Source organism: Pedobacter sp. (genome assembly GCF_039594775.1).
In the GTDB taxonomy this organism is placed as follows: domain Bacteria; phylum Bacteroidota; class Bacteroidia; order Sphingobacteriales; family Sphingobacteriaceae; genus Pedobacter.
The window spans coordinates 1-230,686 of the sequence record NZ_JBCNMT010000008.1; the positions used below are offsets into that span (position 1 = coordinate 1).

Here is a 230,686-nt window from a genome sequence, read left to right on the forward strand (position 1 = left end):
GCTCGACGTGGGCGAGAGCTGGGTTTACACTGCCAGCTATACCATCACCCAGGCCGACGTGGATGCGGGCAAGGTGAGCAACACCGCCGTGGTGACCTCGAAGGACCCAGCTGGCAACGATGTAACGGATAATTCGGGAACGGATACAAGCAATGACAGCCCAACAGAAACGCCTATCCCGCAAAGCGGAAAGATAAGTTTGGTGAAAACAGTCACCAGTGCCACCCCTGCGGGCGGCTACAAGTTGGGCGACAGGATAGACTACCGTTTTGTAGCGAAGAACGAGGGGAACGTGACCTTGGACAATGTGGTACTGACCGACAATATTGCGGGCATTACACCTGCTTACCAGGGTGGCGATACGAACAATAACAATAAACTGGATGTGGGCGAGAGCTGGGTTTACACTGCCAGCTACACCATCACCCAGACCGATGTGAATGCGGGCAAGGTGAGCAACACCGCCGTGGTGACCTCGAAGGACCCAGCTGGCAACGATGTAACGGACAATTCGGGAACGGATACCAACAATGACAGCCCAACAGAAACGCCTATCCCGCAAAGTGGAAAGATAAGTTTGGTGAAATCGGTGACCAGTACGACGCCAGCGGGCGGCTACAAGTTGGGCGACAGGATAGACTACCAGTTTGTAGCGAAGAACGAGGGGAACGTGACCTTGGACAATGTGGTACTGACCGACAATATCCCTGGTGTTACGCCGATATATGCCAGCGGTGATGCCAATAATAACAATAAGCTCGACGTGGGCGAGAGCTGGGTTTACACTGCCAGCTATACCATCACCCAGGCCGACGTGGATGCGGGCAAGGTGAGCAACACCGCCGTGGTGACCTCGAAGGACCCATCCGGTAATGATGTGACCGACAATTCGGGAACGGATACCAATAATGACAGCCCAACAGAAACCCCAATACCGCAGAACGGGAAGATAAGTTTGGTGAAATCGGTGACCAATGTTGGAACAGGTACCAATGGCGCATTTATATTGGGTAATCAAATCGAATTCACTTTTACAGTCACCAATACAGGAAATGTAAGCTTAAAGGATTTGGTTCTAACAGATCCGTTATTGGCCAATTCAGTTATCAATATCCCAGGGGTTTTAGAACCTGGTAAATCAATTATTCACATTGAAAAATACACGATTACAGAAACAAATGTGGCCGTAGGCAGAGTGACCAATAGCGCTATAATTAAAGCTAATGATCCTATGGGCAATGAAGTGAAAGATACTTCAGGAACAGCCATAGACAACGATAATCCAACTGTAACGATAGTAGCGAAGCCTCCAATTGCAAATGATGATGCAAAAGATGCGATGCAGAATAAGCCTGTGATTATAGATGTTCAAAAAAATGATCAAGCAGGTAGCAGCCCAATTGTACCAGGTAGTATCGTAATTACCAAGCAACCCAAAAATGGTACCGTAGTGGTAAATGCAGATGGAACGGTGACTTACACACCGAACAATGGTTATACAGGTACTGATGAGTTTGAATATACGGTGACTGATGTTAATGGGCAGATCTCAAACCCTGCTAAAGTTACCATCAATATTGCTCCTAGTGCCCCAATGGCAACAGATGATAACGCGGAGACAGAATGGAACAAAGAAGTCAAAATTCCAATTTTGGACAATGACAAGCCTTTTGGTGCGCCGTTAGATATTGCTACTGTTGAAATTACCGAACAACCTAAGCATGGTACGATAAGGATAAATGCCGATGGTACGGTAACCTATCTGCCAAATAGCGGCTTCACAGGAACCGATACCTTTAAATATCGAGTTAAAGATGCCAACGGAAATTGGACCAATGTAGCGACCGTAACGGTAAAAGTAACAGGTTTCTTTATTCCCAATGTAATCACTCCAAACGGAGACGGAAAAAATGACGCTTTTGTCATTGTAGGATTAGAAAACTATAACAATGCCCAACTGACCATATTTAATCGTTGGGGAAATGAAGTTTATCGAAATACCAACTATAAAAATACATGGACAGGCGATGGATTGAATGAAGGAACTTATTACTATCTCCTTCGCCTAAAAGATGGAGAAAAGGAACAGGTATTTAAAGGCTGGATTTTATTAAAACGATAATTGATCATGGCCAGGTTTTACCTGGCCAATGCAAAAAGATTATGAATAAGCATTTTGTGAAAAAAAGTATACTGATTTTGTATTTAGCAGTAGTAGGTACCTTTCAGGTAAAAGCGCAACAGAATATTCAGTTTACGCAATATATTTTTAACTCTTTGAGTGTTAATCCGGCTTACGCTGGATATAAAGAAGAGTGGTTTGGACAGTTGGGTTTGCGAAGTCAGTGGAGTGGGTTGGAAGGAGCCCCAAAAACGGGGCAACTTTCAATCGATGGTGTAGTAGATATGAATAAGAACGTCGGACTCGGTTTGCAAATTACGGATGATAGGCTAGGGCCACAAAATATGACCTCTGTTTATGCTAATTATGCTTATAGATTAAGGTTAGATGCTGATGATACACAACGATTAAGTTTTGGATTAGCCGCCGGAATTTCACAGTACGGATTGGATGGTAACCAGCTGAGGCCTGTAGATGAAGGGGATAATGATTTGCCAATAGGTAAGGTTAACAGCACCATACCCGATGTTCGATTTGGCATTTATTACTACAATCCAAAATTTTATGTGGGTCTATCTGCTATGGACCTGTTTTCTGGAAAAAACTCAAACAGATTGTTCAATTGGAACAATAACACCATAGAAAATATTAGACGTAAACAACATTATTATCTCATTGCAGGAGCGTTGTTTGACTTATCCGAAGATACCAAGCTAAAACCGAGCATTTTGTTCAAGGAAGACTTTAAAGGACCATCAAGTTTGGATATTAATGGCATGTTAATTTTTGGAGAAAGATTCTGGATTGGGGCCTCCTATAGAACAGAAGCCAATCTTTGGAAAAAACGCTATGAGCAGGGCCAATCGTTAAGCAGCCTTAATTCAATTTCAGGCATTGCCCAGTTCTATATCAATGACCAATTTAGGATCGGCTATTCTTATGACTACATCATTAGTAGATTGAGTAGCTTTCAGAACGGTACTCATGAAATCACCCTAGGGATTACGTTTCCAGGAAAAAATAACCGATTGGTTAGCCCAAGATTTTTTTAAGAAGAATAGAAGATATCCATATCAAACAAATAAATATGAACAATAATTTTATCAAATATGCGCTTTCTTTGGTCTTTGGCTTGTTATGTGTTACTGCCGTATCTGCGCAGGAGCAGCTCAGCTTAAGGCAAAGAGCAGATTTTTTATATACCCAATATAACTATGCAAGAGCTGCTGCTGTTTACTTGAAACTGGTGGATGTGAAGAAGCCAAAGTTATCGGATTTGGAAAAACTCGCAGATTGCTATAGGCAGATGAACGATTATGAGTCGGCCGAAAATTGGTATGCAAGAGTCGTTGAATATTCAGATAGTAAAGCAGAGAACCTTATTACCTATGGAGGGGTGCTTAAATCAAATGCCCGTTATGCGGAAGCTAAAAAAGTGTTGGAGCTATATGCAAGTAGGAATGGAGATCTGAAAAGAGTTGAAAACGAAATTCGCGGTTGTGATTCGGCTCTGATATGGATGGCCTCGCCAACAAAGCACAAACTTAAAAATGAAGGTGGAGTTAATACTGAACTGGCAGAATTTAGTGTATTTCCCATAGGAAAGAAAATATTCTATACAGCCGAGCCAAATCAGGAGCAGATGAAGAAAGACGGACGTATGGGAAATCCATTTTTAAAATTATATACGGCAGACCGAACCGCAAGCAATCATTTAAATGCAAAACTGATTGTAAAATCGGATTATAATGACCAAGCTTACCATGTAGGGCCAATTGCCACTAATAAGACGGGAAGTATGTTGTTTATTACAAGGACCTACCCTGGAAAATCGGGAGAGATTACCAAAGAAAATAAATTGAGGTTCAATACTAATAACCTGGAATTGTATATCTATATGATGAAGGACGACAAATATGAGGCTGCTCCTTTTCCATATAATGACGTTAAAAAATACTCTGTTGGACATGCTGCGCTTAGCCCAGACGAAAAAACGCTTTATTTCGTATCGGATATGCCCGGTGGGTTGGGGGGAACAGATATTTGGTACTGTGAACTCCAAGAAGATGGCAGTTGGGGAACACCACAGAATGCTGGCCCAACCATCAATACCGACCAAAACGAAATGTTTCCCAACATTGGCAGTGATGGTGTTCTTTATTATTCAAGCAATGGATGGCCTGGAATGGGAGGTTTGGATATTTTTACGGCAAAGGGCAGCAAGAATAGTTGGTCAACTGCTGTTAACTTGCGGTACCCGATTAATTCACCAGCGGATGACTTCGCCTACATTATGGTAAAATCAAGTGAGGAGGAGCAGTTGGGTTATATTTCCTCAAACCGCAAGGGAGGAGTGGGAAGCGATGATATTTATAGTTTTCATACCGTTTACCCAAAAATTATACTTGCTATTAAAGGAACGGTATTGAACAAAAGTACAAATGCCATAATTGATGGCGCAACGGTTACACTTTACGTTAATGGACGCAATATTGTAGCTAAGCAATATTCAAAAACTGATGGAACTTTCTTTTTTGAACTTGACAGGGAAACAGATTATACTATTCTTGGCCAAAAGGAAAAGTTCTACGGCGATTCCGTTTCTGTTTCTACTAAAGGAATTGTTAAATCCGATACGCTTTTTGCGACTTTAAGACTCGAACCTTTGTTCGAGATAGGAAAGACAATAGCCCTAAAGAATATCCATTATGATTTTGATAAGTACAATATTAGGAAAGATGCAGCGAAAATATTGGATGAATTGGTACGTACTATGCGCGACAACCCAACCCTTGAAATAGAATTGGGTTCACATACCGATAGCCGGGGAAGCGATGCCTACAATCTATACCTCTCTTTGCAAAGGGCACATTCAGTTGTTGAATATCTGGTAAATAGAGGGATTTCCAGAAGTCGTATGAAGACGAAGGGATATGGGGAAACTCAGTTACTCAACCATTGTAAAAATGGGGTTAGTTGCTCAATAGCTGAACACCAAGCCAATAGAAGAACGGAGTTTAAAATCTTAAAATACTAAAAGGTATGTTCAAAATTATAAAGAAGATTGAGGTGAAGAAGCGTTGGAGAATATAAATATTATTTGCTCCATGCCCCTTTTGAATAAGTGTTTGTTAGTCTTATTATACCGGTTTTAATGACTGTTGGGGCATGGAGCAAATAATTAAATCAATATATGCAGATATAAATCAAGAATACTGAATAGTAATGACGATAAAAGCTTATTAATTTATTAAATATATATAACATGGAAAAATTCGAAAAAGTAAAGTCTCTTATCGCTTCTGTAGAAGCTGATGTGGAAAAGTTCTACAACAAATCTAATGCTACAGCTGGAACTAGGGTTAGAAAAGCAATGCAAGATCTTAAAGCGATGGCAGTTGAGATAAGAAAAGAAATCACTGCTAAGAAAAATGCTAAATAGTACCTGTTAATTAAAGTAGTCCTGGTCAGCAATGACCAGGATTTACGATATAACTTTATAAAATAAATCAGTAGAGTGGATGCTATTATTGATTTATTCCCGTTTAAAAGCTCACCCTAGCATAAAACTATAAATGAGCTGATTACTTTTCGGCTCAAAGTAAAGTGCAAATAGATATCAGAGCTCTTTATATTTGTCTTTATCACTATATTATATGCAATTCCGCATGAAGAAAAGAGACCAAAAATTAAAAGATATCATTAATTGGGCAAAAGAGAATAAAGAAATTAGGGCTCTTTTATTAACCAGTTCTTTGGTAAACCCCTTAGCTCCAGTTGACGATTTCAGTGACTTGGACATAGAAATCGTTTTTGAGAGCAATGTCACATATGTTGAACATTCTACATGGCTTAATTTGTTCGGAACGCCAATAGCTATTCTTGAAGAGGACGATTCTTATTTCGACGGTAAACATGCTATGAAAATGGTATTGTACGAAGACCATACCAAAGTAGATTTCAAATTATTCAGCAAGCCTCAATTTTTGAAAGAGGCAAAAATGGAGGAGTTGCCGGAAGATTGGGATATTGGTTATCAAGTGCTTTTAGACAAAGATGATATCACTAGGGGCCTAAAGAAACCAAGCTACAGGGTTTCTATTATTAAAAAACCGAGTATCGAAGAATTTCAACGAATTCTAAATGATTTTTGGTGGGACACGACTTATGTGGCAAAATGCCTTGCTAGAGGTGATATTTTTTATGCCAAGTTCATGTCTGAAGATAATATTCGCACCGCTTATTTAGTGCCCTTACTTGAATGGTACATAGCTAGTCAGCATCAATGGAATATTACCACAAATAAACATGGTCGTTTATTCAAAAAATACTTCCATGGACAGGAATGGCAAATGGTAGAAGCTACGTTCAGTGGAAGCGATATTAATGATAATTGGAATGCGTTATTTGCTATGGCAAATTTAGTTCATAAAATAGGAAATGAGTTAGCAGAGAAGCTAGGAGAAACATATCCATACCAACTGGAATTAAAAGTGAGGAATTATTTGAAAGAGGTTAGAACTGGCTACTCGATGCCACTTCAATAGCCAATTCAATATCGTTATCTACTAATGCTTTGTAAGCCCAACTTCCAGAGTAGGCTTTAAAGTAAATTTTGATGTTTTGGTTGTCCTATAAATGAAAAGTGCCTTTTTTGATGGTTTAATGTAGATTTTTTAATATGGTTTTGGATTTTTTAGATTTAAAAAAAAGCGCATAACTTATGTTTTTAGTTGGTTATGCGCTTAGTGGACTGAAGATACTAGGCCTATGTGGTTCTTGATGTCTTCAGCTCTGTTTTTTCAGATTCGCTATTCCACGGGAAATTTGAATATTTTACCAAAGGTTCACGCGTGAAGTTATCTGATTTTGAAGAATTATAATGTTTCAAGCCTACTTTGTTACCTCTTTTGGGACTGAGTAGATATGATTCACTTTGATCATTTATTTTTTGATAAAGGTATAGTTTAAAGATCCAATATTTAATATGTATGTTCCATTGTCCAGAGAAGATATATCAATACTTGGAGCGAGATTGTTAGCTGTAATGGTCCCAGTTTTTATCGCTTTTCCTCCAACGGAGAATATGGTGAAACTTCTTTTTACCACAGATGGGTCTAGGTTTATCTGTATATGATCTCGGGCGGGATTTGGATATAGATTTACTGTTCCTGTGTTTTTAATGGTCACGGGAACGACGTTGCTCAATGAAGTACTTCCGTCCTTATCAATCATTTTTAGCCTATAGTAATATTGTCCAGGCAACAGGCCCAAATCTTCAGACTGGTAGTGGTTGAGACCAATCGTATTTTTGGGTAGCACGGTTTTGATCTCTTTGAAAACTTTTCCATCCGTGCTTCTTTCTAGGATAAAACTACCCACATTGATTTCATTGTTGGTTTTCCAATCAAATTTTGCCGAATTAAAAGAGGTCCTGGCTACAAAGGATATCAGATCAAGAGGCAGAGCCGCATCAGAGGGCGAAAATGCAACGCTTCTGAATACATAATTTGTTCCTGCGCTTGCCAAAGTAGTTTTTGTAGTCAATGCGGCACTAAAAGCCGTGCGGGGGTTTTCATCCAAGATAGTTATCAGGTCGTTATTCTGCCCAGAATTGCTCACGGTAAACAGCTCTACATATCCCTGACTGGTTTTTCTGGCCGTTAGCCCATAGAAAGGGACCGAGCTGGTTAACTTCCCAACAAATTCCCATGTAGAAGTAGCGGTATTATAAGCCATTTTTATGATTCCGGGAGAGGCTACGGTTTGGTCAACGATATATAATACATCGTTAGCATCAATTGAATTGCTAATGGCATTGTCTATATCCAACATTGCAAAACCGTAACCACTTTGTACGGTGCTGTTGGCAGTGCCAGCTAATGCGGTACCATTATTGGCGGTAGCATCTGTTTGAGGTGTGCCAAAATTAAGGATGGTGGCTGGGTTTGTAGCACTTAATGCATATAGGTTATTTCCAATGACATTGATATAGCGTGACCCCGTAGTCGTAAATCGGGATGTGCCCGTTGCTCCCCAGGCCACATAGGCTGTACCTACGTTTGTGGTGAACCATAGTGCACTTCCATCAATACTTGTGGTTGCTCTGATAAAGCCGCTAAAAAAATTGCCGTTTATGGTAAATAGCTCGGTATTCCCGAGTGTGTTGATTCTGGCGAAGCTCTTGTTGTCAGGCCCTGTATCAGAGTCAAAAAGAGCAACGTCTGCACCGCCAATTACGATGTATCTTCCGTCGGCCGAGAGCGATATTCCGCCCTCGTTAGAACCCGCATTGGGATTGCCATTGATCAATAAACGTTGCCCGGCAGTACTAAAAGGTATCTCTACCGTTTTGGTTATGGCTTTGGTAACGGGGTTGATTTCAACGATGGAAACAGGCAGGGCGCCTGATGTAAGGGTATTGGTTCCGTTACCAAGTCGTGAAACCACAATATTTCCCTTGGTGAAATTCTGGGCATACAGGTATTGTACTACTAAAATGAGCCCTATCAGTATGGAAATTCTTTTCATGATAATTTTTAATAAGGTGAATAAATGATCAATAAACCCTAAGTTTTATCTTTTTATTTCAGTATTGGGCTTATAGTCAGCATACCATTGTCCCAATTTGGTCAGGTTGCCATTGGCGTCAACCAGTGCCGATGGCCAAAGGCGGGCACTGGTAGGAGAGCCCGAGAACCATGAATAGCGCTGAACGAAATCTAGGGCCTCCAGTTTAGGAAGTAGCCGCTGCATAAAGGCAAGTACCATATCCGGCGTATACGGATTTTCTGCCATGGTTGTTGCCCTGTCGTGTACCGTGGCAAACTCGGTGATCCAAATAGGCTTATGATATTTGTCGTATAGATCCTGTAATATTTTTACAAAATGGTTTTCATCCGTTCCCACATACATGTGCACACAGATAAAATCTACACGTTTTCCCTGGGCTATCGCCCTGTCCATAAAGTCATAAATCCACTGGTTCGTAGGCCAAGAGGCGGCAGGGCTGCCCAATGGAACACCGAGGCTTTCCAGTTGTGGCCAAAGGTCCAAAGCTTCCTGAACGGTCATATTTGCCTGGTCCGACAAGTCTGGTTCATTGAAACCCAGTACATACTTTACCCTGCCTTGGGCTTTTAGACTCTTGATTTGGGCAAGATTAGCATCGGTTACTGATGTTTTGCTCCAGAACATGGGCACAAATTCTGCATTCTGAGGTGCCAGTTCGAAGGGGATTGTTAAGCCCCAAGTATAGAACCAATGGCTCTGTAGGTTAATGGTATTGCCCCACCAGGTACCATTTTTTGTGGAGGTACTAAAGTCGGCGCCTTTTTTACCTTTTGCTTCGTAGTGTACTACCGTAGACTTCTTAGGGCTGTATTCATTACTTTTGGCACAGCCCAGTAATAGGGGGGCGAGCAGTAATAATATTTTGAAATTTTTCATCTGTTTAAATTTATCTGTGATCGTTAATAGGTTCCATTGTAGCCAACATTCCTTAGGGTAGGGTATCCATCGGCTCCCATTCTCCAGATGGTAAAATTGAACCCTAATGTAGTCTCAAAAAACGCTTGGTTCGTTGATGGTGCAATAGCGCCATCTAAACCTGCCGCATCGTCTACAAAAGGCACGTCCCTTATCGGAACTAATACCCCAGCTCCTACATAATTTTTCCTGTTTACTCCAGTTCCATTGGCTGCTGTCCCTGAAATCCTAAAAACGTTGTTAGCATTTGGTAATGTATTAGAACCTTCCAGAGAGGTATTAACTACAAAACTATTTGCCGTATAGCCATTGTTCTGATAGGTACTGGAGATGCCTGCTACAGGAAGGGCGGCGGTAGATTGGCTGGCCCTGAACGTTGCATTTTTTACAATGCAGTTTTCAAGCTTAGCCTTGTTTGTACCTGATATACCTCCAATATTGCCCGTTGCAGGCGTTCCCATGGCTCTGATAGTAGCCGTTGCCTGGCTTGCTCCTGCACCTTCAACAGCGCAATTGGTGATGGAAGAACCAACGCCCGCAATGCCGCCTACGGAGAAGCCACAGATAATCGTTCCATCGAATAAACATTGGTCTATTGGTACGATACCGGCATTTTGGTCGGCACCGAAAATACCCCCAACACCGTTAACGGTGGTTGAAACGGCTGTGGTAGCAGAGATATTCACGGAAGACCTACAGTTTTTTACTATTCCTCCGCCAACATTTGATCCTTCGGCCCTTCCCAATATACCTGCAATCCTGTTTTTCGATGCGTTGATTTCTATACTTCCCATTACCGTAGAAAAAGAAATTTCGGCAATGCCTGTGGCTGCAGTCGTTAGCCTACCTACAAGGCCGCCCACCATTCCGCAAGAAGCCTTAATGTTTAGGTTTGCATGAATCTGGGTCACTTTGGCAGCGGCCGACATATCGCCCACTATACCACCCAAAAGATCTCCGGTATTGGTAGAGTTGATATTGCCAGATATCTTTATATTCTGTATTGTACCTCCGGTAAGTTTGCCTGCTAGCGTACCAAAAGAGTTACTGGCATTGCAGTTTACGTTCAGAAACTGCGCATTTTTAAGCGTTCCGGTTAAGGTAGAGAAAAATCCCTCACTAACACCCGTTGAATTGATTACAAGGTTGTTTATTTTATGCCCATTGCCGTCCAAAGAGCCTGAGAAGCTGGTAATTGGAATCCAGGTTTTTGACAAGTTGAGGTCTGCAATGATTTTATAGTTTTTATCGGTTGCTTGGCCCATGGCTATCAGCCCATCTTCTGTTGAAATAAGGTATGGGTTACTTACCGAACCATCTCCTCCATCGAATGCTGAACCTTCTTGTTTGGCATATACTTTTATGGTCCTAGTGATGGAGATATTCCCTTTTTTCAAGTTTAAGATTACATCACCTGAAATAAAGCCAGACATAGGAGTGAACGTTACCCTTTGTCCCGAAACGGATACTGCCGTAAGGTTGGTGGGACTTGATTTTACCTCAATAACGCCATCTGAAGGATTAAAGGTAAAATTACTGGTGGTAGCTACTGTAACGCCATAAATGTTTTCTGGGAAAGTGGTAGGAGCTGTCAGTAATATGTTGCCAGTCTGCGTAGATCCTGAATTGGTATTTGCAGCAAAATTTGCAGCAAAGTTGTCCGCGTTTACCGCAACGGTGGTCACATCACAGTTTATTACTGATCCAAAATTATTTGCGGTGATTCCAGCCACACGTAGCTTTCCGGTAACTGTTCCAGATGCTTTGATGTGATCAATTGTCCCTCTGTTGGTAACGGCTATTAAGGCAACATTGTTTTGTGCCGTAAAATTGGCGTTAGCTAGTTCAAGGTCCTTCACCACTGCCGTTGTACCAAGTTCGTTGAACAGGGCTCTGTTATCCGCGGTTGGGCTATTGATTGAAATGCCGTTAACTTTCTGGCCATTGCCGTCTAGGTTGCCCAAAAATACTCCTGCAATAGTAGTAAAACTGCCCGCCGTGATGTCGCTGGCAAGTTTATAGTTGCTGGTTAAACCATAGCGTATCTTGTTAAGCCTTACCAGGTCGGTAATTTCGTATGGGCTGGAAACGGTGCCTTCTCCATTTGAAAATGCTGTTACCCTTATGGTTTTGACCGCTTCTGGCACCTGGAGGAATTTTGCTTTTACCACTATATCTCCTGCAATAAATTCATCTGTTGCCACTAACTTTAATCGTCTCCTGTCGGCGTCGATGTTCTCAATGCTTGCCGTTAGTCCTGCTGGTACCGTTATTTCAAAGGCAGTAGACCTAGGATATACAGTAAATTCTCTAGAAACCTCTCCAACAGCGTTGTAAATTGGCGCTTCGGTAAGGTCAAGAGTGATAGAAGATACATTTGGTCGATCTACAAAAAATTGCGAACTACATACGTGGGTATTTCCATCTATCACCACTTTCACTATCAAATTGAACGTACCCTCGTTTTTTGGAGTGCCTTTTACGGGGATATCCACCGAGGTACCGGTCAGTATGAGCTTGGTTTCGTCAATACGGATTCCGTTGACTTCCGCTGCACTAATGGTGGCTTCTGCCTTTGGAGCATTGGCAAACACCATGTTGAATTTGTTGGTTTCGTTAAGAACCAAGTTTTCTACCACATTTCCGACAAGCTTAGACTTTTCGTTATAGATCTGGAACCTGCCATCCGAAACGGAATAAAACCGGTCATTATCCTTTTTGCAGCTTCCTGTCAATAATAATAACAGGCATACTATGCTAGGTAAATTTCTTATAGAAGTTATACTTTTCATGAAGTTTGTTTTTATTGGTTATGGACGTACGTAGCCTTTTCTGATCAATGTGTATTGGTCTCTCCACAAGGCATTTGCCCTTGATTGCGGAGCGGTTTCGTAGTGTGTAACAATCAGTTCGTTCTCTTTGATCGAAGTAATCTCGTACTCAATCACATTTGAAGTGCCCCTATAAAAGAAGAAAAAGGCACCTCCCTTTAATTGTAGGTAGTGTTTTCCATTCCTGATCTCCATTTCCCAGTGTTGCGTGGCATCTTTTGGTGTATAGTTGATGAGCAAATCACCTCCATCGGCTGCAAAAACGCTTGCAGTTCCCCAATTGGCACTTAGTTCCTTTAACCTGAATTGTGTGATACCGTCTATCGTACCTCCATGGCAGTAGGAAGAACCATTGTTTTTGTAGAGACATTCCTTATTGTTCAGCTTGAAAACGAGTTCGTCGTCATAAACGCCTTTGTCCTTTTTTGCCAATCGGTTCCATGGCGTGGTTGATCCGTTGTTGATCAGCTTTACGTGACCGTCTGTCAGAGAATCCAGCATCCATGTCTTTCCGTCGACCGAACTTGGTCCGCCAGTTAAAAGTTCATAAACGGGATCCAGGTCCAGATTATCGTTTTTGAAGGATACCAATACAGATTTTTCTACAATCTTGACTCCATTGAATACCGAAAGTGTGACCCTATATTCGCCCTTGAATGGATATTTGCCCAACACTGTGTCCCCTACAGCTTCTACGCTATTGCCCAAGTTCCATTTCGCTTTGGCGGTATTGCCTATCTGTCCGTTAATAAAGCGGTAAACGTTGGGAGTAGCTGTTTCCTGTATAATGATATTGATTTCACTTTCTGGAATAGGATCTTCCAAAGTGATATTTTTTTTACAGGATGTGGCCGTTAAAAGTGCCAGCGCCATAAAAATTAAATTCTTCATATCTTGTTTGATTTAATAGCCTTTGTTTTGGTTCAGTACATATTTGGTATTGATGATCTCTTCCTGTGGGATAGGGAATAGACCTTCAGCATCTTTATTGAATTTGCTGATAAAAGGTTCTCCGCGATTGATATCTATTCTGGCTTGGGCATAATCCAGCCCTCTTCTCATGAGGTCCCAATATCTTTGCCCCTCTAGTGCCAATTCCAGTTCCCTTTCCCTGTAGATTACATCCAATGTTACTGTAGGAGGGGAGTATGTAGAAGAATGGGCCCTTTTCGCCACCTTTTCAAAATAGGTTTGGGCCTTGCCAATAGTTCCTCCATGTAAAAGCTGTAGCTCTGCTGCCATTAATAGGATATCGGAAAAACGGATGGAGATAAAATGGTTAGGGAAATTTAACCTGAAATCGCCCCTCGAGCTTTGGTTAGCCTTTAGGGCAAGCCATTTTTTTGGAAAGATATCAGTGTTCTGGTAGCCAGGCGTAAAAGAAACCGAAAGGTTTTTAGGTAATAGGAAAGTAGCATCCTTTCTAAGGTCATCATTTGGGAATGAATTGTAGAATTCTGCATCGATGGGCGCGAAAGACCAGCCTGCAGCATAAACAGATGCAGAATTAGGGTCTCTCATTGACCAAAGCATTACCGAGAGATTTCCATTGGCCTCTTCTCTGTAGCTGAAATTTCCACTGTTGGCTTTTGAAGAGTATTGGATTTCGAACACAGCCTCCCTATTATTGTGGTTAAATGGGGCATCGTTTATAAATACATCAGAGAACTTAGGTAGTAAATCGTGCCCACTATTATTGATGAGCTCTTCCGAAATGGTTAAAATCTGTTGTGAGGAAACATTCGGCATCGCACTTTTTTTACAATAGCCTGTGTAGTACAGCCATACGCGCATTAAAAGTCCCCTTGCCGCATCGGAAGTTGCCCTTCCATATTCATCAGGCGTTAGGTTCCTGTACCTTGGTAACGTGTTGATTGCTGCCAACAGGTCGTCGCCTATCTGTTTATAAACCTCTTCTGGACTGGCTTGTTTTTGGTTATATTCTGAAGGGGCCAATACTTTTAGTATCAATGGCACATTTCCATAAAGACGAACTAGGTCGAAGTAGTAATAAGCCCTGAGGAATTTTGCCTCTGCTGCGTATCTCTCCCTTAGCTCAGGTTCATCAAAACTTGCCGCTGGAAGTTTTTCTAGTAAAATATTTGTCCTGTAAATTCCCGAATAGTATTTGTACCAAAGGGCTTTTGCCGTCAGATCATCTGTGCGTAAGGCACCTCTGTCAACTCGCTGCAGTGCTGGTAGATCTGTTGCCGACGCACCCCCTGTAAAACATTTGTCGCCCAAAACCTCGCTGATCAACTGAAATGGAGCATTCTGGTTCTGTGGAGCGTCCCATAAAAGTACATTGTAAGCTGCTGCAAGGCCTTGTAGACAGTCTTTTTGGTCTCGATAGAAATTTGATTCGGTATCGGAGGTGATAGGGTCAAGGTCTATTGTTTTATTGCAAGATCCTAGGCCGATCGCCATAATGATTATGAGTAGCTTTGTATATTGATGTTTCATAACTGATTGTACATTAAGTGATGTTAAAATCCTACAGTTGCGCCTAACATAAAGGTTCTAGGTTGAGGATAGACGCCTTTGTCTATACCCAATCCAAGTGCTCCTCCCGATACTTCGGGATCGAAGCCTGTATATTTCGTTAGCACAAACAAATTGCTGCCAGTAACATATAGCCTGATTTTGTCGAGTTTGGCAACCTTTAGATTTCTAAACGTGTAACCAATAGCTGCATTTCTTAATCTGAGGTAGCTTCCGTTTTCCAAAAAGAAGGTTGATGGGTTGGAGAAATTTCCATTCAGGTCGCCTGCAGCCAACCTCGGAAAGCTATTTGTAGTTCCCTCTCCGTGCCAACGGTTAATAACCTCGACAGGGAAATTGGCTGTTGGCAGATCCCATCGGTGGAGGCTATTGAATATTTGGTTACCTGCTAGGCCGCTAAAGAATACATTTATATCAAAATTCTTATAACGGGCAGTGAAATTCATCCCGTAGTTGTATTTTGGATGTGGGGAACCTACCATTGATCTGTCGCGGCTATCGATGATCCCATCACCGTTCAGGTCTTTATACCTGATATCGCCAGGTACAGCATTGGGCTGGATAAGATTTCCATTAGGTCCCCTGTAGCTGTCGACCTGTGACTGATTCTGAAAAATTCCATCCATAGTGTATAGCCAGAAATAGCCTATTGGGAAACCTGCTTCCATTCTTGAGATATCACCCATCTGATTATTGGCGTTGCCTCCAGTGATATAACCGTTTGTATTCCCAACATGGGTAACCTTGTTATGGTTATATGCTCCATTTATACTTGCCTCGATATAAAGCTTTCCAAAATCCTTTTGATACCCAAGTGACAGCTCAATCCCTCTGTTAAGTACGTTTCCTGCATTGCCAAAGGGAGCCGCATTTCCTACATATGATGGGATTGGTACCCTTAGGAGTAAATCTTTGGTTGCTTTTCTGTAGACATCAAAAGTTAGCCTAAAATTTTTGAAGAATTCGGCATCTATACCGATGTTCATTTGCTCAGATGTTTCCCACTTTAGATCGGGGTTAGATACGCCACTTGGCGAAGCACCAATTTGTTGCGCATCGGATCCAAAATAATAGTTTCTGGCATAGGTACTGATTGTAGATACAAAAGCGTAGTCACCGATTTGATCGTTTCCTGTCCTGCCCCAGCTCGCTCTAAGTTTTAACGAACTAATGGCGGCGATATCTTGGATGAAGTTTTCCTTGTGTACGTTCCATCCTGCGGAAATTGATGGGAAAAAGCCAAATTTGTTGTTTTTACCGAACCTGAAAGAACCATCGGCCCTGTAGGTGGCTGTCATCATATATTTGTTGTTGTAATCGTAGGTTACACGTCCAAAGTAGGAGATGAGACCGGTATGCCATGCACCACCAGATGCACTTGCACTGGTATTATCCTTTGCGAGGTCTAGATAGGCATAGTTTGGATCATCGTATAGTAATCCATTTTTTGAAGCGGATACGTTTGTGCCTCTTCCCTTGTTTACGGTGTTTCCCACCATGGCCGAGAAAGAATGGTCATCTAGCTTTTTGGTGTAGGTCAGGATGTTCTCCAAGTTAAGGTCTCTACTTTCCGACATTGATTTACTGGTTCCGGTTGCTATCGTCCTATTAGTAGAGTTCAGGTAATAGATGGGAGTATATCCCCTTGACTCATTATACTGTATTGCAAGTCCCAAACTGGTTCTGAACTTCAGGTCCTTGAGAATTTGAAGTTCCCCAAATACATCAGCATTTATTCTGGTATAGCCCGAAGAGCCATTTGAGTAATATACCCTGGCAATAGGGTTAACTATCTCCTGGGAAACGTAGCGAGAAATGGCAAATGTTCCATCATCGTTCATTACTGGTGTTACGGGGTCCATATTGATGGCACTTAATATCGGCCCAGAATTACCGCTGTTTGTGGCAATTGCTGCACGTCGGACATTGGTTATTCCCAAGTTTACGCCAGTGTTCAATAGGCCGTCGATAACGTTTTGTTTGGTATTGATACGACCGGTATACCTGTCAAAATCCGATTTCCCTTTTGCTAGGGTACCTGATTGTGAGAAATAAGAAAAAGATGTATTATAGGTGGATTTTTCCGACCCCCCAGAAAGTGATACCTGGTGATTCTGTATTGGTGCATTTTGGAAGGAAACCTCTTTTTGCCAATCGGTTCCTTTACCCATTTTTTGGATTTCTATTTCCGAAAATGGTAATTGCAGGTTTGAATTGAAATGCAGTTCGTTCTGGATTCTAGCATATTGTGTTGCATTTAGCACGTCGATATATTTCCTGATGTTCTGGATTCCACGATAGTATTCATAATCAAGTTTTGTTTTGCCCGCCTTGCCTGATTTGGTAGTGACGATGACTACGCCATTTGCACCACGTGCACCATATATTGCAGCTGAGGCTGCATCTTTCAGTACTTCCATGGTTTCAATGTCGCGAGGGTTGATGGCTTCCAAATCGCCTCTCGGGAATCCGTCTACGATGAATAGGGGATCGTTTGAACCATTTGTACCTGCACCCCTAATTCGTATGCTTACTCCTGAGCCTGGCTGGCCGCTGTTCATCATTACGGTAACCCCTGCAGATTTGCCCTGTAATGCCTGGTCTGCCCGCATCAGACCTGGAACTTCGAGGTCCTTTGTGGTTAAAGAAGAGATGGCGCCGGTTACCAAGCTTTTTTTCTGAACGCCATATCCAACTACTACAACACCTCCCAAGGTTTGCACGTCTTTGGTCAGCAATACTTCCAACTCCGTTTCACCTTTGAGTGTTATTTCTTTTGTCTTCATTCCTATAGCAGAAAATAACAGAACGGATGAAGATTTTGGCACCCTGATATTGAATTTTCCGTCAGCGTCGGTAACCGAGCCACCGTTTGTGCCCTTAATGGTAACGCCTACACCGGGAATGGGGGAGTTATCCTCGATGTCCTTTACAACCCCTTTAATGGTTATCGTTTCCTGGGCAGTACTTGATAGGGTAATGCACAGGAAGCAGACCACCAGATAGAGATAGGAAAATGGTGTAATTTTTATGTTCATAACGTGTTTGGTTTATTCTTGGTTTCTTTTTAATTGATATTTAGTCCCAAAGCCTTGATGTAGCCCTCATTGGGCGAACAGTTTTTTTGCTTAATGTTTTCAAGAAACTGATTCAGTATTTTCCTGATTTCAGTTCTATCGATCTTGATTTCTCTGATTTCCTTAAAGGAACCCCTGCTGGCCTCTGCATAATCTATCAGCGTTTGGTAGTTGGGCGGGAGGGGGATAGAAATGATATTTTTGGGGCTGTCAAGTTTTTTGTATGGCCAAAAGTGCCAACCGATATTTTCTTTTTCCAACAGTTCACGAAATTCTTGTATCCACTCATCAGTGTTTTCTCCCGTTTCACCGATGTAGATGGGCACATTATATTTTTCTCTGAATTCTATAAAGCGTTTAATGGAACCATAATTGGGCAGGTCGCCATATTTATGAAAGGTATAAACGGCCTTTTTATCAAAAGGCGCTGAGAAAATATTGAAGTTTGTGTTCCACTGTGCTCCGCCGTAAAAAATGATATGGTTTTGGTCAACGCTCCTGATTGCTGTAGTGAGTTCTCTATACAATGGCTCAATCAATGGGTTTAGTGTTTTTGAATCAAAATAGTGGGCAACGGGCTCGTTTAGTAGGTCATAACCAATGATAATTTGCTCATTTGCGTATCTTTTGGCAATTTTTGTCCATAACTCGATGGCCAGCTTTTGGTTTTCTTTGGTTTCAAATAGGAAGGGGTAACCAAAGCTGTCATCAATGTTATCCCCGGTCTGTCCTCCTGGTGCGCAGTGCATGTCCAAAATCACATAAAGCCCTTCAGCTTTGCACCAGGATATCACCTTGTCCAGTAATTTGAACCCTCTTGAACTATCATTTCTGCCCATATAGTCTTCATTGGTGAACAGTTTGTAGTTGAAGGGTACCCTTACCGAATTAACCCCAGTTTTTTTGAGGAACTTGATATCTTCCTGTGTTACATAATTTTCAAGGAAATTTTCCCAGAATTTGGCAGTTTCGGTTGGTCCAATGAGCTGGGCCAGCATATCATGTATTTGGCTTGGGGAATTGGTTTTCTTAAATTTAAACATGTACCCTTCAGGTACTAGCCAGTTGCCAAGATTGGTTCCTTTGATCAAAAAAGGGTTGCCGTTTAGGTCTATGATCTCTTTTCCTTTCACGCCAAAGAATTTTTCTTTGGCCTGTGTCAAGGTAATCGTAAAAGTAAGTAGTATAAAAAGTAGCTTCTTCATCTTATGTTATTGGTTTTTTTTGGCTAGTTCGTCGTAATAGGTTTTCAATATGTAGAAGGCTTTTTTCTTCCTTCCTTTCTGGTCAAAAAGGCCTTTGTTGTTCCATCCTTCTTGGTACACGGGGTTGTTGCGTCGTGGCGACCTAAAGTCGGCCAAGAGCCATGGCGATATGCCCACAAAATTGGATGGCATTCTTTTTAGCATAGCAACTTGTTCAACGTAGTACCATTCCTGAAATTCTTCGCTCCAAAGCTGTTTTGCATCAGCATGATAACCACCAACGGCTTCGGCACCTGTTTCACTGATAAACAATGGTTTTTTATAATGGGTGCCCCAATTTGCTGTTCTACAGCTTTCGGGCGTGCCACCATACCATCCCAAATATTGGTTAAAGGACACTACATCCACATATGCTCCTAGAGGGTCATCAATCCATCTCATGTTCTCTTCCGAGTGGTAGTTAACCTCCAGTGCTGCCGAAACAAGTCGGGTAGGGTCTTGTTTACGGGCTTCCTCCAACAAGTTTTTCATGAAATTTGTTCTTGTTTCGCTTACAGGTGTTTCATTGCCAACAGACCAGATGATAATGCTTGCCCTGTTCTTATCCCTGTCTATCATTTCATCAAGCTGGGTTTTTGCCTTTTCAAATACTTCCTGGCTCTTAAAATCAATTGTCCAATAAACGGGAATTTCAGACCATACCAACAGCCCAAGCGAGTCTGCAAGACGTGTCATTTTTTCATCATGTGGATAATGAGCCAGTCGTACCATATTGCATCCGAGTTCCTTGGCCCATCCCAAAAGCTTTTCGGCATCTTTTTGCGTGTTGGCACGTCTTGCTTCTTCAGGAATTTCCGAATGGATACTGATTCCTCTAAGGAATATTGGCTTGTTGTTCAAAAGGATTTTTTCTCCCTGAACTTCAATATGTCTAAATCCGATTTTTTCTCCCACTTTATCGTTGACGGTGCTGATATTCACCAGGTAGCGTTTGGGATTGTCCATACTCCAGAGCGTAAGCTTGGATGCATTGATTTTTATTTCGGCCCTTCCATCTGCGTTGACCGTGAAATTTTGGCTGATCTTCAGCTCTGGAATGTCTATGGTCACTTGTTGGTTTTTGGCTGCATTTTTGACATCGACCCAGCCGCTAATCAACTTTGCGCCTTGGTTAGATTTTGCAAGTTGGATAAAATAATTACTGATGAACTGATTGGGAACCTCTACCAAACTCACGTCCCTGATAATGCCACCATAATTCCACCAATCGGTATTTAGGGTAGGTATTTCATTGGCATATCTTCTATTGTCTACTTTTATCACTAAAAAATTGCCTTTTTCCTTTAATAGCTCCTGTGGGATTTCAAAATTGAATGGGCTAAAAGCACCTTTGTGCATTCCCAATTTCTTTCCGTTTAGGTATACATCTGCTCTATAGCTTACGGCGCCAAAATAGATATACAGCTTGTTGTTGCGATTAGTCTTTTGGTAATCGAAATTTCTTTTGTACCAAACAGATCCCTCGTAGTATAGGAATTTGTCGGCCTGTGAGTTCCAATCACCAGGTACGTTCAGGGTGTACTTGTCGTTATAGCCATGTTCCTTTCGGTCTAGTGAGTTAGAAGGTACGTCTGTGTTCCAATAAGCTTCTGGATCATTTTCTGCCCGTTCTTTATATCGGTAATCATAAAAGCCAGTTTCGTAGATGTCTATAATGTATTGCCATTTGCCATTAAGGCTGGTAGTCTTTCTACCGGGGATGTTTGTGAGTAGGTCGGCACTGCTGGCCGAGAACTGCATCAGCACTAGCGTAGATAGTAGCCACCATCTGAAGTGTCGTTTTTGCTCCGTCAAAGTTCTTCGCATTGAAAAGTTTATACTTGGTTAATTGAATAGTGGGACGAATATATTCAAATTACAAGTATAAAAACAAATAGAAAACTTTATAACTTTCTGATTATCAGTTTTTTAAATTAAAAATAATACGCATTAATACCACAAGGGTTTTATCGCTTAAGTATTGATTTTCAATGCTTAACTAAATAAAATAGGGACCACGGAAATAGATTTTAACACGCCTGATAATTTTGACGTTTTTTTTGATATTTTTTTAGGTAAGTACTAGTTTATTCCAGCCATCTTCTCCAGCACCCTTAAATTCCTTCTTCCTTTCAAGCATAATTGTCCTGATCTTGTTGAGATTTGCCCAACACGTCGCCTGTCTAACTTCCAGTGTTTCGGCAAGTTTATAAGAGGATATTTTACCCTTTGTGGCATAGATGATATACACCATATAGAAAGCTTTGTTCAAAGGTATCCTGCTATTTTGGAAGATGGTTCCGTTGATGACAGATTCTTCATAATCGCAGGCAGCACATCTTTTACTGTAGGGGCTATGTCCAGCATAGAACTCGGTGTGGCCACATTTCTTACACTCGAAACCTTTCTTTTGCTTAAGTTCGCTCAAAAACCGGTAGCAGGTATCATTGTCGGGATATATTTTGATGAATTCGTCATAGCTCAATATCTTCGACATTACCCTGGCTTCGGTTACTTCACTTATATTTTTCTTAAGGATTGTATTATCGATAGACAACAGTTCGTTCATTTTTCTGATCTCTTCAGCCTGTTCCAACAGTTCTTGGTTCTGGGCTTCAATGATTTCAGACTTTTCTAAAACTTCCCTAGTTCTTAGTACAACTTTTTGCTCCAACTCGCTATTGAGTTTATCCTTTAGTGCCTGCTTAGATTCTAGTTCTTTGATGATTCTTCGCTGTGCCTTTTCCTTCTTTTTCTTCAACAGGCGAATGTTGTCGCCTATGGCAAAAGTTACAAATAGCATCTCCATGATCAGGCAGAAACTTAGACTATAAAAGTTAAGTGGCCCAAAGGGCATTTTACCCACATTTAGTACTTTGATAATCCGTATCAAAATTCCCAATAGGATAAATGAATATCCCGCAACAAAAAATCTTGCTGGATAATAGCCCCTGCGCAGGATGTATATGCCCGAAAACAATGCCAATAGCACAGGTATCACTTCTATAAATTTGTAGACGAACCAATGGTTGTTTACAAAAAGGCACAACAAGAAAAAGATTGTTCTAAGTGCAAGATATCCCAAGATGACCTTGTTCAGAAATGGCACCTTATGTTTCAGATGTAGAAATTCCCTGGCAAAAAGCATGCTGAAAGTAACCGCAAGGTAAAGTGCTACGCCATAGGCAATTTCATTCCAATCTGGATAACTGGGCCACAAATATTGGAAGCCCGTGCCGTTTGAGCTAATTTCATACAATCCTATACTCAGGTTGTAAAGTACGTAGTAGAGGTATTGTTTTTGTCTTACAGCAAAAAACATGACGAGATTGTACAGGCAGAATACCAGTATCATTCCATATAATAGGCCCAGCAGCATGTATTCTCTAAGGCCATACTGAATAAACCAATTTGTTTTTTTTAGGACAATCATTACAGCGGCAGGCTGCTCAGTATGGATAGCTATATAATAAGTTTGTACACCACTGTATTTTCGGGGAATGTTGAAAGTGAAGTTTTTGTGGTGGACCTGTCGTTTCTTGAAATCGAGTTGAGCACCAAATTCGAACCGCTGAAAATTTCCTGTCGTGCTTTGTTGGTAAATTTTTATATCATCAATAGTCTGATCATAAAATTCCAAAAGGAAGGCACCCGTATCGCTGGATTCCTGTAATTTTATCCTATACCAATAGGTAGATTTGCTATTAGTGGTTTTGGGGATAAAAGTTCTGCTACTGGCAAAAAGTGAGTTGCGCATTGGAGAAGACACTTCTTCTATGCCCAATGTTCCTGTACGGTCTTCAAATACGTCTATTTCTTTGTAAGAAAAGATATGTTGTTTAACTGCTTTATCTATTCTCACGGGCTCCTGCGCAACGGAAACTTTGGGTAAAAGCAGCACATACATATACAAGAGCAGTATGACAAAAATGGATTTCAAGATGTCTAGTTTAGGTTTGTTTGGAGGGATAAAAATAAATAAATAATACCAAAGGGTAGAAATTCTGTGATTAGAAGACTGGTTTTAATCGAAGTTTGGCTCCAAATGGATATTCCTAATTTAAAAATGTTGTGGTAAAAAGTAGGCATACGTTTGTGTTAGAACATCTAGTAGCGAATACCGAAACTTATAGAATTTATTTGAATAGGATAAGAAACAGTGAAATTTTTTAGTGAGACCAAGGGTTTTGGTTTCACCACCTCGACTAATGGTGGCAACGAAGTATGCACATCAGAATTTATCGACCAAATTCAACAGAATGCTCAGGTAAGCTATGACATCCAATATAAAAAATCCCCAATGCAGTTAACGTGAAAGTGGTCTAGATATCAATTAAATGAATTAAAAAGCCCCTCTACGCAATGCAGGGAGGCTTTTATATTTTGTAGATTTGATGGATTTTCTATTAAATCTCCTATACGTTCCTTAAAAAAACTGTTTTAGGGTAAATGTTCCCGGAGGCTGTAAGCCATTGCTGATGGTAGGTTGCAGGCCTTTCTGCCGCACTTCATCTTTTATTATAACCTCATAGGTTTTTCGTGCGATCGCATCTATCTCTGCCTGTCTTACTTTTCTTAAATACCCGCTTAAACTTTCCATAATTTTCGGTATTCTTAATAATCGCCCGTGCTTCTCCAGTCGCTCTATTAATTCTTTAAAATTCTCCTTATCGCTTTTTATATTTTTGCAATCGGCTGATAACATTGCCTGCATCAGGTCTTTGGCTACCAGCTCTCTCATCACATCAGGTATGGCTGCAAGCTCATCACCTTTTGGCAGCAGGTTTGGAATAGGAGCCAACTCATCATCATCGCTATTAATGCCTCCGGGCAGGATGCTGCCATTTGCCGTTTTAAGAAATGGAGCTCTTCCGGGCTGTGCAATCTGGTTACCTATGCCGTAAGCTACGGACACATTGGGTACCGGTGCTGCACTCTTAACGATACCATATACATTTTTATTAAAATCTTTGGCGCCTGCCGTTAATTGCTGCCATTCGGCACCGCTTGGTATGCTAACCACCGCCGGACAGGTAAAGTTGGGGATCGCGGGAACAGGAAGGTTATACTGTGTTTCTTTGGTAGCCACCCCACAATGTTCGGGCAGGGCTTCCAATAACTGCGCCATCTGGTCATACAGGGCAACAAGATGTTGGGTGGCCTGCAAATCCTGCATCATCACCAGGTTTTTTACATTGCCGGTTACGTACCAGTTCCAGGTAACCCAGGCGTTAAGCCAGGATTGGTAATTGCTTATATGGCGGAACATCGTTTTGTATGTCCGGGTATTTACCTGTAACAGGTAATCATTTTCCAAGGCATCCAATTGTGCTTTATATTGTTGGCAGGATGTTTGATTACGGTCATCTATTTTTTTATAGATATTCCTGATTTTGATGTCCTTTTCTTTCCTCAATTCATCCTTCCATTTTTCCAGTTTTTTAATCGTATCGGCAAAGGATAATTGGTTTTGGGTTTGGTAAGCCTGTAATACTTCCAACACATTAGCGGCAGGTTTGCTCATCCAGCTTTGGCCTTTCATCGTTGCATTGGCCATTTCAGCAACAAAGGCAGCATCGCCTTTATCAACCAGTGCATCCATTTCTTTCTCTGTTTGTTCGGTCATCAGGCTGATTTGCTCTTCTATTTTATCCTTGACCCGGGTGTAAGCCTTTTGAATTGCCCTGTCGTTTTCATAGCCCTTTACCGTATTGCTCAACTGGGGCAGTTTCAACCATTTAAAAGGAAAATATTCGTAAATGGTAAGGTTGTTCCTGATGTCATCCCACTGTAACTTAGCGCTACCTCCTTTGTTTTTGAGCATTTGCTGTGTAAAGGGATTGAGTGCATTTGCCATGGCCTGCCTGTAATCGTCAGACGGATCATTGCCCTTTATTTCTTTGATAAGCCCGGCAACCTGTGCGGCTTCGGTGTGCAAGGGATTGATGCGCATAGCGGCATTGGCATACACGGCAGCACTGTCCTTTTCGCCCAGGCTGAGCCATGCATGGGCCAGGTTGTTCAGTACCGTACTGTTGTTGCTAAATTCGAGGTTCAATTTTCTTAAAACCGGGATAGCCTGTTCAGGATAGCCGTATTGTGTAAGCAACGCCGCCATATTGTTCTGGTAATTTGTATTTGTCGGCTCCAGCTGTACCGCTTTGATGGCGAGTGCCAGTGCTGTTTCGGAATGTCCCTGTACCATCGCTAAAATAGCGGCGGCGTTTATATCGACGGCTTTGGGCGTTTGCGTGATGACCTTTTTGGCGATAGCCATTTCAGCGGCATCGCCTTTTGCCATCATCCTGGAATATAACAGGTCGGCAAAGGTTTTTATTTCGCTTTGCGGCATTTTTTTACTCAATGCAATGGCAATCTTTCCGGTATTTCTGGCAGGCACTAAACTTGCATTTTGGGTAAACTCGCTATAATTTGCTGTTTTGGTGTTGCTTTCCATCATAGCCGGCATCACGTTTCCCATCATTTTTTTCATTTCCGCCTGTTCCTCCTTGCTCAATCCTTCCTGCTTCATGGCCGCTTCCAGCATTTTATCCATTTCTTTTTGCGTAGGCGGTTTTTCTTTGCCCGTTGTTTTTTTCTGTGCCTGAATGGTTGTTGTCAACATCAGCAATGCCATTCCTATAATTAATTGTTTCATCTGTTTATTTTTTATGGATGAGGCCGGTTTCTATTTTCCGGGGGGATTGTCTATCAGTGATTTTCCGATTGGGGTACTGCTGTAGTTAAATTCATTAGCATTGCCTTGATTACTCTGTTTGCCGTCCCGTGCAGTAGGCTTGTTGGTTTTAAGGATCAGGTACGTATTTTCCATACCCGAAAGGTATTTGAGCTCAAAAGTATAGGTGGTTTTTTCCAATGGATGCTGATAGGCTTTCTGGTAGCTGCCCCATTCGTTGGTTCTGCCACTTTTCGCTTTGCTCCACCATTCGCCGGTTGCTTGCCCCGGCACAAGGGTCAATTGGTTGCCGTTGATGGTATAAGTACCAGTTTCGCGAATAAACTGAATGTCTTTTATAAAATTGGACCAATGTTTGGCCCTGTATTGATAAGTGCCGTTGGCATTGAACTGATATTCTCTTCTAAAATACCCGCCGCTCATATAGCCCGATGTTTCGTTCATGTTGTTTGCCCACAGGCCTGTGATGTTTTCGGCACTAGTACCTGGTTCGGAGGAATATTGGCTTTGTGGCGTTTGGTTTAGTGTGATGGAGGAAACGAGCTTTTGATAATCTTTTAGGTAAGGCTTTGCGGTAGCGTTGCAGAGTAGGCTTACGCAAGTTTTGCCATTACTGAAAGTAGTAAGGATAACGGCCACATTTGCACCATTGTACTGCCAAACACCACTGCGGCTCATTACGCTCCAACCATCCGCACTTTCAATGGTTGTCTTTTCTTCTTTTTCTACCGCATGCAAAGCCAAAACAATGGCATTCCACTCACTATCGGCATCTTCAGCTATGCTCCCTTTACTGGCTGTGCTTTTATAAATGCCCATTTGCGCCCAGCTACCGCCATCAATACGACTATAAACAGCTGCAGTGCTATGGTCTTCTTTCTTCCAATTTTTGGGAGGTGTATAACTTACGATATCGTAGGTTTCTTGTTGTGCCAATACTTCAATTGAATAGGAAATAAGGCATGTTGCGAATAACAAAAAAAACTTCATGGTCAATTTATTTAGGTTGATAAGGTTTTGTTACTTTTTCTGTTCCAAAAAAATAATCATATACATAGTCGTAATTAAAGCGGCTCACAAAGTTGGCCATCAGGTGTTCTGCCCCGGCGTGGTCATTAAACTTTCCCTTGTATAGCTTGAATACAATCCAATGTGGACCACTATTGGCGCAGGCTTCTTTCACTCCCTTTTTCAAGCGAAGAAGCGGAAAGCCAATGTTCGTATTTCCGTAGTTGTCGGAGGTGCTGGGCTTTGTCTGTATCCAGTAAAAGTTGCTTTTCTCGTCCAGGTTGGCCAAGTCAATAATCCGGATATCATATCCTGCTTTCAGATACACATAATCATTATAATTATCCTTAAACTTCTTTTTCATAATGTTTAAACCATTTTTTGCCTTTTCCGGCATATGGTCCAGTCTTCCGCCACTGTTTCTGTCGATTTTTTCCATCAGAGGCAATTGTTTCTCTAACCTTGCGATCAGTTCAGCTACTGTTACTTGTTCAAAGGGAAGGGGCTGTCGGTCTTTGGTCATCACTACCACATAGAAATGTTCATTGTTGTTCAGCGCATCAGAAGGTATCCAATAATGCGTATAGTTCTTCAGATTGGGACTGGTCATAAAATTTTGATAGTTGGCCATCTTATCGGAGCCCTGGTATTCGCCTTTCATGCCCATGCTATATTGTGGCATGGTGCAGTAATATTCATCCGGTGAGGAAAGCCCTATCATTTGCCTGCTGATCAGTTCGATATTATTGGCCATGACCTGCCATACATAATAACCCGCCAGTCCGTCAATAGGCCAGAACTTTTTAGTGCTTGTTTTTTGTAGGTTACTATACATTTTGCCCGTTGCGCCGTAGGTATTGGGCAAGGCATTGCGGTTGTTCTTTTCCGCTTCGTTGTAGTTGTAGGAAGTGCTGGTTACCGGCTGTCCTGCCGGAAGTGCGTAAACGGACTGAACCATTTCTCCCAACAAGCCCCTGGGACTGTAGGTTTGTTGTATCCAGGTGGCTAATTTCTGCGAAACCTCCATCTGCGAAGCAGGATAATTTCTTCCATTCTGAATAAATGGCTTTGCGGGATCTTTAAAGTCCAGCATTTTCATCCAGCCAATTTCTGCGTATTCTATAGATTTTCCCTGATACCAACCTCTGTTATCAGTAGTGAGCGGCCCAATTTTTTCTTGACTAATGTCCGTAACATTTTTACCCTGAGTAGACTGGTTCTCTTGTGCGCTATCGTTAGCTTTCTTTCCTGCTTCTTCTTTTTCCTTTTTTATGGCAGGGCCAGTTAATATTTGCTCAGCGGCCTTGTCCATAGGCTTCTTTACTGCTTTATCTACCACTTTATCCGTAGTTTGATCTATTGTTTTGTTAACGGTCTTCTCTACTTTATCTTTTAGCTTTTTTATGAACTGTGCCTGCAATGCCGTAGTGAAAAGCATTGTGGCCATCAACATTATAATTAGCTTTTTCATCTGTTTATTGTTTTTTTAATGGTCAGATGGAATTCGCATAAAAATTATCATCGCTTTGTGTATAAATTAGCTCGATAATTTTTATGCTCATTTCTCCTGAGAATTTATTATTGTTTTTTGGCCAGTATGAACTCCCATAAAATTTTTCATTCATTCTTTGTGTAATTGATGAATGAAAAATTTTATGTACGTTTCATTAGAATATATTTTGATTGAATACTTCTTCGAAGTTTTTGTCGCTACCGGATAAAAATGCAGGTAGCTTCTGTGTTATTAGCGATGTTGGATAAAGTGACCGCAGTACCGTTCTTCCAGTATTTAGCTGTTTTTTTGCCTCCTGCATACTCGAATGCCGCTACATACACATCGTTGCCAAATACTTTTATGCCTATATTGACAACCTCAGCGGTGCCGAGCGGAGCAAGCGGAACCGCATTGCCATTTTTCCAATAGGTCAGCGTTTTTTGTCCGGCAGTCTGCGTAAATCCGGCTACATACACATCGTTTCCCTTTACTTCAATCGTATAAGGGACAGAATACTCATCGCTTATGGTTGAGGCATTTCCATTTTTCCAGACGATAGCTTTCCATTTTCCGGCAGTAGCTTCCTGCTCATGTCCCGTTACATACACGTCACTACCGGCTACAGCAATAGAATTTCCGTAAGATGGCTGGTCGCTCAGCTTTACCGGTGTGCCGTTTTTCCAATAATAGGCTCGACCACCAAGATTTCCTGCTACATACATATCATTTTGTTTGTTATAGATGGATGCTGCTGCACCGTAAGCGTTCGCAAGCTCTCTTCTGGCTCCATTTTTCCAGTACACAGGAAAATGGCCACCGCCGGCAACATACACCTCATTGTTTGCCACAAAAATATTGTAGGCCTGGCCGGTGCCCATTGAAGCCGGTGTGCCATTCTTCCAATATTGCGCTACCCCGTCATTCTCGCCGCAGAGGTAAACATTCTTATCTTCCACAAAAATGGAGCGTACTACACTATTATTATCGCTCACCTGTGTTTCCTTGCCATTTACCCAGTATTTTGATATGTAATTTTCATCAACGCCAACATATAACATTCCGCCTACAAAAATATCGGGTACATAGGTGAAGTTTCCACCGGCAACGGTCTTTCCATTTGTGGTAACAGTAACTTCGCCTGTAGGACTTTCTAGAGCTGGAACATACACCATCAGTTGGGTAGATGAAGCGGAATGTACTGCAACAGCCTTACCGTTAATGGTAACAATGTTGTCGGCTGCATTGGCTGAAAAATTTTTTCCGTTAATGGTCAGTTGCTCATTGTAATGAATGACAGATGGCGAAATGGAAAGGGTAGAGGTAGTGTCTGGTGAATTTATATCCTTCTTCTTGCATGAAGAAAGGAGATAGACCAAAATTAACATGGCCCATATCACTGTAAGTTTTTTTGTGTTCATGTTAGATAAATTTATTTATGGTTTGCAATGATTATTTTGCTATACGCTTTATGGCCATCTTTATCTATTTGGACAAGCCTGATGTATAGCTTTTGATTTTCATTATTGATTAAACTGTCGATGTTTTTTTTGCAGGAGAATATCAAGAGACAACACCCTGTCATGGCCAAAAGAGCCAATGTTCTTAGTTGTTTTGGTCTCTTTATACCTATAATTATGCAAAGCGGAAGCCACGCTAGGCCGTGTATTGGAAGGTTTTTAGAAAAGCTGTATGGCAGAACTACGGATGAGTTTCCATTATTCGCTTTGGAAAAAATCTTGTCGCTAACCGAAGTAAAGGTTTTGCCATCAGTAGATGTTTCTATCAGATAGTAGTCATTATTGATTTCAGTAATTGATGTCCAATTTACAGTAAGGACATTATTTTTAATGGAGGCTTCAATATTACCAAAAGTGATAGGTAAAACACCTTCTGCCGCCAATTTTACCAGCCATGCATCCGGTACGGTGTTTCCAGATGGATTGGTGTGAAAGCCGGAAACACCACCGTCAGCCGACATGGTGAACCCCGTAATGAGATAGCTGCCATCTGCGTTTTGGATAATGCCCCTGAAATGATCGTGATCAGTTCCACCCAATGATTTTTGCCAAAGTAAACTACCGCTACTGTTCAGTTTCACAATCCATCCATCGGCATAGCCACCATCATCATTTCTTGTCAAATCACCGTCGGTAGAGTAGGTTTCACCAATGATCATATAGCCGCCGTCATTTGTTTGTACGGCGTCATATGCAAAATCATTTAAAGTGCCGCCCAGTGCCCTTGTCCATTCAATTTCAAAATTGCTGTTTAGTTTAACAATCCAAAAATCATTCTGGCCATGATGTCCGGTCACATTGCCGTCGTTTCGGGTAGTGGTGCTTCCCGCTACTATATAGCCACCATCCGAAGTCTGCCTGATCACATTGGGATTGTCATCTCCAAATCCACCGTAATCATTTTCCCATAGTAAAGTACCATTACTGCTAAGCTTTACTACTCTAAAATCAAGACCTCTAAGGGTACTGGCTTCGCCTGTGGCTACATAGCTTCCTTCTGTGGTTTGGCATAAAGATCTAATGATGTGTTGTTGCGTTGTGTAAATCCATTCTTGTATGCCAACGCTATTAAATTTAGTAAGATGGTAATCGCCGCCTACAAGGTAGCCGCCATCTGTAGTTTGCGTAACGGCATTCCCGGTGGTTCCTGCTCTTGCCTGCCATTGTATGGTGCCGTCAGAATCCATTTTCACCAACCAACCACCTGGTCCCGTCGTTACATCTCCATCTGAAGAGCTGGTTGTTCCAACCGCAATGTAACCGCCGTCGTTGGTTTGCTGTATGGCGTTGAAAAGTTCACCTGCAAAACCACCATATGCCTTTGTCCATTGCAAAATGCCGCCTGCCGAAAATTTCATTACCATACAGTCACTTTGCCAACCATGCAACCCTGAATTTAACAGGTCGCCATCGTTGGAATAGGTTATTCCCGCAATCACATAACCTCCATCGTTTGTTTTTGAAATACAGACGGCGGCATCGTAATTGGTTCCTCCAAGAGCACGGTTAAATAATATGTTTGGGGCCTGCGCCATGGCCAACTTGGTAAAAAAGGTGATGGACAATAGAATGAGTACTGCTCTTTTCATCATGAAACTCCTTTAGTTTTATATCACAAAGTTGAGACTTATGCTTAGGCTGGTCAATCGTCCGAAAGGATGATTTTTTGCTATAAATAAAAAATCATCCTTTTGGATGATAGGTAGATAGCTAGATATTCTGTTATCTTTAGCATAGAAATTTACGGGTAGTATGTTAAAAAAAAACTCGATAATATTGACAGGATGCGCTATGGCCATAACGGTATTTGCGCTATTGCTATGGTCCAATATTGGCATTGCTCAAACAAGGAAGCTGGATAGTTTACGCGATGAAATCAATCGGTATGGTAAGCGGGATACTGTTCGCGTTGAAAAGATAATGGCATATGTAGTAGCGTCGGCCAATGAGAATACCAGTTTGTTACTGCCTTACCTGAAAGAGATGATCTCGATAAGTAAAGAACTGCGTTTTAAAAATGGCCTACAGTCTGGGTTTGTTACGGCACAATTATATTATTCGGATAGGGGCGATTTTGAACAGGCAATGCGTTATGCAGATTCTGCTTTTGCATCGTTGAAAACAGACACGGGAAAAAAGGTGAATATTAAAAAGGCCTATCTTCATCATAACGTGGGTGGAGATTACTTAAAAATGGGAGATTATGTTAAATCGCTTTCCCACTATACCCAAGCAGCAGCCTTATTGGAACGATACCAGCCCGAAACCTTATCCAGCATTTACAGTGGAATAGCATTGGTCTATGAAAAGATGCTGCAGCCGAAAAAAGCTATCGAATATGATAAGAAAGCCATTGCATTTGCCGAAAAGTATGGTAACAAAAATGCCATCGCCAAAAGGCGGCTTAACTATATCTTGAAACTGAGCAACATGGGAGAGTTTAACGAGGTGAAAAGGGAGCTTGATCAGATTGAGCCTTTGATCAGGGAAGTAGACGCTTCATTTACATGGTTTATTTTTTATCAGAGCAGGGGGTATCTGTTATTGCATCAAAAGAAATACGAAGGAGCTATATCAAGTTTCACTAAGGCAAAGGAATATGCCAAAGCAAGTGACGATAAATACCAGTACCTAACTATTCTTGACCCTCTATGTAAGATACTTATAGAAACAGGACGCTTAGATGAGGCAAAACTCTACATAGATACGCTGCTGATAAAAGGTGACGTATACCAAATGAAATTTGCGAGATTGTATGGTTATTCAAACGGTGCTGAGCTATATGCCAAAAAAGGTGATTACAAAATGGCTAATGAATACCTACTGCATAAAATGAATCTCGCCGACAGTATTTCTTCGGAAGAAACAAAAGAGAAGATTGCCATGATGGAGGCAAGATTTAAGGTGCAGGGTAAGGATAATGAGATTAAGATGTTACAGGACGACAAAAAAATTCAACAGCTTTCTATGCGACAGAAAAATACGCTCAATATCATATTGATAGGCGGTTCTATCGCTTTGCTCATCATACTATCGCTTTCTTATCGTAATTATCGCAGTAAACAAAAACTACAGCAGCAACGCATCATGGAGCTGGAAACCGAAAAGCAATTGGCTGCTACCGAAGCAGTACTAAAAGGAGAAGAGCAGGAACGTGCTCGCCTTGCCAAAGATTTGCATGACGGTTTAGGTGGTATGTTGAGCGGTATTAAACATTCTTTTACCAATATGAAGGAAAATCTAATCATGACGCCCGATAATGCTCGGGCATTCGAAAGGGGAATCGACCTGCTTGATGGCAGCATTAAGGAGATGAGGCGGGTAGCGCACAACATGATGCCCGAGATTTTGATGCAATTTGGACTGGATACCGCACTAAGGGAATTCTGCATTGCATTAGATCGCAACGGTCCATTAGAAGTGACTTACCAATCGATGGATATGGATACGGTTACGCTGCCACAAAGCATTTCTGTAACCGCATACCGAGTAGTACAGGAACTGGCAAACAATGCTCTTAAACACTCGAACGCTAAAAACTTATTGGTGCAAGTAAATGCTTCAGCAGAAGAAAAGCTGTTACATCTCACTGTTGAAGATGATGGTAAAGGTTTTGAACCTATGGCACTTGAACAATCAACAGGACTGGGTTGGAAAAGCATCCATAACCGAATAGAGCTAATCAAAGGTCGGTTAGACGTTAATTCTGCTCTCGGCAAAGGCACATCTGTTTTAATTGAAATACCACTCACATGACTAAGAAGGTTTTTATTGTTGATGATCATCTAATGGTGATTGAAGGCATCCGCTCGCTGTTGCAGAATGAAGAAAATATGCAATGGATGGGACATGCCATGACGGCAGCAGATTGCTTAGTTTTTTTGGAAACCCAACAACCCGAAGTACTACTGATGGACATTAACCTGCCCGATCAAAAAGGCACTGTACTTTGCAAACTGGTGAAGGAAAGATATCCCGAAATAAAGGTGCTTGGATTGAGTACCTATGACCAACAATCTGTAATCAACAACATGTTGAGCAATGGGGCATCTGGGTATTTGTTGAAGAATGCTTCTAAGGAGGAGTTATTGGATGCTATCGATACGGTAATTACAGGTGGCGAATACCTTTGTTTGGAAGCTGCGGGATCATTAAGATACCCACGAACGGAAAAGCCAATCATTACCAAGCGCGAGCTAGAAATACTACACTTAATTTGCAATGGACTTACCAACCCTGAGATTGCCGAAAAGCTTTTTATCAGCCTACCCACTGCAAACACTCATCGCAAAAGTTTATTGAAAAAATTTGAGGCCAAAAATGTTGCTTCATTGGTAAAGATGGCTATAGAAAATGGTTTGATATGAACAGTTTTAGCGATTAATGGCTTTTGTTTTTGCGGATCTATTGGCAAGGTAATATAAGAAATCGAAGGGCCATGGTAACTGAAAGGAAATTGAACACACTATTGGAGTTGTAGATAGTTGTAGCATCGGATATTTTTGGACAACTGATAAAGATAAAAAGTAGTGAATCTATAGAAGATTGGTGCTGATTATTATCATAATAGAAAAAAAAATGGAATGAACCATAAATAGCCGTCTCTCAAAAACAAAAAAATCCCTGTCAAATTTGATGGGGATTTTTTGTTTTGTATCCGATTCCATAAAACATTATTGCTTGGTTACCAATAAAATTCCTGCGCCAACGTTTACTACTGATGTGGTAAAATCGCTATAGCTTTGAATCATCGAAAGAAATTCTTCCACCTCCTGATGGTGAGATATGATATTATCGACCACCAATAAGGCGCCTTTTTTAGCAAGTAAGTTCTTTAGATAAGGCCAATAGACTACATAATTTTTCCGCTCGGCATCTAAAAAAATAAGGTCATAAATAGGTTGGGCCTCAGTTAAAAACTCGCCTGCATCAGCAGTAATAAGTTCCACATTTTCAGTTAACTGGAAATTGGCAAGATGAGCTTTGGCTTGTTGGGTTCTGCTTTCTTCAATTTCAATGGAAACAAGTTTGCCTTGCGAGCTTTTCAAGGCATCTGCAAACCATAAGGTCGAAAAGCCATTAGAGGTCCCCAATTCCAAGACGTTTTTACTTTGTTGTGCTTTGATCATGATGGAAATCAACTCGGCAGATTCGGGTTCTAGGTTTCTCCATTTTTCAAGCCTATTTTCTTTATGGGCATCTTCATCCTTAAACTGTTGGTAAAGCTGAAGAATTCTCTGTTTAAGTTTTTGTTCCATTTTTTACTTGGTTTGCTCGTTTTGAAATCCGCTATCTAAAATTCATCAAAAAAACATTACTGAAATAGAGACGAAGTTAATTTATAATTCATCTAATTATCAATTGGTGGATTGAGGTCTTGTAACACTTTGATTAGCTATTAAAAGATACGCAACTCTGCGTATTGCCGCCCAAAGCGTACTTTCCGAATTTTAAGCCTATCAATTGATAAATAATGATATGAAAACTTTAACTAGACAATCCATTATGAAGAGCCTATTCCTCGCAAGAGATTTTGGCCTCAAAACCATCTTAACGGTCTGTGTATTGACCGTTTTTTCCTGTAGTAAAAACAGCGCGCCTGCTGTAGAGGAAGAACCCAAAAAAGATACACCTAGTACAGGAAGCACTTCAGAGTTTGCCGTGGGCATTGGAAAAAACTTTTCGGCGGCAACATCGCTCAGTTTTACAGACGTTAATGCCGTAGCCGACTTTTATGCGGGTGAACATCCCATAGCCATTTATGCTACGCCAGCAGGTAAAGGGAGTGATATTGGCAAGGGAAAGCTGGTGCTGTCGCGAAGTGGAACCACCTTTAGCATGAAGTTGTTGAATGCAAAAGGTGAGGTATTGGCCCAAAATAATGTGGATATTACTGCTACCGGTGGTAGTAATTACAAGCAGTTTATCAGAGTATCGGGCACGCCCTCTAATACTACCATTACCACTTGGGCAAATACTTCCGATTTTAAACGCCAACAGATATTTGTGATTGCCGATGATAGCGGAGAGTTGTATGATGGCTTCACCTCCATAGAATTTTCAAATCAATACCGTTTTCGCAATAATGTGGAACATTTTGGCACCACACCACCAGCCGCTTTGGCCGCCTTAAAAGGCGTATGGGAAGGGGCTTCCCTGCAACCTACCTGCAATCCCAACACTGTTACGGTCACCATTGCGGAGGACGGCTCGATTAATTTTAAAGGTAAGGCCTCGATGACTTGTGCCGTTCAGGATGCCACTGTGAAATGGGATGGACAAGATGACTTTGTACGTCCAAATACTAAAGAATTTAACCAAGTGGATGTAGGTAGTCAAATTGCCATTGATTATGGCAGCACCATTCGGGATACCCAGAATAATAATAAAAGGGGAGGGGCGCTAATTGTAGTGCCTAAGCTTAAAGATCCTGTAAATCTTGTTGATGCGCAATATTATGCAGCCCCCAGCCATGTTGGGATGGTAATTGTACGCAAGCCAACAAAGAAATAACAATTTATCCTTAGGTTGGTGAAAATCACCAACCTAAAATAATATATCGCTCCTTTGCAAGAGGGGCGTTGTTGTTTTGTGCTGAAGAAGTTGTTGTTATTTCAAGCAATTCAGATGGAAACAGAAACAGAAAAGATGCTGTTTGCCACTACCTACCAAAGGTATTGGAGAAGGCTGTACAAAAAGATATTGGCGAAGGTAGGACAATTTGTAGGCCGGCCCGTAATAAGTACAAAGATGATGGAAACGCCCTCCGGAAACTTTCAGAACAAGGCATAAATATAATTATAGATTAATCATAGCCATTTATTGGCTCTCGCGATATTTACGGCACTTACCTTATTGTTTACCTGTAATTTGCGATAAATATGTTCAATATGCTTACGTACAGTGCCTTCACTAATGAACAAGCCATCGGCAATTTGTTTGTAGGCCAGCCCATCTTTTAATGCGGTTAATATCTCCATTTCACGAGCAGACAGGTTTGCGGTGCTTGCTGAAATTTGCTCTGCCGGATTTTGCGAGCGGTGTTTGATATGGTTGAGTGTTTTTAAGGCGATACCAGGCGACATGGCCGCTCCTCCGTGATGAATATCGAAAATAGATTTGCTAATGGTTTCTGGGCTTTCGTCCTTTAGCAGATAGCCAGAAGCTCCAGCAAGTATCGCATTGAAAATTTTATCGTCATCATCAAAAGTTGTCAATATTAATACTTTGGTATCAGGGTATTTTTCTTTTAAACCATGTGTAGCGGTAATGCCTTCCATTATAGGCATTTCAATGTCCATTAAAACTACATCTACCATTTGTTCTTGAAGTTTTTCTAGTAAATCAAGTCCGTTGATTGCCGTAAATACAATTTGAAGTATTGAGTTATTGCGTAGTTTCTTTAAGATAGACTGTAGTGCCAAAGGTTGGTCTTCGGCAATGGCTATTGAAATAGGGGACATTTCTTTCTGCATACTTACTGCGGTTCCTTTTGGGTTGATAAAACTCTTGTTTTTTTAAGTTAAATGCTATACGCATTATTGCGTATTTACTGTAAAATGAAAGTTCGCAGTAATTTTGGTTCCCTTACTGTGCGTACTTTCAATATTGAAACTACCTCCCAGTTCTTGCGTGTTCTGACGCATATTTTCCAACCCAAAACCTTGAGTAGTAGCAGAGGTTTCAAAGCCTTTACCATCATCACTGATACTTACTTCCATTTTTTCTGGGTCGGCAAAAAAATATATTTTAATGCTATTTGGCACGGCATGTTTTATGCTGTTGTTTACCGCTTCCTGAATGATGCGGAAAATCAATGTTGCTTGTTTTGAATTGAGGATCAGGCTTTCGTCGGCAATTTGGGTATCTATTTCAACTTTTTTTACTTTTCTATAGTATTCCCTCAATTTTACCAGCCATTCATCTAACCTTACCGATGGTTTATTGATGAGCCAAACCGTTCTTCTCAATTCGGCAATGGTGTTGGTAACCAAATCCTTCACATTCTGCATCTCCGCAGGTGTTGGTTCCGTTTCTGTGATGGAGGTTTGAATAAAAGTAAGATTGGCTCCAATGTTATCGTGTAAGTCTTTTGAAATACGCAAACGGTCATTTTGTAGTGTGTTTTTGGCTTCCAGTTGCAATAATTCTGATTGTAAGATGGCTTCCTGTTTGAGTTGTTGCTCTTTAGCTTTTTTTGTTCGGTATAGGAGCCAAAGGGTTGCTAAAGTGCATAGTACTAATAAAAGCGCAATGAGTAAGTAAAGGTTCCGTTGGCTAATGCCCAATTGCTGTATTTTGTTTTTTTGGGTAAGTAGTGCAATTTCCTGTTCCTTTTTTTCAGTTTCGTGTTTAACAGTAAGTTCGGCAATGGCTTCTTGGTTTTCGGCTTTGCGCAAGGAATCACGGAAAACAGTGTACGCTCGAAGATAGTGATAGGCTGAGTCGTTTTGGTTGAAATGGCTATATTGGTTGGCGAGCTCCTCCAGTGCTTCATAATGTTGCTTGTCGTTACCTATGGTAATGGCAATAGCCAGGGCCTTTTTCAAGTTGCCCACTGCTTCCTGTTTGTTTCCGATTTTTCCATAGGCCATTCCCAAGTAGCCGTAAGAATAAGCAATTTCCGAGTCTTCTTTTAGCCGTTCTCTAATCGAAATGGATTTTTTTAGATAGGCAATTGCGTTTTGAATTCCATTGTTTACTTCAATATAAGTAGCCCCAAGGTCATTGTAAGCGAAAGCTTCGCCGGTTTCATTGCCCAGTTCTTTGGCTATCTTAAGTGCTTGTTGGTGCGATTGGATGGCTTCTGTATATTTATGCTGGCGTTGGTATACAATGCCTTTATTGGTATAGGTGCGCTGTATGCGGGTACTATCATTGATAGCTCTGGCAAGTTCCAGTGTTCTTTCGTAATAAGTTAAGGCTTTATCGTACTCCTGCCTGCCCACATGCATAATACCTATTGAGGTGTTAAGTACTGCTTCTACTGATTTGTTGCCTAGTGCTTGGGCCATTGTTAAGCCTTTGTAAAAAACTTCCATCGCCTCTTTATCCCGCTTTTTTCGTCTAAAGTAGCTGCCCTTACAATATAATATCCACGCTAGTTCATTACTGGGTTTTACCGGAGAAATATAGGCCAATGCTTTTTGAGCATGTTGTTCCAATGCTTCCAAATTACCTTGACCATTGAAAACGAAGGCTAAAAGGATATGGCTCCTGGCCTTGCCCAGAGAATAATTTGCTTTTTCAGATAGGCGAAGTAAGGTGTCTGCAAGCTGATGGAAAAAGTTGTAGTCCCGGTAATAGTAATTAGAACCCCATTGGTAAAGACTATCTATTTTTTGTTTTTGCGACAGATTAGATTGAAGTACGTGATTAAGTTGTACTTTAAAATCCTGTGCAAACAATGAACTGTCCGCAAATAGCGGAAGCATCCATAGTAAAATGTATAGGACGGTGCGTTTCATCAAGAATGGCTTGGTTATACTAAAATAAAGAAATACAAAATCACTTTCATTGAAAATACGCAATTCATCGTATTGTGCCGAAAAGCGGGCTTGACGATCTTTACGGAAGCTCAAATCCTTTAAAGTCTTACCATTGTTACCGTTTGTAAAATCAATTATTTTAATAGGCTTATTGTTCCACGTTAACAGTGTTTGTGGTCAATTTAAGGAGGTATTTCCTCAGCCGCCCAGGGTAGAGGACCATCCCGCGTGGCAACAGCTCAATAATGCCAATCAAGCAGGAAGATGGGAAGAGTCCTTTAATCTTGCTATCGCTTTATCCGACAGGTATCCCGAAGCGGAGAGTCTATATTTTTACGCGGCTAATGCATTGTATCAAAATAAGCAATATCCCACAGCTTCTCAATATTATCAAACGGTAGTATCAATATATCCCTTTCAATCGGTTAACCTCACGGCTGCGGTAATGGGGGGCATGTATGCCAAGGAGCCTCAAGTGGTAAGTTATGCCCTGTACGTGCTTTCTTTTGTACCTATGAGTCAAGCAGAAAAGACGCAGGCCGATCAACAGCTGCAAAAGGTGTTGGATAATTTTGTTCCCTATGCTGATTATGCTAGCGTAACTGCTGCCTTGCAACAAGGACTTCAACAATACAGACAAGGTTATGCAGACCACATGGCTTTTCACGAGCAATATGTCAAAATACTGATGAACTTGGATTTGAGAAAAGGTACTTTCCCGAAAGAGGCATTTGCTCAACTTAAAACCAAAACGCATACAGGATACTACCCCGCAGTATTGTATAATTATTTGTTAGGTAAAATTGCTAAGTCCTGTTTAGCGGGTAACGAAAAAACGGAATCGATTTTTAAGGACCTTTTACCAGATTTTAATGCTTCACTTGCCGAAAGGCGTGGTAATCCATTGTCCAAGTATTTGCTGTACAGTCAAATGGAGCGCTACGCTGAAAATGTGAAAGATTACGAGTCTATCATTTCTGCATCTAAAATTATGTTGGCCGAATTGAATGCTATGGCTATTGTTCCAGCTTTGTCTTATAAGGTGTTGATCAACCTTACTGATGCTTTTTTGAAGAAGAAGGATATCAACCAGGCAAAGGAATACGGACAGGCATTGGCCACGGTGATTCCAAAAATAGTAGATCAGCAGCATAAAATGGATGCCTATAATATTGCCGCCGTGGCCATGAGCTATGTGGATAAAGCTAAAGCGATACAACTTTTTGATGAAGGGATTGCCTATGCGCAAAAAACGGGGGTGAGTAATTCGGATTTGGTACAAAATAAAGAAGGCTTTATCAATGGGAAAGTGACCGATTTGCTCAAGAATGATGAAAGTTCATTTATAGTAGCCGAAAACCAAGGCATTTTGTTTACCAACCAAGGGAAATATAAAGAAGCCATTCCCCATTTTATTCGTTCAAAAAAGATTTTGGAGAGCCAAATGGTGACAGCCTCACCAGAAAAGCAAAAAGGCTTGTTGGCAGATTATAGCAGGGTCTGTCATCTTTTGATAGGTTGTGTTGCCCATGTACAAGACGGTGTAGCTTTGCTACCAATCATTGAAGATATAAAAGGATATAGCCTTGCCGAAAGCACCTCAAAGAGCAGTAAGCGGGCCACATTAAAAGAAATACAGGCTGTATTGCAATCTGAGGAAGCATTGATCTATTATATTGATATTTCGGCCGAACTGTATGACGGTTATTACATCCCGCTATTGCTCACAAAGGAGAAAGTGCATTTTGGTTTTTCTTTTGCGAGAGATAGCTTCTTGCCCGAGATATATGCAGGTTTTAATACCGAAATTGGAAACATTGAGAAAGATTTGGCCCGAAAGGAATTTCGTAGTCCCGTTTACACCCAATACCAAACAAGAGAGCAGGCAAGGGGGCAGGATTTTAAACAAGGCGAAATGGGTTTGCTCATTGAACTTTACCGTCACAAGTTAAATCCTTCCACCGAAGAACTTCGAAATGGCACTTACAATCCGAACATTGCCAAAGGTATTGGGATGGCATTTTACAACATGCTACTTCAGATGTTCGAACCGCAGCTTGTAGGCAAGAAACATTTGATTTTTGCTTTGGATGGTGAACTCAATTATTTGCCTTTTGAAACCTTAATGACCACTGATAAACAGTATTTAGTGCAAAAATACGACATCAGCTACATTCCAAGTGGTACGGTTTTAACCAATCTTCGTCAACGTAAACAAAAGGCCTATGCTAAATCGGTATTAGCTTTTGGAGATGCTCGATATAGCGCAAGAACTGCAAAGGGCTATCCATTAAAATCGCAAACAGATGTAGAGCGTATTGAATTGAAAGTAAAAGAAGCCATTGCGGTTGACCAGAATCTTGACCAGGCATTTGCTTCTTTTAGCAAAACGGCTGCCAATTACTTAGAGGGCACTAAAAAGGAAGTGGAAATGATCAAAACCATCGTGCCTGATGCGGATATTTTCCTCAATGAAAAGATGACTGAAAATGAGTTTAAACGTTTGAATACTTCAGGAATGCTAAATCAATACCGTATTATCCATTTAGCGAGCCATGCGGGCGTAAATCCTTACGTTTTTGATCTCAGCGGAATCATGTTTTCTGTTTTTCCAGAACCTATAGGTGGCGAAGATGGAGAGCTGGTGGTGAGTGAAGTGGCCAAACTGAAAATGGCGCCCGAGCTGGTGATGTTAAGCGCCTGTCAAACAGGTTTAGGAAAGTTGGTGCCTGGCGATGGGGTAGCAGGTTTAAATCATGCTTTTCTAATGGCAGGTGCTAATGCTACCATTACTTCCTTATGGAATGTGAGCGATTATGCTACCTCGGTGTTGGTCTCTAAACTCTATCGGAAGGTTTTTCAAGAACGAAAAACCTTTGTAAAGGCACTTAATGAAGTGAAAAGAGAATTTATCACCAGTAGCGACTCAATGCTTAACCTAACCTTGGCATGGGCACCATTCATTTACACAGGAAAATAGAAAATCAAAACTGAACAATCATATTTAATAGAAGATGAAAACAACAATGAGTTTATTGGCGGCCTTGGCATTTACCCTATGCTTTAACAGAGCCGCGGCACAATGTCAGGGCGACTGCAACAATGGCTATGGTACTTTGGTGGCAGGCAAAACGACCACTACAGGGTTTTTCAAAAACGGGAAACTAGATGGTTTGGGCGATGTATATGGGGAAAATCTTTATTCTGGACAATGGAAAGAAGGAAAAAAGGATGGGTTTGGAGTGTATAAAGACGAAAGCAATATTAGTTATGGGATGTTTGTGAATGACTTGAAGCAAGGGCTGCACGTTACCCCGCTTGGCGATGGAAGCATTATCGCGAAGACTTTTGATAAAGGCGTACTGAAAGAAAAAAATGTGGTGCCAAAAGCCGCTGTGGCCAATTGCCCCTATGGGAATTGCCAAAATGGGATAGGTGTAAAGTTGGAAAGTTTGCCAGAAGGAAAAATGATGGTATATACTGGTAAATTTGTAAATGGCGCTTTGGAGGGACCTGGTTACGCCTTATATTCAGCGAGTCCAAATCGAATCTTTGCTACGTATAAAGCGGGCATTACCCATGGTTTTATGATCATCATGTATGGTAACGGAGGAGTTGAAATGGCCGAGATGCAACAAGGTAAAAAGCATGGAAGAGTAATCAATATTTTCCCTAATGGGAAATCGAAAGTAAATTACTACGAAAATGATGTGGCGGTAAAATAATTGAGATAACCGATAGAATGATTTCGATTCGGGTTCTGGGCAAAGTGGCTACAAATTTAAGATTGCAAACCGTCTGCTTTTTTAAACCAATGGGCCTAAGGAGAAGAAATGTTCCTTTAGCTATGTAGCAAAAAGATAGCCATTCCACTTTCACAATTCCAGTTTTCCTGAGCGAATATATTTCCCGCCACAATCATTAATGTTTATTTCATTTAATTTTGGGTTTCAAGTTCAAGTACCTTTTTAAACATTGGATCTTGATTTAAAAGAAATTCCTTTCCATAGATATTAGCTTTCGTAGTAGTACGTAAGTGTAGGTGTTCAATAGTGTATGGAACAGGGTATTCCACATGGTTCTGAAAAATATCACTTACGGTTTTAATGTTTGTCAAATCGATTTGTGGCTCTACCCTGAAAATCAATTTGCTGTAAGGGAGCATCATCACAATAGGATTGGTTTGAAGTCCACCGAATAGGTCAGGCGTCTGTCCAATGCTTATCAATTGCTCACTATTATTCGCTAAACTTGATAGGTTGCTCGCAGAAGAGTAAATATATCTGTCCTGTAGTATATAAATTTTTCCAGTGAAAGGAAGTTTAACCTTCTCGGGAACCACAAAACTGTAGGATTGCTTGATATAATACATTTCTATGCCTTTCAAGGTTGGATTATCGACTTTGAATGTGTGAGATTGTCTTCTTTCAACAGAGTCTCGATTTATCTTAAAATATTCTTGATTGTAGGGACTAAAATTTCTTCCAACTACAATATTTAGTTTTAAGGTGTCCTGAACAACTGATTTTAAAAACCTACTGTAGGTATTATCACTTCCGCCACCATTACCCCTAATGTCAATTACAATAGAATTGACTTTGTTTTTTAAAATAATTGCTTCCAATTTTTGTTTTACAGAATCTCCCAATTCTTCTTTCATCATTGGAACTTTAGCATAGAAGATACCTTTTTCTTTAAAGTAGTGAGTGATTAGAGTGTCATTGTTGTTGTTGTATCCGTATTTCCAATTCTTTTCCTGCAAAATTGATAGGCTATCCTTTTTAGCTATATCCAGATGATATTTGTTGTTTCCCTTATCAAGGAAAACCAGTTTTAAAACTCCGTTTCTATAGTTTTCCGGATGTGCGTAAAAAGTCTCTTCGTAAGTCCTATTATTTGTTCTGTCCCAACGCAAAGGCGAGACCAGTTCTGTAAGGCCAGCTACATATCTGTGTATTTCAATTCCATTGCAACTTATTAATTTCATGGATGCAGGATAACTGATTTCCTTGTATTTGAAAGGTAACAGGTTATAGTATTCTCCAGATGTATAAATTAGATTTAGGTCTAGCTTGGTGTAATTTGCATTTTTGAAGTAATCAGCATACTGGTAGCTATTTTTCGTAGCTGAACTATCTATGTTTTTAACAGATCCGGATGGAATCCAGTATTTTATCAAATTGTCAAGTGAACTTTTCCCTAGTCGACTGGTGTGCCCATCTTGTGCTACGTTGATTGTTTTTTGAATTATTTGAAGAAATTCGTCTGTCGTGGTCTTCTTGTTGATCTGACTTCGCAGATGTTTAGCTTGTTTCTCGAAATCAATTCCTCTAACTTCTTTGTTGTAATATATAATTGGACTTGTTTGCCTGATATATGACACTAGTGAATCATGATCTTCCAGCATTTGGGCATAAGATAATTTTGGAAGATTTTCGGGATTACGTGATTGGTGTTTTGAGGTTGAACAGGCAATAAAAAGACAAACCGTGATTATTAAAAGATACTGCTTCATTTTTTACTTTCTTTTGAACGCAAAATAAAGTAATGCAGAAACTCAAAAATTGTAAAAATCGTTCAATCTATTTTTTATTGTAGATCCAGGTTAGATCGTTTTGTTGTATAGAAATCTTATCGAATAATTGTTTCGGCGAATAACCTGAAAATAATTTGAAGTCGTGGATGAGATGAGCCTGGTCGTAGTATTGATTTTTATAGGCGATTTTTGTTAAGGAATGTGGCTCATGTAAAATTTCATTTAATACATTTCTGAAACGTATTGTTTTGAGATAGGCTTTAGGGCTTTGGCCCAGATTGTTCATGAATAACCGGTACAAAGTCGGGATGCTTATTTCAAGCATTTTGGCAAGTACTTCAACAGTCATATTGACACTGTTGTATTTAGAAATGTAAACTAACGCTTCTTTCAGTTTATAAGGGATTTCAAATCTCAAATTGCTTAACAATATATGTTCAATTAATTCAGCTCGTTTTGAAAAGCTGTTTTCTTCAAATATTTTTTCTAAAACGCTGGAGTCAGCTCCTGAAAAAATATCGAGAACATTATTTGATACCATTAAATCATTATATTTTTCACAAGTAAAAGCTCGCAAGGCCGAGGGATGGAAAACGATGCATATTTGGTCAAGACGAGAATTAATGTTCACGTTGAAAGACATCTTGTGAAATCCATAAAATCTACTCGTAAAATTTGTATTTCCTTGATTTATGATACAGCTATTGTTGCTGTCAATATATTCAACGTGATTTTCCTTGTAAATAGCAAGGCATAGATTATTATTGGGAAATGTGGTATAATTCAAAAAATCACTATCTGTTTTTTTAAAAAATAAGAAGTATTGAATATATTTTCTTAAAATTTCTGTTCTAGGTTTGATAATGACTGATTTCATTCTGCGGTCTTAAAATATTTACACTTATCAGTTTATTCTAAGATTTTTAAGGTAGCAAAAATACGAATTTGATATTATTATTGTAGATTTCGTCAAAAGTAACCCTCATCTTTCGTTCTAAGCTGGCTGTCCAGCCCGTTGTTCAGCTTTTGCAAATCCTTTCCATGGATAATACGATATTCATAATCTGGGATCTACGAAATTTCAAGTAGCTAACCTTTTCAAAACCTTTTTGCCACGCAAAAGACTACATCTTCACCAGCAATACGCGAAATTATGAACGATAATCCAACTATCAGAGCAGGTAATAATCTTTGATTTTAAGCAAGTTTAAGGATGGATTAACGAATATAAAAACTATTCATTACTTGAAATTTTGTTGTATAATATGAGACGTATTCAACATCATTCCGCACAGTTTAACTTAATACTTAGGCAAACTATTGACAAGGCCCTAAATTGGGTAGGTCAAGCAAAGAAACTTACCGAAAAATAAACAACCAAAATCAAACTTATAAAAGGGATTGGCGTTTTGCTAATGGAAGGTAATACTGTTATAAATTTTTCTGAAAAGCATCATTTAATCCATCCAACAAGCACAAGAAGAGGAGATAAATCACAACCAGGTACACTTGAACACGTTTTTGCCATTGAGGAAGATTCAGAAGGCAATATTTGGTTTGGAGATCGAGATACGGGAGCTTGGAAATATGACGGCAAAAAGTTGGTCAACTACCAGATTGACCCAAAATTGAACGCTCAAATGATTTGGAGTATTTATGAAGACCAGAACAAAAACTTGCTTTTTGGAATGGCGGGAGGTGGTGTTTATAAATTCAATGGTAAAACATTGGATAAACAATTTTAAAGATATGAGCCTACAACAGCAGTTTGGCAATTTGATTGAGTCCCTTTTTTTAAAGTTTGCTATGGTAGCTAAAAATAGTTTAGAGCTTAATTCGCAGTTTGTGTTCGTTTTATAGCTTAGAAAATGTTAATTTTTGCGATATGAAGATGCTATTATTATTCTGTGCGCTAATTACCTCCAGCGCTATTGCGCAACAACCGACCAATCAAACCGATCTTGTCAAAACTTCGGAACAATATTTTAACGAAAAAATGGTATCTGACCATATCGTCGGACTGAGTGCTGCAATCATATTAGACGGTAAGGTAATCTGGAAACAGGGGTTCGGTTATGCCGACAGGGAAAACAAAATTGCGATGACGCCGCAAACGGTGGTCAATATCGGTTCCGTCACCAAAACCTTTACCGCATTGGCCCTAATGCAGCTGTACGAACAGGGGAAGCTTGATGTCAATAAACCGTTAAAAACCTACCTGCCCCAGTTTAACCCGATGGCAGGGCCGGGCATCAACCCCGACAAGATCACGGTGAAAGCGGTAATGACCCATACCTCGGGCATCCAATCAGACATCTGGAAAAATTCGGACCTGGAAAGCGGAAAATATACCGATATTCCTGGCTTTGTTAACCAGACCTATTTGTTATACCCGGCCGGCATGGTAGGGCTTTATTCAAATGCGGGTTATAACCTTCTGGGTAATGTCATTAAGGCCGTCAGCAAAGAGGACTACGCTGATTATATTCACCGCCATATCCTTGATCCATTAACGATGTCGCACAGCGGGTTCGCCATGGACAGCTTGCGGAATCGGAGCAATATATATGCATACGGGCAGAAATTCAAGGCGTTTGAACTCCGTGATATCGCTTCTGGTGGTATCTACGCGGACTTGAATGACTTTGCCAAATACGCAACAGGCTTGCTGAAGGCTTATCGGGGCGAAACCAATTCTTTAATTAAAGCGAGCACCCTTCATCAGATGTTCAGTCTCCAGAATGCCTCGGTCCCGATAGAAACCAACAAAAAAGGCCTGGGTTGGTTTATGTTCAAAAACGACTCTACCTTTGCCGTTTACCATGCAGGCAGTGCCGGTTTTGCCCATGCCAAATTGCTGCTCTTTCCCGAAAAGAATGCTGCTGTTGTCGTGATGACCAATACAGCCGAGGGCGGACAGGCAGCAGAAGATTTCTGCTTTAAACTACTGCCCAGGTTCGGGCTGCGTATTTCTGATCTATTTCCCGCTCCTGTAACAGGTTCAGTCAATGACACTTCTCCTATTGTTCAGCTATCGCCAGCAGAGCTAAAGAAACACGTGGGCAGCTATGCCAAGGCAACGTCTTATGCGACCATTTCCGTAGCAGATAAATACCTTAGGATGCGTGAGAACGATAATATAACGATCTTAAAGCCGCTCAGCGCAAATCAATATGCGCCTTATGAGATCATCGGCAATGATACGCTGATGAAAAAAGGTGGACAGCGCTTTTTCTTTACCAACATCAAGGGGTATCATTATCTGATCCAGCGCAGGGGCGAAAGGGAGTATAACTGGGGTTATCAAATGAAACCAGTTGATGTCAGTCATTGGCAGAAGCGGACAGGATTATATCATCAATACGGTTACCAAATGCTGATCGGCGACAGCAAGTTTAAAAGCATCGAACTTTATATTACCCCTGATCGTGTACTGATGTGCCGGCTCAAGACGATGGGCAGTACCAATGAAATCCCTTTAGATGTTATCGACGATAACCATGCGCTTTCTTCGGGGGTTAATGCTGGATTTGGAGGTTTTACGGTTACCTTTAAGACAAAAAAAGGGGAGCAGTTGGTAGATTTTGCCGGTATCATGTTCCGAAAATAACATGAGCGTTTGGCAAACTGCATCTTTGTGGATGGTGTCCCGTGTTAATTATGGAGTGCAATAACATTCATAAAATGGAAGAAATGAAAAAGCAAAGCGAACTTGTATTTCCGCAAGGTGAAAAAATAACCAATGCGAATTTTACGGGAACCACCTATCTATAAATGGCGATTGATGCAGATAGCCTTAATTCTATTTCCGTTTTGAACCGGGAGCGAGAAACAAATGGCATAGCATCCCACAGGACAAATATTATTGGCATTGATGGGTAGGGTATGACCAGGAAAAGGCAAATCTAAATAGATACTCAAAAAAGGGATACGATAAAATGTCCACCCGATATTCCGCACCGGCATGGAGCAAGTGTAGATAGCCATTTTGTCCAAGTGGCCATCACTGGGCAGAAAAATGGAGAAACGATTTGGCTGAATGAAGAATATCGCCTGTAGCATTATGCTAATAGCATCAATTACAAATGGAATGCTCCTAAAACAAAAAATCCCATCATTTGATGAGGATTTTTTTGTGGAGCTGAAGGGAGTCGAACCCTTGTCCAGTTGTGTGATAAATTATGCTTTCTACGTGCTTATTTTCCACTTGGTTTTCGAGATGCGTCGGGCTGGAAACCGACCTTGACAACATCCTTAGATACTTTATTTAACCTCTGTATCGTACCCTACAAAGGCTAGCATGGTTATTTCGATGCCTCTGATGCTAACCTAACTATGCGGCAGTTAGCGAGACAAAAGCTTGCGTAATTCTAAATTAGGCAGCTAAGGCGTAGTTATTTTCGCCAATTATTGTTTTGAACGTTCTCTTTAAAGTGCTCACCGTACAACGCACTGCATGCTTACATACTTAGCGCCACCCTGTCAAATCCAGGAACAGCCCCTTTTTAGTAGTTAGTAACTAGTGATTAGTGTTTAGTAATCGCTGCTACTAGGTTACAAATGTACGAATAAAATGTGAAAAATAGGAGCTAGGAATTAGTAATCAGTAATCACGAATTAGTTATTTTCACTAACCACTAGCTCCTAGTAACTATCCCAACTTTCTTCCGGTGTTGATGACATTCACACCATTAAAACGGGTAGTAGGACTCCCATGTGATACTGCGCTGGATTGGCTAGGCTGGCCCTTGCCATCAGAAAAGGTACCGCCCAAACGGTAGTCGCTTTGATCGCAGCGTTGTACACAGGAGTTCCAAAACTCTTGAGTATTGGCTTGGTAGGCCGCATCCTTAAACATGCCCACAATTTTTCCATCCTTAATTTCGTAGGCCAATTGCGCACTAAATTGGAAATTGTAGCGCTGCTGGTCAATAGAGTAGGAGTTCCTGCCAAACATGTAGATACCTTTCTCTACGTTTTTCACCATATCGGCAGCCGAAAGTGGCGCTTTGCCTGCTTGTAGGGATACGTTTGGCATTCTTTGGAATTGGATGCTGTCCCAGTTATCGGCATAGCAACAGCCCTGCGATGCTTTAAGCCCTAATATATGCGCCTGATCTCGGATGGTTTGATAGTTCACCAAAATACCATCTTTGATGATGTCCCATTGGCCACATTTTACCCCTTCGTCGTCATAGCCCACGGCACCTAAAGATCCGGTTTCCAGTTTATCGGCTACAATGTTTACTTCCTTACTGCCAAAGTTGAATTTTTTGCTTTCCCACTTATCTAAGGTAAGGAAACTGGTACCTGCATAATTAGCTTCATAACCCAGCACGCGGTCTAGCTCGGTAGGGTGTCCCACTGATTCGTGGATGGTCAGGAAAAGATGCGAAGGGTCTAATACCAAGTCATATTTGCCAGGGGCAATAGGCTTGGCCTTGAGCTTTTCGTCTACATGTACAGCCGCTTCCCGTACATCTTCCAGCATGTCGTAACGTTTTTTGTATAGGGTTACGGGGCCACCTTTGATTTTTTCGCTGTCTAGCGGTTGCATGTACTCGAAGCCCATGCCCATGGGAGCGCTTAGGGCATTGCGGGTTTCAAACTTTCCTGCCGAAGCATCTATTTTGGTGAGCGTAAAGGTAGGCCAAATGCGGTGAATGTCCTGATCAATATAAGAACCATCTGTAGAAGCAAAATACTTTTGTTCGTTCACCATAAACAGGTTGCTGTTGATGTATTTTGCACCTCCCTTGAGGGCTTCGTTATTTACATTGAGCAATAATTCGACCTTGTCTGCAATAGGTACTTCAAAGGCATTGGTTTGGATAGGTGTTTTCCATGATACCTGCCCATAGCCTTTTTGCAGGGCCAGTTGTACGGGCTCATCCATCAGTTTAGCATTACCTTTGGCGATGGCTGCCGCCATTTTTGCTGCTTTGGCAATACTATCGTTATCGAGGTTATTGGTTGCGGCAAAGCCCCATGCGCCGTTGGCAAGTACCCTGATGCCCATACCATATGATTCGGTGTTGGCAATATTGTCTACCCTTTTTTCGCGAGTGGCAATCACTTGGTTCAAATAACGACCAATGCGTACATCGGCATAGCTGGCACCATTTGCCTTGGCGGCATTTAGGGCAACATCGGCTAATTTCTTTTTGATGGCCACATCAATAGGGGTAAGGGCTTCTTCTACAGAAATCATCCTGCCAAAAACAGGAACACTATCTAACATAGAAGCGCCTGCGCTAATGCCTGTTAGGTATAAAAAGTCTCTTCTTTTCAATGGTTTTGGATTTAGGAGGTAAAAAAGATGGCGCCATCAATTAGGCGCCATCTCTTATTTTTATATCGCGTCAGATAATGACGAGAAGGTAAAGTCTCTGATCTTCATTGGTGGGATTAATCCGCTACCTGTACGTACAGGTTTGCCTAGTGCTTCCACATTGTTCAACATGATTACCGGGCTTTCGTTGAACCTGAAGTTTTTGATCGGGAATTTGATCTCTCCATTTTCGATATAGAAAGTACCATCGCGGGTAAGTCCTGTAAGTAATAGGGTTTGAGGGTCTACCATACGGATATACCAGAAACGGGTTACCAAAATACCTTTTTCTGTACTCTTAATCAGGTCTTCCAACGATTGGTTTCCGCCTTCCATTACCAAACTACGGCTAAAAGGTAGGGGTTGTACGTTCTTTTGGGCAGCCCAATATCTAGAGTAAGATAGGTTTTTAACCACGCCGTTTTGTACCCATTGTGTTCTGGTGACTGGCAAACCATCGCCACTCCAGGTAGAACCTGGTACTTCAGGGTTAAGTGGGTCTGAATAGATATTCACATTTTCAGAGAACAACTGCTCACCTAAGCGTGTACCGCCACCTTTTTTGCTCATAAAGCTACGACCTTCGTCCGCGCTACGGGCATCAAAACCTCTGAACATGTTGCCCAGCATATCACTGGCCGCCAAAGGTTCTAAGATCACGGTATATTTTCCTGGCTCAATGGCTTTGGCACCCGCAGAACCATTGGCCTTGCTGGCAGAAATCTTGCTGAGGGCAAGGGTATCCATTTTGCTCAAATTGTTAAAGTCTTGCTCCACATAGCCCGAGCCTGTACCTTGCTTGTTACGAATGGTCACTGAAAAGGAAACATTGGTGCTTTTGTTGTAGGCAAATAAACCTTTTGAATTCATAATGGAATTGAAGCGGGTGCTGTTTTCAAGGAATCCAGCTGCTTCTAAACCTCCGGCTTTAGATACGCTAAGGCTCTTGGCAACCATTTCGGCCCTTGTTTCGGGTGTCATGGCGGCGGTATTGGCGTTAAAGGTTAACGACTCCGCAAAGGTTTGGGGCCCCAAAGGAGGCATGTATTCTGGATTTTCTGGGGCAAGCATCGCCAATTCTTCGGCTCTTTTTACCACCTTTTGTAGGGATGCATCATCAAACTCGTTAATGGTAGCGGTACCGGTTTTTTTGCCAAAGGTGGCACTTACCCCTAAACTCATTACGTCTATTTGACCTGCGGTTGAAACGGCATTTCTTGCATAGCGGATATTACCACCATCAGAGCCATTTAAACTTACTTCGCAAGCATCGGCCTTGGCATAGCTAAGTACCTTTTTTAAAATTGCTTGTGCTTCTTCTTTACTTAATATGGCCATAGTTATATTTTTCTTGCTGTATTAATTACATTAACTCCATTAAAACGGGTGGTGGCGCTACCGTGCGAAACGGCACTGCTTTGAGAAGGTTGTCCTTTTCCATCGTTGAATGATCCACCTAAACGATAATCGCTTTGATCGCAGATATCGGAGCATGAGTTCCAAAACTCTTGGGTATTGGCTTGGTAAGCCACATCATTTAACATGCCCACAATTTTTCCATTCTTGATTTCGTAGAAAATCTGCCCACCAAATTGGAAGTTGTAGCGTTGTTGGTCAATAGAGAAACTGCCATCACCAATAATGTAGATACCTTTTTCCACGTTTTTGATCATGTCATCAACGCTTAGTTTTTCTTTGCCAGCCTGTAAGGATACGTTTGGCATTCTTTGGAACTGTACATCGTCCCAGCCTTGCGCATAGCAGCAGCCTTGTGATTCGTTAAGACCAATGATATGGGCTTGATCTCTAATGGCTTGGTAATTTACCAGTACACCATCTTTAATGAGATCCCATTTTTTACATTTTACCCCTTCGTCATCATAGCCTACAGCTCCCAATGAACCTACTTGCGTTTTGTCTGCAAATAAATTCACCTTATTGCTGCCAAACTTGAAGTTTTTAGATTGCCATTTGTCGAGGGTAAGGAAACTAGTTCCCGCATAATTGGCTTCGTAACCTAATACACGGTCTAGCTCGGTAGGGTGACCTACGGATTCGTGGATGGTTAACCATAAATGTGAAGGGTCTAACACCAAGTCGTATTTACCAGGCTCTACTGATTTAGCGGTTACTTTTTCAGAAGCTACCTTGGCCGCTGATTTTACGTCTTCCAACATATCGTAACGACCTTTGTAACGGGTCACAATACCTGCAACCTTATCTTCTGGGCGTGCATTCATGTACTCGTAGCCCATACCCATTGGTGAACTAAGGGCATTACGTGTTTTAAACTGACCAGAAGCCCTATCAATACGGGTAACATTAAAAGTTGGATAGATACGGTGAATATCTTGGTCAATATATGAACCGTCGGTAGAAGCGAAATATTTTTGCTCGTTTACGGCAAAGATGGCCGAATTCACAAAACTTGCACCATTTTGCATGGCAATGTCGTTAACATTTAGCAACAGATCTACCTTTTCTTTTACGGGAACCTCAAAGGCGTTGATTTCAATTGGGGTTTTCCAGCTTACTTCACCATAGCCTTTTTGAGGGGCCAGCTGAACAGGTTCGCCCTGTATCTTGGCATTAGCCTTGGCCACGGCAACAGCCTGCTCGGCAGCTTTAGCAATGCCTTCTTTGGTCACTTTATTGGTAGCTGCGAAGCCCCAACAGCCATTTACGATCACGCGGATACCTACTCCATAGGATTCGGTATTGGCAACGCCCTGCACTCTTTTTTCGCGAGTGGCCACAAACTGGTTCAAATACCTGCCGATGCGTACATCGGCGTACGAAGCACCTTTTGATTTGGCAGCATTAAGTGCCACATCGGCCAGTTCTTTTTTAATTTTTGGATCTACTCGGACCAGTGCCTGCTCGGGATCTATCGGCATGGCGTAAGCTGATAAATCGGGGAGTACTAAGGCACCCATTCCCATTCCGGATAGATAAAGGAAATCTTTTCTTTTCAAAGTGGTTCGGTTTAGGTGATTAATAACACAAATTAGTCAAATGGATAAACACTTGCCCTATTTCAATTATAACAATTTAGTTTCAATGCTAATTTCTGCTGTAAATGCGGCTTTCGAACCAAAGAAAACCTGCCGCAAAAACAAAAGCAATAAAAAACCACCACCTAGAAATTGCTTTGTGAAGGATCACGGTAGCTTCTGTTAAATTATTTGCAGACGAATGGGATAGCACATAAGCTCTATTATGATCCATACGTTGGTTAGCGATAAGCGCTCGCCAGTTTTCTTTTCCAAATACAAAGAAATTATGTTTTTGACCGTCTATATTCAAGGTATGCCAGCCAGGGTTTAATGGCCAGTACTGTAATTGCCAATGATTGCTAAATAGCATATTTTGTTTGCTGCTCAGGATTTGTTGGTCGTTCTTAATTACTGGCATTGTTGAACCGGGAGTGGCCAAGCTAAAATTGAGCTTGTTCATTTCCATAGGAATGTAACTCGCTGTTTGGAGCAGATATGTTGGTTCGGCAGTGCGTGCCGCGGCTTCAATGAGCGTTGTCCAATACAAGGTATAATCATGTTGATGTCCCATTAAGCTCCATTGGTAGCTATTGGGCAGGGAGCTTGCTACCACTTTTCCTTTGCCATATAATTTTTGCACGGCAACGGCTAATTGCCCATCAGTTACAAGCGGCTGTTGATCTACGTTGTTCCCCATTAAAAAAGGTACCTGCTCTGGTAATGTAGAAAGCTTTACTTGTTGCGCTGTCAATAGCAGAGGATTGATTTTTTCCTGTTTTTTGCTGGCAGTTAAATTTAGGTTTTTGATCCAAGGTTCGGTAGTGTTGGGCTCTTGTGCTAAAATAACTAAACCCAAGCCTTGTGCTACCGCTTGTTTAATGGCCTGCTTTTCTGGATCTGTTATATTTTCAAACTCCTGTTGATCTAATAATAATAAATCCTCTTTTTGAAGTAATTGTGTACTGAGTCGATTAAGATCAATGTTACTTCTGTTAAGGAATTCGAGACTGTATTTATCCTTACTAATCCGATTTCTCAGGGCCAAGGCATATTGGTTTTCGTACAGCCATCTTTTCAGGAAGTTGTATTCAAAGCCCGGAGAAGAGCCCAATACAACTATTTTTAACGGTTTCTTGCCTAGGGTTTGTACAGGGACGAGTTCTTGGCTAAGGGTATCTTTATCTTGTAGGGCTACCAATTGTAAAACCGCCTGACCTTTTTGCTTGATCTGGTGCTTGAGCGAGAATTTAACGGTGGTATTCGCTGAGATATTGGTGGAGTCTAATGTTTTTCCAAATCCGGTCAATTTAAGAATTGATGTTTTTGAGGAGGCATTATGATACTGGCCTTGTACCACCAAGGTTTCACCCTCCTTGAGTTCGTCCTTCCAATGGCATGCGGTAACACCATTGGGTTTTGCTGTTGGATGAAATTCAAGTGGCAGCGCATTTATTTTTTTTAATTCTTCATCAGTTAAGCCATGACCATATACGGCTATTTTCTTGATTTCGGGATGTGCCGCTAAATGGTAGGCCAAATCGGGAATAAAGTTGGCCTTTCGCTTTAATAGCGGAGCCAAGGTTTGGTTAAGGAAATACTTCTGATGTGGTATTTTTTCCAAACTGTCGGGATGGTAACCATCACTTATAATGGCTAACTGTGCATTTTGCTGTTTGGCTTGATATTTAACGGTGATAGGGATAACCATTAAAGCTAAGGCAATGCTGGCTAAAGCACTGGCAATTAGCCTAGCGGCGAGCCAATGTTTGTTTGTTCTTGTAATTTCCTGATAAGCCATTAGGCAGAGCAATAGGAAACAGGCAATCCATATATATAGGTTAAACTCCATTGCTATCCTTAGTTTCTAAGATGGTTAAAATAACGATCACTGAGTTTCTTTGCTGTGCCGCCAATTTCAGGTTGAGGATTTGCAGGTTGTGTACCAATTAACTGATAAATGGCTTTGGAAAGCTGCTCAAGATCTTTTGCTTGAGGATTTTTAGCAGCAATCAAGTTACGCAAGCTTTTAAGGGCACCCAAATAACTCTCAGGATGGCTTGCCGCAGCCACAATGATTTGCCTTTCTGTGTTTTGAAGTAGGGCTTTGTCATTAGTTGTAAAAGCTTTTCCATCTCTATGTAGGTTTAATAAAGACAATAGCGTGCGAAGTTCTTCATGGCTACGGTCGTTATTTTCAAACTGTGCATTTGATCGAGGCGATACAATTTTGTCCAATTCGCCGGTTAACCTTTTTTCGTTTTTTAGCGTTGCCGTTTTAATAGTGGTTTTAGCAACGTATGCCCTTGATTTTTGCTGTAAATCTTTCAGCAAGCGTAAAGCTTTATACTCGAAGGGTAGTGCTTCTTGGGGTTTGTAGGTCCTCAATTGAAGTTCAGATTTCCACATTTCATTAAGTACTGCTTTTAATTGTGCTTTAATGGCAGGTTCAAAAAAAGTAGCGTCTTCGGCAATGTCGTGCTTGTGGGCATAACGGTCCATAATGGCTTGTACATCGCCAAATTTTTCCTCTCCATGGTCGTGTCCATCATGCTCGTCGTGGTCTTCGTTGTCGCCGCCAATGGAGGTTTCATTTTCTTCGCCCAAGAATTTGCCATAGCGTAATCGAAGTAGCTTTTGGTCGATGGCCAAGCTGTTGCTTCTTTTATTAAAATCTTCTGTGCTAATGGTTGTTCGCTCGCCAAGCAGTTTTTCGGTATCCAAAATGATCTGACGTTGGCTTCTGAAATATTCTGGTACCAGATTTACGCCAGAAGTCATCCCTGCCATGCTCATCAGTTCAGCCGTATCTACAATGTTTACCATGTACACGTCCGAGCGGCTCTGTTGTCCCTTGTTGTCTTGCGCCTGAATAAAGAAATACAGTTCGTCGCCTGGTTTCATTCCCAAGCTTCGCAGGTCAATTGATTTTTGTAGTGCTATGTTTTTGCGGTTTGCAAAAGAGACATCAAACTGCAGACGTTTTTCCGTAAAACTTACACTTTCGCCTTTACCGCTCGCCATGGTTGCAGAAATATAGGCGCCTGTAATGCCGTAATCGTCGTTCAATTGTGCCTTAATATTGATCCGCATCGGCTGGCCAATATCAATGGTATGTTGTGGTTTTGGTTGGGTAATATTGATTTTTACGGGATAATCTGGAATGACCTCGATTTGGTAGAGGTCAGATTTCTTGCCGTCTAGCTCCAGTTGATAGAAACCTTGCTTGTCCAACTTTCTAGAGAAACTCCACAGGGTGGAATCTTGGTTGAGGGGCTTTAATTGAAGCTTTTCTACCTCGTTAAAGAACACACGGAAATTACGGATGGTTTTATTGGTACGAATGTTCCACACCACTTTAGCATCTAGTTCGGCTTTGAGGTAGAACTGGTTTTGCTGTCTGTGGGACCTGCCGGTATAGCTAGGCGGAGTGATTTCTACCGAATAACTTGAAATTTGTGGCAATACCTTTTCTTCCTTGCGAATATTAATATGATTTGTTTCAAGTTGATCGTTAGAAGAATTGTTTTTTATTGCCGGAAACAAGGGAATTAGAAAATAACTCGCTAATCCAAGCCCTAAACAGACGATACTTAGCCAGTTTTTTCTGCGGAGGTCGTTGAAAATATGGTGCTCGGGTAATAAAGGACGTATTTTATTGGTTTGTAAATATTCCAACGTGCCCAACTGCTCTTGGGGCTTTAAAAATAGGCCGGAACTTTCTTCAAGTTCGGGAAAATGACTGTCAAGGTAACGTGCAATATGTTGCTCGTTGATTTTCCATAGGGGATGGGCGATTAAAAATATACCTGCAGACAAAATAAAAGCAGCAAAATAAATCCAGTAGCCAGTGCCGAAAAGATAGTTCAGCAAGCTGCCTGCCAATAACGAAATACCCAGGCTTAAGGCTAAGCCCTGTAAGCTGAACTGCAAAATCCTTCGGTTTTTTAACCCTTGTATGTATGCGCTGCCTTCCATCTTATGCCTGTTTCAAAGGGGTTTGTTTACGATAGGTTAACAGTCGTTCAATTAAAAACACCAGAAATGCCACTACCCATAGGTATTTTTCCAAATTTAGGGCGGGCGAAAGGAGGGTAGGGTTGCCTTTAGCGTTTTCAAAAGAAGCAATGGGCTGCTCATTAGCTTGAGCCGTAGAAGGTTGTTCTTCAAAACCAAACTGACGACCGGTCTTACCATATAATAAAGGAAATAGCACTTCTACAAATTGATCTTTCCATACCAAATCTGTCCATTGCGGATTTAACCGGCTATAGAAAGTATATTCGTGTACGTGCTGTTTTTGTTGTACCGTTAAAAGCGCTTCTCCAAAGCTATCTTCCCATAGGGTTTGTCCTGTGGCTCCGGCTGCTACTCGCTGTAAAAGTTTGGCTGATGAAGCGTTGCCGAGTGAAGAGTTTCCAAAGTTGATCAAGCTGTTTTCGTTGATTGCCTTTCCCTTGGCATATTTAAATAATATCCCATTGGTTTTTAGATTTTTGCGAATATCATTGGGGACATCATTCTCTGCCAACCAAAAAATGGCATCCAAAGGTTGGTTGTTGCTTTTGGTATAAAAGGTAATGGGTTGATCAAGGTATTCGCCGATAGCGTTAATGGCCGCTCTTACATATTTGCCATCTAAAGGACTGTCGGAATGGAGCAATACCTGCATAGATGGGGATGATGGACCTTTTTCACGTTGATAAGTAATAGTGCTGCCGCTAGTTTGAGCTTTTAAGTTCAGATTTAAAAAGGATGTTTGATAGGTCTGCAAGGTATCTAAAGGTGGCGTTTGCCAATGAACTTGTAAATGAAGCTTTGGTAATTCCTCATCGAAACCTAACATCGTTTTGGGTGCAAATATCCATACTGGGTATTGATTGGGAAGTTGGTGGTTAGCTTGTTTAAGTAATGAAGTATAGCTCAATTTAGGAAGACTATCTATCGTTGCATTGGTGGTATCGTTAAGCGATAATGATTTGAAACCCAAACCCAAATGACGGAACTCGAAACCTTTGTTCAGTAGGGAGTCGATGGTTTTGCGGTGGTTTTGATAGGTTGCTTTTAGATTTTGCTGCGCTATCAAAATCCAGCCACTTTGTTTAGCTAGCGGCTTGCCCTTTAAAAAAGGTTGTGCCAACAATAAAGCCAATAAGGCCAGTAGTAAGCAACGGAGCAATAACAATAGCCAATCGCTGATCACGAAACTTCGAGCGTTTGATGCTGCGCTTTCTCCCATTAAGGAAATACTGCCCACCTTAAAGGTCTTGCCTTGTTTTATTCGCCATAGATGAATAATGATTGGAACAAGTAGTGCCGTTAAGGCCAATAAACCTATAGGGTATAGCAAATTCACGGTTAATGGTTTAGCTTATTTCTTTGGTTTAAAAAATCTCTTAAAGCCTGGTCAAGTGCTTGGTTAGTGTTCAGTGTTCTGTAATAGATATTCCGGTTCAGCATTTCCTTTCTGGTGTTTTGCAGATATTCGGTCATTCTTTCTTGATAGGCATTTTTTGCTTTTTTTTGATCCAGTTGGATAATCTGCCCACTTTCTAAATCTTCAAAAGAAGAAAAGCCCTTAAAGTCAAGTTCAAGCTCGTTGTTAGAAAGGAGATGGAACACTAAAATCTCATGTCTTAAAGGCAACAGTGTATCCAATAGATTAAACAGTTCCCCATCTTGTTGATAGAAATCGGTAAAGAAAACCAACAACTCTCTTTTTCGAGGACCGGCAAATATTTCTTTGTATTGGATTTGTTGGGTAAAACTACCTTCAGGTTTAATGTTTTCCAGTTGATAAAACAAACGGCTCAAGTGTTGGAAATCTTGGCGAGTGTTCATGGCAAACATTCCAGTGTTTTTAAAGATGTACAAGCCTACCGCATCGCCCTGTAAATTGGCCAAATAGGCTAAGGAAGCGGCGGCATAACGAGCATAATCCATTTTAGTTTGATTACCATCACTGTGGTTCATAGAAGCACTGGCATCAACTAATAAACGAACCGAAATACTAGTCTCCATTTCCGACTCGCGGATATAATAGCGATCTGAACGGGCAAACATCTTCCAATCCAAAGAACGTAAATCATCACCAGCTTGGTAACTTCTGTACTGACTAAACTCCATACCAGCCCCTTTAATGGTGCTTTTGTTGATCCCATGCATAAAGCCATCTATCGTAGCTTTTGCAGCTAACGATAAAGGTTTAATGGCCATTAGTACTTTAGGATCTAGGAGTTTACTCATTAGATGCTGTTTTTGGGCCTTGATACGGCTTTCAATAGTTCGTCGGTAGCTTTGTCTGCGGTAATATTTTCGGCATCGGCCTTGAAATTCATCAGCACCCGATGGCGTAGCACAGGATAGGCCATGGTCTGGATATCTTCCATCACTACAGCATATCTGCCTTTAAATAAGGCACGGGCTTTGGCCGTAAGGATTAACGCTTGTCCAGCACGCGGACCTGCGCCCCAGCGTACCCATTCTTTAACAAAAGGTACTGTGGTGGTTTCGGGCCTGGTTGCACGAACCAATTCGCTGGTAAAGCTGATCAGGTCGTCGCTGATGCTCACCTCACGGGTGAGTTTTTGCAATTGCTTGATTTCTTCGGCGCCAATAATGGCATTTACCTTGGCCTGCTTAGCTCCTGTGGTGCTGCTTAAAATTTTGGTTTCCTCGGCGGCACTAGGATAACCTATTTTAATATAAAGTAAAAAACGATCTAACTGTGCTTCGGGCAAAGGGTAGGTACCTGCCTGTTCTATGGGGTTTTGTGTGGCCAATATAAAAAACGGACGATCTAAAGGATAGGTCTGCCCCGCATAGGTCACTTCAAATTCCTGCATGGCTTCCAATAACGCCGATTGTGTTTTTGGCGGGGTGCGGTTTACCTCGTCGGCCAAAATGATATTGGCAAACAGTGGGCCTTTGTTAAATTTAAAGAAGCGTTTGCCTGTGCTGTGGTCCTCTTCCAAAATTTCAGTACCAATAATATCGGTAGGCATTAAATCTGGTGTAAACTGTATCCGTCTAAAAGAAAGATCTAGGGCTTGCGCCATGGTTCGTACCATTAAGGTTTTGGCCAATCCCGGTACACCTTCCAATAAACAATGTCCGCCAGCCATTAGGGCGATGAGCATTTCGTCAATGATCTCATCTTGTCCCACAATTACCTTCTGGATCTCAGTTTTTAAGGAAGTGATTTTTTGAATAAGGTTATTTAGGTTGTCTGTTGAAATTTCCACGCAGCAAGTCTTTAGTTAAATAGAAATTGATATCTCAATATAGCGCATATGGATGCGAAAAATGAAGCGGATTTTAAAGAATATCAAAAAAATTACAACATTAGGCAGCTATAAAGTAGCTTTTAGCTAAAAATGGACTTAATTTAGGTTGATGCTTAATTTGAAGTTTACTTTTGCTAGAATAAAATATACCTCGGGCGACTGGGATACAGACCAACGTATGCCGGCAAACGTGCTCAATTCACTGTTGGAGTATACCACCATTCCGTTAGAGCCAGAAGAGAAGATTGTTGAGTTGGGAAGCGCAGATATTTTTAAGTATCCTTTTTGCTATTTAAGCGGGCATAAATTGGTTCAGTTTAACCGGCAGGAGGCCGCTAATTTTAAAGCTTATGTAAACAATGGCGGTTTTGTTTTTGTAGACGACTGTAACCACGATATAGATGGGCTTTTTGCACGCTCTTTTGAAACGCAAATGAGCAACCTTTTTGGTGCCGGAGCATTGAAGAAAATTCCAAATAACCATGCGCTTTATAGTTCATTTTTTAAGTTTGAGAAAGGTCCACCCGCCACTTCTTTTGAACTAAACGGCTGGGGTGATGACTTGGTGCATGATTATTTAAAAGCCATTACGATTAATGGTAAGATAGGGGTTTTATACAGTAATAAGGATTATGGCTGTGAATGGGACTACGATTTTAGAAACAAGCGCTTTTTAGCCGAGGACAATACCAAATTTGCTGTAAACATTATCATGTACGCCATGGGTGTGAATAATTCTTAGGGACTAGGGATCAGTGGTTAGGAATTAGGTACTAGTGGTTAGCTTTTTATTAGGAACTAGAAATTAGTGGTTAGGAATTAGTTATGGAGAGAGCTTACAAGATTTATAAATAAAAAAAGGCTTGCAAAGCTGTCAAACTCTGCAAGCCTTAACTAGCCACTAGCTACTAACCACTAGTTCTTAAGGTTAAATTCTTCCAGGATATTGTTGCAATGCAAGCTCTAAACAATCCATGGCGGCATTTAAATCAGTTACGTTAAGTACATAGGCCATACGCACTTCGTTTTTACCCGAACCAGCAGTTGAATAAAAACCAGTAGCAGGAGCCATCATTACCGTAGCGTTATTGTGCTCGAATTTTTCTAAAATCCACTGACAGAATTTATCTGCATCATCGATAGGGAATTTAGCCACTACATAAAATGCACCTCCAGGGTTTGGACAGAAAACACCATCTATTTTATTCAGTCTGTCTACCAAAGTATCTCTGCGTAGGGTGTATTCCTTGTTTACTGCTTCAAAATAACTATCAGGTGTATCAACTGCGGCAGCACCGGCAATTTGTTCTACCATTCCTGGACTTAAACGTGCTTGCGCAAATTTTAATCCCGAAGCAATTACTTCCTTGTTTTTGGTAATCAAGCAGCCTAAACGGGCACCGCAAGCACTATAGCGCTTAGAAACGGTATCCATTACCACTACGTTTTCATCCAATCCGTCAAGATGCATTGGTGAAATAAATTCGCGGCCATCATAGCAGAACTCACGATAAGCCTCATCAGAGAATAGGAACAAATCGTATTTTACACATAATGCCTTTAAAGCTTCTAGCTCTTCCCTTGAATATAAGTAACCCGTTGGGTTATTAGGATTACAAATAATAATTGCTTTGGTTTTCTCGGTAATCAACTTTTCAAACTCGGCAATAGGAGGTAGGGCAAAACCATTATCGATGTAAGATAAAATAGGTTTTACGACTACATTACTCATACAAGCAAAACCATTGTAATTCGCGTAGAAAGGCTCAGGAATAATAATTTCATCACCTTCGTTAACACAGGTTTGCATCGCAATAGTAATGGCTTCTGAACCGCCAACGGTTACCAAAATATTTTCAGGGCTAATGTTATAGCCTAATTTGTTATAATATTCGGTTAGCTTTTTTCTGTAAGCTAAAGTTCCTTCAGAAGGAGTATAGGCCCAAACGTTAAAATCAATGTTCTTAACGGCATTTAACATTCCTTCAGGAGTTTCTATATCTGGTTGGCCTATATTAAGGTGATATACCTTTTTTCCGGCAGCTTTTGCTTGGTCAGCAAAAGGGGTAAGTTTTCTAATGGGTGAAGCGGGCATTTGAAGCCCTTTTTCTGATATCTTTGGCATAGCGCAAAAATATAAAAACCCCGTTGCAATAACGAGGTTTTTACTAAAATATTAGTGTAATAAATTAGGTTCTATTTACTTGCGGCAGCTACACTTTCTCCTTTTAAATAAAGCACTTTAGTAGTAGTTCTGGCATTTGAAGTAACGGTAATGGCTACGTTAAATGGTGCTGGAGCTCCTGATTTTTTTACGGTAACTTTAATGAAACCTTTTTCTCCTTTTTTTACTGGTGTTTGCGTGTATTCGCCAACAGTACAACCGCAAGTAGGCTCTACTTTGGAAATGATCAATGGCGCATCGCCTTCATTGGTAAAATTGAAAGTGTAAGAAACGGCTGCATCTAGCTTGATCTTGCCTAAATCATGCGATTCAGATTCGAATTTAAATTCTGCTGGTTTTGTTTGAGCGTTAGCTGCAAACCCTAATCCAACTACGGTAACCAATAACAATAATAGCTTTTTCATGTCTGTTGATTTGAGTTTTAGTATATACACAAATTTAACGTTTTATAATTCAAAACAAAAAGCATTCCAAATATTATTTGGACATTTCCTTAAGGCAGAATAAGAAAGAATTGTATCTTTGCCACCTAACCAACTTCTTGCTTATGATTTCATCAGGGAAAATTATTACCAATGAGATTGATGCTTCAGAACTTAGTTTTGAAGACTTTAAAGCCATTGTTATAAACGACTACAGGATTGCTGTAGAAAGCCGTCAGGCGAGTTTATTAGGCCGGAAAGAGGTGCTTACAGGGAAAGCCAAGTTCGGGATATTTGGCGATGGCAAGGAAGTGCCACAGCTAGCTATGGCCAAAGTTTTTAAGAACGGCGACTGGCGTGCGGGCTACTATAGAGATCAAACTTTTGCCTTCGCAACAGGTATATCTACCCTTAAAGAATTTTTTGCTCAGTTGTATGCCAATCCAGACGTTAATGCAGATCCAGCATCGGCAGGCAGGCAAATGAACAGCCATTTTTCTACTCGTTCCTTAAATGATGACGGAACGTGGAAAAACTTGACCGAAGTAAAGAACAGCTCAGCGGATATTTCAACTACGGGTGGCCAAATGGCTCGTTTAGTGGGTTTAGCCTATGCATCTAAATTGTTCAAACAAAATAAAGAACTTGATTACTTAAAGAACTTTTCTGTAAACGGTAATGAAGTAGCCTTTGGCACCATTGGTAATGGCTCTACTTCGGAGGGTGTATTCTTTGAAGCATTTAATGCTGCTGGAGTGTTGCAAGTACCTATGGCCATTTCGGTTTGGGACGATGGCTATGGGATTTCTGTGCCGGCAAAATATCAAACGACCAAAGAAGATATATCTGAAATCCTTAAAGGTTTCCAAAGAGAAGAAGGAACCAATGGTTACGAAATTTTTAAGGTACGTGGATGGGATTACCCAGCTTTGTGCGAAACTTATCTAAAAGCCATAGAAGTTTGCAGGAATGAGCATGTGCCTGTTTTGATACATGTTACTGAGGTTACCCAACCTCAAGGGCACTCTACTTCTGGTTCTCATGAACGTTATAAAAGTAAAGAACGTTTGGAATGGGAGCGCGAACACGATTGTATCGTAAAAATGCGTGAATGGATGATTGAATCGGCCATTGCTACCAAAGAAGAGCTTGATGAATTGGAGGAAACTGCTAAAAAGCATGTAAAAGAGGTACAGAAAGAAGCTTGGAATGAGTTTTTGGATACCATTAAACACGAGCAAGCTGAAGTGGTGCGCATGATCAACAACATGGCTAATGGAGATCCAAACTTGTCGAAAATTGCGGCTCAATTAGCTTCTACACACGATGCCTTGCGCAAGGAAGTAGTTTCTGCTGTAAGAAAGGCTATCAGGCAAAGTGTGAATGTACCTTCCGCTGAACGTGAAGTATTGATCAATTGGTATCAAGGTAAAACAGAATTTTTTACAGAATTATATAACTCCAAGCTCTTCACAGATGGTATAGAAAGCCCATTTAAGGTAAACCAAATTGCTGCGCAATACAGCGAAGATGGTAAAATGCTAGATGGAAGAGAGATTTTGAACGCATGCTTTGATGCTAATTTTGCTCGTGATGCACGACTGCTTGCTTTTGGGGAAGATTTAGGTGCTATTGGCGATGTGAACCAGGGTTTTGCAGGTTTGCAGGCTAAATATGGTGAACTGAGGGTAAGTGATGCAGGGATTAGAGAAGCGACTATTGTAGGGCAAGGGATAGGATTGGCCATGAGAGGTTTGAGACCTATTGCCGAAATTCAATATCTCGATTATTTACTTTATGCCATTAACGTATTGAGCGATGATTTGGCGACCTTGTCTTACCGTACCAAAGCGGGGCAAAAAGCGCCTTTAATTATCAGAAGTAGAGGCCATAGGCTGGAAGGTATTTGGCATTCAGGCTCACCAATGGGAATGATATTGGGTAGTTTGCGTGGCATGCATATTTGTGTACCTCGTAACATGACACAGGCAGCAGGGATGTACAATACCTTATTTAGATCGGATGAACCTGCTTTGGTGATTGAATGTTTAAATGGTTATCGTTTAAAAGAGAAATTGCCAAATAATGTGGGAGAGTTCACCGTTCCATTAGGCAAAGTCGAAACTATTAAAGACGGAACCGATATTACGGTAGTGAGTTATGGTTCAACACTTAGGTTAGTAGAGGAAGCTGCTGAAGAACTGAATGCGTTTGGCATTTCGATAGAGGTCATAGATATACAAACCCTATTGCCTTTCGACTTAGACCACGCTTGTGCGAAGTCTCTGCAAAAAACTAATAAGTTGCTTATTGTGGATGAAGATGTACCTGGTGGTGCCAGCGCCTTCATCCTTAAAAATATTTTGGAAGACCAAAAAGGTTATTATCTATTAGATGGTAAACCACAAACATTGGCGGCAAAAGCCCACAGACCTCCTTATGGTTCTGATGGAGACTATTTCTCTAAACCATCCGTGGATGATATTATAGAAGTGGCCTATGCCATGATGAATGAGGGAAACCCGGAGCGTTATCCAAAACTATATTAAAGATTGATAAATGGGGATTATCAAAAAGGCGATAGAAATATCGCCTTTTTTGTTTTTTGTAATTCGCTGTTAAACTTATGGCTCTCAAAATAGTCAGCAAGAACTGTTAAAGACTACTTCATTTCGAGCGAAGTATAACGTCGTCGAGAAATCTTTGAACCTTGTAACTAAAAACACCCCGCCCTTTGTGCACCCCTCTGAAAGAGGGGAATATTGCATAGCGCCATTTCCTCCGGTTTATCGGAACAGAGATGTTTATTAACTAAAATCTCGCCTTGAATTAATTACGATGCTTCTTTTAAACTTGTGGTTGGTGTTATCATATCACATTGATTATAAATATAATTTAACTTGATTTTTGGATATTTTTTCTGTGCATCAATGTTCTATACGATAAGAGAGTTAGCTTGAATGCTGATGCTGAATTTATTTCAAGGTCTATTAATTAGATTAAGCCTCTTATAATTAATTAATTACGGTGCTTCTTTTCGCCAGTGTATTTTTGCTCACCAGCTTTAATGGCTAAAGCCAAATCATTTTCTTCAGGTGGAATAGGACAGCGATAACCATCGCTATAGGCGCAATAAGGATTATAGGCTTTGTTGAAATCCAATTCGATGCTTCCATTGGCAATGTTACCACTTTTTAAATCAATGTATCTGCCACCGCCATAAGTTTCTTTATTATTGGTTTGGTCGGTAAAAGGGAGGAAGAGGTAATCTTTATAGGCCGGATTAGCCGATAGGGCTACATTCTTGTACAAAGTTAACTGCGTAGGTTTTCCGTTAAGATTAAAATCAAGTTTGGCATAACGAATATATTCAGCCGTAGTTCCTGCGTAGGTGGGCATTTTGAAAGCTTTTTCACCTTCCAACAAGGTTACTTTGGCAGTCACTTTATAAGTACTATCTGCCTCATAAAAGCGGAGGTGTTTTAAATCTTGTTCCTTAAGTGGCGAATGTTCATTGCTAATGAAATCTGCCTTATATTTTTCGCGGTGAGTAGCAATTTGCTGATTAAAACTTTGGGCAAATGCGCCTAGGTTTAAAACAAGTAGGGAACCGAATAAGATTAATTTAACTTTCATCTTATAAAACTATAAAAAATCCGTGTATCTGTGGCTAAAAATATTTGCCACAGATACACAAATGAAATAGATCGGAAACAATAGGTAATGATGTTTTTAATTCTGCAGCAGCTGTTTGAAAATCGTAGGCCTAATCTTACGGTTAGTGTTTGGCGGGGACGCCAAACCTCGCGGACAAGGGGTGACTTCTCCGCGGGCCGAATATGTAGCTTGAGATTAATTTATGGTTGGTGTTTGGCGGGGTGTCAAACCTTGCCCTGATTGATGCTAAGGGTCGCGTCCTCGCCACCTAAGTACGTGGCTTGGAATTAGATAATTTCGGATATATAGCTATAAAGAAAATCTGCGTATCTGTGGCTAAAAATATTTGCCACAGATACACAGATGAAATAGGTCGGAAATAATAGGTAATGATGTTTTTAAGTTTTGTAAGAGCAGTTTAAAAATTACAGTCCTAATTATTACGGATGGTATTTGGCGGGGACGCCAAACCTCGCCTTGATTGATGGACAAGGGGTGGCTTTCTCGCGGACCGAATACGTAGCTTGAGATTAATTTATGGTTGGTATTTGGCGGGGACGCCAAACCATGCCCTGATTGATGCCAAGGGGGCGTCCCCGCCGCCCGAATACATAGCTTGAGATTAGATAATTTCGGATATATGTATCTGTAAAAAAAAATCTGTGCATTTGTGGCTAGTATTATTAGCTACAAATGCACAGACCAAGTACGGTGATGAATAAGCTATAGTGTTGCTGTACGGTTTCTTAATACATGATCAGCTAAAACTAGTGCTGCCATGGCCTCTACAATCACTACTGCTCTTGGTACTACACATGGGTCATGACGGCCCTTGCCTTTTATTTCGGCGGCTTCACCAGCAGCATTAATGGTTTGTTGGTTGTGCATAATGGTAGCAACAGGTTTAAAACCCACTTTAAAGGTAATGTCCATTCCGTTAGAAATACCTCCTAAAATGCCGCCGGCATGGTTACTAATGGTTTTAAACTGTTGTTCTTCTTTAGCTTTCGGAAGTGGAATGTCGTTATGTTCGGAGCCCCTCAATTCGGTGCCATCAAAACCTGAGCCGTATTCAAAACCATGTACAGCGTTAATGCTCAACATGGCCTTTCCTAAGTCTGCATGAAGTTTATCAAAAACAGGTTCTCCCAATCCAGCAGGACAGCCTTTAACTACACAAGAGATTTTGCCACCCACAGTGTCGCCATCCTTACGTACGCTATCAATGAATTCAATCATTTCATTAGCCGTAGCAGGATCGGCACAGCGAACAATATTTGCTTCTCTTAGCTCAAGAAGTTCGCTAATGTCATTGCTTTCTAAATTAGGGGCATTAATTTTACCGACAGCAGTTACATGGGCAAAAATATCAATGCCTTGATGTTTTAAGAATAACTTGGCAATAGCTCCTGCAGCTACACGGGCAGCAGTTTCTCTGGCTGATGATCGGCCACCACCACGATGATCTCGTATGCCGTATTTAGCATCGTATACATAATCGGCATGGCTAGGACGGTAAACATCTACATTGTGGCCATAGTCCTTGCTACGCTGATCTTCATTAGGGATTAACATCGCAATAGGAGTTCCTGTACTTTTGTCCTCAAAAATACCTGATAGGATTTGCACCGTATCGCTTTCCTTGCGTTGAGTAGTAATTTTCGACTGGCCTGGTTTTCTTTTGTCTAGCTCCGATTGGATGAAATCCAAATCGATGGTTAAGCCTGCGGGACAACCGTCCAAAATTACACCAATTGCCGTTCCATGCGATTCGCCAAAAGTAGTGATAGAGAAAATTTGTCCAAATGAGTTGCCTGCCATTTTTATTTTAGATTTACGATTTTAGATTTACAATTTCGCCCAGTTAGGCGTTTGTGCTTTGGTCTTTATTCTTTGCTCTTTTATCTTTGTTCAACAACTTCAAATCCCGCTTTCTTCAAGTCTTCCCAAAAATAGGGATAAGATTTTTCAACCACGTTACATTCTTCAATTTCTAGTTCCTCAATCAATAGTGCCAAGGGAGCAAAAGCCATGGCCATGCGGTGGTCTTCATAGGTAGCAATGCTTACTTTTTTAGGGAAATTCAAATTTGAACAATCTAGCGTGTAAACCAGGTTATCCTCAATTAATTTTACACCAATTTTAGCCAACTCGTTTTGCAATGCGGCAACACGATCAGTCTCTTTTATTTTTAAGGTTTCTAAACCTGTGAAAGCCATGTTTAATCCTAAAGCTGCAGCGATTACCACAATGGTTTGTGCCAAGTCTGGACAAGTTTTTAAGTCTAATACTTTGTCAGTGTCCTTAATTTCTTGGTTTTTTTCGAAAGAAATGCCGTTGGAAGTTTTGGTAGTACTTACACCAAAAATCTCCATGATAGATTTGATTTGACTATCGCCCTGCAAACTTTTATCCCGTAAGTGAGGCAAGCTGATTTTTGCATTTTCAGCTAAAGCTACAATGCTATACCAATAAGAAGCCGCACTCCAATCTGGTTCTACGATCAGGGTAGAAGGTTTGAAATCTTGATGGACAATGGTAATTAAGTTGCCATTCCATTCATGCGAAATACCACATTCTGCCAACATGGCCAAGGTCATTTCTACATAAGGTTTAGAAGTTAGCTCGCCTTCTATTTCCAAGGTTAATCCATTTGTGAGCGTAGGTGCAACCATTAGCAAAGCCGATAGGTATTGACTGCTCACATCGCCTTTGATTTTGATTTGGGCGTTGGTTTGCTCCAACGGACCTTTGATAGAAAGAGGAGGGAAGCCGTCTTTCTCCGCATAGCTGATGTTGGCGCCAATTTCTTTTAAGGCTTCTGCCAAAATACCAATGGGACGTTGTTTCATACGCTCAGTCCCGGTAAGCAGAAAGTTTCCATTTTTGGCAGATAGATAGGCGGATAGAAAACGCATTGCAGTCCCAGCAGGACCAACATCTACCGTTTTGGGGCTGTCATGGTCACTTTCATGCGTATCTAAATCAGATAGAATCGCATTTAAGGTAACAGTGTCGGCAGCGTTAGATAGGTTCTCTACTTTTACCAGATTTTTACTCAAAGATTTAATGATCAATGCTCTGTTACATTCGCTTTTAGAGCCTGTCAATTGTATTTCCGCTTGTATATTTTGTGTTCCTTTAAAAGAAACAATAGCATTTTTATGCATGGTTGGTTTTGTGTTAGGTCGACTAGGATAAAACCATTATTTACTCTCCTGTCATTCCGAACATCGTGAGGAATCTATTAGATCTTTCGCTTTGCTCTGGATGACAGGTAGAGATGATAATGACAAAATATCCTAAAAAATTAGCGCTTATGCTTTTACTTCGGCATGTTGCTCGGCGGCAATGCCTTCTTGTGTAGCTTTGCCTTCATTTAATATTTCAGTTTGTAAGCGTATAGATTCACCGTGTACCAATTCCAAGAATTTTTCGGTAAAGTGTTCATCTAATTTCAATGCTTTTGCAAAAGCTGTTCCTTTCTTAAGGATTTCATCCCAACGGTTAACTTGTAGAACAGTTACTTGGTTGTCGCGTTTGTACTCGCCAATTTTCTCAACGATTTTCATACGCTCACCTAACTTTTGCAATAACAAGTCGTCAATTTTATCAATTTGCTTACGTAGTTCAGCTAGTTTATCTACAAAAGCTTCGTTTTGAGATTCTGGCTCACGTACAGTTAAGCGCTCCATTAATTCGTTAACTGCTGCTGGTGTCAATTGTTGTTTGGCATCTGTCCAAGCTACCGAAGGATCTAAGTGCGATTCGATCATTAAACCTTGCATGTCTAAGTCTAATGCTTTTTGAGAGATGTAAGGGATCAACTCACGGTTACCGCAGATGTGGCTTGGGTCGTTAATGATTGGCAATTCAGGGCAAAGGGTCTTCAATTGGATGGCCATTTCCCACATTGGCTCGTTACGGAAAGATGATTTTTCGAACGAAGAGAAACCACGGTGGATTGCACCAATTTTAGTAATTCCAGCTTTGTTGATACGCTCAATAGCACCAATCCACAATTGAAGATCTGGATTTACCGGGTTTTTCACTAATACAGGTACATCATGACCTTTTAATGCATCAGCAATTTCTTGTACGGTGAAAGGGTTTACGGTAGAGCGGGCACCAATCCAAAGGATATCAACGCCAGCAGCTAAAGCTTCTTCAACGTGTTTAGCGTTTGCTACCTCAACTGCTGTAGGTAAACCTGTTTCTGCTTTAGCGCGTTTTAACCACTCTAGGCCAATGCTGCCAATACCTTCAAACTCTCCCGGGCGGGTACGAGGTTTCCAAATACCTGCTCTTAATACACTTACTTTGCCGGTAGCAGCCAATAAATGCGCAGTGGTTAGTAATTGATCTTCTGTTTCAGCGCTGCAAGGACCTGAGATTAATAATGGTTGGTTTTTAGCGGATAGCCAGTTTTCTAACGGCTCGATGTTTAAACTTAGTTTCATTTTTTAGGATATTTATTTTATTTGTTGTTTAATCGGTTATTTGTTTGAATTGATTAATCGTTCTGTATTTTATATGTTTAATTGTTGAACTGGTTAGTTTGATGCCAATTAGCCAATTCTACAGTTTCAACGGTTAACCATTTACACTTTATCATTCTTCACGTACTCGCCCATGATGTTAAAGTTGACCGTGAACTTTAATACTTTTCTGATGGCGGTATCATAGTTTTCAATACTTTTCCATTCAATATCTACATAGAAATAGTACTCGTTACGACGACCCAGAACCGGCATGGATTGGATTTTGGTTAAGTTCACATTCAGCTCTGCAAATATTTGCAATACTTGGCTCAATGCTCCTACGTGGTGACCAACCTGAAAACAGATCGATGCCTTGTTAATTCCTTTTTCTACTTCGGTTTTGTCTTTTCTAAGAATTAAGAAACGGGTAAAGTTCTTTTTGTTCGACTCTATTCTTCTTTCAATGATGTCTAGCCCATAAGTTTCTGCAGCTAGGGCATTAGCAATGGCTACGGTATCTTTTAACTGACCATCTTTAATTTTCTTTGCGCAAGCAGCAGTATCATTACCTTCAATCACTTGTATTTGAGGGAACTCTTCAAAGAAATCAACGCATTGTCTGATCGCGATAGGGTGTGAGGTCGCTATTTTAATGTCCTCAAATTTTACTCCGGGTAACGCCAGTAAGTGCAACTGAATAGGTAGGTAAACCTCGCCAACTACTGCGAAATTGTATTCGCGGATTAAGGTATAGTTGGGTAAAAGACTACCAGCAATAGAGTTTTCAATAGCCATTACCACAAAATCGGCTTTGTTTTCATCTAAAACATCGCAAGTTTGTTTAAAAGAATTGCATTCAACGGTTTCAATGTCTCTGCCAAAGAATTTGTATGCTGCTTCTTCGTGGAATGATGCTTTAATGCCTTGTATGGCTACCCTGGTTTTTGTTTTCATAATGTTGTGAAACGAAAAAGGGTCCTGGCTTATTTAGCCAGGACCCTTTCATACATTTTAAATATTTTTATCTATTTTTCTGCATACTAGTCCTGGCTCTTACTAAAGTAGTAAAAGTAACCAAACCAATATGTAGTGTTAAAATTCATTTTTTGCTTTATGTTGCCAAATGTACAGCAACAAATTTAATTTGTCAATAGTTAATTGAAAATATTTTTATCAGAATTTAATTTTGCTGTTTTTGTACTGAAGAACGAAATGGTATTTTTTAGTTGAAGGTTTTAACACTATTTCCAACTACTTTGCTTTTGTTTTCTTCTTCTTTTAGCTCCTGCTGCATGATTTTGGCAATTTTAGTGCTGCCATCATGACTCCAGCCCGGGGGATTAATTACGTATTTTACCTTGTCCCAAAAGGTCGGTGCTTTTTTTACATCTTTCCCTAGGGCTATAAACTCATGAAAAATGATATTTACGGCTCCAGTGTCTTCAGGTTGTGTAGTTAGGCCATATTTTATTTTGTCTTCTGGTAATTCCTCTTGGAAAGTGCCAAACATCCTGTCCCATAAAATAAGTACCATGCCCATGTTTTTATCCAGATAACGCACGTTACAGGCATGATGCACCCTGTGGTGGGAAGGCGTAACGAAGATGTATTCAAAAATAGGGTGGAACTTCATTACGGTCTGTGTGTGTACCAAGTTACCATAAATTTGGGTGATAAGGTAGGCAAACAGGATATCCAAAGCATTAAAGCCCATAAAAGCCAATGGCAAATAAAAAAATACCCTGTACAGCGGTTCAAAAACCGTTGAGCGGAATCCTGTAGTTAAATTAAAGTGCTCCGAAGAATGGTGCGTGACGTGCATGGCCCAAAAGAAACGAACATAATGGCCAACGGTATGTAAAAACCAATAAAGAAAATCTTGCGCTAATACCAATACCGTCCAGTAAATCCATGGGGTTTGAATTTCGAAAAGCCTAAATTGATAGCAATAATCCAATAAGTAAAAGGTAGCGACCTTCATGCTTAGGTTAACTACTACGGCACAAAGCATGAGGTAAATGTTGGTCCAAGTATCTCTTTTGGTGTAAAGTTTTTTATCGTGCCTGTAGCTGAAATACATTTCAACGATGGTGAGCACAATGACAAAACCAAATAAAGTGCCTACAGAAATATCACTTCCGGTAAACTTCATATACTATAAACTATTGTAATAGGTTAAACTCTTAAAAATATCTTCTTTGGTGGCTTTGCAATTGAAAACGCATTTGCCAATTTGATCTAATAAAGAGAACAGGATAAATCCATCTTCATTCTTTTTGTCGCTCTGCATTAAGACCATTAAATCATCAAAGCTGTCTGGTTTGATGTGGTATTTAGGATAAAGCGATAAAATATAGCCAGCAATTTCATCAAGTTCTGCGGTAGAAAGATTACAGTATTTGGCAGATAAATAAGCCTCGCAAACCATTCCTATGGCAATGGCTTCACCATGCGTTAAAGGCTTTTTATCATTTATCAGGGCATATCCCTCTACAGCATGACCAATGGTGTGTCCAAAATTTAAAATCTTGCGCAACCCTTTTTCAAAAGGATCAGTCAATACTACTTCGTTTTTGATTTTAACAGAGTGGTAAATGGCCTGTGCACTGATTTGACGATAATCGCTATTTTTCAGTTCTTGATAATAAGCAGCATCGGCAATGAGACCGTGTTTAATCATTTCGGCAAAGCCGGATAGCATTTCTCTGTCTGGCAAAGTAGCCAAGAAACTGTTTTCAATAAACACTGCTTGTGGCAAAGCAAAAGTACCTACCATGTTTTTCACATTGTCGATATCAATTCCTGTTTTACCACCAACGGATGCGTCAACTTGCGAAAGTAGCGTAGTAGGGATATTGATGAAATCGATGCCGCGTTTGTAGGTTGAAGCTACAAAACCTCCCATGTCGGTAATTACGCCACCGCCAAGATTAATCATCAAGCATTTTCTATCGGCCTCAAAATCCAAAAGGGTTTTCCAAATGCCTATACAGAAATCAATATTCTTGTTTTCTTCGCCCGCATCAGTTTCAATAATATCGAAATCCTCTAGCTCGGGCAAAAAATCTCTAAAAACGGGCATGCACACTTCTGCCGTGGTCGAATCAGCGAAAACAAATACCTTGCTATATTTTTTGGTTGCAAGAATGTCTCTTAACGGCTCTAACCCACTTTCAAAATGAATAAAATGGTCATTGTTTTTTAGTGCTTCCATTAGATTACGTCAATTACTTTGCCCATAAATTCAACTTTGTCGCCAACACGTACCTTTAAGCGTTTGCGATTTTCGGTGGCTCCGTTAACTTTAACTAAACCTTCTTCTACGATAGATTGTGCTTCTCCGCCGCTTTGTACCAGCGAGGTAGCTTTTAGCAATGCAATTAGGGGAATAAATTCTCCTTCAAGTTTAAATTTAATCATGGCGGCGCAAATTTACGATTTTCTAATCGGTTTAATGTCCAGATACTGTTATAATGCGATTATTTACTAGTCTATTACAAACTTCTTTTTACGTTTTTCGACAATGATATAGAATTTTATTTTGTATTTGTTTTATTTTTAGAATATAATTTGTTAAATTTTGTTAAATTTGTTACGATGGCTAGGTTGAAAAACTAAAAATCGTTAGTTATATTCGTTTTATTGAGCTGGGAGAGGTAGATTCTATAAGATAGAATCGTTTATCATTTGAATCTTGGAGGTGCATGCGAAGGAAAAGTAATTTGAAATAACGCTTCTCAAAAATTAAAGCCAATTGACAAGCTTACTGCTTCGATATTGACTTTGGAATGCAACTAAACTAAAAAACATGATAGAAGTAAACAACCACCGGATTGAAAATCAATTTTACATTTTACAGAGAAGGATAAGATATCTGTTGATTTGATTTAGACTATGCCCAGTGTAAGGAAGCTTACAGGTACTTATTGTTCTTGATCATTATCAAATAGTTGATCTTTTAGATGACTAAACCTTATTTGTTGAAAGATAGAAATGTAAAATTATGTCTAAAGCATTAGAATTTACTGTTCCTGATACAAATGATTTTTCAATTGTAATACAGGAAGATGTCCTTCCCTTCTTTTATAAGTACTTTCATAAGCACAAAGAATACCAGATTACCCTTATTTTGAAGGGCGAGGGTACAGCTGTAATAGGAAATTATATGCAGCCGTTAAAAGTGGGCGATATTTATTTCATATCACCAAATGTACCTCATGTTTTTCTTTCCAGAGAGGAGGATTACCAGAACCTTTTACCCAATCGTATTCATGCCGTCCATATTTTCTTTAATCTTGAACGGTTGTCCAATTTGTTGAGTCTCCCAGAAATGATTGAAATAAGGAGCTTCTTGAACCAAGATTTGGCCGGATTGCAACTGTTGAATGGAAATATAAGTTATGTTTCGGGGTGTATCTTGGAGGCCAAGAACAATGCTGGTTTATTAAGACTCATGTCGTTGATCAATATTCTCCAATATGCAAGTGTAAATAGCAACGATTTCAAGTCTTTAGCCACGGGCTTGGTTGAGCATGCTACAGATAACAAAGATCATTTTAGGATGAACGAAGTTTATCAGTATACCTTAAAACATTATGCGGAATCCATCACTTTAGAAAAAATAGCGGAAGTGGCCTGTATTACACCGCATGCATTCTGTAAATATTTTAAAAAACATACCCGTAAAACCTACCTCGCTTTTTTAAATGAAATAAGAGTTAACGAAGCCTGCAAAAGAATATTAAGTACGAGATACAATAGCATCTCGGAAATAGCTTATGATACAGGCTTTAATAGTATCATTACCTTTAATAGGGTATTCAAAAAAATTACTGGAATGGTACCTAAAGAATACATTACCTTATATAAAGTGAGGTCTTCTTCTTTTCCATTGCGAAAAGTGGTGGATTAAAATTCTTAAAATCCAGGATAATTTTTGAATAAAAAAAAGCCGCAAAAGCAATTATCGCCTTTGCGGCTTTTTTTTGCCCTTTATAATAGGATAATTTTTGATTATCAAGTGATAATTATGCCACATCTGTTTTGGGTTCCCTCTTATACATTTGTTTTAGGCAGACACTTTAAACGCATATTAAGTGATAAGCTAACCTAATCAACTAAAACAAAACCAATAATTATGAAAAAAATCTTATTTGTTTTTTTTGTGCTGTTTTCTGCTTGCTATCAAGCACTGGCGCAGGATAAGAAAATTAGTGGAACTGTCATCGGTAAATCCGATAAGCTTCCAATTCCAGGGGTTTCGGTTGTGGTAGAAGGAACTAAGATAGGAACGGTAACCGATGCAAAAGGGGCATTTTCATTAACTGTACCATCGGGATCTACTTTAGTGGTTTCTTTTATCGGGTATATTGCCGAGAAAGTACCGGTTACCAGTAGCTCAACCTATAAAATTGAGATAGGGGAGAACGTACAGCAACTTGCAGATGTGGTGATCACTTCATTCGGTATCCAAAGAGATAAAAAGACTTTGGGGTATGGAGTGGGTACCGTATCAGCAGAAAAACTGACAGATGCGCCAACACCTGATGTTTCCAATGCCCTTGCCGGAAAAGTGGCGGGTGTGCAGGTATCGGGCTCTGGGGGTGCATTTAATAGTTCTAACGTTACGATACGTGGTTTCTCCTCCTTCACAAGGAGTAACCAACCATTGTATGTTGTTGATGGTGTACCTATTGATAATAGCGGCGGTGGTAATAGTGTAAACCAAGGTGCTTCAACTTCTAACAGGGTATCTGATATCAACCCTGAAGATATTGAGAATATCAGCGTACTTAAAGGGGCAGCAGCAACAGTGCTTTATGGCTCTAGAGCTGCTTCTGGTGTGATTTTGATCACTACTAAAAAAGGTAAAGGTGGGACAAAAGCCCAAGTATCACTAACCTCAAGTATCAATATAGGGTCTATGAATATATTTCCTGAGTACCAAAATGAATATGGACAAGGTACAAATGGCATTTATGGCGATGCAACCAATCCTAATAGATGGGTAGCCCGCTCTACTTCGTGGGGACCAAGAATTACCGGTCAGTCTGTAGAAAATATTTTAGGCCAAACTGTGCCTTTACAGGCTTACCCTGACAACGTAAGAGACATTCTTCAAAATTCAACTGGATTAGACAATACCATCAGTTTCTCAGGGGCAGATGAGAAATTTAATTATCGTATTTCATATGCTAATAGTACTACCGATGCGTTGGTGCCGGGCAATAAGATGAACAGAAATAATTTTTCGGTAAATGCTGGAGCAAATATTACTAGCAAACTTAAGTTGAGTACCTCCTTTTCGTATACCAACAACATGTCTGATAGAACACAGGCGGGTAATCAAGGTGCCAACCCATTGTGGAGAGGTATTTATGCCCCTCGTAGCTATGATGTAACCGGTTTGCCCGTAACTACTCCTGCAGGAGATCAAATTTGGTATTCATCCTCGGAAGAAAACCCTTATTGGTCTATTGAGCACATTACCCGTAATGAAGAGCTGAACCGTTTCTTTGGGAACATTAATCTTAAATACGACATTACCAACTGGTTGCAAGCCGATTTGAAAGTTGGTGCCGATGTGTTTTCTATGATGAACGCAGGTTTTGATGATAAGGGCGTGCGTAGTAATGCAAACACAGGTTCTGCCGGAAAAGGTGGTTTGATACAATCTAGAAATATGCGTCGTAACCTGAACAGTTATTTTACGTTGACAGGTAATAAAACTTATGGTGATTTTAACCTTTCCCTCACTTTAGGTAATGAGATCATTTCTAATTACGCCAATAACCTATCCACAACAGGTCTTGAAATCGTTGTTGCGGGATTTAAAAACCTAGACAATTTTACTTTGATAAATTCCAGTAACTCGTACAGCAAAAACCGCATGATGGGTGTATTTGGAGACTTGTCAGTACAGTATAAATCTTGGTTAAACGTCAACTTAAAAGCAAGAAACGATTTCTCCTCAACACTGATTCCTAAAAACAGATCTATATTTTATCCAGCAGTTGCTGTGAGTTTTGTGGCTACTGAGGCATTCCCGTCATTAAAGAGCAACGTGTTGAACTCTTTGAAAATAAGAGCAAATGGTGGTGAGGTAGGTAAAGGCGGAAGTCCTTACGAAACTGCTACTTACTACGTGAAAGCAGGTTCGGCAGACGGTTTCAGCTCAACCAGCGTAAGTTTTCCTTATAACGGACTGGCTGGCTATACCTATTCAAACGGAGCAGGTAACCCTGAATTGATGCCTGAGTTTACCAGAGAAATAGAATTGGGAACCGATATTTCAATGTTTAAAGGCAGATTAGGCTTAGACTTTTCGGTATATAAAAGAGATTCAAGAGAGCTGATTTTTAACGTACCTGTAGCTTATTCTTCAGGCTTTACTTCTACCGTAAAAAATGCAGGTAAACTTTCTACAAAAGGGGTTGAGTTTTTATTGAGCGGCACTCCGGTTAAAAGTAACAACTTTTCATGGGAAGCCTCATTAAACTTTACCAAATTTAAATCAGTGGTGAAAGAATTGGCTCCAGGTGTTGAGCTGATTTCCTTGGGTGGTTTTACTTCACCAAACATTCAAGCGGTAACAGGGCAGGAGTATGGGCTTATTTACTCTAATAGATACCTTAGAGATGCCCAAGGCAGAATGATCATTAAAAGCAATGGTTTGCCACAAGCTACCAATGATGTATATGCAGTTGGAAATCCAAATCCAAGATTTACGGCAGGATTAACTAACTCGTTTAAATACAAAGCCTTTGGGTTGTCGTTCCTGTTTGACTTCAAGTATAAAGGTGATCTAATGTCGCGTACCATTGGCGATTTAAGAATCAATGGTGTAGCCAAGGAAACAGCTGAATACAACCGTTTTAATGCAGATGGTTCAGTTTCGAAACCGTACCTGTTTGAAGGGGTATATGCCAATGGACAACCTAATACTACCTATGTTTCTGCACAGGAATACTGGGGCTTAAGTGGTAAATATGTGGCTTGGGAAGGTTATGTACTTGATGCCACTTTCCTTAAACTCAGAGAGGTTACCCTTACTTATGAACTTCCGAAAAAGTTATTGGATAAAACAAAATTCATTAGCAGGTTACAACTGTCTGCTTATGGAAGGAATTTGTGGACTTATGCACCAAATTTCCCTCACTTAGATCCTGAACAAAATTTAACAGGTATTTCTAATGCCAGAGGTTTGGAGTTTGGTATTACACCGGTTTCTAAAGTATTTGGCGCAACCTTAAGAGCCTCTTTTTAATTAATTGATTTAAAATTTCAAAACATAAGTTATGAAAATAAATAAAATAATTGCCTGTACCGGAATAGCATTACTGAGCATTTCCGCTCAATCATGCAAAAAGTTTTATGATGTGAATGATAGTCCTAACAATATTCAGGAGGCACCAATAGAACAATTATTACCTTCCATTACCGTAGCTGTGGGGTACGTAGGTGTAAGTGATCTTTATCGTTATAGTGGCTTAATGGCACAACAGTTTACGGGTAATACAACAAACGTATCTCAAACTTTTAAAGAATATGAGCGATACAATATCAATAGCTCTGATGTAAACAATCAGTGGTCAAATATTTACGCCGGTATTTTGGCTGATATTGACAAATTGATACAAAAGGCAGATCAACAAAATAGTCCGCATTATGCGGGAGCGGCCAAATTGATGAAAGCCTATATCTTTCAATTGCTTGTAGATTCGTGGGGTGATGTGCCTTATACCGAAGCAACAAAGTTTTTGGATAATCTGAAGCCTAAGTTTGATAAAGGAGAAGATATTTATAGAGATTTGGCCCGCCTGATTGACGAGGGAATTGCTGATGTGAATAAAGCAACTTCTGTGTTGTCGCCAACTAAATACACCACCATTTATGCCAGCACCGATTGGAATGTATCTAAAAAACAATGGACGCGTTTTGGCAATACCTTAAAACTTCGTCTGTTTATCCACTACACGGCAAAAGACGCAGCCTATGCTTCTACTAAAATCACTGATTTGATCAACAGCGGCGCAGAGTTTATGCAATCTAATGCCGATAGTTTTGTGATGCCATTCTTGGCAGTCGCAGGTCGTCAAAACCCTAATGCAAGTGTAGAAGGAGGTCAGTTTAAAAATGCGTTTTTTCCTAATAAAACCATTGTAACCATGATGAATGCGAAGTCGGATCCACGCCGACCTGCTTATTTCATTCCTTTTCCCTACAACTCATCACCGGCGACTTATAAAGGTGGAAATGCCACAGAGGCTGCTTCTGTTGCTTATTCTAGACTAAATACCTTCCTTAAGGGAACTGCTACAATTAACACCATAAGTATGAACTCTGATGGTTCGCTTAAAGATGGAAGCATTACTTGGGGAGGCGAGGCACCTGCAAGATTGTTGACCTTTGCAGAGTATAATTTCATCCGTGCCGAAGCTGCTTTAATGTTAAGCGCTCCGGGCAGTGCCCAAACCTTTTTTGAGAATGGAATTAGGGCATCTATGCTAGATGCGGGCGTAAGTGCAGCAGATATTACCACATATATTGCCGCAAACGGTACCTTAACCGGCACCGATCAGCAAAAATTGGAACAGATCATCAATGAAAAGTATACTGCAAATTTTGGAGTGGTCATGGAACCATGGACAGACTGGAGAAGAACAGGTTATCCAGCTTTAACTGCCCTGCCAATATCGGTAGCCGTTTATGATAAAATTCCACGATCATTGGTTTATCCTCAGTATGAGAAAAATAGTAATCCTAATGTGCCTGCCCGTGCAGATATGATGGCTAGAGTATTCTGGGATGTTCGTCCTTAAAATTTAAAAGAGATACATTAATGAAAAAGATTTTCATATTTCTGATTGCGTTCACTGCCACACATTTTGCATGGTCGCAAAAGAACGATGCTTCCAAAACCGCTAACAATACAGCGGTTTTGGAAAATCAGGCACCCAAAGAGAGTGCATTAACCAAAACAACCAAGTCATCCGTAACCATAAATGGCAAGGTCATCAATTACACAGCCACAACCGGTTTCATGGAAATCAAATCAGAAGACGGTAAAGTAAGAGCAAAAATGGGCTTCACAGCTTATACCAAAGATGGTGTTGATGACCTCACCAAAAGACCCATCACCTATACCTTTAACGGAGGCCCTGGTTCAGCTTCCCTATGGTTGCATATGGGCGTTATAGGTCCCAGAAGAATTGTGATGTCTGAAAAAGGAGAAGCTTTAGCACCACCATATTCCTATACCAATAATGAATATTCGTGGTTAGATCAATCAGATTTGGTATTTATTGACCCGGTAGGAACAGGTTTCAGTAGAGCGGTAAACGGAGTAGATAAACAAGAGTTCCATGGTTACGATGAAGATATACAATCGGTAGGAGAGTTTATAAAGTTGTATACCACACAAAATAAAAGATGGGGTTCGCCTAAATTTTTGGCGGGTGAAAGTTATGGGACCACAAGGGCTGCCGGGTTATCCATGTATCTGCAAAATGCTTTTAAAATGTACGTGAACGGTATCATGCTGATCTCTGCGGTATTGAATTTTCAGACCATCCAATTTGTAGTAGGTAATGATTTACCTTATCCATTGTATTTGCCAAGTTATGCGGCCACCTCATGGTATTATAAAAAACTGAGCCCTGAACTACAGGCAAAAGATATCAAAACATTGACTGCCGAAGTAGAGAAATATGCCATTAATGAATATACTACAGCCCTAATGAAAGGCGACCGTATGTCGGCAGCAGAGTACGGTAATGTGGTGAAGAATTTAAGTAAATACACCGGTCTTTCAGAAGACTTTATCAGACAAACCAACCTACGTATTAATCTAGCTCAGTACAATAAGGAACTGTTAAGAGAAGAAGGTAGAACTGTAGGTCGTTTAGACAGTCGTTTTACGGGTAGAGATTACAACGATACCGGTAGCCAAAATGAATATGACCCAAGTAATACAGGCACCATATCGGGACCTTATACTCACGGAATTTTAAGCTATTTTGGTAAAGAACTGAATTATACCAACGACTGGACTTATTATACTTTAGGTGGTGGTTTGGGCAGATGGAATTACAGTAACGTTCAAAATTCTTATTTAAATGTTGCCGAGTATATGCGTAAGGCGATGGCGCAAAGTCCTTCAATGAAAGTATGGGTGTTAGGTGGTTATTATGATTTTGCTACTCCTTATTTTGCTTCAAAGTATGTGATTAACCACATGGGTTTACGTCCTGAGCAGCAAAAGAATGTAGACTTCACCTATTATGAAGCTGGACATATGCTTTACATCCATATGCCATCATTAAAACAAATGAAAGTAGATGCAGATACTTTTTATGGTAAAACTTTAAAGGAAATTAACTAATGAAGACCATGTCTTATCAAAAAAATACGGCGTATGTTGCGATGGCATTTGTATTATCCGTTTTTGCCATACAAGCTGCCGCACAGCCGGGGAGAGGAAACGCACAACCAACACCGTCTACTTTTCAGTCGGCCTCCACAAGTAAAGCAGAAGCACCAGTTCCTTTGCCAGTAAATGCTAACGGAGAAATTATTTCCAATTCACCTAATATTCCTCCTCCAGTGGTGACCAAACATAGCATTACCGTAAAAGGTCAGGTAATTAACTATACTGCTACAACTGGTTATTTACAACTCGCCAACGAAGACGGAAAACCTAAAGCGAATATATTTTTTACAGCCTATACCAAAGACGGTATCCCCAATAAAAATAAAAGACCCATTACCTATACGTTTAACGGTGGACCAGGTTCGTCATCGGTATGGTTGCACATGGGGATTATGGGACCAAAAAGAGTTCTTTTTACCGATAACGGTGATTTGTTGCCACCTCCGTACAGCTATGTAAATAATGAATACACTTGGTTAGATAAAACGGATTTGGTTTTTATTGATCCGGTAGGTACGGGATACAGCAGAGCGGTTACTGGAGAAAACGAAAAACAATTTTACGGTTACGTAGAAGATATCCAAAGTATGGGCGAAGCCATCAGATTATACAGCACCAAATATGAAAGATGGAATTCGCCCAAATTTTTAGCTGGCGAAAGCTATGGCACCACAAGGGCATCGGGCTTGTCTGATTACTTGCAGAGCAAATACAAATTTTATTTAAACGGCATCGTGTTGATCAGCTCAATTTTAAACATGCAAACCGCCCGTTTTGATATTGGCAACGATTTGCCTTATCCGCTGTTTTTGCCAACTTATACGGCTACCTCGTGGTATCACAAAAAACTACCTGCAGATCTGCAATCAAAACCCCTGAAAACGGTGCTCAAAGAAGTTGAAGATTTTGCTTTACAAGAATACAATATCGCATTGATGAAGGGCAGCGATTTAACTGCTGATGAGTATGAAACCATCGTAAACAAACTGAGCAGGTACACCGGACTTTCTAAAGAGTATATCCGCCAGACTAATCTGCGAATTAATATCCAAAAGTATGATAAGGAGTTGCGTAGAAAGGAAGGATTAACCGTTGGCCGTTTAGACAGCAGATACACCGGAAGAGATTACAATGATGTAGGAGATCAGCCCGAGTTTGATCCAAGTAACGATGGAACCATTTCAGGACCATATAGCGCGGCCTTAAATCATTATGTAAGAGCTGAATTGAAATTTAAAAACGATCTTTCATATGAAATTTTGGGCGGCAGGGTATCGCCTTGGAATTACAATAATGTTCAAAACCGTTACCTCAATGTGGCCGAAGATTTGAGAAAAGCAATGTCACGAAATCCTTACTTAAAAGTTTGGGTATTATGTGGATATTACGATTTGGCAACGCCATATTTTGCTGCAGAATACACTTTTAGTACCATGGGGTTAAGACCGGAACAGAAGAAAAATGTGAACTTTACTTATTACGAATCCGGACATATGCTGTACGTTCATAAACCGTCGTTGGTACAGACCAAAAAAGATGCAGATAAAATGTATGACGATGTTTTAAGGGAAATCAATGCCGCTCCAGCTAAATAAACCAATATGAAAAAAGCAATTTTATCTATCTGCCTTTTATCACTTACAGCTTTAGTAAATGCCTATGCTCAGCAAACCCTATCGCCCGATAGTACCAAACAAGCCCTAGAAAAGCTTAAGCAGGTAAAAACGGGCTTGGTGAATACATTGCCTGCAAGCAAAGATAAGGCTCAAGTACTGGAACGCATGCTTGAGCTAGGCTTGTGGGATAATGTACTGACTGAGATCAAGAAACAGAAAGCCTTAACGGACGATTATAAGTTGCTATATGCAGATTACTATATTTTAAACAATGATTTTAAATCGGCTGAAAAATATGTAAACCAAGTATATAGCACCAATAAGAAAAAAGAAAAGGCTGTTTTACTGAAAGCATTTTTAGAAATGCAGGCATGGAAACTTCCACAGGCTGCACAAATATGTGAAAATGCTCTTAAAACCAATCCTTCAAACAAGCTGAAGTTGATGCTGGGCAGGATAAAATTGTTGCAGAAAGACTATAAAAAGGCATTGAGCTTAGCCAAAGAAGTTGAAGCAGCCGACCGTAAAAATGCGGCTGCTTTAATGCTCGAGGCTGATGTTTATTTCTGGGACCAAAAACCTCAGTTGGCCGAAGCACCCTTGTTAAAATCTATAGCCATAGATCCTTTTAATGCCGATGCCAGATTTAGCTATGGTTATGCCATTTGGCGTAGGTTTGATGCCACTTTGCTTAATGCCATGGCTGCTCAATGGGAAGTAGCTTTGGCCGTTAACCCGTTGCATTTTCAAACCCATTGGCATTGGGGTAATGGACATACCAATCTGACCTATGCAGACTATGCACAGCCAGAAGATGAACAGGTAAGAAAAGAATTGAAACCCGCCGATGAACTTTTTCAGCAGAACAAACTAAAAGAAGCTTTAGACCATACCAGAAAAATACAGGCAAAATATCCTAATTCGGTTTTACCCTTAATGCACCGTGGCTCATTATATCACGTTGCTTATGATATGGACCGCAAAGCTGGCCTTGATTCTGCCGAGCATATTTTTAGGAAAATCTTAGAAAGAAAAAGACATTATGGACCTGCACATAATGGCCTATCAGCGGTAATCAAAGCCAAACGTATCCCTTATTTAGCAGTTTATGATTCAATAACCAATCATTTGCATCAAACTAAAATAAAGGATATGGAAAACTTTACAAGGGTTTTTCCAGATGTGAGCTATTACTCGGGCGATATGGTAAAGGCCATGGCCTGGAACCAGCTTTTTACTTCTGTGGTATATTTCCCTTTCCTCACCAAAGGCGATAATGTTTTTAGGATACCGCCATTGCATAAAGACTTGGCAGAAACCATGAATTCACCATATTTCCGTACAAGCACCACATTTGATAACCGCCAATGGATGGATATACGTGGCGTAGGGAGCGGAGCTGCGGCTATTGAATATGTAGAACGTGGAGCCTACTTAGAACGTAATGTAATTTTGCATGAATATGTGCACTTATTCCATGGTCGTGTTTTAACTGATGCAGAGAATAGGGCCATTAGGGCACATTACTACAAAGCCATGAAAGAGGGGCGCACTTTAGATTATTATTCTCAGAATAACGAGTCTGAATACTTTGCCCAAACCTATCCGGCATATTTTGAACCAGTAAAAGTGCATCCTTTGGATTTTAAATCGATGAATACCACCAATGATTTGAAAACTAAAGACCCAGAGATGTATCAATTTATAGATGCATTGGTTAAGAAAGAGCAAGCTTACCTAAATGGCAAAAAAGAAGCTATGGCCAGCAACTGGGCACAGGTTTATCTTAATTTGAGCCAACGTGGCCGTATGCAGAATCGAGATATGGCTAAAAAGTATCTGGATACCGCATTGACCTATGATGCAAAATACCTACCTGCCATGTTAGCTTACTCAGGCATCAACATCTTGGAGAAAAAACTAGATGATGCTGAAGCATGGTTGAAAAAAGCAGAGCAGATAGACCCAAAATATGCACCTATTTATGCTGCTTATGCTAATTTAACTAAAGCCAAATATGATAATAACCTTATCGCTAAATCAGAAGCCATACAGAAGCAGGCAGAATATCTGCAGAAATCATATCAAATGGAAGCAGATTATGCTGAATTGGCCAGAGTAAACGGACAATTAAGGGAAATGTATAAAAGCAATGGACTTTATCCCGAAGCTATTGACGCGGGATTGGAATATGCTAAGAATGGAGCCGCGGTGTCAACCTATTTAAGAGATCGCATAGATGATGCAAATGCTTTTTCGGCCTCGTTAAAAGCAGAACTAGGTTATGCTGAACCTGTACAAATATTGCGAGATTTGGTAACTAAAAAGCCTCAAAACTACGAATACCGTAACCTCTTGGCAGATGCTTTGGCCATTCAAGGCAAATATGATGATGCCATCAAGACCATTAATGAAGCCCAACGAATTTTAGCGGCTTCAAATAACTCTAGAACCGATTATAACATGCGTTTGGCTGAGTTTTATTTGGCTCAAGGAAATAAGCCGAAAGCAAGTGAGTACATCAACATGGTACTTTCTGCTAAAGCACCTTTACGTGGAGCATATCAATTAAGAATGGTGAGGTTACTAGTGAAATCAGGTGATACGGAAACTGCCAAACAGCTTTTTGCTAAGGAAAAAGAAGGGATGGATATGCCTTCAAAAGCCGATTATGCTTTTACCAAAGCTATTTTAAGCAAAGCAGATAACAATCAAGGAGAATATGTCCAGAACTTAAATCAAGCTTTACAATACAACCCTTATTTATTTGCTGCTTATAAAGCTTTACGAGGTGCTTATACAGCTACACAAGCTGCCGATCAATTAAAAGTATTAGATCAGAACATTAACAATTTGAAAATAAAACCAGGGGTTGCCTATAAGTAATCAATAAAAATATACACATGAATTTAACAAAGAAAGCAATTTGTTTAGCATTAGGTAGTATATGCATGTTTACGATGGCATTTGCACAAGGAGGCAGGCCAACGGTAAAAAAAGCAGAACCCAGAAAGGAAGGAGACGGACCATATTCCCAATTGATCATCAGAGGAGTAACTATTATAAACAGCACAGGGGCGCCACCTATGGGGCCGGCCGATATTGTAGTGGAGAATAACAGGATTACTGCTGTCAGAACAGTAGGCTCGCCAGGTTTGCCTATACAGGCCAATCGTAGACCCCAACTAAAAGCCGGCGGCAAAGAACTATGGGCCGAAGGAATGTACATATTACCGGGCTTTATTGATATGCACGGGCATATTGGTGGAGCCGATAAGGGTGCCGATGCAGATTATGTATTTAAACTTTGGATGGCGCATGGCATTACCACCATAAGAGAGCCAGGAAGCATGAATGGCTTAGACTGGGTGCTGGATCAAAAACAAAAGAGTTTAAAGAATGAAATCGCAGCACCCCGCATATTTGCCTATACTGTATTTGGACAGGGCGCTACAACGCCCATATACACGGGTGAACAGGCGAGGCAATGGGCAAGAGAAAATGCTAAAAAAGGTGCTGATGGTATCAAATTCTTTGGCGCATCGCCAGAAGTGATGTCAAACGCGATTGAGGAGAATAAAAAGCTTGGACTACGGGCCATGGCGCATCATGCACAAACAGATGTAGGTAGATGGAATGCCATGAATAGTGCTAGAGCTGGGCTAACATCCCTAGAACATTGGTATGGCTTGCCAGAATCTATGTTTGAGGATAAAACGGTGCAGCACTATTCTCCCGATTACAATTATCAGAATGAGCAAGACCGTTTTAGCGAAGCAGGTACTTTATGGAAGCAGGCTGCAACGCCTGGTAGCGAAACCTGGAAGAAGATTATGAATGATTTGATCAAGCTTGATTTTACCCTAGACCCTACATTAAATATATACGAGGCCAATCGTGATTTGATGCGTGCCCGTACAGCCGAATGGCATAACACTTATACCATGCCCAAACTATGGGAATTTTATGCGCCAAACTGGAATTCACATGGCTCATATTGGCATAGTTGGGGAACAGAACAAGAACTGAACTGGAAAGAAAACTACAAGCTTTGGATGCAGTTCTTAAATGAGTTTAAAAACAAAGGCGGACGTGTTACGGTTGGTACAGATGCAGGTTTTATCTATGAATTATATGGTTTCTCCTATGTGAGAGAGTTAGAATTGTTAAGGGAAGCAGGTTTTCATCCTTTGGAAATCATCAGGTCCGCTACCCTAAATGGTGCACAAGCATTAGGGATGGAAAAAGATTTGGGAAGCATTGAGATAGGCAAACTGGCCGATTTTGTAATTGTAGATCAAAATCCGCTTAAAAACTTACAAGTGCTTTATGGTACGGGAGCAATAAGTTTGGATGCCGACAATAAGCCTAAAAGAGTAGGCGGTGTTAAATATACCATTAAAGATGGTATTGTATACGATGCTAAAAAGCTTTTGCAGGAAGTAAAAGAAATGGTAGATCAAGAAAAGGCCAAAACAGGCTATGTAATTAAACAGCCCGGCTTTTAAAAAACTAAAGATTTAATTTAAAAGCTTTTATATTGTTGCTGTGAAAATTTACTGGTTATTTAAAAGTCTTTCGTGTTTAGATAATTAGTTATTTATATTTTTGCAGCGTTCTGACTAAATACTTATAAAAATGGATGCTTTCCCCAAGCAAAAAATAGACTTCAATAACACTGAAGTAGCATTTCGACACAAAACTGATGCGGAATTGAAACAAGCCTATTGGTTATTTAAAATCATAGGAAGTAATTTCTTGACTAAAGTTGGTCCTCCCATCACTAATTTCATGTTAAATGTTGGTTTGCCCATTCAAGGTGCTATTAAAGCTACTATTTTCAAACAGTTTTGCGGTGGCGAAACCATCGCTGAGTGTGAGCACACTATTGAACAGTTGCATCAGGGTAAAGTAGGTACTATTCTCGATTATTCGGTAGAAGGCGAGGATGAGGAGCATGTATTTGATTTTACCTGTGAAGAAATCATTAGAACTATAGTGCGTGCTGACGGAGACCCGCGAATTCCTATCACGGTTTTTAAGATAACAGGCATTGGCCGATTTGCCCTATTGGAAAAATTGGATGCCAAGCAAGAACTGAATGCTACGGAAAAAGAAGAGTTTGAGCGTGTGAAAGTACGTTGTGAGAAAATCTGCCGTACAGCCTATGAAAGAAGTGTGCCTGTGATGATTGATGCCGAGGAAACTTGGATCCAAAACACCATTGATTTATTGGCCATTGAGATGATGATGAAGTTTAACAAAGAAAAACTTATCGTTTTCAATACCTATCAGATTTACCGTCACGATAAACTGACCAGTTTGCAAGCTGATCTTTTAATTGCCAAAGAGGCAGATTTCATTTTAGGCGCTAAACTGGTTCGTGGTGCTTATATGGAAAAAGAGCGTAAACGTGCCGAAGAAATGGGCTATCTATCGCCAATCCAAGTGGACAAGGCCGCTACTGATAAAGACTATAATGAGGCATTGCGTTTCTGCGTAGACAATATCGACCGCGTTGGTTTTGTTTGCGGTACACATAACGAAGAGAGTAGCCGTTTGCTTACCGAACTGATTGATGAAAACAATATTGCCCATAACCACCCGCATGTTTATTTTGCCCAACTGTTGGGAATGAGCGATAATTTGAGCTTCAACTTATCCAATGTAGGTTATAACGTAGCTAAATATGTTCCTTACGGACCTATTAAAGCGGTAATGCCTTACTTGTTCAGAAGAGCACAGGAAAATACTTCTGTGGCCGGTCAAACAAGTAGGGAGCTTTCTTTGATCAGCAGAGAGAAGAGCAGAAGAGGCTTATAGGTAGGAGATTATATAATGTGATGATTGGCTGATTATCACATTATATAATTATATGGTGTTAATCTATCGTTAGCCAACCTTTAGCAGCGGCTAAATTCATGATTTCCGATGTCCTTTTTAAGCCTAGTTTTTTAAGGATATTTCTTCTATGCGTATTTACGGTGGCTGAGCTGATAAAGAGCATATCGCTAATTTCAATGCTCGATTTACCTTTTGCCATTAAAATGAGGATATCGTGTTCACGTTTGGTCAGTAAATATTCTTTCATGAAATCATCCATGAAATAACTGGTTTCTTTTGTTGCGGGATTGTGTTCTAAGTGTTCAAAATAGTTTCCGCCCTCATACAATGCTTTAATTGCGGTAATCAATTCGCCAATGGAACCGTTTTTCAGTAAATAACCATCGGCGCCCTTTTGTTGCGTTTCTTTAATGATATGGGCCGCATTGTAATTAGATAATACTAATATCTTCACGCCTTTGTAGTTTTCTTTCACCTGTTCTATCACCTGTAAACCATCAACCTGCGGCATATTAAGATCCAACAAAAGCACCTGTGGTTTATGAAATTGTAGATCATTTAATACCTTTTTTCCATCGTTGGCCACTCCAATGATCTTAATTTTAGGATAATCGGCCAAGGCAGAAACAAGCCCGTCAATTAAAAGTTGGTGGTCATCGGCAATATAAATATTGATGTTATTCATTTATGGCTGTTTGTATGTTTTGGTTTGGTATTTCAATATTAATTAAAGTTCCGTTTCCGGGCGTTTCTATTTCTATTTTTCCTTGTAGGTAATCTACTTTAGAAAATATGCTATTCATTCCAGAGCCAGATGGATTTTCTAATCGTTCTTGCGTTAGGCCCTTTCCATTATCTTCAGCCATGATCACCACTACATCATCATGTTCAATAAGCTGTATAATGCCATTAGTGGCTTCGGCATGTTTGATCATGTTCTGTAATAGTTCTTGTATAATCCTATAAATGTTGTTAAGATAATTACTAGGATAATTGTCTATTTGTTCAAAGCCCATACATACGAGTTCTACATATAGTTTTTCAGATTTATTAACGGTTTGTACCAAATTTTCTAAGGCTTTTACAAACCCCAATTTCTCTATGGTTACGGGGCTAATTTGATGGCTCATGGTGCGTACCGTATCGGCAACTTGTCCCAGCATTTCATCTGCCTGTTGCAATTTGTCCTGATGATTGGCAGGAGGCAGAGGGGTATTTTTTTTAAGTGCGCTCAAATGGATACCTATTACAGATAGCATTGAGCCAATTTCATCATGTAAGCGGTCGGCAAACATTTTACGTTCTTTTTCTTGAACGTCTACAATGGTATGGGTTAAGATTTTTTGCTGTTCGCTTTTTTCAAATAATAAAGTTTCTCGCTCTTTTCTATATCGATTAAACTTTTGCGCTAAGCCATAAAGCAGAATAGCTGCTTCTACTGCTAAACCTCCTAGTAGGGCAAACTGTGCTACGTAGTAATTTAGCATAATGGAGCCGTACATGTAGAGTTGTTCGGCCAAGCCCGAAAGTGCTAATACCAGTATGGCAGCAAGATAGAACTTCGCTTCCTTTACGCCCTTCCAAATTTGTTCTACTGCACTGGCTATGATCAATAGAGATTGCAGACTGGCTATAATAGTAAGGATGTTTTGCGCATATTTAACCGTTACTACAGAGTTTTCGTAAGGTGCAGGATAAAGAATGAGTAACAGAAAAACGAATCCTACCAATTGAAGAACTTTGTTTGGATAATATAAATAGCTCTTTTTAGTTTGTCCAATAAAGAGCTGTAGAAACTGTATGCTAAAGATGATGTTTAGCAGCAGCATGACAGGCCTTGCCCTGCTTGGGAAAAAACTGCTATTGGGCCAAAGGTATTCGAAACCAAGTCCTTTATTGCTCCAAATCCAAAGCAGCAAAGCAGTAATGTATAGTCCATAATATAGATAAAGGCGCTTGCGGGTACTGATCCAAAGTACTAGACTAAAGAAAATCATCATGATAATAATACCAGAGAGTAAACCATTAATAAGGTTGGCATTCATGTTGGTTTCTGCCAGATCACGATAACTAATGATGCGCATAGGCGCCTGTAAACTTTCCTTCCGCTTATCTACTTTAAGAAAATATAGGCCTCCTGTTTTTTGTAAAGGAAAAGCAAAGTTGGTAAACTCGGGATAGGGGCGTTGTTTAAAAAGAAAGAAATCGCCAGTTTGATATAAAAGTTTGAGGTTGCCGAGACTATCGCTATGATAATAGTCTAAAATGTTGACATGAGAATTATCAACAGTCAACAACCATTCCTTTCCAATGGGCAAAGCCTCTGGTTTAATGGCCAGCCAAAATATAGATTCGGTATAACCGGGATTGAATGACGGGCTGCTAAGTGTCGTGAATTTTCCTTTTTGATATAAATCCTGTATACGATCCGTACTTAGAGAGGCGCTTTGGTCTTCAAATAAGCCAATACTTACCTGAGGCTGCATTTGCGCCTTACCAAATAAACAAATAAAAGAGAGCAAGAATAAGGAGAGGTATTTGATATTCATACCGGATAAAACAGAAAAACAACTAAATATAATTAATTGTACTGCTAAAGCCCCTATCTAAAATGAATTAGTTGGTTAGCTTGAATGGTACTACGATTGATTGATTTTCTTTTTTATAAACTCTCTTCTCGTCTCAACATCCGCTTTGGGTAGTTCAATAATCTCGTAACCATAACTGAGATAGGTCTCCTTCATTCTTTCGAAAGTATATACCGCTTCTTTCCAAGTTTGCTTGCGCTCGTTGTCGGTTTCATATATTTCTTTCCATGGTGGTAGAATAAAAACCTGATGGGCATAGGGGCAAGCAAGTGCCATAGCTGTCATTTCCGATGAAATGGGGATGTTTTCCATAGTCATGTAGCAAATAGCATCTAAGATTCCTCGGTCAAAAAATACAGGATTTGATAATTGCTTTTCTTTAATTTCCCGATAAGAACTTACAGAGGTTTCCAACATCAGCTTTGCATAAAGTTTTTTGTTTTTCCACGGAAGGGCATTGCCATCCTCGAACATTTGCGCTTGGATAATTTTTCTGGCGTCTTCTTCAACCACAAAAAAACCAGCCTCTTTTAATTCATTAATCAATGTGGTTTTGCCCACGCCAGGCCCACCCGTAATGACGAATAAGTTGCGGCGCATGAATTTACAATCTGATATTTGAGGTGAAACTGAAGCAGCATTTAAAATGTTGCGGGTGATTTTAAAGCAGTTATTTCACTATGAAATAACCTACAGCTAACCATGCCAAGCCCTTTACCAAAAAGAATAGAAAACCCCAGAAACCAACTTTCTTGATCCATTTTTTTAGTTTTTCTACTTTTTCTGCATTCATGATCTTCAATCGTAAAAAGATTAGCATAGCTAGCTGTGCATTATGGAGCTTAACGTTCGTGTTCCTCCAGTTTCCTTACCGACATGATTTTGAACTCTTTGATGCCATCGGGCATTTCCCATTGGATCAAGTCGCCGGTTTGATAGCCTAACAATGCAATGCTAATGGGTGCAAAGATAGATACTTTTTGCTGTTTTATATTGGCATCTTTAGGTAAAACTAGTTTAAAGACAAACTGTTGACTATTTTCTGTGCTTTCAATCTGTGCTTCGGTGTATAATGAGACGACATCGGGAGGTAGGTCTGCGTCGTCAAAGATTTTGGCATTTTTAATTTCTTGTTTAAGACGAGATTTGTTGTAGTCGCTCATGACTGCTTTTTCCAAATGTTCGCTTAAAAACTTGTAGTCGCTTTTAGACAATAAAATTGATTTTGTTTCCATTTTCAATAAGTTTAAATGAATAGATAAGCCCCTCGAATGAGCAGGCGTAAAAAAATATTTTTAGAGATGGTTATCCCCCGAAATCGCTAAGAGAAGAATTAGAAATCGGGGTTTAGTTAATAAAATCCTTACTTTGGTTAAGCAATGCAGGATTAGAGCGCATGCAGAAATTTAGCTTTGCTGGACTTGCAAAAAGCATAGGGGTAGCAGCTTTCTTCGTAAAGAAAGTATTGTTAACCACTAATGCCACTATTTTGCACATACAAGCAAATATGGGTTTGTTATTGAAGAAAAGCAAATATAAAGTAGATTGTTACAATTAAAGGACTCTTCTTTTGGTTTTTCGTCATCTCGACAGCATGGAGAGATCTGGTGAAAATCACTTTATAAGTTAATTAATCATTAGATTTCTCCTATCGTCGAAATGACGGAGCAAGTGGTACTTGGGAACCTCTCCCTGACCCTCTCCTTGGAAAGGAGAGGAAACTGGAAATATAATTAGTAGTAGATAATGAAAATATGACCAGGGCTTTGATTTTACTGCTCTCTTTGGGAAAGATGCCTGAAAGGCAGAGCGGGTTTTTGACCATATCCCCCTCCTAGATGGGGCAGGGGGGGGAAAGTTATTAAACAAAAATCCCTAGTCTTTTTTCTAAAAGAAATAGACTAGGGATGGTATTCTTTAGCTAAAGCTGTGGGAATTAGAAACTACAGCCGTAGATTTTTCGCTATGCTCAGAAATTGTAAAACTTTGACAATCTCCTAACCTAAAGGAAATCAAGATTGTCAAAGTTAAAGTGGCCTGTAATTACACCAAATCAAAGCGATCTAGGTTCATTACCTTGTTCCAGGCAGCTACAAAATCGTTCACAAATTTTCCTTGTGCATCTTTGCTGGCATAAACCTCGGCAATTGAACGGAGTTCTGCATTAGAACCAAACACCAAATCGGCACGGGTGGCCGTCCATTTAGTTTGTCCAGTGCTACGGTCGTAACCCTCATATAGTTCTTTATCTTCACTGGCGGCTTTCCATGCCGTAGCCATATCCAATAGGTTGACAAAGAAATCGTTGCTTAATTGCCCAGGGCGACTCGTTAATACGCCATTGGCAGAACCATCATAATTGGCGTTTAAGGCACGCATACCACCCACAAGCACTGTCATTTCGGGAGCAGTAAGGGTCAGTAATTGTGCTCTGTCAATTAACAGCTCTTCTGTAGAAGACACAGTACGACCTTTTTTGTAGTTGCGGAAACCATCGGCAATAGGCTCTAAATAGCCAAATGATTCAACATCTGTTTTTTCTTGACTGGCATCTGTGCGTCCAGCGGCGAAAGGCACTTTCACTTGTTGCCCAGCATCTTTAGCCGCTTTTTCGATGGCTGCGTTACCTGCAAGTACAATTAAATCGGCCAGTGAAACTTTCTTGCCATTGCTTTGTGCAGCATTAAATTCCTTTTGGATACTTTCCAAAGCACTTAACACCTTATCTAATTGTGCGGGGTTATTGGCTTTCCAATAACGCTGTGGAGCTAAACGGATACGAGCGCCGTTAGCACCGCCACGTTTGTCGCCACCGCGGAAAGTAGCTGCTGAAGCCCAAGCAGTGCTTACCAGTTGCGAAACACTTAACCCTGAGGCCAAAATTTTGGATTTCAAACTTTCAACGTCATTTTCATCTACTAGCGCATGGTCTACTGCAGGTACTGGGTCTTGCCAAATCAACTCTTCGCTAGGTACTTCAGGACCTAAGTAACGTGCCACTGGTCCCATATCACGATGGGTCAATTTAAACCAGGCACGGGCAAAAGCATCCGCAAAAGCATCTGGGTTTTCCAAGAAACGTCTTGATATTTTCTCGTAAGCAGGATCAAATCTTAGAGAAAGATCCGTGGTTAACATGGTTGGTTTATGTTTTTTTGCAGGGTCAAAAGCATCAGGGATGATTTCCTCATTGGTTTTGGCCACCCATTGGTGTGCACCACCGGGACTTTTGGTCAACTCCCACTCAAAGCCAAATAGGTTTTCGAAGAAATTATTGCTCCATTGGGTTGGGGTAGTGGTCCAAATGACTTCCAAGCCACTGGTAATGGCATCGGCACCTTTGCCAGTACCAAAGTTGTTTTGCCACCCAAAACCTTGTTGTTCCAATCCTGCAGCTTCGGGTTCTTTGCCTACGTGCTCAGAAGAAGCAGCGCCATGGGTTTTACCAAAGGTATGTCCACCGGCAATTAAGGCTACTGTTTCTTCATCGTCCATGGCCATACGACCAAAAGTATCACGGATATCTCTTGCTGCCGCAATAGGGTCGGGGTTGCCATCTGGTCCCTCTGGGTTTACATAAATTAAGCCCATGTGTGCAGCGGCAAGTGGTTTTTCTAAATCTCTAGAGTGTTTTTGGCCATCGGCATCCTCATCAGACGACACCACACCATGTTCAGCCAATCCTTCTAATCCACTTGAGTAACGTTCTTCGTTGCCTAACCAAGTGGTTTCTGAGCCCCAATATACATCCTCACTTGCTTCCCAAACGTCTTCACGTCCTCCAGCAAAACCAAAGGTTTTAAAGCCCATCGATTCTAAAGCGACGTTTCCGGCCAGGATCATCAAATCGGCCCATGAGATATTGCGGCCATATTTTTGTTTAATGGGCCATAGTAAACGACGAGCTTTATCTAAGCTTACATTATCTGGCCAGCTATTCAGTGGGGCAAAACGTTGTTGTCCTTGTCCGGCACCACCACGACCATCGCCTACACGATAAGTTCCGGCACTGTGCCAAGCCATACGGATGAACAAACCTCCATAATGACCGAAATCAGCAGGCCACCAATCTTGTGAATCGGTCATGAGGGCGTGCAAATCATTTTTAAGAGCTTGATAGTCGAGGCTTTTGAATGCTTCGGCGTAGTTGAATCCCTCGTCCATAGGATTGGATAGGGATGAGTACTGACGGAGGATGTTGAGTTTGAGTTGTTTTGGCCACCAGTCACGATTTCGAGTACCGCTGCCGCCAACGTTACTTTTCATACTGCCGTTGTGAAATGGGCATTTGCTGATGTCTGAACCTTTGTTTTCCATGCTTAATCAATTTTTTGTTAATGATGTATTGGTATTTTCCAATGGCCTATTGTTGCCATTGAAAAGACATTTCGCTGTTTGTTTTGTTTCCCATGTCCATACCTTTTTGAATAATCATAAAGATACGCTTGTCGGGTGGCCCTGTCAAAGTGCTTTTATCTATGGGCTAATAGGTAAAAGCTATTTCACTTTAAAATTTTGCTTTCCGCTAAGCAAATCCCAAAATAATATGAAATCGCTAGCTAAACTATAACCGGGATACTGAAAGGTGGCAGGTTTATTCTTTTCGAAGAAGAAATGCCCTACCCAGGCAAAGCCATAACCTAAAAAGGGGATGACCAACAAAAAGCGCCAATCATGAAAAAGAATACCCGTAATTAGCGAAAGCACAACTAATGCGGTACCAATAAAATGTAGGATACGGCTAGTGGTGTTTTGATGTTCGCTAAGGTAAAAGGGGTAAAACTCTTGCAATGATTTGTACTTTTTGGCTTCCATTTAACGCGGTTTTATGGTTAAGTTAGTAAATATTGCTCAAATATAACCCACTTGTATGTGAATTTTAGGTTAAGTCTGCAATTTGAAGAAAGGCAAGGGCCCAAGAGGTGTTTAAGAAGCGTGAAGCACTTCATGAGAAAAAGGTGGTAGAAAAATCAGGCAGATTTTCCTACCAATGCTGTACTACAAAATATGATGGTTCACCAAGAAATCACGTAGATGTTCAGGATGGACGTTCATAAGCAAGGTGTTTAGTCCAGCTTTTTTAGCACCTTCGATGTGTTGCGGACTATCGTCGATGAACAAGGTTTCTTCAGGTAAAAGGTTATTTTCCTTCAATACCATTTCAAAAATAGCTGGGTTAGGCTTGCGCATGGTGGTATCTTGCGAAAAATAGGCCCTTTCAAAGAAATCGTCGTAATTGTTAAAGCCAAAGTCTTTTTGCAGGTAGGCAATGATCCAATCGTAATGGATTTTGTTGTTGTTGCTTAACAAAAAGGTGCGGTATTTTTTTTTGACTTCTAATAACACATCGTGGTTGTTGCCCGATACGCCTATTAACAAACTATTCCAAGCATCATCTATCTGTTGGTCGGTAAGTTCTAATTTTTCGGCTACTTTTCTAATTCCGTCTCTAAATTGGGCAGGGCTAATGCTTCCCGTTTCAAAATCATCAAATAATTGGTTGTGGCCCTTGTGTGCGAAGAACTCTGCCACGTTAGGTATACCTAGTTGTGAAAGAGCATTTTGGGTTCTCAAGAAGTCGATGGCAAAGATCACATTGCCGTAATCGAAGATAATATTTTTAATTTTTTCCATTTATTGTTCCAAAATTCGATGCAAATATGTAACATTGCACTCGCAAAACCTAACAGTGTTTTCGCGGGCCATTAGCTCAGTTGGTTAGAGTAGAAGACTCATAATCTTTTGGTCGCTGGTTCGAGCCCAGCATGGCCCACATTGGTAAAACAAATAAAACCCATTCATTTCAAAATCGAGTGGGTTTTATTTTGTCAAAATGTATAGTATACTTTGTACATTTTGACAAAAAATCTCTCACAAATAATTCACAGAAATATAATCTTGAAGGCTCTTGTACAAAGACATCATATAAAGGATGATGGAACTGTAAACGTTAGAATTCATTCACAGAGGCAAAGTAAAATATATGTCAACCAAATTATTTGTAACAAAAAAAATCAGCTATCTAATAAGATAGATATAAAAGATGATATTGTCAACAATCAAATTTGCAATCTATTGAAGAGTTATCGCAATATCATAAACAAGCTCACTACACTGAATATAAAATTCAGGTAAAGGAGCTAAGAATTACATTTTCGAAATTGAATTTATTCCTTTTATATTTTGTTTGATTAATCACGAATAAGTGTTTAATAAATAATTTAAAATCCGTGGAATCTCAGATAAGGTATGTATACTTGGTAATTAAAAGTAAGTAATAGGAATGAAAAAATCGCTACTCGTATTGATAATTATCGCTAGTCTTTCGTGTAAGAAGAAGAAAGAGCAATTGGAAAGTGGTATAATAAAAAGCTACGTGGGTACCATGTTGGTGACCCATATAGGTAATATTAACCAAGGTAAGAGTATAATTTGGGATGCGAAGGAATTTGACAAGGATGACAAGGTCATAAAACATATTTATTCCTTCGAAAATAATTGGATAGCACAAAACCCTGTTCGAATATCTACAGACGAGGTGGACTTTGTATATAAAAATGGGGTGCTGAGCTCAAAAAGAACCAAGCTATATGCCGCAACAGTAAATTATACAATTGTTAACGGCGACACCCTTATTATTGACAATGTTACCGACTATAAATCGGATTATACGTATGAAACGCGTAAACATCAAAACGGAAAGATTGTAGAAAGTTCATTAAGAAGATTTGCTGGTATCCGTGAGACTAAATTCTTTTACGACAATAGGGGTTTCCCTTCTCATGCAACTGGTATGTCGGGTTATGAACCACTTGAATTTAGGATTGAATATGAGTACGATAACAAAGGTAGGTTGTTGAAAGAAATTGAAATTTCGAAGTGGGGTGCGGTAGTTCAGAGAGCATTCAGCTATACCGATGATTTACAGGGAAAGCTGGTGTCTCTTAAATATTATGTATATCAGGCGGGTTGGAGAAAGCACAATTATGTTTACAACAGATTTGGGCATAAAGCGAAAGTTGAAGTGTTTGCATCTAATACCGAAAATGGGACTTATGTTCCATATGGCGAAATTAACTATTCATATGTTTATTGGTAGCGAATTAGGAGCGTAAGTCAACCCACGAAATATAAACTGCTTTTTATGATTTAATGGGATTTGCTTCAACTTATGGAAAGCCTCTATGGAAAAAATGATGATGAAGCTATATAAATATTATCAATGAATGCCCCAGTTCCGAATGGAAAGAGGCGTTACTAAACAGATATAGGAATGGAAGTAAAAGATGATTTGCCGTATAGCATTTAAGAGTAAGTATCTTTCAAATTATATAAAACGATGTAAAAAATACAGTGATATGAAAATTATAACAATGCCAATAACTACAATCGGAGAGCAGGATTGGATAGAAAAACTGACTGCCTTTTTGGAGAGTTATGATGTGGAAGTGGCTGGTTTAGATGAATTTAATATCAGTTTTCACTTTGTCCGAAGAGGAATTAAAAATTAATACATGAAAGATATTTACAAATTTGAAGAGGTATTGAATGACCTGATGGACTATTTCATTTTGGGCGATCCACATTGTTTGCTGGATTATAAAAAACAATATAACCTACCCGATGATCTGCTAACAGAGTTTACAACAAATGAAACTGGTGACAAAGTTGTTGAAGATGGGATTATTGTTCCGCTTTCGGGGGTAGAAAACTATCCCTATATTATTTATTTTAATCTTTCTGGTGCTATACCCGAGTTATTAAAAGAAGAAAATCAATTGCAGGTGCAACAAGAAGGTTATTGCCTAAAAGTTGAAAACGAAGAGATTTATCTCTATACTATGCCCTATTTGAAAAGATTTACGGAGGGGCAGGTTGAAAATTTAAAAAAGTATAGAATGGCAAACATTAAACTTAAAAATGGGTGGTATTCGGTTCACATATTGGGTGGTCTTACCGTACAACATTCGGGGCTTGAACCCACATTTGAATTTGTAATCAAACCAAGTATGGGTAAACCGGAATATAAAGCGAACATTGCCTATTCCTATAGAATTAACGCATAATGGAAATTACCACTAATGATAATAGTTTATCTTGAAAGTAAAAAAAATGGAAAATGGGGATAACAACTTTAAAGAACAGCATTATAGTATTTTGTATCTTTCTTTTTGCCCAGTGCAATCCGGCAAAAAATCAAAATTTTGTTTTATCAAACGAGTTTCCGCCAATCGTAATCATGAACGTGAAGGAAACAGAAATGAATCAAATCCCCATCTATTTAATAAGAAATAATATCACGATTGATACCGGACGGTTACATCTTTATTCAGTAGGCGAAAGGAATGTCGATGTTCAGATTAATCTGAACAAGAAAGACTCATTGTATATTAATGATAAAATCATTTTTAATCTGAAGGGACGAAAATATACCATCGGTGATTTTAAAAAGAAGAAAGTCGAATCTTCCGGGGATCCTTATCTTATAAGTTATACAATAAATGGTACTTCTTTCGTCGAACGGGATGGATACATTGACCCGAAATAAAGATTATTGCAATATATGTTTGGGCTTATATAAATAATGAACGAAAAACTTTATCTAAAAGTATGTTCGTGGTGTGCGGGAAATTTTCCCCTCTAAAGCGTAGGTATTGGTACAGAAGTGCCTGTGTTCTAGTATTAACCAATTCCATCAACTTTGCCTATAAGTATAAATATTTTCGTAATATTAGGTTTACATCAAAAAACTAGCTATATGAAAACAATAATTAAAGTGGGGCTAATATTTATACTACAGTGTACCCTAACAGATAATCTTTTCGCACAAGCGATTTCTACAACCGTTGTTGGTGACAAAGCATATTTTTCTCAAAACATAGATGTGGAGAAGTTTGCGGGAAAGCGGTTTCAACTTAAAGTGGCTACCAAGGTGCTAAAAGGCACAAATAATTCGAAATCCTCAGTTATTGCTTTAGTAAGAAAAAAGAATAATACTGTCGGTTTTCATACAGATCTTGTTCAAAGCTTAAAAAGTAATTCAAATTGGGAAGTTACCACTATTGAGGGAAAAATGGATAGCAGTGCGAAAGTGTTTGAAATAGGCGGGTATTGTACAAATGATGGTGTCTTTTTATTTGATGATTTTAAATTGAAAGTAGAGATTTCTCCAGGTAAATGGGAAAATGTTTCAATAGACAACGGCGGATTTGAAAAGGGAGATTTCCAAAAATGGATTGCAGGTACAAATAACAAGGCCGTAAATTTCGATGGCGTAAAATTTAGCATTGAGCCCAAGGCTCCCTTTAATGGAAAATTCTCGTTAAAAATCGAATGTAATTATACCAATTATGGCAACAATGAGAAAGCTGGAAATTATATAGTTGTGAATGGAATTAAGCTTTATTATGAGATTTATGGCAGTGGGAAACCTTTGGTATTGTTACACGGTAATGGAGGCTCAATTTCAGGTCATAAAGTAAGGATCGCTGATTTTAAAAATACTTACAAGGTTATTGCTGTGGATAATAGAGCCCAAGGAAAATCAGGCGATAACGGACAAGAATTAACTTATGATCTAATGGCAGATGATGTTAACAAGTTATTGGAAAAGATAGGTATAGATAGTGCCTACATTTGGGGACAGAGCGACGGCGGTATAATTGGCTTGTTATTGGCAATCAAGCATCCTGATAAAGTGAAAAAATTAGCTGTTTGGGGAGCCAATATTCAGGCAAACGAACAGGCATTTGCCCCGAAAATTTACGAGAGCATTGTAACTGCCTCAAAAACTGGGAAAACTGAAAAAGACAGACAATTAAATACATTGATGGTCAATTATCCAAATATACCTTTCTCTGATTTGAAAAATATTAAGGCTCCAGTGCTGGTGATGTCGGGAGATAGAGATGCTATCAATATTGAGCACACCATAAGTATTTTTCAGCATATTCCAAATTCTCAATTGTTTGTTATGCCTGGAGCTACACACTTCGGAGCATATGAAAAGCCTGGTTTATTTAATGTAATATTGTCGGAATTTTTCAATAGCGTTGCTAAAAAGCTTTAAAGTTGCCATCTATTACCTATTGACTGATAAATTTGGGCTACTTGATAGGGTAGCTTCTTAGGTTGGCTTGTATTGCTGCCAATTAAGAAACGGTTAATTTGAATACTGAATAGTCTTTATTCTCTATTTCTGCACTGTTAACTCAATAATGTTCGATACGATAAAGCTACGATCTCTGGTTTCGATGAATTGTTCCACTATCGTTTTATTATCTGTCTGAAGTTTAAAGCTTAATTTGTTTTTGCCATTCATCGTTACGGTTAGTGGTTTCGTCAGGTCGAACATGTAAGGTGAAATATAGAGCTTGATCTTTGCCACCCTAGAAGTTTTAATATCGATATGGTTTTCGTTGGCAGTGGCCATAATCGCACCAGATTTATTTGGATAAAAGTCTACGGTGCTTTCTTTTCCATTTTGACGAAGCTGCGGGTTTTGGGAACTATGCCATGTTGCTTTTGGTGAAAGGGTATCTAACGCTGTAATGGCAATCCATGCATTTCTCCCATTTCTCACATTATTTGTTTCCCATGTTATCTTTTTGGTAAAAGGATCTCGTTTTTCTTTGGCAAGCAGATCAAATACAAAATTAATAGAATCTCTTTCCATAAAGGCAAGTGCATGATTTCCTGATCGTACGAAGTTCTTCCAGTTGGCACCATGATCTGTGGCAAAACTATAAATAGAGTTCACGGTTTCTAATGGAAATATGAGGTCCTTGCTAGCACTCACCCCATAAAAAGTGGCGCTATTTTTCAGGTTGTCAAGAGGTGTATTATTGCCGTAAACACTTGGAAGGAAATTAAAGCCAGCAAAGGAAGCAAACGCTGAAGGTTGATTAAGTGCAAACCAAAACGCACCACTGCCTCCATTGGAATGACCACAGATATAAACTTTGTTGTCGTCGATATTATATAACGACTTTACGAAAGTAAGCTCCCTAAGAATAGTTTCGAATGCATCCTGTTGATAAAGCCAGCCAAAGTCCTTACGTCCAAAGGGATATATGACAAAAGCATCATCCAACACCTTGTCCATAATTTTAGTTTCTATGGAGTTTGGAATATAGCCGGGAGATGTAAACTTAAGCCTGTTGATAATCGCTCCATGGAGGTACACATACAAGGGGGTTTTATGCTGTGGATCGTATCGCTTGGGTATGTGCACGAGAAAGGGAACGGTAAGGGTATCGTTTACCTTGATTTGGTACATCGTCCACATATTGTTCTTTTTTGGCGAAGCAAAAGCTTTAAACTGCTTGATTTCGTTAATGAGCTGAGTACTGTTTAATTTCTTGCTTAGACCCAACCAATAACTGTTGCTTTTAGAAGACGATGGGTTGATGCGGATGGTGCTGTCTTTTAATTGGTTGGTGATTATTTCAAGGGCCAATTTAGCTGAGTCGGCCTTTATTTTGAAAGGCTCGATAAATTGTTTCCATTCGGGCAGACTACGCAGTGGAACGTTCAAGGGGTCATCAGCAAAATAATTATAATTCCCTAGGTCATAGCCAATTTCAGCGGATCTCTTAATATAATATCTAGCTCTTTCCATGTTGCCAACATGGGCGGAGGCAACGGCTGCTTTATAGGTATCGTAATTGCTTTGACCCTGTTTCTGCTCAAGATAATAAGTATCAAAAAATTGGGAAGCCTTTTTAAAATCCTTCTTCTTGTAATATACCTGCGCTGAATCGTATAGATTGACGATTGGCTGTTGGGCATGGAGATCCAAATAATTTAACCAGATCAATGCCAGCATCAATAGAATGGGTCTATGTTTCATCTTATTAAAGTTTATACAAAGAAAGGTATATACCATCTGATGAAATTGTATTTTTCAGCCAAGCTATTGTTTTACAAACTGAAAGATCAGTTTGTCGTCACCGAGTTTCTCAATTGTTTTAAAAAAAGCAGAGGGATTGGAGCCCGTTAATTTTTTATACATCTTATTAAAGTAAGATTGGTCGTAGAAGTTGCTATTGTAGCCAATTTCGGTTAGTTTTTTAAATTGCGAATTGAAGAGCTTATTGTTTAGCGAATGCCTGAAACGGGCAATATTGCGGTATTCGATAGGGGATACTCCAATTACTTCCTTAAAACGCCTGTTAAATGTCCTTAATGGCATTTTAAGTTGCGTTAGAATTTCTTCAATGCTATGGTTTTGTTCGAAATCGGACAATAATATAACCGCCTTTTCAAGATGGGAAACAGGTGTAGGCCTAAGTTTCCATAATAGGAAATCTTCCAAATGCCTTATCTTTTCGGTTAAATTATCTGTTGCAAAACACTGATCGAGGTAATTCTTATATATGGGGTCGGTATCCCATTCCATTAGCTGATCAGGTTTATTGCCCATCACTAGCGCCAATGGAGTTTTAATAAATTGGTTCAAGCCAAAAGTTTTAAAGAAAATGGAGATACGGTCTGTTTTTCCTGTCAACTCAACCTTTAGGGGCATTTGGCATTTGCCCTGAATGATGGTCAGGTAATTGCTTTTTGAATCGTTGTATACTTCTATATGACCTACTTTTGAATGGTAATTGGCCTGCTTGTAGATACTGACTACATTTATGGTGTGCGGAAATGAGTAATGTATGCTTTTAAAATCGGAAGATTGATTTTTAATAAAGTAGTAAAACTCAATGTACTTTTGAAGCGCGGGTTGCGGTTGTAAAAATTCAATATTCATTGGTGAAAATGACAATAAGTACAACTTTTATACAGGTTGAGCTCCTGCTTTAGCTCAATAAATATACAATATATATGTGAATTTACCCTCTCTAGCGCAAGCATTAGCGCAGCGGTGCTTGTGTTTTAGCATCAATCTCAAGCTGAATATTTACATCAAAATCCTGTAGTTTCCGGCTTTGTTTCTTCAGCAGAAGATGATGTTTACAGCAGCTCGGGGGATTATACAGGTGAAAAAGGATTTCTCGATGTTAAGTTGCTAGCGTAGGCGCAAGCGGATGCTTGCGCCAGAGTGAGTTCGAATTGAAATGGTGTGGTAGTGAGATCAGTCTTTCACCAACCTTACCGCACAGCCAGTAGTCTTGCTGTAGTCGGTTACCCGCGGTTCGCTGTATTTGTTGAAGTCAAGGTAATAGGCAAAACTGTCATCTCTGGCGGTGCTGGACCACCAGTAGCTCAGCCATATCCCATATTTGAAAGACTGACCACCACCATACTCGTCACCACCGGCACTGCCGTTAGTGAGCAGGTTCAGGCCAGATGAATTGTCGCCATTGCCATGTGCAAAATTGTACGAATCCTTTATGTCCCAGCCGGAGAGACCTCGCATTTTCTTTCCGGCGACCTTTTCGCCACCCAGGGCAGTGATAAGCGTCAGAAATTCCCTTGAGCTAGGCACATGCCAACCCGCTGGGGCTAGGCCACGTGGATCGGTAACGGCATAGAAATTATAGAGTTTTCCGTATTTTTTTTCATTACTGCTATCGAAATTAAGATAGCAATAAGCAGGAATCTTTCCACGGCTTACTTTTTCCCATTCCTTCTGGTTTGCCGCATAATAGATCGGATCTCCATTCCTATAGGTGCTTACATTGAGGTTTGTTGTGGTCCAGACCTGGTTGCCGATTTTTACCGGTCCGGTGATTTCAGGAGAGGCGTTATAAATTTCCTTCAGTTGCGCTCCCGGTGCGCTGTTGCAGGTCCATACGAAGTTGGTAGGCTGTATGCCGCCACTTCTTTTCAGCGCTTCTTTGGTCGCAATCTCATCGGCCGCTTCTTTGGTTTTTGCAACTCCCCAGCCGAAGGCTGTACCCACGTTGTCGCTGATGGTACGGTAGGCGGCGCAACCTGGCCCCGAATAGGTCAGTACAATTGTGCATGCACCTCCGCGTTTGTTACATTCGGCTAAAGCTCTCTTTTCGGCTTCGTCCTTGTTTGGCTGATCGAACGAAAAGCCATAATAGAAGCCGTTTGACCGATCTACAGCTAGAGAGCCGTATTTAGTTTGGGCGGAGGCTGGTACTTTTGCCGGCGATTTTTTGACCTGGGCGATTGAATTTCCCGTAGGGAGGAACTGCACAATCAATGCCATCAGTAGTAGTTTGCTTACCTTCATACGTGTTGTTTTTTGTTTTGTTCCAGTAAATTTATCAGTCGGCATATTTGAAATCAATACTTACTTTTTGGTATTTTTTATACTGGCCATTGTGATGCCCTGGACTGGTTCTTTGGGTCGTGGCCTTTTGAGCTTTAACTCGGCGAGTACTTTTGTTAACTTTCGGTTGGTGTTATCACGACCATTAGAGATGAGCAATTAAGTGGTATCGTGTTAAAATTAACCACAAGCTGAATATTTACATCAAAATCCTGTAGTTTCAGGCTTTGTTTCTTCAGCAGAAGATTATGTTTACAGTAGTGCGAGGGATTATGCGGGTGAAAAGGGATTGTTGGATGTTAAGTTATTAGCGTAGGCACAAGCGGACGCTTGCGCCAGAGTGGAGAAATTAGGTAAATAGGTCAACTAGAGATTGAAAAATGCAGTTTTGTATTTTTTATTGGGGTATAACTTCTTGATTTGGTTCTTTAAAGTATTTGGATTCTTCTTTGAATTTTATATAATCCTCAGTCTTTCTTATTTCTTCAAAAATTGGGAATTCCTCAAGTCTTTCAATATTTATTTGGTTGGAGTTTAAAGCATGAGGCAGTATCTCTATAAATGATTTAACGTCATCTTTAATGGCAAATAATCCCAGTTGAAAAATTTCTTTTTTATCAGAAAAATCAGCCTTATTAAGTTCATTTCTTATACTGTCCATTTGGTTAGTTCTTTTTTTACATAACCAATAGTTCAATTGAGCAATTACCTTGTCCGTTGTTTCAAGTTGAGCATCATTTATCATAAAGTAAGTTAAGCCTTCGCAAATATCCCATTTAGATTTAAGAATATTTTCATAGGTTATTTCTCCTAAGACGTCTCCTCTTTTTTTGTCTGTTTTATCTAAATTTTTCCAAAGTTCGGCTGCGATTAAAATGAAAGCTTTTTGTAATTTACAAATAGCATTATCTAGGTATTCTTTGTCTACGTTTAGTTTATCATTTTGTTTGATGTCTTTTCGAAATTTTTCTTCAACTTTTGAAATATAAATTGAATTTACAACTCCTCCGTTATGTACAAGTAAATTCCTTCGTTGATAAATCTCGATAAGCTCGTTTTTGATAGGCTCTATGTAGCCCATGTTTAGAGATAGTTCAGATTTTAATAATGAAATCCATGAATCAAAATTTCCACGTAAAATTTCCTCAATTTTTATATCAATTAAATATTTTTCGGCATCTTCAATGGTACCGAAGCCTTTCAAATCTGATAGAGTCATTGTTTTCTTTTGAATTCCCGAAGCATCGGGATGTTTGTCATAGTAGAAGTGTAAAATTTGAGAGAAAAACCATTCTACAGAACTTAATAGAGATATTAAGGAATTCCTATAGAGTAATTCAATGTGATTTTTTGTTTTACCAGCATTAGCCAAATGTTCTTGAAATCGTATGTTGCTGGGTATTTTAAGTCTCATTGAAGAATCTGCTTTATCTTCTTCAGTTTCAATTTCAACATCAATTTCTTCTTTATAAATTTCTAAGATTTTGGCGTTTATTTTTGATTGTATTCCTTCTATTTTTTCTTTTTCTCCTTCTTCCAATTCAGTATTTTGAGTTAGCATTTGCTTTATAACTCCAAGAGATATTAAAGGAGAAATGTGTTCGTCATGTTCTTTTAGTTTATCCGTCAATATTGGGTCTATTAAGTCTATAAACTCTCGAAGACCAATAATGCTTTCGTTGAAATCTACAATTTGTTTATCTAACATTTTTAATTTATTCTTAACTCATAAAAAACATAGTTTAGCTATTTGTTTTATTTAGAATTCAATAATAAATATAGAACTCAAAATATGGCTGTATAAGATTGTTCGGCCTTGATTTGTGGCAACGAGAGATACTAGCTATTAATTTATAATGCAATATAACATACACTTCTAATTTATGCAAGTCTTTAACTACTTATTTAAACTATGGTTTATGTTTATTAAACTTTGGTTAGTGTTATCAGCTTAGGCACAAGTGGACGCTTGCGCTAGAGCAGGTGTTATGGGTAGTACTATTTATCTAATTTGCCTGTTTTATATTTTCTATCCTGATAAAACGTCAAAAAAAGCAATCCAAAACCACCTGCTAATGAAATATAAAATCCAATTCGTTCTCTTCCTTTAAAATCTCGACTATCCAATATTTTTTGATTTTTCTTTTCGATTTGAAAAGTCTCAAGGTTCAATTTTCCTTCTAGGTTTGAATGGTTGTAAAACACTTTAACGGTGTCGCCAACATAAAGATTATTGTCGAGATGACCATAGGACTGCTGTGGATTATATACACCAAATGTCTGGTCAAAGCCTTGGAGTTTCAAGTAGAATACCTGATTATTCAAAGTTGTCCGATAACGTCCGCTTGTAGAAGTCTGATTGGTCGTTATGCCTTTCTCCAAAATTATCCCCTCTAATTTGTCCACTTTATTTAGGTCTGTCCAGCCATTTTGAAATGTTAAATAGGCACCAAAAAAACAACAGGTGGTTAAAAGAAGTCCGGCAACTAAATTGAAAAATCGTTTAATCGCTCTTGGAATTCTAAACTTTCGTAATGCTCTAAAAATACTATTTGTCATGGGTCGATATTATTTAACCTTTGGTCGCGTTGTAATTACTAGTCAAAAAATTAAATCATTAGTCATTTGTGTCAAAGTCTTCTGCCCACTCAACAATGTCAGTATTGTTGGTTGAAAAAATAATGGTTGCACTATCTCCTATGTTATAGTTTTTAGGGCTTAGGTCATTACTGTATTTTTTACCCTCCAAGTAGAAATCAAAAAATGCGTAAGAGGTTCCCTTTCCTTTATGACGTATATCTATGATTTTAACTTTTTGTAGTTGTCCAAATGTTTTTAGCTGGTCTTTTTCATATTTGTTTAGAGAGGTAACTAATACATAAGCTGTACCCGCAAATAAAATTATAAATAAGGATAAATAACTTGAATTGATAGCTTTTAATTTAGCAGAACCAACTACATCTTTTAAGGCTTGATATTTCTTTTTATCCGATAGCGTTGAAATGCCAAAATCTGTTTTCGTTGGGATAATGATTCTTGTCAATGAAATACTTAAGAACAATGAACCAAAACCCACAAGAAAAAAAGCAATTATCCCTAAGAATTTTTCATTTCCATTTGTCCACCAAACTTTAAATGCAATGAACGCCCCAAACAAAATTATTGAGATATAAATTAACGAGTACTTTATGGCTTGTTTCTTAGTCATTTCCCCACCCTTTTTCTAAAAATCGAAAATGTTGCGGTGTTGAGCAACAGATATAAGATAGAGAAGACAGCTACCGTTTTCATGATACTTCGGTCGTAAGTATGAAAATCAATCCATAATTTTATCAATAAGCCAATTGTACTAACCAAGGGAGTAGCCAAAAATGTTAAAAGCGATACATAGTAGTTATTTCTTATTTTTTCTATTTGGTTTAAGAAAATGGCAAGCGAGCCTACTAGCATGACAAGAAGAAAGATGATCGAAAATCCCAGATTCAAGAGAATGTCCAACATATATAAAAGCTTCTCTATCCAACTTTCGTCAACTGGTTTGGATTCGGCAATCACCATTCTATAAATGATGAATAGGGCAATGCTCATGAGGATATTGACCATCCAAAACCTAAATATTCTTTTTTTAATCATTGATTATCTTCCGAACAGCTTCTTTGTTAAATTCAAGCTTCTAAAATAGGGGTTTATTCTTATGTTATCTTGTTATAGATTCAAGTTGTCTGCAATTATTTTTACGGAACGATGCTGGATTTTCTACTTTTACAGACAAATCTAATAACCTTTGGTTGGTGTTATCACTAACTATTAAACATAGACAGTTAAGTGGTATGGTGATAACACCAACTACAAGTTGAATCTCCTCTATTAAAAGGTGAATGCTGTGGTGAAGCTTTATAAGGACATAGCAAGGATGATGGGGTAAAAGGCTTGCTGACAATAACAAAAAAAGCTATTTTTGTGTGGATATGACATGCACTCTAGGCCATTAGGAAGATATAGAAGCAAGAAAGTCATATGTTATCAAAATGAAAAATATACATATTTTACTGCTCTCAATCTCCACATTTGTGCTTTCTTGCGCTAAAAATGATGAAAACTCACCGACTCCCAATGTAGAAGATCCAAAACTGCCGAGTATTGCGCTTACAAAAGCTACAAATGATAATACGAATTGGAATTTGGAGATAAAAGCAGATAATGCAGACCAAAACCAGCTATGGATTGATGTGAATAACAATGGTATTAAAGATGCTGGTGAAGCAATCACCAATCTTACTTCAACCTCGTCTGTGCCTATGGCTAGCAGAACAATTGTGATACATGGTAAGGTTAACTATTTGTCTTGTCTTGATAACAAACTGACATCGTTGGATGTATCTAAAAATAGCTTATTGAAAACGTTGATTTGTAGTGTAAACCAGTTAAAGACATTAGACTTGTCTAATAATATTGCTTTGGAAAATTTGATTTGTAGCGGTAATCAGTTGGAGGCGTTGGACCTATCGAAAAATATAAATGTTAAATCCATCAATATCAGCTTTAATAAGATTACTGGATCAAACATGGGACAATTTATCAATAATCTGCCAATGCGTACAGCAGAAAATTTTGGAGTTACTTATTTATATAACTTAGATAAGAGTGACTATCGAAACCCTGTTGAATACAATACAGCACCCACAGAAGCCAGTGTTAACATTGCCAAAGCAAAAAAATGGAAATTATTGTACATGAAAGAAAACAATGACAGAAATTGGAGCGAATTGTAAGTATAAGTGACAGGTTTTTTAATGTACCTTCATAACTGCTGCAAATCCTAAATCAACTACGTTTTGAACCTCTTGGCCTTTTTTGAAAAACTATCTTGGTTAGAATGGACTATTTTCAGTTTAATATCCAATACATTTCTGTACCTGTTTTCCATTGGCCTCTACCTTTTTATAGATAGGACCTGTTCGAAAAATAAGATTCAAACTACCGACCATCCTTTCTTGAAAACTGATTTATATGTGAGTTTATTCACCCTGATGCTCAATATAGCGGTTATGTTAATTGGGGTTTATTTATGGAAATTGGGCTGGATTACCTTAAGCGAAGGTAAAACCCTTTGGGTACTTTTTATTGAAATTATAGCCATTATTTTGGTGATGGATCTATTGATGTATATTTTTCATTATCTGGTACATCATCCTTTTATTTATAAAGTATTGCACCGCAAACATCATGAGCATGTAAGTACCAATTATTTGAGCCTTTTTGTATTGCATCCCCTGGAAACTTTAGGCTTTGGCCTCATGATGCTTTTTGTTTTCATGTGGTATGACTTTTCTATATTTTCCATCACCATTTACCTTTTCGTTAACTTAATTTGGGGAACCATTGGTCATTTGAACAGGGAGTTCTTTCCAAAATGGTCGGAGAAGCTGTTTCTGGGAACTACAAAATTCCATAACCAGCATCATTTAAACGAACAAAGAAACTTTGGTTTTTATACTTCTATTTGGGACCGATTATTTAGTACTTATAAAGTTTGAGATTCCAATGGGTTTCTTTCTTCAAAATGGGAAGAAGTTTTTGCTGTCTTTTTTTTAAAAAATTGCACGGAATTAAAATAGTATTAATCAAGAGTTGGTCCTCTATTTTTCTAATTTACCAAACTTCTTTAAGGCATAGTTTAACTGTACATCCCTTTGATGTAGAATGTCCATCAGGTTTGGGATAATGGTATGATCGGGCATCACTCCTCTGTTGAAATATGGTGTTTTTTTAACTGCGTTGACATATCTAAATTTAGGAATGACAATCTGTATTCTGGTGTTAGGAAGTTCCAATCTGATAGTTTTTCCCGAGTTATTCCCTTGGTAAGCACCTGCCGTTTCCTCTCCAATAAATTTTCCCCTGTGATTACTTTTAGCAATGGCACAAAAATCAGCCGTTGTAGAAAAGGAAAGACCATCAATCAAGAATAATACTTTTCCATCGAAACTATTAGATTTAGGTTTTTGGATTTGGGTAAAGCGGTTTCCATTAATGGGTTTTGGGTCATTTGCATGATAAACTGCCTTAAAATAAGCGAAATCCTTTTTTGCTAAATAGGCATATAGTAGTGGACCATATTCGTTAAATCCACCACCATTTCCACGAACATCTACAATGAGTTTCTTTATTTTTCTTTGCTTGAGTTCAGTGAAAGCTTTTTCAAGAAATTTTGGGAAATCTAAGCCCATTTTGGCCAGTCTGCTTTGATCAAAGGTTTTAATAACCAGTGAGGCAATATCATTGTTGATGTAGTTGAGCTGAAGGTCTTTTCCCTTTGGTAGGTTTGGTCCAATTTCGCAATCGAAGTCTTTGGAAATAGAGGCATCTATTTGGCTAGTGATTCTTTTGCCGTTTACTTCCTTGTAGGTTATGGAGAATGAATTGTAGTCGCCAAAAAACAAGCGATAAAGGAAGGAAAATGATCCGTTATTTAAGGTATGTCTTTTTTTAGAATAGCTGTTGCCATCGCTCGGAAGAAGGGTATATAAGGCTTTTTTAATCTGATTGATTGTTTGTCCATTGATAGAAAGAATTTCTGTACCTATCGGGAAATGGTCTAACTTTCCACAACGTACATAAGCACCTTTGCGATCAAAATAAAGTAGTAATGGAAACAACTTTGTACTATCTCGGTAAGCTTTTAAAATCATAGCAGATAGATTTGTACCGGTATGCCCGTCTTGTATTTGACTAATTAATTGCATAATGGTCTTTCCGAATTCAAGTTTTTCCGCCGGACCTTTTATAGATTGTAGCCCCTGATCGAAGAGTTCGTTTATCCGTTTTTTACTTTGATAACGATAAAGGCCGGCATGTGTACTTTCCATATAGTCTCGAAAAATCATGAAATCCATTGCGAGTAATTCCCTACTTATTAATTTGCGATGATCGAGGCGATTTGTTGTGGTATCGCTTTCCATTACAATCTGAGTGTAACAGGTATCTCTTCCTTTAAGTATAATGGCAAAATCATAATTTTCTCCGGGAAGGCAAAGAAAAGAAATAGAGTCTATATCAGTATAAAACGTAATGTTTTTAGCAGTTGCCGATTTAATGGCATGATAACGATCTGGTCTTATTTCTGGAGAAAGTGTCCAAGTATCTGTGAGTAGAACAGGGCCATCTTTGATGGTGATAGCATTTGTATTGGCCTTAATAATGGGTAATTTTTGCTGTGATTTTACTGGTATTACGTAAAAAAATAAGGCAATAACTACTCGGGCCCATAGCGGACATATTTGTTGTTGGTACATAATTGATATAGTTAGAGGGACTTAGGTTTTGTTTTTGTGATATAGGAAATTGCTAAAAAATCCTGCAGCTGTAGATATACATAGAATTGCCAAAGAGTGTAAACCTAAAGGAGGTGTATAATAAACAATGCCAAGTCCTATGCCAAGTCCTATGAAAATGAAACACCATTTTAGGCTATCGTCTCCAGTTTTTTCATCTTTGAATAGGGAGTTGGCCAAACTATCTGGTATACCCCGTTCAATAATTTCTTTTTTGAGGCGATATGCCAGTACTCTTTTGATTATGGATAGTATAAATACCATTACCATAGCCACAACAAAAATCGTGGCACAGATATTAAACGCATCTTCGTCTATGAAGATAGCTGGTTGACTGAAAGCAGTATTGAGCATTGTTGTTTTCATGGTTGTTTAATTAGAAAGTTGAACTGGTTAAATGTTGCAAGTTAGACTGACGTATTGTGGATATTTTTCTTCGATATTTAATAACCATTTCGGCTAAGAGGCCGTATAGAATTAATGTGGCAATGCCAATGATGATGCCATTCGAAAGTAAAAATCCTTTTGATGTTATACGTGAAGCTAAGCAACCAATAATGCCTAATGATAAGGTTAAAAAACTTAAGATACCTAAAGCGAGTATGGAAAAAGAAGTAGGTCTGGGTTTAATTTTTTGCATACTCATTTCAGGAGGCGGTGTTACGGTAAAATCAAAAGTGAGCGCTGGTTGTTCGGCCAATGCCGTAAATATTGTTCTATAAGTGTCAATACTTTTCTTACACTTACTACAATGTTGCAGGTGGTCATAAAATTTACTTTGCTTTTCTGTCCCCAATGCCAATGCTTGTATTTCTTCTTCTGAAAGGTGTTCGTTTTTCATAAATCCTCTTTTTTGTAATCTAATAATATGAGGCCCTTTAGTTTCTTTCTGGCCCTAAATAAATAGCTTTTTAATGTCCCCTCAGGCAGGCCCGTAATGATTGATATTTCTTGATAGCTCAGTTCTTGATAATGATAAAGAGAAATTAGGGTTGCGTAAATGGGGCTAAGCTGATGTATCGCTGACTGAAGTAGATGCTGTAATTCTTTTTGAGATACATAATCCATTGTTTGATTGCTAAAACAATCTGCAAAACGGTTTGCGATTACTTCAAGTGTATCTTGTTCATGTTCTGTGTCATCTATTTTTTCAGATAGAAGTAGCTTTTTTTTCTTCAGATAGTTATAACAAGCGTGATAGGCAATACTGCCTAACCAAGTACTCAATTTGGATTGAAACCTAAAATTGGGTAAATAACGATAGGCGTTTAGGTAAATGTCTTGTATAAGGTCCTTTCTGTCTTCGGCATTAGCAATCATCTTGAAAACAATTTCAGCCACTAATCCTTCCGTGTTTTTTACGAAAAGTGTAAATGCAGCAGGTTCTCGGTTGAGTAATTGTTTTACAAGTTGTTGGTCTTCCAATGGTTATGGACTTTGTTCTGTAAATTAGAAAACTAGGTTCAAAAAAGGTTGCAACCAAACTATATTTTATCAACAACTTTTTTTCACTACTTCTTTACAGATGTTAAGATTTAACAAAAAATGCTGGTTATCTCCATTTATGATAATTTGGTTAATGGAAGGACTTAGTGAAATTCTTATTTGAGTAGAACGATAGAACAATTTGCCATACATTTTTACCAATCGGTACTCAATATTTCGGAAGCTGTTTTTGAAAATTACTTAAAGAAATAGATCATGTATTCATTGATGAAATGACCAGTTCCTATGCCATGCCTGGCATTCATATGAATTGACTGTTGCTAATGAAGCTTATTTCATCTCCACTTCAAATTGATCAATAGTATTATAGTCTTTGTTTTTGATTACTATTTCATAGTTTCCTTTAGGTAGAAAAAGTGATTTATTTTCACTTTGATCAGTAATTTCTACCACTTCACAGGCCACACCATTATTTTCAAATTCTCCTTTTCTATAAGCCAAAACCAGTAGAGGTGCTTGTGAAATTTTAGATTTAGGCAGTGTATATTTCTTTTTGCCTAGCATTGACCAATCGGGTCGGCCATTAACGTATTTTGTTTTTGGATGGATAATCACAATGTCGGTTTGGTTAACCGCTTTATTGCCAGCGTAAATATGACCATCTTTATTTCGCAAAACGATAGGGTAGTTATTGGTGTTTAAGCCAATGAATTTATTTTCATGTTTTTCATCCGACTTTTCCAAAAACATGGTTTGGTCAATGGTGAAAGGGTCAATTTTCATAAATTCTTTTATTCGCCCAGCCAAAGCTTTTTCCCAAGCAGGGTAATCACTTTCAAAAGCATGTGCGTAACCACAATGGATAAGATATTTTCCCTTCGGAGAGTTCTCTATAAATTTTTGGATGTTTCTGGCCTGTTCAATCTCTCTTTCCTTGCCATTTTTTCCTGCTGTAGCTTCATAACCAAATAATACAAAACCTATTTTTAGGGCTTCGGCTACTAAATTCCCAAATTCAGGTTCTTGGGTATAATAGCCACTTTCTATGGTTGGGAACTTTCTTTGGTTAATGTCTTTATCAGAGAGGGCTTCTAATCCAAGGTATCGGTATCCATTATCGTAAAGGCCTTGGAGTAATGATTTGGTGAAAACGCGGTGCTGGGGAATATGGTGCGCCTCGTTAATAAAAATGATTTCTTCGTTTTTAGATTGATCAATAATATATTCGCGGGCATTTAATTGACTATAGTTGTTAAAAAATCCACTATCTATCTTGTTGTATTTAGGAATACCAGCACCATTCTTGTCCCAAATTTCTAAAACTTGTTTATAGTATCCCGAAAAGGATAGCTCTGTAGCCCCAATCTGGTATTTCCAACTGGTGGAGTCGTTCTTGATTTTATGCAGAATATCTTCTGAAAATCGGTAAGCATTATTGGTCGATTGTGCCAGAGCTAAACCAGCATTTAGTAAAGCAAGGAGTGATAGGGTAACTTTTCGCATAGGTTTTTATATTTCAAGTCAATATAGAAAAATCGAAAAAACTTACCCTATAATCAACAAGATTTTTACTGAGGTTTTATCTCCCAATTATCGGTACGAAATGAAGATGCGGGAAGCCCATATTCATGGTGTAGATTGCCTTTTACCCAACCTTTATAGGCATAGCGTGCAGCTAGGTACTTGGCTAAGGAATTGAAATTGGTAATGCATTGGCCAAGGTATGTTCAGCTTAAAATGTTTAACCTTTGGTGGTGTTATCATCAACCAATAGAGTAGACAATTAAGTGGTATGGTGATCACACCAACCACAAGAAGAAAGTATCTGTTATCAGATATTTTTTCTTGTGCTATGTTCTCCATTTTTATCTTAGCTTCGATTTTTTCAATAAAATAGAAAATAATAAGTGGGATAATATTTATATAAAAATAAAATTCTTCACTTTCTTTTAGGTTGTACTTAATATAAAAGGATGATACATTCATGTATATGAACTGAATAAAATCTCCTGTTTTAGCATAACCAAATGAGATGCCAACTCCTGAAATATATTGGAAAGCTACACCTAGGAGATTGATTTGTATAACCTGTGCTAACTGGTTCCATTTAGACAAGGCTAGTCCTTTGGTTTTTCCAATTCTCAATAAATTACCGCAATAAATTGATAATGAGAATAAGGCAATCATTAGCGTGTAAAAAAGTAAACCTAAACCACTGACAGTAGGTTCTTTTGCTAATAAGCTAACAGTGCCGTATAATCCATATAGTCCGCCAATAATTTGATAATAGGCAATAATATTTGATAGTATTTCTGTTTTAAAAGTTGTTGGTTTCATTTAGATGGATTTTTAATATCAGAGCGTTATAAATGTTTTTAAATCTCTTATTTTATGATCAAATATAGCTTTTTTGTGTCGGAGATTTGATCAAGAATATTCATAGATATAATGATGAACGTTACGTTTGTTCATTATAAATTAACAATAGGATAACCTATGCGATGGTAACTTTGCGGGGTGAATACAACCCTTAGCGATCAATATTTAATTACTGCCATGCAAAGCGGCGATCAAAAGGCTTTTGAAGCACTTTATGAACGCTATTGGCCGGAAGTGTACACGATGATCTATCGACGTATTCACGATAGGGAAGTAGCGAAGGATATTGTACAGGATATTTTCGTGAACCTTTGGCGTTACCGTGACAGGGTCATCGCGGAAGACTCACTGGCACCTTTGCTAAACGTTACGGCCAAAAAGCAAGCCATTTCATGGTATAGAAAGCAAACCGCAAGTAAGCAACGAGAATTGTTGTACCATGAAGATGAAGTGTTGATAGCCCCATCTACCACCGAACTGGAAACTAAAGAACTGCAGGATTTATTGGATAGCGAAATTGATAAGATGCCCACCAATATGCAACAGTCATTTCGTTTAAGTCGCTACGAAAACAAATCTATCAGGGAAATCGCTTCAGAGCTTTCTCTTTCCGAGCAAACGGTACGGAACAATATTTCCATGGCCTTAGAGCGTTTGAGGTTGCAAACACGTAAATTCTATTCAGAGCCAGTCAACTTAGCTGGAGTGCTGGCTATTCTGTTAACAAAGATTTAATCTAATCATAGCTATTTCTTAAAGTACATTTTGGCTTTTGCTGCGAAGAGTTAAATGTATGGCAAAGAAAAACGTGTTCGCCGAAAGGCGTAAAATAGAGCAACAGGCCGAAGCTTGGTTTGATCGTACCCATGATGATATTCCTTTTGAAACCTTTGCTAACGAGCAGGACAAGCTACGTACAGGCGAAGAGATGCTTGGCGAAATTCGTCGCAAAATCAACAGGCAGAAACTCTATAAGCTGTGGCGTAATGTAGCCGCCGCTGCAATAATCGTTATTTCGGTAGGTACATGGGCCTATCGTAACCAACAAAGCTCAAATTCCTCAACAATTACGCAGGCGTGGGATAGCTACGCAGCTAAAAAGAGCGAATTCAAGAAAATTCTATTGCCCGACAGTTCGGTCATTTACTTAAGGCCAGGCGCCAAAGTGGCTGTTGCGCATCCATTTAAACAACAAACCCGTCAGGTAAAATTAGAAACGGGAGAAGTGTACTTTGAAGTAAGCCATGATCCTGCACATCCATTTTTGGTGACTACCGGACAAATTACTACCCAAGTACTAGGTACCAAGTTTATCATCAACAACGATCCTTTGCTGGCCGATATCCGTGTGGCTTTACTAAGTGGAAAAGTAGCGGTGCGTAGTCAAAGTACAGCTTTAGGAGTGTTGTTGCCAAACCAACAGCTTTCATTTAACCGATATAGGGAAACCGTTAAGCTGGAAAGCAGCAAGGCCTACACCAGTGAAAATTGGTTAAACGGAGAATACGTGTTAGAAGATGTACCGCTAAAATCATTTGCCGAAACCTTTGGCAATGCCTTTTCAATGGACATTAAATTTGAACAAAAGGCACTTGAAAAATTGCATGTTTCTATACAGTTCAATAAAAGCGACCGCCCTCAAAGCATTTTAAATCAATTAAAGCTCATTCACGGACTACATTATCAAATTAAAGACAAGGAGGTGATCTTGATGAAATAGTCTACTAAAAAAAACAAAACCGGTACCTATTGGATAGATACCGGGTATTTAGGCGCTTGCTAGTTGACAGAAAATTGCCGCTTCCTAGTCATGATCATTGCAAACGCCAGGTTTAACTCGTAAACATCATAAAAGTATTAAAAATTAATGTCTATAATTAAAATAGGTGTGAAAATATCACTGATCCTATATTTTATCTCTATCAATATCATGACTTCGCTGTTTGCCGGCGAAGCCCATTCACAGGGACTGGAAACAAAAGTTGATATCCAGTTTAGAGAAGGTCAGCCACTATCGGTAGCCTTGGAACAATTGCGTGCTAAAGCCAAGGTAAGGTTTGCCTATGATCCATCGTTGGCTAAAAATGTATCGGTTAAGGCCGCAAACTATCATGAAGAAAAGCTAAAAAATATCCTTAACCAATTGTTGCAGCACAGTAATGTTGCCTTTAAAGAACAAGGTGGCTCGGTGGTTTTATATCCCAAAAAAGAGGAAGCTTTTAAATCACCAAAACAACAACCGGGTCGTATTGCAGGTAAAATCATCGACGATCGGGGCGAGCCCTTACCGGGGGCCAATATCAAGTTGGTACAAACAGGGCAGGGGGCTCAAACTAATGTAGATGGAACCTATACCTTTAATGTTCCAGCGGGGATTTATACCCTTGAAATAAGTTTTATCTCTTTTCAAAGCAAGCGCATTACCGAAGTAGAAGTAAAGGCAGGTCAGTTAACCAACCTTGACGTGGTGCTTAAACCCGCTACCAACAGTTTAAATCAGGTAGTGGTAACGGGAACATTTAAAACCGAAAGCATTAATGCCCTATATGCCCGTCAAAAAAACGATGCCAGCATTTCCAATGGAATCAGTCGTGAACAAATTTCGGCTTTGCCAGATAAGAATATTGGCGAAACCTTGAAACGTATTGCGGGCGTAAGCACTACCGACAACCGTCGTGTGGTAATCAGAGGTATTGCCGAACGTTATAACGTAGCCATGATGGATGGTGCCGCTTTACCAAGCACCGATGTACAGGTACGCGATTTCGAGTTCGATATTATTCCAAGCAATTTGGTAGACAACGTAGTGGTATCCAAAACCGCTACACCCGATATGAGCTTTGGCTTTGGAGGTGGTATGGTGCAATTAAACACCATGGCCATTCCCAACAAAGACTTTATCTCTTTAAATATCGGTACCAAATACATCAACGGAAGCACGGGTAAAGACTTCTTAGGCTACCAACGAGGTAAGCAGGACTATTTTGGTTTCGACGATGGGGGCAGAGATCATTTTCCAAAGGACTTGGTGATTTTTACCCAATCAAACTATAATCCTACCAATCCGGCAGCGACTTTGCCGCCTGCTGGGGTGCCAAAAATTACCCCTGAGATGATTGCCGCACAGAACAAGCGAATCGGTGGATTGGAAAGATTGGGCACTCGAATTTATCAAACCGCTCCCGGACAAAACTATCAGTTTAGCGTAGGCCGTAGCTATGATCTAAAAAGTAGCCGCTTTGGTTTTGTGGGTTCTATTAGCTATCGCAATGAACAGGCTATAGATAATATTATGCACTTCGAGCGTGGTAGCTTTAACAAGATGAATAAAAACCTGTATGATCCAGTAAGCCATCAGGAAATTAACCAAAGTGCTGCCAGTCAGTATAATTTTACCACTAGCTTGGGCGCTTTGATCAACATGGGCTGGAATCATAAAAACCATAAAATTACTTCACACAACTTTTATTCGAGGGTATTTGCTAACCAGTTCTTTCGTATCTCGGGATGGGGAGAAGATGTTGGCTATGGTGATAATCCGGCAATTAACGAATATGACCGTCCCAAATTTATCGACCTATTGCAAAACCGCGTAGCAGGGGAACATCATTTTGGGAAGTTTAAGTTCGATTGGGGAGTGGCCCGTAACAAGGTGAGCAATCACGAGGAAGATGCTGTAGATGCAAACTTAGGCCCACTTAAGACACTTAATAGTACTAATTACATTTACCAGCTCGGTAACTTCACCAATAACCCGGGGCCATTGAGCCGCTCGTCTTACAAGTACGTGGAAACCAATTGGGCGGCTGATGCCGCTTTGAGTTACAAGTTCAATATTGGAAAGCATCCTCAAGTATTTAAAGCTGGATATCAATTTTTAGAGAAGAAAGGTGATTTTGCCTGGAGCGTTTTACCTGTTGGCGCTGCAGCAGGTTTTGCCGATGCCTTTAAACCTATACAACAATGGGACATCAATTTTAATGATCCATTGCACAACATGTTCTATTACCCTTCCGACTTTAACAATAATAACTATACCGGAAAGAACAACAACCAAGCTTGGTACGGTATGATGGACAGTCGTTTCAGCAGTTGGTTACGTTTGGTATGGGGAATTAGGGGCGAATATTACCGTTACGATAAAATCAAGGATTCTGCCGCCGATAAGGTCGCTAAATCTGATATACAAAACCTGGATAAGAAACGTTACGTAGATCCAGAAACGGGTAATTTGGTACACCAAACCCAAGATGCTAGTGCTGATGAAAAAAGATGGCTTTACATGCCTTCTGCTAATTTGACCATCACGCCAGTTACCGACTTTAACATTCGTGTTGCTTATGCCAAATCGGCCGTTAGACCTGCCTTAATTGAAAATTCTAGTTTCGCACGCTACAACTACATGTATGGCCGCATACAACGTAACGTAGGAGTAATCTCTACCATCATTTCTCATTACGATTTAAGGGCCGAATGGTATCCGTCTGCTGGTGAGGTGATCTCTGTGGGTTATTTCAAAAAGTACTTTAAAAACCCTGTGGAAATGTATTTGGACATTACCAATAGCAGCGGCGCTGTTGATTTGCTTACCGCTAACTCAGACTATGCCAACATTAAGGGCTGGGAATTCGATTTCCGTAAAAATTTGGGTTTCATTAACGGCAGCTGGAAGTTTTTAAGCAATATGTATTTCAGTGGTAACCTAACGCTGCAGAATTCAGAAGTACAGGCCAGTGCCTTCCGCTATACTACCATGGGTGTTGGCTCAGATAAAGACGGCAGAACTTACACCTATAAAAGTAAAACTTACTTACGAGAGAAGCGACCACTATACGGACAGGTACCCGTACTGTATAATGTGGCGTTGCAATATGTAGGAGAACGTTTAAGCGCCAACATAGCTTTCAACCATTCGGGCTATAAAACCTTTACGGTAGGTATGCAGCCTCAGTATTCGGAAATGGAGCGTCCGCGTAACCAATTGGATGCTCAACTAAGCTACAAACTGCTGAAAAGCAAAAAAATGGAAGCAAAGCTGAACATGAGCAATCTGTTGAACAGTCCATACCGCTTCTTCATCAACTCTCAGGAAACTTATAAGTTAAAGCCGGGTACCAGTACCATGTTTATGAAAGAGTGGTCGGATGTATACGAATGGAAATATGGTTTTACGGATAAGTATGAAGAAGGATATTTTGAACCGAGCGATGGCGGGAAAATGAGACGCGTTGGCGATATAGAGACTTTTGCCCGTAAGGTAGGTACCTCGTTCAGCTTAAGCCTCTCTTATCATTTTTAAACTCATTTAAACATACAGCAATGAAATTAAATAGATTATACCTGGCCTGCCTAAGCACTATGTTGATGGCATTGGCCGCATGTAATAAAGAAGAACAATTTTATAAAGACCAATTGTACCGTATTAACGTAAACGGTTATAACGGAAGTACTGAGCAATTGGACATTAAAGTGGGCTCAATGATATTCTCTGGCCCGATATTGCCCAATACCAGTTTCAATTTAACCGATGGGTACGCCTTTAATTCGTCAGAAAATAAGCTTAAGCTTAACGTTTTTGAACATGGTACCGGAAAATTGGTGCTGGAAAAAGAACTGAAAAAGGAAGATGGTGAGGCAAATGTGAACTTTCTGTACATGGATGGTAAAATAGGTCCAATGCCTACTAAGCCTGCTGTAGAAAAGGACAAAATTACTTTGGTGTATATGTTCCAGCCCACCATCACCAATTATACCGAACCTGTTGATTTTGTAATAGGGAAGTATTACCTGACCCCACAGGTTTTTGAGGAGTTAACGAGAGTGAAAAACGTGAAGCCCTACGAGTTCAGTAGGCCAGTAAGCGTCGGAACCTTTTCTACCGCCCGACAAGAGTATAACGGCGTCATGACCTCGGTATCATTTGTAGTACGTATATACAAAGCCGGTACCAACGTACCTTATGTTGATGGGACTAGCTACACTTGGCATCCACTTACTTCTACTGCTCCAAAACCAGGTGCCGGTACAGCTGTTTCAAAACTTTACATTTTCTCTGAAGCTCCAGAAGGGGGTATGATGAGATTTTTTACGCGATTAGAATTATAATAAACAAATGAAACAAAACCTCATGAATATGAAAAAACTAGCATGTTTGGTGGCGTTGGTCACTACATTTGCCGCATGTAATAAGAGCGACATCACCACCAAGGCTGTGAGTATACAAATTGGCGGCTACAATGTAGGCAATAGCGAATTGCAGGTAACCATAGATACCGTAGTTTACAACAAGTTTAATACTGGACCTGATAAATTGCTGAATTTCCGTAACGTGTATACTTATCCGTCTACCCAAGGGCAGGCCATATTGAAAATAAAAGATCTGATTTCAGGAAAAGAAGTATATCAAACTTCGCTCACCTTGGGCAGCAAAGATTTGGAGCGCTTTTTCCCCTTTGTTTTCCTTAACGGAAGCCCATTGGAAATCAAGGCGCCTGCAGCAGATCCAGCAACCAATAAAATGGCCTTTTATATTTATTACCCGCAAAGTGATGATGCGTTGGATGTTTACATGAAAAATAAAGAAAATGAAATCGTATATATTGCTAAAAATGTAAAGCCGGGAACTTGGGCCTATTCAGAATATAACACGACAACAGGTTTCACTAATCTTAGCGAAACTTACACTTGGTATTTTGTGAAAGCGGGCACTACCGATCAATGGGCTTTTAATGATAGCGAATGGATGAGCCAGTACGCTACGGGAACACTTTCAATTCCTAAAAAGGGAGAAAAGGGTAGGGTACAAACTTATTTTGTAACACCAAGTACTAACCAATTAGACGTAGCTTCCTTGTTTAAGCAGGTAAATTATTAAGCGCTCAACAAATACAACATAGATTGCTTCGTAAACTTGCAATGACGCTATAGGTAGGTTACGAACTTTGTCAATCCTATCTGCATGATGTATAGTAGGATTGACAAAGTTTTATCTAGCAAATGCATGAAATCTGAATGATTACATCATTTTGAGGCACAGCCAGTTCGGACCATTCGGGAAAGCAATTTTAAAACGACGAAGGGTAGGCTACGAACTTTGTCAATCCTATCTGCATGATGTATAGTAGGATTGACAAAGTTTTATCTAGCAAATGCATGAAATCTTAACGATTATGTCATTGTGAGGCACAGCCAGTTCCGATCATTCGAGAAAGCAATTTTTTTCAAAACCTAAATATGAAAGCCATTAATAAACAAGAACACCATTCGGTTTTATATGCCCTTAAGCAAATGGAAAGCTTGTTGGGCGAAGGTACTGATGGTACTGCTCAAAATGCCAAGGCACTGGCTAAACTATATCAACGCTACCAAATATTGCTTGCAGATCTTTCGGTTTGCATTAATGAATACGAAACCCTGCATCATCATTTAAGGGTGAAGGTATTGGCACCAGCTTTAAGAAAAGCCAAAAGAATGGAAGGTTAGGGATATATGTTGTAAATCCAGATATGGTCTAAGTGTATTTAGAGATTGCTTCGTGCCTCGCAATGACGCTTTAATTAATGTAACAGCTTTCCTATTATCTGTCATTGCGAGGCACGAAGCAATCTTAAAACGATAATAACTAATCAACTTTGCCAATTTTATTTAAAATCAACTGTAATACATTAGACAGTGTAGGATTTTGGTCGTCAGTTCTCCAGTTCAGGTACAGGTCGGTTTTAAAAGGAAGCTTAATAAACCTTAAACCCGGACTATCATGATATTGATAAGAATCGGGCAAAATGGCAATACCAAGCCCTTTTCTTACCAAGGCAATAATGATCGCACCAAACTCTGAGTGCAGATAAACATTAGGTGTAAAATCAAAATTGCTAAACACCTGCTGGATAATGTGGCCATAACTACTTCCCTCGTCAATAGTAGGCAGTATAAATTTTTGCTGGGACAATGTTTCAGTGCTAAGATCTTCGATACTTTGGAAAGGATGGTTTTCGGGAACTACCAAAGCCAAATGATCGGTATAAACCTTTTTCGATTTAATGCCCTGTAAGTTATTAATGTCTCTGGCAATGATCAGGTCAACTTTATAGTTCCTTAAAAACTCCTGTTGGTTTTCATATAAAACCTGAACCAGTTCTACCCGTAACTTTGGATATTCTGCGGCAATGTGCGCTAAGATCTCGGGCATAATAGAAGCAGAGATCGAATCGGGATAGGCAATCCTGATGGTACCACTCTCGCCCAAATGGATCTGTTTGGCAAATTGGTGGATAAACTCAATCTCGTTGATTTCTACTTCCCATTTACCTCTTAAAAAGCGACCTGCTGGCGTGAGCTTTACATTTCGTTTGTTACGCTCGAACAGTAATAAACCCAATTCATTTTCTAGAGATTGGATTTGTCGGGTAAGCGCAGATTGCGTAATGTTCATTTTTGCTGCGGTGTTCCAATAGTGAAGCTCTCGGGATAAGGCCAAGAAATATCTAATTTGTTGCAAGTCCATTAATGCAATATATGCATTAATAAATGATAAAATAGCATTTTATTGCATTTGTTCGCTGCCTAAATTTGTGCCATGGAGAATATCATGATAAGACCATTAAACCTCACCGATGTAAACGCCCTTCAACAGATCAGTAGGATAACTTTCTTGGAAACTTTTGCCAAAATCAATACTGAAGAAAACATGCGTAAATATTTAGATGAAAGCTTTTCTACAATGCAGTTGAGCGAGGAATTGGGTAACTCCTTATCTCAGTTCTACTTTGCCGAGCTCAACAATGAAGTGATTGGCTACTTGAAACTTAATACAGGGCAGGCACAAAAGGAAAACGCTCATGAAAATGCTTTGGAAATAGAAAGGATATACGTACTGCAAGATCATCACGGTAAAAAAGTGGGGCAATTACTTTATCAAAAAGCCATGGAAGTTGCCCAACAACTGAAAGTGGAGCATGTGTGGCTGGGTGTTTGGGAAAAGAACTTTAGGGCTATGAGCTTTTACAAAAAGAATGGTTTTGTAGCCTTTGACGAGCATGTTTTTGTGTTGGGCAACGACCGCCAGATTGATATTTTGATGAAAAAAGACTTAAACGCTAACTAAGAGATGGAAAAGAAAAACGTATTACTTATTTTATTGATTTTGGGCACTGCCTTTTGGGGCATTTCATTTTCGGTAACCAAATTAGCCATGGGCAGCCAATCGCCCAATACCTTTCTTTTCTATCGTTTTTTAATGGCAACACTAGTACTGTCCATCATTTTTTGGAAACATTTGGTGAAAACAGATATAGTGGCTATTAAAACAGGCGCAATATTGGCCATTCCTTTGTTTCTGGGTATTCAATTGCAAACCTTGGGCATCCAAAATACCCCAGCTTCGCAATGTGCCTTTATTGCGGGAACCAGTGTAGTGATTGTGCCGCTATTTAAGTTAATGCTCTATCGCAAAGCGGCACCCTTTAAAATATGGATTGCAGCCACTGTGGCACTCATTGGCCTATTTGTAATTTCTGTAAACGGGCAATTAACCATTGGCACGGGCGACTTATATACCATTGCGGGAGCATTTTGTTTTGCTGCTTACCTTATTTTGGTAGAGCAACAAGCTTCAAAAAAGAGCTTGGTGCCTACCATTATTCCTATGTTTGCCACCTGTACCTTGTTAACCTTTGGCTTGTCACTAGGCGATGCTCAGGCAAATTGGTTTCCAGAGAGCGATACCTTTTGGATAGGCATTGTCTTTTGTGGGTTGTTTTCTACCGCTTACATGTATTCAATCTCCAATATTGCACAACGATACATCAGCGCAGAAAGGGTAGCGGTAATCTATCTTTTTGAACCTGTATTTGGAGCCATTGCAGCTTTCTTTATTTTGGATGAAAATCTAACTTGGCGTTTGCTTTTGGGAGGGGCACTTATCTTTATTGCCACCTTAATATCCGAAGTAAACTTTAAAAAGAAATCGTTACAGAGAGCAGTTTAACTGGGGTGCCATCTGTGGTATGGATATGTTTTTATGCCTGCGTGGAAATGCTTTACTTTGGAGAATATAACCCCAGTTGTTTAATAAGCGCGTGAAAATGAACATCCACATCAGAAAAGAAGAAAGCGAAGATTTTAAGGCCGTATTTGACCTTGTTAAAGATGCCTTTGAAAAAGAGGAAATGAGCGACCATCAGGAACAATATTTGGTGGAAAGGTTAAGGAAATCAGATGCTTTTGTACCAGAACTTTCGTTGGTGGCCCAAATTGACGAAAAGATAGTTGGTTATATCCTACTTACAAAAATCAAGATTATCGATAATGAAAGGGTAAGCGAAGCACTGTCTTTGGCCCCCATTGCGGTATTGCCCGCCTATCAGGGCAAGGGTGTAGGAGCACAATTGATTAAATATGCACACGAAAAGGCAAAAGCATTAGGCTTTGGTGTAGTGGTTTTGTTGGGACACGAAAACTATTATCCAAAATTTGGATATGAAATGGCCAAAAAGTACGGCATTCAATTACCTTTTGAGGTGCCCGATGAGAATTGTATGGTGATTGCCTTAACGGAAAACGCATTGCAACAGGTAAAAGGAACAGTTCAATATCCCAAAGCATTCGGAATATAATCTCCTAGTCGTTCGTTAAGGCCTTTTTGTGGCCCAACAATGCGCTGTTGTTATACAACAATTCTCTTTTGTTGGGTAACATGGTGCTATTTTCAGGCAGATTTTAGCTCAATGTAGGGTAACATTTGTCTTTTGTAGGGTAACATTTGCGCTTTGTGATGCAACAAGGCTCCATTGTTGTATCACATTTATTTCTTGTAGCGAAACATTGGTTCTTTGTTGCTTTTGTTATCCTTTTGGAAACCTAAATCTAGTGGAGCAAAAACTATAATGTATGTGTAAGTGCCATTTTTAAAGAAAAATTGGTTGATAAATTTGGTAGAACTTTATCTATTAAAATAATAATGCAAGAAGTTGTCAATACACCTAGATTAATTAAATTTATTGAATTAATAAATGGAAATACAATATTTAACCTATTTAAGAGATAGTCCAATTGGAAACTGGCCAATTAAACCAATCTCTCTCAGTGAAATTGAACAGCTAGAAACCCTGTACAATAATGGTGATTCTTTTCCAAAGGCGTTGAAGGAGTTACTTTTTTTAGCTGGAAAATACTGTTATGTATTGGATTATGGAGTTTTCGATGATTTGCAAGAAATGCAAGATTTTGTAAGAAGTGAAATGGCAGAGGAGAATAAAACCATAACCCGTCCATTTTTTGCGATAGATGTGTACAATCTTGGTGATCAATTTATTTTTGTTTATCTGGATGAGGGAGATGACCCACCAACCTACGAGTTACATTATTACTCAGATGATAATGACTGGATTTGGGAAGTTACACCCACTTTGTCAGAGTTAATTAATCAAGGTATAGATAAGGTAAAGCAAAGTATAAATCCATTCTAAGTCTCATGTATAAAAATAAGTATTAGCATGTATAGCGTAGTTTCTAAAAAGGCCGATTAACTAGCAGAAGGAAAGTCTAATTATTAAAAGTGTGGCAATAGAATTAATTTATTACAAAGATAAAGGATTTCAGATATCAGATATTTTTATGCAACTGGCAATATATTATATTAATGAAGAGTTAAAAAAGAATCAATACATATTTATAAATAAAGATTCTCTTCAGAAATATCATGAAAGCATAATAAATGGTCATATGGCTGGTTGGTTGGTTTTAGATTGGGATACTATTATAGTAAATAATGTTGAGGAGCAAACTATGATTCAAATTCTTCAAATCGTGAAAACTACAATTCGGAATAAGGGAAGTTATATTTCTATAGCCGAGCTACAAGGGATTCCAACTATCGATAGAGATTTTAAGCTGTTCTATAGCAGAAAAGAATTTCCTACATCAGAATTAATAAAGATTGTTGATGCACTCATAGAAATGCTACAAGGAACTTGGGAATTCACTAATTATGATATAGATATTGATTATCGGTATTAAAAATACTATTTGTACTGGTTTGCAAGTTTCATAATAGTAGTCATTATAGATAAGATAAATTGACTAGTAGATAGAAGGTTTAAGAAGAATTTCAAAATTCAGCAATCATAAGAATTATGTATTTATAATGAAGGATTTCTAAGCTATCTGCTCCGATTAGCTAATGTTTTACCACTCCTTTTCGAAAATTTATAGGTTTAACCTAGATTTACTCCAAGAAGGTCTAGTGCAAGCCAATATCCCTATGTTGTTTAATGTTTGTGTATGTAATTTCTTTTAATACAGTCGATTGTTGTTTATTAAAAATAAATTTTATTTATTATCTTTAATAAATTAATAAAATTTAATTTCTATTTCGATTGGAATGATTATCTTCGTTATCGGCTAATGTAGCCAAGAAAATTTAGCAGAATGACCCGCTGCTTTTTAAAATCAAATCAAAATAAAACACATTTATGGAATTTTTGAATGGCGTTAACGCGCTTACCTTGGTTTTTGTTGCGCTGTTGGTCTTTGCTATTGCCTATCGTTTCTATGGTATTTTCATGGCCAACAAAGTGTTAAAGCTAAATGCCAATCATGTTACCCCTGCTATTGAGTTTGCCGATGGCAAAGATTATGTAGCCACCAATAAGAATGTACTTTTTGGACATCACTTTGCCGCCATTGCAGCGGCAGGGCCATTGGTAGGGCCAGTGTTGGCAGCCCAATTTGGCTATTTGCCCGGTACCTTATGGATATTAATAGGCTGTGTGCTGGGCGGTGGGGTACATGATATGGTGGTTTTATTTGCTTCAGTACGCCATAAGGGACAAAGTTTGGCTACCATTGCCAGCAAGGAAATAGGAAAAGGTACGGGCGTAATTGCCGGCTTTGCCATTCTGTTCATTCTCATTTTAACGCTAGCAGGACTGTCCTTGGCCTGTATCAGTGCTATGCATGAAGCCTCGTGGTCGTTGTTTACCGTCATTGCTACCATGCCCATTGCGGTAATTATGGGACTGATCATGCGCTATCGCAAAAATAGTGTCACGCTAGCCAGCATTATTGGCGGGGTATTGTTAATCGCCAGTATCATTGGCGGACATAACTTAATGCAGGTCAAAGAAATTAGCGATATATTTCACTGGAATATCAAAACCATTTCCATATCTATCACTGTTTATGGATTTTTAGCGTCGGTACTACCTGTATGGTTATTATTGGTACCAAGAGATTATCTGTCAACCTATCTGAAAATAGGAACCATTTTAATGTTGGCGGTTGGGGTAATCTTTGTTCATCCAACTTTGCAAATGCCAGCCATTACCGATTTTGTAAAAGGCGGAGGCCCTATCATTGGTGGTCCGGTATTGCCTTTTATTTTTATTGTCATTGCCTGTGGTGCTATCTCGGGTTTCCACGCCGTAATTGCTACAGGTACTACACCAAAAATGTTGAACAATGAAAAGGAAATCCTTTTTGTAGGCTATGGTGCCATGTTGGTGGAAGGTTTTGTGGCCTTAATGGCCTTAATTGTGGCTTGTACCTTGGTGCCGGGCGACTATTTTGCCATCAATACACCAAAGGAACTTTATGATTCGTTTATTGCACAAAATCCAAGCCTGCACCCTGTAGATTTGGCTCATTTCAGTGAAAAAATTGGTGTTGACCTATATGGACGTACCGGCGGAGCAGTATCTCTGGCCGTAGGCATGGCCCATATCTTTAACAAGATTCCATTTATGGATGATGTAATGGCCTACTGGTACAATTTTGCCATCATGTTTGAAGCGGTATTTATCCTTACCGCCATTGATGCGGGAACTAGGGTAGGCCGTTTCTTCCTACAGGAAATGCTGGGAAGTGTTATTCCTAAGTTTAACGACAAAAACTGGATGCCGGGCATCATCATCAGTAGTTTGATCTTCACTTTCTCTTGGGGCTACTTGGTTTACACCGGAAACGTAAGCAGTATTTGGCCATTATTTGGAATCAGTAATCAATTATTGGCCGCCTGTGGTTTGATTGTTTGTACTACCATGTTGATCAGAATGAACCGTAAAAAATATGCACTCTGTTCAGCCATTCCTGGTGTCTTTATGGCCGTAATTACGTTTTGGGCAGGTTATGAGCAAGTGGTAAATGTCTACCTTCCAAAGCAACAGTACCTATTGGCCTCACTTGCTGCTTTGGCAATGGTATTAATGCTTATTGTGTTTGTAAATACCTTTAGAAGATGGAGCAGGTTATTAAAAATGGAAGGTGAACACATAGATCATTATGGTGATACCGTTAAGGAATTAGTAGAAAGGTAAAACGCATGATAAGTATAACGAGTTGCAACTTGTTACGGTAGCTTGCTATGATTTGATATGCCTTCAAATTTCTCTAGAAAAAAATCAAAATATCTGCAATTTTATATTTTAAAATCGCTTTATTTGGTTAATCTAAATGAGGTGATATGGAAAGATATTCGAAACTTGTAGCAGTTTTTGATGATGACCAAGACTTATTGAATATTTTTCGTTTTCTTTTTGAAGATGAAGGTTTTAATGTCCAAACGTTTCAAGAATGCGATCATGTAGTGGAAAAGGTAAGGGCAATTTCTCCAGATTTAATACTAATGGATAATTGGATACCGAGTACAGGAGGCGAAGTTGCGGTTCAACAGCTAAAAAGCCAACCCGATTTAAAGGACATCCCTGTTATTTATGTGTCGGCAAATAATGATATCAAGGAAATAGCCGCAAGGGCAGGTGCCGATCGTTTTTTGCCCAAACCCTTTGAATTTGATGATTTATTGGCGTTGGCAAATGAACTGCTTGAGGTAAAATAATTTTTTTAATTCTAACATTAGCTTTTTATTATTGTTATCCTAAAAAAATGCCTATGTCAATTTCGCCTCCATATGCTGCTGAACTTGCTTTTCTCCAGGGAGGTGGTATTACAGCTAGCTTTATTTTGGCCAACGATTGGAGCCATTCTACACTAGGGCATCCTAATAGTTGGCCGGAACCTTTAAAACAGTCACTAGCCTTGATTTTGGTCAATGGTAGTCCAGCATTTCTTTGTTGGGGAAACACGCATTTGTTCTTTTGTAATGATGCCTTTAAAAGCACTACAGGTGCTGTCGACATTCCGCTCATAGGAGAATCTTGTTCATTAAAATGGCCGAGTTTAAAAGCCGATTTTGAATCTGTTCTTCGAGGAGAAAACATCTATTTGAAACAGCTCAACGCCAATTTAAGCCCAATTAGGGACCTTGCGGGAAATGTAGGGGGCATTTTAGGAATTTGCGATTACCAATACCAACTGCCTAGTGTAAAAGCAGATTTATCTTCAGCACATTTATTGCATCAAATAGTAGCTAGTGCGCCTTTTCCTATAGGTGTTTATGTAGGAAGAGAGATGAGGATTGTACAGGCTAATCGAGCCATTATCGAAGTTTGGGGCAAGGGAGCTGACGTGGTTGGCAAAACCTATAGAGAAGTATTGCCCGAGCTCGAAGAGCAATTCATTTATTCACAGTTAGATGCAGTGTTCAATACCGGGAAGGCCTTCCATGCTCGCAATCAAAGGGTAGATCTTACCATACATGGCAAACCCACTACCTTTTATTTCAACTATAGTTTTACGCCCCTATTTGATGAGATGGGGAACGTTTATGGCATTATGAATACGGCTGCTGACGTTACTGATTTGATCATAGCTAAGCAACAAGTGGAATTTAGTGAGAAAAACTTTAAAAACATGATTTTACAGGCCCCTGTAGCCATGTGTTTATTGTTGGGGCCTTTGTTTAAAGTAGCGTCGGCCAATGCAGCCATGTTACATATTTGGGATAAAACTGAGGCTGAAGTGATAGGGGTGCCAGTTTTTGAAGTGCTTCCAGAAGTTAGGGAGCCAGATTTGGAAGAAGCTATTACAAACGTTTATCTCACCGGAGAGCCTTACTATGCTGTAGAGCGCCCCCTAAAAATAGAACGTAACGGCAACTCCGAAAACATATACCAAAACTTTGTATGCCAACCTTACCGTGGAGGTGATGGAGAGATACTTGGAATTTTGGCTATTTCGGTAGATGTTACTGCGCAGGTAACTGCCCGTAGAGATTTGGAAAGAGCATATAAGCAGGTAAGTTTGGCGAAGGAGGCGGCAGAATTGGGCACCTTTGATATGGATTTGACTACCGGAACCCTAGAATGGGATGCCCGTTGTAGACAATTGTTTGGTATAAAAGATGACAGACCTATAGACTATGAAAAAGATTTTGTACAGGGTTTGCATATGGAAGATAGGGGAAGGGTATTGGCCGCTATAGACGAGGTTATTGCCAAAAACGACGGAAATAACGAATACGATATAATTTATAGAACCCTAGGTGCTGATGATGAGAAACTGAGATGGATCAGGGCAAAAGGCAAAGTATATCATGATGAACAAAATAAAGGTTCCCGTTTTATAGGGTCGGTATTGGATGTTACCGAGCAGAAATATTCAGAACTAAGATCGCGTATCGTATTCGAAAAACAAGCAAGGCTAGCGGCAATTGTCGATTCTTCTGATGATATAATCATTAGCAAACAACTAGATGGCACTATTATCAGCTGGAATGCTTCTGCAGAGCGCATGTTTGGCTATACTTCCGATGAAGCCATAGGACAGAACATCTCCCTAATTATTCCAAAAGATAGGTTATCAGAAGAAGCTTTTATTATTTCCCAGATAAAGAAAGGCGATAAGGTTGATCACTTTGATACGGTAAGAAAAGCTAAAGATGGGAGCGAAGTGTTTTTATCCATTACCGTATCGCCCATTGTTGATGAGAAGGGGAATGTAGTTGGTGCCTCTAAAATAGCAAGGGATATTCGCGCCCAAGTGGAAGTTAAAGAAATCAGTAGACGCTATACACAACGTTTGGAAGTGTTGAACATGATCAGTGAAACCATTTCGGAAGAACTAGATCTTAATAGTATTTTACAGAAAGTAACGGATGCCACCACCCAATTAACTGGGGCTAAATTTGGAGCATTCTTTTATAATAAAACTGATGAGCATGGCAACTCTTTAATGCTATATACGCTTTCTGGTGCATCTAAGGAATCTTTTGAGAAATTTGGTATGCCGAGAGATACCCCTATTTTTCATCCTACCTTTTCGGGAGAGGGAGTGGTGCGGCTTGACGATGTGACCAAAGATGCCCGTTATGGCAAAAACTATCCTCATAAAGGTATGCCTAGTGGGCATTTGCCTGTGGTAAGTTATCTGGCTGTTCCTGTAATTTCACGATCGGGGAGGGTTATTGGCGGTTTGTTTTTTGGACATCCGGAGGCAAAGGTATTTACGGCCGAACACGAAAGTCTGGTGATTGCTATTGCTGCGCAAGCAGCTATTGGCATTGATAATGCCATGTTATATGAAAAGGTACGTGAGCTTAATGATAAAAAAGATGAATTTATTGGTTTAGCTAGCCATGAATTGAAAACACCATTGGCCAGCATTAATGGCTATCTTCAAATTCTCAACCGTTTGGTGAAGGATTTAAATGCGCAGAAATTTTTGGGGAAAGCCTCTACACAGGTGCGGAAATTAACCTCGTTGGTAAATGATTTGCTGGATGTGTCAAAAATAGAAGCAGGAAAACTGAAGCTTACCATCGCTAGTTTCGATTTGAGGGAAATTGTTGAAGAAGCGATAGAGCTGATCATCAATTCAACGGAATCATATGAGATTATCTTGGTAGAAGCGCCTGATACCTGTATCATTAACGGTGATAGCCAACGTATTGAACAAGTAGTTGTTAACCTACTTGGAAATGCCATTAAGTATTCGCCGGGAGCCAATAAAGTTGAAATTAAAATAATACAGCAGGTAGACGAAGTACTTGTGGCGGTAATAGACAATGGCTTGGGTATTGCCGAAGATAAGATAAAGAATTTGTTCTCTCGTTTTTATAGAATAGAAGAAGCAAGTCCAAACATTTCTGGACTGGGCATTGGTCTATATCTTTCGCATGAGATCATTTCGCGCCATCAAGGTCATATTTGGGTCGAAAGCCAATTAGGAAAAGGCAGCACGTTTTGGTTTTCACTGCCTTTATAGATTTTTCCTATTTAATTTTGTGAAAAATGGCAGCATCTACCTTTTTCTGGTCAATTAGGCTTAGCTTTTGGTGCATATACTCATTCTTTTTTTCATAGTTGTCCATATCCTCATAAATACTGATCAAAAGGTTGTACATCAGCGTTTGATGTAGGGCCAAATTGTTGCGTTTAAAAGTTTCTAAACATTTTTCGGCACAAATAATGGCCGTGTTGTAATCTTGGCTGTTCCTGCCCTCGTAAGCTTTTGAAGCCAGGTACATTGTTTGGATATATGGCGTAGAATTTCCAATGGAATGAATATGGAATATTTTAACACTGATTTTTTCAGTCAAGCCCTTTTGTTCATTTTCTAATTGCGACAAAGCCCTTACAAATGCCATCATACTAAACAAGTAGGCCGAAGCGATACTGTCAGAATACATCATTTTCGGGAAATAGCAAATCATCGCATTTAGTAATCGCATGGCTTCGCTGCGCTCTCCAACAAAACTGTTGTGCAATCTTAACAGAATAAAAGAAAGTATTTCCTTAAAGTTGGGAAGTGTTTGCGAATTGGAACCTGATATTTTATTACCTTGTTTAAAAGCTTCTATTTCTACAAGCAAAGCATCATTTTTATAAGGTTCGCCAGCTAAAGCACCATGAATACTCTTTAAAATCTCTAATGGATTAATAACAAATCCTTCTCCCTTAAACGATAAGCTTTGTATTGTCCTGATTCGTTGTTTGAGCTGTTCTTTGTCAAAGCCAAAACAATCGTAGATAGATAGGATTACTTGGTATATATAGGAGTACTTGTCGTTACGGGAAATACTGAGCAGCGAAGAAATAGCATCCTTGTAACAGGAGTCTGCAAAATCAAAATGGATGATATTTTCCATCATCATCATATGCAGTTCTTCTTCTTCCAAATAGGCAGTGAGTAGAGGCTGTTTATGTTGTCTGTAGTTTAAATTTTCTGCAATAAAATAAATAAGATAAGTCTTTTCGTAGTTGCTAAGCTGTAGCTTTAATAAGCTGTTTAAAGCATTAAATTCTCCTTTGATGATCAATAGCCTGGCTGACCATTGTAAAATTTGAAACTTTGTAGTATTGCCCGCATATTTTTCCTGAACATTTTCAAAAAACGAGGCATTCATTTGGTTATGGGCAGCGTTCAACAGTTCTACAAAAAGGAAATATTCAAAAACATGTGGATGCACAAATCTCACCAGGTCTGTTACAAACCCATCTTCCTCTTGTTTCTCTTCCATTAATATGCCCTCGGCAAGAAGCTCCATGTAAGCATTTTTAAATTTGGAAAGATCGGCAATCAACATTGATTTTGGAACTGCTTGTTGGCCCCTTCCATAATCACTTACCTGAATAAGTTTTTTGCAGAATAATACCTTTTCTGTAGCATAAGAAGCATTGTATATTTTCTCATGAATAAACCTATCAACAATTTCAAAAGAAAGGATGTTGGTAAAGAAATCAAAATTTGGAAATTCTTCTTTAAGTAAGTAATACCATTGGATATAAAAGGGATATTTAAGCTTGGCTTTAAACGAAGGGTCTATTTCCTTGGAACGATTAGGGTCTATCTTTTTTAAAATCTCTTCTACTTCTTCATTGGCCAAGGGAGGGATGTTTGATTGATGTTTTAAACTGAAATAAGTTCCTGTAAACCACTTTTTCTTGATGAAGGACATGTTCTTGATCTGGTCGTAAAATCTGCTCCACAGCGTTGAACGCATTCCGAAGGCAATTTTAATAAAGCTTTCATCTTCAATGACGGAAATGAGATTGATTAATTTGTCGAATATAATGGGCTTGGAAACTTTATTAGTAACTAAGTCCGAAAATCCATCGATAACAATTACCAGTTTACTGCCCAATTTTTCATGCTTGTCCTTAAAGTAGTCGATTAAGCTAGTGCGTGTGTTTAGTCCAATTTTAGCCTTAATTCTATTTTCAACATTAGAATATTCATTTTGGTCATCAAAAATGTCTCTGGCATTGATAAACAGAATAGTGTCTTTATGATATTTTGCATCCTGTTCTAAAAACAGACTTTGAACAAGATGGCTTAATAAAATACTTTTTCCATAACCAGCTTGAGATACGAAGGCTGTGAAACTGTACGTGCTATCATAGAAATATTCAAAATCTAAGCGAGCAAAAAACCTAGGGGAGGTATAGTGGTAGGGGACTGTGCTTCTACTTTTGATGGCTTTAAGTGTACTAAGGCTTATATCTGCAGCATTTGCCTGAATACTGGAAAACCTTTCATTGATACTTGTTTGGTGCAATAACTCTCGCTCCATCAATGTGTAATTGCCATTTTTTTCAATGTATTCTAACAGCGCGTTGATGGTATACTTAGAGAACTTATTTTTGACCTCTGCAAAGCCAAATAGCCGTTTTAACGTGGTTTCGCTAATGTTTTTCTGAGTTTCCTTTTGTATTGACGATGAAATTGAACGACAATCGGATGGGCTGATCGTTTTTATGCCAGTTTTTAATAATATTAGTCGCCTGATTTTATCTAAGATGATGGTTTGAGGCATGAGAGAGCTTTATTTTTATGATATTCACTAAAATAATAAAAAAACAAGTCAGATTTCTTTTTAATAGAAAAAATTGAACAAACATTCCTATAAGTGCTATTATTTCTGTTCTCATTGTCTTTCTGAAACAGGCTATAACATTTATAAATAGGCAGTGTTTTACTTTTTTTAAAAAGGAACAAAATGAACAAGGATAAACGCTACTTGAACGGTAGATGAATAAAATGAACAGCCAAAAACGGGAGTTACATAATTAATATTGTTTCGAATTAACAATATCAAACTCCCCAGGCTTATGGAAGTAACCTCTACTCAGTCAGCAAGAAGGGCTCAATGGTTGGTCTTTTTTTTGCACTTCTACCTAATAACGCTCTTATCCAGTTCTTCGTATGCTCAAACAAAGATTTTTGCGAATCAGGCAACGATTGTCTCTAACCAAGTTGATGGCAAGGACAATGCCACCCGAGACGATAATGACTTTGCGTCGGTAAAATCTTATGGTGGGCTATTGCTAGGAGGCGGTGCCTATAGTGGCGAATTGAAGCTAACTTTCCCCCAAAATGTACCCGCTAACCGAACCACATTTATTCGAATTGGCTATGATCAAACGCTGCTCAATGCATTGTTGGGAGGTAATTTAGGTTCTGGCCTAGCAACTGTTTTGGGTAATGTGGTACTAGGCAACCACTATTTCTCGGTAGGTGCCAGAGATGCAAATGGCGACCTTGTGGCTACAGGATCTAGTAATGGCTCTTTTGCTACCACCAATATTAAGTTGGTGCGAGATGCCCAGGGCAATTATTACTTGGCCGTGACCCCAACTGCTGAATATCGAAGTGTATTCATTAAAGATGTAACCTCTGCGGTTTTATTGGGCACCACTAATGACATTAAGGTTTACAATGCATTTTACGTTTCGGGAACGGGTAATTGCGAAGCACCTTTTGCTACCGACTACGAAGGTACGGGGGCAACGCTGAGTTTGCTTGGTTTAGGCGGGGCAGGGGTAACCAATATTCAAAATGCAATAGACGGAAATCCGGCTACCTCTTCCAATATCAGCTTAGGACTAATTGCAGCGGCTGGTACCATTAGTCAAAACATCTATTTCAGTTCACCATCAAGGGTTGGCGACGAGCTTAATATCAGGTTAAGCGTGTCACAGGCACTTGCCAATGTAGGTTTGTTGGGAAACATTACGGTGGAAGCCTATAATGGCAATAACCTTGTTTATACCCGAACAGGTGTAGCAGGCCTGCTTAACCTAGATCTGCTGGGCTTATTAAACAGTGGACAGCCGGTAACCATTCCTTTTTCACCCAATGTATCTTTCGATAGGGTTAAGGTTACCCTGTCGGCAGTATTAAATGTTTCATTAACGCAATCCCTAAATATTCATGAAGTAACACGTTCGGCACCAAGGCCAACTTTCACTGCGCCTCTGTCCAACAGCGTGAATATTTGTTATAATACTACAGCAGCTTTAGGTGCTACCACGGCTGCTACCAACGAATTGGTTTGGTACGAAGCTTATGAAGGTGGTACAGCAGTAGCTACTACGGCTTACAATGGTACTTTTACCACGCCACAGTTAACCGCAAATAAAACTTATTACGTTGCTGCCAGACAAATTGGTTGCGCTGCAGAGTCAGTAAGGGTTCCGGTAACGATAACCGTAAATCCTCAAATTACATTTGCGGTCACCACATTTGCCAATGCTACGGTGGGTACAGCTTACACCAAACAGCTTACCGCTGCTACGGGAGGTACGCCAAACTACACTTATGCGATAGCAGCTGGAAGTACGCTCCCTCCAGGTTTAACATTAAGCTCCGCGGGTTTATTAGGTGGTGTGCCCACACAAGCAGGAACTTATGCTTTTTCAATTACGGTAACCGATAGTAAAGGTTGTAGCGTAACCACTGCTCAAAATCTATTGGTAACTGGCACTTTAACCCTTACTACCGCTAATTTACCTGATGGTACGGTGAGCGTGGGTTATCCAACACAAATCATTCCGCCTGCTACAGGAGGTAGTACGCCATATACCTATGCGGCTGTTAATTTGCCTCCGGGACTAAGTTTTAACCCAACCACGAGAGAAATTACAGGTACTCCAACAGTAGCCGGACCATATGTAGTTACCATAAATGTTAGCGACGCTGATGGTAATAGTGCCAGCATGAACTATACCATTAACATTAAGAATGCACTTGTTTTGCCTAATGCATCTTTGGCAGATGGTACGGTTGGTATAGCTTATCCAACACAATTGATACCTGCGGCAACTGGAGGCACGCCAGGCTATACTTATGCGGCAACCAACCTTCCGGCCGGCTTAAGCTTCAATCCCACAACTCGAGAAATTACAGGTACACCTACTACTACTGGAACTTTTACGGTGAATGTACAGGTTACCGATGCAGCAAACGTAACAGCAAGTAATAGCTACACCATTAAAGTGGTTGCGCCATTAACTATTGCCAACAAAACATTGGCCGATGGAACGGTGGGTGTAGTTTATGCTACCGAAACCTTGCCAGCTGCAACTGGAGGTGTAGGACCGTATACCTATGTAGCTACCAATGTTCCAGCAGGATTGTCTTTTAATCCAACGACTAGGGAGTTAACTGGAACCCCAACTGGAGCGGGTAATTTTAGCATTACCTTAAGGGTAACAGATTCGGAAGGAAGGCAGGCGACCAATACTTATGCGTTAAAGGTAAATGGAGCTTTAACCTTGGCTACGGCAACTTTGCCTGATGGTACGGTGGGTACGGCATATCCAGTACAAACCTTGCCAGCGGTAAGTGGAGGTACTGGGCCATATGTATATGAGGCCTTAAACTTGCCTGCTGGATTAAGTTTTAACACAACTACTAGACAGCTATCGGGCACCCCAACTACAGGTGGTACTTATACTTTTGCTGTTAAGGTAACCGATGCGGCTTCCAATACCGTAACTACAAATTACCAGATCAAGGTTAATGTAAGCGCACCAGTGGTAGCGGCGGCTACAGTTTGTAGCGGCTCAACGGCCACACTAACGGTAACCAATACCCAAGCAGGTGTGACCTATAACTGGTATGGTGCAAGTGGCAGTACACCATTGGCAACTAACAATAATGGTAGTTTTACTACAGGTAACATTACTGCAAATACAATTTTTTATGTAGAAGCTGTTTCAGGTACAGCAGTTAGTGCTCGTACTGCGGTTAACGTAACGGCAAATCCTGCACCTAATCCTGCGGTTGTTCTTACCAATAACCAAACAGTTAATGCTAACCAAAGCGCTACAGTGAAAGCATCGGTCGATGCCGGTAATACCATTAATTGGTATTCACAACCTACTGGCGGTACAATTTTGGGTTCAGGTGAAGAATTTACCACACCTAATTTAGCCGTAACGACTACTTATTATGCCGAAGCGGTAAGTGCTCAAGGATGCGCCAGTGCGGTAAGAACTCCTGTAGTGGTAACCGTAATTACCGGAGGCGTTGGTGCAGACTGTAATGCTGCAAATGCCCAAGTGAGTGGTACTACTGGACTATTGTGTGTGCTTTGTAATGTGGCCAGTCCAGGTGCTTCGGTAGATGCGGACAAAAATAACTTCACCCGTATTACCTTATCTGTTGGGGTAGGTGCTACCGGTTTTCAACGATTGATTTTCCCTACTACAGGAATAGCTACCGATAGCATCCGTTTAGATTTGGCAACTCCTACAGGTTTGTTGGATTTATCGGTATTGGGTGGAATTACTGTAAACGTTATGAAAAATAATGCTGTAGTGAGAACACTTCAGCTAAACTCCTCGTTAGTTTATTTACAACTATTAGGAGGGAATAGATTTGAGGCTACATTTGCGGCAGGAGCTGAATTTGATAGAGTAGAGGTTCGTTTTCAAGCAGTTGTTGCCGCTCTTAGTAGCCTCGATATTTACGGTGCACAAATTGTGTATCCTAATCCAACAATTACTGGAAATGGTCAAACCATTTGCTATAATAATAGTGCCACCATTAGTGCAGTAGCAAACGGTAATACACAAATTGCCTGGTTTGCCAATGCAACTGGTGGAACTGCTTTTGCTACTACCCCTTCATATACTACCCCAAACCTTACTGCTTCAACTACTTACTATATTGAGGTTTCAAGGAATGGATGTGCAAATGGGGAACGCATACCGGTTGTTGTAAATGTAGTACCACTACTTAATGTACCTACTTTTGCTGCACCATCTATTACGGCTTGTGAAGGTTCTCCGGTTACCTTGGCGGTAGAAAATCCAAATCCGGCAATTACCTATAGATGGTATGAAACATCTACAGGTGGAACAGTGATTTACACAGGTGCCACTTTTACACTTTCAAGCGTAAGTGCAACTAAAACCTATTATGTAGAAGCAACACAACAAGGATGTACCAGCTCGGGCAGAGGATCTGTTCAGGTAATTGTTAATCCTCGTCCAATATTGCCTCAAGTACAAGCTTCAGTTTCTACCATTAATGCTGGTCAAACTGCAGTACTTACTGCAAGCTCAACCGAGACTGATGTAACCTTTAACTGGTTTACATCGCCTACGGCAGCAACTCCTATTCATACAGGAGCAACTTTTGTAACCCCACCACTAAATGCAACGACCTCTTATTATGTAGAAGCCAGATCAAATGCAACTGGCTGCGTTTCACCGTCAAGGGTAATGATCACCATTACCGTTAACAACGGCACCCCAACCCCAACCCCGTGTATTTCTCCAATTGCTGAAGAAAATGGGGGGAGCGGTGTGGCACTGCTTGCTGGAGTATCAAACCCAGGTTTGGCAGTGGACAACGACACACAAACTGGCTCAACCTTATCATTGCCGGTAGGAGCTTTGGGTGCATATGTTTACCAACGTTTAACATTTGCTAGCGAAAGTATCGTTGGTGATACGGTTAGGGTGTTGATCAGCTCGCCGGGCCGTCTACTTTCATTGAACCTGTTAGGTTCAGTACAACTATCTACCTTGAAAAACGGGACTTCAAACAATGACCTCATCAATCTAAATAATTCGCTCATTAATTTAGAACTTTTAAGTGGCGGCTCTCAAGCGTTACTAACCTTTGTTCCAACACAAGTTTTCAATCAAGTTGAGGTACGCCTCAATGGAGGTGTTGTTGGTGCATTGAATTCAATAAATGTGAACTATGCCCAACATGTGGTATCTGTTCCAACCGTAACCAGTGCAAACGTTGAGGCTTGTAGTGGTCAAACGGTGCAATTGAGTGTTCAGGATAAGGGTTTAACTTACAAATGGTATAACGAAGCCGGAGTTTACCAAGCAAGTGGCGCAACTTTTACTACTCCAGTTATCAATGCTGCTACCAAGTTTTATGTAACAGCATCTTCGGCTACAGGTTGTGAAAGCTTAAGATCTGTTGTCAATGTAACTTTGACACCAATACCTCCAGATCCTGAATTGTTAGCTAATAACGTAACTACCTGTTTAAATGGTAGTGTTGTACTACAAGTAAAAAATCCAGTTGCTGGCCTTACCTACAAATGGTACGATAGCTCTAACAATCACCTTGCTGATGGACCTACCTACACCGTAAACAATGTGACTGGATTAACTACCTACACCGTAAGGGCCCAAAACAGTTGCGGAACATTATCGGCTGCAAGTGGCGTACAGGTACAAGCAGGTACTCTAGATGCCCCAATTGTGAATACGCCTAATGTAACCATCAGAGCTAATTCTAAAGCGTTATTGTCCGCAACTTCTAGTACACCTAATGCCGTGATTAATTGGTATGCTTCAGATAATACCACCTTACTTCAAGCTAATAGTCCTTCTTATTTAACCCCTGCATTGGCTGTAGGTACTTATACTTACTATGTAGAAGCAGAAGTATTATTAGGTTGTAAATCAGCTAAAATACCAGTAACGGTTACTGTAATTGCTGATGGTAATACTCCAGTACCATGTACATCGGCAACCATTGATGTAGATGCTGGTGTATTAGGAGTAGCTTTGCTTGCAGATGTGTTTAACAGAGGGCTTGCCGTTGATAATAATGCAGAAAGTGCTTCTTCATTGGTAATGCCAGTGGGTGCATTAGGAGCCTATGTTTATCAAAGGGTTGGTTTTAGCTCGGTATCTAATGTTGGTGATACGGTAAGAGTTCGTATCACTTCACCAGGCAAATTATTGTCACTAGCGGTATTGCCATCAATCAGCGTTTTAACCTACAATGGTAGCACTAGCAACAATGATGCAATAGCGGCCAACAATCCTTTAATCAATTTAGAATTATTAAGTGATGGCAGTGCAGCTACTTTAAGCTTTGTGCCAACACAACCATTCACTGCGGTAGAGCTTCGCCTAAACTCTGGCGTGGTAAGTGCCTTTACTTCGGTAGATCTTAATTATGTTCAAAGAGTAGGGGTGGCACCACAGGTTGATGCGGCTACTGCAAATGCCTGCGAAGGTAGCTCAGCAGTGTTGAGCGTCAAAAATCCAGTTGCAGGTACGATTTACAGATGGTATTTAGGTACTACTTATCTAGCTGATGGAAATACTTATACTACACCAACAACTTTAGCTGCCGGTACCTATACTTATTATGTTAGGGCATCGGTAAATGGTTGCGAAAGTGCAGCTACTTCGGTTCAGGTAACAATATTACCAACACCTGCACCACCAACACCACTAGCTGGTAATCCAACTGCGGTATGTTTTGGTACTGCTGCAACTTTGGGTGTAAACCAAGTTGCTGGAGTAACCTATAACTGGTATGCCAATGGAATAGCCGTAGCCTTAAATAGCGCTACCTACACTACTCCAGCAAATTTACCGGTAGGAACCCATACTTTCCTAGTAGAAGCGGTTAATGCCAATTCTTGTGCAAATGGAAACCGTACTTCAATTTCTATCACTGTTGGCGAAAGAGCATTAGCTTCAGATATTCAAGTGTCAGGCAACCCTAACGTATGTGCTTCTACTACGGCAACATTAACAGCTACGGGCACTACGGTAACTAATCCTGTATTCAAATGGTACTCTAATGCGGCCTTAACGGTATTGGAGCATACAGGAGCAACATTTACTACTCCACAGCTTACCGCTAGTACTACTTATTATGTAACAGTAACAGGTGACAATAAATGCGAGAACGGAGTTTTAGATGCTAAACAAGTTACCATCAATATCAATCCGCCAGCTACAGGTTCTGATTTAATGGTATCTCCATCAACAGAACTTTGTGGAACAGGAAGTGTAACACTTACGGCTAGCAGTGCTACGGTGACTAACCCAATATTTACTTGGTATAGCGATGCTAACTTGACCACTTCCGTATTTGTTGGAGCAAGCTATAGCCCTAACTTAACATCAACCCAAACTTTTTATGTAACCGTAAAAGGTGATAACAGATGTGAAAGCCCAGTATCGCAGGCAAAAAGTGTTACTGTAATTGTGAAACCAATTGCAACAGCAGCTGATGTTACAGTAAACGGAAATACTACGGTTTGTATCAATAGCGGTACTTCGCTTACAGCAACAAGTGCAACAGTAACCAACCCAATATTTACTTGGTATGATAATGCCACCTTAACTAATGTGGTGTTTATTGGAAACACTTTGGTAACAGGTAATTTAACTGTCGACAAAACTTACTATGTAACCGTAAAAGGTGATAATAGATGTGAGAATCAAGCAGGCGACGTACTTTCGGTAACAGTAACCGTAAACTCAAGGGCAACCGGTACTGATTTAACGGTGTCTCCAAGCGCAGAGCGTTGCGGTCCTGGAAGTGTAACCTTAACGGCAAGTACGACTACCATTACCAACCCGGTATTTACCTGGTATAGTGATGCTACGTTAACCACAGTGGCTGGTACTGGTGCAAGTTTTACTACACCAATTTTGGCGGCAAGCCAAATGTATTATGTAACCGTAAGAGGTGATAATAAATGTGAAAGCCTGCCAGCAAATGCCAAAACTGTAAGCGTAGTGGTTAAACCATATGCTACAGCAGCAGATCTATCGGTTTCGCCATCTACAGAAATATGTGGTTCAGGTAGTGTAACACTTACCGCCAGCAGTAGCACAGTAACCAATCCAATATTTACTTGGTATGAAAATGCAACGCTTACCGTTGTTGCCCACATCGGTGCAACATTTAATACACCTCAGCTAAGTGCTACCAAAACTTATTATGTAACCGTAAAAGGCGATAATAGGTGTGAAAGTCCTGCTGCTGACGCACGTGTCGTAACCGTAGTGGTTAAACCAAGAGCAGCAGCATCTGATGTTACACTTGCTGGAAACACTAATATTTGTATAAATGGTACTACCACACTTACTGCAACCAGTACCACGGTGACCAATCCGGTATTTACTTGGTATGAAAATGCGGCGCTTACCACGGTGGCTCATATTGGACCAACCTTGATTACGCCACAACTAAGTGCGAACAAAACCTATTATGTAACTGTAAAAGGAGATAATAGATGTGAAAATGACGCTTCAAGCGTGGCAAGCATTACTGTTGTGGTTACTGCTGCACCTTTAGCACCAGTGGTAGATGCTGCGGGAACAAGCATTTGTAATAATAGCACTACAACACTTACAGTAACCAGCCCTCAAGCAGGAGTAATTTATGAGTGGTACAATAGCCAAGTAGCAGGTACATTGTTATGGACTGGAACTACTTACACCACCGGTACATTAAATGCAACTACAGACTACTACGTACAAGCGGTAGGAACTGTTGGATGTACCAATGCATCGGCAAGAGTAAAAGTCACTGTAACAGTAACCAACAGGCCAATTACACCGACTGTGGTTTCTGCCAATGTAACCACTTGTGGTGGAACGGCAACCTTATCGGTAAGTAGTCCGGTAGCTGGGGTTACCTACACCTGGTACACTTTACCAGCGGGCGGTACGTCGGTGGGCACAGGTGCAACATTTACTACACCAACTTTACTTGCAAATGCCATTTATTATGTAGAGGCAAGTGTAGGTAGTTGTACTTCTCCTGGCAGGGCTCAGGTGAATGTCCAAGTAGGTTCGGCACCAAACCCACCAGCAAATGTTACTGCCGCTAGCGGCCAAATCTGCGCAGGTGCAACTACTATATTAACGGTAAATAATCCTGATGCTGCAGTGACCTACAGATGGTATACTACGCCTACTGGTGGTACTTCACTATATGAAGGTATCAGCTATACCACTTCAGCTTTAGCAACCACTACTACTTTCTATGTAGAGGCGGTTAGCATTGCAGGAGGATGCGTAAGTGGTGCCAGAACATCGGTAATAGTAAATGTATTGCCAATATTAGCAACACCTGTAGTAACCGTTGGAACCATCACCACCAACAGCATCCAATTTAATTGGAACGCAATAGCTGGTGCCACTGGTTACGAAATATCAATAGACGGAGGAAACACATGGACAGCCGTAATCACAAATAGTTATACGGTAAATGGCTTAACTCAAGGACAAACCGTAAGCATTATTGTAAGAGCTAAGGCAGGGTCTGCTTGTCAAACCAGTGCCAACTCAAATGCGGTAACGGCTACCACCAATGATCCGTTTAAAGATGAGCTTTATATCCCTAATACTTTTACCCCTAACAACGACGGTAAGAACGATTACTTCTTGGCTTACGGAAACCATGTAGGCAAATTTAGGATGCGTGTTTACAACCAATGGGGTGAATTTGTTTTCGAATCTCAAAACATATTGCAGGGATGGGATGGTACCTATAGGGGAAGGGCTCAGCCAACAGGTGTATATGTCTACTATGTAGATGTAACCTTCAACAGCGGAGTAAGCAAAACCTTTAAAGGAACAATCACACTGCTAAGATAAGCGCCCTATTAAACAACATGGTTTTATTTAAACAATGGCACCAATGAAAATGAAAAAACTAATAGTTGCAGTAATAGGCATGTTAGCGGTTATTGCAAATAATGTATATGCACAGATAGATCCACATTTTTCTCAATATTATGCAAACCCACTATGGTTAAACCCGGCATTAACGGGGGTAACCAATGGAGCATATCGAGCAAATATTAATGCTAAACAGCAGTGGAGCAATTTAAATGATGGATATTTAACTGTAGGGGCGTCGTTTGATGCCGCCCCTACCAAGAACCTTGCTCTTGGTGGTATGGTAATTAACCAAAGGGCCGGATCCGTAAACTATAATCAGTTAAATGCATTGGCCTCGGCTTCATACCGCATACGTTTTGGTCAGGCTGGCGATAAGATTATCAACTTCGGGTTACAGGCGGGGATCATTAACAAAAGTATTGACGTTTCTCGTATTACCTTAGGTAGCCAGTACAACCCAACGGTAGGTTATGATGGTGGACTGGGGTTTAATGAAAATTTCGAAGCACAGAACTTTACTGCGCCAGATATCAATACCGGAGTAGTGTTTTTTGATGCTGCTGATTATAAGCGAATCAATGTTTTTGCGGGCTTATCAGTTTCGCACCTCAATAGACCAAAAGATAAGTTTATTGGAGGCAATGCAAAAATACCCATGAGGTATACCGCCCATGGTGGGGCTAGGATAAGAGTCAATAATGTGTTTGATATTACTCCAAATGCACTATTTCTCAAACAGGGAAATGCAGATCAAGTAGCCATTGGAGCTTATGCGCAAATGATGCTAAATACTGAGACAGATTTGCTGTTTGGTTCAAATTACAGAGTAGATGATGCCGCAATTGCTTTCCTGGGCTTCCATATTAAGAGCATGGTTTTTGGGGTAAGTTATGATTTTAATACCTCGGCACTAAATAGGGCAACTGGCAGCAAAGGGGGGCTGGAGCTTTCCATCTCATTCAGTAGTAGAAAAGGTATTGTAGGCCCCAATTTCTTTTGTCCTCGACTTTAAAAAATTAAGCTATGAAATTTCTGAAAATATTAACAGTTCTGATGTGCTTGGCTAGTGTAACCAATGCGCAGATGGGTACAAGTACCAAACGTATTGCCGATGTTTATTTCCTAAACAAAGAATATTATGCTGCGGCAGAGTATTATAAAAGAATGCTTCAAATATCGCCAGATAGTGCCGGTTTTGTAGTTCCCTTTGGATTTGACCAAAAAATAAAGGAAACTAGTCCTAGAAAAGATGACTATGAATATGCGGTTTATCAGTTGGCCAGTTCATTAAGATTGTACAAAAACTTCAAGGACGCTGAAAAATGGTATGCTGTTTCCAATAAATTTACCAATCCAAAATATGCACAAAGCGAGTTTTGGTATGGTGAGTGTTTAAGAGCTAACCTAAAATATGAAGAGGCTATCCAGGCCTTTGAAAATTTTATTTCCCGCTATAAGGGTAACGATGATTACGTTTCCAAAGCAAAGCTGGAAATTGCTTCGTCCAAATATGCATTGGCGGAAATGAAGTACCCAAGGTTGCTAAGGGTAACCAGGCTAATGAATAACATTAACCAAGCAGGCTCAAATTATGCTCCAACTATCAGCAACAATTCTGAATTTATTTTCACTTCATCACGTCCTATCGGTAGCGAAGGTAAAAGCCAGGTGTTGGAAGGAAGTAATTCGAAAGTGAAAGTGCTTAAAAAAGAAACACCTTATGTAAATACAATCTATGCCGTGGATAATAATCCAGCTAGCCAAAAAGTAAATGTACAGAAAGTTAATATCGACCTTAAAAAGATGGAAACCGCTGCGGCTACTTTTCATCCAAATGGCCAAATGATGTTTTTAACCGCTTGGTCAGCTAATAAGGAAAATGATAAACGCAATATTTATATCAGCAAAAAAGAAGGCGATACCTGGAGTTCTCCAGTGTCAATGAGTGGCGAAATCAATATAAATGGCTACAATTCTATTCAGCCTTCTGTAAGCAGAGATGGAAAATATTTGATATTTTCTTCAGACAGACCAGGTGGATATGGAGGTTATGATTTGTGGTATGCTCTTTTGAGACCAGATGGAACAGTTGGAAATGCCATTAACATGGGCAAAAAAATTAATACCAGCGAAGACGAGCAGGCCGCTTATTATACACCGGCAACCAAAACGTTACTATACAGCAGTAACGGCAAAGTTGGTTTGGGAGGTTATGATTTTTACGAAGCTGTGGGAGATTTTATAGACTGGACTGAACCTGTTAACCTAGGCTATCCGTTTAACTCGGCCAAAGATGATATCTATTTTACGGCCTTGGATGAAAAAGGTAGAGAAGGCTACATTAGTTCGGATAGAGAATCGGTATGTTGTTTGGAGGTATTTCATGTGGTACGCGAATATTTGAATGTACAGGGTACCATTATTGATTGTGTAACTCAAAAACCACTTGCTGGTGCTGTAGTTACCATCGTGGGAAATGAAATACCTGAGCAGGTTTCGCAAACCGACAATAATGGTAATTATCACTTTCAGGTAGGAAGCAATAGAGACCTGAAAATTAATGTGATGAGAGAAAAGTACTTCGCAAAAAATATCAGCTATAATTATGCGCAGTTGGTACAGGTTGATACCTTGCTAAGTTCAACCCTTTGTTTGGAGCCAATGGTGATTAATAAGCCAATAGTACTCGAAAATATTTTCTATGAATTTGATAGTTCGGAACTTACCGAGCAATCAAAATCGACCTTGGATACTCTTTATCAAATTATGGTAGACAATCCGAATATCGAAATTGAACTAAGTGCACACACCGATAATATTGGTACCGAGCCGTACAATTTGAGCTTATCAGATAGAAGGGCAAAATCATGTGTAGATTATTTGGAAAGCAAAGGTATTGCAGCGGATCGCATGACTTCGAAAGGTTATGGATTCAGCAAACCTGTGGCACCAAATAAACTGGCCGATGGGAAAGATAATCCGGAAGGTAGAGCCTTGAATCGAAGAACCGAATTTAAGGTCACACGGCAGAAAAATTAAAGTTGGTTAAATAGATTATAATTAAGGAGCGGTAAACATTCTGTTTATCGCTCTTTTTTTGATGTAAGTTTTATTGACGTAAACATTCTATACTAGTCTTACGAAGTTTTTTGAAACTTCGTAAGACTTTGGCCAACAATATGGTTCATACAAAGCAAGACTACTGCCAACTAAACCCGATTGAAACGAGCATGAGCGTAGCGATTAAAGTGTAAAGCGGGACTGGAAGTACCAAAGTATTACTGAAACTGCTTTTCGAAAAATAAAAAGGCTCTCTTTACAGTCAATGTTAGACTTACGAAGTTTTAAAAACTTCGTAAGTCTTCAGTGCTACAAAAAAGGAAAGCCCCAGAAAATTTTCCGGGGCTTAGGTTTGTCCACATCGCATGAACCAAACTGATTTGAGAGCTAATTCAGTATTAATTATTTTCAACCGAAGCAAGTAAACTTACATTGGCTTGTTTTCTTCTATAAAGTTCATTCATCATTTCTTTATCGCTCAAGTTTTTTGCCCATTGAGGTTTAAGTTCAAAATATCTTAAGTGTCTTAAAGATTGGTGTTTACTGGCCCATGTAAAGCCTAAAGATTCACCTAATTTTCCTACTTTATCGTAAAGTACCTCGTGATCAAGATATTTAAGCTGTCCAAGAGCCGAGCTTTCATAGATGCCTACCCCAAAAGCCAAACCGAAATTATGGTAAGAAAGGTTTAAAGGTTCATGAGTAGTTTCATAAGCTGCAATAAAATCGAAAGAAAGATCACTCATTAGGCTTTTGCGAATTACCGTAGACCTATTTAAGATTTTGATGAAAAAACCATGTTCTTGGCAAAGGATAATAAGTTTGTTAACGAGCGGCATAATCTCTTCGGAGATGTTAAACGAGTCATCTTCGGGATAAAAAGAGCTGAAATGCGGATCTATATCCTCTACATCACTGCTCACTTGGTAAGAAAAAAATTGGTTCACTTCTTCTCCTTTTTTTTGTTTGAACTTTTGTTGATTGAGAGTCGCTAATCCGACACTGCTAAATGACAAAATTTAAAGGAAACAAAATACGGGGCTTTTGCCTGTACTGATAAACAGGTAAAATCACCTATATGTGTAGGTATTTTTACGTGGTCACGTAATGCTTGAAGAAATGTGTTTAATTAAAGAAGTGGTCAGTCTCAATCAATTTATGTTTGAGGGCATACAATACCAGGCCTGCAGTGTTCCTACTTCCGGTTTTTAAAAGCAGGTTATTTCTGTGGCCTTCTACCGTACGATTACTTAGAAAAAGTTTTTCCGCAATTTCAATGCTGCTAAATTGTTTACATATCAGCTGAAGCACTTCTTTTTCTCGCGGAGTAAGCAGGTTTTCTTCTTGATCAAGACTAACGGTCTGAGGTTTTTTAGTAAGGCCTTTTCGCATGATCTCTAGCATGGGTAATGTGAAATAGAAGTCGTTTTTAAATACTTCCCGAATAGCCTTTTCAACTTCTTCTGGTTCGGCATTTTTAGCCAGGTATCCATTGGCCCCTGCTTGAATGGTGGCTAAGATATGATGTTCTGCTTCGTGAATTGTTAGGATAATTACCCCAATGTTGGCTTGGGTTTCCTTGATGATTTTTAAGGCTTCCAGCCCATTCATTTCGGGCATAGAAAGATCTAACAGGATAATGTCGGGTTGTATATTATCTGTTGCCAAGCGATCAACAAGTTGCTTGCCATTTTCTGCTTCAAAAATAATGTTCATGTTTTCAAAGGAATTTACAAGTGCAATCATTCCTTTTCTGAATAATTTTTGGTCATCGGCAATGGCAACGTTGATTTTCATATCTAATGTCTTTTATAACGGTATTTTTTTTGATTATTTTCTATAAAAATCTTTTAAAAAGCAGAATTTCTAAAAAAAATACAATCAATACATCGCTCTGATGTAGAGTATTAAAGAAATAATCATGTTTTGAAGCGTTTACAAATATCTTTTTTTTATTAGATTCGACAAAAAAATAAACTTAAAATGAAATCGAAAATTAATGTGCCCGAAGTGCCTACAGTGCCACTTGAGGAAGCGATAGACAGAGTTACTCGCTTTCGTAATGAATTGATCAACAAAGTTCCAGAAGCTAACATTCCTAGAGCTGTATTTATCCCGATTGCTGATTTAATGGCTATCATTGATAAATTTCAGTCCTTAGATGACCATGGTAATATCCGTAACTCTTTAACGGGAGTTAGAGCTTATTTTGCGATCAAAGAATCTGATAAAGATCTACCAGATAGTATTACTGCATTAATTGTCCCAGTTGATTTGGCAGGTGCCGATATCGTTGCTCATACGAATGTTGGTGTAGGAGGAGAGGAAGAAGACGATAGCGATATCTATGATTTTACACAGCCTTGCCCTGATAAGTGCGATAAATCAAGTCCTTTGTACGTTGAATAATCTCAACCATACTGTTGAATATAAATATAAGCTTGCTTATTGTAAATTCTTATAAATAAAAATCCTTAAACATTAGGCAGGGCTAGTATAAGTTCCAGTGATTTTTGTCATCTGTAGTGGCAAGGTTCAATGCCTCTTATTACGCTAGCGAAGCTTATACCTATTAATTTATTTTCGGGCTATTTTTATAGTCCGAAAATAAAAAGGGATTTTCTACAAATACTGTTGTTAAGTTTTTTTTTGATTTGTTTACCTTGGCATTTTTATTACTTTCCAACAACTGCTATCTAATTTTTAACCTCTCTAATTATTTTCACTTTTTGTAGGTCGTGATTTTGAAACGACGAGTCTTATTTATTGAGATATATGAACAGTTTAACTTCTGTTGATGTATTTGACTTGGACCAAGCACATAGCTGATACAAAAACAAACTAAATTGAATATTAAACATAATGACTAGAGATATATTGACCGCAGTTGTGGTGCCTTTGAGCATTCTTATACCTATTGGCACTTTTTTGCCTAGATATAAATATGCGGGAAAAGAAAGTAAAACCATATTCTATTACTTGATATTTGCGGGCTTGGTAAATGCTACTGCTATTTATTTAAGCAGTAGGAATATTAGGAATTTACCACTATTACATATTTACACCATTGGCGAAACGATTTTCTTCCTAAGTTATTTCTTGTTCATTTTTGAAAAAAAGACCATCAGAAGGATTTTGTACGGAGCAATTATTGTACTCCCTATAGCTTTTACTTTAAATTTTCTCTTTTTTCAAAGTATTTATGAGTTCAATACCTATACAAGACCGGTAGAAGCTATTCTTATTACTTCAGTTTGTTTAATGTTTTTGTATAACAGCGGCTTTATCGAAAATTTTCTAAGACAGCCTAAAAGTTGGATCAATATTGGGATATTGATTTATTTCCCAACAGCTACTATTATCTTTATTCTTTCCAATTATTTTGTATTTGTAAGTTCTAATCGTACTTTAAATGATATTATATGGGATGTGCATTCTATTTTGGTTTTGGCTATGTACCTTTCTTTTGCGAGAGGCTTCTCATTAATTAATAAAAAGTAAAATGATAGATAATGTTTATTTGTTGGTTTTTTATGGAATGCTACTTTTGTTTATCATTATTGCAGCTTTCCTGTTGTTTTACATTAGAAACCAGAATATGGTATGGAAACAACGCCGAGAATTACAAGAAACCCAAATAATACAACAGAAAGAATTATTAAATGCGGTTATCGATTCACAGGAGATTGAGCGTAAAAGAATAGGACAGGATTTGCATGACGAGATAGGAGGGACCTTGTCGGCCATTAAGCTGATGCTCAATTCTCTTAAAAATAAATTGAATGCACCACAAGAAGAAGTGCTTGCTGATGCAAAAGAGCTTATCGATAAAATGATTGTAGACGTGAGGCATATTTCTCACGATCTTTCACCTCCTGGTCTAGCGGTTTTCGGACTTTTTACCACTATTGAAGCCTTTGTAAGCTTAATTAATAATACTGGACAAATCAAAATCTCCATTGAACATGAAAATGACTTGGAAGAAATAGAAATGCCAGAGAAAAACTCTCTAGCACTATTTAGGGTGCTTACCCAATTGGTAGACAATACCCTTAAACATGCCAACGCAACCGAAATTAAAATGGTTTTTGGTATTCATGAGACGGATTTGTCCATCGTTTATAAGGATAATGGAAAAGGGTTTGATATGGAAGTGTTGAACAAGCGTAGCGGTATTGGAATGCAAAACATCCAAAGCCGTCTACAAATGATCAATGCCCAATACCAGATTGAAACAAGTGCGGGGAATGGCTTCAAAGTAGGCATCAAATATCCCTTGCAATCAGCAGAATAGAATTTGCTAAAGCACCTATTAAAACCTTAAAGGCATAATATTCTTTTGCCTAAAGGTGATATTTTATCATTTATTGCAGTGTTTTTATTTTGACTTAGTCTAAATAACATTATATTTGCGGCAATTTGCTACATGGCTACTCGCTCTCTGGCCAGCAAGGTAACGTGTAATTTAGCCTAATGTATTTATTTTCAGTGCTTTTTATAAGGTTTCAGGATGACTTAAAAATGCTATTGCTTTTTTTTGCGGTTTCTTTGGGCTTTGTGGGAAACATTTTCGCACAGAATTTCCAAGTAAAAGGCAGTGTTGAGAGTATTTTTGGTACAGATAAGGCATCTTTCGCTAGCATTATACTGCAAGGAAGACAAAATTATCAAACAACTACCAATGAACGTGGAGAATACATTTTAAAATCCGTTGCATCTGGCCGATATCAGGTTACCGTTTCTTCCATCAACTTTAAGCAGAAGAAGATAGACTTAAATCTCGCTTCAGATACGGTAGTGAATATTCAATTAGAACCACTCCAACGTTTACTTGACGAAGTATATATTACTGCGGTTCAAAATAAAGGTAAGGCAAGCACTTCGGTAATAGATAGGAAAGCCATGGAGTTGTTACAGCCTTCTAGCTTTACCGATTTGTTGGAGTTGCTACCTGGAGGTAGAACTTATACCCCAAATTTAACTCAAATGAACCAAATTAGGCTTAGGGAGCCATCTAATGCTCCTTCTGGCTATGACATGGGCTCTTTAGGTACAGCATTTTATATTGATGGTGCTCCCATTAATACCACTGCAAATATGCAAACAACTTCTGGCTATACACTTTCGGATCCTAATGGCTCTAGAAATTCGGTAAACAAGGGGGTTGATATGCGTTCTATTCCAACGGATCAAATAGAAAAAGTAGAAATTGTAAGAGGGATTCCCTCGGCCGAATTTGGAGACTTAACCAGTGGCTTGGTCAATATCGAGCGTAGAAAAGGAAACACCCCTTATACAGCCAGAGTTAAAGCCGATGGTTTCAGTAAGCTTTATTCGATAGGCAAGGGAGTAAGTATCCTAGAAAATAACCTTTATATTAACAGCAATGTCGATTTTTTAGATTCAAAGGCTGACCCTCGCGACAATTATGAGAACTATAAAAGGATTACAGCTTCGGTAAGAACAGAAAAGTTTTGGGAAAATAAGATTCGCAGGTTTACTTGGAACAGTGCGTTGGATTATGCTACCACTATTGATAACGAGCGAGTTGATCCAGATAACTCCTATGCCTTAACGGATAGTTACAAATCTACCTTTAAAAGCTATTCTTTACTTAATAACTTCAGGTTTAAATTTAATCAAAACACGCTACTTAAGTCTTTAGATTTCTCTACGAAGATCAGCTATCAAGAAGACATCATTGATTTAACAAAATGGGTGCAAGCAAGGTCGGCAACGGTCTTGGTCAATTCATTGGAAGAAGGTGCCCATGATGCGAAATATGTAACACCTAGCTACGCCGCAGATCTAGACGTGCAGGGAAAACCTTTATATGGCTACTTAAAGGGAGTAGCATTGTTGGGCTTTACGCAAGGCATAATTAAGCATCAAATAAAACTAGGTACTGAATATAACTATAGTAAAAACTTTGGAAAAGGGCAGATCTATAACCTTGATTTTCCGCTAGCCTTAAATTCGGTGTCTTCCGTTAGGCCAAGACCATTTAACGATATTCCAGCCTTGCAAAACTTATCTTTTTTTGCAGAAGACGGAGCTAAAATAGAAGCAGGGGCCCATAACATCAATATTACCGCTGGTGTAAGGGCAATGGCAATTGTTGGTATGGATACCAGATATGAAATAGCCAATAAATTTCACTATGATCCTCGTATTAATGCGGTTTGGCATTTGCCAAGCATTGCCGTTGCTGGGAAGAAATTAGAGGTTAGTTTGGGAAGTGGTTTTGGTTTGCACCATAAACTGCCAACCCTAGATATGCTTTATCCCAATAAAACCTACATCGATAATATCCAGTTAAATTACTATCACAATAACCCAGATTTTATAAGGGCTAATGCTAAGACTACCATTATTAATACAGAAAACTATGCATTAAAAGCCGCAAGAAACCTAAAATGGGAGCTGAATGCAGATTTTAGTTACGAAGGTAATCGTTTGTCTGTCACTTATTTCAGAGAAGGGATGTCTTCTGGTTTCAGGGCAATGTCGAGATATAGAGTAATAGATTATAAGCTATATGATAATAACTCCATAGATGCTTCGACGATTACCTCGCGACCAAATCTGGAAGATTTTACGTACAGAGATATGAAGGAGTTCTACGGTTATTCTATTAATAGCAATGGCAGTGGAACATTTAAAGAAGGTATTGAATTTCAATTTACGACCAAACGCATTTCAGCAATCAACACCAGGTTTACCATAAACGGCGCATGGTTCAATAACCGTTACAAAAGCAGCGTGGTCAATTATGGGATTATCAGTACTTCGGTTATCACTGATAACAAAGTACGACAGTACATTGGCATATACGCCGAAGATGAAGGCACAAATTATCAACAGTTCAATACCAACTTAACCGTAGATAGTTATTTGCCCAAATTAGGTTTGATGCTTTCGGCATCGGCCCAAAGTTTATGGTTTACCTCTTCTAGAGAGAATTATAAAACTGGTGTGCCAATAGCGTATATGGATATCAACCAAAATGTACACCCATATACAGAAGCCAGTAAAAATGATCCCAATCTTCGCTGGTTGCTACAAAACTATAGTGATATCAGGTTCAGAAATAATTCGGTGCCAATCAATTTACAAGTTAACATCAAGGCCTCAAAAGATTTTAAAAATAAAGCTCGTATATCAATGTTCGTAAGCAGGTTTTTGACTTATGCACCTTCCTACACTCGCTACAATATCAACTACATCAGGCAGGGAGCTTCCCCATATTTTGGAATGGAATTAAACTTTAATCTTTAAATATAAATATATCAGAAATGAAGAATGTAAAAATTATCATGAGTGCTTTTCTTGCATTGACCATATTGTTCAATGCTTGTAAGAAATCGGATAGTGCCAAAACGACACTTACCGCATCCATTGTTATTCCTACTACTTTAGAAGGTTTCACTTTAAAATCGGGTACGGTAACATTTAAAGAGGTAAACAGTGGTAGGGTGAGTACTTCAAATGCCATTAGCAATAATACCTTAACCATAGCATTGCCATCGGGCTCTTATAATATTGTTTTTGAAGGTGAAATAGAGAGTACGACAGGGGAGAAAGTGATCAGTAAAGTGCGTGGCGTAAAAGATGGTGTAATTGTAAATGGTGCCAGTGTAAACGCGGAATTATCCCTATTCCTATATAAGCCTTTGGAAAATTTTGTGATCAAAGAAGTATTTTTTACTGGTACGGTTACTAAAGAAGGGAAAACATATAATGGAGATAAGTATTTTATCATTTATAACAACTCTGATAAAGTATTGTATGCAGATAGTTTGATGATTGCAGAGTCTGAATTTTTGACCACCACCAAAAGAGCCTATACTCCAGATGTGATGTCAACAGATTTCACTTCTAAATCAATTGTAATGATTCCGGGAACCGGTAAAACATATCCGGTACAACCAGGAGCATCAATTACCATTGCCAACAATGCGATGAACCATTTGGTTTATAACGATTTGTCTGTAGATCTAAGAAATGCTGATTTTGAATTAACCTTATTGAGCTCAATTAATGTAGATAATCCTCAAGTACAAGACCTGGAGAACATCTCGGGCTATATGACCATGCATAACAGAGGATTTAAAAGCTACGTGATTGCTAAAATGCAGGGCACTAAAGAGAATTTCTTAACTAAACAAGTATATAACTTTGACTATGTAAATTCGGCCGGTAAAATTACAACCACAACAGCCTATAAAATTCCAAATTCATGGGTTTTAGATGCAGTTAACTTAAGCGTTGAAAAAGAATTTAACTGGATTGTAACTAGTCCTGTTTTGGATATGGGTTGGACCTACTGTGGAAAAGTAGATAGTGACGCTACACGTTACGGCAAAAGTGTAATCCGTAGAGTTGCTAAAACTGAAGCCAACGGTAGAATTGTTTTACAAGATACCAACAACTCTAAAGACGATTTTATCCCCGAATCAAAACCATCATTGTTCAAATAATAATGAACATCAAGAAGTTAATCATTTTAAGTGTTTTCTTGGGCGTAATTAATGCTTACGCCCAGGATACCGTTTCACATTCGCAGCGGGTAAGGGAGCAGATTTCTCCTATCACTAACCTGTTAACAGAAGCCTATTCAAGCCCCTCGTTGTATCCATTTTCTAGGAAGTTCAACTATTCTTTGTTGGCTGCTAATCTGGAAAACACCAAAAAGGACCTTTACCTTAGGCAAGAAGGTAGTGGCAATGGTGCATTTAAAATTAACTCCGAATCCTTTCTTAAGAACATTAGTGGTATTTCTTTATGGGGCAAGGCATACTATACCAATGAAAAAATCAAAAAAGTCAATTTCAACGAAACATTAGATTACCAATATGTTTATCCCTATGTAATGGCCGATACCGTTGGCGGGGACCTAAATGCCGAAACTTATTATTTCGGAGGCGGATTGTCGAAAAAGATTGGTGAACTTAGGTACGGTATACAAGGTAGTTTTAAGGGCATACAGGCTTACAGAGATAGAGATCCTAGACCTAAAAATATTTCTTCAGATATTGATTTCTCAGTTTCTGTAGCCAAAGAACTAAATAAGGGAAAAGCATTGTCTTTGGATTTTAATTTGAGGAAATATAACCAGAACAATAGTTTACAATTTGTAAATGAGCTGGGCTTTCCCTTGGTTTATCATGATGCAGGTTTAGGTGTTTTTAATGAGCTGCTGGCAGGAACAAGAATGCAAGCGTATTATAAGGGACTTAGTTTAGGTACCCAGCTTAATTTTGCACCTATAGATTTAAAAGGTTTATCTGTTCAAATTGGCTTCAACCGCTTCAATATAGATAAAGAGCTTTCGAGTATTGCCACTAACATAGCCGAAATAAAGGAAAATCACGCGTATTTGTTGTTAGCCTATCATCGTCAGCTGCAAAGCCATAACTTTTTAGTTAGGATAAAAGGAGCCTACGTGAAAAGAGAGGGAGTAGAAGCTATTTATGCAAATACTGGTGCCGCAAGCTTGCTTAAAGTTTCGGAAGAAGTGAGGTATAATCGAGAAAAGCTCAATGTAAAATTGGATGTTAGTTATGGTAAAGCAACCAAAAACTTAAGCTGGTTTTTGGGGATAGATGGTACGTTTGGTACCGATAATGAAAGTTATATCTTGCCAGATAGATTTATAGAATATCAAACTGGAAGTGTTGGCGCTTTTGCTTCACTGACAAAGACTGTTGGTAAAACAATGCTCAACTTGGAAATGAAAGCTAGTCAAATAAAAGTGTTAAACAGCGATTACTCTTGGGAAAATATTGATGTCAAAAAGGGAATTTATCAGATGTTAAATGCTAATTATGCTTATTTAACGTCTGATGTTTTTTCAATGTCGTCCTCTTTACGAGCAGATTTTCCTTTTAATGCTAAGTTGGGAGCATTTGCAAAAATAAAAGGCATGCGTACAAATTATGCTGGAAACAACAAAGGTTCTGAGCTTTTACTATCCTTTGGCGTTCTTTTTTAGAGAGAAGAAAAACATTCAAGATCGTAGAGCTGGGCTTGGAGCATATTTTAGGTTAAAACAATAAAACAAAACATAATATTAATTTTGCGGGGATGAAGAAAATGAAACTTGTTGTAGCAACTGGGCTGTTGGTAGCATTTAGTTTGCTGCATTTTTCGTTTAGAGAAATAGGTTATACCTCCAGTGGAATAAAGATAGACAGCTTGCGCAGTTTGTACGAACGTCCGGCAGCCCAATGGCCAAAACCCAATGTAGATAGTGGAGTAAAATGGCAGGAGTTTAAAGCATTACCTGAAGTTGACAGCAAAGCTTACTTTGCAACAATGGAGAGTGCACAGGTGATTTTAGGTAAAAATCTTTTCTTCGACCCCATATTATCAGGTTCCAATCAAATTTCGTGCAGTAGCTGTCACAACCCGCAAACTTCTTGGGCAGACAAGTTATCTGTTTCCATTGGTCACGACCATGCTTCGGGCAACAGAAATACTCCATCTTTATTGAACGTAAAAGAACGTAAATCTTTCTTTTGGGATGGTAGAGCCACCACTTTGGAGGATCAGGTGAAAAGCCCTATCGAGGCACATAACGAAATGGCGATGAATTTAAAAGAGCTTCCGGCAAAGTTAAATGGCATTAAAGCTTATAAGGAATTGGTAAAGAAAGCTTATGGAACCGATAAAATAACTTTTGATCATGTGGCTAAAGCCTTGGCTAGTTTTCAACGAACCCTAACTAGTAGAAGAAGCCGTTTTGATAGATTTTTGGACGGAGAGTACAAACAATTAAATGATATAGAAGTAGAAGGGTTGCACTTATTTCGTACCAAAGCAAGATGTATCAATTGCCATAACGGACAATATTTTACCGATGAACAGTTCCATAACATTGGTTTAACTTATTACAAGCGTAAATATGAAGACCTAGGTCGTTACAACGTAACCAAAGACCCTAACGATGTAGGCAAATTCCGTACACCATCTTTAAGAGATGTGATGAACACTAATCCCTGGATGCACAATGGTTTATTTGATAACATTACAGGTTTGCTAAACCTTTACAATAGTGGTATGCAAATGAATACGGCAACGGCCGCACAGAAAGCGGCAGACCCTCTGCATCCTGTGACAGACCCCTTGATGAAGAAACTGAACCTTACCAGAGATGAAATACAAGCAGTAATAGCTTTCCTCGAATCAATCACGGCTACGCAATATAAAATGCAAAGGCCAGAGCAATTGCCTAGAGACAGATAAAATAAAAGGTCGAGAATTTTCTCGACCTTCTTTGTTTTATATAAGCTGTCATTCCGACGCTAGGAGGAATCTCCTTAGTGTATAAAAACAGATTCCTCGTACCTCGGAATGACAGCAATTTTATACTATACAAATAGCTTATATTGCTTTCGTCATTTCCTTTAAAAAGGCTTTCTCCTCCTCATTTAACAACGGACTCACCTTTTCGTAAACTTCTTGGTGGTAACTGTTCAACCAATTGATATGTGAAGTTTCCAATAACTCTTTCTTTACTAAAGTAGTATCAATAGGTGCAAGGGTTAAAGTTTCAAAAGCATAAAATTCGTTAAACTCATTAACGGTGTCCTTAATAGTTAAAACCAAATTCTCAATGCGGATACCATGTTTGCCAATGCGATAAATCCCAGGCTCAATAGAGGTAATGGTACCCAGCTCAATAGCAATTGGTGTGGCCGATGCGTTGAAAATATGAGGACCTTCATGTACATTTAAATAATAACCTACGCCATGTCCAGTTCCATGTCCGTAGTTTAAAGCATAATCCCACATTGGGCTACGGGTAATGGCGTCAATCTGATAGCCGCAGGTACCTTTAGGAAAACGGGTTTTGCAGCCTTCGATCATGGCTTTTAATACTAAAGTATAATCAGTGCTTTCCTCTTCCGTATTGTTGCCCATTGGAATAACACGGGTAATATCGGTGGTGCCATATTGGTACTGACCACCGGAATCCACTAAAAACAAGCCATCTGCCTTTACTTGAACATCACTTTCTGGCGTAGCGGCATAATGTGGCAATGCACCATGTGCCTTATAACCAGCAATAGTATTGAAACTTTCACCTGCAAATCCATCTTGCTCTGCCCTAAAACCTCTCAGTTTTTCTGCTGCAGAAATTTCGGTGATTTCCACTTTGCCTACGTTTTCTTTTACCCATTTAAAGAACTTGGTCATTGCTGCACCGTCCTTAATCATCGTTTTACGTGTGTTGGAAATCTCTACTTCATTTTTAATAGCTTTTAAGTAAGTGGAAGGATTCGTTTCCAAAACTTTGTGTACTCCGGTAGGAACCTGCTTGTACATGAAAAGGCAGTTGCGCTTAGGGTCAATCAAAATTGAACTGCCTGAGGGGATTTGCTGTAAGTCGGAAGCCAAAGTATCATAGCCAATCACTTCAACATTTTGGGTAGCTAGCACATTCAAATCACCAGCTGTCAGTTTATGCTTATCAAGATAGATTTTCGTTTTATCCTGAGAAATCAGCGCAAAGCTCAATACCACAGGATTAAAGCCAACATCTTGGCCACGGAGATTGAAAATCCAAGCCATGTCATCTAACGAAGAAACCAGATGATAATTTACACGTTGCTTCTTCAAAGATGCCCTAATTGCTTCAAGCTTGCTCGGTACCGATTGTCCTACCACCTCATCTGCCAATAAAAAGGCTGGCTCAGCTGGTAGGGCAGGCCTGTCTTTCCATATTTGGCCAACATAATCCTGATGCTCAAAACTGATGTCATTAAAAGCCAGCTGTTTCTCAAGTTGCAGGCCAAGAAGTACTGAAACTGTTTTTTCATCAAAAGCAATCTTACTTCCTTTTGATAACTTTTCGCCCAACCAATCAATATATTCGGCTACACCCTGTGCTTTCAATTTCACTAATTCAAATCCGCTGTTCCTTAGTTGTTCTTCTGCCTGAACAAAATATCTAGAATCGGCCCAAAGACCAGCAAAATCTTGAGTAATCACTACTGTGCTTACAGAGCCTGTAAAACCAGTAACAAAGGGAATACTTTTATAAAAATCGGGTAAATATTCGCTAATATGCGGGTCGGCAGAAGGGATGATATAGGCTGCAACACCATCGTTTGTCATTAACTCACGAATAGCGGCTAGTTTTTCTGGATGTGTCATTTTTGCAAATAATATTTAGTTGTCAAAGTAATGGAATATTTGGCAATTAATGGAAAAATTAGCCCTAAAAAAATAGTGCTACAAATATTAAATACTGGCAAAAGAATAAAAAACTGTACATATTTGAGAAGCTATCCCTAACTTTAGTCAAATTAACCATAACAGCATGTATACCGATCATTCAATCACCGAGATAGACACCTTATTAGCGAAATCAGAAGCAGCATTTTATCAATACAAAAAATCTTCCCTAAAAGAAAGAGCACATTTCATGCGTAGCATTGCAACAGAAATTGAGGCTTTGGGAGAGGAATTGATCATGACGGCTCAAAAAGAGACACATTTATCGGAAGAACGTTTACATGCTGAACGTAAGCGAACCATTTTTCAATTGAATAGTTATGCAGATGCCGCTGAACAAGGAAATTGGTTAGAAGCTAGGATTGACCTCGGTGATGAAGATAGAATTCCTGTAAAACCAGATTTGCGTAAAATGCTTGTTCCGCTAGGGCCTGTGGTAGTTTTTGGAGCAAGTAATTTTCCCTTTGCCTACTCAACAGCCGGTGGAGATACTGCATGCGCTTTTGCTGCAGGTTGTCCGGTAATTGTAAAAGCGCATCCTGCCCATGTAGAAACTTCTACTTTGGTGGCCAGAGCCATTTTAGCAGCCGCTGATAAATGCAAGATGCCCAAGGGGATTTTCACCCATATATACGGTGCTGATTTTAAAGTGGGAGAATATTTGGTGAAGCACAATGCAGTTAAAGCAGTTGGTTTTACGGGATCTTATAGCGGCGGACGTGCATTATTTGACCTAGCTGCCCAACGCAATGTGCCTATTCCAGTGTTCGCGGAAATGGGTAGCGTTAATCCGGTATTTTTGCTGCCAGATAAATTAAATCAACATTATCAATGGATTGCCGATAAGTTAGCTTACTCCATTACTCAGGATATGGGACAATTTTGTACCAATCCGGGATTAATGATTGCCATTAAAAGCGAAGCCCTAGATCAGTATGTAAAACAGCTTTTAGTTAACCTGCACGAAATAACCCCTAGCAAGATGCTGCACAAGGGAATAGCAAGAAATTATATCAACAACATGCAGACGGCAATAACACAGAGGCATGTAGATGTACTTTACCAAAGTGATAATAAATTGGGAGAGGAAGACGGTATGGTTACCATTGCCAAAGTTTCGGGCAAATATTTTTTAACCAATGTGCAATTGCACCAAGAGGTGTTTGGACCTTATTCTTTATTGGTAGAGTGTAATGACGAAGCAGAAATGTTAAAAGTAGCAGAACGTTTGGAGGGGCAATTGACAACAACCTTAATGGCTACAGCTGCTGATATTAAAAATAATTCAAACCTTATTAACGTGCTAACGGAAAAGTGTGGCAGATTGATCATGAATGGTGTACCTACCGGAGTGGAAGTGGTTTTATCGATGCAGCACGGTGGACCATTCCCTGCCTGTACCGACAGTAGATTTACAGCAGTGGGGGCAGACGGGATTAAGCGTTTTGCCAGACCAGTAAGTTTTCAAAACTGGACTAACGAGTTTTTACCTGATGAGTTGAAAAACGAGAACCCTTTGAATATCTGGCGTACCGTAAATAATCAACTTACTCAAGCCGCTATAGATAAAGCTTAACCTTATGCGTCATTGTCAAGCACAGCATTGTTTTGTCTATGTGTCTATGTGGTTAAAAAATATAAACACATAGGTGGTATGATGCTTGCCGATGATAGTCGATAATCGTTAAAGAACAAATTGAACTATTTCTATGTGCCTATGTGGTTAAAAATAAATAAGCAAGTAGCGTCAATTTATACATCGCTAACTCACTTTAATAGCTTGGTATTGAATTAATAAATATTTAATCTATAGAAATAGTAGTCTTTTTGAAAAATATTGCTAATTTTGAAGCATTCACGGTTTTTAACCGAAAGCTTTAACATATGCAATTACAAATCAATCCAGCTTTAGCTGCTCATCCTGTACCTTATCCAACAGCAGTTGCGAAAGATGTAGTGCTTTTGCATGGCCTGTTTGGCAATCTTAGCAATTGGCGGTTGTTGCATAAGGAACTTTCCGCTAATTACAATGTTTGGACGCCAGAGCTCCCTCTTTTCAATCATTTTTTAGGAGGGGGATTGAACAAACTGGTCGACTTTTTAGAAGATTACCTCAATGCTCAGCAAATTAATAATCCTATTCTAATTGGTAATTCTCTAGGCGGCCATATCGCTTTGTTGTATGCCTTGAAATATCCGCAAAAGGTGGCAAGTTTGGTGCTTACAGGTAGTTCTGGTTTGTACGAAAATTCCTTTGGAGGTTCTTTTCCCAGAGTGAAAGATTATCAGTACATCAAGCAAAAAGTAGAAGATGTATTTGATAGGAAGGAGGTAGTAGATGAAGAAATGGTAAACTATGTGTTTGATATTGTACAGCAGAAGACCAAGGCACTTTCTGTAATTATGTTGGCCAGAGACGCACAAAAGCAAAATTTAAAAGAATTGCTTCATTTTATTCAAGTGCCCGTATTGTTAATTTGGGGCTTACAGGATGTGGTGACGCCACCAGCGGTTGCCGAAGAGTTTTATGAACATCTGCCCAATGCCACCTTACGTTTTATTGATGAGTGTGGGCATGCACCCATGATGGAGCAACCTGAATTGTTTAATGAATACGTAAGTCAATTCCTTGCTTCTTAAACATGGAAAAAATCAACTATCTAGCCTTTGCCATTCCCGCATTTTTCGTTTTTGTGTATTTGGAATATATGTTGGCAGTGAAAAGAAATAAAGCTCATTTGTTTAAGTACGAAAGCTCGGTGGCAAATATCAGTATTGGTATTGCAGAGCGATTACTGAACTTGTTTATCGCTGCCAGCTTTTATGAACTGTTCAACTACGTCTATCAAAATTATGCGCTGTTCAATATTCCCAACATTTGGTGGGTTTGGATTTTACTCATCTTGGCAACTGATTTTGTTTGGTATTGGTACCACAGATTGGGCCACGAGGTGAATTTTTTATGGGCTGCCCACATTGTCCATCATCAAAGCGAGGAATTTAACCTAACGGTATCGGCCCGTATTACTACCCTACAGGCTTTAATAAGAGGAGTGTTCTGGTGTGCCTTACCCTTATTAGGTTTTCACCCACTAATGGTGGTCGTGATATTAACAGTACATGGCGCTTATTCGTTTTTTACACATACACAGCTGATTGGAAAATTGGGGTGGTTGGAGCATGTGCTGATCACACCATCATTGCATGGCGTCCATCATGCAAGCGATGATAAATATTTGGATAAAAACTACGGAGATGTGTTCGTTTTTTGGGATAAAATGTTCGGTACTTTTCAAAAGGAAGAAGAACCGCCAACTTACGGATTAACGCATCCGATTAAGAGTAATAGCTTTTTATGGCAGCATTTTCATTATTATTTAGAAGTGATAGAGGCTTGCCGTAAAACTGATGGAACTTGGAATAAGTTAAAAGTAGTGTTTGGTAGTCCTGCTTTACTCGACCAAGAGATTCGGCCAAAACTGGAGCGTCGTTTTTTACAACATAAATCAACCGCTACAGCTAAATTTAAACTAAAAGGATATATTAACCTGCAATTGGGCTTAAGTGTAGTGATTTTAACCTTAACAACTGCTTTTTGGGCTTATATTAATGTTTTTGACGCATTAGCTATCCTCATATTTGTACTTATTACCCTCATTAATTGTGGAGCATTGTTGGAGCAGCGTAAATGGATTTATTACCTAGAATGTGTAAGATTGATATTGCTCTTTGGCTTTGTACTTTACCAACTAGATTGGGTGGAACTAATCTTCTTACCTACTATTGTCCTCATTATTTTAGAAAGAACCTTTGCATTAAGTAGCCTTTATAAAAACTACGTATTGCAATACGAAGATATTTAAAACCTTAACTAACACTAACTAAACTTCTGCCTTGTTTGGCGCCATAGGGTGCTGAACAGGCAGATTTTTCTTTTTGGTGACAAACCAAACCTCGCAGGTTTTAAAAACCTACGAGGTTTAAATATGCACTTTACCCAGTTTGTAAGTATTAAAACGGTATATTGTTAGATTTCTGCACGCGGTCGAAACGGCGTAGGAAAGGCTACTGCACAGGCTTTGGTAAATTAGTCCAGACAGCAATGTAAACCCCGCAAGCGAGCAAAGCGAGTGCGGATTTGGAATGAATGGCGAGACTATCGGGAGTTAATCGCAGCGATTATGCGCTTCAGAAAGAACTTTCTCGATTTTATAAAGCTAAACTTCGGCCTTATTAGGTACGATCAACACGGGACAGGCAGATTTTCGAGCTACATGCTCGGCCACACTACCCATTAAGAAATGGTTTAATCCAGTACGACCATGAGTGCCAATTACAATTAAATCCGCGTGCCATTCTTCCGATTGTTGCAAAATGCCATTAGTAGCTGTATCAAGCGCAGTGAGATAGGTGGTTTTTCGCCCATTACCGAATTTGTCTTCAATTTCTTTCAATAAAACATGACTATTCTCAATACTGTTGTCATAAAGATCCACAATGGCAGGAGTAAAGCCAAAATCTGGATTGGCAATAGGTGGCGCGGGCTCTACAATGTTCAAAAGTGCAACTTCAGCATCATAAAGAGCGGCCATTTCATAACCACTTTTTGCGGCTTTTTCGGCACAGGTGCTATTATCAACCGCAATTAAAATTCTTTTGTAATTCATGGCTCTAATTTTTTGTTTCTACTAAGTAACAAATAGTAAACCATAAAGTTTCCCACATTTGGGCACAAAAATGACTGATATATGTCACTTATTTCCATTATTTTTATCGCATCACAGTTTTAAAATATGGAAATGTACCACGTTTGCCGCATAGCAATAGCCCCACTTAGAAGCGAACCCTCAGACCGAAGCGAGATCGTTTCGCAATTATTATTTGGTGATAGGGTATTGGTATTGGAAAAAACCGAAAAATGGTGTTTGGTTAGAACCCATCACGACAATTATGAGGGTTGGATGGACCACAAACAATTACAGAAAATTACCGATTTGCAATATCATGACGAGCAAAGCTATCGATATGTAACAGCTGTAAATTTTGATAACCGTTTGGTTGATGATGCAGGAACCATATACTACTTAAGCCCAGGAAGTACCTTGCCATTCTATGAGGATGGTTATTGTTATTTGGGTGAAAATCGCTTTGAAGTGAAAACAGAACCGTTTATTCCGAATGTTTCTGACTTTGCTACTAAGGTAGAAGCTACTGCCAAGTTTTTCTTAAACTCGCCCTATCTTTGGGGTGGACGTAGTTTCTTTGGCATTGATTGCTCGGGATTTGTACAAACCGTTTACAAATTGCTAGGTATTCAATTAAGAAGAGATGCCTCACAACAAGTGGAAGATGGAGAATTGGTAGATTTCCTAGCTTCGGCCAAAATGGGTGATTTGGCCTTTTTTGATAATGAAGAAGGAAAAATTATCCACGTGGGTTTAATGCTGAGCAATGATAAAATTATCCACTCAGCGGGAAAAGTAAGAATTGACCCTATTGATAACCAAGGTATTTACAACTTAGAACTAGATAGGTACAGCCATAAACTAAGAGTAATTAAGAGATTTGTTTAAACTAGGGACTAGGTATCAGGAACTAGGCGTTAGGTTGTAAATGTTTATCTAGTCACTAACCACTAGCTCCTAGCCACTAATCCCTAAACCCTAACCACTATCCCCTAATAAAGCTCCTTCATCAGCTTGTCAAAGTTCTCTTTAAGTTCTGCCAGCTCGGCTTCTAGCTTAGCAACTCTTTCTTCAAGCTGCGAATTTGATTTGGTCGGTTCATCATTGCTATCATCTTCTTCGTTAAATTCAACATCGCCTGCAAAAAGATGTATATAACGTTGCTCTTTTTGTCCCGGACGTTTTGGCAATTGCTTCACATAACCTTCATTGGCGAGTTTTTCCAAAGTTTGCTGAACTTCTTCCAAGGTTTCAAACTCATATAAACGCCCAGAGTTAGTATTAATTTCTCCCGGGGTTTGTGGCCCACGCAGAAACAATAGGCACATTATGGCCACTTCAGATGGCAAAAGGGGATAAACAATGGCAAAATTGTGCTTGTACTTAATGTTGCGGATAGAGCCACCTGTAGCGGTAGAAGTTAAACCTGCAATCTTCAAAGAATTTAAAGCGGTACCAATAGTCTCTTCATCATAATTAACCACGGGCTTTCTCGATGTTTTTTGGTTGCATGCTGAAACCAAACCATTCATTGTCATCGGGTAATAATCAGGAGTGGTTTTTGCTTTCTCCATTAAGGCACCCAAAACTCTAATTTGTTCGGCAGTAAGCACAGGTATTTTTATTTCGTTATCCATATTTTCGTTAAAAGCTAAAAGGTAATCGTCTCAAATATATAAATTGTGCCTTAATCACCTACTGATCTTTGCTAAATTATAAAATGCTATAGTTTTATGGAATATCGACATAGAATGTATCTTTAAATAAACCATTTTTATGAAGATACATTTTACGCTTTTCGCCTTGGCTGTATTGTTATGTCTCAATGTGACTGCACAACAGAAATTATCTAATAGCAAAACTTCCGGAGATTATACCTATATCTATCAGCTTACCGATAAAGAGATGCTGGATATTGCAATTCACGGGAAATACGCAATCAACGACAGTTATCTTCATACCAAAGTAGACAGCTTTAAAATTGCTACTAAATATTCAGGTAAACTTTCCTATGGAAATTATCTATACGCAACTCCCATAAAAAACAAATGGGAATATACCTTAAGCGATTATAAAAATGTAGAAATAGCTTTTGTAAACGATCAAAAACATTTCCAGTTCTATGTGAAAGATTTAAAAGGGAATTTGGTTAAAGATGCCGAAGTGCAAATAGGGAAGGGTAAAAAAGCGACTTACGATCAAGCAACAGGCTTGTATAAAGGCAACTATCAAAAAAAAGATGAGGTAATTAAAGTTAAGTATCAAAATGTAAGCAACTTTTTTTCTTTCGAAATCAACGAAAGATATAATTACAAAAAAAACTGGAGCTTTACCAGACGTATATTATACAGTTCTCCAATCCGCTATACTTGGATGCCCATTAAAAACCTATACAGGAAAATAAAATATCCAAACAAAAATTATGATCAATATAAAGGGTATATGGTTTTTAGTAAACCTAAATATAAACCTTTGGATACAGTTCAGTTTAAAGCTTTTGTGGTAGATAAAAAAGGCAAAGAGATTAAAGCCCAGGACTTAGATGTGGTCTTATATAAAGGTCATACAGATAAAAAGACCTTAACCAGTCTTAAACCTTATCGTAATGGTGCTTATGAATATAGTTTTGTATTGGCCGACTCGCTTAACATGACCTTAGATAAAAGATATCAGATTTGGTTGGTAGAAAAAGGTAAAAAATCCAGTGAGAACATCGTGTTGAGCGACAGTTTTATCTACGAAGAATATGAGCTGAAAAGTATTGATTTCAAGCTGAGAGCAAGCAAGTCTACTTTCGCTAAAAATGACTCCGTTACTCTTTTCATGAAAGCCACAGATGAAAATGAACTGGCAGTGCCCGACGGAAGGGTGAAGCTTTCTGTAATAACTTCCAATATTAAGAAGTACTTTAGTAAAAGTGTATTTACTCCTGATACATTATGGACTAAAGAAATAAAATTAGATCCTGTAGGCGAAACAAAATTGATTATTCCTGCGCATGTGTTTCCCGATGCCGAAATCAATTTTAAGGTGAATGCTCATTTTTTAAATTCCAATAACGAAAGCAAGAATGCAAATGTGAATTTGACCAGAGAAAATGAAAATGCCGATTTGATAACCGTTAAGCTCGAGAAAGATAGCTTAGCTTTTTATAATCAGGAAAATAAGCCATTCAATCAGGCATTTTTACTTAAATCATTTTCATTTAACGATGAGCTTTTAGATTCGGCAACCGTTAATGCCCACAAAATAAAAGCAGATTATAGGGCCGAATATTATGAGCTGTTTCATGCAGGCAAGAAACAAACCTATTATCTTACAGACAATAAACCAGAGCTTTCCATTGCCGCACAACATACTAAAGATTCGGTAAGGGTCAAAATCAATAACGAACACAAAATTCCTTTTTGGTATACCGTTTTTTCAGGCAATGCAGTGAAATTTAAAGGATATGCTACACAATTAGACACACTTGTAAAGCACAGCAATACCAAAGCGGTGCATATTAGCATCAGCTATTTTTGGGATAATGAAGAAAAAACTCATCAGGCCAGCACTTTTTATAATCCAAATGAGCTAAACGTAAAACTTATTGCTCCAGATGTGGTGTATCCTGGCCAAAAAGTGAATATGCTGGTGAAAGTGACAGATGTCGACTCACAACCTGTAGCAAATGTAGACGTTACCGCTTATGCGCACACTACTAAATTTGGCGCAGTTAGACAACCTAACTTGCCCAGATTTTCTAAGAACTACTACAGTCGTAAACTAAAGGAAACCGTAGAAGCAAATGAATTAACAGCTTCGGGCAATTTTAAGCTGTTGTGGGCTAAATGGGCGCAATCGCTCCGATTGGATACCGTAGAATACTACAAATTTACCAACCACAGTGACTTGTACATTACTACCGAAAAAGCTAAAAACAACATTACTCAGTTTGCTCCTTTCGTAATTAACGATGGGGAGATTGAACCCGTAAATGTGGTTTATGTTGACGACGTGCCTGTTTTTTTTGATAAGGCCGATCAACTAACTTCCTATTCATTTGATATTACGCCAGGTAAACATGAAATAGGACTTAGAACAGCCAGCAAAAAAGTGGTTTTAAAAGAAGTAGAGATGGTTGCGGGTAAAAAGACCATCTTTAGTGTTTCTTCGCAGTCAAACAACGCTAATATTATGGTTACCGCCGAAAAAAATGTACTTAGTAATCTGGAAGCAGAGCGATTGGACAAGTACATGATGAGGATTACCAACTTTCGTCAGCCTTATGAAAAGTTATTGCTTAGTTACGACAGTACTGCCGTACTTTTAAATGCGCCACAAAACAATGTTGGCTCCGAGTTTTTAGTGGGACCTTTTAAAGAAAACCTATTAAAGTATCAAACGGAAGATTTTTCCCACCAGTTCATCCGAGAATCAGGGTATACTTACACCTTTTTACCAAGTTTGTTGAAGCAGAAATCATATCGTAGCCCTTTTGCCTTTGATCAAAGACTTTCCTCATTTCCCAGATCAGGTAACGGCAGTTATTTACAGCAGGTTATTGACAAAGTAGAAATTGATAGCATTTGGAATGATTATTTGGATTTAAGGAGCTACACCACGGCACTCTTTCAAAACGAACAGCCAAAAGTCGGGCGTATAGGAAAGCTGCGTTTTAAATTGGCCGATAGTTTAATCAAAGCTCCTTATTTAAAAAACATCGTGATCTATCAGCCTGAGCGACCAAGTTTCATGCATATTTACCCAGGTAATATGCATTGGGAAATTTCTTTGGAAGAAGGCACTTATAAAATCATGTTGCTGCTTAAAGACAATTCTTATTACTTAGTTGAAAACGTAAAAGTTAAACCTAATGGCGTAAATTATTACGAATGGACCTCGCTTAAGACCAAAAAAGCAGATCAAAAAAGCTTAGAGCTTGATAAATATGTTAAATCGTTAAAACGTGGTGGCAATAAAATTGATGCTAAAATGTTGGAAGTCATCAATGATAAAGAAATCGACGATATTCTTTTTAATAATCTCGTTACCGGAAGAATTTTGGCAAAAAGTGATAAAACGCCATTGCCTGGTGTGGCCATTAAAGTAGTAGGAACAAAACAAATCGTAAGCACTAACCAAAACGGGTATTTTAAGGTAGATGCACCTAAACGAGGAAAACTAAGTATCATGAGTGTCGGCTATAATACCGTTGAGAAAGACATTGATCAGGGAAATTTGGGAGATATTTATCTGGAAGAAACTACGAACAACCTTCAGGAAGTAGTCGTAACAGGTTATGGCACCATGCTGAAAAGTGCGTTAACGGGTTCCGTTTCTACTGTTAGTTTGGAGAATGCATTGGCGGGAAAAGTAGCAGGTGTTTCCTTAGGTGGAAGTGATAAAATTATGATTAGGGGAGCTGCATCCATTAATGCCAACGAACAGCCTTTGGTAATTATCGATGGTGTACCTTTTGCTGGCGATGTGGCAAACCTTAGTAAAGATGACCTGGCAGACATTACCATTCTTAAAGATGCTAGTGCAACAGCCATTTATGGGGCTAGGGCAGCCAATGGGGTAATTATTATTAAAACCAAAAAAGGAAACACTATAATGAATGAAGCAGGGGAGTTGGTCGCACAACAACAAACCATGCGCACCAATTTCTCTGATGTAGGTTTTTGGAAACCTAAACTAAATACCAATCAAGATGGTGATGCCACATTCACCGTAAAATTTCCAGATGATATTACCAGTTGGAATGCCAATGTAATTGCCATGAACGGAAAAAAACAATCGGGAACCACTACCTCAAAAATTAAATCTTTTAAATCATTAAGTGCCAATTTAACCGTTCCTCAATTTGCGATTAAAGGCGATAGCATCAACGTTATTGGAAAACTGATGAACTATTCGTCAATGGAGGAAAAAGTACTCAGGAAAATGAGCTACAACCAACAGCTGCGCTTGAACAGTACAGTTACCATCAAAAACTCATTGATCGATACTATTCCGGTAAAAGCTATGGCTGAAAAAGACAGCTTGTATTTTGAGTATACGCTTACGCAGGACAATGGTTATTTTGATGGAGAGATTAGAAAAGTGCCAGTATTCGAAAAAGGGGTGAAAGAAACTAAAGGCTACTTTAATGCCCTGCATAGCGATACCACCATCAATTATAACTTCGACAAGCGTTTGGGCAAGGTGACAGTAAGGGCCGAAGCCTCATTGTTCCCTGTGCTATTAGATGAAATGGAGCAGCTGCATCGATACGAGTATTTATGTAATGAACAAATGGCTTCCAAGTTAAAAGGACTTCTTCTTCAAAAACAACTGAAAAGTTATTTAAAGCAAGACTTTAAGTATGAGAAGGAAATTAAAAACCTGATTAGAAAGCTAAGTGCTACCCAAAAAAGCCAGGGAACTTGGGGCTGGTGGCAAGATGGTGATGAAGAAATTTGGATCAGCTTACATGTGGTAGAGGCACTACTATTATCTGAAAAAGAAGGCTATCAGGTAAAACTTAATAAAGATAAAATTTATAATTACCTGCGTAAACAGGTGGTAGGTCAGCAAGACTATAGCAAGTTGAAAGTAGTGGAACTGCTGAAATTACTCAATAGTAAAGAGGTCACTAAAGATTGGTTACAAGCCATCGAAAAAAGTAAAACTTTATACTACGTACCTACATTGTATGACAAATTGAGCTTAATGCGCTTGAAACAAGAAGCAGGAGTGAAGGTAAACATCGATAGTTTGCTGAAAATCAAAAAGAACACCATGTTTGGCAATAGTTACTGGGGCGAAAACAAGATGGGTTTTTGGGATAATCACATCCAAAATACGCTTCTAGCTTATAAAATATTGAAGGCTTCAGGTAGCAACGAACAAGAACAACAAAAAATAATCAACTATTTCTTGGAGCAAAGAAAAGATGGGAAATGGCGAAACACTTATGAGTCTTCATTGATTTTGGAAACTATCCTGGCAGAGCTATTGAAAAGAAACGCAGATCAAAAACCTGCTGAGCTGGTATTAAATGGCAATTTGGTAAAGCAATTCCCTTACCAACAAGAGTTGGATAAAAATGACCAGCTATCATTACAAAAGAAAGGGGCAATGCCAATTTATTTCACTGCCTATCAGCAGTTTCAGAATACTAATCCCACAAAAATAGATAAGGATTTTGTAGTGCGAACTTCCATTGCTCAAAAAGGAAAAACTAGTCAAATATTAAAGGCAGGGGAAGTGGCCACCTTGAAGGTAGAGGTTGAAGTAAAAGCTGATGCAGATTATGTGATGATAGAAGTGCCTATTCCCGCCGGATGTTCTTATGAAAACAAATCTCAGGGATATTGGAGGTTAGAAACCCATCGCGAATATTTTAAGGAAAAAACATCCATCTTCTGTACCAAACTTAAACAAGGCAAATATACTTTCGAAATTACCTTAATGCCCCGCTATAATGGACAATATACTTTAAATCCGGCCAAGGCCGAAATGATGTATTTTCCGGTATTTTTTGGACGTGAAGATTTAAAAAACATCAGCATCAATTAACCTCTACAGCCTATTGCAATAAAAAAATAAGATTATACAACGATAAAATCTGGGGAACTAAATGCCTTACGTTCTCGGGAACGATTGCGCAAATATTTGCGTCAAAATAGAGATTTTACTAGCATAAATTATGTAGAATTGTTTCGACCAAATGCTAGTAAAGGTACTTTAAGTCTCTTTATTAGCCCAAATAATTTGAAAAGCAGTATATAGAGAGATGATTTTATCAAAAGATAATCTGAAATTGATAGCCACTGAAAATGTGGTGGTACCAAGCCCGCAAATCTTTGATTTACCAGAGAAGGTTTTGCAGTTTGGAACTGGGGTGTTGTTGCGAGGTTTACCAGATTATTTTATTGATAAAGCAAACCGAGAAGGCATTTTCAATGGTCGCGTTGCCGTAGTTAAATCAACAGGGGCAAATACTGCCGAGTTTGACGCCCAAGATGCTTTATATACCCTTTGTGTACGCGGCATAGAAAACGGGGTTCCTGTTTCAGAAAATATCATTTCATCAGCCATCAGCAGGGTAATTGCCGCCGAAAAAGACTGGCAGTTGATTTTGGAAATTGCTAGGTCTACAGATTTACAGATGGTTGTTTCTAACACTACTGAAGTAGGAATTCAATATGTAGAGGAAAATATCAAAATGAGTCCACCAACCTCATTCCCAGCAAAATTATTGGCCGTACTTTACGAACGTTATCAAGCTTTCAATGGTCAGCCAGACAAGGGATTGGTGATCGTAGCTACGGAGCTTATTCCAGATAATGGAAAAAAACTGGGCGAAATTGTGCTGAAATTGGCTTATTATAACCAATTAGAGGCAAGTTTTATGGCTTGGTTGGTACAAGCTAACAATTTCTGCAATTCTTTGGTTGATAGAATTGTACCTGGAAAGCCAGATGCGGAGACTTATGCCATTTTACAAGAAGAACTAGGTTACGAAGATACTCTGCTTTCAATGACAGAACCCTATCGTTTATGGGCTATTGAAGGTGGCAAAAAGGTGGCGGAGGTGCTTTCTTTCGCTACGGTAGACCAAGGGGTGGTTATCGCCGAAGACATTGAAATATACAGGGAGCTAAAAGTACGTTTGTTAAATGGTACACATACCCTAAGCTCGGGCATTGCCTTTTTATTGGGAATTGATACCGTTAAAAATGCAATGAACAATGAGTTGATCGCGAGCTATATGGAAACCTTAATGGCTAATGAAATAGGGCCGGCAATTCCTTATAGAGTTGAAAAAAAGCAAACGGATGCATTTGCCAATAGTGTTAAAGACCGTTTTGCAAATCCATCTATTGAACATTTGTGGACCAGCATTGCATTTCAGTACAGTATGAAGATGAAAATCAGAATACTACCATTGTTACTGAATTACTATAAAATATTTAACCAAGTTCCAACGCATATTGCCCTAGGTTTTGCGGCTTACTTGGCCTTTTCTCGTGCACAGAGAAAAGAGAACGATCTATATTTTGGTTTGGATAATGGTGCGAGTTATCGGTTAAACGATGACTCTGCACCTTATTTATTTGAAAAATACAGCCAAAATCCAAATAACTTTGTAGAAGAAGTTTTAACAGACCAAGCATTTTGGGAAGCAAATCTGAGCCAATTATCTGGTTTTATTTCAACCGTGAAAGCACAATACCAAGCGATATTAGAAGAGGGGATAGAAGCCGTGTTGACTAAGCAAATGTCGGCGCAGCTTAAAGCAATATAAATGAAACAACAAGTATTAAAAGTACATCCAAAAGACAACGTTTTGGTAGCCCTTACTAACCTAAAGGCTGGCCAAATTGTTGGTTATAGGGGTGCCAACTACCAATTGGTTGATGATGTGGATGCCAAGCATAAATTCTATACACAGGATATGCAAACTGGCGATGAAGTGTATATGTACGGTACTTTAGTGGGTAAAATTCAGTTTCCAGTGAAACTGGGCACCAGAATGACTACCGATAACCTTAAGCACGCCGCCGCACCTTACGAGTTCAGACCATATCACTACGAGTGGCAGGCACCAGATGTTTCAAAATTTGAAGGCAGAACATTCAATGGTTACCATCGTTCAGACGGCAAAGTGGGCACAGCCAATTACTGGTTGTTTATTCCAACCGTTTTTTGCGAAAATAGGAACTTGGATGTCATTAAAGAAGCTTTGCACAATGAATTGGGCTACGCGGTAACGGCAAAGTATAAAAATTACACCCGCCATTTAGTGGAAGCTTATCAAAATGGGACTTCTATTTCATCGTTAGATGCGCCACTTTCTTTTGGGGAAGCACAACATGACCGACTTTTCAAAAACATTGATGGCATTAAGTTCTTAAACCACCAAGGTGGCTGTGGCGGAATCAGACAAGATGCCGCAGTATTGAGTAAGCTTTTAGCGGCCTACGCTGATCACCCCAATGTGGCAGGCGTAACCGTGTTGAGCTTGGGATGTCAAAACTTGCAGCTTACTGATTTTGCTGCCGATTTAAAAGAGCGCAATCCAAATTTTGATAAACCACTTTTCATTTTCGAACAACAACAATCGCAAAGCGAAGAAAACATGATTGCCCTGGCCATCAAAAAAACTTTTGAAGGTTTGGTGGAAGCCAATAAAATAGAAAGAAAGCCTGCTCCCCTAAGCAAAATGAATTTAGGAGTGAAATGTGGTGGTAGCGATGGTTTCAGCGGTATTTCAGCTAATCCAGCCGTAGGCTATTGTGCTGATTTGCTAGTAGCTTTGGGCGGTACGGTATTGCTAGCTGAATTTCCAGAACTATGTGGTGCCGAGCAGAACATGATTGACAGGACGATGGAAGAAGCATCGGCCAGAAAGTTCATGAAACTAATGAGTGCCTATAGCCAAGCTGCTGAAAATGCAGGTTCTGGTTTTCACATGAACCCGTCGCCAGGAAATATCAAAGACGGTTTAATTACCGATGCCATTAAAAGTAATGGTGCAGCCAAAAAAGGTGGAACATCACCTATTGTGGATGTACTTGATTATACAGAACCTTCTACCAAACCAGGCTTAAACTTGGTTTGTACACCAGGTAACGATGTAGAAGCTACTACGGGAAAGGCCGCAAGCGGTGCTACCCTGATTTTGTTTACCACAGGCTTGGGAACACCTACAGGTAATCCCATTTGTCCGGTGATCAAAGTAGCCTCCAATAATACCCTAACCAAGCGTATGGGCGACATTATCGACATCAATACCGGACCAGTGATAGAAGGAGAGAAGACCATCGAAGAAATGGGCGAAGACATTTTGGAGTATTGCATTAAAGCAGCCAGTGGCGAAGTAATTCCCAAGGCAGTGTTGCTTAACCAAGATGATTTTATCCCATGGAAGAGAGGGGTATCTTTATAGCCGTTTGTCATCCTGAGCTAGTCGAAGGATAAAACAAACGCCGCCAAACTAAAATTGCCAAAATATAGAAAATGAAACAAATACAAGCAGTACACTCAGAAGATTTCAAGAGCTACGACACCGAAAAAATCAGAGAAAGATTTTTGTTGGACGACTTGAAAGCGACGGACAAAGCAAATTTTGTCTATTCGCACTACGACAGGATGATCACTGGATTAATTACGCCGGTAAACAGCGTAGTAGATTTAGGTAACTATGATATTTTACGTGCCGAATATTTCTTGGAAAGAAGAGAATTGGGCGTAATTAACGTAGGTGGCCAAGGAACTATCGTTGCCGATGGAACAAGCTATGATCTGGCTAAAAAAGACTGCTTATACCTAGGTAAAGGGGTTAAAGAAGTGAAATTTAGCAGTAAAGATAGTAGCAATCCTGCTGTTTTCTATGCACTTTCAGCCCCTGCACACACCAGCTATCCTACAGCTTTTGCAAGTCATGCAGATGTTTTTTCTGCTGATTTAGGTGCTTTAGAGACGGCTAATGAGCGTCGTATCTCTCGTTATATCCATAAAGATGGGATCCAAAGCTGTCAATTGGTAATGGGCTTAACTTCCTTATCAACAGGCTCTATCTGGAATACTATTCCTCCACACACGCACGACAGAAGAATGGAAGTATACTTCTATTTCGATGTAGAACCAGACCAAAGAGTCATCCATTTTATGGGGCAGCCTCAACAAACTCGTCATATTGTAATGGCTAACCATGAAGCGGTTTTATCACCATCATGGAGCATCCACTCGGGAGCTGGTACCAAAAACTACAGCTTTATTTGGGGCATGGCCGGAGAGAATTTGGACTATGCAGATATGGACACCTTCGCAGTAGGAGAACTGAGATAAAGTAAAGAGTTAAAAGTAAAAACTATAAAGTTTTACGCACTACAAAAAAATAGGATAATGGACTTTAAACTCCCTTCCCTTTGGAGAAGGTTGAGTTTAGAGATTGAAAATAAATAATTGATTAGGAGCTTGGTCTTTATTCTTTGCTCTTTAATCATTAATCAAAAAAAATGGAACAATCATTTTCATTAAAAGATAAAGTAATCGTTGTAACAGGCGGTACAGGAATATTAGGCCTCTCTTTCATCAACGCTATTGTTGAGGCAGGAGGAACTGTAGGTATTTTGGGCAGAAACGAAAAAGTAGCCAACGAACGTGCAGACGAAATCAACAAGAACGGTGGTAAAGCCATCGCTTTAGTGGCTGATGCCATGAACGAAGAACAGCTGATTGCCGCTCGTGAGAAAGTGTTAGCTGCTTATGGAAAGATAGACGGTTTGGTAAACGCTGCAGGCGGTAACATGCCTGATGGTGTATTACAGCCAGAAGATAACATTTTCGAAATGAAAATGGACGGCATGAAAACTGTGTTGGACCTGAACCTTTGGGGAACTTTAATTCCTACGCAGGTTTTTGGTAAAGCCATTGCAGAAACAGGAAGAGGAAGTATTGTAAATATCTCTTCCATGAACTCAAAAAGAGCCATTACCAAAGTATTGGGCTACAACATGGGGAAAGCTGCTGTAGATTGCTATACACAATGGTTTGCTGTAGAATTGGCCAATCGTTACGGAGATAAGATCAGAATGAACGCCTTGGCACCAGGATTCTTCCTAACCGAGCAAAACCGCAATTTATTAACCACGCCTGATGGTGGCTATACCCCAAGAGGTGGTGCAGTTATCAATCAAACACCATTCAAGCGTTTCGGTAATCCAGATGAATTGAAAGGGGCTTTGGTTTGGTTGCTAAGTGATGCTTCTCAATTTGTAACAGGTGCCATGATTTGTGTAGACGGCGGCTTCTCTATTTTCGGGGGAGTTTAATCATAAAGTAATAGGTTGTAAGTTTTACGTATGATAAACAGCTTCTTAATGATAACCGCGCTTCCGTTGCTATGATAGTACTCTCGATTTAACGTAGAGATGTCCCAAGGATGAGATGAGGGTGGATGTTTTTATCGCTCGTCATGCTGAATTTATTTCAGCATCAGCTATAAAAAGAAATAATAGGCTCTGAAATAAATTCAGAGTGACGTAAATAGTTGGTGAGTGGTTGTATGACCACCAAACAACCAAAAAACCAATAAGTATAAATGAAACAGTTTTTAGACGAGAATTTTTTATTGCAAACGGAAACCGCAAAAACTTTGTATCATCAATATGCAAAGCATATGCCCATTATTGATTATCACAATCATTTAATTCCGGAGCAAATTGCAGCAGATAAGCAGTTCGAGAATATCACCCAGGTTTGGTTGTATGGTGACCATTATAAATGGCGTGCCATGCGTACTTTCGGGATTGATGAATATTACATTACCGGAGGCGCTTCTGACTGGGAAAAATTCGAAAAATGGGCAGAAACCGTTCCTTATACTTTGAGAAATCCATTATACCATTGGACACACTTGGAGCTTCAGCGTTATTTTGATGTTTACGATTTGCTTTCGCCGGCAACGGCAAAGAAAATATGGGACGAATGTAATGCCAAACTACAAACCAAGGAATACAGCGTTTTAGGTTTGTTGAAAAAAATGAACGTGAAAACCCTATGCACTACTGATGATCCATTAGATAACTTGGAGTTTCACCAACAAATTAAAGCCAGCGGAATCGATTTAGTGGTATTGCCAGCTTTCAGACCTGATAAAGCTATGAATGCTGATGACACGGTTGCGTTGAACCAGTATATTGATAAATTAGCAAGCATCGTTGAAAAGCCTATCGCTAACTATCAAGAATATCTAGCGGCATTAAAATCTCGCCACGATTTTTTTGTAGAAAATGGCGCATCAGTTTCTGACCACGGTTTGGAGCAAATTTACGCTGAAGACTATACCGAAGAAGAAGTTGCCCAAATCTTCCTTAAAATTAGAAAAGGAGAGCGCATCACTGCAGAAGAGAACCTGAAATTCAAATCAGCGATGCTGTTTACATTTGCGCTTTGGGATCATGAAAGAGGATGGGTACAACAATATCACCTAGGGGCTATCCGTAATAACAACGATCGTTTATTATCTTCATTGGGCCCAGATACAGGTTTCGATTCCATCGGTGATTTTTCACAAGGTAGGCAATTGTCTAAATTTTTAAATAAGCTAGATGCAAATAACCAATTGGCTAAAACTATTTTGTATAATTTAAACCCTGCCGATAACGAATTAATGGCCACTATGATTGGTAATTACCAAGATGGTACGGTGGCTGGTAAAGTGCAGTGGGGCTCAGGCTGGTGGTTTTTAGACCAAAAAGACGGCATGATCAAGCAGATCAATACCTTGTCAAACATGGGACTATTGAGCCAATTTGTAGGCATGCTTACCGATTCGAGAAGCTTTCTATCCTTTCCACGTCACGAATATTTCCGTCGTATCCTATGCGACCTATTCGGTACCGACATGGAAAACGGTGAAATTCCGAATGATATAAAATTGGTTAGCCAATTAGTTGAAAATATTTGTTATAACAACGCAAAAGCCTATTTTAGCTTTTAATTGAAGAAATCATGATTAAAATTCGTTCAAGAACTCACCGCAATCATGACATTTTACACCGTTAAAAACAAATTACTAGTTAAATGAAAGTTTTAAGTTTTGGGGAATTACTGTTGCGCATTTGTCCTGATGTAGATGGACAATGGCTGGCAGATAATGAACTACCTTTTTATGTGGGGGGCGCAGAGTTGAACGTGGCCACTGCATTGGCACTGTGGGAAGTCCCGTCGGCCTATTTTTCGGCATTGCCAGATAATTTCATGTCCGAGCAAATCATCAGTTACGTAAACAAATGTAACATCGATTCGTCGAGAATACAGTTGAGTGGCGATCGCCTAGGGCTGTATTATTTGCCAAAAGGTAAAGACCTCAAAAATGCTGGCGTAATTTACGACAGGGCGCATTCCTCCTTTGCCAGTATCCAACCCAATACTTTAAACTGGGACGAGATTTTCAAGGACGTGTCTTGGTTCCATTTCAGTACCATTTGCCCCGCCTTAAATCAGGATGCGGCAGATATTTGCTTAGAAGCAGTGAAAGCCGCTGATGAAAGAGGCATCACCATTTCTATCGACTTAAACTACCGAGCTAAACTTTGGAAATATGGCAAAGAGCCTATTGATATCGTACCAGAACTGGCGAAATATGCCAATTTGATCATGGGAAATATCTGGGCGGCCGAAAGAATGTTAGGTATTGCTTTGCCAACTGATATTGTAGCCATTGATACCAAAGAAAACTATCTTAAACAGGCTGAAATTACCTCCAAGGAAATCATTAGTAAATTTCCAAAATGCAAGCACGTAGCCAATACCTTTAGGTTCGATTACATGCAAGGCATCAGATATTATACCACGCTGTTTACCAACGGTCAATTGTATGTATCTAAAGAATACCTTTCGGAGAAGATTTTAGACCGAGTGGGTAGTGGTGATTGCTATATGGGTGGTTTAATTTATGGATTTTACAACCAACATGAGCCACAGCAGATTTTAGAATTTGCCACCGCTGCCGCCTACAATAAACTGTACATTCCTAGCGATTGTACCACTGCAACCGTTCAAGACGTTCACCAAACCATTGCCCAACATGACTAAGAATAAAGAAACCGCTATACAAGCCATTCAACAACAAGGATTATTGCCATTGTTTTATTATGAAGATGCCCAAGTTAGTTTAGAGATCATTAGGGCACTTTATAAAGGAGGTGTACGTGTTTTTGAATATACCAACAGGGGAGAAGCTGCTTTAAGCAATTTTAAATTCATTAAGGAAGCTTTAAAGACGGAAATGCAGGATTTGTTTTTGGGTATTGGTACCATTAAAACAGCCGCACAGGCACAAGATTTTATCAGCGCAGGTGCCGATTTTATCGTTTGTCCCATTGTAAACCCAGAGGTAGCTCAGGTAACCCATGATGCAGGTTTGCTTTGGATTCCTGGTTGCATGACACCTACAGAAATTGATTTGGCACAACAGCACCAAGCAGGCATCATTAAATTATTCCCTGCAAACATATTGGGGCCTGATTTCCTTTCGTCTATCAGAGAGCTTTTCCAAGGCCAATTATTTGTGCCAACAGGTGGGGTAGAAATTGAAGAAAATAACATTGCCAACTGGTTTAAAGCAGGCGTTTGCGCCGTAGGCATGGGCAGTAAATTGGTGAGCAAGCAAATCATCGAAAAACGTGATTACGAGAAAATCGAGTCTTTAACTAAAGAGACTTTTGAAATTATAGAAAAAGTAAGGGGTTAGTTAGCAGTTAACAGTTTTCGCTTTACAATTAACCAATTAAACAGATAACCAAACAACCAAACAACCAGTTAACCTTATAAACCAAAACCAAGAATATGAACCAAACCAAAATCGGCAATTACAGGTGGACCATTTGCGCCCTACTGTTTTTTGCAACCACTGTTAACTATTTAGATAGACAGGTGTTAAGTTTACTTAAACCAACCTTAGAAGAACTCTTTGGATGGTCTAATAGCGACTATGCTGATATTGCAGCAGTATTTCAATTTACCTATGCAATATCCATGTTATTTGCAGGCCGTTTTGTAGATAAATTAGGTACAAAGTGGGGATATGCAATTGCGATTATTGTTTGGTCTATAGGGGCAATTATCCATGCCTATGCCATTACCATTGGCGAAAGCATGGCTACTATTTTAACCACTTTTGGTTTAACCGCCTTGCCTGTTTCTATCTTGGGTTTTATGTTTTCTAGGGCCGTACTTGCCATTGGAGAATCTGGAAACTTTCCAGCGGCCATTAAGGCAACAGCAGAATATCATCCTAAAAAAGAAAGATCTTTGGCAACGGGTATTTTTAACTCGGGGGCCAATGTAGGTGCTATTTTGGCTCCAATTACAGTGCCTTGGATTGCCAAGAACTGGGGTTGGGAAAAAGCTTTTGAATTGGTAGGTGCAGCTGGATTTTTATGGTTGATTTTTTGGTTGATTTTCTACGAATCACCAGAAAAGCAAAAGAGAATAAAACAAGCAGAACTTGATTACATCAATAGTGATGAAGAAGAGACTACGGTAGTTGCGGAAGCTAATACCGAAAAAGTTTCTTGGTTTAAGTTATTGGGCTTTAAGCAAACCTGGTCGTTTACGGCAGGTAAGTTTTTAACCGATGGCGTGTGGTGGTTCTTCTTATTTTGGTTGCCGGGTTTCTTAAAAGATCAATATGCCATGAACAGCGATCAGATCATGCTTCCACTAGCAGTATTGTATAGTATGACCATGATCGGTAGCATTGGTGGCGGTTGGTTCCCTAAATATTTTATCAATAAAGGTTATGCCATTTATGATGGCAGGATGAAGGCCATGTTTGCCATTGCATTGTTCCCTTTAGTGGTGTTATTGGCGCAGCCATTGGGTCATTACTCTTTCTGGATTCCGGTAGTTTTGATCGGGATAGGTGCTTCTGCGCATCAAGCCTGGTCGGCCAATATTTTTACCACAGTGTCTGACATGTTCCCTAAAAAAGCAGTAGGCTCTGTAGTGGGTATTGGTGGAATGGCTGGAGGAATTGGTGGCGTATTAATTACCAAAATTGGAGGCTGGATTTTCGATAGTTATACCCATAAAGGTATTGAGCAGTCCTTTGCCAAATTTAAAGAATTGGGCAATACCGATTTCATTAACCAAATCAGTGCGTTAAAGCTTTTCAGTAAATACGGCGATAAAGTTGATTTGAATGTAATGGCGTTGAGCAAACTTCCGGCAGAAGCAGCTTCGAAATTGCAAAATATAGACCCCGCTTTATATCAACAACTTTTAGATATCCAGAAACCTTTGGTACAGGCCAATTTAACAACAGGCTATACCATTATGTTCGGTTTTTGTGCGGTAGCATATCTTTTGGCTTGGGCTATTATGAAAACCCTAGTGCCTAAAATGAAAGTCGTTAAGCTTTAATCAATATATCCTCTCTATAACCACGAGGGGATATATTATTGAAGCTAAAATCTAGTAAATCTATAAACTAAGTAATAAATAAAAACAACCATGTCCCTAAACTTAGAAAATCTGTTTCCCGCCGAAGCAGATGTTCCTGCCGAGTATGCACTCGAAGGACCCTTAGACCAGCGTAGCTATCTCTCCAACGGAGATATGTTGACCTGGTCGGGAGATGTGCACACCGTACTATCTCCAATTTGTATCAAAACCGCAAAAGGCTTGGAGCGAAAGCTAATTGGTACTTATCCATTATGTGGGGAAAAGGAAGCGCAAATTGCTTTAGATGCTGCCGTTCATGCCTATAACAATGGAAGAGGAGAGTGGCCTACCATGAGCGTAGCACAACGCATTGAATGCGTAGAAAAGTTCACCCGTGATATTATGGAGAAGAAGCAGGAAGTGGTGAAGCTGATCATGTGGGAAATTGGCAAAACCTACGGCGATTCGGTAAAGGAATTCGACAGGACCATCGAATATATCAATGCAACCATTGATGCCTTAAAAGATATTGACCGTAAATCTGCGGGTTTTACCATCGAACAAGGCATTGTGGCACAAATCCGCCGTTCACCTTTAGGCGTAGTGCTTTGTATGGGGCCATTTAACTATCCCTTGAACGAAACCTTTACTACGCTGATCCCCGCTTTGATCATGGGGAATACCATTTTATTCAAACCGCCTAAACATGGTACTCTATTGTTTTATCCATTGTTAAAAGCATTTAGGGACAATTTCCCTAAAGGCGTAGTCAACACCATTTACGGACGAGGCAATAAGATCATTCCAGGTTTAATGGAATCGGGTAAAATCAATGTGCTAACCTTGATCGGTTCAAGTAAAGTAGCCAATGAGTTGAAGAAAATGCACCCAAAAGTGAACCGATTGCGTGCCATTTTAGGTTTAGATGCCAAGAATGCAGCCATCATTACGGCCAACGCCGATTTGAAACTGGCGGTACAAGAAACCGTGTTGGGTTCGTTGTCGTTTAACGGCCAGCGTTGTACCGCCTTGAAAATCATTTTCGTGCATAAAAAGCATGTCGATCAGTTTGTAAAAGAACTGTCTGCCGAAATTGCCAAACTTAAATTTGGAATGCCTTGGCAAGATGGCGTATCCTTAACACCTTTGCCTGAACCTCAAAAGCCAGCCTATTTGCAGGAGCTAATAGATGATGCCGTAACCAAGGGAGCGCAAGTGGTTAATGAAAATGGTGGACAAACCAAAGAATCCTTTGTTTATCCGGCGGTGGTTTATCCGGTGACTAAAGAAATGAAACTGTATACCGAAGAACAATTTGGTCCGGTTATTCCAGTAGTAACTTTCGACGATATTGAAGAACCAATCAATTATTTGATTGAATCCACCCACGGACAACAGGTAAGTATTTTTAGTAATGCCAATGAAGAGGTAGCTGCTTTAATTGATCCGATCGTAAACCAGGTGAGTAGGGTAAACATCAATTGCCAATGCCAGCGAGGACCAGATGTATTTCCATTTACAGGAAGAAAAGACAGTGCCGAAGGAACACTTTCGGTAGTGGATGCCTTGAGGGCTTTTTCCATTCGTTCGCTGGTTGCCACCAAACTCAACGAGAATAATAAGCAGTTATTGAACGAAATTATCGACGGACACAACTCAAATTTCTTGAGTACAAAGTACCTGTTTTAGCGTTAAACTAGTCATTAAGCCCGTTATTGTAACATTCATGTGTCAATTAAAAAAAAAGAAAGAATATTTTCATAAATATTATAGAATTTGAAAAAATGTTTTTACATTTGGGCTTACCCTTTCGGGGGTATGTTTTTCATAGGTAGATGTAGGGTCAGGAACTAGTTTCTTGGCCCTTTTTTTATTTCCTCATTTTCTTGCGATTTTCAGATGAAAAATGCCCTTTATGAACTCAATATCCATTTTGGTTTTTCGACTGTTTCGAGGGCAAAAAAATATTTTATACTTTTTTAATAAATAGTTTGAAGCATTAATTAATATTTCTATATTTGCACCTCCTTAGAACGAAGGAAGATTCCGTAGCTCAGCTGGTAGAGCATTACACTTTTAATGTAGTGGTCCTGGGTTCGAATCCCAGCGGGATCACAGAAAAAAAAGGCGCATTTAACGATGCGCCTTTTCTGTTTTAATGTTATTCTGGGTTCGGAAATGTAGCTATACCTTTAGTGTAAAAATGATCTAGTTAACCTCATTAATGTTGCTCACTTTTACATTTGGCATCGTCTTAAAAATATCCTGCATGTATTTTCTATGATTAGCTCCCGCCAAAACTACTACTCTTTGAGCACCTATTTTTTTTGCCCTGTTCACCACGTTATTGCACATGCCTTCGTTTCGCATAATCCACCAATGTATTTTCGAAAGCATTTCTTCTCTAGGAAAGCCTTTCATGTGGTACATCACGGGCAGGTAGAAATCTCCGGAGGCAGAAATTTGGGACGCTTCATCAGTATTTAACCATTCTGTGACGGTATTGGAAGACATTTCGATTTGATCATATTTCGCATAGCCATTTTGAATGGTCGTTAAAGCTGATTTTAACTGATTTTTAAGCGAATCGCTGAGGCCTTTCCTGAACAAAGCGAATTTTGTGTCGAAAGCTTCCCAGGAGGCTTGCCAATTCAAATCGTACTCTTGGTTATCCATAGCAAGCAATTCCTTCATGCCTAACTCTCGCATCATAGGGAAGGCGATATAGGCATATTCCGATGTTTTCAACCTTCTCATGCTTCGCCCAGTAGTATCTAACTTAGGGCTAAGCAATTTGTTTACATAGCTTTCAAGTTCGGCATTGGGTTGTTGCTGTAGGGAGTGATGAACATGCCAAAATTGATAATGCCCATTGGCCACATCCTGATCAAGGTAATAAGCATGGGCCAACTCAGCTTTTATGCGATAATCATTGGGTCGCAGCAAAGATTGTTTTTTTAAACTATCGATGGTATGCGGCAGCAACTCTTCTTGTATTGGTTTATTGCTCCTCAGCATTTTCAGCCGGTTGATGTTTGGTTGTTTGCACCAATAATCCATCACCAAACGCTCGTCTTCTTTACTCAAAAACTCCCCAAAAAAGCCATCGGGCTTAAACTTTCTTATTTTTTGATGGATGCTGGAAAAATCTTGTTTAGGATATTTACTGTAATCATGAGAAACACCGATCAGTAAAACTTCAATATCTTGTGCTTTAGCGTTGATGGAGAGGAATAAAAATATAAAAAAGAGATACTTCATGTTTTGGTATAGAGGGTTAACAGCTAAATTAAAGATTAATTCCACTGCTTTTACATCCTCTAGGTGTAATAATTAGATTTAGTTGGCCATTACGCTTTCGGAATGCCATCGACAATATTATGAACTCGCTTTGGAATGTTAACATTTGAAATTAAATTTCGAATGAGAGTAGTTGAATAAATGAGTGAAAAGGTGCATTTAACGATGCGCCTTTTTTGATGTTTATTGCGATATTTGTGGCCACATAAGTTATGAATATCAGACCGATTACTGCAGCAGACAACTTGGCCATGGCCAATATCCTTAGATCAAGTTTAGAAGAGTTTGGATTAGACAAACCCGGAACCGCGTATTTTGACGAAAGTACCGACCGATTGTTTGAGAGTTTCCAAAAAGAAAGAACAGCCTATTTCATTGCGGAGGAAAATGGAGAAGTTTTGGGAGGCGCAGGCATTTATCCATCTAACGGTTTACCCAGTGATACCGTAGAGTTGGTGAAAATGTATATGTCGGCCTCAAGCCGTGGAAAGGGGATAGGCAAGCAATTGATGCTGAAATGTATCGAGTTTGCCAAATCGGTAGGTTATCAAAAAATCTATTTAGAAACTATGCCCGAACTCAGTTCGGCCGTAGCCGCTTACGAAAAGCTAGGCTTTAGATCATTAACCGGCCCCTTGGGCAATACCGGTCATTATTCGTGTACCATTTGGATGCTGCGTGAATTGGCGTGAGTAAAGCCTGCAAACGAAACTTTGCAGGCGCTTTGTTTTAGTCCTTCGGTCTGTGTTTATGAGGACTCAAATCTGGATGCTTCGGTTTTGTTTTGGAGTAATACGTCTTCTTTTCTAAATGTCCATTCTCATTAGCATCGTTTTTAATCTTTTCTCCAGCCCGGTGTTGCCAAGGCAATCCATCGGGCGCAGATTATCCAAAGCAGGTATTTCTCTTTCAATCCATGCTAATGCGACATCGCCAAATATTCCTCCAATAACATATGCCAGCGCCTCGTCAGGAAATATACTTTTCAATTCCGTAAATACCGCCGGCTCCGGCATAGTTCTGTAAAGTGCGGAAAATGCAATCCACTTGTCATCACCCGGATAATATTGTTCCAATTGTATCATTTTTTCACAACCTCTAATTTATCCTGATACGCCTGCGCATACAGTGCAATAATCTTTGTTAATATCAATTGCCGCTCTTCATCTGCTATCTTAGTTCCGTTATCCCACCGCTTGATACTCTTTGGGTCAATTACCGCAAATCGGGCCGATATATCACAGATCAGGGCATCATTATTCTTCTGAAAAAACAATTCTTCGCCTCTTCCCAGTATCTTAATTTTATAGAAAGTTCCGTCCTCTTCTTTTATCTCATGGCATCCGGAAATGGTCGATTTTATTTCTTTTACGTAATTCATTCGTTTATTTTTTATTTTACCATCTTCGGTAGTGAGTAATTTTGTAGCATGGAGCGCCCTAATATACATCCCCTGTGTGTGAAATTTTTAACATGGGCGGTTCATAGAAACACACTGATTGCTGTAAATACTGTCCTATCGGAACCAAGTCTTAATTGCTTTTTATTGCCAAAAATGAAAATCAATTCTCCTTTATGATAATCTATATGGATATTCTTTATAGTTTCCATCCCCTTAAAGAAATATCTACCTGTGATGTTGAAATTGATTTTTTCACCAATCAGATCGATACTGCCACAGGGTTGACTACCGGACACGACATCGAGCCGGAGATAACCTTCGTTCACCAATTCATATGATATGATTCTTAGTTTTGTTGGCATCTGTTTTTTAAAATGATATATTATTGAACTTTAAATACGTAGGCATGCCATTTCATTCCTGTATTCCTTTGGTTTGAACTTTGCTGAACTTACCATTGCTTTCTACCATGTATGTTTCTTTTTCAGAAATAGGCTCCTCGCTCATCCAATTGCTGTGCGTAATCGTGATTTTATCTTTTTCTATTTTACTGGTCTTACTAAACGCTGATTCGGCCACTTCATCGTAAGCAATGACCAGCTCGTCTATTATTCTGTCTTTCTTATCAAAGGTGAGCAATGTGGTGAATAGCTCATTTTCACCAGCCCGATAAGTAATCACCACTGAACTGAAACTGTCGGAGAAAGGGATTCTATAGTTGAGCCTGAAGTTTGTGGCATCTTTACGCTTGGGATCAAACTTAATCCTTTTCAGGAAGCCTTGTTTGTCAGGTATCCCGGATTTCTCAAAGTTTTCGAATCGTGTAGTATCCGTGATCGGAAAATGTCGAATGGGAAGCCATTGTAACGGATTTGCAGTGGTTGATGTACTGGTTGTTGTTGCGGTATGCAAACTATCGTCTCCGGCTGACGCTTGCACTAAAGCACTTTCATTGGTTTCCTTTTCTGTTTTGTTATGGCAGGCTGCAAAAAGTATTGTAGCCAGAAAAAAAAGTATGGTTAATTGTTTCATTTCGTCTTTTTTAAAATCAGTTGTTGTTTTGTTCTTTCTATACTGTAGGTGCTTTCAAGGTGATGTTGTCCCGAATAATCGCTGTAATCAAATTTCAATTTTAATAACCCATTTTCAACACTCCATTTGGAGTTGTTTATTTTCAAATTTTGGATAGCTGATGTGCCATCACCAAATTCGCCATAGGTTTCAACTTTTATAGTATCGTCCTCTGTATTGAAAATAATCGTATTGTAGGTAGGAAATATTTCCTGTTGGAAATTTCTATCCTTTGCATTGCTAAAGGTCAAAACGCTATCTTGCCAATCATTTCGTACCGCCCATTCTCCGTCTAACTTTTTCATAAATTCCGTTTCCTTAACTGAATTGCCGGAAGGAAGTTCAGGTGTGTGTTTAAGGGTTCCATTGTTGCAAGAAATTGCAAGTAATATAATTGATAATATGGCTATATTTTTCATTTAACAGTGTGATAAACGTCGAAAGCTGTGTATATCCGGGTTTCTTTCAGCCTCCCATTTTTATAAATTTCTTCCTTATCCTTTTCGCCTGACTTCTTATTGAACCAGGTGACTTTTGTTAGCTGCCTGTCGCTGTCGAAGTGTTCAATTTTTTGAGTCCTACCATCCACCTGAAAGTGGATGGCATTCAATATGCCGTTCTTTTTATAATAATAAGTTTTGGAATTATAGAAATTCCCCTCAAGGGTTTTGCCTTCAAAAACATATTTCGCTGTATATTTACCTTCTTTTGCAAGCTGCCCCTCCGTATTGTATATGAAGTAATAAGTCTCATCTTGGGGTGCTTTTAATTGATAATTGATGACCAATTTAGCTTTCCCCTCAGGGTAACTTTGAACGGTTTCTTCAGAACTGAAAACAGTTGTGTCATTCTGCGAAACCCATAATGTGTCTATATCCTGCACGCCTGTCTTTTTATGGAGCTTATAAATTACTTTATGTTCGTCGGATGTTTGGACGTTATTACATTTGGCAACTGCTAATGTGATGGGAATAATAAACAGCAATATTTTCATATGGATTACTTTTTAACTTGTCCTATTGGTAAGGAACGTTATTAGTTGACGATTTTAATTTTGTAAAACTCATATTCATTACCCTCTTCCTTGTATTGGGTTACCAGCCCAAAATAGAGCGTATGGTCGTCTGTCCAAAATTCCTTTTCAATTACACATAGCCATTTACCCGTTTTCTTTTTGAAGATTTCATTGAGGTCAAGAACCTTTTGATATTTACCTTTTTCCTTCATTTGGATAAAATGGTTAAAACACTCCTGTCCCTCAAATATTTTGTTCAACCGATATTTTCCGGTAAGCGATGTGGTGATGTAATTCAAATTGCCGACCTCATAAGTATCCCTTCCCGTTTTCAAATCAAAGCTTCTATCCGTAGTATGACCACATTCCAATAAAAGGACGTCTTCCTCCGGGAAATAGGTGCTAAAACTACATTCATCCAATTGGTAGGAGGCATCGGAGGTAATGCCATTTCTGAAGTTTATCTTTTTGATGCCCAAATGGCCATCTAATTTTTCAAATATTACGATTCCCTCTAATGCCTTTTGTACAATTTTAAAATCGGTAATTTTTTCAACTGGTTTGTTTAGACTGGCATTTTGCTTGTCCCGTTCAAACTGAGCGCTGGTAATTTTTTCTATTGTTACACGAGTTGAACGCGGACTGGATTTAATAGTGTTAGGAGTTTCTATTTTTGTATGCTCGTTTTTTTGGGGAGCTTGTGTTGTAACCTCTTTTGTAGTTGACTGGTTACAGGAAATTACAATCATAGACAGAATGATTATTGCTGATGTTTTTAGGTATAATCCGAAACTCATTTTAGGCAAATTTTATTGAATTTAAATTTTTAGTAGAAAGTATAAAGGAGTATTTATAGCTTGCTTTATGATTTGGTTCTAATTGGACTACGGCGGAAAATATACAACAAAGTCTTTGCCAAAATTTTTATTGAAAAAGTTAGCTACAGAAGGTTCTATTTTTCTATTAAATCTTTACTCTAGGTTCGAATTTGAGTGGAATAAAAAAGCCTCAATGAAAACTGAGGCTTTTTTATTTTGGGTGAACCATATTATTGGCCAAAGACTTATGAAGTTTTTAAAACTTCGTAAGTCTAGCATAGAATGTTGACGTCAATAAAGATACCTTAACGTTTACGTAAAATCTCCAGTGCTTTTTCTAATGTCGCGTCGCGGCCTTTTAGTACATCGCTTATGGTTGTTTTCACCAGTACATTTGGCTGTACACCAACACCTACAAACTTTTTTCCATCTGGATAGGTGTCTTCCTTGCTACATACTCTGGCCCAACCGCCACCAGGTAAATTAAAACTAAGAGGTTGTCCAGTGCTACCACCAGTGGGCTGTCCAATGAGTTCCCCACGCTGCATGCAGTCAAATGCTACCGCAAAATCTTCAGCAGCAGAATAGGTTCTTGCACCGATCAACAACACAACAGGCATTTGATAAAGACGTTTTTGGTCAGGTTCAATTGAGCCGGGATTGTCAAAATACCATTCTTTACCAAATCTTGGATTATAACTGGGAATTCTTGAGGTTGAGGTAGAAGTTCCCTTGCTGGTTAAGGTAGACAATATACGATATCCAATCCAGCTATCGCCGCCTCCGTTATTACGTATGTCAATAACAAGCCCTTTCGTTTTAGCAATTTCCTGATATAGCGAATCAAACTGTTTAACAATGGATTCATCATCAAAGTCGTTCAATTGCAAATACCCATAACCATCTATTGCCTTGAAAATGACTGATTTTTGAACTTTATTATTGGTATAACCACTTCGGTTGACCAATTGAGACCATTGCTTATTTTTTGAATTACGGAGATATAATTTTACGGGTTCTTTTTCGGCGCCATTGAGCAGCCCATATGAATATTTGCGTATCTCAAGGTCTTGTGGGGTAGAGGCACTTTGGTAAGGTTCTATATTGTTTTTTGCATAAGTATGCACATCTATATCATTTATGCTCATAATTTCCAAACCAGGTACAATACCGGCTTTAAGCAAACTGTCATTGTTAACAGCCGTAATCAATACCCGTCCCTCTATCAGCTCTGTACGAATTGGAGGACGTGAATTAAATTGCTTACGTAGTTCGGCAGGGAAAAAAACATTGGTGTGGCCATCATTTAAACTTGCATAAAAACGTTGTAGCACCTTATAATAGTCGGCTGTGCTTGTGGTTGCACGTACTTGGGGTAAAAACGCTAAGTAGGTTTTGTTCCAGTCGGTGGTAAGTTTGTCAAGGTATACGAAATTGTATTTAGCATTCATCCAAAGTGATGAAAGCCCAGCTATCTTTTCATCCTCTGAAAGATCAACCTGATATTTTGAACTGATTGCTTTCCCTTGCCACATACTTGCCCTGAGTTTAAACTGGTCAATTAGTGAAACAACTTGAGGTATTTTTCTAAATTCCGTGAAAACCGAATCCTTTGCAATTAGCGTATACCAGGGTGAATTGATATCGTATAATTGGTTTAATACTTGTGTTGCCTCTGCGTATTGCCGATTACGAACATAAGCAGTTAGAAGGTCAAGGTAAGTGTCGCCCTTACGAAATTTTAAATAGAAATTTCCTTGTGTCGAAGCTTTAAATGCAGGATTGTTGAGATAGTTTAAGGCAGAAGTGAGGATGTTGATACTTTGATCTAGCTGTGATTTACCAGCACCAGGATTCCTCCAAAGTGGACGTGCCTGATTGCGCATAGCCTGAACAGAGTCGGCAATATTATCAGCGCTTAACAACTTTTGTTGCGAAAATGCGCAGACGGAACTAAGCGATACAAAAACAGTTAAAAGAGCAATTTTTATCATATGAAAATGGTTTGGTTTTATCTCAAGACTCCAATACCGTATGAATGTTGCATGGGTCGACAAAAAGGGGAGCAATTTTGATAAAACTTTCAAAATAAAAAAAAATAAAGTTAACTATATAGTTTGCTTCGTTTTTATATATTTGTAGCCCAACCACTGTAAAATGAGTTTAGATTTTATCAAAGACCTTGGCTATAAGGCACTAGACAGTCGCTTTAAACGCATTAGCGATCGCATGGCCCACGACGTGAGAAAACTCTACAAAGAATTTAACATTGATATAGAACCTAATTGGTATCTCGTATTCATGTTGCTGCAAAAAAAAGGAGAGATTTCTATCGTTACCATTGCCGATTCTTTGGGATACGCCCATCCATCGGTAGTTACTATCGTTAAAAAAATGGCTGAAAAGGATTACCTGCACATTAAAAAAGATCAGGTAGACAAGCGAAAGCAGATGATTTCGCTATCGCCAAAAGCCATAGAAATGCTTCCACAATTAGAACAAATTTGGCACAGTTGCGAGAAAGCTATTTTAGAACTATTATCAGGCGATTTGGTTATTCTTCAATACCTGGATCATATAGATGCCGCATTAAAAACTACTTCATTCCATCAACGATTTAGACAAGAATATTTAAACTCAAAAGAATCATGAAAGCACTTTTATTGACCTTTACACTCCTTTGCAACTTAGCAGTTTATGCTGTTGAAACAAAAGTAATGATCAGAGCTAAGGCCAGAGATGCAAAATTTATTGGCAGCTCATTAGGAGGGGCCTATGTCATTGTTAGAAATAAAGCCAATCAGCAAATTTTGGCCGAAGGAAAAACAACTGGAAGCACAGGAAATACCGAGCTGATCATGAAAACGCCTAAAACCCGTGCAATCTCCATTGCTGATGAGAAGACAGCAGGTTTTGTGGCTAAAATAGACATAGAGGAACCAACGTTTGTGAGCATAGAAGTTGTTTCACCTTATAATTTAAAACAAGTACAGGCCACAGTAACTACCGAATTATGGCTAATCCCAGGAAAACATATTCTTGGAGATGGTATTGTTTTAGAAATACCCGGATTTATTATCGATATCCTGAAACCTAGAACCCATCAATACATTTCATTGAAGGACATCAAGGACAAACCCTTTCAATTCCAAGCTAATGTGGTAATGATGTGCGGTTGTGTAATCGACAAAGGAGGTGTATGGAATTCGGAAGATATGGAAGTAAAAGGCATCCTTAAAAAGGACGGAAAATACCTTAAAGAAGTTAAAATGTCATGGATTTCTACAAATTTGTTTGAAGGAAGCGATTTCATTAACACACCCGGAAACTATGAGCTAATTTTGTATGCCTACGATGAGAAGACGGGAAATACAGGTATCGACAAAGTGAATTATGTGGTTTTTGAATAGAAAATAAGCGCATATGAAATGGGAAAATAGCATCAGCCAGATATTAGGTGTTCAATATCCAATGATTCAAGCACCCATGTTTGGAGTAACTACGCCGCAAATGGTTGCCGCTGCAGCTAAGGCCAATGTGTTGGGCTCCTTATCGCTAGGCGATCTACCTGCCGATAAATGTGTGGAAGCAATTCGAGCTACCAAGGCATTAACCAATCAACCTTTTGCGGTTAATATTTTCGTAAATGCCATTCCCCAGCTTTCCGCCGAACTTAGAATCCAATATGCGCATACCAAGCAGTTTGTGGAGAAGCTGGCACAACAATACCATTTAGAAGCGAATATACCCGATATTGACGACATAAAATTCACCGATTATCATGAACAAGTAGAGGCTATTATTGCTGAAGGGTGTAAGCTTGTGAGCTTTACATTTGGGAATTTTGATGCGCAGAGCATTCAAAAATTTAAAGATAATGGTGTTATTTTAATAGGCACTTGCACCTCTGTAAAGGAAGCTGTTTTATTAGAACAATCGGGTATAGACCTCATTTGCGTGCAAGGCATTGAAGCAGGAGGGCACAGAGGTAGTTTTATAGATGCTGATATTCCGCAAATTGGTGGTTTATCGCTTTTATCACAGGTTTATGATCGTGTGAAAACACCACTTATTTATGCGGGAGGTATTTATAATGCTAAAACACTATGGGCCTCAAAAATATTGGGAGCGCAAGCCTTTCAAATAGGTAGTTTATTATTAGGAACTAAAGAAAGTGCTTTGCAAGAATTCGAAAAGCAAAGACTAAGAAATGCAACCGAAGCAGATATTATACTTACCAAAAGTTTCTCTGGACGTTACGCCCGGGGACTTAAAAACGCTTTTATCGATGCGCTGGAACATACCGAATGGGTATTACCTTATCCCTATCAAAATAAACTTACTAGCGAATTAAGAAAGTTGGCCAAAGCCAATAGCAATGCAGATTTTGTGAGCATTTGGGCTGGACAATCTATTAACGAGTATAGCGGAAGTTCAACTACTGAAATTATACAACAACTTATTCAAGAAACCGAAAAATTCCACCATGACTTTTAGCGTACAACCCATTTTAGAAAATGAAAATGTAAAACTTATTCCCTTACAGGAAACCGATTTCGAAGCACTTTACGAAGTTGCATCAGATCCAAAAGTTTGGGAACAGCACCCAAATAAAGACCGTTGGAAAAGGGAGGTGTTCAAAAATTTCTTTGATGGCGCCATGCAAAGTAAGGGAGCCTTTAAAATTGTAGACAAAACAAACGATAAAGTAATTGGCAGCACAAGGTTTTATGATTACGACCCACAAGATGATAGCATTTTAATAGGCTATACCTTTTATGGTACCGCTTGTTGGGGTAAGGGCATTAATCAAGCGGTAAAGAAAATCATGTTAGATTATATCTTTCAATTTGTGTCAAAAGTGAATTTACATGTAGGCGCTACCAATATACGTTCGCAAATTGCAGTGGGGCGCATTGGTGCCGAGAAGATAGCAGAACAAGAAGTGACTTATTTTGGAGAACAACCTAAATTGAATTTCGTCTATCAAATTGACCAAGCCAAATGGAATGAAATTCGAGAAAACTATCTCTAAAATCATCTGCTATCATTGGTAAACCTCATGCCCTATGTTTCTATGTGTTTAAATTTTCTCGTTTAATTAACAAAACCACATAGGCACATAGCAAACTCAGCATTAACAAGTGTGTGGTTCTTTTTTTATAAGCATGAAGGTGCTTAACACTAAACTAACCTATTTAATATTTTAGTGACTTTTTGTTAACATTAACTTAACATTTAGCAATTACCTTTAATCTATGAATTATCCGGTATTTATTTTCCATGAATTAGTGCTCCGTTTTTCGTATGTCAATCGCCAAATTGGTAGATACATTTCTAGCACCATTGAAAATGGCGAGTGTTTGATCAGAACAACGAGCGGTAAAATTAGCATTGCGCAGGACCTGCTGGAGAAACAGTACAAAGACCCAAGCCAAATCTCTTCACAACAATTGCAAGAGCTAGCTTCGGCATTTCAAGCAGAATAATAAGTCAAAGCATGTTTTTTGCCGATAGGTAACATTATTTGTTGCCCATTTTGTGATGTCACTTATTTAAGTTGATAGGCAACCACACTGTTTTGGTTAAAAGTAGGGACGTAAATAATCCTTTCTTTAGCGTTGTGGCCAATATCAGCAGTGTTCATTTTTCCCTGCGTATCCAATAACTTCTCGAAAGTTCCATTGGCATTTACATAGTAAATAATACCAGCCCAGCAAGTAACGATAAAATCGCCATTACCCACGGGCTCTAAACCATCGCCGCCTTTTTCAAAACCTTTGGCAATTACTTTTACCTGTTTTTGGGCATCAATCTGCCAAAGTTCGGTGCTTGCCAAAACATAAAGCATATTATTTAACCACTTTAGCCCGTTGGCACCTTTGGCGTTTTCCATAAATACGGAGTATTCGCCATTATTAATTTTGTAGATTTTATGTGTTCTGGTATCAGAGGCATAAACATTTCCCTGATCATCAACAGTAAGGTCGTTTAAAAAAACAGCACCTTCAATTTCCAGTTTATCTTTGATTTTTCCACTACGAATATCAACGCTAACCACAGCAGTAAGGTCAGCTATATATAAAGTATTGCGATAGAGGGCCAAACCCTTTGGCGCGTTTAATCCCGTAACCCAATGTGCATTTTTCACGGAACCATCTAAATTCAGTATAGCTACACCACCTTTTCCGTCTTTCATGTTGCCAGGGCCATCAATTAAGCTTACAAATAATTCCTTTGTATCTGCTTTATAAAGTACTGATTCAGGTACAGGCAAACTTTCTTTAGCTTCCCAAAGCGGGGCCGATAATTGATGTTGTGCCCAAGCATTGCCGCCTAACATAGTAGCCGCCATTACAGACAAAGAGATAAGTACGTTTTTAGCTTTCATTATTGTAAAGTTATAATAACCTTGCAAAAACAAGAAAGTTTAGGCCCAATTGTTTTAACAAAAGAAAATAATCGGACATAAAAAAAGCCTTCGGGTAAAACCGAAGGCCTTTATAAATAAGGTAATAAATATTGCTTATTTTCCAGCAGCTTTAGCATGGTCAGCTAAGAAAGTAGCCAAACCGCTATCAGTTAACGGATGTTTTAACAAGCCTGTAATTGCCGAAAGAGGAGCCGTAATTACATCAGCGCCAATTTTAGCACAATTAACAATATGTAAAGGACCACGAATAGAAGCTGCTAAGATCTGAGTTTCATAAGCGTAGTTATCAAAAATCAAACGGATATCTTCAATTAAAGTTAAACCATCGGTAGAAATATCATCTAATCTGCCTAAAAATGGAGATACATAAGTAGCACCAGCTTTAGCGGCCAATAATGCTTGGGCAGGAGAGAAGATTAAAGTACAATTGGTTCTGATACCTTTTCCGCTAAAATATTTAATAGCTTTTAAGCCTTCTTTGATCATCGGCACCTTCACCACAATTTTAGGATTTAGGGCCGCTAAAGCTTCGCCCTCCTTAATAATGCCTTCGTAATCTGTAGCAATTACCTCTGCACTTACATTATCGTCAACAATGTCGCAAATTGCTTTATAATGGTTGATAACGTTTTCATCTCCAGTAATGCCTTCTTTGGCCATTAAACTAGGGTTGGTGGTCACGCCATCTAAAACGCCCAAATCTTGTGCTTCTCTAATTTGATCTAGATTGGCGGTGTCGATAAAAAATTTCATGTTTATTTAAATAAAAGGTTTTTAGAACAAAGACCCTGATTATTTATATTCCCCCTTCAGGGGGATAAGGGGTAAAAAAAAGGGCAAGCAACTTTTATCGCATCGCTACAACCTTCTACCCTTGCTTTGTTCCCAACCTGGGGGAGTTCAAAGGGAGCTGATCGTAAAAGACTTGCCCGGCACAAAGGTAGTAAAAGCATACGTTTTACAAAATATAAAATCATTTAATTTTTTAATGTTTTTTAAGTTGTTAAAGGTCAATATGTTGCGTATTGTATGATTTTGTCTAGTTTTTATGAAATATTGCTTTAAAGCATTTAAACATCACATTTACTTGTGTATTGCTTTGATAAAATTTTAATTGGTAACGTTTTCTTTTATTATATTGATAATTTGAAAGCTTATTTTTATCTATAATATAGTTTTTTGATAATTTTTTTATCAAATATATAATTTGTTTTATTTTTTTCTTATCTTAGTGTTCACTACACACTAACTACAACCAACTAATAAATGGAAAATTTAAATGAACAACAGGGTTTGTACCGTGACAGTTTTGAGCATGACGCTTGCGGTATAGGTTTTGTTGCCCACGTGAAAGGGAGAAAATCACATCAGAACATTTCAGATGCGCTTACCATTTTGGAGAATTTGGATCACCGAGGCGCATGTGGTGCTGAACCTAATACCGGAGATGGTGCCGGTATCATGATACAGGTTCCCCACGAATTCCTATTTGACGAATGTTTACGTACCGGATTTAGTTTGCCCCAATATGGTGACTACGGCGTAGGCATGCTCTTTATGCCCAAAGAAATTAGGGCCAGAGAAGAGTGTCGAGAAATTATTTACCGCACCGCAGAAAAGCTGGGCTTTGAAGTGCTTGGATTTAGAAAAGTACAGGTAGATACAACAGACATTGGCCAAATGGCTCTTTCTGTAGAACCTGAAATTGAGCAAGTCTATGTATCTCGTCCTTACAATGTGCCTGCCGGTGCCGATTTTGAACGTAAGTTATTTGTGCTTAAAACTTACATCACCAAAACCATTTACAATTCTGTAAAAGACAGTAAGCAGGATTTTTACGTAGCGTCTTTTTCGTCGCGAACCATTGTGTACAAAGGACAGCTTACCTCTTTACAGGTGCGCACTTATTTTGCCGAGCTTAGTGATAAGCGTATGGTGTCAGCGTTTGGTTTGGTGCATTCTCGTTTTGCAACCAATACATTCCCGTCTTGGCGTTTGGCGCAACCATTTAGGCATATTGCCCATAATGGTGAAATCAATACGTTGCAAGGCAATTTGAACTGGTTTAGGTCAAGTGTGAAATCATTTGCATCACCATACTTTACTCCGGAGGAGTTGAATATGATTTTGCCGGTGATTGACGAAACTCAGTCAGATTCGGGATGTTTAGATAATGTAGTAGAATTATTGTTGCATGCAGGCCGTTCGTTGCCGCATGTGTTAATGATGTTAATACCAGAAGCGTGGGACGGAAACAAGGATATGGATCCGATCAAAAGCGCTTTCTATCAATTCCATGCTTCATTAATGGAGCCTTGGGATGGTCCGGCAGCTATTGCCTTTACCGACGGTAGCCTAATTGGAGCTACTTTAGATAGAAATGGTTTACGTCCATCACGTTACGTGTTGACCAGTGACGATCGAGTAATTATGGCATCTGAATCGGGAGCGGTTGAGATTGACCAAAGTACAGTGATTGAAAAAGGTAGACTTACCCCAGGCAAAATGTTTGTAGTTGACATGGAGCAGGGACGTATCATTAGTGATGATGAAATCAAACAGCAAGTTTGTGGCCGTCGCCCTTATGCAGACTGGATTAACCAATATCAAATCAAATTGGAAGAACTCCCAGAACCAAGGGTAATGTTCACCAATCTGTCAGAAGAATCGATTTTTAATTACCAACAGGTATTTGGATATACAAGGGAAGATATTGATTTATTGCTTAAGCCTATGGCAATAGATGGTAAGGAGGCGATTGGTTCAATGGGTACAGATACGCCATTAGCAGTGCTTTCTAAACAACCTCAGCACTTGTCTTCTTATTTTAAACAGTTGTTTGCGCAAGTGACCAATCCGCCAATTGACCCTATCCGTGAGCGAGTAGTGATGAGCTTGGCTGGATTTATGGGGAATAATGGAAACCTATTGGAAGAAAACCAAATGCAATGTCATTGCGTTGGGATCAAACATCCTATATTAACCAATCCCGAGTTGGAAAAACTAAGAAGTATTGATACAGGCCTATTCCAATCTAAAACCCTACAAATGTATTTTAGGGCCGATGGAAAAGCTGGATCACTGCAAAAAGCCTTAGATCGTTTATGCCGTTACGCAGTGGATGCTGTAGAAGACGGCTTTCAGGTGATCATTTTGAGCGATAGAGCGTTAGATTCAACCCACGCAGCCATCCCTTCATTATTGGCAGTTTCGGCAGTGCATCATCACCTGATCAGAAAAGGTTATAGAGGAGCTGTAGGCATTGTGGTAGAAGCGGGCGATGTTTGGGAAGTACATCATTTTGCCACCTTAATTGGTTTTGGAGCTACAGCGGTAAACCCTTATCTAGCTTTGGAAACGATCAATACTTTCCAAAAAGAAAGCGGCTTAACACAAGATCAATTAAACTATAACTATATCAAATCCGTAAAAGATGGATTGTTAAAGATTTTCTCGAAAATGGGAATTTCAACCTTGCAATCATATCACGGAGCGCAGATTTTCGAAATTCTGGGAATTAACCAACAAGTAGTAAACACACACTTTACAGGAGCAGTTTCTCGTATTGGAGGGTTAGGTTTAGATGAAATTGCCCAAGAAGCCTTGATCAAGCATAACCGTATTTTCGGAAAACACACCCAAACAGAACATATCCTAACGGCGGGTGGTACCTATAAATGGAGAAGACGTGGCGAAAAACACCTGTTCAATCCAGAAACCATCCACCTCTTGCAAAATGCAACCCGTAGGAATGATTTTGTAACGTTCAAGAAATATTCGAAACTTGTTAACGAACAAACCACACAAGCCTATACCATTAGAGGGCTATTCGATTTCAACTACTCACGTCCATCCATTAGTATTGATGAAGTAGAACCGATCGAAAATATCTTTAAAAGATTTGCTACAGGCGCAATGTCTTTCGGGTCAATTTCGCACGAGGCGCACTCTACTTTGGCAATTGCCATGAACAGGATTGGCGGTAAAAGTAACACTGGTGAAGGAGGCGAAGACGAAATCCGTTACCAAACCATGGCCAACGGCGATTCAATGCGATCGGCCATCAAACAAATTGCTTCGGCACGTTTTGGCGTAACCAGTTACTATCTAACCAATGCCGATGAGTTGCAGATCAAAATGGCGCAGGGAGCAAAACCAGGAGAAGGGGGGCAGTTACCAGGTCACAAAGTGGATGATTGGATTGCAAAAGTTCGTCACTCCACCCCAGGCGTAGGTCTGATCTCGCCACCTCCACACCACGATATCTATTCGATCGAAGATTTGGCGCAGTTGATCTACGATTTGAAGAATGCGAACAGGGCCGCCAGAATTAACGTGAAGTTAGTGTCTAAGGCGGGCGTAGGAACCATTGCAGCAGGGGTAGCCAAAGCACATGCCGATGTGATCTTGGTTTCTGGTTACGATGGAGGTACAGGAGCTTCGCCGTTAACCTCTATCCAACATGCGGGGCTTCCTTGGGAGCTTGGCTTGGCCGAAGCGCACCAAACTTTGGTGAAAAATCGCTTAAGAAGTAGGGTAGTGCTACAAACCGATGGACAGTTAAAAACAGGTAGGGATATTGTGATTGCAACCTTGTTGGGCGCAGAAGAGTGGGGTGTTGCTACCGCTGCCCTGGTAACCTCGGGCTGTATCATGATGCGTAAATGTCACTTGAATACTTGTCCAGTAGGTGTAGCTACGCAAGATCCTAACTTAAGAAAGCTGTTTACAGGCGAGGCCGATCATGTAGTGAATTTATTCTATTTCCTAGCACAGGAAGTACGTGAATTGATGGCAGAGCTTGGTTTCAGAACCGTAAATGAAATGGTTGGACAATCTGATCTGTTAAAACCAAGAGAAGTAGCCGATGCGGATTGGAAATTGAAATATGTAGACCTATCACCAATTTTATATAAAGAACCTGCAAATGGTCAACCCCTATACAATACCGAAAGTCAAGATCATGGTTTAGATAAAGTATTGGACCATCAGTTGATTGCAGCAGCACAGCCAGCTATTTTAAATAACGAACCCGTGTTTGCCAGCTTTGATGTGAAAAATACCGATCGATCTATAGGTACCATGCTATCTAATGAGATTTCAAAAGTACATAAGAGTGCAGGTTTGGCACCAGACACCGTTAACTTCAAATGCTTCGGTTCTGCCGGACAAAGTTTCGGTGCCTTCGCTACCAAAGGCTTAACCCTTACTTTAGAAGGTGAAGGTAACGACTACGTAGGTAAAGGTTTGTCGGGAGCAAAATTAGTAGTTTATCCATTTGCCAACATCAACTATGTGCCGGAGCAAAATATCATCATCGGCAACGTAGCGCTCTACGGAGCAACTTCAGGTGAGCTTTATGTTCGTGGTAAAGCAGGTGAGCGTTTTGCCGTGCGTAACTCGGGAGCTACTGCAGTAGTAGAAGGTATAGGCGATCACGGTTGTGAGTACATGACAGGTGGTGAAATATTGGTTTTGGGCGATACCGGAAGCAATTTTGCAGCAGGAATGAGTGGTGGTATGGCTTGGATTTACGACACCAGCAAAACCTTCGCCAACAAATGCAACCCAGAAATGGTAGATCTTGATCCACTACAACCAGAGGACGAAACAAGAATACTTACACTGTTGAAAAACCATGCAAGGCTAACCAGCAGTAAAGTAGCCGAGTTCATATTAAGCGACTGGGAAAATCAATCGCAACACTTTGTGAAAGTTTTCCCTAAAGAATACAAAGCAGTTTTATTACAACGTACACAAGTAAAAATTAACTAAGATGGGAAAAGTGACAGGATTTTTTGAATACGAAAGGGTTTCGCCTTCAAAACAAACGCCGCAAGAACGTTTAAAGCACTATGATGAGTTTGTTTCATTGCTGCCATCTGACGAGTTGAATAAGCAATCAGGACGTTGTATGGATTGCGGCGTGCCATTTTGCCAATCGGGTTGTCCGTTAGGAAATGTTATTCCTGAATTTAACGATGCCGTTTATCAAGGCAAATGGCTGCAAGCTGCTGAAATTTTATTAAGCACCAATAACTTCCCGGAGTTTACAGGTAGAATTTGTCCCGCACCATGTGAAAGTGCTTGCGTGTTGGGCATCAACAAATCGCCGGTATCTATTGAGGAAATTGAGAAGCATATCATTGAAATTGCTTTTGAAAAAGGCTATATCAAAGCCAGCGAGCCCTTAATTAGAACAGGTAAAAGAGTAGCTGTGGTAGGTTCTGGTCCTGCTGGGTTGGCCGCTGCCGCTCAGTTGAACAAAGCAGGTCACGAAGTAGTTGTTTTTGAACGTGATGATGTAGCGGGAGGATTGTTGCGCTATGGTATTCCTGACTTTAAGCTACAAAAGGATGTGGTAGAAAGAAGGATTAAGCTGATGGAAGAAGAAGGCATTACATTCCAATATAATGCTAACGTGGGTGAAAATGTGGAGATAAGCACCTTATTACGCGAATATCAGGCCATTGTTTTAGCTGGTGGTTCTACCATTCCTCGTGATTTGAAATTGCCAGGAAGAGAAGCAAAAGGAGTTCATTTTGCAATGGATTTCCTAAAACAGCAAAACAAGCGTGTAGGTGGTCGTAAAATCGAAGTAGAGGAAATTACTGCTACAGGCAAAAACGTAATCGTAATTGGTGGTGGCGATACAGGCTCAGATTGTATCGGAACCTCTAACCGTCATGGAGCAAAATCAGTAACCCAATTCGAGATCATGCCAATGCCTCCACAATTGCGTACAGAACATATGCCTTGGCCAAGCTATCCAATGCTATTGAAAATCACTACTTCACATGAAGAGGGTGCACAAAGAGCTTGGTCTGTAAACACTAAAGAGTTTATTAAAGACGAACAAGGAAACTTAAAAGCCCTGAAAGTAGTTGATGTAGAATGGGATATTGATTTAGCTACCGGCAGACCTCTTGGATTTAAAGAAGTTGCAGGTACCGAAAAAGAATATCCTTGTGAATTAGTGCTGTTGGCAATGGGTTTCTTGCATCCTCAAAAAGAAGGCTTAATTGAAAAATTAGGCGTTGAACTGGATGAAAGAGGCAATGTTAAAGCGATAGAAGGAAACTATCAGACCAATATCCCTAAGATTTTTGCCGCTGGAGATATGCGCAGAGGGCAGTCATTAGTAGTTTGGGCCATTTCCGAAGGGCGTGAAACCGCTCGTAAAGTAGATGAATACCTCATGGGCTATAGTAAACTGCCATCAAAAGATGCCGTAGCTTACGCATAAGAATTTGCTTTTATACTTTTACACCCTAAGTGTCCATGATTTCATGGGCACTTTTTTTGTTTATCGCTTCCGCGTCGGTTGAGGTGCAACTATTTATTTCGCAGAGATATATACTGTCCTGTAGATTGTTTTCCTGATCGCTTTCTCGCTCTTTAAGGGGGAGATGTCCAAAGGATAGAGAGGTGGGAACTTTCTCCTCGTGCCTCATTGAAATGATGACAGGGTTTATTGTTTGTTGGCCGCGAAGCGCGATGGTTCTTGCATACACTATCGTTTTTGCGTCATCTCGATTAGAAGCGCAGCGTAACAGAGAGATCTTTGAACTTTGTTGTACTTAAAAATATTGGATGGTCGCTAGATTTCTCCGCTACGGTCGAAATGACGGCGGGTGTAATGTAGTGCTTATTGGTTATAAAGGATGTAATTTCCTTGTGAAAAGGTAATATATAACACGAGAAGCGCTGTTGCACGAATCGTGTCATGCCACCTCGATTGGCAATCGTAATGCCTGACAATAGATTGATTGTTAGATTTCTCCTCGTGCCTAGTCGAAATGACGGTAGGGTTATAGCCCCATACAGTCACGAAGTGGTGTAATTATTCTAGGAAATTATATTAATAAACAAACAACCCTGAAAGGGTGATATGAGGTGATGGGTGTTCAGTCGTTTCGAGCTTACTGAAATGACGGCTATCAATATACTACCCAGGAATATGATGCTTCAATAGGAACGATGCCAGCTCCAAATCCTCTGGAAAAGTAATTTTGATGTTGTTTCTACTGCCTTCAACCAAATTAATGGGAAAGCCAGCGGCCTCAACAACCGAAGCATCATCGGTGAATTTTTTAGAAAAACGTTGCTGGTAAGCAGTGCGCAGCTGTTCCAAATCGAAAGTTTGTGGCGTTTGGATCAGTACCAGTTTATCGCGATTAATGATTTTGCTCACATTGTTTTGGAGTTTTCTTACCGAATCGCTGGGTTTAACACAAGGTATGGCATTTCCAATCTCCAGCGCTTCCTTAAACGTTTGGGTAATTAAACTGTGGCTTACCACAGGTCTTACGGCATCATGCACTGCTACCACGCCATCTTCTTTAATAGACATTAGGCCATTCCTTACCGAGTGGAAACGTTCTTTTCCTCCTTCTACCAAAGTATGTGGAATATCGAAATGATACTTTAAGCACAAATCCTTCCAATATTGATGGTCGGTTTTGTTAAGCACTAAAATGATCTCAGGTTGGATCTCTGAAAGGTGAAAAGCCTGTAATGTATGCATCATTACAGGCTTATGATTAAGCAATAAAAACTGTTTGGCTATTGCAGATTGCATTCTTTTGCCTGAACCACCAGCTACTATTATTGCGTAGAATTTCATTTTGTTAGTATTTAGATATTAGTATTTAGTAGTTAAAACAACTATTATACTAACTAGTTTTTGTCGGTTTTTAGTATGTAAATGTCTATCTAAACACTAAAAACTAACTACTAATATCTATATAATCAACATTGCATCACCATAGCTATAGAAACGATATTTTTCCTTTACAGCTACTTCATATGCATTCATTACATTTTCATAACCACCAAAAGCACTTACCATCATCAATAAAGTAGATTCAGAAGTGTGGAAATTGGTGATCATTGAATTGGCAATACTAAAATCATAAGGAGGGAAGATGAACTTGCTAGTCCAATCATTCGCAGCTTTCAAAGTCTTGTTAGCAGAAACTGCAGATTCGATAGCACGCATTGAAGTGGTACCAACGGCACAAATTCTTCTTTTGTCCTCAATACCTTTGTTTACAATGTCAGCATCTTTTTGCTCGATAATGAATTGCTCGGAATCCATTTTGTGCTTGGTTAAGTCCTCAACCTCAACTTGACGGAAAGTACCCAAACCAACGTGTAACGTTACCTCAGCAAACTCAATACCTTTAAGTTCAAGGCGTTTCATTAGTTCTCTGCTAAAGTGTAAACCAGCGGTAGGAGCAGCAACAGCACCTTCGTGTTTAGCAAAAATCGTTTGGTAACGCTCTTTGTCCATTTCGGTAGCTTTACGCTTGATGTATTTAGGTAGAGGAGTTTCTCCCAAAATTTCAACGTTTCTTCTGAATTCCTCATCAGTACCATCAAATAGGAAGCGAATAGTACGGCCGCGTGAAGTGGTATTGTCCACAACCTCAGCAACCAATAAATCATCATCTCCAAAATAAAGCTTGTTTCCTACACGGATTTTACGTGCTGGATCAACCAAAACATCCCACAAACGTAACTCTTTGTTTAGTTCACGTAAAAGGAATACTTCTATGGTAGCACCGGTTTTTTCCTTGTTGCCATATAAACGGGCAGGAAAAACCTTGGTGTTGTTAAGGATCATTACATCTTTATCGTCAAAATAATTTAAAACATCTTTGAAGATTTTATGCTCAATCTTACCGGTATCTTTATGTAGTACCATTAAACGTGCTTCATCTCTTTCTTCGGCAGGATCAGAAGCCAGAAGTGAGTCGGGTAGATTGAACTTGAATTGAGATAATTTCATGTGTAATTTATATTGTTTTTTATCTGCCAGATGGAATTTGCCTGTAAAACTTCGATCTATTGTGAATAGAAGAAGCGTATTTTAGGCTATTTCATGCTTTCGATACAGTAAATTAGGGCGCAAATTTACTAAATTATATTCTGTATTTGCAATTAAATATCAGTAGATAAGCCAGTCATTTGTCAGATGTTTTTAACAAGCCATTGCTATAAATAGTTTGCAATACTTTTTGTATTTGCCTTTTTACTTTTAAGCTGTAATAGGTGTAACCTTTTTGATTACATTTGGTCTAACGATTATGGTGCTAGTTTTTAGACTTATTGGCGAGAGTTTTAGGTTTGCCTGGGACGCTCTTAGACAGAACAAATTGCGGACTTCGCTTTCCCTTTTGGGGATAACCATTGGTATTTTTATCATTATCGCCGTTTTTACGGGCGTAGATACCATGCGCAATAAAATACAGGCAAGTGTAGACAAGCTTGGCTCTAATACATTGTTTGTGCAAAAATGGCCTTGGATTTTTGGCGATAACTATCCTTGGTGGAAGTATGTAAACCGCCCGCAACCTTCTTATAGGGACTATTTGTCACTAAAAGAAAGAATGGAAAGCGCTCAAGGCGTTTGTTTCGAAATCTCAGCCAGTAGCAGAACCATAAAATATAGAAGTAATTCGGTAGAAGGGGCAACGTTAAATGCCGCTACACAGGAGTATGATAGAACTTGGAACTTGGAATTTCAGGCCGGTCGTTACTTCACCGAGAATGAAGGTAGGTCGGGTAGCCCTGTTTGTATTATGGGTGCAGAAATAGCAGAAGGACTTTTTGGAAGTGATGACCCTATAGGTAAACAAATTAAGCTAATGGGCAGACGTGTTACTGTAGTGGGAGTTTTCAAAAAAGAAGGGGAAGATATGATGGGCATGTCGCAGGATAAAAACGTGCTGATACCTATGAATTTTGCTAAAGGTATTTTTGATATTAACAACGAGAGATATAATCCGCAAATTACCGTTAGAGGGAAGGAAAGCATTAGCTTAGAGGAAGTAGAGAGCGAATTGAAGGGGCAAATGCGAGCAGTGAGGAGGATAAGTCCTGGGCAAGAAGATGATTTTTCGTTGAACAAAACTACCATGCTTTCCAATCAGTTGGATCTAATGTTTTCAGCTATTAATATAGGTGGTTGGGTTATTGGTGGCTTTTCTATTCTCGTAGGAGGCTTTGGTATTGCTAACATCATGTTCGTTTCTGTAAAAGAGCGTACCAATATTATCGGTATACAAAAATCTTTGGGGGCCAAAAATTACTTTATCCTTTTACAGTTCATATTCGAATCGGTGGTGCTTTGCCTAATGGGTGGGTTGTGCGGTTTGGCACTCGTCTACATTCTTACGGTCGTCGTCACGAACTTGGCAGATTTAGAGGTCATCCTTTATATGAGCAATGTTATGCTGGGGATTGGCGTTTCTGTAATCATTGGAATCATCTCTGGTTTTTGGCCAGCTTATTCGGCATCAAGATTAGATCCAGTAGAGGCCATTAGAAGTTAAAGATTGGTAAATTTCATCAAAAGAAAAATAAGCGGACGGCAAACATCTCGTCCTTTAGTTTCAAGATGAAGTTAATGTTCCAATAAACACTAAGTGTCTAAGTTCGATATGTCGGTCGTCACCCTGAATTTATTTCAGGGTCTTTTTTGTGTTAAAAAGATGCTGAAATAAATTCAGCATGACGTTGCGCTTAGGCTGGTTGTAACCATGGTAATATTTTCAAAAAAATATTGGAATGAGGTTACATGTTATTTTCTTAATGTAAATCAGTTTTTTGCGAATTAGGTTTTTAGACACTTCTTTCTCTGCGTTAAAAGGGATAGCAGTGTAAAGCCCAGAATGTAGCGCAGCGTAATGAGGACTTGAAACAAATAGCCCGACTTTCGGAAGAGAAGGGTAGTACTATTGCTTTTCAAACAAAAAGAGCCTTGGCATTAACCAAGACTCTTCTGTTATTTTATAAAAAAATGCAACTAGCTCAGTTTTCCCAGCGCTTCTTTAATTCTTCTTAAAGCTTCTACCAAACTCTCGTCTGAAGCTGCGTAAGACAAACGAATATAATTGTCATTACCAAAACTATCGCCGCCTACGGTAGCCACATGGCCAACGTTTAATAGGTAAAGCGCTAAATCGCTTGAATTTTTGATTACATTGCCATCTGCATCTTTTTTACCAAAGAATGAGCTGATTTCTGGGAAGAAATAGAAAGCGCCTTCTGGCAGATTAGTTTTAACTCCCGGAATGTCCTTCAACAAATCGTACACCAATTGGCGACGACGAGCGAAAGCTTTCTTCATTTCGTTTACCGTATCTAAACCTTGTTCATAAGCTACAATACCAGCACGTTGTGCAATTGAGCAAGTGCCCGAAGTGGTTTGGCCTTGTAATTTGTCGTTTGCAGCGGCAATTTCCTTGTTAGCAGCAATGTAGCCTAAACGCCATCCAGTCATGGCAAAAGCTTTAGAAAAGCCGTTTACAATAATTACACGGTCTTTGAGGCTTGGAAATTGTGCAATCGATTCATGTTTGTCAACAAAGTTGATGTGCTCATAAATCTCATCGGAAAGGATGTAGACATTTGGGTGTTTTTCGAATACCTTTGCTAGCGCAGCAAGTTCGTCTTTGCTGTATACAGTGCCCGTAGGGTTGTTTGGCGAAGAGAACATGAACAACTTACTTTTTGGAGTAATGGCCGCTTCTAACTGTTCAGGGGTAATTTTGAAATCGCTTTCAATCGAAGTATTGATGAAAACAGACTTCCCTTCGGCAAGGGTTACCATTTCAGAATAAGAAACCCAATATGGCGTAGGGATGATTACCTCGTCACCAGGGTTAATTAGTGTTAAGATAACGTTTGATAAAGATTGCTTGGCACCGGTAGAAACTACAATTTGAGAAATGTCGTAATCAAGATTGTTCTCGGTTTTAAGCTTGTTGACAATGGCTTGGCGCAAATCTGGATATCCCGGTACTGGAGAGTAACGAGTATAATTTTCGTCCAATGCTTTTTTTGCAGCTTCTTTAACGTGTTCTGGCGTGTTAAAATCTGGTTCGCCTACACTTAAACTGATTACATTTACGCCTTTTGCAGCTAACTCGCGACCTAGTTTGGTCATTTTTAGCGTAGCGGATTCTGAAAGGTTATTTATTCTGTCTGATAAAATACTCATGATGCTTTTGTGAGATAACAAATATAGAAACCTTATTTATAATGCCCTAATAAAAGATGTATTTTAATGGTAATAGTTTGATCTTTTTAAGGTTTTGTTAAAAATTTGGCAATAGCGGTTCCTGCCAATGATTTTAGAGTTTTATTTGTATAATTAAAAATATGCTTTTGCTTTCCTGTTGATGAAAGAAACAATATTTTGTGTGTAAACATAAAACTTTTTAAGCGTAATTTTGGCAAATAAAAACAAGCCAGCTTTGATCACGAATAAAAGAGCCATATTAATATCGCTTTGCGCCAGTATTTTGTTAATGCTAGCCAAGTTTATCGCTTATTTCATTACCAATTCCAATGCTATTTTAACCGATGCTGCTGAAAGTATCGTAAATGTGTTGGCTAGTGGTTTTGCGTTTTATAGCATTTACCTGGCCACTCTGCCCAAAGATGAAAATCATCCTTATGGACATGGAAAGGTAGAGTTCTTTTCTGTTTTTGTAGAAGGGATACTTATATGCATTGCGGGAGTGGTGATCCTGATTAAATCGGTATATAGCTTGTTTTATGGCAATGAGGTAAGTGATTTGTACAATGGTGCGTTGATTATCGCTGGAACTGGCTTGATCAACCTTGTCATAGGACTTTTTTTAATCAAAACCGGAAAAGCAAACAAATCATTAACCCTGGAAGCTGATGGGAAGCATTTGCTTACTGATGCTTTAAGTAGTGCGGGTTTGGTGGTGGGTATTGTCATTATTCAGCTTACCCAAATTTTATGGCTAGATAGCGTAATTTCCGTTCTTTTGGGAATTTACATTGTATTTAGCGGCTATAAACTTACCCGAAGATCAGTAGGAGGCTTGATGGATGAAAGCAACTTAGAACTGGTTGAAGAAGTGGTGGAAATACTACAGAAAAACAGGCAGCCGAGCTGGATTGATATCCATAATCTAAGGGCACAGCAATACGGTGCAGATCTGCATATCGATTGCCACGTAACCTTGCCATATTATTTTGATTTGAATACTGTTCATCAGGAAATATCGGCCATAGACAAGCTTATTAACCAATCTGTGAATCATCAAACCGAGTTGTTTATTCATGCCGATCCATGTTTGCCTGCCTGCTGTCATTATTGCAAAATGGAAAATTGCCCGGTTAGAGCCGAAGCTTTTAGGGGTGAAATTAAGTGGGATATGGAGAATGTTACCAAAAATCAAAAGCACTTTCAATAAATGAGTTATTTCAATATTAGAGTTTACGGTTTGCTGATTAACCAAGACCAAGAGGTTTTATTGAGTGATGAGTTTGAAGTTGGACGGTATTTTACCAAATTTCCAGGTGGCGGATTGGAACTGGGTGAAGGGCTGATCGATGGTTTAAAACGCGAGTTTATAGAAGAATGTGAAGCGGAGGTAGAAATTATCAGCCATTTTTATACTACTGATTTTTACGAAAAATCTTCTTTTAACGAAAGCCAGGTTATTAGTGTTTACTACTTGGTTAAGGCAGTTGATCCATTGCAATTAAATTTTAAAACTCAAGCGTTTGATTTTGATGAAGGAGTGAATCAATCTTTCAGATGGAGAAAAATTAACGAACTTACTGAAGATGATGTCACTTTTAGGACCGATAAAACCGTAGTGAAATTATTGAAAGCACTTGCATATGAGGAATAATATTTTCTATTACCTGGCGCCCGTATTTAGGGTGACACTGTTTATTTTTCTGTGTTTTGTTTGCATTCTTCCTTTTGCGCTGGTTGTGCAGTTAAATTTTCTTCCTCCGGCACCAAATCAATTACTTGCTGATATTTCGGCACAGGCCAGTTTAGTTATTGTGGTGGTCAGCGCATGCCTCATGATATTTAGGATTTTACCTTATTTGGATTTTTATGCGGTATTTGTAAGAAGGGAAGGAGCATTAGGAGGTTTTTTAAAAGGTTCGGCAATTGGTTTAGTGTTCATGGCACTTTGTGCCTCGTTGCTTTATTTTAATGGTAACGTAAGCTTTAGTTTAAAGAATATAGCTGTTTCTGCAGTGCTGTTATACTTTGTTTACTTTCTGCTAATTGCCGTTTTTGAGGAAATCTTGTTTAGGGCTTATCCATTATTTGCTTTCGCGGAGCGATATCCTGTATGGTTTACTATCTTTTTTAACGGGATATTATTTGCATTGGCACACTTCGGGAATCCAAATTTCACAGCTCTAGGTCTATTCAACATTACCTTGGCCGGAATGCTTTTTTGTATCTATACCCTGCAGAAGAAAAATATATCATGGGCAATAGGTATTCATTTTGGATGGAATTTCACTCAGGGAATACTCCTTGGTTATAATGTAAGTGGTAACGAAATGCCAGGAGCGGTAAAAGCTACTCCCGTGGGTTCTACCTATCTATCTGGTGGTGCATTTGGCATTGAAGGTTCTATTTTCTGCACCGTTCTTTTGATTGTTTGGATAGCTTGGCTTATTTATCGCAAAGGTTTTGGGGAGGTAGAAATATATGACCCACAGGTAAAACATCATCTTCATGAGGCCGAATAATTAAGCTAAAGCTGGTTGATTATTTATTTTTTTGTCAATAAGTGTATAATTTGATGGATTTTACATTTAAGCTTCGTATAATTGGTTAACACACTAAGTTTAGCTCCATGTCCCTTATACGAGATTTTATTGAGAAAATAACTGCTAGAGAAAGCGATCCTATAAATCAGGCTCGTACTCAGATGTTATTCTATCTGTTACTGGCCTATTTCTTTTTTGGTTTATCATTAGTAGTGGCTTATGGTTACACAGGCCAAATTCCCCAATTGATTAGAGCGATAGTCATCTCTGTTTTGGCAGTGATATTTTTATATGTGCATTATACCTTTAACGTTTGGAGAATATTATCGCATACGGTTTTGGTTTTAATTACGGTGTTGGGGGTGTGGGCAAATATCCTGATCTATGTGCAAGGCATTAACGCAGCTACGCTACAGTACATTTGGTTGGCATGTGCCTTTGGATTTTATATGCATGGATCAAAGTTGGGATGGGTATATGCGGTGGTTAATATTTCACCGGTTCTTGTTGATGCTGCTTTTTTCAGTAAAGACTATTTTTTCTTGGGTGGTGGTCCTCAGGTAGTTGCCAGGCCTATATACATTTATGTGTTGATCTATGATTTTTTTGCGATTGCTTTTCTGCATTACTTCTTTTTCAAGGTGTTTAACAAGAATATAGCCACTTTAACGGAAACAAAAAACCAACTTAATAGCACTAACGAGAAACTGAGCAAGACCATTGAGGATATCAAGGAGCTTTCTAATGTGAGGATGAGGTTTTTATCGACAATGTCGCATGAGTTAAGGACACCGCTAAATGGAGTAATAGGATTGACTAATGTATTATTGCATCAAGAACCCCGTAAAGACCAAGAGGAAACCCTTTCTGTACTTAGATTTTCTGCCGAGAATTTATTGGCCTTGGTGAATGATATTTTAGACTTTAACAAGCTTGACTCTGATGTGGTTGAGTTAGAGAACATACCTTTTAATTTGTTTGATTTGGTAGAGAATATCTATGCGACAACAAAACTAAAAGCATCGGAAAAACAGCTTGATTTTACATTTGAGATAACAGAGCCATTGCGCTCCCTAACCTTAATTGGCGATCCTACGCGTATTACACAAGTATTATTGAACCTGCTGAATAATGCTGTTAAATTTACAGAGAAGGGGAGTGTGAAGCTTGTTTGCCATGAATTGGGGTTTGCGGATGAAAATGTTAAAATAAGATTTGTGGTAGAAGATACGGGTATTGGTATAGAGAAAAGTAAACAAGGTGGTATTTTCGATGAGTTTGTACAGGCATCGGCAAGTACAACCCGAAATTATGGAGGCACCGGATTAGGTTTGCCTATTGTAAAGAGGGTATTAGAATTGTATCAATCGACTATTCAAATTGATAGTAGTATTGGGAAAGGGGCTAAGTTCAGTTTTGATATTGTGTTCCCCTATAAAAAGAACATTGCTGATGATGTGGAAGTTAAGGCCATTGCCGAGTCCAGAACGTCGGATTTGTCAAAATTGAAGATTTTGGTGGTGGAAGATAATGCGGTAAACGTGATGGTGATTAACAAAACGCTCAACAGGATGGAGATTAGTCCAGACGTGGCTGAAAATGGAAGAATGGCGCTCGAAATGATTGCCGTTAACCATTACGACCTTATCCTGATGGATTTATATATGCCTGAATTGGATGGTTACGAAACCACTAAAATGATCAGGAGTTTGCCGGACCACAGCAAAGCCCATGTTCCTATCATTGCGCTTACCGCTACGGTAAATAGTCAGGTGTTGGATGATGTTTTAGCGGTTGGAATGAATGGTTATTTATCTAAGCCTTTCCACCCAGATGACTTATTTGAAGAGTTGCGCAAGCACGTTAATTGATTTTTAAGAACAGGTATAGTAGTGCCGCTAAACTTGAACCTATCACTGGACCAATAATGGGGATCCAAGCGTAGCTCCAATTACTGTCGCCCTTTCCTTTCATTGGGATAATGCTGTGTGCAATTCGAGGTCCTAAATCTCTTGCAGGATTGATGGCATAACCTGTCGTTCCACCCAAACCCAGGCCAATTACCCAAACTAAAAAGGCTACGGGCAATGCGCCAACCGAGCCAAGGCCAATAGGGGTTTTTTCACTCCCCATTTCCCCTCCGGTAATATAGAAAATCACAAAAATAAGTACGAAGGTGCCTACAATTTCAGAGAATAAGTTAGAGGCTTTGTTGGGAATAGCCGGTCCTGTGGCAAAAGGAGCTGCTTTTAAACTTTTGTCTTCAGTGGCATCAAAATGGTCTTTGTAAAAAAGCCATACCAACAGCGAGCCTGTAATGGCACCACCTACTTGTGCAAGCATATAATATGGAACTTTTGCCCATTCAAAAGCATTGGTAATGGCTAAGGCCAGTGTTACGGCAGGGTTAAGATGTGCGCCACTATGTGGACCAGCAACTACTACGGCTACAAATACGGCCAAGGCCCAAGCGGTGGTAATTACAATCCAGCCGCTGTTGTTACCTTTGGTATCTTTAAGGACTACATTGGCTACCACGCCATTTCCCAATAAGATCATGATGGCTGTGCCTATAAATTCTGCAACGTATATGTTCATAAGGAATGATTAATTGTATGAACTGGTTATTTGGTTTAATTATTAAAGCTGTATCAGCCAAAAAAAGTCAAATGCAAATTACTATTCTGTATTTGCAATGGCCGCTCTTACTGCCTTTTTCCAACCGCTGACGCGTTTGCTATGGTCAATGTTGGAGTTGGCAATAAAGGTTTTGTTTACTTGCCATTGTGATTTGATTTCTTCGATATTTTTCCAAAAGCCTGTGGCTAAGCCTGCCAAATAAGCGGCACCAATAGCTGTTACTTCGGTAACTTCTGGCCTTACTACTTTGCAATTCAGTAAATCAGCCTGAAATTGCATGAGCAGATTGTTCGTAGTAGCACCTCCGTCAACCCTCAATTCCGAAATAGGAGTGCCGGCATCTGCTTGCATGGCATTTAAAACATCCATGGTTTGGTAGGCAATGCTTTCTAGAGCGGCCCTAGCTATGTGCGATTTGTTAGTGCCTCTGGTAATACCGGTAATAGTGCCCCTGGCATCTTGGTTCCAGTAGGGGGCGCCTAATCCAGCAAATGCTGGAACAATATAAACGCCTTGTGTATCTTCAACTTTTTTGGCAAGTTGTTCTACATCTGCTGATTTTTCGATCAAGCCCAATTCATCCCTCAACCATTGTACAATTGCGCCAGCAATGAAAATACTGCCTTCAAGGGCATAGTTTACCTCGCCGTTAATTTGCCATGCAATAGTGGTCAATAGGTTGTTGGTAGAAGTTTTTGGCGTTTTACCAATGTTCATGAGCATAAAGCAGCCTGTGCCGTAAGTGTTTTTTACCATTCCTGGCTGTGTACACATTTGTCCAAATAAGGCCGATTGTTGATCACCGGCAATACCTGCAATTGGAATTTGCGCCGCCAAAATGTTTCCTGCTGTGGTTCCGTAAACTTCGCTTGATGATTTTACTTCGGGCAGCATAGAGCTGGGAATGCTGAATAACTCAAGCAAATCCTTGTCCCATGTTAACGAGTGGATGTTGTATAGCATGGTACGTGAGGCATTGCTCACATCCGTCACGTGAACTTTTCCAGCGGTTAAGTTCCAAATGAGCCAGCTATCAACAGTACCAAAGGCTAATTCCCCTTTGTCAGCTTTTTCTCTAGCGCCTTCAATATTCTCTAAAATCCATTTTACTTTGGTGGCCGAAAAATATGAATCGATAATCAATCCGGTTTTCTCCTGTATTTTTTGGGATAATCCTTGCTTCTTTATTGAATTGCAATATTCGGAGGTCCTTCTATCTTGCCAAACAATGGCATTGTGAATTGGTTTGCCTGTGGTTTTATCCCAAACTACCGTAGTTTCACGCTGGTTGGTGATTCCAATGGCCTTAATATCGGCAGCGGTTAAATTAGCTTTGGCAATGACCTCGGTAGCTACAGATAGTTGGGTAGACCAAATTTCACTGGGATTGTGTTCTACCCATCCAGCTTGAGGGTATATTTGGGTAAATTCCTTTTGAGCTATGGCAATTATTTCGCCGCTGTGGTTAAAAACAATGGCGCGTGAACTCGTTGTCCCTTGATCTAGAGATAAAATGTAATTGCTCATAGCTTATATTTTGGCTTCGAAAAATTATTCCGTTAGAACGGGATTTTGCTTTTTATTTTTTACTTGGTAAGTGTATCCTTCTGCTAATTTAACAAAAGATTTTACTTGTTCATCTTCCCATTGTTTATCAGCGCCAATCTCATTGGCCATAATTGCAGCAACGGTTGTGCTCATTTCAATAGCTGCCTTAGCGTCAATGATAAGTACCCTTAAGCGTCTGCTCAGCATATCTTCTACTGTTTCCGCCATTTCGTTTTTAACACTCCAAACTACTTCTGCAAAAGTATAAGGGAAATTGGGGTGCAGCTTTTGAGCTAGTTCTGGCCTTTGTTCAATAAGCGCTTCTATATTCGCCCTGTCGGTACCGTAAATGTTTAAATAATTGTTGTCGGTACTTTCATTGCAGCCATGGATCGCCAATTGACTTGTTTGACAAGCTTTTTGCGGTAAGCCAGCTTCTTTAATGGCCAGGTTAACCGTTTCTTCGGCCATGCGGCGGTAGGTGGTCCATTTACCACCAGTGATGGTGATTAAACCTTTTGCCGAAACCATTAGCTTATGGTCTCTACTGATTTCTTTGGTGCTGTTGGTATTACCATCAGTAGGGGCAGCTAGCGGTCTTAATCCAGAGAAAACACTTAGGATGTCGCTTTCTGTAGGTTTTGTTTTGAAATAACTGGCCGCTGTATTTAAAATAAAATCTGTTTCTTCTTTTAATGCCCTAGGCTCCAAACTGTGTTCGTCCAAAGGCGTGTCGGTAGTTCCTACCAATAAGTGGTTATGCCACTGTACCGCAAAAAGCACCCTGCCATCAGATGTTTTAGGGATCATTAATGCGGAATCGCTATTTAAGAACTCTTTTTTCAGCACAATGTGTACCCCCTGGCTTGGTCTTACGGTCTTTTTAGCCTCCGCATTGCTCATCTGTAAAATCTCATCTACAAAAACTCCTGTGGCATTGATAACTACTTTGCCATATAAATGAAAGGTTTCGTTTGTAATGGCGTCGGTGGCGGTTATGCCGGTAATTTTTTCACCATTTTTAAGGAGACTGTTCACCTTCATATAATTCACCAAGATAGCGCCATTTTCTTTAGCCGTTTGCGCAATATTGATTGCCAGTCTGGCATCATCAAAGCGGCCGTCGAAATAGCGTATAGAGCCTTTTAAGCCCTGTTCTTTAATGCCTGGCATCAAGTGTAAGGTTTCTTTTTTAGAAAAAAACTTAGAGGTGCCAAAACTGAAACGTCCCGCTAACCAATCGTATAGTTTCAAACCGATAAGATATTTGGCTACTGAAAACCAATCGTAACATGGGATAAGAAATTCTTCCTTATGCACTAAATGAGCTGCATTTTTTTGCATCAGGCCCCTTTCTTTCAGGGCGTGCTTTACCAAGGCAATATCTCCTTGTGCAAGATACCTAACCCCGCCATGAACTAATTTAGTGCTTCTGCTTGATGTTCCTTTTGCAAAGTCGGCTTGTTCAACCAATAAGGTTTTTAATCCCCTGCTGGCGGCATCTAATGCGGTTCCCAAACCTGTTGCACCTCCACCTATAATAATAATATCCCATTCAGATTTGTCGACCAAGTGATGTTTGTGTATTCTTTGCATAGTTAAATTGTAATAAAACGAAACAATAAGCAATTATAAGTAATCAAAATCGAAATAATAGAAACTTTGGTGAAAATATTTTTCTACAATAAATATGGTAAGGGTATTTATATTAATTATTAACTTGCGATTAAATGTAAACGCTATGAGCATGACGCTGGCCGAAAGGCACCAATTTATACTTAATCGTATCCAGCAAGACCAATATATAAATGTTGTAGAACTTTGCAAAGAGTTGAAGGTTTCTTCGGTAACCATCCGTAAAGATCTGAAATTGCTGGAAGATAAAAACCTGCTTTTCAGAACACATGGTGGTGCTACCCTAAATAATCCTTATACGGTCGACCGTCCGGTGAATGAGAAGGAGAAGATGCAGTCGAACGAGAAAAATAAAATAGGTATTGCAGCAACGAAGTTGTTGAAAGAAAATGATTCTATTGTAGTTGCTTCTGGCACTACCTTATTATATTTTGCCAAGAATATTCCCGCAGGTCTTAACATCACGGTGGTGACTTCTTCGTTAAACATATCGATAGAGTTTTTGCGTAACCCTGAAGTTGAGGTCATCCAGTTGGGTGGTTTGTTGAGGAAGAGTTCTTCGTCTGTAATGGGAGTATATGCAGAGCAGGTTTTGCAGGATTTTTACTTCAGTACTCTGTTTTTAGGGGTAGATGGTATTGATTTAGAACATGGCTTTACAACAACTAATGCTATGGAGGCGCATTTGAATAGGCAAATGATTAAGGTTTCGCAAAAAGTGGTGGTATTGGCCGACTCGACCAAATTTGGGAAGAGAGGGTTTGGTAAAATATGTGGTTTTGAAGATGTAGACCATATCATTACCGATAGGGGTATCTCTCAGCAAATGATCAATCATTTAGAAGGTTTAGGCATTACCGTTACCATGGTGTAGCCATTTAAGTGTCTTTGATATAAGAGCGCGATATTTTATTGCGCTTTTTTATTGTGTTTTCGTGTTGTTTCTTGTTTTATTTCTTTTTGCGCTTTGTGTGTTTTTAAAAGGCCTTATAGGTTGTCCATTTGCTCTTTTTGAGCTTGTTCAGAATAATTTTTTTTATTTTTTTGAAAAATCGTAATTTATCTTTAGTTTCAATTTGTTTTTATTTATTGTTTATTGTTATATATTTGAATAATAGTAATACAAATTGTAATTGCGAATTGTTTCAGATAGGTTAATGCTTAGTTAATATATAATTAACAAAAGCGACCTAGTTTTGCGACAATCGGGAAAAATTATAATTGAAACTAGTAAATAACCCGATATAAATTAATTATGAACAAAACAGTTACTCAAAAGGCTCGCATGTGCCCACATGCCGCGGAATGCGAAAGCAAACTGCAGTCACAGCTTTCTGTAATCGGTATTTTGAAGAAGCAGTCATTTAGAAGCGTAAGTAGCGTTACATTTCTATTTGTTTTGCTTTTCCAGATTTTACTGATGCATAATGCAGTGGCACAAACAACATCTCAGAACATTACGGTAAAAGGAAAGGTTTTGGATGCTGATGATAATTCTCCTATTCCTAGTGTTAGTTTGGTCAATGCCATTACGAAAAAAGTATTGGGACAAACAAATGAACAGGGAGAGTTTAGTATTTCAGTGGCAAAAGGCACAATTGTTAATTTTAGTATGATAGGCTATAATACTAATGCTAATACTTTTTCTTTGCCAGTTAATAATGCTGTTGTTAGATTGAAATCGTCTGCATCAACGTTGGATGCTGTGGTGGTGACGGCTTTAGGTATAAAAAGGGAAGAGCGGGCCTTAGGTTTTGCGACGACCACCGTTAGTGGGGAACAGCTTACAGATGCAATCGCTGGTAACTGGACGGATGCGTTATCTGGTAAAGTCGCTGGTTTAAATTTGGTACGCTCAAATAGTGGTCCTACAGGTTCCAATAAAATAATTTTACGTGGAGAAAATAACCTTACGGGCGATAACGAAGCACTTATAGTAGTGGATGGGGTGGTTGTGAATTCAGGTAGTGGTAAGCGTACGGCTGTTAGTGGAGAATCTACATATGCTACAGGAGCTGATAACTTACCTGCCGATTACGGTAGTGGTATCAATGATATTAATCCTGAGGATATAGAAAGTGTAACTGTTTTAAAGGGGCCTGGAGCAGCTGCTTTATACGGGCAAAGAGGTGCCAATGGTGCTATTATTATTACCACAAAATCTGGTACGGCTAATAAAAGAGGTTTAGGGGTGACTATTAACTCTAATACATCATTCGAAAGTATAAACCGTTGGCCAGATCTACAATTTGAATATGGACAAGGTTTGGATGGTGCATTATATTACTCTTATGGGACTACAGCTGATGGCGCTAGTACTAGTGGTACTTCATCTGCTTATGGTCCGAGATTTGAAGGACAAATGTTTTATCAATGGGATCCAGTAAGACAAGATAGAGGGCTGGAAAGAACACCATGGGTTCCTTATACCAATAAGTTGAACGAATATTTTGAGGTTGGTTCTACTTACAATAACTCTATTAGTTTAGATGGAGGTACAGAAAAAACTACTGCTCGTTTTTCGTTTACAGACGTTAGAAACAAATGGATTATGCCAAATACTGGTTATAACAGAAATTCATTGTCTTTATCTGTAAACTCTAAGGTTAACGACAAGTTGACCATCAATTCTAAAATACTTTATAATAAAAAATGGAGTGATAATTTGCCTAGTGCTGGTTATGGTAACCAATCTATTATGTATTGGTATATTTTCTGGCAACCAAATGCAGATTTGGATTGGTTGAAAAATTATTGGAAAAATGGCCAACAAGGAAGAGCCATTTCATATCCTTTTAGTTCTTTCCCAGAGAACCCTTACGCAATTGCAAATGAATTCATCAATAGATCTGATAGAGATGGTGTAACTGGAAACGTTCAGGCTAGTTACAACTTTACCAAAGAATTAAATTTAATGGTAAGAACAGCTGTGGATCTTTCTTATGAGCAAAGAGCACAGGAACGTCCTTTTGATGCGGGTACCAGATTACCTAAAGGTTCATATCGTGTGCAGAATATCTTCTCGCAAGAAATTACAAGTGATTTCCTTTTGAGATATAATAAGAAAATCAATAAGGATTTTAATGTTACTGCAAGTGTTGGAGGAAGTACATTACAAAATAAATACAACAAAGATGAGGTTAGGATTGACTCTCTAGTATATCCAGGAGTTTATAGTTTGTCTAATAATTTGGGGCCGCTGGTTACCATGCCTTACAAAGCAAGCTATAAGATCAATAGTTTGTACGGTTTGTTTTCTGGGTCATATAAGGATTACTTATACATAGATGTTACAGCTAGAAATGACTGGTCAAGTATTCTGGCTAGCCCTCAACGTACAAACGAAGTAGGCTTTTTCTATCCTTCGGTGAGTTTGAGTTTTATTCCAAGTTCATTATTTAAACTACCTAAATCTATAGATTTTGCAAAATTAAGAGCTTCATGGTCTGAAGTAGGTAGTGGGGCACTTAATCCGTATCTAACCGCATTTAACTATACTACAGCTGGTAGTTTATATAATGGCGGATTGGCCAATCCGGGTACTTTGGCAAATCCAAACTTGAAGCCACTTTCTACAAGAACACTCGAGATTGGCGCTGAGGTAAGAATGTTAAAAAGTAGATTGAATTTTGATTTAGCGGTTTACAGAGGTGTTACAGATGATCAAATTTTAGATAGGATTGTGGATAGGTCTACGGGGTATTCTAGAATGGTGATTAATGCGGGTAGTGTAGAGAATAAAGGTTTGGAGTTGTCGATTAATGCTAATCCAATAGTTTCTAAAAACGGCTTAAACTGGAAAGTTTTCTATACATTCTCAGCTAATAGAAATAAGATTAGAGAGCTAGCAGATAGTTCTGTAGTGTTAAGAACAGGACCTGTTGGTGGTGGTCAAATTGTAGCCAACATAGGCGGAAGCATGGGAGATTTGTATGGCCGTGGTTATGTGAATGCACCTGATGGACAAATTGTTTTTGATGGTACAACTGGTTTTGCTTTAATTACCCAAGATGTTAAGTATTTAGGTAATACCATTCCTAAATGGAAGATGAGTATTGGGAATGAATTTAGATACAAACGCTTTAGGTTGAATGTTTTGTTTGATGCGCAGTATGGTGCTGTAGCCCATTCATTACTAAACTATAAAATGGTTGAACAAGGTAAGCTAAAAAGTACTTTACCTGGTAGGTACAGTGGGATTGTAGGTAATGGTGTAGTAAGAAACGCCGACGGTACCTATAGAAAAAATGATGTAGCGACTTATGATATAGACGAATACTATCGCTCTGTTATGGGGCAGGATAATGCTGAAGGAAGTACATTTAGTACTGACTTTATCAAATTTAGGGAAGCAAGATTAGATTACACCTTTGATGCTAAACTAACTAAGCGTCTTGGCCTGCAGAAAGCAACCCTAGGTGTGTTCGGGCGTAACTTGTTTATTTGGTCGCCATGGCCAATGTTCGATCCGGAGTTTGGTACTTTAAGTGGAACCGATATTGTTCAAGGATTTGAAACTGGACAGTTCCCATCAACAAGAACTTTCGGGGTAAATCTAGTAGTTGGATTCTAATTCTATATGATCATAGATATGAAAATGAAATTGAAAACGTTAATTGTGCTTTTAGTAGGAGTAGGTATGTTAGCCCCTTCTTGCACAAAGGATTTTGCTGAAATTAATACAAATCCGAATAATACTCCAAATGCTCTGCCTCAACAATTGCTTGCTCCGGCATTAGTAAATACCATTAGTAACAATATGATAAGAAACCGTAACTTCAATAATGAATTGATGCAGGTTACGGTAGATGTTAATGATGCCGAAGGTAAAGTGTTCAGGTATGATTTTAGAGATAGCTGGTCTGATTATAGTTGGAATGGACTATATAGCCAGTTGACAAACTTTAAAGATTTATACCTCACGGCTGCTGACCCAGTGAATGATAACGCAACCTATAGAGGTATCTCATTGGTATGTCAAGCTTGGATATACTCTATCTTGACAGATACTTATGGTGATATCCCCTTCTCAGAGTCAAACAAGTCTAGAGACGAGAAGATTTATGAACCTAAGTTCGATGCTCAAATAGATGTATATAAAGGTTTGTTCGCAATGTTAGAAGAAGCCAATAATCAATTTAAGATTAATAAGGGAATTGTGGCCTCAAGCGATCCAATCTATGCTGGTAATATCACAAGATGGAGAAGATTTTGTAACTCGTTATACTTGCGTTTGTTATTGCGTGTTTCTGGTAAAAATGAAGTAGCAACTGATGTGATTGCGAAAATTCAACAAATAGTCTCTAATTCTTCAGACTATCCAATTTTTACAAGTAATGATGATAATGCAGTGTTGAAATGGACTGGTATAGCTCCTTACTCTTCACCATTTATTACGGCCGTTCGTGATCAGGACTTTCGTGTGCCTGCTATTGGTAGTTTCTTTATTGATAGGCTTAGGGATTGGGAAGATCCACGTCTTAACATCCCTGTTTATGGTAAAAATGGTTCCAATAGACTTGGTATAGCGCCTGCTTCAGGACAATTTATAGGTGTGGAAAGTGGATATTTACCAGGAACTGGTGCAGTAAGGAATGCTTACTTCTATTCTATGTCGCAAACAGTATCGGTGAACTCGGTGACCTATCCAGCCCAGTCGCTTCAAACTGAGCCTTTAACCGGTATGATTATGAATTATGCTGAGCTGCAATTTATATTGGCGGAGGCAGCTTTAAAAGGTTGGGTAACAAGTGCTACGGCAGATACTTATTATAAAAACGGTGTAAGGGGGGGAATTACACAATGGCTGCCGAATTGGCCTAATGGTACTGCAGTAACCACTGTTCCTACTTCTACAGAGGTTACAAATGCGTTAAATGCTTATTTAACATTTACTGGAATGGAATGGGATACAAGTTTGTCAATGAATGATTTGATGGAAAGACTTCATATCCAGAAATACTATGCAATGTTTCTAGTTGATTATCAGCAGTGGTTTGAGTATAGACGTACAGGTCATCCAATATTGCATAAAGGCGCTGGCTTAAGAAACAATGGTGTGATGCCAGCACGTATGAAATATCCAATTTATGTTCAATCAACTAATCCAACGAATTATAAAAAGGCAATAGCCAACCAAGGTGCAGATTTAATCTCTACAAACGTTTGGTGGCAAAAACCTTAATCTTAAAAAAGTAATTAATTAGATATGAAAAAGTTATCCAATTTAGTTTCGAGTTTGTCGTTGGTTTTAATGGCAATCATCATCGTTTCTTGTGATAAGAAGAATTATCAGGGTGGAGAGCCTAGTCCAATTATTAATATTGAACTATTAAGGGATTTGTATAAAGGTTCTGATTTAACCCTGACTCCTGATGCCATTTACAATGCCCAGCATGTTGGTGGAGTAGTAATTTCAGATTACTCCGGCCATAATATTCCATCAAATCTGCTGATTATCCAAAGTTCTAGGGGGTATAGAGGTTTAAGGGGGATTGCAGTAGATATAGGCGCTACCGAAGCTGCTAAATATGTTCCGGGCGATTCGGTACATGTCAATATTCAGAACGGGGTATTGAAAAGAGTTAATGGGATTTTACAGATCACTG

General features: G+C 39.4%; 168 protein-coding genes, 2 tRNA genes and 2 other RNA genes (1 of these 172 cut by a window edge). 88 read left to right on the forward strand and 84 right to left on the reverse strand.

Features of this window, described 5'->3' with window-relative positions; translation table 11 throughout:
• The 5 genes from ABDV71_RS16615 to ABDV71_RS16635 all read left to right on the forward strand — a co-directional run.
• Positions 1-2,122: Ig-like domain-containing protein (locus ABDV71_RS16615; protein ID WP_343534536.1), on the forward strand; the 2,122-nt coding region annotated here is incomplete at its 5' end.
• 41 nt (positions 2,123-2,163) lie between these two features.
• Positions 2,164-3,174 (forward strand): type IX secretion system membrane protein PorP/SprF, encoded by a 1,011-nt coding sequence (locus ABDV71_RS16620; RefSeq protein WP_343534538.1) that lies wholly within the window; start codon positions 2,164-2,166, stop codon positions 3,172-3,174.
• A gap of 35 nt (positions 3,175-3,209) precedes the next feature.
• The gene (locus ABDV71_RS16625) at positions 3,210-5,159 is read left to right on the forward strand and encodes an OmpA family protein (protein ID WP_343534540.1); all 1,950 of its coding nucleotides are present in this window, start codon (positions 3,210-3,212) and stop codon (positions 5,157-5,159) included.
• A 228-nt stretch (positions 5,160-5,387) separates the two neighbouring features.
• Positions 5,388-5,564: a histone H1 gene (locus ABDV71_RS16630; RefSeq protein WP_343534542.1), complete on the forward strand. Its 177-nt coding sequence runs from the start codon at positions 5,388-5,390 to the stop codon at positions 5,562-5,564.
• Between the two features lie 226 nt (positions 5,565-5,790).
• A complete protein-coding gene (locus tag ABDV71_RS16635) occupies positions 5,791-6,669 on the forward strand; it encodes an AadS family aminoglycoside 6-adenylyltransferase (RefSeq protein WP_343534544.1) in 879 nt (292 codons plus the stop codon).
• A gap of 397 nt (positions 6,670-7,066) precedes the next feature.
• Here the strand turns inward: ABDV71_RS16635 and ABDV71_RS16640 are convergent, their stop codons facing one another.
• The 14 genes from ABDV71_RS16640 to ABDV71_RS16705 all read right to left on the reverse strand — a co-directional run bounded on the left by ABDV71_RS16640 (position 7,067) and on the right by ABDV71_RS16705 (position 31,573).
• On the reverse strand, positions 7,067-8,653 hold the full coding sequence (locus tag ABDV71_RS16640; protein ID WP_343534546.1) for a T9SS type A sorting domain-containing protein: 1,587 nt from the start codon (positions 8,651-8,653) through the stop codon (positions 7,067-7,069).
• Positions 8,654-8,698: 45 nt separating this feature from the next.
• Entirely contained in the window at positions 8,699-9,571 is an 873-nt protein-coding gene (locus tag ABDV71_RS16645; protein ID WP_343534548.1) for a glycoside hydrolase family protein, read from the reverse strand.
• 23 nt (positions 9,572-9,594) lie between these two features.
• The gene (locus ABDV71_RS16650; RefSeq protein WP_343534550.1) at positions 9,595-12,402 is read right to left on the reverse strand and encodes a hypothetical protein; all 2,808 of its coding nucleotides are present in this window, start codon (positions 12,400-12,402) and stop codon (positions 9,595-9,597) included.
• A gap of 18 nt (positions 12,403-12,420) precedes the next feature.
• Complete coding sequence (locus ABDV71_RS16655; RefSeq protein WP_343534552.1) at positions 12,421-13,332, reverse strand: hypothetical protein; 912 nt, start codon at positions 13,330-13,332, stop codon at positions 12,421-12,423.
• A 12-nt stretch (positions 13,333-13,344) separates the two neighbouring features.
• Entirely contained in the window at positions 13,345-14,904 is a 1,560-nt protein-coding gene (locus ABDV71_RS16660; RefSeq protein WP_343534554.1) for a RagB/SusD family nutrient uptake outer membrane protein, read from the reverse strand.
• 23 nt (positions 14,905-14,927) lie between these two features.
• Positions 14,928-17,981, reverse strand: coding sequence for a TonB-dependent receptor (locus tag ABDV71_RS16665; protein ID WP_343534556.1), 3,054 nt, complete (start codon positions 17,979-17,981; stop codon positions 14,928-14,930).
• A gap of 29 nt (positions 17,982-18,010) precedes the next feature.
• A complete protein-coding gene (locus ABDV71_RS16670; RefSeq protein ID WP_343534558.1) occupies positions 18,011-19,225 on the reverse strand; it encodes a cellulase family glycosylhydrolase in 1,215 nt (404 codons plus the stop codon).
• A gap of 6 nt (positions 19,226-19,231) precedes the next feature.
• Positions 19,232-21,091 carry a glycoside hydrolase family 2 TIM barrel-domain containing protein gene (locus ABDV71_RS16675; RefSeq protein WP_343534560.1) on the reverse strand — a complete coding sequence of 620 codons (1,860 nt, stop codon included), beginning with the start codon at positions 21,089-21,091 and terminating at the stop codon, positions 19,232-19,234.
• A gap of 244 nt (positions 21,092-21,335) precedes the next feature.
• Positions 21,336-23,204 carry a 7TM diverse intracellular signaling domain-containing protein gene (locus ABDV71_RS16680; RefSeq protein ID WP_343534561.1) on the reverse strand — a complete coding sequence of 623 codons (1,869 nt, stop codon included), beginning with the start codon at positions 23,202-23,204 and terminating at the stop codon, positions 21,336-21,338.
• A gap of 486 nt (positions 23,205-23,690) precedes the next feature.
• A complete protein-coding gene (locus ABDV71_RS16685; RefSeq protein ID WP_343534563.1) occupies positions 23,691-25,922 on the reverse strand; it encodes a hypothetical protein in 2,232 nt (743 codons plus the stop codon).
• 30 nt (positions 25,923-25,952) lie between these two features.
• Positions 25,953-26,951, reverse strand: a complete 999-nt coding sequence (locus tag ABDV71_RS16690) for a hypothetical protein (RefSeq protein WP_343534565.1) — start codon at positions 26,949-26,951, stop codon at positions 25,953-25,955.
• A gap of 7 nt (positions 26,952-26,958) precedes the next feature.
• Positions 26,959-28,440 carry a hypothetical protein gene (locus tag ABDV71_RS16695; protein WP_343534567.1) on the reverse strand — a complete coding sequence of 494 codons (1,482 nt, stop codon included), beginning with the start codon at positions 28,438-28,440 and terminating at the stop codon, positions 26,959-26,961.
• A gap of 239 nt (positions 28,441-28,679) precedes the next feature.
• Positions 28,680-29,882: an IPT/TIG domain-containing protein gene (locus ABDV71_RS16700; protein WP_343534569.1), complete on the reverse strand. Its 1,203-nt coding sequence runs from the start codon at positions 29,880-29,882 to the stop codon at positions 28,680-28,682.
• Positions 29,883-29,893: 11 nt separating this feature from the next.
• The gene (locus tag ABDV71_RS16705) at positions 29,894-31,573 is read right to left on the reverse strand and encodes a hypothetical protein (protein ID WP_343534571.1); all 1,680 of its coding nucleotides are present in this window, start codon (positions 31,571-31,573) and stop codon (positions 29,894-29,896) included.
• 199 nt (positions 31,574-31,772) lie between these two features.
• Here ABDV71_RS16705 and ABDV71_RS16710 point away from each other — a divergent pair, with 199 nt between their 5' ends.
• Both ABDV71_RS16710 and ABDV71_RS16715 read left to right on the forward strand, forming a co-directional pair.
• Positions 31,773-33,737 carry a sensor histidine kinase gene (locus ABDV71_RS16710; protein WP_343534573.1) on the forward strand — a complete coding sequence of 655 codons (1,965 nt, stop codon included), beginning with the start codon at positions 31,773-31,775 and terminating at the stop codon, positions 33,735-33,737.
• Positions 33,734-34,348 (forward strand): response regulator transcription factor, encoded by a 615-nt coding sequence (locus tag ABDV71_RS16715; protein ID WP_343534575.1) that lies wholly within the window; start codon positions 33,734-33,736, stop codon positions 34,346-34,348. The genes ABDV71_RS16710 and ABDV71_RS16715 overlap by 4 nt, the downstream gene beginning before the upstream one ends.
• Before the next feature lie 306 nt (positions 34,349-34,654).
• Here ABDV71_RS16715 and ABDV71_RS16720 read toward each other — a convergent pair whose 3' ends face one another.
• A complete protein-coding gene (locus ABDV71_RS16720; protein ID WP_343534577.1) occupies positions 34,655-35,239 on the reverse strand; it encodes a class I SAM-dependent methyltransferase in 585 nt (194 codons plus the stop codon).
• A gap of 247 nt (positions 35,240-35,486) precedes the next feature.
• Between ABDV71_RS16720 and ABDV71_RS16725 the strand changes: the two genes are divergently transcribed.
• Both ABDV71_RS16725 and ABDV71_RS16730 read left to right on the forward strand, forming a co-directional pair.
• The gene (locus ABDV71_RS16725) at positions 35,487-36,494 is read left to right on the forward strand and encodes a hypothetical protein (protein ID WP_343534579.1); all 1,008 of its coding nucleotides are present in this window, start codon (positions 35,487-35,489) and stop codon (positions 36,492-36,494) included.
• A 114-nt stretch (positions 36,495-36,608) separates the two neighbouring features.
• Positions 36,609-36,773: a hypothetical protein gene (locus ABDV71_RS16730; RefSeq protein WP_343534581.1), complete on the forward strand. Its 165-nt coding sequence runs from the start codon at positions 36,609-36,611 to the stop codon at positions 36,771-36,773.
• A gap of 17 nt (positions 36,774-36,790) precedes the next feature.
• Here ABDV71_RS16730 and ABDV71_RS16735 read toward each other — a convergent pair whose 3' ends face one another.
• A complete protein-coding gene (locus ABDV71_RS16735; protein ID WP_343534583.1) occupies positions 36,791-37,456 on the reverse strand; it encodes a response regulator transcription factor in 666 nt (221 codons plus the stop codon).
• Positions 37,457-37,519: 63 nt separating this feature from the next.
• On the reverse strand, positions 37,520-39,562 hold the full coding sequence (locus ABDV71_RS16740) for a tetratricopeptide repeat protein (RefSeq protein WP_343534585.1): 2,043 nt from the start codon (positions 39,560-39,562) through the stop codon (positions 37,520-37,522).
• A 19-nt stretch (positions 39,563-39,581) separates the two neighbouring features.
• On the opposite strand from ABDV71_RS16740, the gene ABDV71_RS16745 reads away from it, so the two are divergent.
• Both ABDV71_RS16745 and ABDV71_RS16750 read left to right on the forward strand, forming a co-directional pair.
• Complete coding sequence (locus ABDV71_RS16745) at positions 39,582-42,449, forward strand: CHAT domain-containing protein (RefSeq protein ID WP_343534587.1); 2,868 nt, start codon at positions 39,582-39,584, stop codon at positions 42,447-42,449.
• A gap of 34 nt (positions 42,450-42,483) precedes the next feature.
• Positions 42,484-43,194, forward strand: a complete 711-nt coding sequence (locus ABDV71_RS16750; protein ID WP_343534589.1) for a hypothetical protein — start codon at positions 42,484-42,486, stop codon at positions 43,192-43,194.
• Positions 43,195-43,406: 212 nt separating this feature from the next.
• Here ABDV71_RS16750 and ABDV71_RS16755 read toward each other — a convergent pair whose 3' ends face one another.
• Both ABDV71_RS16755 and ABDV71_RS16760 read right to left on the reverse strand, forming a co-directional pair.
• Positions 43,407-44,984 (reverse strand): S41 family peptidase, encoded by a 1,578-nt coding sequence (locus ABDV71_RS16755; protein WP_343534591.1) that lies wholly within the window; start codon positions 44,982-44,984, stop codon positions 43,407-43,409.
• Positions 44,985-45,051: 67 nt separating this feature from the next.
• Positions 45,052-45,882, reverse strand: a complete 831-nt coding sequence (locus tag ABDV71_RS16760) for a helix-turn-helix domain-containing protein (RefSeq protein WP_343534593.1) — start codon at positions 45,880-45,882, stop codon at positions 45,052-45,054.
• Positions 45,883-46,420: 538 nt separating this feature from the next.
• Between ABDV71_RS16760 and ABDV71_RS16765 the strand changes: the two genes are divergently transcribed.
• Both ABDV71_RS16765 and ABDV71_RS16770 read left to right on the forward strand, forming a co-directional pair.
• Complete coding sequence (locus ABDV71_RS16765) at positions 46,421-46,750, forward strand: two-component regulator propeller domain-containing protein (RefSeq protein ID WP_343534595.1); 330 nt, start codon at positions 46,421-46,423, stop codon at positions 46,748-46,750.
• Positions 46,751-46,890: 140 nt separating this feature from the next.
• Entirely contained in the window at positions 46,891-48,615 is a 1,725-nt protein-coding gene (locus ABDV71_RS16770) for a serine hydrolase domain-containing protein (protein WP_343534597.1), read from the forward strand.
• Between the two features lie 523 nt (positions 48,616-49,138).
• Here the strand turns inward: ABDV71_RS16770 and ssrA are convergent.
• The 9 genes from ssrA to ABDV71_RS16815 all read right to left on the reverse strand — a co-directional run bounded on the left by ssrA (position 49,139) and on the right by ABDV71_RS16815 (position 61,573).
• Positions 49,139-49,507: a transfer-messenger RNA gene (gene ssrA / locus ABDV71_RS16775) on the reverse strand.
• A 149-nt stretch (positions 49,508-49,656) separates the two neighbouring features.
• Positions 49,657-51,297 (reverse strand): TldD/PmbA family protein, encoded by a 1,641-nt coding sequence (locus tag ABDV71_RS16780; RefSeq protein ID WP_343534599.1) that lies wholly within the window; start codon positions 51,295-51,297, stop codon positions 49,657-49,659.
• Between the two features lie 60 nt (positions 51,298-51,357).
• Positions 51,358-52,674: a TldD/PmbA family protein gene (locus ABDV71_RS16785; RefSeq protein ID WP_343534601.1), complete on the reverse strand. Its 1,317-nt coding sequence runs from the start codon at positions 52,672-52,674 to the stop codon at positions 51,358-51,360.
• Between the two features lie 2 nt (positions 52,675-52,676).
• The gene (locus tag ABDV71_RS16790; RefSeq protein ID WP_343534603.1) at positions 52,677-54,311 is read right to left on the reverse strand and encodes a TldD/PmbA family protein; all 1,635 of its coding nucleotides are present in this window, start codon (positions 54,309-54,311) and stop codon (positions 52,677-52,679) included.
• Positions 54,312-54,399: 88 nt separating this feature from the next.
• The gene (locus ABDV71_RS16795) at positions 54,400-56,181 is read right to left on the reverse strand and encodes a hypothetical protein (RefSeq protein WP_343534605.1); all 1,782 of its coding nucleotides are present in this window, start codon (positions 56,179-56,181) and stop codon (positions 54,400-54,402) included.
• Positions 56,182-56,189: 8 nt separating this feature from the next.
• On the reverse strand, positions 56,190-58,307 hold the full coding sequence (locus tag ABDV71_RS16800; protein ID WP_343534607.1) for a DUF4175 family protein: 2,118 nt from the start codon (positions 58,305-58,307) through the stop codon (positions 56,190-56,192).
• 1 nt (position 58,308) lies between these two features.
• Positions 58,309-59,685, reverse strand: a complete 1,377-nt coding sequence (locus ABDV71_RS16805) for a BatA domain-containing protein (protein ID WP_343534609.1) — start codon at positions 59,683-59,685, stop codon at positions 58,309-58,311.
• Positions 59,686-59,687: 2 nt separating this feature from the next.
• Positions 59,688-60,575 (reverse strand): DUF58 domain-containing protein, encoded by an 888-nt coding sequence (locus ABDV71_RS16810; protein WP_343534611.1) that lies wholly within the window; start codon positions 60,573-60,575, stop codon positions 59,688-59,690.
• On the reverse strand, positions 60,575-61,573 hold the full coding sequence (locus ABDV71_RS16815; RefSeq protein ID WP_343534613.1) for a MoxR family ATPase: 999 nt from the start codon (positions 61,571-61,573) through the stop codon (positions 60,575-60,577). The genes ABDV71_RS16810 and ABDV71_RS16815 overlap by 1 nt, the downstream gene beginning before the upstream one ends.
• 151 nt (positions 61,574-61,724) lie before the next feature.
• Between ABDV71_RS16815 and ABDV71_RS16820 the strand changes: the two genes are divergently transcribed.
• Positions 61,725-62,357 (forward strand): DUF4159 domain-containing protein, encoded by a 633-nt coding sequence (locus tag ABDV71_RS16820; RefSeq protein ID WP_343534615.1) that lies wholly within the window; start codon positions 61,725-61,727, stop codon positions 62,355-62,357.
• Positions 62,358-62,543: 186 nt separating this feature from the next.
• Here ABDV71_RS16820 and ABDV71_RS16825 read toward each other — a convergent pair whose 3' ends face one another.
• The gene (locus ABDV71_RS16825; protein WP_343534617.1) at positions 62,544-63,740 is read right to left on the reverse strand and encodes a pyridoxal phosphate-dependent aminotransferase; all 1,197 of its coding nucleotides are present in this window, start codon (positions 63,738-63,740) and stop codon (positions 62,544-62,546) included.
• Positions 63,741-63,811: 71 nt separating this feature from the next.
• On the reverse strand, positions 63,812-64,204 hold the full coding sequence (locus ABDV71_RS16830; protein ID WP_113646347.1) for a DUF1573 domain-containing protein: 393 nt from the start codon (positions 64,202-64,204) through the stop codon (positions 63,812-63,814).
• Positions 64,205-64,347: 143 nt separating this feature from the next.
• Between ABDV71_RS16830 and ABDV71_RS16835 the strand changes: the two genes are divergently transcribed.
• Positions 64,348-66,771: a thiamine pyrophosphate-dependent enzyme gene (locus tag ABDV71_RS16835; RefSeq protein ID WP_343534621.1), complete on the forward strand. Its 2,424-nt coding sequence runs from the start codon at positions 64,348-64,350 to the stop codon at positions 66,769-66,771.
• 469 nt (positions 66,772-67,240) lie between these two features.
• Here ABDV71_RS16835 and ABDV71_RS16840 read toward each other — a convergent pair whose 3' ends face one another.
• From ABDV71_RS16840 to ABDV71_RS16875, 8 genes are all read right to left on the reverse strand, one after another.
• A complete protein-coding gene (locus ABDV71_RS16840; protein WP_343534623.1) occupies positions 67,241-67,858 on the reverse strand; it encodes a DUF1684 domain-containing protein in 618 nt (205 codons plus the stop codon).
• A 744-nt stretch (positions 67,859-68,602) separates the two neighbouring features.
• Positions 68,603-69,700: a chorismate synthase gene (gene aroC / locus ABDV71_RS16845; RefSeq protein ID WP_343534625.1), complete on the reverse strand. Its 1,098-nt coding sequence runs from the start codon at positions 69,698-69,700 to the stop codon at positions 68,603-68,605.
• A gap of 80 nt (positions 69,701-69,780) precedes the next feature.
• Positions 69,781-71,049, reverse strand: coding sequence for a 3-phosphoshikimate 1-carboxyvinyltransferase (aroA, locus tag ABDV71_RS16850; protein ID WP_343534627.1), 1,269 nt, complete (start codon positions 71,047-71,049; stop codon positions 69,781-69,783).
• 147 nt (positions 71,050-71,196) lie between these two features.
• A complete protein-coding gene (locus ABDV71_RS16855; protein ID WP_113663454.1) occupies positions 71,197-72,339 on the reverse strand; it encodes a chorismate mutase in 1,143 nt (380 codons plus the stop codon).
• Between the two features lie 141 nt (positions 72,340-72,480).
• Complete coding sequence (locus ABDV71_RS16860; protein ID WP_343534629.1) at positions 72,481-73,314, reverse strand: prephenate dehydratase; 834 nt, start codon at positions 73,312-73,314, stop codon at positions 72,481-72,483.
• A gap of 268 nt (positions 73,315-73,582) precedes the next feature.
• Positions 73,583-74,512 (reverse strand): sterol desaturase family protein, encoded by a 930-nt coding sequence (locus ABDV71_RS16865; RefSeq protein ID WP_343534631.1) that lies wholly within the window; start codon positions 74,510-74,512, stop codon positions 73,583-73,585.
• Between the two features lie 3 nt (positions 74,513-74,515).
• A complete protein-coding gene (gene aroB / locus ABDV71_RS16870) occupies positions 74,516-75,574 on the reverse strand; it encodes a 3-dehydroquinate synthase (RefSeq protein WP_343534633.1) in 1,059 nt (352 codons plus the stop codon).
• Positions 75,574-75,780: an RNA-binding S4 domain-containing protein gene (locus ABDV71_RS16875; protein WP_343534635.1), complete on the reverse strand. Its 207-nt coding sequence runs from the start codon at positions 75,778-75,780 to the stop codon at positions 75,574-75,576. The genes aroB and ABDV71_RS16875 overlap by 1 nt, the downstream gene beginning before the upstream one ends.
• A 583-nt stretch (positions 75,781-76,363) precedes the next feature.
• On the opposite strand from ABDV71_RS16875, the gene ABDV71_RS16880 reads away from it, so the two are divergent.
• From ABDV71_RS16880 to ABDV71_RS16915, 8 genes are all read left to right on the forward strand, one after another.
• Positions 76,364-77,272: an AraC family transcriptional regulator gene (locus tag ABDV71_RS16880; RefSeq protein ID WP_343534637.1), complete on the forward strand. Its 909-nt coding sequence runs from the start codon at positions 76,364-76,366 to the stop codon at positions 77,270-77,272.
• Between the two features lie 225 nt (positions 77,273-77,497).
• Entirely contained in the window at positions 77,498-80,626 is a 3,129-nt protein-coding gene (locus tag ABDV71_RS16885; RefSeq protein ID WP_343534639.1) for a SusC/RagA family TonB-linked outer membrane protein, read from the forward strand.
• 31 nt (positions 80,627-80,657) lie between these two features.
• Positions 80,658-82,181 carry a SusD/RagB family nutrient-binding outer membrane lipoprotein gene (locus ABDV71_RS16890; RefSeq protein WP_343534641.1) on the forward strand — a complete coding sequence of 508 codons (1,524 nt, stop codon included), beginning with the start codon at positions 80,658-80,660 and terminating at the stop codon, positions 82,179-82,181.
• Between the two features lie 20 nt (positions 82,182-82,201).
• Positions 82,202-83,743 (forward strand): peptidase S10, encoded by a 1,542-nt coding sequence (locus ABDV71_RS16895; RefSeq protein ID WP_343534643.1) that lies wholly within the window; start codon positions 82,202-82,204, stop codon positions 83,741-83,743.
• Positions 83,744-83,751: 8 nt separating this feature from the next.
• Positions 83,752-85,386, forward strand: coding sequence for a peptidase S10 (locus tag ABDV71_RS16900; protein WP_343534645.1), 1,635 nt, complete (start codon positions 83,752-83,754; stop codon positions 85,384-85,386).
• A 6-nt stretch (positions 85,387-85,392) separates the two neighbouring features.
• Positions 85,393-88,293, forward strand: a complete 2,901-nt coding sequence (locus tag ABDV71_RS16905) for a tetratricopeptide repeat protein (protein ID WP_343534646.1) — start codon at positions 85,393-85,395, stop codon at positions 88,291-88,293.
• Between the two features lie 17 nt (positions 88,294-88,310).
• Positions 88,311-89,915 carry an amidohydrolase family protein gene (locus ABDV71_RS16910; RefSeq protein WP_343534648.1) on the forward strand — a complete coding sequence of 535 codons (1,605 nt, stop codon included), beginning with the start codon at positions 88,311-88,313 and terminating at the stop codon, positions 89,913-89,915.
• 130 nt (positions 89,916-90,045) lie between these two features.
• Positions 90,046-91,230: a proline dehydrogenase family protein gene (locus ABDV71_RS16915; RefSeq protein WP_343534650.1), complete on the forward strand. Its 1,185-nt coding sequence runs from the start codon at positions 90,046-90,048 to the stop codon at positions 91,228-91,230.
• 58 nt (positions 91,231-91,288) lie between these two features.
• On the opposite strand, the gene ABDV71_RS16920 is transcribed toward ABDV71_RS16915, so the two are convergent.
• The 5 genes from ABDV71_RS16920 to ABDV71_RS16940 all read right to left on the reverse strand — a co-directional run bounded on the left by ABDV71_RS16920 (position 91,289) and on the right by ABDV71_RS16940 (position 95,074).
• A complete protein-coding gene (locus tag ABDV71_RS16920; protein ID WP_343534652.1) occupies positions 91,289-91,936 on the reverse strand; it encodes a response regulator transcription factor in 648 nt (215 codons plus the stop codon).
• Positions 91,929-93,800, reverse strand: a complete 1,872-nt coding sequence (locus ABDV71_RS16925) for a 7TM diverse intracellular signaling domain-containing protein (RefSeq protein WP_343534654.1) — start codon at positions 93,798-93,800, stop codon at positions 91,929-91,931. Before ABDV71_RS16925 ends, ABDV71_RS16920 begins: the two co-directional genes overlap by 8 nt.
• Positions 93,801-93,890: 90 nt before the next feature.
• Entirely contained in the window at positions 93,891-94,439 is a 549-nt protein-coding gene (locus tag ABDV71_RS16930; protein WP_343534656.1) for an AAA family ATPase, read from the reverse strand.
• A 70-nt stretch (positions 94,440-94,509) separates the two neighbouring features.
• Positions 94,510-94,659: a hypothetical protein gene (locus ABDV71_RS16935; protein WP_343534658.1), complete on the reverse strand. Its 150-nt coding sequence runs from the start codon at positions 94,657-94,659 to the stop codon at positions 94,510-94,512.
• Between the two features lie 22 nt (positions 94,660-94,681).
• Positions 94,682-95,074: a GreA/GreB family elongation factor gene (locus ABDV71_RS16940; RefSeq protein ID WP_343534659.1), complete on the reverse strand. Its 393-nt coding sequence runs from the start codon at positions 95,072-95,074 to the stop codon at positions 94,682-94,684.
• Between the two features lie 161 nt (positions 95,075-95,235).
• On the opposite strand from ABDV71_RS16940, the gene ABDV71_RS16945 reads away from it, so the two are divergent.
• A complete protein-coding gene (locus ABDV71_RS16945; protein ID WP_343534661.1) occupies positions 95,236-95,397 on the forward strand; it encodes a hypothetical protein in 162 nt (53 codons plus the stop codon).
• Positions 95,398-95,882: 485 nt separating this feature from the next.
• Here the strand turns inward: ABDV71_RS16945 and katG are convergent, their stop codons facing one another.
• The 3 genes from katG to ABDV71_RS16960 all read right to left on the reverse strand — a co-directional run bounded on the left by katG (position 95,883) and on the right by ABDV71_RS16960 (position 99,473).
• The gene (katG, locus tag ABDV71_RS16950) at positions 95,883-98,156 is read right to left on the reverse strand and encodes a catalase/peroxidase HPI (RefSeq protein ID WP_343534663.1); all 2,274 of its coding nucleotides are present in this window, start codon (positions 98,154-98,156) and stop codon (positions 95,883-95,885) included.
• 180 nt (positions 98,157-98,336) lie between these two features.
• Positions 98,337-98,654 (reverse strand): DUF962 domain-containing protein, encoded by a 318-nt coding sequence (locus tag ABDV71_RS16955; protein WP_343534665.1) that lies wholly within the window; start codon positions 98,652-98,654, stop codon positions 98,337-98,339.
• A gap of 183 nt (positions 98,655-98,837) precedes the next feature.
• Entirely contained in the window at positions 98,838-99,473 is a 636-nt protein-coding gene (locus tag ABDV71_RS16960; protein ID WP_343534667.1) for an HAD family phosphatase, read from the reverse strand.
• Between the two features lie 65 nt (positions 99,474-99,538).
• Between ABDV71_RS16960 and ABDV71_RS16965 the strand changes: the two genes are divergently transcribed.
• The 6 genes from ABDV71_RS16965 to ABDV71_RS16990 all read left to right on the forward strand — a co-directional run bounded on the left by ABDV71_RS16965 (position 99,539) and on the right by ABDV71_RS16990 (position 103,908).
• Positions 99,539-99,612: transfer RNA gene (locus tag ABDV71_RS16965), tRNA-Ile, on the forward strand.
• 510 nt (positions 99,613-100,122) lie between these two features.
• On the forward strand, positions 100,123-100,938 hold the full coding sequence (locus tag ABDV71_RS16970) for a hypothetical protein (RefSeq protein ID WP_343534669.1): 816 nt from the start codon (positions 100,123-100,125) through the stop codon (positions 100,936-100,938).
• A gap of 259 nt (positions 100,939-101,197) precedes the next feature.
• Positions 101,198-101,350, forward strand: a complete 153-nt coding sequence (locus ABDV71_RS16975; RefSeq protein ID WP_343534671.1) for a hypothetical protein — start codon at positions 101,198-101,200, stop codon at positions 101,348-101,350.
• A gap of 3 nt (positions 101,351-101,353) precedes the next feature.
• Positions 101,354-101,905, forward strand: coding sequence for a hypothetical protein (locus ABDV71_RS16980; protein ID WP_343534672.1), 552 nt, complete (start codon positions 101,354-101,356; stop codon positions 101,903-101,905).
• A gap of 53 nt (positions 101,906-101,958) precedes the next feature.
• Positions 101,959-102,387 carry a hypothetical protein gene (locus ABDV71_RS16985; protein WP_343534674.1) on the forward strand — a complete coding sequence of 143 codons (429 nt, stop codon included), beginning with the start codon at positions 101,959-101,961 and terminating at the stop codon, positions 102,385-102,387.
• 210 nt (positions 102,388-102,597) lie between these two features.
• Positions 102,598-103,908 carry an alpha/beta hydrolase gene (locus tag ABDV71_RS16990; protein WP_343534676.1) on the forward strand — a complete coding sequence of 437 codons (1,311 nt, stop codon included), beginning with the start codon at positions 102,598-102,600 and terminating at the stop codon, positions 103,906-103,908.
• 123 nt (positions 103,909-104,031) lie between these two features.
• Here the strand turns inward: ABDV71_RS16990 and ABDV71_RS16995 are convergent, their stop codons facing one another.
• From ABDV71_RS16995 to ABDV71_RS17025, 7 genes are all read right to left on the reverse strand, one after another.
• Positions 104,032-105,690: an alpha/beta hydrolase-fold protein gene (locus ABDV71_RS16995; protein WP_343534678.1), complete on the reverse strand. Its 1,659-nt coding sequence runs from the start codon at positions 105,688-105,690 to the stop codon at positions 104,032-104,034.
• A gap of 63 nt (positions 105,691-105,753) precedes the next feature.
• A complete protein-coding gene (locus tag ABDV71_RS17000) occupies positions 105,754-106,596 on the reverse strand; it encodes an AraC family transcriptional regulator (RefSeq protein ID WP_343534680.1) in 843 nt (280 codons plus the stop codon).
• Between the two features lie 324 nt (positions 106,597-106,920).
• The gene (locus tag ABDV71_RS17005) at positions 106,921-107,991 is read right to left on the reverse strand and encodes an FISUMP domain-containing protein (protein ID WP_343534682.1); all 1,071 of its coding nucleotides are present in this window, start codon (positions 107,989-107,991) and stop codon (positions 106,921-106,923) included.
• Between the two features lie 436 nt (positions 107,992-108,427).
• Positions 108,428-109,738, reverse strand: a complete 1,311-nt coding sequence (locus ABDV71_RS17010) for a hypothetical protein (protein ID WP_343534684.1) — start codon at positions 109,736-109,738, stop codon at positions 108,428-108,430.
• Between the two features lie 290 nt (positions 109,739-110,028).
• Positions 110,029-110,589 carry a hypothetical protein gene (locus ABDV71_RS17015; RefSeq protein ID WP_343534686.1) on the reverse strand — a complete coding sequence of 187 codons (561 nt, stop codon included), beginning with the start codon at positions 110,587-110,589 and terminating at the stop codon, positions 110,029-110,031.
• 58 nt (positions 110,590-110,647) lie between these two features.
• Complete coding sequence (locus ABDV71_RS17020) at positions 110,648-111,238, reverse strand: hypothetical protein (RefSeq protein WP_343534688.1); 591 nt, start codon at positions 111,236-111,238, stop codon at positions 110,648-110,650.
• Positions 111,235-111,663, reverse strand: coding sequence for a hypothetical protein (locus ABDV71_RS17025; protein WP_343534690.1), 429 nt, complete (start codon positions 111,661-111,663; stop codon positions 111,235-111,237). Before ABDV71_RS17025 ends, ABDV71_RS17020 begins: the two co-directional genes overlap by 4 nt.
• 395 nt (positions 111,664-112,058) lie before the next feature.
• Between ABDV71_RS17025 and ABDV71_RS17030 the strand changes: the two genes are divergently transcribed.
• The gene (locus tag ABDV71_RS17030; protein ID WP_343534692.1) at positions 112,059-112,802 is read left to right on the forward strand and encodes a hypothetical protein; all 744 of its coding nucleotides are present in this window, start codon (positions 112,059-112,061) and stop codon (positions 112,800-112,802) included.
• A 240-nt stretch (positions 112,803-113,042) separates the two neighbouring features.
• Positions 113,043-113,567, forward strand: a complete 525-nt coding sequence (locus ABDV71_RS17035; RefSeq protein ID WP_343534694.1) for a sterol desaturase family protein — start codon at positions 113,043-113,045, stop codon at positions 113,565-113,567.
• Between the two features lie 102 nt (positions 113,568-113,669).
• Here ABDV71_RS17035 and ABDV71_RS17040 read toward each other — a convergent pair whose 3' ends face one another.
• The 6 genes from ABDV71_RS17040 to ABDV71_RS17065 all read right to left on the reverse strand — a co-directional run bounded on the left by ABDV71_RS17040 (position 113,670) and on the right by ABDV71_RS17065 (position 119,147).
• Positions 113,670-115,325 carry a S41 family peptidase gene (locus tag ABDV71_RS17040; RefSeq protein ID WP_343534696.1) on the reverse strand — a complete coding sequence of 552 codons (1,656 nt, stop codon included), beginning with the start codon at positions 115,323-115,325 and terminating at the stop codon, positions 113,670-113,672.
• Between the two features lie 21 nt (positions 115,326-115,346).
• Positions 115,347-115,730, reverse strand: coding sequence for a hypothetical protein (locus tag ABDV71_RS17045; RefSeq protein WP_343534698.1), 384 nt, complete (start codon positions 115,728-115,730; stop codon positions 115,347-115,349).
• A gap of 10 nt (positions 115,731-115,740) precedes the next feature.
• Positions 115,741-116,205 carry a hypothetical protein gene (locus ABDV71_RS17050; protein ID WP_343534700.1) on the reverse strand — a complete coding sequence of 155 codons (465 nt, stop codon included), beginning with the start codon at positions 116,203-116,205 and terminating at the stop codon, positions 115,741-115,743.
• On the reverse strand, positions 116,202-116,789 hold the full coding sequence (locus tag ABDV71_RS17055; RefSeq protein ID WP_343534702.1) for an RNA polymerase sigma factor: 588 nt from the start codon (positions 116,787-116,789) through the stop codon (positions 116,202-116,204). Before ABDV71_RS17055 ends, ABDV71_RS17050 begins: the two co-directional genes overlap by 4 nt.
• Before the next feature lie 351 nt (positions 116,790-117,140).
• Entirely contained in the window at positions 117,141-118,313 is a 1,173-nt protein-coding gene (locus ABDV71_RS17060; protein ID WP_343534704.1) for a hypothetical protein, read from the reverse strand.
• A 153-nt stretch (positions 118,314-118,466) separates the two neighbouring features.
• Positions 118,467-119,147 (reverse strand): hypothetical protein, encoded by a 681-nt coding sequence (locus ABDV71_RS17065; protein WP_343534706.1) that lies wholly within the window; start codon positions 119,145-119,147, stop codon positions 118,467-118,469.
• A gap of 180 nt (positions 119,148-119,327) precedes the next feature.
• Between ABDV71_RS17065 and ABDV71_RS17070 the strand changes: the two genes are divergently transcribed.
• From ABDV71_RS17070 to ABDV71_RS17095, 6 genes are all read left to right on the forward strand, one after another.
• A complete protein-coding gene (locus tag ABDV71_RS17070) occupies positions 119,328-119,924 on the forward strand; it encodes a sigma-70 family RNA polymerase sigma factor (RefSeq protein WP_343534708.1) in 597 nt (198 codons plus the stop codon).
• Between the two features lie 58 nt (positions 119,925-119,982).
• Positions 119,983-120,909 carry a FecR domain-containing protein gene (locus ABDV71_RS17075; RefSeq protein WP_343534710.1) on the forward strand — a complete coding sequence of 309 codons (927 nt, stop codon included), beginning with the start codon at positions 119,983-119,985 and terminating at the stop codon, positions 120,907-120,909.
• 147 nt (positions 120,910-121,056) lie between these two features.
• Complete coding sequence (locus tag ABDV71_RS17080) at positions 121,057-124,488, forward strand: carboxypeptidase-like regulatory domain-containing protein (RefSeq protein WP_343534712.1); 3,432 nt, start codon at positions 121,057-121,059, stop codon at positions 124,486-124,488.
• Positions 124,489-124,508: 20 nt separating this feature from the next.
• On the forward strand, positions 124,509-125,294 hold the full coding sequence (locus tag ABDV71_RS17085) for a hypothetical protein (protein ID WP_343534714.1): 786 nt from the start codon (positions 124,509-124,511) through the stop codon (positions 125,292-125,294).
• A gap of 28 nt (positions 125,295-125,322) precedes the next feature.
• Entirely contained in the window at positions 125,323-126,063 is a 741-nt protein-coding gene (locus ABDV71_RS17090) for a hypothetical protein (RefSeq protein WP_343534716.1), read from the forward strand.
• A 359-nt stretch (positions 126,064-126,422) separates the two neighbouring features.
• Entirely contained in the window at positions 126,423-126,671 is a 249-nt protein-coding gene (locus tag ABDV71_RS17095) for a hypothetical protein (RefSeq protein WP_343534718.1), read from the forward strand.
• Positions 126,672-126,810: 139 nt separating this feature from the next.
• On the opposite strand, the gene ABDV71_RS17100 is transcribed toward ABDV71_RS17095, so the two are convergent.
• Complete coding sequence (locus ABDV71_RS17100; protein WP_343534720.1) at positions 126,811-127,692, reverse strand: LysR family transcriptional regulator; 882 nt, start codon at positions 127,690-127,692, stop codon at positions 126,811-126,813.
• Positions 127,693-127,764: 72 nt separating this feature from the next.
• Between ABDV71_RS17100 and ABDV71_RS17105 the strand changes: the two genes are divergently transcribed.
• The 8 genes from ABDV71_RS17105 to ABDV71_RS17140 all read left to right on the forward strand — a co-directional run bounded on the left by ABDV71_RS17105 (position 127,765) and on the right by ABDV71_RS17140 (position 137,288).
• Positions 127,765-128,292 (forward strand): GNAT family N-acetyltransferase, encoded by a 528-nt coding sequence (locus tag ABDV71_RS17105; protein ID WP_343534722.1) that lies wholly within the window; start codon positions 127,765-127,767, stop codon positions 128,290-128,292.
• 3 nt (positions 128,293-128,295) lie between these two features.
• Positions 128,296-129,174 (forward strand): DMT family transporter, encoded by an 879-nt coding sequence (locus ABDV71_RS17110; RefSeq protein ID WP_343534724.1) that lies wholly within the window; start codon positions 128,296-128,298, stop codon positions 129,172-129,174.
• 97 nt (positions 129,175-129,271) lie between these two features.
• A complete protein-coding gene (locus ABDV71_RS17115) occupies positions 129,272-129,802 on the forward strand; it encodes an N-acetyltransferase (RefSeq protein WP_343534726.1) in 531 nt (176 codons plus the stop codon).
• Between the two features lie 396 nt (positions 129,803-130,198).
• Positions 130,199-130,654 carry an SMI1/KNR4 family protein gene (locus tag ABDV71_RS17120; protein WP_343534727.1) on the forward strand — a complete coding sequence of 152 codons (456 nt, stop codon included), beginning with the start codon at positions 130,199-130,201 and terminating at the stop codon, positions 130,652-130,654.
• Positions 130,655-130,745: 91 nt separating this feature from the next.
• Positions 130,746-131,204, forward strand: coding sequence for a hypothetical protein (locus ABDV71_RS17125; RefSeq protein ID WP_343534728.1), 459 nt, complete (start codon positions 130,746-130,748; stop codon positions 131,202-131,204).
• Positions 131,205-131,659: 455 nt separating this feature from the next.
• Complete coding sequence (locus ABDV71_RS17130) at positions 131,660-133,501, forward strand: carbon starvation protein A (RefSeq protein ID WP_343534730.1); 1,842 nt, start codon at positions 131,660-131,662, stop codon at positions 133,499-133,501.
• A 146-nt stretch (positions 133,502-133,647) separates the two neighbouring features.
• Entirely contained in the window at positions 133,648-134,022 is a 375-nt protein-coding gene (locus tag ABDV71_RS17135; RefSeq protein WP_343534732.1) for a response regulator, read from the forward strand.
• 53 nt (positions 134,023-134,075) lie between these two features.
• On the forward strand, positions 134,076-137,288 hold the full coding sequence (locus tag ABDV71_RS17140; protein ID WP_343534734.1) for a PAS domain S-box protein: 3,213 nt from the start codon (positions 134,076-134,078) through the stop codon (positions 137,286-137,288).
• Positions 137,289-137,295: 7 nt separating this feature from the next.
• On the opposite strand, the gene ABDV71_RS17145 is transcribed toward ABDV71_RS17140, so the two are convergent.
• A complete protein-coding gene (locus ABDV71_RS17145; protein WP_343534735.1) occupies positions 137,296-139,839 on the reverse strand; it encodes a hypothetical protein in 2,544 nt (847 codons plus the stop codon).
• A gap of 295 nt (positions 139,840-140,134) precedes the next feature.
• Here ABDV71_RS17145 and ABDV71_RS17150 point away from each other — a divergent pair, with 295 nt between their 5' ends.
• From ABDV71_RS17150 to ABDV71_RS17160, 3 genes are read left to right on the forward strand one after another with little or no spacing between them, the layout of a single operon-like run.
• Entirely contained in the window at positions 140,135-149,698 is a 9,564-nt protein-coding gene (locus ABDV71_RS17150) for a putative Ig domain-containing protein (protein WP_343534737.1), read from the forward strand.
• A 43-nt stretch (positions 149,699-149,741) separates the two neighbouring features.
• Positions 149,742-150,737, forward strand: a complete 996-nt coding sequence (locus ABDV71_RS17155) for a PorP/SprF family type IX secretion system membrane protein (RefSeq protein ID WP_343534739.1) — start codon at positions 149,742-149,744, stop codon at positions 150,735-150,737.
• An 11-nt stretch (positions 150,738-150,748) separates the two neighbouring features.
• Positions 150,749-152,764, forward strand: a complete 2,016-nt coding sequence (locus tag ABDV71_RS17160) for an OmpA family protein (RefSeq protein WP_343534741.1) — start codon at positions 150,749-150,751, stop codon at positions 152,762-152,764.
• 419 nt (positions 152,765-153,183) lie between these two features.
• Here ABDV71_RS17160 and ABDV71_RS17165 read toward each other — a convergent pair whose 3' ends face one another.
• Both ABDV71_RS17165 and ABDV71_RS17170 read right to left on the reverse strand, forming a co-directional pair.
• Positions 153,184-153,732: a hypothetical protein gene (locus ABDV71_RS17165; protein ID WP_343534743.1), complete on the reverse strand. Its 549-nt coding sequence runs from the start codon at positions 153,730-153,732 to the stop codon at positions 153,184-153,186.
• A 178-nt stretch (positions 153,733-153,910) separates the two neighbouring features.
• On the reverse strand, positions 153,911-154,582 hold the full coding sequence (locus ABDV71_RS17170; protein ID WP_343534745.1) for a response regulator transcription factor: 672 nt from the start codon (positions 154,580-154,582) through the stop codon (positions 153,911-153,913).
• Positions 154,583-154,768: 186 nt separating this feature from the next.
• Here ABDV71_RS17170 and ABDV71_RS17175 point away from each other — a divergent pair, with 186 nt between their 5' ends.
• From ABDV71_RS17175 to ABDV71_RS17205, 7 genes are all read left to right on the forward strand, one after another.
• The gene (locus ABDV71_RS17175; RefSeq protein WP_343534747.1) at positions 154,769-155,194 is read left to right on the forward strand and encodes a hypothetical protein; all 426 of its coding nucleotides are present in this window, start codon (positions 154,769-154,771) and stop codon (positions 155,192-155,194) included.
• 453 nt (positions 155,195-155,647) lie between these two features.
• The gene (locus tag ABDV71_RS17180) at positions 155,648-156,286 is read left to right on the forward strand and encodes a hypothetical protein (protein WP_343534749.1); all 639 of its coding nucleotides are present in this window, start codon (positions 155,648-155,650) and stop codon (positions 156,284-156,286) included.
• 1 nt (position 156,287) lies between these two features.
• Positions 156,288-157,079: a histidine kinase gene (locus ABDV71_RS17185; protein WP_343534750.1), complete on the forward strand. Its 792-nt coding sequence runs from the start codon at positions 156,288-156,290 to the stop codon at positions 157,077-157,079.
• Positions 157,080-157,306: 227 nt separating this feature from the next.
• Positions 157,307-160,063 carry a TonB-dependent receptor gene (locus ABDV71_RS17190; RefSeq protein WP_343534752.1) on the forward strand — a complete coding sequence of 919 codons (2,757 nt, stop codon included), beginning with the start codon at positions 157,307-157,309 and terminating at the stop codon, positions 160,061-160,063.
• Between the two features lie 17 nt (positions 160,064-160,080).
• Positions 160,081-161,265, forward strand: coding sequence for a DUF4876 domain-containing protein (locus tag ABDV71_RS17195; RefSeq protein WP_343534754.1), 1,185 nt, complete (start codon positions 160,081-160,083; stop codon positions 161,263-161,265).
• A 2-nt stretch (positions 161,266-161,267) separates the two neighbouring features.
• The gene (locus ABDV71_RS17200; RefSeq protein WP_343534756.1) at positions 161,268-162,779 is read left to right on the forward strand and encodes a DUF6850 family outer membrane beta-barrel protein; all 1,512 of its coding nucleotides are present in this window, start codon (positions 161,268-161,270) and stop codon (positions 162,777-162,779) included.
• Positions 162,780-162,871: 92 nt separating this feature from the next.
• A complete protein-coding gene (locus ABDV71_RS17205) occupies positions 162,872-164,032 on the forward strand; it encodes a cytochrome c peroxidase (protein ID WP_343534758.1) in 1,161 nt (386 codons plus the stop codon).
• Positions 164,033-164,170: 138 nt separating this feature from the next.
• On the opposite strand, the gene ABDV71_RS17210 is transcribed toward ABDV71_RS17205, so the two are convergent.
• Positions 164,171-165,946 carry an aminopeptidase P family protein gene (locus ABDV71_RS17210; protein ID WP_343534760.1) on the reverse strand — a complete coding sequence of 592 codons (1,776 nt, stop codon included), beginning with the start codon at positions 165,944-165,946 and terminating at the stop codon, positions 164,171-164,173.
• A gap of 166 nt (positions 165,947-166,112) precedes the next feature.
• Here ABDV71_RS17210 and ABDV71_RS17215 point away from each other — a divergent pair, with 166 nt between their 5' ends.
• The 3 genes from ABDV71_RS17215 (at position 166,113) to ABDV71_RS17225 (ending at position 169,890) form a co-directional block, all read left to right on the forward strand.
• Positions 166,113-167,603 (forward strand): aldehyde dehydrogenase (NADP(+)), encoded by a 1,491-nt coding sequence (locus ABDV71_RS17215; RefSeq protein WP_343534762.1) that lies wholly within the window; start codon positions 166,113-166,115, stop codon positions 167,601-167,603.
• A 308-nt stretch (positions 167,604-167,911) separates the two neighbouring features.
• Complete coding sequence (locus ABDV71_RS17220; protein ID WP_343534764.1) at positions 167,912-168,667, forward strand: alpha/beta fold hydrolase; 756 nt, start codon at positions 167,912-167,914, stop codon at positions 168,665-168,667.
• A 2-nt stretch (positions 168,668-168,669) separates the two neighbouring features.
• On the forward strand, positions 168,670-169,890 hold the full coding sequence (locus tag ABDV71_RS17225; protein WP_343534766.1) for a sterol desaturase family protein: 1,221 nt from the start codon (positions 168,670-168,672) through the stop codon (positions 169,888-169,890).
• 354 nt (positions 169,891-170,244) lie between these two features.
• On the opposite strand, the gene ABDV71_RS17230 is transcribed toward ABDV71_RS17225, so the two are convergent.
• Entirely contained in the window at positions 170,245-170,694 is a 450-nt protein-coding gene (locus tag ABDV71_RS17230; protein WP_343534768.1) for a universal stress protein, read from the reverse strand.
• Positions 170,695-170,820: 126 nt separating this feature from the next.
• Between ABDV71_RS17230 and ABDV71_RS17235 the strand changes: the two genes are divergently transcribed.
• Positions 170,821-171,600 (forward strand): C40 family peptidase, encoded by a 780-nt coding sequence (locus ABDV71_RS17235; RefSeq protein ID WP_343534770.1) that lies wholly within the window; start codon positions 170,821-170,823, stop codon positions 171,598-171,600.
• A 104-nt stretch (positions 171,601-171,704) separates the two neighbouring features.
• Here ABDV71_RS17235 and ABDV71_RS17240 read toward each other — a convergent pair whose 3' ends face one another.
• A complete protein-coding gene (locus tag ABDV71_RS17240) occupies positions 171,705-172,349 on the reverse strand; it encodes a YceH family protein (RefSeq protein ID WP_343534772.1) in 645 nt (214 codons plus the stop codon).
• Between the two features lie 139 nt (positions 172,350-172,488).
• Here ABDV71_RS17240 and ABDV71_RS17245 point away from each other — a divergent pair, with 139 nt between their 5' ends.
• The 11 genes from ABDV71_RS17245 (at position 172,489) to ABDV71_RS17295 (ending at position 190,758) form a co-directional block, all read left to right on the forward strand.
• Positions 172,489-178,260, forward strand: coding sequence for an alpha-2-macroglobulin family protein (locus tag ABDV71_RS17245; protein ID WP_343534774.1), 5,772 nt, complete (start codon positions 172,489-172,491; stop codon positions 178,258-178,260).
• Between the two features lie 217 nt (positions 178,261-178,477).
• Positions 178,478-179,992 (forward strand): tagaturonate reductase, encoded by a 1,515-nt coding sequence (locus ABDV71_RS17250; protein WP_343534776.1) that lies wholly within the window; start codon positions 178,478-178,480, stop codon positions 179,990-179,992.
• A complete protein-coding gene (locus tag ABDV71_RS17255; protein ID WP_343534778.1) occupies positions 179,993-181,636 on the forward strand; it encodes an altronate dehydratase family protein in 1,644 nt (547 codons plus the stop codon). It begins immediately after the preceding gene.
• Between the two features lie 71 nt (positions 181,637-181,707).
• The gene (gene kduI, locus ABDV71_RS17260) at positions 181,708-182,538 is read left to right on the forward strand and encodes a 5-dehydro-4-deoxy-D-glucuronate isomerase (RefSeq protein WP_343534780.1); all 831 of its coding nucleotides are present in this window, start codon (positions 181,708-181,710) and stop codon (positions 182,536-182,538) included.
• A 170-nt stretch (positions 182,539-182,708) separates the two neighbouring features.
• Positions 182,709-183,524 carry an SDR family oxidoreductase gene (locus tag ABDV71_RS17265; protein ID WP_343534782.1) on the forward strand — a complete coding sequence of 272 codons (816 nt, stop codon included), beginning with the start codon at positions 182,709-182,711 and terminating at the stop codon, positions 183,522-183,524.
• Positions 183,525-183,793: 269 nt separating this feature from the next.
• Positions 183,794-185,194, forward strand: coding sequence for a glucuronate isomerase (uxaC, locus tag ABDV71_RS17270; RefSeq protein WP_343534784.1), 1,401 nt, complete (start codon positions 183,794-183,796; stop codon positions 185,192-185,194).
• Positions 185,195-185,277: 83 nt separating this feature from the next.
• Positions 185,278-186,291: a sugar kinase gene (locus tag ABDV71_RS17275; protein ID WP_343534786.1), complete on the forward strand. Its 1,014-nt coding sequence runs from the start codon at positions 185,278-185,280 to the stop codon at positions 186,289-186,291.
• On the forward strand, positions 186,284-186,949 hold the full coding sequence (gene eda / locus ABDV71_RS17280) for a bifunctional 4-hydroxy-2-oxoglutarate aldolase/2-dehydro-3-deoxy-phosphogluconate aldolase (RefSeq protein ID WP_343534788.1): 666 nt from the start codon (positions 186,284-186,286) through the stop codon (positions 186,947-186,949). The genes ABDV71_RS17275 and eda overlap by 8 nt, the downstream gene beginning before the upstream one ends.
• 95 nt (positions 186,950-187,044) lie before the next feature.
• Positions 187,045-188,622: an MFS transporter gene (locus ABDV71_RS17285; protein ID WP_343534790.1), complete on the forward strand. Its 1,578-nt coding sequence runs from the start codon at positions 187,045-187,047 to the stop codon at positions 188,620-188,622.
• 90 nt (positions 188,623-188,712) lie between these two features.
• Positions 188,713-190,332: an NADP-dependent glyceraldehyde-3-phosphate dehydrogenase gene (locus ABDV71_RS17290; RefSeq protein ID WP_343534792.1), complete on the forward strand. Its 1,620-nt coding sequence runs from the start codon at positions 188,713-188,715 to the stop codon at positions 190,330-190,332.
• Between the two features lie 353 nt (positions 190,333-190,685).
• Positions 190,686-190,758: transfer RNA gene (locus ABDV71_RS17295), tRNA-Lys, on the forward strand.
• A gap of 93 nt (positions 190,759-190,851) precedes the next feature.
• Here the strand turns inward: ABDV71_RS17295 and ABDV71_RS17300 are convergent.
• Positions 190,852-191,904, reverse strand: coding sequence for a DUF5694 domain-containing protein (locus tag ABDV71_RS17300; protein ID WP_343534794.1), 1,053 nt, complete (start codon positions 191,902-191,904; stop codon positions 190,852-190,854).
• 251 nt (positions 191,905-192,155) lie between these two features.
• Here ABDV71_RS17300 and ABDV71_RS17305 point away from each other — a divergent pair, with 251 nt between their 5' ends.
• Positions 192,156-192,635: a GNAT family N-acetyltransferase gene (locus ABDV71_RS17305; RefSeq protein ID WP_343534796.1), complete on the forward strand. Its 480-nt coding sequence runs from the start codon at positions 192,156-192,158 to the stop codon at positions 192,633-192,635.
• Positions 192,636-192,749: 114 nt separating this feature from the next.
• Here ABDV71_RS17305 and ABDV71_RS17310 read toward each other — a convergent pair whose 3' ends face one another.
• The 8 genes from ABDV71_RS17310 to ABDV71_RS17345 form a co-directional block, all read right to left on the reverse strand.
• Positions 192,750-193,019, reverse strand: coding sequence for a hypothetical protein (locus tag ABDV71_RS17310; RefSeq protein ID WP_343534798.1), 270 nt, complete (start codon positions 193,017-193,019; stop codon positions 192,750-192,752).
• A 5-nt stretch (positions 193,020-193,024) separates the two neighbouring features.
• Positions 193,025-193,324, reverse strand: a complete 300-nt coding sequence (locus tag ABDV71_RS17315) for a hypothetical protein (protein ID WP_343534800.1) — start codon at positions 193,322-193,324, stop codon at positions 193,025-193,027.
• Between the two features lie 101 nt (positions 193,325-193,425).
• The gene (locus ABDV71_RS17320; RefSeq protein ID WP_343534802.1) at positions 193,426-193,707 is read right to left on the reverse strand and encodes a hypothetical protein; all 282 of its coding nucleotides are present in this window, start codon (positions 193,705-193,707) and stop codon (positions 193,426-193,428) included.
• A gap of 52 nt (positions 193,708-193,759) precedes the next feature.
• Positions 193,760-194,377, reverse strand: coding sequence for a hypothetical protein (locus ABDV71_RS17325; RefSeq protein ID WP_343534804.1), 618 nt, complete (start codon positions 194,375-194,377; stop codon positions 193,760-193,762).
• On the reverse strand, positions 194,374-194,835 hold the full coding sequence (locus ABDV71_RS17330; protein WP_343534806.1) for a hypothetical protein: 462 nt from the start codon (positions 194,833-194,835) through the stop codon (positions 194,374-194,376). The genes ABDV71_RS17325 and ABDV71_RS17330 overlap by 4 nt, the downstream gene beginning before the upstream one ends.
• Positions 194,832-195,410, reverse strand: a complete 579-nt coding sequence (locus ABDV71_RS17335) for a hypothetical protein (RefSeq protein ID WP_343534807.1) — start codon at positions 195,408-195,410, stop codon at positions 194,832-194,834. Before ABDV71_RS17335 ends, ABDV71_RS17330 begins: the two co-directional genes overlap by 4 nt.
• 41 nt (positions 195,411-195,451) lie before the next feature.
• Positions 195,452-196,228, reverse strand: coding sequence for a hypothetical protein (locus tag ABDV71_RS17340; protein WP_343534809.1), 777 nt, complete (start codon positions 196,226-196,228; stop codon positions 195,452-195,454).
• A 326-nt stretch (positions 196,229-196,554) separates the two neighbouring features.
• Positions 196,555-198,243: a S41 family peptidase gene (locus ABDV71_RS17345; RefSeq protein ID WP_343534811.1), complete on the reverse strand. Its 1,689-nt coding sequence runs from the start codon at positions 198,241-198,243 to the stop codon at positions 196,555-196,557.
• A 163-nt stretch (positions 198,244-198,406) separates the two neighbouring features.
• On the opposite strand from ABDV71_RS17345, the gene ABDV71_RS17350 reads away from it, so the two are divergent.
• The 5 genes from ABDV71_RS17350 to ABDV71_RS17370 all read left to right on the forward strand — a co-directional run bounded on the left by ABDV71_RS17350 (position 198,407) and on the right by ABDV71_RS17370 (position 201,738).
• Positions 198,407-198,901 carry a MarR family transcriptional regulator gene (locus tag ABDV71_RS17350; protein WP_343534813.1) on the forward strand — a complete coding sequence of 165 codons (495 nt, stop codon included), beginning with the start codon at positions 198,407-198,409 and terminating at the stop codon, positions 198,899-198,901.
• The gene (locus ABDV71_RS17355; protein ID WP_343534815.1) at positions 198,898-199,659 is read left to right on the forward strand and encodes a hypothetical protein; all 762 of its coding nucleotides are present in this window, start codon (positions 198,898-198,900) and stop codon (positions 199,657-199,659) included. Before ABDV71_RS17350 ends, ABDV71_RS17355 begins: the two co-directional genes overlap by 4 nt.
• Positions 199,660-199,672: 13 nt before the next feature.
• Positions 199,673-200,746, forward strand: coding sequence for a nitronate monooxygenase family protein (locus ABDV71_RS17360; protein WP_343534817.1), 1,074 nt, complete (start codon positions 199,673-199,675; stop codon positions 200,744-200,746).
• Entirely contained in the window at positions 200,736-201,284 is a 549-nt protein-coding gene (locus ABDV71_RS17365) for a GNAT family N-acetyltransferase (protein WP_343534819.1), read from the forward strand. The genes ABDV71_RS17360 and ABDV71_RS17365 overlap by 11 nt, the downstream gene beginning before the upstream one ends.
• Positions 201,285-201,507: 223 nt before the next feature.
• Complete coding sequence (locus ABDV71_RS17370; protein ID WP_113646203.1) at positions 201,508-201,738, forward strand: hypothetical protein; 231 nt, start codon at positions 201,508-201,510, stop codon at positions 201,736-201,738.
• A gap of 62 nt (positions 201,739-201,800) precedes the next feature.
• On the opposite strand, the gene ABDV71_RS17375 is transcribed toward ABDV71_RS17370, so the two are convergent.
• The 3 genes from ABDV71_RS17375 to ffs form a co-directional block, all read right to left on the reverse strand.
• Complete coding sequence (locus tag ABDV71_RS17375; protein ID WP_343534824.1) at positions 201,801-202,640, reverse strand: ATP-binding protein; 840 nt, start codon at positions 202,638-202,640, stop codon at positions 201,801-201,803.
• Positions 202,641-202,775: 135 nt separating this feature from the next.
• Entirely contained in the window at positions 202,776-203,435 is a 660-nt protein-coding gene (gene fsa / locus ABDV71_RS17380; protein ID WP_199130431.1) for a fructose-6-phosphate aldolase, read from the reverse strand.
• Positions 203,436-203,513: 78 nt separating this feature from the next.
• Positions 203,514-203,613, reverse strand: an RNA gene (ffs, locus tag ABDV71_RS17385) — signal recognition particle sRNA small type.
• Positions 203,614-203,948: 335 nt separating this feature from the next.
• Between ffs and gltB the strand changes: the two genes are divergently transcribed.
• Both gltB and ABDV71_RS17395 read left to right on the forward strand, forming a co-directional pair.
• Positions 203,949-208,457 (forward strand): glutamate synthase large subunit, encoded by a 4,509-nt coding sequence (gene gltB / locus ABDV71_RS17390; protein ID WP_343534828.1) that lies wholly within the window; start codon positions 203,949-203,951, stop codon positions 208,455-208,457.
• Between the two features lies 1 nt (position 208,458).
• Positions 208,459-209,928: a glutamate synthase subunit beta gene (locus ABDV71_RS17395; protein ID WP_343534831.1), complete on the forward strand. Its 1,470-nt coding sequence runs from the start codon at positions 208,459-208,461 to the stop codon at positions 209,926-209,928.
• A gap of 702 nt (positions 209,929-210,630) precedes the next feature.
• Here ABDV71_RS17395 and ABDV71_RS17400 read toward each other — a convergent pair.
• Both ABDV71_RS17400 and queA read right to left on the reverse strand, forming a co-directional pair.
• Entirely contained in the window at positions 210,631-211,308 is a 678-nt protein-coding gene (locus ABDV71_RS17400) for a 2-C-methyl-D-erythritol 4-phosphate cytidylyltransferase (protein ID WP_343534833.1), read from the reverse strand.
• Positions 211,309-211,425: 117 nt separating this feature from the next.
• A complete protein-coding gene (gene queA / locus ABDV71_RS17405) occupies positions 211,426-212,475 on the reverse strand; it encodes a tRNA preQ1(34) S-adenosylmethionine ribosyltransferase-isomerase QueA (protein WP_113646196.1) in 1,050 nt (349 codons plus the stop codon).
• A 301-nt stretch (positions 212,476-212,776) separates the two neighbouring features.
• Between queA and ABDV71_RS17410 the strand changes: the two genes are divergently transcribed.
• A complete protein-coding gene (locus ABDV71_RS17410; RefSeq protein ID WP_343534861.1) occupies positions 212,777-214,021 on the forward strand; it encodes an ABC transporter permease in 1,245 nt (414 codons plus the stop codon).
• Positions 214,022-214,494: 473 nt separating this feature from the next.
• Here ABDV71_RS17410 and ABDV71_RS17415 read toward each other — a convergent pair whose 3' ends face one another.
• Positions 214,495-215,691 (reverse strand): pyridoxal phosphate-dependent aminotransferase, encoded by a 1,197-nt coding sequence (locus ABDV71_RS17415; RefSeq protein ID WP_343534836.1) that lies wholly within the window; start codon positions 215,689-215,691, stop codon positions 214,495-214,497.
• A gap of 256 nt (positions 215,692-215,947) precedes the next feature.
• Between ABDV71_RS17415 and ABDV71_RS17420 the strand changes: the two genes are divergently transcribed.
• From ABDV71_RS17420 to ABDV71_RS17435, 4 genes are all read left to right on the forward strand, one after another.
• Complete coding sequence (locus tag ABDV71_RS17420) at positions 215,948-216,922, forward strand: cation diffusion facilitator family transporter (RefSeq protein ID WP_343534839.1); 975 nt, start codon at positions 215,948-215,950, stop codon at positions 216,920-216,922.
• Positions 216,923-217,366 (forward strand): NUDIX domain-containing protein, encoded by a 444-nt coding sequence (locus ABDV71_RS17425; protein WP_343534841.1) that lies wholly within the window; start codon positions 216,923-216,925, stop codon positions 217,364-217,366.
• Positions 217,356-218,234 carry a type II CAAX endopeptidase family protein gene (locus ABDV71_RS17430; protein ID WP_343534842.1) on the forward strand — a complete coding sequence of 293 codons (879 nt, stop codon included), beginning with the start codon at positions 217,356-217,358 and terminating at the stop codon, positions 218,232-218,234. Before ABDV71_RS17425 ends, ABDV71_RS17430 begins: the two co-directional genes overlap by 11 nt.
• A 107-nt stretch (positions 218,235-218,341) precedes the next feature.
• Positions 218,342-220,126 carry a response regulator gene (locus ABDV71_RS17435; protein WP_343534843.1) on the forward strand — a complete coding sequence of 595 codons (1,785 nt, stop codon included), beginning with the start codon at positions 218,342-218,344 and terminating at the stop codon, positions 220,124-220,126.
• Here ABDV71_RS17435 and ABDV71_RS17440 read toward each other — a convergent pair.
• From ABDV71_RS17440 to ABDV71_RS17450, 3 genes are all read right to left on the reverse strand, one after another.
• On the reverse strand, positions 220,119-220,853 hold the full coding sequence (locus ABDV71_RS17440; protein WP_343534844.1) for an MIP/aquaporin family protein: 735 nt from the start codon (positions 220,851-220,853) through the stop codon (positions 220,119-220,121). The genes ABDV71_RS17435 and ABDV71_RS17440 overlap by 8 nt on opposite strands.
• Before the next feature lie 81 nt (positions 220,854-220,934).
• Positions 220,935-222,422 (reverse strand): glycerol kinase GlpK, encoded by a 1,488-nt coding sequence (gene glpK, locus ABDV71_RS17445; protein WP_343534845.1) that lies wholly within the window; start codon positions 222,420-222,422, stop codon positions 220,935-220,937.
• 24 nt (positions 222,423-222,446) lie between these two features.
• Complete coding sequence (locus ABDV71_RS17450) at positions 222,447-224,039, reverse strand: glycerol-3-phosphate dehydrogenase/oxidase (protein WP_343534846.1); 1,593 nt, start codon at positions 224,037-224,039, stop codon at positions 222,447-222,449.
• Positions 224,040-224,190: 151 nt separating this feature from the next.
• On the opposite strand from ABDV71_RS17450, the gene ABDV71_RS17455 reads away from it, so the two are divergent.
• From ABDV71_RS17455 to ABDV71_RS17470, 4 genes are all read left to right on the forward strand, one after another.
• Positions 224,191-224,952, forward strand: coding sequence for a DeoR/GlpR family DNA-binding transcription regulator (locus tag ABDV71_RS17455; protein WP_343534863.1), 762 nt, complete (start codon positions 224,191-224,193; stop codon positions 224,950-224,952).
• Between the two features lie 381 nt (positions 224,953-225,333).
• The gene (locus tag ABDV71_RS17460) at positions 225,334-228,651 is read left to right on the forward strand and encodes a SusC/RagA family TonB-linked outer membrane protein (protein WP_343534847.1); all 3,318 of its coding nucleotides are present in this window, start codon (positions 225,334-225,336) and stop codon (positions 228,649-228,651) included.
• A gap of 18 nt (positions 228,652-228,669) precedes the next feature.
• On the forward strand, positions 228,670-230,262 hold the full coding sequence (locus ABDV71_RS17465; RefSeq protein WP_343534849.1) for a SusD/RagB family nutrient-binding outer membrane lipoprotein: 1,593 nt from the start codon (positions 228,670-228,672) through the stop codon (positions 230,260-230,262).
• A gap of 24 nt (positions 230,263-230,286) precedes the next feature.
• A protein-coding gene (locus ABDV71_RS17470) for a DUF5689 domain-containing protein (protein ID WP_343534851.1) crosses the window boundary here: on the forward strand, positions 230,287-230,686 show its 5' portion. Its footprint extends 1,145 nt past the window's final position; only the first 400 of its 1,545 coding nucleotides appear in the window; the start codon lies at positions 230,287-230,289; its stop codon lies beyond the right edge, outside the window.

Bases quoted from the DNA above. Each gene is read 5' to 3' on its own strand.
- ABDV71_RS16620 (WP_343534538.1), top strand. From the start codon at position 2,164: ATGAATAAGCATTTTGTGAAAAAAAGTATACTGATTTTGTATTTAGCA.
- ABDV71_RS16625 (WP_343534540.1), top strand. From the start codon at position 3,210: ATGAACAATAATTTTATCAAATATGCGCTTTCTTTGGTCTTTGGCTTG.
- ABDV71_RS16630 (WP_343534542.1), top strand. From the start codon at position 5,388: ATGGAAAAATTCGAAAAAGTAAAGTCTCTTATCGCTTCTGTAGAAGCT.
- ABDV71_RS16635 (WP_343534544.1), top strand. From the start codon at position 5,791: ATGAAGAAAAGAGACCAAAAATTAAAAGATATCATTAATTGGGCAAAA.
- ABDV71_RS16640 (WP_343534546.1), bottom strand. From the start codon at position 8,653: ATGAAAAGAATTTCCATACTGATAGGGCTCATTTTAGTAGTACAATAC.
- ABDV71_RS16645 (WP_343534548.1), bottom strand. From the start codon at position 9,571: ATGAAAAATTTCAAAATATTATTACTGCTCGCCCCCCTATTACTGGGC.
- ABDV71_RS16650 (WP_343534550.1), bottom strand. From the start codon at position 12,402: ATGAAAAGTATAACTTCTATAAGAAATTTACCTAGCATAGTATGCCTG.
- ABDV71_RS16655 (WP_343534552.1), bottom strand. From the start codon at position 13,332: ATGAAGAATTTAATTTTTATGGCGCTGGCACTTTTAACGGCCACATCC.
- ABDV71_RS16660 (WP_343534554.1), bottom strand. From the start codon at position 14,904: ATGAAACATCAATATACAAAGCTACTCATAATCATTATGGCGATCGGC.
- ABDV71_RS16665 (WP_343534556.1), bottom strand. From the start codon at position 17,981: ATGAACATAAAAATTACACCATTTTCCTATCTCTATCTGGTGGTCTGC.
- ABDV71_RS16670 (WP_343534558.1), bottom strand. From the start codon at position 19,225: ATGAAGAAGCTACTTTTTATACTACTTACTTTTACGATTACCTTGACA.
- ABDV71_RS16675 (WP_343534560.1), bottom strand. From the start codon at position 21,091: ATGCGAAGAACTTTGACGGAGCAAAAACGACACTTCAGATGGTGGCTA.
- ABDV71_RS16685 (WP_343534563.1), bottom strand. From the start codon at position 25,922: ATGAAACAATTAATTATAGGAATGGCATTGCTGATGTTGACAACAACC.
- ABDV71_RS16690 (WP_343534565.1), bottom strand. From the start codon at position 26,951: ATGAAGTTTTTTTTGTTATTCGCAACATGCCTTATTTCCTATTCAATT.
- ABDV71_RS16695 (WP_343534567.1), bottom strand. From the start codon at position 28,440: ATGAAAAAGCTAATTATAATGTTGATGGCCACAATGCTTTTCACTACG.
- ABDV71_RS16700 (WP_343534569.1), bottom strand. From the start codon at position 29,882: ATGAACACAAAAAAACTTACAGTGATATGGGCCATGTTAATTTTGGTC.
- ABDV71_RS16705 (WP_343534571.1), bottom strand. From the start codon at position 31,573: ATGATGAAAAGAGCAGTACTCATTCTATTGTCCATCACCTTTTTTACC.
- ABDV71_RS16710 (WP_343534573.1), top strand. From the start codon at position 31,773: ATGGCCATAACGGTATTTGCGCTATTGCTATGGTCCAATATTGGCATT.
- ABDV71_RS16715 (WP_343534575.1), top strand. From the start codon at position 33,734: ATGACTAAGAAGGTTTTTATTGTTGATGATCATCTAATGGTGATTGAA.
- ABDV71_RS16720 (WP_343534577.1), bottom strand. From the start codon at position 35,239: ATGGAACAAAAACTTAAACAGAGAATTCTTCAGCTTTACCAACAGTTT.
- ABDV71_RS16725 (WP_343534579.1), top strand. From the start codon at position 35,487: ATGAAGAGCCTATTCCTCGCAAGAGATTTTGGCCTCAAAACCATCTTA.
- ABDV71_RS16730 (WP_343534581.1), top strand. From the start codon at position 36,609: ATGGAAACAGAAACAGAAAAGATGCTGTTTGCCACTACCTACCAAAGG.
- ABDV71_RS16735 (WP_343534583.1), bottom strand. From the start codon at position 37,456: ATGCAGAAAGAAATGTCCCCTATTTCAATAGCCATTGCCGAAGACCAA.
- ABDV71_RS16750 (WP_343534589.1), top strand. From the start codon at position 42,484: ATGAAAACAACAATGAGTTTATTGGCGGCCTTGGCATTTACCCTATGC.
- ABDV71_RS16755 (WP_343534591.1), bottom strand. From the start codon at position 44,984: ATGAAGCAGTATCTTTTAATAATCACGGTTTGTCTTTTTATTGCCTGT.
- ABDV71_RS16760 (WP_343534593.1), bottom strand. From the start codon at position 45,882: ATGAAATCAGTCATTATCAAACCTAGAACAGAAATTTTAAGAAAATAT.
- ABDV71_RS16765 (WP_343534595.1), top strand. From the start codon at position 46,421: ATGGAAGGTAATACTGTTATAAATTTTTCTGAAAAGCATCATTTAATC.
- ABDV71_RS16770 (WP_343534597.1), top strand. From the start codon at position 46,891: ATGAAGATGCTATTATTATTCTGTGCGCTAATTACCTCCAGCGCTATT.
- ABDV71_RS16785 (WP_343534601.1), bottom strand. From the start codon at position 52,674: ATGGCCATATTAAGTAAAGAAGAAGCACAAGCAATTTTAAAAAAGGTA.
- ABDV71_RS16795 (WP_343534605.1), bottom strand. From the start codon at position 56,181: ATGGAGTTTAACCTATATATATGGATTGCCTGTTTCCTATTGCTCTGC.
- ABDV71_RS16800 (WP_343534607.1), bottom strand. From the start codon at position 58,307: ATGGAAGGCAGCGCATACATACAAGGGTTAAAAAACCGAAGGATTTTG.
- ABDV71_RS16810 (WP_343534611.1), bottom strand. From the start codon at position 60,575: ATGAGTAAACTCCTAGATCCTAAAGTACTAATGGCCATTAAACCTTTA.
- ABDV71_RS16820 (WP_343534615.1), top strand. From the start codon at position 61,725: ATGCTTAATTTGAAGTTTACTTTTGCTAGAATAAAATATACCTCGGGC.
- ABDV71_RS16825 (WP_343534617.1), bottom strand. From the start codon at position 63,740: ATGCCAAAGATATCAGAAAAAGGGCTTCAAATGCCCGCTTCACCCATT.
- ABDV71_RS16830 (WP_113646347.1), bottom strand. From the start codon at position 64,204: ATGAAAAAGCTATTATTGTTATTGGTTACCGTAGTTGGATTAGGGTTT.
- ABDV71_RS16835 (WP_343534621.1), top strand. From the start codon at position 64,348: ATGATTTCATCAGGGAAAATTATTACCAATGAGATTGATGCTTCAGAA.
- ABDV71_RS16840 (WP_343534623.1), bottom strand. From the start codon at position 67,858: ATGAAAGTTAAATTAATCTTATTCGGTTCCCTACTTGTTTTAAACCTA.
- aroC (WP_343534625.1), bottom strand. From the start codon at position 69,700: ATGGCAGGCAACTCATTTGGACAAATTTTCTCTATCACTACTTTTGGC.
- aroA (WP_343534627.1), bottom strand. From the start codon at position 71,049: ATGCATAAAAATGCTATTGTTTCTTTTAAAGGAACACAAAATATACAA.
- ABDV71_RS16855 (WP_113663454.1), bottom strand. From the start codon at position 72,339: ATGAAACTAAGTTTAAACATCGAGCCGTTAGAAAACTGGCTATCCGCT.
- ABDV71_RS16860 (WP_343534629.1), bottom strand. From the start codon at position 73,314: ATGAAAACAAAAACCAGGGTAGCCATACAAGGCATTAAAGCATCATTC.
- ABDV71_RS16865 (WP_343534631.1), bottom strand. From the start codon at position 74,512: ATGAAGTTTACCGGAAGTGATATTTCTGTAGGCACTTTATTTGGTTTT.
- aroB (WP_343534633.1), bottom strand. From the start codon at position 75,574: ATGGAAGCACTAAAAAACAATGACCATTTTATTCATTTTGAAAGTGGG.
- ABDV71_RS16875 (WP_343534635.1), bottom strand. From the start codon at position 75,780: ATGATTAAATTTAAACTTGAAGGAGAATTTATTCCCCTAATTGCATTG.
- ABDV71_RS16880 (WP_343534637.1), top strand. From the start codon at position 76,364: ATGTCTAAAGCATTAGAATTTACTGTTCCTGATACAAATGATTTTTCA.
- ABDV71_RS16885 (WP_343534639.1), top strand. From the start codon at position 77,498: ATGAAAAAAATCTTATTTGTTTTTTTTGTGCTGTTTTCTGCTTGCTAT.
- ABDV71_RS16890 (WP_343534641.1), top strand. From the start codon at position 80,658: ATGAAAATAAATAAAATAATTGCCTGTACCGGAATAGCATTACTGAGC.
- ABDV71_RS16895 (WP_343534643.1), top strand. From the start codon at position 82,202: ATGAAAAAGATTTTCATATTTCTGATTGCGTTCACTGCCACACATTTT.
- ABDV71_RS16900 (WP_343534645.1), top strand. From the start codon at position 83,752: ATGTCTTATCAAAAAAATACGGCGTATGTTGCGATGGCATTTGTATTA.
- ABDV71_RS16905 (WP_343534646.1), top strand. From the start codon at position 85,393: ATGAAAAAAGCAATTTTATCTATCTGCCTTTTATCACTTACAGCTTTA.
- ABDV71_RS16910 (WP_343534648.1), top strand. From the start codon at position 88,311: ATGAATTTAACAAAGAAAGCAATTTGTTTAGCATTAGGTAGTATATGC.
- ABDV71_RS16915 (WP_343534650.1), top strand. From the start codon at position 90,046: ATGGATGCTTTCCCCAAGCAAAAAATAGACTTCAATAACACTGAAGTA.
- ABDV71_RS16920 (WP_343534652.1), bottom strand. From the start codon at position 91,936: ATGAATAACATCAATATTTATATTGCCGATGACCACCAACTTTTAATT.
- ABDV71_RS16925 (WP_343534654.1), bottom strand. From the start codon at position 93,800: ATGAATATCAAATACCTCTCCTTATTCTTGCTCTCTTTTATTTGTTTA.
- ABDV71_RS16930 (WP_343534656.1), bottom strand. From the start codon at position 94,439: ATGCGCCGCAACTTATTCGTCATTACGGGTGGGCCTGGCGTGGGCAAA.
- ABDV71_RS16935 (WP_343534658.1), bottom strand. From the start codon at position 94,659: ATGCTAATCTTTTTACGATTGAAGATCATGAATGCAGAAAAAGTAGAA.
- ABDV71_RS16940 (WP_343534659.1), bottom strand. From the start codon at position 95,074: ATGGAAACAAAATCAATTTTATTGTCTAAAAGCGACTACAAGTTTTTA.
- ABDV71_RS16945 (WP_343534661.1), top strand. From the start codon at position 95,236: ATGCAGAAATTTAGCTTTGCTGGACTTGCAAAAAGCATAGGGGTAGCA.
- katG (WP_343534663.1), bottom strand. From the start codon at position 98,156: ATGGAAAACAAAGGTTCAGACATCAGCAAATGCCCATTTCACAACGGC.
- ABDV71_RS16955 (WP_343534665.1), bottom strand. From the start codon at position 98,654: ATGGAAGCCAAAAAGTACAAATCATTGCAAGAGTTTTACCCCTTTTAC.
- ABDV71_RS16960 (WP_343534667.1), bottom strand. From the start codon at position 99,473: ATGGAAAAAATTAAAAATATTATCTTCGATTACGGCAATGTGATCTTT.
- ABDV71_RS16970 (WP_343534669.1), top strand. From the start codon at position 100,123: ATGAAAAAATCGCTACTCGTATTGATAATTATCGCTAGTCTTTCGTGT.
- ABDV71_RS16975 (WP_343534671.1), top strand. From the start codon at position 101,198: ATGAAAATTATAACAATGCCAATAACTACAATCGGAGAGCAGGATTGG.
- ABDV71_RS16980 (WP_343534672.1), top strand. From the start codon at position 101,354: ATGAAAGATATTTACAAATTTGAAGAGGTATTGAATGACCTGATGGAC.
- ABDV71_RS16985 (WP_343534674.1), top strand. From the start codon at position 101,959: ATGGGGATAACAACTTTAAAGAACAGCATTATAGTATTTTGTATCTTT.
- ABDV71_RS16990 (WP_343534676.1), top strand. From the start codon at position 102,598: ATGAAAACAATAATTAAAGTGGGGCTAATATTTATACTACAGTGTACC.
- ABDV71_RS16995 (WP_343534678.1), bottom strand. From the start codon at position 105,690: ATGAAACATAGACCCATTCTATTGATGCTGGCATTGATCTGGTTAAAT.
- ABDV71_RS17000 (WP_343534680.1), bottom strand. From the start codon at position 106,596: ATGAATATTGAATTTTTACAACCGCAACCCGCGCTTCAAAAGTACATT.
- ABDV71_RS17005 (WP_343534682.1), bottom strand. From the start codon at position 107,991: ATGAAGGTAAGCAAACTACTACTGATGGCATTGATTGTGCAGTTCCTC.
- ABDV71_RS17010 (WP_343534684.1), bottom strand. From the start codon at position 109,738: ATGTTAGATAAACAAATTGTAGATTTCAACGAAAGCATTATTGGTCTT.
- ABDV71_RS17015 (WP_343534686.1), bottom strand. From the start codon at position 110,589: ATGACAAATAGTATTTTTAGAGCATTACGAAAGTTTAGAATTCCAAGA.
- ABDV71_RS17020 (WP_343534688.1), bottom strand. From the start codon at position 111,238: ATGACTAAGAAACAAGCCATAAAGTACTCGTTAATTTATATCTCAATA.
- ABDV71_RS17025 (WP_343534690.1), bottom strand. From the start codon at position 111,663: ATGATTAAAAAAAGAATATTTAGGTTTTGGATGGTCAATATCCTCATG.
- ABDV71_RS17030 (WP_343534692.1), top strand. From the start codon at position 112,059: ATGAAAAATATACATATTTTACTGCTCTCAATCTCCACATTTGTGCTT.
- ABDV71_RS17040 (WP_343534696.1), bottom strand. From the start codon at position 115,325: ATGTACCAACAACAAATATGTCCGCTATGGGCCCGAGTAGTTATTGCC.
- ABDV71_RS17045 (WP_343534698.1), bottom strand. From the start codon at position 115,730: ATGAAAACAACAATGCTCAATACTGCTTTCAGTCAACCAGCTATCTTC.
- ABDV71_RS17050 (WP_343534700.1), bottom strand. From the start codon at position 116,205: ATGAAAAACGAACACCTTTCAGAAGAAGAAATACAAGCATTGGCATTG.
- ABDV71_RS17060 (WP_343534704.1), bottom strand. From the start codon at position 118,313: ATGCGAAAAGTTACCCTATCACTCCTTGCTTTACTAAATGCTGGTTTA.
- ABDV71_RS17065 (WP_343534706.1), bottom strand. From the start codon at position 119,147: ATGAAACCAACAACTTTTAAAACAGAAATACTATCAAATATTATTGCC.
- ABDV71_RS17075 (WP_343534710.1), top strand. From the start codon at position 119,983: ATGGCAAAGAAAAACGTGTTCGCCGAAAGGCGTAAAATAGAGCAACAG.
- ABDV71_RS17080 (WP_343534712.1), top strand. From the start codon at position 121,057: ATGTCTATAATTAAAATAGGTGTGAAAATATCACTGATCCTATATTTT.
- ABDV71_RS17085 (WP_343534714.1), top strand. From the start codon at position 124,509: ATGAAATTAAATAGATTATACCTGGCCTGCCTAAGCACTATGTTGATG.
- ABDV71_RS17090 (WP_343534716.1), top strand. From the start codon at position 125,323: ATGAAAAAACTAGCATGTTTGGTGGCGTTGGTCACTACATTTGCCGCA.
- ABDV71_RS17095 (WP_343534718.1), top strand. From the start codon at position 126,423: ATGAAAGCCATTAATAAACAAGAACACCATTCGGTTTTATATGCCCTT.
- ABDV71_RS17100 (WP_343534720.1), bottom strand. From the start codon at position 127,692: ATGGACTTGCAACAAATTAGATATTTCTTGGCCTTATCCCGAGAGCTT.
- ABDV71_RS17105 (WP_343534722.1), top strand. From the start codon at position 127,765: ATGGAGAATATCATGATAAGACCATTAAACCTCACCGATGTAAACGCC.
- ABDV71_RS17110 (WP_343534724.1), top strand. From the start codon at position 128,296: ATGGAAAAGAAAAACGTATTACTTATTTTATTGATTTTGGGCACTGCC.
- ABDV71_RS17115 (WP_343534726.1), top strand. From the start codon at position 129,272: ATGAACATCCACATCAGAAAAGAAGAAAGCGAAGATTTTAAGGCCGTA.
- ABDV71_RS17120 (WP_343534727.1), top strand. From the start codon at position 130,199: ATGGAAATACAATATTTAACCTATTTAAGAGATAGTCCAATTGGAAAC.
- ABDV71_RS17130 (WP_343534730.1), top strand. From the start codon at position 131,660: ATGGAATTTTTGAATGGCGTTAACGCGCTTACCTTGGTTTTTGTTGCG.
- ABDV71_RS17135 (WP_343534732.1), top strand. From the start codon at position 133,648: ATGGAAAGATATTCGAAACTTGTAGCAGTTTTTGATGATGACCAAGAC.
- ABDV71_RS17140 (WP_343534734.1), top strand. From the start codon at position 134,076: ATGTCAATTTCGCCTCCATATGCTGCTGAACTTGCTTTTCTCCAGGGA.
- ABDV71_RS17145 (WP_343534735.1), bottom strand. From the start codon at position 139,839: ATGCCTCAAACCATCATCTTAGATAAAATCAGGCGACTAATATTATTA.
- ABDV71_RS17150 (WP_343534737.1), top strand. From the start codon at position 140,135: ATGGAAGTAACCTCTACTCAGTCAGCAAGAAGGGCTCAATGGTTGGTC.
- ABDV71_RS17155 (WP_343534739.1), top strand. From the start codon at position 149,742: ATGAAAATGAAAAAACTAATAGTTGCAGTAATAGGCATGTTAGCGGTT.
- ABDV71_RS17160 (WP_343534741.1), top strand. From the start codon at position 150,749: ATGAAATTTCTGAAAATATTAACAGTTCTGATGTGCTTGGCTAGTGTA.
- ABDV71_RS17170 (WP_343534745.1), bottom strand. From the start codon at position 154,582: ATGAAAATCAACGTTGCCATTGCCGATGACCAAAAATTATTCAGAAAA.
- ABDV71_RS17175 (WP_343534747.1), top strand. From the start codon at position 154,769: ATGAAATCGAAAATTAATGTGCCCGAAGTGCCTACAGTGCCACTTGAG.
- ABDV71_RS17180 (WP_343534749.1), top strand. From the start codon at position 155,648: ATGACTAGAGATATATTGACCGCAGTTGTGGTGCCTTTGAGCATTCTT.
- ABDV71_RS17185 (WP_343534750.1), top strand. From the start codon at position 156,288: ATGATAGATAATGTTTATTTGTTGGTTTTTTATGGAATGCTACTTTTG.
- ABDV71_RS17190 (WP_343534752.1), top strand. From the start codon at position 157,307: ATGCTATTGCTTTTTTTTGCGGTTTCTTTGGGCTTTGTGGGAAACATT.
- ABDV71_RS17195 (WP_343534754.1), top strand. From the start codon at position 160,081: ATGAAGAATGTAAAAATTATCATGAGTGCTTTTCTTGCATTGACCATA.
- ABDV71_RS17200 (WP_343534756.1), top strand. From the start codon at position 161,268: ATGAACATCAAGAAGTTAATCATTTTAAGTGTTTTCTTGGGCGTAATT.
- ABDV71_RS17205 (WP_343534758.1), top strand. From the start codon at position 162,872: ATGAAGAAAATGAAACTTGTTGTAGCAACTGGGCTGTTGGTAGCATTT.
- ABDV71_RS17210 (WP_343534760.1), bottom strand. From the start codon at position 165,946: ATGACACATCCAGAAAAACTAGCCGCTATTCGTGAGTTAATGACAAAC.
- ABDV71_RS17215 (WP_343534762.1), top strand. From the start codon at position 166,113: ATGTATACCGATCATTCAATCACCGAGATAGACACCTTATTAGCGAAA.
- ABDV71_RS17220 (WP_343534764.1), top strand. From the start codon at position 167,912: ATGCAATTACAAATCAATCCAGCTTTAGCTGCTCATCCTGTACCTTAT.
- ABDV71_RS17225 (WP_343534766.1), top strand. From the start codon at position 168,670: ATGGAAAAAATCAACTATCTAGCCTTTGCCATTCCCGCATTTTTCGTT.
- ABDV71_RS17230 (WP_343534768.1), bottom strand. From the start codon at position 170,694: ATGAATTACAAAAGAATTTTAATTGCGGTTGATAATAGCACCTGTGCC.
- ABDV71_RS17235 (WP_343534770.1), top strand. From the start codon at position 170,821: ATGGAAATGTACCACGTTTGCCGCATAGCAATAGCCCCACTTAGAAGC.
- ABDV71_RS17240 (WP_343534772.1), bottom strand. From the start codon at position 172,349: ATGGATAACGAAATAAAAATACCTGTGCTTACTGCCGAACAAATTAGA.
- ABDV71_RS17245 (WP_343534774.1), top strand. From the start codon at position 172,489: ATGAAGATACATTTTACGCTTTTCGCCTTGGCTGTATTGTTATGTCTC.
- ABDV71_RS17250 (WP_343534776.1), top strand. From the start codon at position 178,478: ATGATTTTATCAAAAGATAATCTGAAATTGATAGCCACTGAAAATGTG.
- ABDV71_RS17255 (WP_343534778.1), top strand. From the start codon at position 179,993: ATGAAACAACAAGTATTAAAAGTACATCCAAAAGACAACGTTTTGGTA.
- kduI (WP_343534780.1), top strand. From the start codon at position 181,708: ATGAAACAAATACAAGCAGTACACTCAGAAGATTTCAAGAGCTACGAC.
- ABDV71_RS17265 (WP_343534782.1), top strand. From the start codon at position 182,709: ATGGAACAATCATTTTCATTAAAAGATAAAGTAATCGTTGTAACAGGC.
- uxaC (WP_343534784.1), top strand. From the start codon at position 183,794: ATGAAACAGTTTTTAGACGAGAATTTTTTATTGCAAACGGAAACCGCA.
- ABDV71_RS17275 (WP_343534786.1), top strand. From the start codon at position 185,278: ATGAAAGTTTTAAGTTTTGGGGAATTACTGTTGCGCATTTGTCCTGAT.
- eda (WP_343534788.1), top strand. From the start codon at position 186,284: ATGACTAAGAATAAAGAAACCGCTATACAAGCCATTCAACAACAAGGA.
- ABDV71_RS17285 (WP_343534790.1), top strand. From the start codon at position 187,045: ATGAACCAAACCAAAATCGGCAATTACAGGTGGACCATTTGCGCCCTA.
- ABDV71_RS17290 (WP_343534792.1), top strand. From the start codon at position 188,713: ATGTCCCTAAACTTAGAAAATCTGTTTCCCGCCGAAGCAGATGTTCCT.
- ABDV71_RS17300 (WP_343534794.1), bottom strand. From the start codon at position 191,904: ATGAAGTATCTCTTTTTTATATTTTTATTCCTCTCCATCAACGCTAAA.
- ABDV71_RS17305 (WP_343534796.1), top strand. From the start codon at position 192,156: ATGAATATCAGACCGATTACTGCAGCAGACAACTTGGCCATGGCCAAT.
- ABDV71_RS17315 (WP_343534800.1), bottom strand. From the start codon at position 193,324: ATGAATTACGTAAAAGAAATAAAATCGACCATTTCCGGATGCCATGAG.
- ABDV71_RS17320 (WP_343534802.1), bottom strand. From the start codon at position 193,707: ATGCCAACAAAACTAAGAATCATATCATATGAATTGGTGAACGAAGGT.
- ABDV71_RS17325 (WP_343534804.1), bottom strand. From the start codon at position 194,377: ATGAAACAATTAACCATACTTTTTTTTCTGGCTACAATACTTTTTGCA.
- ABDV71_RS17330 (WP_343534806.1), bottom strand. From the start codon at position 194,835: ATGAAAAATATAGCCATATTATCAATTATATTACTTGCAATTTCTTGC.
- ABDV71_RS17335 (WP_343534807.1), bottom strand. From the start codon at position 195,410: ATGAAAATATTGCTGTTTATTATTCCCATCACATTAGCAGTTGCCAAA.
- ABDV71_RS17340 (WP_343534809.1), bottom strand. From the start codon at position 196,228: ATGAGTTTCGGATTATACCTAAAAACATCAGCAATAATCATTCTGTCT.
- ABDV71_RS17345 (WP_343534811.1), bottom strand. From the start codon at position 198,243: ATGATAAAAATTGCTCTTTTAACTGTTTTTGTATCGCTTAGTTCCGTC.
- ABDV71_RS17350 (WP_343534813.1), top strand. From the start codon at position 198,407: ATGAGTTTAGATTTTATCAAAGACCTTGGCTATAAGGCACTAGACAGT.
- ABDV71_RS17355 (WP_343534815.1), top strand. From the start codon at position 198,898: ATGAAAGCACTTTTATTGACCTTTACACTCCTTTGCAACTTAGCAGTT.
- ABDV71_RS17360 (WP_343534817.1), top strand. From the start codon at position 199,673: ATGAAATGGGAAAATAGCATCAGCCAGATATTAGGTGTTCAATATCCA.
- ABDV71_RS17365 (WP_343534819.1), top strand. From the start codon at position 200,736: ATGACTTTTAGCGTACAACCCATTTTAGAAAATGAAAATGTAAAACTT.
- ABDV71_RS17370 (WP_113646203.1), top strand. From the start codon at position 201,508: ATGAATTATCCGGTATTTATTTTCCATGAATTAGTGCTCCGTTTTTCG.
- ABDV71_RS17375 (WP_343534824.1), bottom strand. From the start codon at position 202,640: ATGAAAGCTAAAAACGTACTTATCTCTTTGTCTGTAATGGCGGCTACT.
- fsa (WP_199130431.1), bottom strand. From the start codon at position 203,435: ATGAAATTTTTTATCGACACCGCCAATCTAGATCAAATTAGAGAAGCA.
- gltB (WP_343534828.1), top strand. From the start codon at position 203,949: ATGGAAAATTTAAATGAACAACAGGGTTTGTACCGTGACAGTTTTGAG.
- ABDV71_RS17395 (WP_343534831.1), top strand. From the start codon at position 208,459: ATGGGAAAAGTGACAGGATTTTTTGAATACGAAAGGGTTTCGCCTTCA.
- ABDV71_RS17400 (WP_343534833.1), bottom strand. From the start codon at position 211,308: ATGAAATTCTACGCAATAATAGTAGCTGGTGGTTCAGGCAAAAGAATG.
- queA (WP_113646196.1), bottom strand. From the start codon at position 212,475: ATGAAATTATCTCAATTCAAGTTCAATCTACCCGACTCACTTCTGGCT.
- ABDV71_RS17415 (WP_343534836.1), bottom strand. From the start codon at position 215,691: ATGAGTATTTTATCAGACAGAATAAATAACCTTTCAGAATCCGCTACG.
- ABDV71_RS17425 (WP_343534841.1), top strand. From the start codon at position 216,923: ATGAGTTATTTCAATATTAGAGTTTACGGTTTGCTGATTAACCAAGAC.
- ABDV71_RS17430 (WP_343534842.1), top strand. From the start codon at position 217,356: ATGAGGAATAATATTTTCTATTACCTGGCGCCCGTATTTAGGGTGACA.
- ABDV71_RS17435 (WP_343534843.1), top strand. From the start codon at position 218,342: ATGTCCCTTATACGAGATTTTATTGAGAAAATAACTGCTAGAGAAAGC.
- ABDV71_RS17440 (WP_343534844.1), bottom strand. From the start codon at position 220,853: ATGAACATATACGTTGCAGAATTTATAGGCACAGCCATCATGATCTTA.
- glpK (WP_343534845.1), bottom strand. From the start codon at position 222,422: ATGAGCAATTACATTTTATCTCTAGATCAAGGGACAACGAGTTCACGC.
- ABDV71_RS17450 (WP_343534846.1), bottom strand. From the start codon at position 224,039: ATGCAAAGAATACACAAACATCACTTGGTCGACAAATCTGAATGGGAT.
- ABDV71_RS17455 (WP_343534863.1), top strand. From the start codon at position 224,191: ATGACGCTGGCCGAAAGGCACCAATTTATACTTAATCGTATCCAGCAA.
- ABDV71_RS17460 (WP_343534847.1), top strand. From the start codon at position 225,334: ATGAACAAAACAGTTACTCAAAAGGCTCGCATGTGCCCACATGCCGCG.
- ABDV71_RS17465 (WP_343534849.1), top strand. From the start codon at position 228,670: ATGAAAATGAAATTGAAAACGTTAATTGTGCTTTTAGTAGGAGTAGGT.